This window comes from Streptomyces sp. NPDC001714 (genome assembly GCF_042892755.1).
GTDB lineage: Bacteria > Actinomycetota > Actinomycetes > Streptomycetales > Streptomycetaceae > Streptomyces.
Map to the genome: position 1 here is coordinate 158,485 of NZ_JBIAUL010000005.1, position 226,543 is coordinate 385,027.

The 226,543-nt window shown below is 70.7% G+C and carries 193 protein-coding genes, 5 tRNA genes and 1 pseudogene; 103 read left to right on the forward strand and 96 right to left on the reverse strand.

The features are described from left to right. Positions 1–426: 426 nt before the first annotated feature. Both ACFY0P_RS14970 and ACFY0P_RS14975 read right to left on the reverse strand, forming a co-directional pair. Complete coding sequence (locus tag ACFY0P_RS14970) at positions 427–1,011, reverse strand: nicotinamidase (RefSeq protein WP_388911837.1); 585 nt, start codon at positions 1,009–1,011, stop codon at positions 427–429. 169 nt (positions 1,012–1,180) lie between these two features. Further along, positions 1,181–2,527: a nicotinate phosphoribosyltransferase gene (locus ACFY0P_RS14975; RefSeq protein ID WP_388911840.1), complete on the reverse strand. Its 1,347-nt coding sequence runs from the start codon at positions 2,525–2,527 to the stop codon at positions 1,181–1,183. Between the two features lie 58 nt (positions 2,528–2,585). Between ACFY0P_RS14975 and clpS the strand changes: the two genes are divergently transcribed. The 9 genes from clpS to ACFY0P_RS15020 all read left to right on the forward strand — a co-directional run bounded on the left by clpS (position 2,586) and on the right by ACFY0P_RS15020 (position 10,719). Further along, complete coding sequence (clpS, locus tag ACFY0P_RS14980; RefSeq protein WP_093502442.1) at positions 2,586–2,903, forward strand: ATP-dependent Clp protease adapter ClpS; 318 nt, start codon at positions 2,586–2,588, stop codon at positions 2,901–2,903. A gap of 23 nt (positions 2,904–2,926) precedes the next feature. After that, positions 2,927–3,532 carry a DUF2017 domain-containing protein gene (locus ACFY0P_RS14985; RefSeq protein ID WP_388911843.1) on the forward strand — a complete coding sequence of 202 codons (606 nt, stop codon included), beginning with the start codon at positions 2,927–2,929 and terminating at the stop codon, positions 3,530–3,532. Positions 3,533–3,874: 342 nt separating this feature from the next. Next, positions 3,875–5,323 carry an amino acid permease gene (locus ACFY0P_RS14990; protein ID WP_388911846.1) on the forward strand — a complete coding sequence of 483 codons (1,449 nt, stop codon included), beginning with the start codon at positions 3,875–3,877 and terminating at the stop codon, positions 5,321–5,323. Between the two features lie 134 nt (positions 5,324–5,457). Beyond that, on the forward strand, positions 5,458–5,880 hold the full coding sequence (locus tag ACFY0P_RS14995; RefSeq protein WP_351501655.1) for a M67 family metallopeptidase: 423 nt from the start codon (positions 5,458–5,460) through the stop codon (positions 5,878–5,880). Between the two features lie 468 nt (positions 5,881–6,348). Beyond that, complete coding sequence (locus ACFY0P_RS15000) at positions 6,349–6,444, forward strand: putative leader peptide (protein WP_345053128.1); 96 nt, start codon at positions 6,349–6,351, stop codon at positions 6,442–6,444. A gap of 85 nt (positions 6,445–6,529) precedes the next feature. After that, positions 6,530–6,808 (forward strand): MoaD/ThiS family protein, encoded by a 279-nt coding sequence (locus tag ACFY0P_RS15005; protein ID WP_351720166.1) that lies wholly within the window; start codon positions 6,530–6,532, stop codon positions 6,806–6,808. 7 nt (positions 6,809–6,815) lie between these two features. Then, complete coding sequence (locus ACFY0P_RS15010; RefSeq protein ID WP_388911851.1) at positions 6,816–7,766, forward strand: PLP-dependent cysteine synthase family protein; 951 nt, start codon at positions 6,816–6,818, stop codon at positions 7,764–7,766. 245 nt (positions 7,767–8,011) lie between these two features. After that, positions 8,012–10,090 (forward strand): putative Ig domain-containing protein, encoded by a 2,079-nt coding sequence (locus tag ACFY0P_RS15015; protein ID WP_388911854.1) that lies wholly within the window; start codon positions 8,012–8,014, stop codon positions 10,088–10,090. A gap of 122 nt (positions 10,091–10,212) precedes the next feature. Further along, entirely contained in the window at positions 10,213–10,719 is a 507-nt protein-coding gene (locus ACFY0P_RS15020) for a hypothetical protein (RefSeq protein WP_388911857.1), read from the forward strand. Positions 10,720–10,736: 17 nt separating this feature from the next. On the opposite strand, the gene ACFY0P_RS15025 is transcribed toward ACFY0P_RS15020, so the two are convergent. Next, positions 10,737–11,192 carry a type II toxin-antitoxin system PemK/MazF family toxin gene (locus tag ACFY0P_RS15025; RefSeq protein ID WP_388911860.1) on the reverse strand — a complete coding sequence of 152 codons (456 nt, stop codon included), beginning with the start codon at positions 11,190–11,192 and terminating at the stop codon, positions 10,737–10,739. Positions 11,193–11,430: 238 nt separating this feature from the next. On the opposite strand from ACFY0P_RS15025, the gene ACFY0P_RS15030 reads away from it, so the two are divergent. Further along, the gene (locus ACFY0P_RS15030) at positions 11,431–12,183 is read left to right on the forward strand and encodes an MBL fold metallo-hydrolase (protein ID WP_388911863.1); all 753 of its coding nucleotides are present in this window, start codon (positions 11,431–11,433) and stop codon (positions 12,181–12,183) included. Positions 12,184–12,265: 82 nt separating this feature from the next. Here the strand turns inward: ACFY0P_RS15030 and ACFY0P_RS15035 are convergent, their stop codons facing one another. Both ACFY0P_RS15035 and ACFY0P_RS15040 read right to left on the reverse strand, forming a co-directional pair. Further along, positions 12,266–13,513: a PTS transporter subunit EIIC gene (locus ACFY0P_RS15035; RefSeq protein WP_388911866.1), complete on the reverse strand. Its 1,248-nt coding sequence runs from the start codon at positions 13,511–13,513 to the stop codon at positions 12,266–12,268. A 132-nt stretch (positions 13,514–13,645) separates the two neighbouring features. Further along, positions 13,646–14,944, reverse strand: a complete 1,299-nt coding sequence (locus ACFY0P_RS15040; protein WP_388911869.1) for a PTS transporter subunit EIIC — start codon at positions 14,942–14,944, stop codon at positions 13,646–13,648. A 201-nt stretch (positions 14,945–15,145) separates the two neighbouring features. Here ACFY0P_RS15040 and ACFY0P_RS15045 point away from each other — a divergent pair, with 201 nt between their 5' ends. The 4 genes from ACFY0P_RS15045 to rdgB all read left to right on the forward strand — a co-directional run bounded on the left by ACFY0P_RS15045 (position 15,146) and on the right by rdgB (position 17,383). Further along, positions 15,146–15,379, forward strand: coding sequence for a glucose PTS transporter subunit EIIB (locus ACFY0P_RS15045; RefSeq protein ID WP_089106674.1), 234 nt, complete (start codon positions 15,146–15,148; stop codon positions 15,377–15,379). Positions 15,380–15,458: 79 nt separating this feature from the next. After that, a complete protein-coding gene (gene rph, locus ACFY0P_RS15050) occupies positions 15,459–16,196 on the forward strand; it encodes a ribonuclease PH (protein WP_351490935.1) in 738 nt (245 codons plus the stop codon). 140 nt (positions 16,197–16,336) lie between these two features. Beyond that, positions 16,337–16,744 (forward strand): hypothetical protein, encoded by a 408-nt coding sequence (locus ACFY0P_RS15055; RefSeq protein WP_388911873.1) that lies wholly within the window; start codon positions 16,337–16,339, stop codon positions 16,742–16,744. A gap of 33 nt (positions 16,745–16,777) precedes the next feature. Continuing rightward, positions 16,778–17,383: an RdgB/HAM1 family non-canonical purine NTP pyrophosphatase gene (rdgB, locus tag ACFY0P_RS15060; RefSeq protein ID WP_388911876.1), complete on the forward strand. Its 606-nt coding sequence runs from the start codon at positions 16,778–16,780 to the stop codon at positions 17,381–17,383. A gap of 41 nt (positions 17,384–17,424) precedes the next feature. Here the strand turns inward: rdgB and ACFY0P_RS15065 are convergent. After that, positions 17,425–17,509: transfer RNA gene (locus ACFY0P_RS15065), tRNA-Leu, on the reverse strand. A gap of 390 nt (positions 17,510–17,899) precedes the next feature. After that, positions 17,900–18,367: a thioredoxin-dependent thiol peroxidase gene (bcp, locus tag ACFY0P_RS15070; protein WP_388911879.1), complete on the reverse strand. Its 468-nt coding sequence runs from the start codon at positions 18,365–18,367 to the stop codon at positions 17,900–17,902. Between the two features lie 104 nt (positions 18,368–18,471). Between bcp and ACFY0P_RS15075 the strand changes: the two genes are divergently transcribed. Together ACFY0P_RS15075 and ACFY0P_RS15080 are read left to right on the forward strand one after the other, a co-directional pair. Further along, on the forward strand, positions 18,472–18,804 hold the full coding sequence (locus tag ACFY0P_RS15075; protein WP_351490942.1) for a DUF3618 domain-containing protein: 333 nt from the start codon (positions 18,472–18,474) through the stop codon (positions 18,802–18,804). 78 nt (positions 18,805–18,882) lie between these two features. Continuing rightward, entirely contained in the window at positions 18,883–19,185 is a 303-nt protein-coding gene (locus ACFY0P_RS15080) for a co-chaperone GroES (RefSeq protein WP_076089203.1), read from the forward strand. A 191-nt stretch (positions 19,186–19,376) separates the two neighbouring features. Here the strand turns inward: ACFY0P_RS15080 and ACFY0P_RS15085 are convergent, their stop codons facing one another. Further along, the gene (locus ACFY0P_RS15085) at positions 19,377–21,647 is read right to left on the reverse strand and encodes a transglycosylase domain-containing protein (RefSeq protein WP_388912795.1); all 2,271 of its coding nucleotides are present in this window, start codon (positions 21,645–21,647) and stop codon (positions 19,377–19,379) included. 833 nt (positions 21,648–22,480) lie between these two features. On the opposite strand from ACFY0P_RS15085, the gene ACFY0P_RS15090 reads away from it, so the two are divergent. The 6 genes from ACFY0P_RS15090 (at position 22,481) to ACFY0P_RS15115 (ending at position 29,575) form a co-directional block, all read left to right on the forward strand. Beyond that, on the forward strand, positions 22,481–23,266 hold the full coding sequence (locus ACFY0P_RS15090; RefSeq protein WP_388912798.1) for an ABC transporter permease: 786 nt from the start codon (positions 22,481–22,483) through the stop codon (positions 23,264–23,266). A gap of 85 nt (positions 23,267–23,351) precedes the next feature. Further along, positions 23,352–24,116 carry an ABC transporter permease gene (locus ACFY0P_RS15095; RefSeq protein ID WP_388912800.1) on the forward strand — a complete coding sequence of 255 codons (765 nt, stop codon included), beginning with the start codon at positions 23,352–23,354 and terminating at the stop codon, positions 24,114–24,116. 31 nt (positions 24,117–24,147) lie between these two features. Further along, complete coding sequence (locus ACFY0P_RS15100) at positions 24,148–25,227, forward strand: ATP-binding cassette domain-containing protein (protein ID WP_388911882.1); 1,080 nt, start codon at positions 24,148–24,150, stop codon at positions 25,225–25,227. Between the two features lie 41 nt (positions 25,228–25,268). Then, positions 25,269–26,021 (forward strand): DUF1707 domain-containing protein, encoded by a 753-nt coding sequence (locus tag ACFY0P_RS15105; protein ID WP_388911885.1) that lies wholly within the window; start codon positions 25,269–25,271, stop codon positions 26,019–26,021. Between the two features lie 643 nt (positions 26,022–26,664). After that, complete coding sequence (locus ACFY0P_RS15110) at positions 26,665–27,984, forward strand: DUF445 domain-containing protein (RefSeq protein ID WP_388911888.1); 1,320 nt, start codon at positions 26,665–26,667, stop codon at positions 27,982–27,984. Between the two features lie 61 nt (positions 27,985–28,045). Then, complete coding sequence (locus ACFY0P_RS15115; protein WP_388911890.1) at positions 28,046–29,575, forward strand: MFS transporter; 1,530 nt, start codon at positions 28,046–28,048, stop codon at positions 29,573–29,575. 86 nt (positions 29,576–29,661) lie between these two features. Here ACFY0P_RS15115 and ACFY0P_RS15120 read toward each other — a convergent pair whose 3' ends face one another. The 4 genes from ACFY0P_RS15120 to ACFY0P_RS15135 all read right to left on the reverse strand — a co-directional run bounded on the left by ACFY0P_RS15120 (position 29,662) and on the right by ACFY0P_RS15135 (position 34,098). Further along, positions 29,662–30,039 carry a cytochrome C oxidase subunit I gene (locus ACFY0P_RS15120; protein ID WP_388911893.1) on the reverse strand — a complete coding sequence of 126 codons (378 nt, stop codon included), beginning with the start codon at positions 30,037–30,039 and terminating at the stop codon, positions 29,662–29,664. Further along, positions 30,036–31,730 (reverse strand): cytochrome c oxidase subunit I, encoded by a 1,695-nt coding sequence (gene ctaD / locus ACFY0P_RS15125; RefSeq protein ID WP_388911896.1) that lies wholly within the window; start codon positions 31,728–31,730, stop codon positions 30,036–30,038. The genes ACFY0P_RS15120 and ctaD overlap by 4 nt, the downstream gene beginning before the upstream one ends. Positions 31,731–32,001: 271 nt before the next feature. After that, positions 32,002–33,462 (reverse strand): alginate lyase family protein, encoded by a 1,461-nt coding sequence (locus ACFY0P_RS15130; RefSeq protein WP_388912803.1) that lies wholly within the window; start codon positions 33,460–33,462, stop codon positions 32,002–32,004. A gap of 177 nt (positions 33,463–33,639) precedes the next feature. After that, positions 33,640–34,098, reverse strand: a complete 459-nt coding sequence (locus tag ACFY0P_RS15135; RefSeq protein ID WP_388911899.1) for a hypothetical protein — start codon at positions 34,096–34,098, stop codon at positions 33,640–33,642. 143 nt (positions 34,099–34,241) lie between these two features. Here ACFY0P_RS15135 and ACFY0P_RS15140 point away from each other — a divergent pair, with 143 nt between their 5' ends. After that, on the forward strand, positions 34,242–35,198 hold the full coding sequence (locus ACFY0P_RS15140; protein WP_388911902.1) for a GlxA family transcriptional regulator: 957 nt from the start codon (positions 34,242–34,244) through the stop codon (positions 35,196–35,198). A 45-nt stretch (positions 35,199–35,243) separates the two neighbouring features. Here ACFY0P_RS15140 and ACFY0P_RS15145 read toward each other — a convergent pair whose 3' ends face one another. From ACFY0P_RS15145 to ACFY0P_RS15170, 6 genes are all read right to left on the reverse strand, one after another. Next, positions 35,244–35,546, reverse strand: coding sequence for a hypothetical protein (locus ACFY0P_RS15145; RefSeq protein WP_388911905.1), 303 nt, complete (start codon positions 35,544–35,546; stop codon positions 35,244–35,246). Between the two features lie 148 nt (positions 35,547–35,694). Next, entirely contained in the window at positions 35,695–35,934 is a 240-nt protein-coding gene (locus ACFY0P_RS15150) for a hypothetical protein (protein WP_388911908.1), read from the reverse strand. Beyond that, a complete protein-coding gene (locus ACFY0P_RS15155; RefSeq protein ID WP_388911911.1) occupies positions 35,931–37,262 on the reverse strand; it encodes a S8 family serine peptidase in 1,332 nt (443 codons plus the stop codon). Before ACFY0P_RS15155 ends, ACFY0P_RS15150 begins: the two co-directional genes overlap by 4 nt. A gap of 327 nt (positions 37,263–37,589) precedes the next feature. Continuing rightward, positions 37,590–38,867, reverse strand: coding sequence for a hypothetical protein (locus ACFY0P_RS15160; protein WP_388911914.1), 1,278 nt, complete (start codon positions 38,865–38,867; stop codon positions 37,590–37,592). A 29-nt stretch (positions 38,868–38,896) separates the two neighbouring features. Next, positions 38,897–39,418: a SigE family RNA polymerase sigma factor gene (locus ACFY0P_RS15165; RefSeq protein WP_388911917.1), complete on the reverse strand. Its 522-nt coding sequence runs from the start codon at positions 39,416–39,418 to the stop codon at positions 38,897–38,899. A gap of 105 nt (positions 39,419–39,523) precedes the next feature. After that, positions 39,524–40,063: a TetR/AcrR family transcriptional regulator gene (locus ACFY0P_RS15170; protein WP_388912806.1), complete on the reverse strand. Its 540-nt coding sequence runs from the start codon at positions 40,061–40,063 to the stop codon at positions 39,524–39,526. 146 nt (positions 40,064–40,209) lie between these two features. Here ACFY0P_RS15170 and ACFY0P_RS15175 point away from each other — a divergent pair, with 146 nt between their 5' ends. Beyond that, the gene (locus tag ACFY0P_RS15175; protein WP_388911920.1) at positions 40,210–41,076 is read left to right on the forward strand and encodes an SDR family oxidoreductase; all 867 of its coding nucleotides are present in this window, start codon (positions 40,210–40,212) and stop codon (positions 41,074–41,076) included. A 95-nt stretch (positions 41,077–41,171) separates the two neighbouring features. On the opposite strand, the gene ACFY0P_RS15180 is transcribed toward ACFY0P_RS15175, so the two are convergent. Together ACFY0P_RS15180 and ACFY0P_RS15185 are read right to left on the reverse strand one after the other, a co-directional pair. After that, on the reverse strand, positions 41,172–42,341 hold the full coding sequence (locus ACFY0P_RS15180) for a serine hydrolase domain-containing protein (RefSeq protein ID WP_388911923.1): 1,170 nt from the start codon (positions 42,339–42,341) through the stop codon (positions 41,172–41,174). 197 nt (positions 42,342–42,538) lie between these two features. Next, complete coding sequence (locus tag ACFY0P_RS15185; protein WP_388911926.1) at positions 42,539–44,461, reverse strand: N-acetylmuramoyl-L-alanine amidase; 1,923 nt, start codon at positions 44,459–44,461, stop codon at positions 42,539–42,541. A 433-nt stretch (positions 44,462–44,894) separates the two neighbouring features. Between ACFY0P_RS15185 and ACFY0P_RS15190 the strand changes: the two genes are divergently transcribed. The 9 genes from ACFY0P_RS15190 (at position 44,895) to ACFY0P_RS15230 (ending at position 54,300) form a co-directional block, all read left to right on the forward strand. Continuing rightward, positions 44,895–45,227 (forward strand): hypothetical protein, encoded by a 333-nt coding sequence (locus ACFY0P_RS15190; protein ID WP_388911929.1) that lies wholly within the window; start codon positions 44,895–44,897, stop codon positions 45,225–45,227. Between the two features lie 902 nt (positions 45,228–46,129). Next, positions 46,130–47,365, forward strand: a complete 1,236-nt coding sequence (locus tag ACFY0P_RS15195; RefSeq protein ID WP_388911931.1) for a helix-turn-helix domain-containing protein — start codon at positions 46,130–46,132, stop codon at positions 47,363–47,365. Positions 47,366–47,394: 29 nt separating this feature from the next. Then, positions 47,395–47,925, forward strand: coding sequence for a flavoprotein (locus ACFY0P_RS15200; protein ID WP_388911934.1), 531 nt, complete (start codon positions 47,395–47,397; stop codon positions 47,923–47,925). A 156-nt stretch (positions 47,926–48,081) separates the two neighbouring features. Continuing rightward, positions 48,082–49,332, forward strand: coding sequence for a methionine adenosyltransferase (locus ACFY0P_RS15205; protein WP_388911937.1), 1,251 nt, complete (start codon positions 48,082–48,084; stop codon positions 49,330–49,332). Further along, positions 49,332–50,255, forward strand: coding sequence for an aminoglycoside phosphotransferase family protein (locus tag ACFY0P_RS15210; protein ID WP_388911940.1), 924 nt, complete (start codon positions 49,332–49,334; stop codon positions 50,253–50,255). Before ACFY0P_RS15205 ends, ACFY0P_RS15210 begins: the two co-directional genes overlap by 1 nt. Continuing rightward, complete coding sequence (locus ACFY0P_RS15215; protein WP_388911943.1) at positions 50,252–50,962, forward strand: histidine phosphatase family protein; 711 nt, start codon at positions 50,252–50,254, stop codon at positions 50,960–50,962. The genes ACFY0P_RS15210 and ACFY0P_RS15215 overlap by 4 nt, the downstream gene beginning before the upstream one ends. Next, on the forward strand, positions 50,955–52,247 hold the full coding sequence (serS, locus tag ACFY0P_RS15220) for a serine--tRNA ligase (RefSeq protein ID WP_388911946.1): 1,293 nt from the start codon (positions 50,955–50,957) through the stop codon (positions 52,245–52,247). The genes ACFY0P_RS15215 and serS overlap by 8 nt, the downstream gene beginning before the upstream one ends. After that, the gene (locus ACFY0P_RS15225; protein ID WP_388911949.1) at positions 52,247–53,263 is read left to right on the forward strand and encodes a glycosyltransferase; all 1,017 of its coding nucleotides are present in this window, start codon (positions 52,247–52,249) and stop codon (positions 53,261–53,263) included. The genes serS and ACFY0P_RS15225 overlap by 1 nt, the downstream gene beginning before the upstream one ends. A gap of 413 nt (positions 53,264–53,676) precedes the next feature. Then, positions 53,677–54,300, forward strand: a complete 624-nt coding sequence (locus ACFY0P_RS15230; RefSeq protein ID WP_388911952.1) for a hypothetical protein — start codon at positions 53,677–53,679, stop codon at positions 54,298–54,300. A 40-nt stretch (positions 54,301–54,340) separates the two neighbouring features. Here the strand turns inward: ACFY0P_RS15230 and ACFY0P_RS15235 are convergent, their stop codons facing one another. Both ACFY0P_RS15235 and ACFY0P_RS15240 read right to left on the reverse strand, forming a co-directional pair. Next, positions 54,341–54,535, reverse strand: a complete 195-nt coding sequence (locus ACFY0P_RS15235) for a hypothetical protein (protein WP_388911954.1) — start codon at positions 54,533–54,535, stop codon at positions 54,341–54,343. An 8-nt stretch (positions 54,536–54,543) separates the two neighbouring features. Further along, the gene (locus ACFY0P_RS15240) at positions 54,544–55,395 is read right to left on the reverse strand and encodes a helix-turn-helix domain-containing protein (protein WP_388911957.1); all 852 of its coding nucleotides are present in this window, start codon (positions 55,393–55,395) and stop codon (positions 54,544–54,546) included. 271 nt (positions 55,396–55,666) lie between these two features. Between ACFY0P_RS15240 and ACFY0P_RS15245 the strand changes: the two genes are divergently transcribed. Next, complete coding sequence (locus ACFY0P_RS15245) at positions 55,667–56,323, forward strand: ATP-binding protein (protein WP_388911959.1); 657 nt, start codon at positions 55,667–55,669, stop codon at positions 56,321–56,323. 80 nt (positions 56,324–56,403) lie between these two features. On the opposite strand, the gene drmB is transcribed toward ACFY0P_RS15245, so the two are convergent. From drmB to ACFY0P_RS15265, 4 genes are read right to left on the reverse strand one after another with little or no spacing between them, the layout of a single operon-like run. Then, positions 56,404–58,269 carry a DrmB family protein gene (gene drmB / locus ACFY0P_RS15250; RefSeq protein ID WP_388911962.1) on the reverse strand — a complete coding sequence of 622 codons (1,866 nt, stop codon included), beginning with the start codon at positions 58,267–58,269 and terminating at the stop codon, positions 56,404–56,406. Then, on the reverse strand, positions 58,266–61,523 hold the full coding sequence (locus ACFY0P_RS15255; RefSeq protein ID WP_388911965.1) for a helicase-related protein: 3,258 nt from the start codon (positions 61,521–61,523) through the stop codon (positions 58,266–58,268). The genes drmB and ACFY0P_RS15255 overlap by 4 nt, the downstream gene beginning before the upstream one ends. After that, the gene (locus tag ACFY0P_RS15260) at positions 61,520–63,424 is read right to left on the reverse strand and encodes a UvrD-helicase domain-containing protein (RefSeq protein WP_388911968.1); all 1,905 of its coding nucleotides are present in this window, start codon (positions 63,422–63,424) and stop codon (positions 61,520–61,522) included. The genes ACFY0P_RS15255 and ACFY0P_RS15260 overlap by 4 nt, the downstream gene beginning before the upstream one ends. Further along, positions 63,421–68,181: a DEAD/DEAH box helicase gene (locus ACFY0P_RS15265; protein WP_388911971.1), complete on the reverse strand. Its 4,761-nt coding sequence runs from the start codon at positions 68,179–68,181 to the stop codon at positions 63,421–63,423. Before ACFY0P_RS15265 ends, ACFY0P_RS15260 begins: the two co-directional genes overlap by 4 nt. A 1,230-nt stretch (positions 68,182–69,411) precedes the next feature. Here ACFY0P_RS15265 and ACFY0P_RS15270 point away from each other — a divergent pair. Genes ACFY0P_RS15270 through ACFY0P_RS15280 form a run of 3 tightly spaced genes read left to right on the forward strand, consistent with a single transcriptional unit; the run spans position 69,412 to position 73,439 of the window. After that, positions 69,412–71,565: a helix-turn-helix transcriptional regulator gene (locus tag ACFY0P_RS15270; RefSeq protein WP_388911974.1), complete on the forward strand. Its 2,154-nt coding sequence runs from the start codon at positions 69,412–69,414 to the stop codon at positions 71,563–71,565. A gap of 3 nt (positions 71,566–71,568) precedes the next feature. Then, positions 71,569–72,564, forward strand: coding sequence for a hypothetical protein (locus ACFY0P_RS15275; RefSeq protein ID WP_388911977.1), 996 nt, complete (start codon positions 71,569–71,571; stop codon positions 72,562–72,564). Next, positions 72,561–73,439, forward strand: a complete 879-nt coding sequence (locus ACFY0P_RS15280; RefSeq protein ID WP_388911980.1) for a DUF6339 family protein — start codon at positions 72,561–72,563, stop codon at positions 73,437–73,439. The genes ACFY0P_RS15275 and ACFY0P_RS15280 overlap by 4 nt, the downstream gene beginning before the upstream one ends. 18 nt (positions 73,440–73,457) lie before the next feature. Here the strand turns inward: ACFY0P_RS15280 and ACFY0P_RS15285 are convergent, their stop codons facing one another. The 4 genes from ACFY0P_RS15285 to ACFY0P_RS15300 all read right to left on the reverse strand — a co-directional run bounded on the left by ACFY0P_RS15285 (position 73,458) and on the right by ACFY0P_RS15300 (position 77,624). Then, positions 73,458–74,807, reverse strand: a complete 1,350-nt coding sequence (locus ACFY0P_RS15285) for a DNA cytosine methyltransferase (RefSeq protein ID WP_388911983.1) — start codon at positions 74,805–74,807, stop codon at positions 73,458–73,460. A gap of 11 nt (positions 74,808–74,818) precedes the next feature. Next, positions 74,819–75,814, reverse strand: a complete 996-nt coding sequence (locus tag ACFY0P_RS15290; protein ID WP_388911986.1) for a DNA cytosine methyltransferase — start codon at positions 75,812–75,814, stop codon at positions 74,819–74,821. Then, positions 75,811–76,212 (reverse strand): very short patch repair endonuclease, encoded by a 402-nt coding sequence (locus ACFY0P_RS15295; RefSeq protein ID WP_388912809.1) that lies wholly within the window; start codon positions 76,210–76,212, stop codon positions 75,811–75,813. Before ACFY0P_RS15295 ends, ACFY0P_RS15290 begins: the two co-directional genes overlap by 4 nt. A gap of 398 nt (positions 76,213–76,610) precedes the next feature. Continuing rightward, on the reverse strand, positions 76,611–77,624 hold the full coding sequence (locus ACFY0P_RS15300; RefSeq protein WP_388911989.1) for a hypothetical protein: 1,014 nt from the start codon (positions 77,622–77,624) through the stop codon (positions 76,611–76,613). A gap of 77 nt (positions 77,625–77,701) precedes the next feature. Here ACFY0P_RS15300 and ACFY0P_RS15305 point away from each other — a divergent pair, with 77 nt between their 5' ends. Further along, positions 77,702–77,989 carry a DUF1905 domain-containing protein gene (locus tag ACFY0P_RS15305; RefSeq protein WP_388911992.1) on the forward strand — a complete coding sequence of 96 codons (288 nt, stop codon included), beginning with the start codon at positions 77,702–77,704 and terminating at the stop codon, positions 77,987–77,989. Positions 77,990–78,035: 46 nt separating this feature from the next. Here the strand turns inward: ACFY0P_RS15305 and ACFY0P_RS15310 are convergent, their stop codons facing one another. Then, positions 78,036–79,508, reverse strand: a complete 1,473-nt coding sequence (locus tag ACFY0P_RS15310; RefSeq protein ID WP_388911995.1) for a beta-1,6-galactanase — start codon at positions 79,506–79,508, stop codon at positions 78,036–78,038. Between the two features lie 292 nt (positions 79,509–79,800). Between ACFY0P_RS15310 and ACFY0P_RS15315 the strand changes: the two genes are divergently transcribed. Next, entirely contained in the window at positions 79,801–80,583 is a 783-nt protein-coding gene (locus ACFY0P_RS15315) for a class E sortase (RefSeq protein ID WP_388911997.1), read from the forward strand. Positions 80,584–80,769: 186 nt separating this feature from the next. Continuing rightward, entirely contained in the window at positions 80,770–81,054 is a 285-nt protein-coding gene (locus ACFY0P_RS15320; RefSeq protein WP_388912000.1) for a hypothetical protein, read from the forward strand. Between the two features lie 249 nt (positions 81,055–81,303). Here ACFY0P_RS15320 and ACFY0P_RS15325 read toward each other — a convergent pair whose 3' ends face one another. Further along, a complete protein-coding gene (locus tag ACFY0P_RS15325) occupies positions 81,304–82,710 on the reverse strand; it encodes an MFS transporter (RefSeq protein WP_388912003.1) in 1,407 nt (468 codons plus the stop codon). Between the two features lie 67 nt (positions 82,711–82,777). On the opposite strand from ACFY0P_RS15325, the gene ACFY0P_RS15330 reads away from it, so the two are divergent. The 11 genes from ACFY0P_RS15330 to ACFY0P_RS15380 all read left to right on the forward strand — a co-directional run bounded on the left by ACFY0P_RS15330 (position 82,778) and on the right by ACFY0P_RS15380 (position 96,019). Then, positions 82,778–83,305 (forward strand): winged helix-turn-helix transcriptional regulator, encoded by a 528-nt coding sequence (locus ACFY0P_RS15330; RefSeq protein WP_388912006.1) that lies wholly within the window; start codon positions 82,778–82,780, stop codon positions 83,303–83,305. 29 nt (positions 83,306–83,334) lie between these two features. Then, a complete protein-coding gene (locus ACFY0P_RS15335) occupies positions 83,335–83,655 on the forward strand; it encodes a DUF6412 domain-containing protein (protein ID WP_388912009.1) in 321 nt (106 codons plus the stop codon). Between the two features lie 125 nt (positions 83,656–83,780). Further along, a complete protein-coding gene (locus tag ACFY0P_RS15340) occupies positions 83,781–84,476 on the forward strand; it encodes a YidC/Oxa1 family membrane protein insertase (protein ID WP_388912012.1) in 696 nt (231 codons plus the stop codon). 132 nt (positions 84,477–84,608) lie between these two features. Then, entirely contained in the window at positions 84,609–85,466 is an 858-nt protein-coding gene (locus ACFY0P_RS15345; RefSeq protein ID WP_388912015.1) for a fumarylacetoacetate hydrolase family protein, read from the forward strand. A 975-nt stretch (positions 85,467–86,441) separates the two neighbouring features. Continuing rightward, a complete protein-coding gene (locus ACFY0P_RS15350; RefSeq protein WP_133049879.1) occupies positions 86,442–87,329 on the forward strand; it encodes a 2-dehydropantoate 2-reductase N-terminal domain-containing protein in 888 nt (295 codons plus the stop codon). A 167-nt stretch (positions 87,330–87,496) separates the two neighbouring features. Next, positions 87,497–88,726: a glycosyltransferase gene (locus tag ACFY0P_RS15355; protein WP_388912019.1), complete on the forward strand. Its 1,230-nt coding sequence runs from the start codon at positions 87,497–87,499 to the stop codon at positions 88,724–88,726. Further along, entirely contained in the window at positions 88,723–90,531 is a 1,809-nt protein-coding gene (locus ACFY0P_RS15360) for a right-handed parallel beta-helix repeat-containing protein (protein ID WP_388912022.1), read from the forward strand. Before ACFY0P_RS15355 ends, ACFY0P_RS15360 begins: the two co-directional genes overlap by 4 nt. Before the next feature lie 309 nt (positions 90,532–90,840). Beyond that, positions 90,841–92,880, forward strand: coding sequence for a right-handed parallel beta-helix repeat-containing protein (locus ACFY0P_RS15365; RefSeq protein WP_388912025.1), 2,040 nt, complete (start codon positions 90,841–90,843; stop codon positions 92,878–92,880). Positions 92,881–92,946: 66 nt separating this feature from the next. Beyond that, complete coding sequence (locus ACFY0P_RS15370) at positions 92,947–93,825, forward strand: polysaccharide lyase (protein WP_388912028.1); 879 nt, start codon at positions 92,947–92,949, stop codon at positions 93,823–93,825. A gap of 28 nt (positions 93,826–93,853) precedes the next feature. After that, on the forward strand, positions 93,854–94,618 hold the full coding sequence (locus tag ACFY0P_RS15375) for an NDP-sugar synthase (protein ID WP_388912030.1): 765 nt from the start codon (positions 93,854–93,856) through the stop codon (positions 94,616–94,618). A gap of 48 nt (positions 94,619–94,666) precedes the next feature. Next, on the forward strand, positions 94,667–96,019 hold the full coding sequence (locus ACFY0P_RS15380; RefSeq protein ID WP_388912033.1) for a phosphomannomutase/phosphoglucomutase: 1,353 nt from the start codon (positions 94,667–94,669) through the stop codon (positions 96,017–96,019). Positions 96,020–96,026: 7 nt separating this feature from the next. Here ACFY0P_RS15380 and ACFY0P_RS15385 read toward each other — a convergent pair whose 3' ends face one another. Continuing rightward, complete coding sequence (locus tag ACFY0P_RS15385) at positions 96,027–96,527, reverse strand: heme-degrading domain-containing protein (protein ID WP_388912036.1); 501 nt, start codon at positions 96,525–96,527, stop codon at positions 96,027–96,029. Then, positions 96,527–97,606 (reverse strand): Gfo/Idh/MocA family oxidoreductase, encoded by a 1,080-nt coding sequence (locus ACFY0P_RS15390; protein WP_388912039.1) that lies wholly within the window; start codon positions 97,604–97,606, stop codon positions 96,527–96,529. The genes ACFY0P_RS15385 and ACFY0P_RS15390 overlap by 1 nt, the downstream gene beginning before the upstream one ends. Before the next feature lie 48 nt (positions 97,607–97,654). Here ACFY0P_RS15390 and ACFY0P_RS15395 point away from each other — a divergent pair, with 48 nt between their 5' ends. The 7 genes from ACFY0P_RS15395 to ACFY0P_RS15425 all read left to right on the forward strand — a co-directional run bounded on the left by ACFY0P_RS15395 (position 97,655) and on the right by ACFY0P_RS15425 (position 103,907). Further along, positions 97,655–98,794 (forward strand): ROK family protein, encoded by a 1,140-nt coding sequence (locus ACFY0P_RS15395; protein ID WP_388912043.1) that lies wholly within the window; start codon positions 97,655–97,657, stop codon positions 98,792–98,794. 243 nt (positions 98,795–99,037) lie between these two features. Continuing rightward, positions 99,038–100,018 carry a hypothetical protein gene (locus tag ACFY0P_RS15400; RefSeq protein WP_388912046.1) on the forward strand — a complete coding sequence of 327 codons (981 nt, stop codon included), beginning with the start codon at positions 99,038–99,040 and terminating at the stop codon, positions 100,016–100,018. 25 nt (positions 100,019–100,043) lie between these two features. Continuing rightward, positions 100,044–100,235 (forward strand): hypothetical protein, encoded by a 192-nt coding sequence (locus ACFY0P_RS15405; protein WP_388912049.1) that lies wholly within the window; start codon positions 100,044–100,046, stop codon positions 100,233–100,235. 160 nt (positions 100,236–100,395) lie between these two features. Further along, on the forward strand, positions 100,396–101,175 hold the full coding sequence (locus tag ACFY0P_RS15410; protein ID WP_294011505.1) for an HAD-IIA family hydrolase: 780 nt from the start codon (positions 100,396–100,398) through the stop codon (positions 101,173–101,175). 117 nt (positions 101,176–101,292) lie between these two features. After that, a complete protein-coding gene (locus ACFY0P_RS15415) occupies positions 101,293–101,850 on the forward strand; it encodes a hypothetical protein (protein WP_388912054.1) in 558 nt (185 codons plus the stop codon). Between the two features lie 13 nt (positions 101,851–101,863). Continuing rightward, positions 101,864–102,535, forward strand: coding sequence for a class F sortase (locus tag ACFY0P_RS15420; protein WP_388912057.1), 672 nt, complete (start codon positions 101,864–101,866; stop codon positions 102,533–102,535). Between the two features lie 343 nt (positions 102,536–102,878). Next, positions 102,879–103,907, forward strand: coding sequence for a glycoside hydrolase family 6 protein (locus ACFY0P_RS15425; protein WP_388912060.1), 1,029 nt, complete (start codon positions 102,879–102,881; stop codon positions 103,905–103,907). A 91-nt stretch (positions 103,908–103,998) separates the two neighbouring features. Here ACFY0P_RS15425 and ACFY0P_RS15430 read toward each other — a convergent pair whose 3' ends face one another. Further along, the gene (locus ACFY0P_RS15430; protein ID WP_388912063.1) at positions 103,999–105,936 is read right to left on the reverse strand and encodes a galactose oxidase-like domain-containing protein; all 1,938 of its coding nucleotides are present in this window, start codon (positions 105,934–105,936) and stop codon (positions 103,999–104,001) included. After that, positions 105,933–107,909, reverse strand: a complete 1,977-nt coding sequence (locus tag ACFY0P_RS15435) for a glycosyltransferase family 2 protein (RefSeq protein ID WP_388912066.1) — start codon at positions 107,907–107,909, stop codon at positions 105,933–105,935. Before ACFY0P_RS15435 ends, ACFY0P_RS15430 begins: the two co-directional genes overlap by 4 nt. A gap of 338 nt (positions 107,910–108,247) precedes the next feature. On the opposite strand from ACFY0P_RS15435, the gene ACFY0P_RS15440 reads away from it, so the two are divergent. Continuing rightward, positions 108,248–108,571, forward strand: coding sequence for a hypothetical protein (locus ACFY0P_RS15440; RefSeq protein WP_388912842.1), 324 nt, complete (start codon positions 108,248–108,250; stop codon positions 108,569–108,571). 11 nt (positions 108,572–108,582) lie between these two features. Then, positions 108,583–108,741 (forward strand): TetR/AcrR family transcriptional regulator C-terminal ligand-binding domain-containing protein, encoded by a 159-nt coding sequence (locus ACFY0P_RS15445; protein WP_388912811.1) that lies wholly within the window; start codon positions 108,583–108,585, stop codon positions 108,739–108,741. 73 nt (positions 108,742–108,814) lie between these two features. Here the strand turns inward: ACFY0P_RS15445 and ACFY0P_RS15450 are convergent. Further along, positions 108,815–108,888 (reverse strand) — tRNA-Lys (locus ACFY0P_RS15450). A gap of 186 nt (positions 108,889–109,074) precedes the next feature. Here ACFY0P_RS15450 and ACFY0P_RS15455 point away from each other — a divergent pair. The 5 genes from ACFY0P_RS15455 to ACFY0P_RS15475 all read left to right on the forward strand — a co-directional run bounded on the left by ACFY0P_RS15455 (position 109,075) and on the right by ACFY0P_RS15475 (position 114,723). Next, positions 109,075–110,370 (forward strand): peptidoglycan-binding protein, encoded by a 1,296-nt coding sequence (locus tag ACFY0P_RS15455; protein ID WP_388912069.1) that lies wholly within the window; start codon positions 109,075–109,077, stop codon positions 110,368–110,370. Between the two features lie 57 nt (positions 110,371–110,427). Beyond that, positions 110,428–111,558, forward strand: coding sequence for an SPFH domain-containing protein (locus ACFY0P_RS15460; RefSeq protein WP_388912072.1), 1,131 nt, complete (start codon positions 110,428–110,430; stop codon positions 111,556–111,558). Positions 111,559–111,673: 115 nt separating this feature from the next. After that, a complete protein-coding gene (locus tag ACFY0P_RS15465; protein ID WP_388912075.1) occupies positions 111,674–112,279 on the forward strand; it encodes a lytic polysaccharide monooxygenase in 606 nt (201 codons plus the stop codon). A 129-nt stretch (positions 112,280–112,408) separates the two neighbouring features. Further along, positions 112,409–112,882, forward strand: a complete 474-nt coding sequence (locus ACFY0P_RS15470; RefSeq protein ID WP_388912078.1) for a DUF3592 domain-containing protein — start codon at positions 112,409–112,411, stop codon at positions 112,880–112,882. 185 nt (positions 112,883–113,067) lie between these two features. Beyond that, a complete protein-coding gene (locus ACFY0P_RS15475; RefSeq protein ID WP_388912081.1) occupies positions 113,068–114,723 on the forward strand; it encodes a long-chain-fatty-acid--CoA ligase in 1,656 nt (551 codons plus the stop codon). A 32-nt stretch (positions 114,724–114,755) separates the two neighbouring features. Here the strand turns inward: ACFY0P_RS15475 and ACFY0P_RS15480 are convergent. The 6 genes from ACFY0P_RS15480 to ehuB form a co-directional block, all read right to left on the reverse strand. Continuing rightward, a tRNA-Lys gene (locus tag ACFY0P_RS15480) sits at positions 114,756–114,829 on the reverse strand. Positions 114,830–114,937: 108 nt separating this feature from the next. After that, complete coding sequence (locus tag ACFY0P_RS15485; protein WP_388912084.1) at positions 114,938–115,696, reverse strand: IclR family transcriptional regulator; 759 nt, start codon at positions 115,694–115,696, stop codon at positions 114,938–114,940. 269 nt (positions 115,697–115,965) lie between these two features. Next, the gene (gene ehuA, locus ACFY0P_RS15490) at positions 115,966–116,748 is read right to left on the reverse strand and encodes an ectoine/hydroxyectoine ABC transporter ATP-binding protein EhuA (RefSeq protein ID WP_388912087.1); all 783 of its coding nucleotides are present in this window, start codon (positions 116,746–116,748) and stop codon (positions 115,966–115,968) included. Next, a complete protein-coding gene (ehuD, locus tag ACFY0P_RS15495) occupies positions 116,738–117,388 on the reverse strand; it encodes an ectoine/hydroxyectoine ABC transporter permease subunit EhuD (protein WP_388912090.1) in 651 nt (216 codons plus the stop codon). The genes ehuA and ehuD overlap by 11 nt, the downstream gene beginning before the upstream one ends. Next, the gene (gene ehuC / locus ACFY0P_RS15500) at positions 117,385–118,101 is read right to left on the reverse strand and encodes an ectoine/hydroxyectoine ABC transporter permease subunit EhuC (RefSeq protein ID WP_388912093.1); all 717 of its coding nucleotides are present in this window, start codon (positions 118,099–118,101) and stop codon (positions 117,385–117,387) included. Before ehuC ends, ehuD begins: the two co-directional genes overlap by 4 nt. Then, a complete protein-coding gene (gene ehuB, locus ACFY0P_RS15505) occupies positions 118,098–119,036 on the reverse strand; it encodes an ectoine/hydroxyectoine ABC transporter substrate-binding protein EhuB (protein WP_388912096.1) in 939 nt (312 codons plus the stop codon). Before ehuB ends, ehuC begins: the two co-directional genes overlap by 4 nt. 47 nt (positions 119,037–119,083) lie before the next feature. On the opposite strand from ehuB, the gene ACFY0P_RS15510 reads away from it, so the two are divergent. Further along, entirely contained in the window at positions 119,084–119,578 is a 495-nt protein-coding gene (locus tag ACFY0P_RS15510; RefSeq protein ID WP_388912099.1) for a DUF3830 family protein, read from the forward strand. 281 nt (positions 119,579–119,859) lie between these two features. On the opposite strand, the gene ACFY0P_RS15515 is transcribed toward ACFY0P_RS15510, so the two are convergent. Both ACFY0P_RS15515 and ACFY0P_RS15520 read right to left on the reverse strand, forming a co-directional pair. Next, positions 119,860–121,266, reverse strand: coding sequence for an amidase (locus ACFY0P_RS15515; protein WP_388912102.1), 1,407 nt, complete (start codon positions 121,264–121,266; stop codon positions 119,860–119,862). 14 nt (positions 121,267–121,280) lie between these two features. Further along, entirely contained in the window at positions 121,281–122,234 is a 954-nt protein-coding gene (locus ACFY0P_RS15520; protein WP_388912105.1) for a D-2-hydroxyacid dehydrogenase, read from the reverse strand. Between the two features lie 159 nt (positions 122,235–122,393). Here ACFY0P_RS15520 and ACFY0P_RS15525 point away from each other — a divergent pair, with 159 nt between their 5' ends. The 3 genes from ACFY0P_RS15525 (at position 122,394) to ACFY0P_RS15535 (ending at position 125,695) form a co-directional block, all read left to right on the forward strand. Next, a complete protein-coding gene (locus tag ACFY0P_RS15525; RefSeq protein WP_388912108.1) occupies positions 122,394–123,194 on the forward strand; it encodes a decarboxylase in 801 nt (266 codons plus the stop codon). After that, complete coding sequence (locus ACFY0P_RS15530) at positions 123,191–123,922, forward strand: aspartate/glutamate racemase family protein (protein ID WP_388912111.1); 732 nt, start codon at positions 123,191–123,193, stop codon at positions 123,920–123,922. The genes ACFY0P_RS15525 and ACFY0P_RS15530 overlap by 4 nt, the downstream gene beginning before the upstream one ends. Positions 123,923–124,597: 675 nt before the next feature. Beyond that, positions 124,598–125,695, forward strand: a complete 1,098-nt coding sequence (locus ACFY0P_RS15535; protein WP_388912114.1) for an LLM class flavin-dependent oxidoreductase — start codon at positions 124,598–124,600, stop codon at positions 125,693–125,695. Here the strand turns inward: ACFY0P_RS15535 and ACFY0P_RS15540 are convergent. After that, positions 125,665–127,518 carry a putative bifunctional diguanylate cyclase/phosphodiesterase gene (locus tag ACFY0P_RS15540; RefSeq protein ID WP_388912117.1) on the reverse strand — a complete coding sequence of 618 codons (1,854 nt, stop codon included), beginning with the start codon at positions 127,516–127,518 and terminating at the stop codon, positions 125,665–125,667. The genes ACFY0P_RS15535 and ACFY0P_RS15540 overlap by 31 nt on opposite strands. Before the next feature lie 372 nt (positions 127,519–127,890). Between ACFY0P_RS15540 and ACFY0P_RS15545 the strand changes: the two genes are divergently transcribed. Beyond that, positions 127,891–129,105, forward strand: a complete 1,215-nt coding sequence (locus ACFY0P_RS15545) for a M6 family metalloprotease domain-containing protein (protein ID WP_388912813.1) — start codon at positions 127,891–127,893, stop codon at positions 129,103–129,105. A 61-nt stretch (positions 129,106–129,166) separates the two neighbouring features. Here ACFY0P_RS15545 and ACFY0P_RS15550 read toward each other — a convergent pair. The 7 genes from ACFY0P_RS15550 to ACFY0P_RS15580 form a co-directional block, all read right to left on the reverse strand. Beyond that, positions 129,167–129,240, reverse strand: a tRNA-Lys gene (locus tag ACFY0P_RS15550). Then, positions 129,231–129,830 (reverse strand): bifunctional DNA primase/polymerase, encoded by a 600-nt coding sequence (locus tag ACFY0P_RS15555; protein WP_388912120.1) that lies wholly within the window; start codon positions 129,828–129,830, stop codon positions 129,231–129,233. Before ACFY0P_RS15555 ends, ACFY0P_RS15550 begins: the two co-directional genes overlap by 10 nt. A gap of 106 nt (positions 129,831–129,936) precedes the next feature. Then, positions 129,937–130,299, reverse strand: coding sequence for a hypothetical protein (locus tag ACFY0P_RS15560; protein WP_388912123.1), 363 nt, complete (start codon positions 130,297–130,299; stop codon positions 129,937–129,939). 273 nt (positions 130,300–130,572) lie between these two features. Beyond that, positions 130,573–131,910, reverse strand: a complete 1,338-nt coding sequence (locus tag ACFY0P_RS15565; protein ID WP_388912126.1) for an AAA family ATPase — start codon at positions 131,908–131,910, stop codon at positions 130,573–130,575. Beyond that, positions 131,907–133,496, reverse strand: a complete 1,590-nt coding sequence (locus ACFY0P_RS15570) for a hypothetical protein (protein ID WP_388912129.1) — start codon at positions 133,494–133,496, stop codon at positions 131,907–131,909. The genes ACFY0P_RS15565 and ACFY0P_RS15570 overlap by 4 nt, the downstream gene beginning before the upstream one ends. Beyond that, the gene (locus tag ACFY0P_RS15575; RefSeq protein ID WP_388912815.1) at positions 133,487–134,557 is read right to left on the reverse strand and encodes a hypothetical protein; all 1,071 of its coding nucleotides are present in this window, start codon (positions 134,555–134,557) and stop codon (positions 133,487–133,489) included. Before ACFY0P_RS15575 ends, ACFY0P_RS15570 begins: the two co-directional genes overlap by 10 nt. 1 nt (position 134,558) lies before the next feature. Then, complete coding sequence (locus ACFY0P_RS15580) at positions 134,559–135,512, reverse strand: phosphatase PAP2 family protein (protein WP_388912132.1); 954 nt, start codon at positions 135,510–135,512, stop codon at positions 134,559–134,561. 235 nt (positions 135,513–135,747) lie between these two features. Here ACFY0P_RS15580 and ACFY0P_RS15585 point away from each other — a divergent pair, with 235 nt between their 5' ends. Continuing rightward, on the forward strand, positions 135,748–136,344 hold the full coding sequence (locus ACFY0P_RS15585; protein WP_388912135.1) for a histidine phosphatase family protein: 597 nt from the start codon (positions 135,748–135,750) through the stop codon (positions 136,342–136,344). 151 nt (positions 136,345–136,495) lie between these two features. On the opposite strand, the gene ACFY0P_RS15590 is transcribed toward ACFY0P_RS15585, so the two are convergent. Further along, the gene (locus ACFY0P_RS15590) at positions 136,496–137,974 is read right to left on the reverse strand and encodes a hypothetical protein (protein WP_388912138.1); all 1,479 of its coding nucleotides are present in this window, start codon (positions 137,972–137,974) and stop codon (positions 136,496–136,498) included. 255 nt (positions 137,975–138,229) lie between these two features. Here ACFY0P_RS15590 and ACFY0P_RS15595 point away from each other — a divergent pair, with 255 nt between their 5' ends. Beyond that, positions 138,230–138,610: a hypothetical protein gene (locus ACFY0P_RS15595; RefSeq protein WP_388912141.1), complete on the forward strand. Its 381-nt coding sequence runs from the start codon at positions 138,230–138,232 to the stop codon at positions 138,608–138,610. Positions 138,611–138,646: 36 nt separating this feature from the next. Continuing rightward, positions 138,647–139,516, forward strand: a complete 870-nt coding sequence (locus ACFY0P_RS15600; protein ID WP_388912144.1) for a spermidine synthase — start codon at positions 138,647–138,649, stop codon at positions 139,514–139,516. Between the two features lie 27 nt (positions 139,517–139,543). On the opposite strand, the gene ACFY0P_RS15605 is transcribed toward ACFY0P_RS15600, so the two are convergent. Together ACFY0P_RS15605 and ACFY0P_RS15610 are read right to left on the reverse strand one after the other, a co-directional pair. Continuing rightward, positions 139,544–139,912 carry a hypothetical protein gene (locus ACFY0P_RS15605; protein ID WP_388912818.1) on the reverse strand — a complete coding sequence of 123 codons (369 nt, stop codon included), beginning with the start codon at positions 139,910–139,912 and terminating at the stop codon, positions 139,544–139,546. A 41-nt stretch (positions 139,913–139,953) separates the two neighbouring features. Continuing rightward, positions 139,954–140,484: a hypothetical protein gene (locus tag ACFY0P_RS15610; RefSeq protein WP_388912147.1), complete on the reverse strand. Its 531-nt coding sequence runs from the start codon at positions 140,482–140,484 to the stop codon at positions 139,954–139,956. 97 nt (positions 140,485–140,581) lie between these two features. Between ACFY0P_RS15610 and ACFY0P_RS15615 the strand changes: the two genes are divergently transcribed. From ACFY0P_RS15615 to ACFY0P_RS15630, 4 genes are all read left to right on the forward strand, one after another. Beyond that, a complete protein-coding gene (locus ACFY0P_RS15615; protein ID WP_388912150.1) occupies positions 140,582–141,292 on the forward strand; it encodes a response regulator transcription factor in 711 nt (236 codons plus the stop codon). Then, positions 141,289–142,719: a sensor histidine kinase gene (locus ACFY0P_RS15620; protein WP_388912153.1), complete on the forward strand. Its 1,431-nt coding sequence runs from the start codon at positions 141,289–141,291 to the stop codon at positions 142,717–142,719. Before ACFY0P_RS15615 ends, ACFY0P_RS15620 begins: the two co-directional genes overlap by 4 nt. 132 nt (positions 142,720–142,851) lie before the next feature. Further along, positions 142,852–144,336: a cellulose binding domain-containing protein gene (locus ACFY0P_RS15625; protein ID WP_388912156.1), complete on the forward strand. Its 1,485-nt coding sequence runs from the start codon at positions 142,852–142,854 to the stop codon at positions 144,334–144,336. A 229-nt stretch (positions 144,337–144,565) separates the two neighbouring features. Continuing rightward, on the forward strand, positions 144,566–144,817 hold the full coding sequence (locus tag ACFY0P_RS15630; protein ID WP_388912159.1) for a hypothetical protein: 252 nt from the start codon (positions 144,566–144,568) through the stop codon (positions 144,815–144,817). Positions 144,818–144,950: 133 nt separating this feature from the next. On the opposite strand, the gene ACFY0P_RS15635 is transcribed toward ACFY0P_RS15630, so the two are convergent. After that, positions 144,951–146,378, reverse strand: coding sequence for a GH1 family beta-glucosidase (locus ACFY0P_RS15635; protein ID WP_388912162.1), 1,428 nt, complete (start codon positions 146,376–146,378; stop codon positions 144,951–144,953). A gap of 627 nt (positions 146,379–147,005) precedes the next feature. On the opposite strand from ACFY0P_RS15635, the gene ACFY0P_RS15640 reads away from it, so the two are divergent. The 5 genes from ACFY0P_RS15640 (at position 147,006) to ACFY0P_RS15660 (ending at position 153,636) form a co-directional block, all read left to right on the forward strand. Beyond that, entirely contained in the window at positions 147,006–148,322 is a 1,317-nt protein-coding gene (locus ACFY0P_RS15640) for an ABC transporter substrate-binding protein (protein WP_388912165.1), read from the forward strand. A gap of 544 nt (positions 148,323–148,866) precedes the next feature. Beyond that, on the forward strand, positions 148,867–149,859 hold the full coding sequence (locus ACFY0P_RS15645; RefSeq protein ID WP_388912168.1) for a carbohydrate ABC transporter permease: 993 nt from the start codon (positions 148,867–148,869) through the stop codon (positions 149,857–149,859). 14 nt (positions 149,860–149,873) lie between these two features. Next, the gene (locus tag ACFY0P_RS15650; RefSeq protein ID WP_388912171.1) at positions 149,874–150,794 is read left to right on the forward strand and encodes a carbohydrate ABC transporter permease; all 921 of its coding nucleotides are present in this window, start codon (positions 149,874–149,876) and stop codon (positions 150,792–150,794) included. Positions 150,795–151,025: 231 nt separating this feature from the next. Then, positions 151,026–152,483, forward strand: coding sequence for a GH1 family beta-glucosidase (locus ACFY0P_RS15655; protein ID WP_388912174.1), 1,458 nt, complete (start codon positions 151,026–151,028; stop codon positions 152,481–152,483). Positions 152,484–152,580: 97 nt separating this feature from the next. Next, on the forward strand, positions 152,581–153,636 hold the full coding sequence (locus ACFY0P_RS15660; RefSeq protein ID WP_388912177.1) for a LacI family DNA-binding transcriptional regulator: 1,056 nt from the start codon (positions 152,581–152,583) through the stop codon (positions 153,634–153,636). A gap of 15 nt (positions 153,637–153,651) precedes the next feature. On the opposite strand, the gene ACFY0P_RS15665 is transcribed toward ACFY0P_RS15660, so the two are convergent. The 3 genes from ACFY0P_RS15665 to ACFY0P_RS15675 form a co-directional block, all read right to left on the reverse strand. After that, the gene (locus tag ACFY0P_RS15665) at positions 153,652–154,674 is read right to left on the reverse strand and encodes a methyltransferase (RefSeq protein WP_388912179.1); all 1,023 of its coding nucleotides are present in this window, start codon (positions 154,672–154,674) and stop codon (positions 153,652–153,654) included. Between the two features lie 57 nt (positions 154,675–154,731). Then, positions 154,732–155,526, reverse strand: a complete 795-nt coding sequence (locus ACFY0P_RS15670; protein WP_388912182.1) for an SDR family NAD(P)-dependent oxidoreductase — start codon at positions 155,524–155,526, stop codon at positions 154,732–154,734. Positions 155,527–155,615: 89 nt separating this feature from the next. Further along, positions 155,616–156,191 carry a TetR/AcrR family transcriptional regulator gene (locus ACFY0P_RS15675; RefSeq protein WP_388912185.1) on the reverse strand — a complete coding sequence of 192 codons (576 nt, stop codon included), beginning with the start codon at positions 156,189–156,191 and terminating at the stop codon, positions 155,616–155,618. Positions 156,192–156,338: 147 nt separating this feature from the next. Between ACFY0P_RS15675 and ACFY0P_RS15680 the strand changes: the two genes are divergently transcribed. Together ACFY0P_RS15680 and ACFY0P_RS15685 are read left to right on the forward strand one after the other, a co-directional pair. Continuing rightward, on the forward strand, positions 156,339–159,059 hold the full coding sequence (locus ACFY0P_RS15680) for an AAA family ATPase (RefSeq protein ID WP_388912188.1): 2,721 nt from the start codon (positions 156,339–156,341) through the stop codon (positions 159,057–159,059). A gap of 85 nt (positions 159,060–159,144) precedes the next feature. Next, positions 159,145–161,928 (forward strand): AAA family ATPase, encoded by a 2,784-nt coding sequence (locus ACFY0P_RS15685; RefSeq protein WP_388912191.1) that lies wholly within the window; start codon positions 159,145–159,147, stop codon positions 161,926–161,928. A 4-nt stretch (positions 161,929–161,932) separates the two neighbouring features. Here the strand turns inward: ACFY0P_RS15685 and ACFY0P_RS15690 are convergent, their stop codons facing one another. From ACFY0P_RS15690 to ACFY0P_RS15710, 5 genes are all read right to left on the reverse strand, one after another. After that, positions 161,933–162,832, reverse strand: a complete 900-nt coding sequence (locus ACFY0P_RS15690) for an alpha/beta fold hydrolase (RefSeq protein ID WP_388912194.1) — start codon at positions 162,830–162,832, stop codon at positions 161,933–161,935. Positions 162,833–162,902: 70 nt separating this feature from the next. Next, positions 162,903–163,736 carry an alpha/beta fold hydrolase gene (locus ACFY0P_RS15695; protein ID WP_388912197.1) on the reverse strand — a complete coding sequence of 278 codons (834 nt, stop codon included), beginning with the start codon at positions 163,734–163,736 and terminating at the stop codon, positions 162,903–162,905. A gap of 49 nt (positions 163,737–163,785) precedes the next feature. Continuing rightward, complete coding sequence (locus tag ACFY0P_RS15700; protein ID WP_388912200.1) at positions 163,786–164,613, reverse strand: SDR family NAD(P)-dependent oxidoreductase; 828 nt, start codon at positions 164,611–164,613, stop codon at positions 163,786–163,788. Then, positions 164,610–165,425 carry an alpha/beta hydrolase gene (locus ACFY0P_RS15705; protein ID WP_388912203.1) on the reverse strand — a complete coding sequence of 272 codons (816 nt, stop codon included), beginning with the start codon at positions 165,423–165,425 and terminating at the stop codon, positions 164,610–164,612. The genes ACFY0P_RS15700 and ACFY0P_RS15705 overlap by 4 nt, the downstream gene beginning before the upstream one ends. Positions 165,426–165,519: 94 nt before the next feature. After that, positions 165,520–166,605 carry an MBL fold metallo-hydrolase gene (locus tag ACFY0P_RS15710; RefSeq protein ID WP_388912206.1) on the reverse strand — a complete coding sequence of 362 codons (1,086 nt, stop codon included), beginning with the start codon at positions 166,603–166,605 and terminating at the stop codon, positions 165,520–165,522. Positions 166,606–167,219: 614 nt separating this feature from the next. Here ACFY0P_RS15710 and ACFY0P_RS15715 point away from each other — a divergent pair. After that, positions 167,220–170,228, forward strand: coding sequence for a protease pro-enzyme activation domain-containing protein (locus ACFY0P_RS15715; protein WP_388912208.1), 3,009 nt, complete (start codon positions 167,220–167,222; stop codon positions 170,226–170,228). 376 nt (positions 170,229–170,604) lie between these two features. Here the strand turns inward: ACFY0P_RS15715 and ACFY0P_RS15720 are convergent. The 4 genes from ACFY0P_RS15720 to ACFY0P_RS15735 all read right to left on the reverse strand — a co-directional run bounded on the left by ACFY0P_RS15720 (position 170,605) and on the right by ACFY0P_RS15735 (position 174,217). Further along, positions 170,605–170,680: transfer RNA gene (locus ACFY0P_RS15720), tRNA-His, on the reverse strand. 125 nt (positions 170,681–170,805) lie between these two features. Beyond that, positions 170,806–171,408, reverse strand: coding sequence for an oligoribonuclease (orn, locus tag ACFY0P_RS15725; protein WP_365790539.1), 603 nt, complete (start codon positions 171,406–171,408; stop codon positions 170,806–170,808). Between the two features lie 881 nt (positions 171,409–172,289). Continuing rightward, positions 172,290–173,462, reverse strand: coding sequence for a helix-turn-helix domain-containing protein (locus ACFY0P_RS15730; protein WP_388912211.1), 1,173 nt, complete (start codon positions 173,460–173,462; stop codon positions 172,290–172,292). 377 nt (positions 173,463–173,839) lie between these two features. After that, the gene (locus ACFY0P_RS15735; protein WP_388912213.1) at positions 173,840–174,217 is read right to left on the reverse strand and encodes a hypothetical protein; all 378 of its coding nucleotides are present in this window, start codon (positions 174,215–174,217) and stop codon (positions 173,840–173,842) included. A gap of 362 nt (positions 174,218–174,579) precedes the next feature. Here ACFY0P_RS15735 and ACFY0P_RS15740 point away from each other — a divergent pair, with 362 nt between their 5' ends. Next, complete coding sequence (locus ACFY0P_RS15740; RefSeq protein WP_089105170.1) at positions 174,580–175,107, forward strand: universal stress protein; 528 nt, start codon at positions 174,580–174,582, stop codon at positions 175,105–175,107. 154 nt (positions 175,108–175,261) lie between these two features. Continuing rightward, the gene (locus tag ACFY0P_RS15745) at positions 175,262–175,828 is read left to right on the forward strand and encodes a GPR1/FUN34/YaaH family transporter (protein WP_388912215.1); all 567 of its coding nucleotides are present in this window, start codon (positions 175,262–175,264) and stop codon (positions 175,826–175,828) included. Positions 175,829–176,054: 226 nt separating this feature from the next. Here ACFY0P_RS15745 and glmS read toward each other — a convergent pair whose 3' ends face one another. Both glmS and ACFY0P_RS15755 read right to left on the reverse strand, forming a co-directional pair. Next, entirely contained in the window at positions 176,055–177,872 is a 1,818-nt protein-coding gene (glmS, locus tag ACFY0P_RS15750) for a glutamine--fructose-6-phosphate transaminase (isomerizing) (protein ID WP_388912217.1), read from the reverse strand. Between the two features lie 30 nt (positions 177,873–177,902). Continuing rightward, entirely contained in the window at positions 177,903–178,160 is a 258-nt protein-coding gene (locus tag ACFY0P_RS15755; protein WP_388912219.1) for a hypothetical protein, read from the reverse strand. Positions 178,161–178,325: 165 nt separating this feature from the next. Here ACFY0P_RS15755 and ACFY0P_RS15760 point away from each other — a divergent pair, with 165 nt between their 5' ends. Next, positions 178,326–179,891, forward strand: coding sequence for a purple acid phosphatase family protein (locus ACFY0P_RS15760; RefSeq protein WP_388912222.1), 1,566 nt, complete (start codon positions 178,326–178,328; stop codon positions 179,889–179,891). A 69-nt stretch (positions 179,892–179,960) separates the two neighbouring features. Here ACFY0P_RS15760 and ACFY0P_RS15765 read toward each other — a convergent pair whose 3' ends face one another. Next, on the reverse strand, positions 179,961–180,830 hold the full coding sequence (locus ACFY0P_RS15765) for a DUF4429 domain-containing protein (RefSeq protein WP_388912224.1): 870 nt from the start codon (positions 180,828–180,830) through the stop codon (positions 179,961–179,963). Positions 180,831–180,951: 121 nt separating this feature from the next. Between ACFY0P_RS15765 and ACFY0P_RS15770 the strand changes: the two genes are divergently transcribed. After that, on the forward strand, positions 180,952–182,538 hold the full coding sequence (locus ACFY0P_RS15770) for a beta-N-acetylhexosaminidase (protein ID WP_388912226.1): 1,587 nt from the start codon (positions 180,952–180,954) through the stop codon (positions 182,536–182,538). A gap of 49 nt (positions 182,539–182,587) precedes the next feature. On the opposite strand, the gene ACFY0P_RS15775 is transcribed toward ACFY0P_RS15770, so the two are convergent. From ACFY0P_RS15775 to ACFY0P_RS15800, 6 genes are all read right to left on the reverse strand, one after another. Continuing rightward, a complete protein-coding gene (locus tag ACFY0P_RS15775) occupies positions 182,588–184,357 on the reverse strand; it encodes an IucA/IucC family protein (protein ID WP_388912229.1) in 1,770 nt (589 codons plus the stop codon). Further along, positions 184,354–184,899, reverse strand: a complete 546-nt coding sequence (locus ACFY0P_RS15780) for a GNAT family N-acetyltransferase (protein WP_388912231.1) — start codon at positions 184,897–184,899, stop codon at positions 184,354–184,356. Before ACFY0P_RS15780 ends, ACFY0P_RS15775 begins: the two co-directional genes overlap by 4 nt. Then, positions 184,896–186,173, reverse strand: a complete 1,278-nt coding sequence (locus ACFY0P_RS15785) for a lysine N(6)-hydroxylase/L-ornithine N(5)-oxygenase family protein (RefSeq protein WP_388912234.1) — start codon at positions 186,171–186,173, stop codon at positions 184,896–184,898. The genes ACFY0P_RS15780 and ACFY0P_RS15785 overlap by 4 nt, the downstream gene beginning before the upstream one ends. Further along, the gene (gene desA, locus ACFY0P_RS15790) at positions 186,157–187,599 is read right to left on the reverse strand and encodes a lysine decarboxylase DesA (protein WP_388912237.1); all 1,443 of its coding nucleotides are present in this window, start codon (positions 187,597–187,599) and stop codon (positions 186,157–186,159) included. The genes ACFY0P_RS15785 and desA overlap by 17 nt, the downstream gene beginning before the upstream one ends. 162 nt (positions 187,600–187,761) lie before the next feature. Next, positions 187,762–188,634: a siderophore-interacting protein gene (locus ACFY0P_RS15795; RefSeq protein ID WP_388912240.1), complete on the reverse strand. Its 873-nt coding sequence runs from the start codon at positions 188,632–188,634 to the stop codon at positions 187,762–187,764. 45 nt (positions 188,635–188,679) lie between these two features. Beyond that, positions 188,680–189,729 carry an ABC transporter substrate-binding protein gene (locus ACFY0P_RS15800; RefSeq protein ID WP_388912243.1) on the reverse strand — a complete coding sequence of 350 codons (1,050 nt, stop codon included), beginning with the start codon at positions 189,727–189,729 and terminating at the stop codon, positions 188,680–188,682. A gap of 198 nt (positions 189,730–189,927) precedes the next feature. Here ACFY0P_RS15800 and ACFY0P_RS15805 point away from each other — a divergent pair, with 198 nt between their 5' ends. Continuing rightward, positions 189,928–190,470, forward strand: a complete 543-nt coding sequence (locus tag ACFY0P_RS15805; RefSeq protein WP_388912246.1) for a 2'-5' RNA ligase family protein — start codon at positions 189,928–189,930, stop codon at positions 190,468–190,470. Between the two features lie 10 nt (positions 190,471–190,480). Here the strand turns inward: ACFY0P_RS15805 and ACFY0P_RS15810 are convergent. The 3 genes and pseudogenes from ACFY0P_RS15810 to ACFY0P_RS15820 form a co-directional block, all read right to left on the reverse strand. Continuing rightward, a pseudogene (locus ACFY0P_RS15810) lies at positions 190,481–191,083 on the reverse strand (methyltransferase domain-containing protein); the annotation flags it as partial. Between the two features lie 21 nt (positions 191,084–191,104). After that, positions 191,105–191,827, reverse strand: a complete 723-nt coding sequence (locus ACFY0P_RS15815; protein WP_388912248.1) for a hypothetical protein — start codon at positions 191,825–191,827, stop codon at positions 191,105–191,107. A 297-nt stretch (positions 191,828–192,124) separates the two neighbouring features. Then, a complete protein-coding gene (locus ACFY0P_RS15820) occupies positions 192,125–192,778 on the reverse strand; it encodes a DUF4262 domain-containing protein (RefSeq protein ID WP_388912251.1) in 654 nt (217 codons plus the stop codon). A gap of 168 nt (positions 192,779–192,946) precedes the next feature. Here ACFY0P_RS15820 and ACFY0P_RS15825 point away from each other — a divergent pair, with 168 nt between their 5' ends. Then, positions 192,947–193,324, forward strand: a complete 378-nt coding sequence (locus ACFY0P_RS15825; RefSeq protein WP_388912254.1) for a hypothetical protein — start codon at positions 192,947–192,949, stop codon at positions 193,322–193,324. A 30-nt stretch (positions 193,325–193,354) separates the two neighbouring features. On the opposite strand, the gene ACFY0P_RS15830 is transcribed toward ACFY0P_RS15825, so the two are convergent. After that, positions 193,355–193,885 carry a PaaI family thioesterase gene (locus ACFY0P_RS15830; protein ID WP_388912257.1) on the reverse strand — a complete coding sequence of 177 codons (531 nt, stop codon included), beginning with the start codon at positions 193,883–193,885 and terminating at the stop codon, positions 193,355–193,357. A gap of 59 nt (positions 193,886–193,944) precedes the next feature. After that, positions 193,945–194,457 carry a winged helix-turn-helix transcriptional regulator gene (locus ACFY0P_RS15835; RefSeq protein ID WP_388912260.1) on the reverse strand — a complete coding sequence of 171 codons (513 nt, stop codon included), beginning with the start codon at positions 194,455–194,457 and terminating at the stop codon, positions 193,945–193,947. A 143-nt stretch (positions 194,458–194,600) separates the two neighbouring features. Here ACFY0P_RS15835 and ACFY0P_RS15840 point away from each other — a divergent pair, with 143 nt between their 5' ends. Next, positions 194,601–196,184 carry an MFS transporter gene (locus ACFY0P_RS15840; RefSeq protein WP_388912263.1) on the forward strand — a complete coding sequence of 528 codons (1,584 nt, stop codon included), beginning with the start codon at positions 194,601–194,603 and terminating at the stop codon, positions 196,182–196,184. A gap of 69 nt (positions 196,185–196,253) precedes the next feature. On the opposite strand, the gene ACFY0P_RS15845 is transcribed toward ACFY0P_RS15840, so the two are convergent. From ACFY0P_RS15845 to ACFY0P_RS15860, 4 genes are read right to left on the reverse strand one after another with little or no spacing between them, the layout of a single operon-like run. After that, on the reverse strand, positions 196,254–197,414 hold the full coding sequence (locus ACFY0P_RS15845) for an acyl-CoA dehydrogenase family protein (protein ID WP_388912266.1): 1,161 nt from the start codon (positions 197,412–197,414) through the stop codon (positions 196,254–196,256). Positions 197,415–197,419: 5 nt separating this feature from the next. Continuing rightward, positions 197,420–198,367 carry a hydroxymethylglutaryl-CoA lyase gene (locus ACFY0P_RS15850; RefSeq protein WP_388912269.1) on the reverse strand — a complete coding sequence of 316 codons (948 nt, stop codon included), beginning with the start codon at positions 198,365–198,367 and terminating at the stop codon, positions 197,420–197,422. Continuing rightward, positions 198,364–200,286 carry an acetyl/propionyl/methylcrotonyl-CoA carboxylase subunit alpha gene (locus ACFY0P_RS15855; protein ID WP_388912272.1) on the reverse strand — a complete coding sequence of 641 codons (1,923 nt, stop codon included), beginning with the start codon at positions 200,284–200,286 and terminating at the stop codon, positions 198,364–198,366. The genes ACFY0P_RS15850 and ACFY0P_RS15855 overlap by 4 nt, the downstream gene beginning before the upstream one ends. Positions 200,287–200,297: 11 nt before the next feature. Beyond that, positions 200,298–201,914, reverse strand: a complete 1,617-nt coding sequence (locus ACFY0P_RS15860; RefSeq protein ID WP_388912275.1) for a carboxyl transferase domain-containing protein — start codon at positions 201,912–201,914, stop codon at positions 200,298–200,300. 86 nt (positions 201,915–202,000) lie between these two features. Here ACFY0P_RS15860 and ACFY0P_RS15865 point away from each other — a divergent pair, with 86 nt between their 5' ends. The 5 genes from ACFY0P_RS15865 to ACFY0P_RS15885 all read left to right on the forward strand — a co-directional run bounded on the left by ACFY0P_RS15865 (position 202,001) and on the right by ACFY0P_RS15885 (position 206,517). Next, positions 202,001–202,600, forward strand: coding sequence for a TetR/AcrR family transcriptional regulator (locus ACFY0P_RS15865; RefSeq protein WP_388912278.1), 600 nt, complete (start codon positions 202,001–202,003; stop codon positions 202,598–202,600). A gap of 380 nt (positions 202,601–202,980) precedes the next feature. Beyond that, positions 202,981–204,138, forward strand: coding sequence for an acyl-CoA dehydrogenase family protein (locus ACFY0P_RS15870; RefSeq protein ID WP_351712970.1), 1,158 nt, complete (start codon positions 202,981–202,983; stop codon positions 204,136–204,138). 35 nt (positions 204,139–204,173) lie between these two features. Then, positions 204,174–205,040 carry an acyl-CoA thioesterase gene (locus ACFY0P_RS15875; RefSeq protein WP_388912281.1) on the forward strand — a complete coding sequence of 289 codons (867 nt, stop codon included), beginning with the start codon at positions 204,174–204,176 and terminating at the stop codon, positions 205,038–205,040. 9 nt (positions 205,041–205,049) lie between these two features. Further along, the gene (locus ACFY0P_RS15880; protein ID WP_388912284.1) at positions 205,050–206,069 is read left to right on the forward strand and encodes a cation diffusion facilitator family transporter; all 1,020 of its coding nucleotides are present in this window, start codon (positions 205,050–205,052) and stop codon (positions 206,067–206,069) included. Between the two features lie 124 nt (positions 206,070–206,193). Further along, positions 206,194–206,517 (forward strand): hypothetical protein, encoded by a 324-nt coding sequence (locus ACFY0P_RS15885; protein ID WP_388912287.1) that lies wholly within the window; start codon positions 206,194–206,196, stop codon positions 206,515–206,517. 101 nt (positions 206,518–206,618) lie between these two features. Here the strand turns inward: ACFY0P_RS15885 and ACFY0P_RS15890 are convergent, their stop codons facing one another. Beyond that, entirely contained in the window at positions 206,619–207,407 is a 789-nt protein-coding gene (locus tag ACFY0P_RS15890) for a phosphatase (RefSeq protein WP_388912290.1), read from the reverse strand. A gap of 65 nt (positions 207,408–207,472) precedes the next feature. Beyond that, entirely contained in the window at positions 207,473–208,993 is a 1,521-nt protein-coding gene (locus tag ACFY0P_RS15895; protein ID WP_388912293.1) for a PucR family transcriptional regulator ligand-binding domain-containing protein, read from the reverse strand. 124 nt (positions 208,994–209,117) lie between these two features. Here ACFY0P_RS15895 and ACFY0P_RS15900 point away from each other — a divergent pair, with 124 nt between their 5' ends. The 3 genes from ACFY0P_RS15900 to ACFY0P_RS15910 all read left to right on the forward strand — a co-directional run bounded on the left by ACFY0P_RS15900 (position 209,118) and on the right by ACFY0P_RS15910 (position 213,296). Continuing rightward, entirely contained in the window at positions 209,118–210,575 is a 1,458-nt protein-coding gene (locus ACFY0P_RS15900) for a sodium:solute symporter (RefSeq protein ID WP_388912296.1), read from the forward strand. Between the two features lie 67 nt (positions 210,576–210,642). After that, entirely contained in the window at positions 210,643–211,611 is a 969-nt protein-coding gene (gene speB, locus ACFY0P_RS15905) for an agmatinase (protein ID WP_388912299.1), read from the forward strand. Beyond that, entirely contained in the window at positions 211,608–213,296 is a 1,689-nt protein-coding gene (locus ACFY0P_RS15910) for a thiamine pyrophosphate-binding protein (RefSeq protein WP_388912302.1), read from the forward strand. The genes speB and ACFY0P_RS15910 overlap by 4 nt, the downstream gene beginning before the upstream one ends. 194 nt (positions 213,297–213,490) lie before the next feature. On the opposite strand, the gene ACFY0P_RS15915 is transcribed toward ACFY0P_RS15910, so the two are convergent. From ACFY0P_RS15915 to ACFY0P_RS15930, 4 genes are all read right to left on the reverse strand, one after another. Further along, complete coding sequence (locus ACFY0P_RS15915; protein WP_388912305.1) at positions 213,491–214,297, reverse strand: endonuclease I family protein; 807 nt, start codon at positions 214,295–214,297, stop codon at positions 213,491–213,493. A 134-nt stretch (positions 214,298–214,431) separates the two neighbouring features. Then, positions 214,432–216,792 carry an ArnT family glycosyltransferase gene (locus ACFY0P_RS15920; protein WP_388912308.1) on the reverse strand — a complete coding sequence of 787 codons (2,361 nt, stop codon included), beginning with the start codon at positions 216,790–216,792 and terminating at the stop codon, positions 214,432–214,434. Positions 216,793–217,014: 222 nt separating this feature from the next. After that, positions 217,015–218,070, reverse strand: coding sequence for an esterase-like activity of phytase family protein (locus ACFY0P_RS15925; protein ID WP_388912311.1), 1,056 nt, complete (start codon positions 218,068–218,070; stop codon positions 217,015–217,017). A 110-nt stretch (positions 218,071–218,180) separates the two neighbouring features. Beyond that, positions 218,181–219,026 carry a serine hydrolase gene (locus ACFY0P_RS15930; protein ID WP_388912314.1) on the reverse strand — a complete coding sequence of 282 codons (846 nt, stop codon included), beginning with the start codon at positions 219,024–219,026 and terminating at the stop codon, positions 218,181–218,183. Between the two features lie 114 nt (positions 219,027–219,140). Here ACFY0P_RS15930 and ACFY0P_RS15935 point away from each other — a divergent pair, with 114 nt between their 5' ends. Beyond that, positions 219,141–219,668 (forward strand): hypothetical protein, encoded by a 528-nt coding sequence (locus tag ACFY0P_RS15935; RefSeq protein ID WP_388912317.1) that lies wholly within the window; start codon positions 219,141–219,143, stop codon positions 219,666–219,668. 40 nt (positions 219,669–219,708) lie between these two features. On the opposite strand, the gene ACFY0P_RS15940 is transcribed toward ACFY0P_RS15935, so the two are convergent. Continuing rightward, positions 219,709–220,281 (reverse strand): S1 RNA-binding domain-containing protein, encoded by a 573-nt coding sequence (locus tag ACFY0P_RS15940; RefSeq protein WP_388912320.1) that lies wholly within the window; start codon positions 220,279–220,281, stop codon positions 219,709–219,711. Next, entirely contained in the window at positions 220,220–220,570 is a 351-nt protein-coding gene (locus ACFY0P_RS15945; protein WP_388912323.1) for a hypothetical protein, read from the reverse strand. The genes ACFY0P_RS15940 and ACFY0P_RS15945 overlap by 62 nt, the downstream gene beginning before the upstream one ends. Positions 220,571–220,573: 3 nt before the next feature. Between ACFY0P_RS15945 and ACFY0P_RS15950 the strand changes: the two genes are divergently transcribed. Continuing rightward, the gene (locus ACFY0P_RS15950; RefSeq protein ID WP_388912326.1) at positions 220,574–220,756 is read left to right on the forward strand and encodes a hypothetical protein; all 183 of its coding nucleotides are present in this window, start codon (positions 220,574–220,576) and stop codon (positions 220,754–220,756) included. Here ACFY0P_RS15950 and ACFY0P_RS15955 read toward each other — a convergent pair. Beyond that, complete coding sequence (locus ACFY0P_RS15955; RefSeq protein ID WP_388912329.1) at positions 220,753–222,465, reverse strand: MOSC domain-containing protein; 1,713 nt, start codon at positions 222,463–222,465, stop codon at positions 220,753–220,755. The two genes, ACFY0P_RS15950 and ACFY0P_RS15955, sit on opposite strands and share 4 nt — an antisense overlap. A gap of 317 nt (positions 222,466–222,782) precedes the next feature. On the opposite strand from ACFY0P_RS15955, the gene ACFY0P_RS15960 reads away from it, so the two are divergent. After that, positions 222,783–226,532 (forward strand): ABC transporter ATP-binding protein, encoded by a 3,750-nt coding sequence (locus ACFY0P_RS15960; protein WP_388912332.1) that lies wholly within the window; start codon positions 222,783–222,785, stop codon positions 226,530–226,532. Positions 226,533–226,543: the final 11 nt, after the last annotated feature.

A 226,543-nucleotide genomic window follows, 5' to 3' on the forward strand; every position in this document is an offset into this window, starting at 1 on the left:
GGCCCGCAGGTGCCCACCGGCCGGTCCGGCACCGCCGAGATCCGCCGTCGTGGCTGAGCGCCGCTGCGGCGGAAAGAGGGTCACAAGCGCCGGGCAGTGCAGCCCACCCGGGGGCGCGGGGAACTGCGCGACCGGCCCCCACCGGCCCGCAGGTGCCCACCGGCCGGTCCGGCACCGCCGAGATCCGCCGTCGTGGCTGAGCGCCGCTGCGGCGGAAAGAGGGTCACAAGCGCCGGGCTGTGCAGCCGACCCGGGGGCGCGGGGAACTGCGCGATCGGCCCCCACCGGCCCGCAGGTGCCCACCGGCCGGTCCGGCACCGCCGAGATCCGCCGTCGTGGCTGAGCGCCGCTGCGGCGGAAATCAATGTGACTGGCGGAAAAAGGTCCGGGCGGGTACGGGGTGGTGCGGGCGGAGGGGGGCGGGGGTCAGACCACTGGCTTGCCGGTGAGTTCTACCCCTGCTTCGCGGAGTTCTTCGAGGGCGCGTTCTGTGGTGGCCTCGGCCACGCCTGCCGTGAGGTCGAGGAGGACCTGAGTGCGGAAGCCCTCTTTCGCGGCGTCCAGGGCGGTAGCCCGCACACAGTGGTCGGTCGCGATCCCCACCACGTCCACCTCGTCGATCTTCCGGGCCCGCAGCCACTCCGCCAGCTTGACGCCGTTCTCGTCGACGCCCTGAAAGCCGCTGTAGGCCGCGGAGTACGCCCCCTTGCTGAACACCGCGTCCACCGCGCCGGAGGCGACCGCCGGGGCGAAGTTCGGATGGAAGCCCACGCCCTCCGTGCCGGCGACACAGTGCGCCGGCCAGCTGTGGACGTAGTCGGGGTTGTCCGCGAAGTGGCCGCCGGGCGCGATGTGGTGGTCGCGGGTCGCCACCACGTGGCGGTAGCCGGCGGGCGCCTGCCCGATCAGCTCCGTGATCGCGGCGGCCACATCGGCCCCTCCGGACACCGCGAGGCTGCCCCCCTCGCAGAAGTCGTTCTGCACATCGACGACGATCAAGGCGCGGCGCATGGTGGGTGTCCTTCGCTTTAGATAGCGGGTCCGTCGACTTAGATAGCGGGTCCGTCGACGGGGGAGACGCGGAAAGAAGGGGTGCGGGCCCGGCCTGAACCTCCGAGCGTAGAGACTTACGGGGGCGTAGGGGAGGGGGCTTTGCGGGGCGCGTACGCGGGCACCCGCTCTAGCTACCCGAGCGCCCCTGCACGTACTCCGTCGGAATGACGGGTTCCCCGCGCGAGAGCTGCGTCGCGGAGAGCGGCAGATTCGCCCGCGCCGCCTGGTGCCGGGCGCGCGGCGCGTCCAGGGGTTCGCGGGCGACGACCTCGCCGGACTTCACGAGTTCGATCAGCAGCTGCCGGTCGACCAGGTCGGCCGGGATCTCGCCGGTGCCGACGACCTCGGCCTCCGCCACCCCGTCGGCGTCCAGCCGCCGCGCCGCCCACTTGCGGCCGCCGACGGACGTCTTGCCGCCGGTGGACTTCTTCGCCACCGGCACCAGCGGCGCCTTCGGGTCGGCGGACTCGGCGCGGGCGACCAGCTTGTAGACCATGGAGCAGGTGGGGTGCCCCGAGCCGGTCACCAGCTGGGTGCCGACGCCGTACGCGTCCACGGGGGCGGCGGCGAGCGAGGCGATGGCGTACTCGTCGAGGTCGGAGGTCACGGTGATCCTCGTGTGCGTCGCGCCCAGCTCGTCCAGTTGCCGGCGCACCTGGTGGGCGACCAGCAGCAGGTCGCCGGAGTCGATGCGGACGGCACCCAGCTCGGGCCCGGCCACCTCCACGGCCGTACGGACCGCCTCGGCGACGTCGTAGGTGTCGACCAGCAGGGTGGTGCCCCGGCCGAGCGAGTCGACCTGGGCCCGGAAGGCGTCCCGCTCGTGGTCGTGGAGCAGGGTGAAGGCGTGGGCGGAGGTGCCGACGGTGGGGATGCCGTAGCGGAAGCCGGCGGCGAGGTCGGAGGTGGTGGCGAAACCGCCGACGTAGGCGGCGCGCGAGGCGGCGACGGCGCCCAGCTCGTGGGTGCGGCGGGCGCCCATCTCGATCAGCGGGCGGTCCCCGGCGGCCGAGGACATCCGGGAGGCGGCGGCCGCGATCGCGGAGTCGTGGTTGAGGATGGAGAGGATCACGGTCTCCAGGAGCACGCACTCGGCGAACGAGCCCTCGACCCGCATGATCGGCGAGCCCGGGAAGTAGACCTCGCCCTCGGGGTAGCCCCAGATGTCGCCGCTGAAGCGGTAGCCGGCGAGCCACTTGAGGGTCGGCCCGTCGACGATGTTCCGCTCCGCCAGGAAGTCGAGGACGTCCGTGTCGAAGCGGAAGTTCTCGACCGCGTCCAGGACACGCCCGGTGCCCGCCACGACGCCGTAGCGCCGCCCCTCCGGCAGCCGCCGGGTGAAGACCTCGAAGACGCTGCGCCGCTCGGCCGTACCCGCCTTCAGGGCGGCCTGCAGCATCGTCAGCTCGTACTGGTCAGTGAAGAGCGCCGTCGAGGGAACATCCACCGGCAGCCCAAGGTCCGCTGTGTTCATGACTGTGGATGCTACACCCCTTTGCGTCAGTGTGACGATTTAGGGCCCGCGTGGCAGCATGGGCCTTGTGACGTCACCCGCTCCCGTAGAGATCGAACGCACCGAGTCGGCGGAGGAGGCCTTCGCCGTCCCCGAGCCGGACGTCCCGTGGATCACGCTCGTGCACAACGATCCCGTCAACCTCATGAGCTACGTGACGTACGTCTTCCAGACGTACTTCGGCTATCCCAAGGACAAGGCCACCAAGCTCATGCTGGACGTCCACCACAAGGGCCGGGCGGTCGTCTCCAGCGGCACCCGCGAGGAGATGGAACGCGACGTGCAGGCGATGCACGGCTACGGCCTGTGGGCCACCCTCCAGCAGGACCGCAAGTAGACCGGAAGCAGCGAATCCTCTCCATGCCAGGAATCTTCGAACCGCTCCCCGGCGGCGGCGCGGCCGTCGCCCTCGACGACGTCGAGATCTCCATCATCCGGTCGCTGGCCGTCCAGCTCCTGGAGCTCATCGGTCCCGGCCCCGCCGAGGACGCCCCCGACGACCCGCTCGCCGAGCTGTTCGCCGAGGGCCCGAGCGAGGCGCCCGCCGACCCGGTGCTGCGCCGGCTCTTCCCGGACGCCTACTGCGACCCGGAGCGGCTCCCGCAGGACCCGGAGGAGGCCGCGGAGCAGCAGGCGCACTCCGCCGAGTTCCGCCGCTACACCGAGAACGACCTCAGGGCCGGCAAGCGGGAGAGCGCCCTCGCGGTGATCCGGTCCCTCGACGCCCTCACTCCGGGGGAGAAGGGCGAGGCGGTCCTCAAGCTGGCGCCCGAGGATTCCCGGCAGTGGCTCGGCGCCCTCACCGACCTGCGCCTCGCGATCGGCTCCCGTCTCGAGATCACCGACGAGGACGACACCGACCTCCTCTACCGGCTCCCGGACGAGGACCCGCGCAAGCCGATGGTGATGGCGTACCTGTGGCTCGGCGGCCTCCAGGAGACCCTGGTCGCGACCCTTATGCCGTAATCCGTCCCGATTACGTCCCGGTTTCGCGTTCGCTCAGAGGACGCTCAAATCCGGATAACGATCCCGTCACCGTTGCGGCCTGGTATGACATTTTCGGTCGCGCTTTGTCCGCTTCTTCCAGTGGTGTGCGCCACAATCCCTCTCGGCGGAACCCGGTGATCAGCGTTGCGGCCGTGATAAATCTTCACGACCGCCCGGCGAACACCACCCACGTGTACGCCGGGTGCGCCACCGAACCGGCCACCACCGGTCAGGCACCGCTCCAGCAATCCGGGGGGATCGAAACCCGATCCGAGGCCGACGAGAGGCCCGGGTCGGCATGGAGAAAGGCGCACACCACACATGACCTCCGCTCAGGTCGACACGTCGGGGAATTCCACGGATTCCTCCGAAGCCTCCGAAGAGGGGTACGAGCGCGGGCTCGGCAGCCGCCAGGTCCAGATGATCGCCATCGGCGGCGCCATCGGCGTCGGGCTCTTCCTGGGAGCCGGGGCGAACATCGCCAAGGCCGGTCCCAGTCTCATCCTGATGTACGCCCTCGCCGGCGGCATCATCTTCTTCATCATGCGGGCCCTCGGTGAGCTCCTGCTCTACCGCCCGGTCTCCGGCTCCTTCGCCGAGTACTCCCGCGAGTTCCTCGGCCCGTTCTTCGGCTACTTCACCGGCTGGACGTACTGGCTGATGTGGGTCGTCACCGGTATGGCCGAGCTGACGGCCGCCGCGATCTACGTGAACTACTGGTTCCCGCAGGTCCCGCAGTGGGTGACCGCGCTGGTCTTCCTGGTGATCCTCTTCGGGGTCAACCTGATCTCCGTGAAGGTCTTCGGAGAGCTGGAGTTCTGGTTCTCCATGGTCAAGGTCACCGCCCTGATCGGCATGATCGTGATCGGTCTCGGCGTCCTCACCTTCGGCTTCAGCGCCGCCGGTGACACCGCGTCGGTCGCGAACCTCTACCAGTTCGACGGCTTCTTCCCCAAGGGCGTCGGCTCCTCCCTGATGACCCTTCAGGGCGTCATGTTCGCCTACCTCGCGGTCGAACTGGTCGGCGTCACCGCCGGCGAGTCGGAGAACCCGGAGAAGACCCTCCCCAAGGCGATCAACACCCTCCCCTGGCGCATCGCCCTCTTCTACGTCGGCGCGCTCACGGTGATCCTCTGCGTCGTGAAGTGGACGGAGTTCGCCCCGGGCGTCAGCCCCTTCGTGGCCGCGTTCGCGAAGATCGGCATCCCGGCCGGCGCCGGCATCGTCAACTTCGTGGTCCTCACCGCCGCGCTGTCCTCCTGCAACTCCGGCATGTACTCCACGGGCCGCATGCTGCGGAACCTGGCCGACAGCGGCGAGGCCCCGGCCGTGTTCCGCAAGCTGTCCGCGTCGAAGACCCCGGCGCTCGGCATCACCGTCTCGGTCCTCTTCATGGGCATCGGCGTGGTCCTCAACTACGTCGTCCCGGAGAAGGCGTTCGGCTACGTCACCTCCGTCGCCACCGCGGCCGGCATCTGGACCTGGCTGATGATCCTGATCAGCCACGTCCTCTACCGCCGCGCGGTCGACTCCGGCCGCCTGCCGGCCTCCTCCTTCCCGGCGCCGGGCGGCGCGGTGTGCAGCTGGATCGCCATCGCCTTCCTCCTCTTCGTCACCTGCCTGATCGCGTACGACGCCGACTCCCGCGTCTGCCTGTACGTGATGGCCGGCTGGGCCGCCGCGCTCGGCGTCGGCTGGCTGGTGCTGAAGAACCGCAATCCCGAGGTCGCCGAGCGCCGTGAGCCGGCACCGCTGCAGAAAGTGAACTGACCACCCCCTCCGGGACGCCCGCCGCGGGGAGCACTCGTGGCGCCCCCTCGCGGCAGCCGCTCAGGGCGTCCGGCATCCGGGCCGTCCCGTACCAGCCTTCGGTACGGGACGGCCCCTTGCTTATCCTGGCCACCATGCTGACCATCACCCAGGCCCTCGTCGACCAGATCGTCGCCCACGCGCGCAAGGACCACCCCGACGAGGCGTGCGGCGTCGTCGCCGGCCCGGCGGGCTCGGACCGCCCCGAGCGGTTCATCCCGATGCTGAACGCGGCGATGTCGCCGACGTTCTACGAGTTCGACTCCGGCGACCTCCTCAAGCTGTACCGGGAGATGGACGACCGCGACGAGGAGCCGGTGGTCGTCTACCACTCCCACACGGCGACGGAGGCGTACCCCTCGCGCACCGACATCAGCTACGCGAACGAGCCCGGCGCCCACTACGTCCTCGTCTCCACCGCCGACACCGACGGCCTCGGCGACTTCCAGTTCCGCTCCTACCGCATCGTGGAGGGCGAGGTGACGGAGGAGGAGGTGAGGATCGTCGAGGCGTACTGACCTCCGGCGAGCCGACGCCTGCGCTTCTCCGCCGCTCACCGCAACTACTCCGCCGCAACGGCGCCCAGCCCCGACGGCGGACTCCGGAGGCGCCGAACCGGCCGGTGGGTGCCTGCGGGCCGGCGGGGGCCGGTCGCGCAGTTCCCCGCGCCCCTGGGTCGGCTGCACTGCCCGGCGCTCAATGTTCAGTCAGCCGCGGCGGTGGATTTCGGCGGTGCCGGACCGGCCGGTGGGTGTCTGCGGGTCGGTGGGGGCCGGTCGCGCAGTTCCCCGCGCCCCTGGGGCGGCTGCACTGCCCGGCGCTCAATGTTCAGCGTTCAGCCCTGGTGCGCCTCTTTCCGCCGCGGCGGGGGCCGGTCGCGCAGTTCCCCATGCTCCTGAATAGGGCATCTCATCCTTCGGCCGAAAAGTGTCCGGCATGTGGAATCACACTCCGGAATCGGTACCGGGAATCGATACGATGAGCCCATGGTTCTGAACGACGTGAGCGACAAGGCGCCGGGCATGCTGCTCGTGGCGCGGCTGCACGTCGACCTGTGCAGGCTGAACAGCGCCATCTGTTGACGTTCGCCTGCCGCCGTACGGCCGTGAGCCGCGGCGTGCCGCTGCGCGCCCACCTACCCAGACTTTCCGACAGGAGCCCTGAGCCATGGCCATCGAGGTCCGCATCCCGACCATCCTCCGCCAGTACACCGACGGTCAGAAGGCGGTGGAGGGCAGCGGTGACACCCTCGCCGACCTCTTCAACGACCTCGAGACCCGGCACGCCGGCATCCACGCCCGCATCGTGGACGACGGCAAGCTGCGCCGCTTCGTGAACGTGTACCTGAACGACGAGGACGTCCGGTTCGTCGACGGCATCAACACCAAGCTCACCGACGGCGACACCGTGACGATCCTGCCGGCGGTCGCCGGCGGCATGGCCTGAGATCGGTATGCGCTACGACTCCCCGTTGGCCGCGGTCGGCAACACCCCCCTGGTGTGCCTGCCGCGGCTCTCGCCGTCCGCCGAGGTCCGGATCTGGGCCAAGCTGGAGGACCGCAACCCGACCGGCTCGGTCAAGGACCGTCCCGCCCTGCACATGATCGAGCAGGCGGAGAAGGACGGCCGGCTCACCCCCGGCTGCACCATCCTGGAGCCGACGTCGGGCAACACCGGCATCTCGCTGGCGATGGCCGCCAAGCTCAAGGGCTACCGCATGGTCTGCGTGATGCCCGAGAACACCTCCCAGGAGCGCCGGGACCTGCTGGGCATGTGGGGCGCGGAGATCATCTCCAGCCCGGCCGCGGGCGGTTCCAACACCGCCGTACGCGTGGCGAAGGAACTGTCCGCCGAGCATCCCGACTGGGTGATGCTCTACCAGTACGGCAACCCGGACAACGCCGGTGCGCACTACGCGACGACCGGCCCGGAGATCCTCGCCGACCTGCCGTCCGTCACGCACTTCGTCGCGGGGCTCGGGACGACCGGCACGCTGATGGGCGTCGGGCGGTATCTGCGGGAGCACAAGCCCGAGGTGAAGATCGTCGCCGCCGAACCGCGGTACGACGACCTCGTGTACGGGCTGAGGAACCTCGACGAGGGCTTCGTGCCCGAGCTGTACGACGCCTCCGTGCTCACCACCCGCTACTCCGTCGGCTCCGCGGACGCCGTGACCCGGACCCGGGACCTCCTCCAGCAGGAGGGCATCTTCGCGGGCATCTCCACCGGCGCCGCCCTGCACGCCGCGATCGGCGTCGGGAAGAAGGCCGTACAGGCCGGGGAGAGCGCGGACATCGTGTTCGTCGTCGCCGACGGCGGCTGGAAGTACCTGTCGACCGGCGTGTACACCGCCGCGACCACCGAGGAAGCCATCGAGACCCTGCAGGGTCAGCTCTGGGCATAGCCCTCATCATGTACGCGCCAACCCCCCTCTATGAGGGGGCTAAGCGCTGCCTATGGCGCGGCAAAGATCTTCGTCCGGGGGAACCGGTCCCCCGTGAACCCCGCTAGGTTCCTCACCGTCCTGTCATGCCACGCTCCTCGGCATCCCAGGGTGTTCGAAGTGTCATGCTCATGATCGCGCACTCTGCCGCCGCTACGCGCGTCACGGGCCTGCCTTGTAACCCCACCGATGGAGGCAGTACCCCCATGCGTGAATCACGACGGAGCCTGCGAAGACTTCTGGCCTTCGCGTTCCCCGCCCTCGCCCTCGCCGTCTCCGGTTTCGTGGCGGCACCGACCGCACAGGCACAGGCATCGCCACACGCCGTCGCCCCCCGGGCCACCGCCCAGACCACCCGGGCCGCCCAGAACGCCAAGGCCCTCACCGACCCCGCCCGGCAGGCCGTGCACAGCACCGGCAAGGCCGGACAGAAGGTGCCCACCAAGCACCTGTGCGCCACCGTCAGCAAGCCCGGTGAGGTCAGCTGCTTCGCGCAGCGCCGCACCGACATCAAGCAGCAGCTGGCCTCCGCGCTCGCCGCCGCCCCCTCCGGCCTGAGCCCGACCAACCTGCACAGCGCCTACAACCTGCCCTCCACGGGCGGTTCCGGCCTGACCGTCGCCGTGGTCGACGCCTACAACGACCCGAACGCGGCCTCGGACCTGGCCACTTACCGCTCCACCTACGGCCTGTCGGCGTGCACCGTCGCCAACGGCTGCTTCAAGCAGGTCAGCCAGACCGGTTCGACGACCTCGCTGCCGTCGAACGACTCCGGCTGGGCCGGCGAGGAAGCGCTCGACATCGACATGGTCAGCGCCGTCTGCCCGAACTGCAACATCATCCTCGTCGAGGCCAACTCCGCCACCGACTCCGACCTCGGCACCGCCGAGAACGAGGCCGTCGCGCTCGGCGCCAAGTTCGTCTCCAACAGCTGGGGCGGCTCCGAGTCCTCCTCGCAGACCAGCGAGGACACCTCCTACTTCAAGCACCCGGGTGTGGCGATCACCGTCTCCGCCGGTGACAGCGGCTACGGCGCCGAGTACCCGGCGACCTCCCAGTACGTGACCGCCGTCGGCGGCACCGCGCTCTCCACCTCCTCCAGCACCCGCGGCTGGACCGAGTCCGTGTGGAAGACCAGCTCCACCGAGGGCACCGGCTCCGGCTGCTCCGCCTACGACTCGAAGCCGAGCTGGCAGACCGACACCGGCTGCACCAAGCGCATGGAGTCCGACGTCTCCGCGGTCGCCGACCCGGCCACCGGTGTGGCGGTCTACGACACCTACGGCGGCTCCGGCTGGGCGGTCTACGGCGGTACGAGTGCCTCCTCGCCGATCATCGCCGGTGTGTACGCCCTCGCGGGCACCCCGGGCTCCAGCGACTACCCGGCGAAGTACCCGTACTCGCACACCAGCAACCTGTACGACGTCACCAGCGGCAACAACGGCTCCTGCTCCACCTCGTACTTCTGCACCGCCGGCACCGGCTACGACGGCCCGACCGGCTGGGGCACCCCGAACGGCACCGCCGCCTTCACCTCCGGCACCAGCACCGGCAACACGGTGACCGTCACCAACCCCGGCAGCCAGTCCACCGCCACCGGCTCCTCGGTCAGCCTGCAGATCTCGGCCTCCGACAGCGCGGGCGCGACCCTCACCTACAGCGCCAGCGGCCTGCCCACCGGCCTGTCCATCTCCAGCTCCACCGGCCTGATCTCCGGCACGGCGTCCACCGCGGGCACCTACAGCACCACCGTCACCGCGACCGACTCCACCGGCGCCTCCGGCTCGGCCTCCTTCACCTGGACCGTCAGCACCAGCGGCGGCGGCACCTGCACCTCCACGCAGCTGCTGGGCAACCCGGGCTTCGAGTCGGGCAACACCACCTGGACGGCCTCCAGCGGTGTCATCACCAACTCCAGCAGCGAGGCGGCCCACGCGGGCTCGTACAAGGCGTGGCTCGACGGCTACGGCTCCTCGCACACCGACACGCTGTCCCAGTCGGTGACGATCCCGTCCGGCTGCACCGCCACCACGTTCACCTTCTACCTGCACATCGACACGGCCGAGACCACCACCAGCACCCAGTACGACAAGCTGACGGTCACCGCCGGTTCGACCACCCTGGCCACGTACTCCAACCTCAACGCGGCCTCCGGGTACGTGCAGAAGTCCTTCAGCCTCGGGTCCTACGCGGGCTCGACCGTCACCCTGAAGTTCAGCGGTGTCGAGGACTCCTCGCTCCAGACCAGCTTCGTCGTCGACGACACCGCCGTCACGACCGGCTGACCCCGCCCGTGAACTGACCGGATCCCGCACCCGGAAGCCGTCCGGGTGCGGGATCCGTACGAGGGGCGGATACGTCATATCGGCACCAAGGGTCCGTTCCCCGACGGAAAGGCGGACACCCCATGCGCCGTACGACGTTCCACCGCGCGTCTCTCGCCGCGGCGAGCCTGCTCCTGCTGGCGGGCTGCGGCTCGCAGAGCGGGGGCGGGGACAAGGGCGGCGGCGGGGTGTCCCCGAAACCGACGACGACACCGACATCGGCATCGCCCTCGGCCCCGGCCACCGGTGGCTCCTCCGCCGGCTGCACGCCCCTGACCGCCGAGCTCACCGCCGCCGACAGCGGCCGTGCCTTCTGCCTGGCCCAGGGCGGCACCTTGCGGATCACCCTGACCGGCTCCGAGCAGCGACCCTGGAAGAAGATCGCCGCGGCCGGGGACACCGCCGCCCTGAAGGAGATCAACTACGGGATCATGCTCCGCGGCGGCGACGCCGGATCCGCCTACCGGGCGGTCGCCCCCGGCACCGTCACCCTCTCCTCCACCCGACCGCTGTGCGCCCAGCCCACCTCGCCCGGCGGGGTCTCCTGCAAGGGGATCCAGGAGTGGAAGGTCATCGTGAAGGTGAGCTGAGCCGGCCGGCGGCAGCCCTACGCGAGATGCCGCACCTGGTCCCACAGCACCGGGTCGACCACGCCCACCCGGCGCCGGAACTCCCACACCGAGATCTCCCGCAGCTCGTCCGTCTCCAGGAAGCTCGGCCGGCCCTGGGCGTCCCCGACCGAGCCGGGCGGCAGCGGGATCACCCCGGCGCGCTCGTCGTGGTACTTGCTGGTGATCTTCGCGATCGTCGCCCGGTTGCCGTGCACGGCCAGCACCAGGCACGGCCGGTCCTTGGCGCCGGGACCGTCCTCGTAGGGGACGTTGGCCCACCAGATGTCCCCCGGATGGGGCCGTCCGGTCTGCGTGCGCGTGCCGCGCGGATGTCCCGGCGGGCGGGTGCGCTGCCCGCGCGGGCGGTGGCCTCTGCCCCAGCCGTCGACGAGCGTGGCGACCAGCGCCAGCAGGACGACCGCCGCGAGCGCGAGCCACCATGACGTGTCCATACGACGACGTTACCGGCGCGAGATAATCGACGCGCGCCCTTACGCGATCCTCATGCGCCCTCAGTCCAGCCGAACCGGTGACAGCACAGGTGAGTTCGCCCACAACGGCCCCTGGCGGAGGAGCGACCGGCTCTTTTGCGCCTTACGCTCGACAAGCCCGCACGACCCCCGTCATGCCCTTTTTCCCGACTCCGGTTCCCAGCGCATCTGGGTTTCCGCCAACGGAGGTTTCTGCTTCATGAAGCTCACCGTCGTCGGCTGCTCGGGGTCGTTCCCGTCCGCGGAATCGGCCTGCTCGAGCTACCTCGTAGAGGCCGACGGCTTCCGGCTGCTCCTCGACATGGGCAACGGCGCCCTGGGCGAGTTGCAGCGCCACTGCGGTCTCTACGACCTCGACGCGATCTTCCTGAGCCATCTGCACGCCGACCACTGCATCGACATGTGCGCCTACTTCGTGGCGCGCTACTACCGCCACGACGGCGGACCGTGCCCCCCGATCCCGGTCTACGGCCCCGAGGGCACCGAGCACCGGCTCACCACCGCCTACGCCGACACCCCCACCGCCTCCTCGATGAGCGAGGTCTTCGACTTCCACACGGTCAAGCCGTCCACGTTCGACGTCGGCCCCTTCACGGTCCACACCGAGCGGGTCCGCCACCCCGTGGAGGCGTACGGCATCCGCGTCGAGCACGCCGGGAAGTCCCTGACGTACTCGGGCGACACCGGCGTCACCCCGGTGCTGGAGGATCTGGCCCGGGAGACCGACCTGTTCCTGTGCGAGGCCGCCTTCACGCACGGCAAGGAGAACATCCCGGACCTGCACCTCAACGGCCGCGAGGCCGGCGAGACCGCGGCCCGCGCCGGCGCCCGCCGCCTGGTCCTCACCCACATCCCGCCGTGGACCGACCCCGCCGTCAACCTCGCCGACGCCCGCGAGGTCTTCGACGGCCCGGTGGATCTCGCGGCACCGAGGGCGACGTACGAGATCTGACGCGCGTACGGCGTTCAGGGCCGTACGACGTGAAGAAGGCCCCCGCCGCCGCGGGGGCCTTCTTCACGGGTGCTGCCGGGACTCACGCCTTCGTGAGGTCCTCGATCTCCTCCTCGGGCTCGCGGCCCGGGGTGGGGAGGTTGAAGCGGATGATGGCGAAGCGGAAGACGAAGTAGTAGATCGCTCCGAACACCAGGCCGATCGGGATGATCAGCCAGGGCTTGGTCGCCAGGTTCCAGTTGAGTATGTAGTCGATGACACCCGCGGAGAAGGTGAAGCCCGCGTGCACCCCGAGCGCCCAGGTGATCGCCATGGACAGGGCGGTGAGCACCGCGTGGATCACGTACAGCAGCGGCGCGATGAACATGAACGTGAACTCGATCGGCTCGGTCACACCGGTCACGAAGGAGGTCAGCGCCATCGACAGCATCATGCCCATCACGGCCGCGCGGCGCTCCGGGCGGGCGGTGTGCGCGATGGCCAGGGCGGCGGCCGGGAGGCCGAACATCATGATGGGGAAGAAGCCGGACATGAACTGACCGGCCGTCGGGTCACCGGCGAAGAAGCGGGTGAGGTCACCGTGGACGATCGTGCCGGACGCGGTCTTGTAGTCGCCGATCTGGAACCAGGAGACCGTGTTCACGAACTGGTGCATGCCGACCGGGATCAGCGCACGGTTGATCAGGCCGAACAGACCGGCACCGAGGGCGCCGAGACCGGTGATCCACTTGCCGAAGTCGGAGATGCCGTCACCGATGGGCTTCCAGACCAGGCCGAAGAAGACACCCATCACCGTGCCGACGAAGGCCATGATGATCGGGACGAGCCGGCGGCCGTTGAAGAAGCCGAGCCAGTCCACCAGCCTGGTCCGATGGAAGCGCTGCCAGACCACCGCGCCCAGCAGACCCATCACCAGGCCGCCGAGCACACCGGGGTTGTTGTAGGTGGCGGCCACGTCCGCACCCGCCTGGACCTTGGCCTCGGTGACGGGGAACGCGGTGAGCACGTTCTTGTAGACCAGGAAGCCGACCAGGGCGGCCAGGGCGGTGGAGCCGTCGGCCTTCTTGGCGAAGCCGATCGCGACACCGACGCAGAACAGCAGCGGGAGGTTGTCGAAGATCGCGCCGCCCGCCGTGGCGAAGACCGCCGTGACCTTGTCGGGCAGGTGCAGCTTGTCGTGGATGTCCTGCTGACCGAAGCGGAGCAGCAGACCCGCCGCCGGCAGCACGGCGATGGGGAGCTGAAGGCTGCGGCCGACCTTCTGCAGGCCCTGGAAAAGACCGGATCCCCACTTCTTTGTGGGGGCCGCCGTCGCGGTGGCGGTTGTCATACTTCCTCCATCGGTGGTGGTCTACACCACTCAGTGGTGTAGACCTGTTGTACACGATGGGGGCGATATAAGGAACCCGTCAATTCCGCAACCGGAGCGCTACGCGGCGTATGCCTTTCGGCCACAGGCTGCTCAAGCCCCGGTGACGTCCTCCACCTCGTCCTCCGGCTCCCTGCCCGGGGTCTTGAGATCGAACCGCGTGATCGCGAACCGGAAGATCACGTAATAGGCCGCCGCGAAGCACAGACCGATCGGAACGATCGCCCAAGGCCGCGTCGCCAGCTTCCAGTTGATGACGTAGTCGATGAGCCCCGCCGAGAAACTGAACCCGTCGTGCACCCCAAGACCCCACGTCACCGCCATCGACACCCCCGTCAGCACCGCGTGCACCGCGTACAGCAGCGGCGCGACGAACATGAACGAGTACTCGATGGGCTCGGTGATGCCCGTGACGAACGACGTCAGCGCCACCGACAGCATCAGACCGCCGATCTCCTTGCGCCGATGCGGCTTCGCACAGTGCGTGATCGCGAGCGCGGCGGCCGGCAGCGCGAACATCATGATCGGAAAGAACCCCGACGTGAACTGACCCGCGTTCGGATCACCCGCCAGGAACATGTTGATGTCACCGTGCACCGTCTGCCCGTCCGGCGTGGTGTAACTGCCGAACTGGAACCAGATGGGCACGTTCAGGAACTGGTGCAGCCCCACCACCAGCAACGCCCGGTTCGCAAGCCCGAACACCCCCGCACCCCACGCCCCCGCCTCCCGCAGCCAGTGACTGAAACTCTCCAGACCACTGCCGATCGGCGGCCAGACCCACAGGCACACCACGGCGAACACGATGGCCACGAACGACATGACGATCGGGACCAGCCGCCGCCCGTTGAAGAACCCCAGCCAGTCCACCAGCCTCGTCCGGTGGTACCGCGCCCAGAAGAACGCGGTCAGCAGCCCCAGCGCGATCCCGCCGAACACCCCCGGATTCTGGAACGTGAACGACGACACCGTCCCGTCGCTCACCTGGCACCCGATCCCCGGCAAGGTCCTCGACCCGCCCGGACAGTCCTCCGGAAACTGGTGCAGCACCCCGTAATAGACGAGAAAGCCCGCCACCGCCGCCAGCGCCGTCGAACCGTCCGCCTTCTTCGCCATCCCGATCGCGACCCCGACACAGAACAGCAGCGGCAACCCGACCGAACCGTCGAGCAGCGCCCCGCCCGCCCCCTTCATCACCCTGGAGACCGCCGTCCAGCCCAGCCCCTGCTCGCCGAACACGTCGGGCTGACCCAGCCGGTTCAGGATCCCCGCGGCCGGCAGCACCGCGATCGGCAGCTGAAGACTGCGGCCCATCTTCTGCAGCCCCTGGAAGAGGGCATGCCACCGTTCCCGTGCAGGACTGACCGAACTGTCGGCGCTCTCGGCACTCATGGACACGTCCTCCGGGCCGCTCGGCTGCACCGCGGGGTCGCCGTCGGGGTTTGTCGACCGCCCACCAGCTGGTGTAGACCAGTCGACAGACGGTTCCGCCGCGCTGCTCGCCATCATTCGGCACGCGCGGTACGACCGCTCGCAAAGATGGGCCAACTGTGGGTTACTGCGACAAAGCGGTTCGGATCAGGGAGAAGGAACATGGCCAGCAAGGCTGAGAAGATCGTCGCCGGCCTCGGCGGAATCGAGAACATCGACGAGATCGAAGGCTGCATCACCCGGCTGCGCACCGAGGTCCACGACGCCTCGCTGGTCGACGATGCCGCCCTGAAGGCCGCCGGCGCCCACGGCGTCGTCAAGATGGGCACCGCCATCCAGGTCGTCATCGGCACCGACGCCGACCCGATCGCCGCGGAGATCGAAGACATGATGTGAGCCTCCCCGGCTCACCGGAAAAGGGGCTCTTCCCACCTTGGGAAGAGCCCCTTCGCACGCTCCGGATAGGCTCGTCGCCATGTCTCGAATCGACGGCCGCACCCCCGAACAACTCCGCCCGGTCACCATCGAACGCGGCTGGAGCAAGCACGCCGAGGGCTCCGTCCTCGTCTCCTTCGGCGACACCAAGGTCTTCTGCACCGCCTCCGTCACCGAAGGCGTCCCCCGCTGGCGCAAGGGCAGCGGCGAGGGCTGGGTCACCGCGGAATACGCCATGCTCCCCCGCGCCACCAACACCCGCGGCGACCGCGAGTCCGTCAAGGGCAAGATCGGCGGCCGCACCCACGAGATCTCCCGCCTCATCGGCCGCTCCCTGCGCGCCGTCATCGACTACAAGGCCCTCGGCGAGAACACCATCGTCCTCGACTGCGACGTCCTCCAGGCCGACGGCGGCACCCGCACCGCGGCCATCACCGGCGCCTACGTCGCCCTCGCCGACGCCGTCACCTGGGCCAGGGAACGCAAGCTCATCAAGGCCGGCCGCCAGCCCCTGACCGGCACCGTCTCCGCCGTCTCCGTCGGCATCGTCGGCGGAGTACCCCTCCTCGACCTCTGCTACGAGGAGGACGTCAAGGCCGAGACCGACATGAACGTCGTCTGCACCGGCGACGGCCGCTTCGTCGAGGTCCAGGGCACCGCCGAGGCCGAACCCTTCGCCCGCGACGAACTCAACGCCCTCCTCGACCTCGCCGTCGCCGGCTGCACCGACCTGGCCACCATCCAGCAGGCAGCCCTCGAAGAAGCGCTCAAGAAGTAACCGGAGAAGTAAAGGGAAGGGAAAAACCCGAGGTACGGCGGGGCAACCCCGGCGGGCGACCCCGCGTCCCTATGAATACGGGCGCACGGCACGTACAACCGTGCGCCCGGCCAGCCGTACCACGGGGAGGAAACACCACCATGGCCGCCAGCCGACGCCGAGGGCGCCGCCGCGTCACCACCATCGCCGCCGTAGCCGCGACCACCGCGCTCATCACCGCCCTCCTCGCCGGCTGCGACTCGGTCAACACGGCACTGGACTGCGTCCGCACCGCCGACTCCATCGCCGACAGCGTCACCGCCCTCCAGCAGGCCGTGGAGAACGCGGCGAACGACCCCACCCGCACCCAGGCCTCCCTCGACTCCATCCAGCAGAACCTCAGGAAGATCGGCGACAAGACCGACGACGCCGACGTCAACAAGGCCGTCGACCACCTCCAGCAGGCCGTGGACAGCGTCCGCGCAGCCGTCAGGAACGGCGACTCCACCCCCGACGTCACCCCGGTCACCGACGCGGCCGGCGAACTGACCAAGGTCTGCACGCCGTAAGGCGGCGCTCCACCCCTTGCGATACTGCAGGACATGACGACCCGCCTGATCCTCGCCACCCGCAACGCCGGAAAGATCACCGAGCTGCACTCGATCCTCGCGGAGGCGGGGCTGCCCCACGAACTGGTGGGCGCGGACGCGTACCCCGACATCCCCGACGTCAAGGAAACAGGCGTCACCTTCGCCGAGAACGCCCTCCTCAAGGCCCACGCCCTCGCCCAGGCGACCGGCCTCCCGGCCGTCGCCGACGACTCCGGCCTCTGCGTCGACGTCCTGGGCGGCGCCCCCGGCATCTTCTCCGCCCGCTGGGCGGGCAAGCACGGCGACGACAAGGCCAACCTGAACCTGCTCCTCGCCCAGCTCTCCGACATCGCCGAGGAGCACAGGGGAGCCCACTTCGCCTGCGCGGCGGCTCTCGCCCTGCCGGACGGCACGGAGCGCGTGGTCGAGGGCCAACTGAGGGGAACCCTCCGCCACGCCCCGACCGGCACGAACGGCTTCGGCTACGACCCGATCCTCCAGCCGGAGGGGGACACCAGGACCTGCGCCGAGCTGAGCCCCGAGGAGAAGAACGCGATCAGCCACCGGGGGAAGGCGTTCCGGGCGTTGGTGCCGGTGGTGCGGGAGTTGCTGGGCTGAGAGCGGAAGAGGGGCCGCCCGTGAAGGGGGCCCCTCGCAGGTGCGGTCGGTGGGACTCGAACCCACACGGGATTTCTCCCACGGGCACCTAAAACCCGCGCGTATCGCCTATTTCGCCACGACCGCTCCAAAACGGACATTTGTCAGAGCTGCCGTTTTGCTCCGCCCAGTGTACGGGGCTACGCCTTGCGCCGTGCGCCTCCCCGGCACCAGGTGCTCGTCGTGGAATGGCAGTTGGGGCACGGCGACCGCAGGTTCTCGATGCGGCTGTCGCGCCGGTTGCCGTCCACGTGGTCGGCCTCCAGCGGAAGCGGGTGACCTCGCCGGACGCGGTCCTCCGGCTGTTCGATGAGCTGCCCTTCGCGGGTCCGGAGGCGTGTGATGCCCGCCGGCGGCCTCCGGCCCCAGCCTCCCCGGCGCCTCCGACGGCGTCCGCGCCCCACGACGTGCCCGGAAAGGGAAAACGGCTCGCGCCGGGAGTGTTCCGGTGCGAGCCGTCGTCCGCGGCGGGGGAGGCTAGATGCCCAGGTCCTTGATGATCTTGGCCACGTGGCCGGTGGCGCGGACGTTGTAGAGGGCCTTCTCCACCTTGCCCTCCTCGTCCACGATGATCGTGGAGCGGATGACGCCCATGTAGGTCTTGCCGTAGTTCATCTTCTCGCCGAAGGCGCCGTACGCGTCGAGGACCTTCTTGTCGGGGTCGGCGAGGAGGGTGACCCTGAGGTTCTCCTTCTCGCGGAACTTGCCGAGTTTCTCCGGGGCGTCGGGGGAGATGCCGAGGACGTCGTAGCCGGCGTCCGCGAGGAGGGAGAGGTTGTCCGTGAAGTCGCAGGCCTGCTTCGTGCAGCCTGGGGTGAGGGCCGCGGGGTAGAAGTAGACGATGACCTTGCGGCCCTTGTGGGCGGAGAGGGACACCTCGTTGCCGTCGGCGTCGGGGAGGGTGAAGTCGGGGGCTACGTCCCCGGGCTGGAGTCGCTCGCTCATCGGTCTAGCGTAACGGGGGGTCCTGACCGTGCGGCGGCGGCGAGAGCTGACAGACTGTCCAGAACAGGCAGTACGGCAGTACGGCAGACTTCGGAGGGCCTACGGTGGCGGAGACGTCGGACACCAGAACCCCGGCGCAGATCGAGGCGGACATCAAGCGCCGCCGCGAGGTGCTGGCCGAGACGCTGGACGAGATCGGGGTGCGGGTGCATCCGAAGACCATCGTCGGCGATGCGAAGGCCAAGGTCGCGGCCAATGTCGATCACACGCTCGGGCGGGCCTACGTCCAGGTCAACCGGGTCGTGAGCGATGTGAAGGCCCAGTTCGTGGACGAGGAGGGCGCGCCGCGGCTGGAGCGGGTCGTGCCGGTCGCGCTCGTCGCCGTGGGCGTGGTCGGGCTGCTGGTCTTCAGCGGTACCCGGCGGCGTAAGAGCTGATCAGAGGCAGGTAGGTTCAAAGGCGTGAGCGCCAACAGAAACGAGCACGGCAGCCAGCACGACAAGCTGCCCATCCGGATGCTGCACGACCGGGTCCTGGTCAAGCAGGACACCGGGGAGGGCGAGCGACGGTCGGGCGGGGGCATCCTGATTCCCGCCACGGCGGCCGTCGGGCGCCGGCTGGCCTGGGCCGAGGTGGTCGCGGTCGGGCAGAACGTGCGGACGGTGGAGCCCGGTGACCGGGTGCTGTACGACCCGGAGGACCGTGCCGAGGTCGAGGTGCGGGGGGTGGCGTACGTGCTGATGCGGGAGCGCGATCTGCACGCGGTGGCCGCCGACCGGTTCGAGGGCTCGGAGGACTCGACCGGCCTGTATCTCTGATTCAGAGGCTTGGAGGGGCCTGGTGTCTGTGGTCACCAGGCCCCTTTGGCGTACCGCCTGCGGCGTGTGGGTGGGGATCGGGGCGGCGGGAGCGGCGGTGTTCGGGATGGTGGTGCTGGGGGAGCCGCCGCCCGGATCTTCTTCGTCTGTCTGCTGCTGGTCGCCGTGGTGGGGCTCAAGGCGACCAGCGGTCACTGAACGAACCCGAATCCTCCGCCGTCGCCCGCTGTCGTCCCTGTGGTGGTCCCGGCGTCCCCGGTGCCCGCCGTCGTCCCGGTACTGGTGCCGTCGGTCGTGGTCCCGGTGGAGGTGCCGGAGTCGGTGCCCGAGGTGGTGCCGGAGTCGGTGCCGGAGGTCGTCGTACCGGCCGTGGTGGAGCCGTCGGTGGTGGAACCGTCGGTCGTCCCGCCGTCGGTGGTGCCGGCGGTGGTGGAGCCGTCGGTCGTACCGCCGTTGTCCTGGCCGCCGTCGGTGGTGCCGCCGTTGTCCTGGTTCTCGCCGGTGGTGCCGCCGTTGTCCTGGCCGCCGGTGCCCGGGGTGGCCGTGTTCTGGGTGGGCGGGGCCACGGTCTCGGCGCCGGCCTGGAGGTCCAGGTCGAAGTCGGAGGCCGTGGTGCCCTTCAGGGCGTCCTTGGTGTACTGCGCCCAGATCTCGGTCGGGGCGCCGCCGCCGTTGATGCGCTCCAGGCCGAGCGCGCCGTACAGCGACTTGTGGGCGGCCGTGACCGGGTCCTGGCCCATCACGGAGACGACGGTGGAGAGGTCGGGGGTGTAGCCCGCGAACCAGGCGGCGGTGTCCTCCTCGGCGGTGCCGGTCTTGCCGGCGGCCGGGCGGCCCGCGGCCTGGGCGGCGGTGGCGGTGCCGTTGTCGACCACGCTCTGCAGGATCGAGGTGGTGGTGTCGGCGGCCTGCCGGCTGACGGCCTGGGTGGTCTTGGACTCCGGCAGCTTGATCTCCTCCGTACCGTCCTTGGTGATCTTGTCGACCATGGTGTACGTGCCGTGCTTGCCGTGGTTGGCGAGCGTGGCGTACGCCTCCGCCATGTCGAGGACGCTGGCGGTGGCGGTGCCGAGGGCGATGGACGGGTACGGCTGGAGGTCCTTGGTGTCGGCGGGGATGCCCAGGTCGACGGCGGTCTGCTTGACCTTGGACGGGCCGACGTCGACGGCCATCTGCGCGTACACCGAGTTCACGGAGAGGTCGGTGGCCTTGCGGACGGTGATCTGGCCGTACGACTTCTCGTCCTCGTTCTCCGGCGCGTAGGCGCCGCCGGACCAGCCCTGGACGGTGCGCTTGTTGGTGCCGTCGTAGTAGGTGTTCGGGGTGATGGTCTGGCCGGACTGGGTGGTGGAGCCGTTGTCGACCGCGGAGGCGAAGACGAAGGGCTTGAAGGTGGAACCGACCTGGAAGTCACCGCGGGTCGCGCCGTTGGTGTACTGCTTCACGTAGTCGATGCCGCCGTACATGGCGACGACCTTGCCGGTCTTCGGGTCGACGGAGGCGCCGCCCGCCCGCACGTAGTTGTCGACCTTGTTGTTCTTGCTCAGCTTGGACATCAGCTTGTCGTCGACCGCCTTGACGAAGGCGTTCTGCCGGCTCTTCTGCAGGGTGGTGGTGATGCGGTAGCCGCCGGCCTCCAGGGCGTCCGAGTCGACGATCTTGTTCTTGATCAGGTAGTCGTTGACCGCGTTGACGATGTAGCCGCGCTGTCCGGACATGCCGGTGGAGACGGTCTGCTCCTTGGGCATCGGGAACTTCATGGCGGCCCGCTTCGACTCGCTGAGCCAGCCCTTCTTGACCATGCCGTCCAGGACGTAGTTCCAGCGGGCGACGGCCGAGGCCTTGTTCTCGGGGTGGGCGACGACGTCGTACTCGCTGGGCGCGTTGACGAGCGCGGCGAGGTAGGCGGCGCGGGCCGGGTCGAGGTCGACGGCGTCCATGCCGTAGTAGGCCTGGGCGGCGGCCTGGATGCCGTAGGCGTTGCGGCCGAAGTAGCTGGTGTTGAGGTAGCCCTCGAGGATCTGGTCCTTGGACTCGCTGCGGTCCAGCTTGATCGAGATGAAGAACTCCTTCACCTTGCGGGTGACGGTCTGTTCCTGCGCGAGGTAGTAGTTCTTCACGTACTGCTGGGTGATGGTGGAGCCGGACTGGGTGCCCTTGCCGGTCGCGGTGTTCCAGGCGGCGCGCAGCATCGCCTTGGGGTCGACGGCGGACTCGGTGTAGAAGTCGCGGTCCTCGGCGGCGAGCACGGCGTGCTGGGCGTCCACGGAGACCTGGGAGAGGTCCACGTTCTCCCGGTTGACCTCGCCGTCGCGGGCGAGCTGGGAGCCGTCGGCGTACAGGTACACGTTGGACTGCTTGGTGGCGAAGGTGTTGGCCGCCGGGATCTTCACCATCGAGTAGCCGAGGAAGAACAGGCCGATCAGCAGCAGTACCCCGAGCACGAAGGTGCCGAGCACCATCCGCCAGGTCGGGATGATCCGCCGCCATCCGGTGCGCTTGGGCCGCTTCATCTTCTTCCCGCCCCCCGTCGTCTGCACGTTCGTCTGCGCGTCGGGCGCGGGCGGTGCCGCCCCTGGCGGCGTGGCCGCGGTGGGTGCCTGCGCCTTCGGCGGCCTGATCGCGGCGAGCTGCCGCGTCTGCGTGTCCTGCCGGTCCTGCGCGCTCCGTGTGTCCTGCGTGTCCTGCCGGTCCTGCGCGTCCTGTCTGTCCTCGGCCGCCGCGGGCGGTCGTGCCTTCGGCACCCTGACCGCGGCGAGCTGCCGCGTCTGCGTGTCCTCGGCCGCCGCCCGCCGCTCCGTCCTCGCCTGCTCGGCCGCCGTGGGCGAACCCGCGGCGGGCGAATCCGCGCCGGGCGATTCCGCGCCGGGCGATTCCACGCCGGGCGATTCCACGCCGGGCGGTTCCGCGCCGGACGGCTCCGTCGTCCTCTCCTCGGCCGCCGCGGGCGGCTCCGGCTGCTTCGTCCCGGCCGCCGGCTGCGCCGGGGTCTTCTTCTCCTCGGCCGCAGCCGGCGGCTTCGTCGGGCCTCCGCCGCCCTGGTTCGGCTGTTGCGGCTGCGGCTCGTCGCTCATGTCGTGCACGGACTCCTGTTTCGCGTCGTACGTTCGTTCCCGTACGACCTCGTACGCTTCTGCGCCCCCAGTTGAAGACTCTCGCACCGTGCGTTCCGTTCCCGGATTCCGGCACGCTTCGGTCACGGAAATTGCGTGGCCTGCGATGTCGTCGGCGCAGTAGGCTCCTGCGCTTCGGTGTCGGGCGGTCCGGGAGGTCGGTTGGCGTGGTCGCGGGACGGTTGTACACGGCCGTCGCGGCGGGGGGTTTCCGACGGTACGCGACGTATCGGGCGGCCACCGCCGCCGGGGTGTTCACCAACACGGCCTTCGGGATCATCCTCGTCTACACGTACTTGGCGCTGTGGAACGAGAAACCGCACCTCGGAGGCTATGACCAGGCACAGGCGGTGACCTATGTGTGGCTCGGACAGTGCCTCTACGCGACGCTCGCGATCCAGGGCGGGGGCGTGGAAAAAGACCTGATGGAGCGTATCCGAACGGGTGCGATCGCGATCGACCTGTACCGTCCGGCCGATCTTCAAATGTGGTGGCTGGCGACCGACTTGGGCCGCTCGCTGTTCCAGATGCTGGGGCGGGGCGTGATCCCCTTCCTGGTCGGCGCGGTGTTCTTCCCGATGGCGCTGCCCGTGGACGCCGGCACCTGGGCCGCCTTCCTGGTCGCGCTGTTCCTCGCGATGCTCGTCAGCTTCGGCATCCGGTACCTGGTCGCGTTGAGCGCGTTCTGGCTGATGGACGGGATGGGCGTCAACCAGGTCCTGATGATCACGGGGATCTTCTTCTCGGGCATGACCCTGCCGCTGAACGTCTTCCCGGGTGCCTTCGGCGAGGTCGTCCGCGTCCTGCCGTGGGCGGCGCAGATCCAGATGCCGGCGGACGTGCTGATGGGCGAGACCGGGCTGGCGGGGGCGTTCGCCTTCCAGGCCGGGTGGGCGGTGACGCTGCTGGCGGCGGGCAGGCTGCTGCAGTCGGCGGCGACGCGACGGGTGGTGGTGCAGGGTGGGTGAGCGCGTTCCTGACGGGGGGAGCAGGTGGCGCGGGGCGGGTGAGCGGGCCCGGGAGGGGCTGCGGGCGTACCGGCTGATCGCCGGGATGTGGATCCGCTCCACGATGACCTACCGCACGTCCTTCGCCCTCACGATGGCCGGGAACCTGCTGGTGACCGGGCTGGACTTCGCGACGATCCTGCTGATGTTCTCGCAGGTCCACTCGCTCGGCGGCTGGTCGCTGCCCGAGGTCTGCTTCCTGTACGGGCTGTCGGCGACCGCGTTCGGGGCCGCCGACCTGGTGCTGGGCTCGATGGACGTGCTGGGTGTACGGATCCGCGACGGCTCCTTCGACACGCTGCTGGTCCGGCCGGCCCCGGTGCTCGCCCAGATAGGGGCGGACCACTTCGCGCTGCGCCGCCTGGGCCGGATCACCCAGGGCGCGGCGGTGCTGGGCTGGGCGCTGGTCTCCGTGGACGTCGCGTGGACGCCGGCGAAGGTGCTGCTGGTCCCGCTGATGCTGGCCGGCGGCTCGGCGATCTTCTGCGCGCTGTTCGTGGCGGGCGCGGCCTTCCAGTTCCTGGCGCAGGACGCGGCGGAGGTGCAGAACGCGTTCACGTACGGCGGTACGACGCTGCTCCAGTACCCGCCGACGGTGTTCGGGAAGGACTTCGTGCGCGGGGTGACGTTCATGCTGCCGCTGGCCTTCGTCAACTGGGTGCCGGCCGCGTACGTGCTGGGGCGGCCGTATCCGCTGCGGCTGCCGGCGTGGACGGCGTGGTCGACGCCGCTGGTGGCGGTGGCGTGCTGCGCGCTGGCGGGCCTGGCGTGGCGGGCCGGCCTCAGGTCGTATCGAAGCACGGGGAGTTGATCCGATGACCGGGGCGCAGGGAGCTGATCCGATGCCGGACATGTCCAACGAGGTCGTCAAGACCGACAAGACCGACGAGATTGACGAGACCGACAAGACCGACAAGACCGACAAGACCGACGAGATCGACGAGGACGCCGAGGCCACCGAGGCGTTCATCGAGGTCTCCGAGGTGGAGAAGGTCTTCGAGGTGCGGAAGAAGGCCGGCTTCCTGAAACGGGAACGCCGGGAGGTACGGGCGGTCGACTCGCTCTCCTTCACGGTGGCGCGGGGCGAGATGGTCGGCTACATCGGCCCGAACGGCGCCGGGAAGTCGACCACGATCAAGATGCTGACGGGCATCCTCACCCCGAGCGGCGGCCGGCTCCGGGTGGCCGGCATCGACCCGTCCCGCGAACGCACCCGCCTGGCCCACCGCATCGGCGTCGTCTTCGGCCAGCGCACGACCCTGTGGTGGGACCTTCCCCTCATCGACTCCTACCGCCTGATGCACCGCATGTACCGCATCCCGGACGCCCGTTACACCGAGAACCTGGACCGGCTGGTCGAACTCCTCTCCCTGGACTCCCTCCTGGACGTCCCGGTACGGCAACTCTCCCTGGGCCAGCGGATGCGCGGCGACATCGTGGCCGCACTCCTGCACGACCCGGACGTCCTCTATCTCGACGAACCGACGATCGGCCTGGACGTCATCTCGAAGGCCAAGGTCCGCGACTTCCTCCGCGAACTGAACACCGAACGCGGCACCACGGTCCTGCTCACCACCCACGACCTCCAGGACATCGAGCAGTTGTGCTCCCGCGTGATGGTCATCGACCACGGGCGGCTGATGTACGACGGTCCGCTCGCCGGCCTGCACGAGGCGGGGGAGAGCGAGCGGACCCTCGTGGTCGACCTGGAGCGGGAGCTCCCGCCGATCGACGCCGGTCCGGCGGCGCGGGTGGTGAAGGTGGAGGGGCCGAGGCAGTGGCTGGCGTTCCCGGCGTCGGAGTCGGCGGCGCCGCTGGTGGCGCGGATCGCGGCGGAGTACCCGCTGGCCGACCTGTCGGTCCGGGAGCCGGACATCGAGGCGGTGATCGCGAAGATGTACGCGGACCGGGCCACCGGGTAGACCCCGTGGTCCCCGGCGCCGCGAACTCGTAGTCTGCCTCTATGACCGACGATGCCCCGGAGCTGCGCGCCTCCGACGCCGATCGTGAACGAGTCGCCGAGATCCTCCGGGACGCCCTCGCCGAGGGGCGGCTCGACATGGAGGAGTTCGAGGAGCGGCTGGAGGCGACGTACAAGGCCCGTACGTACGGTGAGCTGACGCCCCTCACCAGGGACCTCCCCTCGGCGGGCACCACACCCGCGGTCTCGCTCAGCAAGCCCCCTGCGCCGAGCGGGAGTTGGGGGAGCCGGATCGTCGGCGGCGAGGGCTCCTCCTCCTGGGCGGTGGCCGTGATGTCCGGCTTCCAGCGCAAGGGCCGCTGGACGGTGCCGAGGCGCTTCAACTCCTTCGCGTTCTGGGGCGGCGGCGAGATCGACCTGCGCGAGGCGAACTTCGCGGACGGTGAGGTCGTGATCAACTGCATCGCGATCATGGGCGGGATGAGCGTGATCGTGCCGCCGGGCGTCGAGGTGGTGATGCGCGGCATCGGCATCATGGGCGGCTTCGACGAGCGCGAACACGACATGTCGCCGGACCCGGGCGCCCCGAGGGTGGTCGTGACGGGCTTCGCGTTCTGGGGCGGGGTCGAGGTGGCCCACAAGGTCACGAAGGCGGAACGCCAGCGCCTCAAGGAGGAACGCCGCCAGGAGCAGCTGGACCGCAAGTCGGCCCGCCACGAACTCCACGCCGCCCGCCAGGACTGGCACCACCAGCGCCGCGAGGAACGAGCACGACGAAGGCACGGCGACTACTGAGCCGACGCCGGAACAGCCGACGCAAAGGGACACGGCGAACTGCGCGACGAGCCCCCACCGGCCCGCGGGTGACCACCGGCGGGTTCGGCACCGCCGGACACCGCCGCCGTGGCTGAGCGCCGTCGCGGCGGGCGTGGGGGAGCGGCGTGGAGCGGCGGGGTCCAGGAAGTCGGCGGGATGTTTCGAGCGACGCCGGAACAGCCGACGCAAAGGGGCGCGGGGAACTGCGCGACGAGCCCCCACCGGCCCGCGGGTGACCACCGGGGGGTTCGGCACCGCCGGATACCGCCCTCGTGGCTGAGCGCCGTCGCGGCGGGTGTGGGGGAGCGGCGGGGTGAGGGGGAGCGCGCGGTGTGGGAGGAGCGGCGGGGGTTCGAGGAGTCGGGGAGTGTGGGGGAGCGGCGGGGCCCAGGAAGTCGGCGGGATGTTTCGGGTGGCGGTGGGGCAGCCGACGTAAAGGGGCGCGGGGAACTGCGCGGCGAGCCCCCACCGGGCCGCGGGTGACCACCGGCGGGTTCGGCACTGGAATTTCCTGGGTGGTCAGGTGGTGGGAACTCTTGTTTCGGTCCGGGAGTAGGTCAGGTAGGGACAATGGGTGCGGGATCACCGTGAGGGTGGTGCCGGGTGCGAACGGGTGGAGCAGATGGAGGAACGTACGGAAGCGGTGGACCGGGAGGCGGCTACCCCCTCCTACAAGTCCATGAACGCCTTCACGCCCGCCGACGAGGAGCGCCAGCGCGGCGTACGGCACATGAAGCGCACGGCGACCGGCCTGCTGCTGCTCGTCGCCCTCGTGTACGCCCTGGCCAAGTGGGCGTCCGGCGCCGGCGCCGGCGCCTGGGCGGACTACGTCGCCGCGGCCGCCGAGGCCGGCATGGTCGGCGCCCTCGCCGACTGGTTCGCGGTGACGGCGATCTTCCGTCACCCCCTCGGCGTGCCCATCCCGCACACCGCGATCATCCCCAACAAGAAGGACCAGCTCGGCGTCTCGCTCGGCGAGTTCGTCGGCGAGAACTTCCTCTCCCAGGACGTCGTACGGCAGCGGCTGCGCGCCGTCGGCATCGGCAGCCGCCTCGGCGCCTGGCTGGCGGAGCCGAAGAACGCCGACCGGGTCACCGCCGAGCTCGCGACAGCGCTCCGCGGCGCGCTCACCGTGCTGCGGGACTCCGACGTCCAGGCGGTCGTCGGCGAGGCGATCACCCGCCGCGCCGACGCCCAGGAGATCGCCCCCGGCATCGGCAAGATGCTGGAGCGGGTCGTCGCCGACGGCGGCCACAAGCGCGTCGTGGACCTGGTTGTCACCCGCGCGTACGACTGGCTGGTGCTGCACGGCGACTCCGTGATGGACGCCGTCCAGGGCGGGGCGCCCGGCTGGACCCCCCGGTTCGTCGACCGGCGCGTCGGCGAGCGCGTCTACAAGGAGCTGCTGCGCTTCTGCTCCGAGATGCGGGACATGCCCTCCCACCCGGCCCGAGGCGCCCTCGACCGCTTCCTCACCGACTTCGCGAACGACCTCCAATCCGACACCGACACCCGGGCCCGCGTCGAGCGGCTCAAGGGCGAGGTCCTCGGCCGCGGCGAGGTGCAGGACCTGATCGCGTCCGCGTGGACGGCCGTACGGTCCATGATCGTCGCGGCGGCCGAGGACGAGCGCAGCGAGCTGCGGCTGCGCGTGCGCGCCTCCCTGATCTCCCTGGGCGCCCGGATGGCCGAGGAACCGAAGGTCCAGGACAAGGTCGACAGCTGGGTCGAGGGCGCGGCCGTGCACGTCGTGTCGACCTACCGCAAGGAGATCACCTCCCTGATCACCGACACGGTGGCCGGCTGGGACGCCGAGCACACCACCCGGAAGATCGAGGCGCACATCGGCCGCGACCTGCAGTTCATCCGGATCAATGGCACGGTGGTGGGGTCGCTGGCCGGCGTGCTGATCTTCACGGTGTCACGAGCCCTCGGGGCGTAAAGCGCCCGGAGCCGGGCACTCGGCCGCGGGTTTCGGTACTTCTCCCGGTCGAGGAGGCGCGATGAGCGGTACGGCTACGGGCGTGGGCGGCGCGGACGGGATCGACCCGCGGCCGGGTGCCGGCGGCGGGGGCCGGACGATCACCACCCGCATCCCGGCCCGCCTGGACCGGCTCCCCTGGTCCCGCTGGCACTGGACGATCGTCATCGGCCTCGGCACCGTGTGGATCCTGGACGGCCTGGAGGTCACGGTCGTCGGCAACATCGCGAGCCGCCTCTCCGAACCGGGCAGCGGCCTCGCGATCTCCTCCTCCCAGATCACCGGCACCGCCGCGGCCCTCTACGTGGCCGGCGCCTGCACCGGCGCCCTCTTCTGGGGCCGCCTGACCGACCGCTACGGCCGCAAGAGGCTCTTCATGATCACTCTGGCGGTCTACCTGGCCGCCACCGCCCTGACCTCGATCTCCTTCGCCCCCTGGTGGTTCTTCACCTTCCGCTTCCTGACCGGCTTCGGCATCGGCGGCGAGTACGCGGCGATCAACTCGGCGATCGACGAGCTGATCCCGGCGTACCACCGCGGCCGCGTCGACCTGATCATCAACGGCAGCTTCTGGGTGGGCGCGGTGGGCGGCTCGCTGCTCTCGATCGTCGCGCTGAACACGGACTTCCTGGCGAAGGACGTCGGCTGGCGCCTGACCTTCGCGCTGGGCGTCGTCCTCGGCCTGGTCATCCTGCTGGTACGGCGCAACGTCCCGGAGAGCCCGCGCTGGCTGCTGATCCACGGCCGGGAACGGGAGGCCGAGGAGATCGTCTCCTCCATCGAGCGGAAGGTGGAGGAGGAGTCGGGGAAGCCGCTCCCGGCACCGGAGAGCGAGCTGGTGATCCACCAGCGCGAGAGCGTCACCTTCGCCGAGATCGCCCGCACGGTCTTCCACGACTACCGCCGCCGCGCCGTCCTCGGCTTCTCCCTCTTCATCGGCCAGGCGTTCCTCTACAACGCGATCACCTTCGGCTTCGGCGCGATCCTCACCAAGTTCTTCGACGTGCCGACGGGGGACACGGGCTACTACTTCGTGGTCATCGCGGTCGGCAACTTCCTCGGCCCCCTGCTCCTGGGCAAGCTCTTCGACACGGTGGGCAGGAGGGTGATGATCTCGTCGACCTACATCCTGTCCGGGCTGCTCCTCTTCCTCACGGCCTGGCTGTTCGACCGGGGCGTGCTGACGGCGGGAACCCTGACGGCATGCTGGTGCGCGGTCCTCTTCTTCGCCTCGGCGGGAGCGTCCAGCGCCTACCTGACCGTCTCCGAGATCTTCCCGATGGAGACGCGGGCGATGTCCATCGCGTTCTTCTACGCCCTGGGCACGGCCGCGGGCGGCATCAGCGGCCCCCTGCTCTTCGCCGACCTCACGGGGACGGGCAAGGTGGCCGACACGGTGCTGGCGTTCCAGATCGGGGCGGGCCTGATGTGCGCGGCGGGGCTGGTGGCGGCGGTGTGTGCGGTGAACGCGGAGCGCCGGTCCTTGGAGGACATCGCCCGTCCGCTGACCGCTGCGGCGGAGAAGGGCGGGCCGGCGAAGGCACCCGCGTAGGAGAGGCCCCTCGGCAGCTCACCGGCGCGACGACCGGCTCACCGGCGCGATGACCGGCTCACCGGCGCGATGACCGGCTCACCGGCTCACCGGCTCACCGAAACGGCCGTCACCGCGGTCGCCAGGAAGGCGACGCCCCCGCACACCGCCACCGCCCATCCCACGCAGCGCGCCCGCAGCCCCCGGTAGCGCCGCTCGTACTCGTCCCGCAGGGACACACACCGGGCGGCGATCCGTGCGAGGTCCTGCCGGGCGCGCCGGAGGCTGTCGTCGACGTAGTGGCGCTCGACCTCGTCGCGCTGGCCCGTGGTCAGCCAGTCCATGCGCCCGGTGAACTCCCGCGCCCGCTGCTCGGCCTCCGCGACCCTGGCCCGCCACAGCAGGTAACCCTCGGCCTGGTTGGCGACGTCTCCGTCGGCTCCCGGCGGGTGACCGCCGCCCGTTCGACGTCCCGCGTCGGTCATGTGTGGAGCCTGTGGGCCTCGGCCTCGGCCATGGCGATGTCCGGGTGGTGCAGGTCGAACGCCGGGGACTCCGAGCGGATCCGCGGCAGGGTGACGAAGTTGTGCCGCGGCGGCGGGCAGGAGGTCGCCCACTCCAGCGAACGGCCGTAGCCCCACGGGTCGTCGACGCCGACCGGCTTGCCGTATCTCGCGGTCTTCCACACGTTGTAGAGGAACGGCAGGAGCGACAGGCCGAGCAGGAAGGAGCTGATCGAGGAGACCGTGTTCAGGGTGGTGAAGCCGTCGGCCGCCAGGTAGTCGGCGTACCGGCGCGGCATGCCCTCGGCGCCCAGCCAGTGCTGCACCAGGAACGTGCCGTGGAAGCCGACGAACAGCGTCCAGAAGGTGATCTTGCCGAGCCGCTCGTCGAGCATCTTGCCCGTCATCTTCGGCCACCAGAAGTGGAAGCCGGAGAACATCGCGAAGACGACCGTACCGAAGACCACGTAGTGGAAGTGGGCGACGACGAAGTACGAGTCGGAGACGTGGAAGTCCATCGGCGGCGAGGCCAGGATGACACCGGTCAGACCACCGAACAGGAACGTCACGAGGAAGCCGGTCGCCCACAGCATCGGGGTCTCGAACGACACCGAGCCCTTCCACATGGTGCCGATCCAGTTGAAGAACTTCACCCCGGTCGGGACCGCGATCAGGAAGGTCATGAAGGAGAAGAACGGCAGCAGCACACCACCGGTGACGTACATGTGGTGCGCCCACACCGTCACCGACAGACCGGCGATCGAGATGGTCGCCGCGACCAGACCCATGTAGCCGAAGACCGGCTTGCGGGAGAAGACCGGGATGACCTCGGTCACGATGCCGAAGAACGGCAGCGCGATGATGTACACCTCCGGGTGGCCGAAGAACCAGAAGAGGTGCTGCCAGAGCAGCGGCCCGCCGTTCGCCGCGTCGAACACGTGGGCGCCGAACTTGCGGTCCGCCTCCAGCGCGAACAGCGCCGCCGCGAGGACCGGGAAGGCGAACAGCACCAGCACGGCGGTCAGCAGCACGTTCCACACGAAGATCGGCATCCGGAACATGGTCATACCGGGGGCGCGCATGCAGATGATCGTGGTGATGAAGTTGACCGCGCCGAGGATGGTGCCGAAGCCGGAGAAGGCCAGACCCATGATCCACAGATCGGCGCCGAGGCCCGGCGAGCGCACCACGTCCGACAGCGGGGAGTAGGCGAACCAGCCGAAGTCCGCCGCGCCCTGCGGGGTGAGGAAGCCGCCCACCGCGATGGTCGAGCCGAACAGGTAGAGCCAGTAGGCGAACATGTTCAGCCGCGGGAACGCGACGTCCGGCGCACCGATCTGGAGCGGCATGATCCAGTTCGTGAAGCCGGCGAACAGCGGCGTCGCGAACATCAGCAGCATCACCGTGCCGTGCATGGTGAACGCCTGGTTGAACTGCTCGTTCGAGACGATCTGCAGGCCCGGCCGGGCGAGCTCGGCGCGCATGACGAGCGCCATCACGCCGCCGATCAGGAAGAACGCGAACGACGTGACCAGATACAGCGTGCCGATCGTCTTGTGGTCGGTGGTGGTCATCCACTTCACCACGACGTTGCCGGGCTGCCGGCCCCGCAGCGGCACCTCGCTGTCGTAATGGGGGACGGCCGAGGGCTCTGGCTCGTTGAGAACGGTCACCGGTGTGTGTCTCCAGACGCTCGCGGTTCACCCGCACCAAGGCGTGATCCTCCGGCCATCCTGGCCGCTCGGGACCGGGAGAGAAGCCCTGAGCCGCCCGCATACGGCCGAACGGGCGGCCAGGACCCACGGGTGGAGCAGCGCCCCCGTGGAACGCCGGGACCTGAGCGCCCCTTCAGGGGCGCTGGAGGTACCCCGGCCGAAGGCTGGAGGGAGGAACTGCGAGACCAGCCACGAAGACGCCGCGGCCGAACGACGGCGCACCGCCGCACTAGCCGGCTCGGCGCCCTCGCCTCCGCAGCATCAGCAGACCACCCGCCAGCGCGGTGATCCCCGTGGCCGCAGCCCATCCGACGACGTCCCCGGACCCGGTGGCGGCAAGGTCGTCACCCTTGCCCGTGGCCGACGGGGACGCCCCGGGCGCCGAGGCGGTTGCCGATGCCGCTGCCGACGCGGAGGCCGTCGGACGCGGGGAGGACGTCGTACCCCCCGCCGTGTCCCCGTCCGCCGCGCTCACCCGGTCCCGGGTGAACGTCAACGTCCCGAAGCCCAGCTGGTCGTACCCGCCGCTGTTCGGCCCGTAGTCCCCGCCCCCGCCCTCCGGCGCCGCCTTCGCCGCGATCCGGGTGACGTAGGTCGCCGACATGCCCCGCCGCTTGGTGTAGTGGTTGGCGATCATCGCCCAGATGGGACGGATCATCGACGGATCGACGCCCGCCGCGGCGGTCACCGTCTCACTCCCCGACCAGCCACCGATCGCCCCCTTCCGCCGCGTGTTCGCGGTGAACGGCACCTGCCCGCCCAGGTTCCACTTGGCGACGTACTGCGCCCCCTTGAGGAACCGGCTGTCGTCGTAGCCGTACAGGTCCATCCCCTGGTTCCACGCCATCTCGCAGAACGTGCCCATCAGGCCCACCCCGAGCAGCGCGTGCCCCTGGTCGCGCCCGGCCTCGAGCCACTCGCCCAGCGCGCCGCTCCCGTCCCCCTCGTCGTCGTACACGACGGGAATCGCGTTCCTGATCGCCCCGAGCCCGGCGCCGTGCTTGAAGTAGTCGACGGCGCGGGCGACCTGGGCGCGGTCGTCGCAGAGGACGCCGGTGGCGAGGACGCAGGCCATGTTGGCCAGGTCCCAGTTGGTCCAGTAGTTGGAGACGACGGCGCCGTTGTGCCGGACGAGGAAGTCGTCGCTCAGCGCGCCGAAGTTCTTGGCGAGCATCTCCTGGCAGCGGGCGAGCTCGAAGTCCCCGTGGTCCCGGACGAGTTCGGCGGCGTTGGCGAACTGGTAGCCGTACAGCCCGGCGGCCAGGAACCGGTCGGCGGAACCGTCGACCGCGGTCAGGGTGGCCGACCAGGCGTTGAGGACGGCGACCGCGGTGTCGGCGTACGCGCTCTGGCCGGTCACGTGGTAGCGCAGGGCGTTCTGGTACGCGGCGTGGATGTCGTTGTAGAGCAGCGAGTAGTTCTCCGGGGTGCCCGAGCCCCGGTACACCACCGCCTGCGGCCGCGCCTGCCAGCCGCTCTGCGCGTGCCGGTTGGCGGTGAGCCTCGCGAACCCGGCCGTGTAGGGCGCGGCGCCCGCCTTCACCTTGGCGGCCATGCGGTCGAGGTCGGTGCGGGTGTGCAGCAGGCCGGGATGGGCGAAGGTCCCGGCGGCGGCCGCGGGAGCGGCCGCCGCCGAAGCGGCCGCGCCCACCGTGGCGCCCCCCGCTGCCACACCCGAGGCCTTCAACATGGTCCGGCGGCTGATCTGTCGAGTCACGTGCATGCCCCGGGAGACGGACCGGCCCGCCCGGCGATAACAGAAACCGGCTGCCCGATACGACGTCCAAGCAGACGTTCAGACGGACGTCCAAGCAGACGTTCAGACGGACGTTCAAGCAGACGTTCAAGCAGACGCTCGGGCGGACGTTCAGGCGCCGGTCGTCGACCCCGGCCGCACGATCATCAGCACCGTCACGGCGGCCCACAGCAGGTTGAACACCCCGGTGAACATGGCCAGTCGGGCGGTCATCTGCCGTGTGGCCCCGCCCGCGCCGGCCTCCACCAGCGCGCTCTGCCGGGGCAGCACCAGCGCGGCCAGGACGAGCGCCGCGAGGGCGGTGAGCGCGATCGACGTGATCAGCCAGGCGCTGCCCAGCACATGCATGGTGCTCGCCGTGGCGAACCCGAACACGGGGACGACGACGCCGACGACGGCGTACACCCGGCATATCCGGTGCAGCAGCTGAAGGGTCTCGGCGGCCCGGACGTCGTCCGGCGCCTCGATGGCGCGCCGGGCGGCCGGCGGGAACATGCTGGCGGCGACGGTGACGGGACCGATCGCGACGATCGCCGCGAGGACATGGACGGCGAGGAGGAACTTGGTCACGGCGACGACCGTAGGCGGCCGGATGATCGCGCAGAAGCGGCAATACTGCCACCCTTCGCCGGATTCTCGCCAGCCGGTACCGCTACCGCGCCGGAACCGGGCCGGTGGTTGGCGGCAACCCGTCGAACGGTTACGTTCCTGCCATGCACACCGTCGCCGTCCTCGTCCTGGACCAGGTCATCCCCTCCGACTTCACCGTGCCGATCGACACCTTCGGCTGGGCCCGGCTGCCCGACGGCCGGGACGCCTACCGGGTGCGGGTGTGCGGGCCGGCGGACGAGGTGACCGCGGCGGGCGGGGCGTTCACGGTGAAGGCGCCGTACGGGCTGGACGCGCTGGCCGAGGCGGACACGATCATCGTGCCGGGCGTCGCGGATCCCGCCGGCGTCCTGCCGCCCGAGGTCGCCGAGGCCCTGCACGCGGCGGCGGCGAACGGCACGCGGATCGCGTCGGTCTGCGTCGGGGCGTTCGTCCTCGCGGCCACCGGCCTGCTGGACGGCCTGCGCGCCACCACGCACTGGGCCGCGGCCGACACCCTGGCCGCGCTGCACCCGAGCATCGACGTCGACCCCAACGTCCTCTACGTCGACAACGGCCAGTTCCTGACCTCGGCGGGCGCGGCCGCGGCCATGGACATGTGCCTGCACCTGGTCCGCAAGGACTACGGCTCGGCGGTCGCCGCGCACACCGCCCGGATGTCGGTCATGCCGCTGGAACGGGAGGGCGGCCAGGCCCAGTTCATCGTCCACGACCAGCCGCCGGCCCCCGCCGGCGCCACCCTGGAGCCGCTGCTCGACTGGCTGGAGGACCACTGCGACCGGGAGCTCACCCTGGACGAGGTCGCGGCACAGGCCGGCATGAGCACCCGGACCCTCAACCGCCGCTTCCGCGAGCAGACCGGCACGACCCCGCTGCAGTGGCTGCACCGGGCCCGGGTGCGCAGGGCCCAGCACCTGCTGGAGACCACCGCCCACCCCGTCGAACGCATCGCGACCCAGTCGGGCTTCGGCTCCCCGACGGCCTTCCGGGAACGCTTCAGAAAAGTGGTCGGCACCAGCCCCCAGGCCTACCGCCGGGCCTTCCGCACCACGGGGAGCTGACGCGGGCCAGGTCCGGCCGGCTCGGCCAGGCCCGGCCGGGTCCGGCTACGCCCGGCGATCCGCGACGGCCCAGGACGCCAGCGCCACCGCGCCCGCCACCCCGAGGACGGACGGCCAGGCGCCGACCTTCTTGGCCAGCGGGTGCGATCCGGCGAACGCGGCGACGTACGCGGCCGACAGCGCCCCGGCGGCCTTCCCGCCCGCCCGCTGCCGCCACTGCTGCGCGGCCGCGGCCCCGGCGACGGCCAGCACGGCTCCGCCCAGCGGCCGCTTCCTGGTCCAGCGCGCGACGCCGTACCCTCCGACGAGCCCGCCCGCGGCGATCACCGAACTGGGAACCCTGGCCATGCCTGTCTCCTTCTGGATGGATCTCCGGCTGGATCTCTCGCTGTATCTACGCCTGTATCTACGCCTGGACCTCTGCCTGGATCTCTGCCTGGATTTCCCGAGGCTAGCCCGGAGGCAGGTGCGGTGAGCGGACTTGAGTCGCCCCGGATCAACTCTCCTCGGCTCGGTAGGTGACCTCCCGATCGACGGCGTCCACGCCGTCCAGCGCCGCCAGGGCCGGGATCCGGTCCTCGTCGGGGACGGTGCCCGTCAGCGCGCCCAGCAACGGCTGTTCCCCGGTGACGGTGAGTCCGGCGCGCCGCAGTGCCGCCACCACCTCGGCGAACCGGTCGGGATCGACGGAGACGACGACCCCGACCGGCTGCGCGGAACCCTGTGGCTCGGTCACGGGACCTGCAGCAGGCCCATGCCGATGTCACTGGGCCGCTGCGACAACGGGTAGGCGGCCGACAACAGCAGGTCCTTCAGCTCGGCCGCCGTGGCGTTCGGGTGGGCCTGGCCGAAGAGGGCCAGCGCGCCGGCGACGTGGGGCGTGGCCATGCTGGTGCCGGACATCGTCTGGCGCCCACCGCCCGGCGCGGCCGAGATGACGTCCACACCGGGTGCGGCGATGTCGATCTCGCCGCCCTGGCCGTTGATCGCGCCGCAGGAGAACCAGGCGGCGGCCAGCGCCTTGTCGACCGCGGCCACCGCGAGGATCGACGGGCAGTTGGCGGGACGGCCCACCGGCTGGATGTCGCCGGGCCGACGGCTCTCGTTGCCGGCCGCGGCGACGATCACCGTACCGAGCCGCAGGGCCCGCTGCGCGATCGTCTCGTACGTCTGCGGGAACGGCTCCCCCGGCTGCACCGCGGCCCCGAGCGACATCGAGATCGCCCGTGCGCCGTGCGAGATCGCCCAGGCCATGCCGGCCAGGATCTGACCGTCGCTGCCGGAGCCCTGGTTGCTCAGCACCTTGCCGGCGAGGATCCGCGCCCCGCCCGCGACGCCGTAGCGGGACCCCTGGTGCGGCTGGGCGGGACCGGCCACCGTACCGATGCAGTGGGTGCCGTGACCGTGGCCGTCCTCGACACTCTGGCCGGGCACGAAGGATGACGTCTCCTCGATGCATCCGGCCAGGTCGGGATGGGTGGTGTCCACTCCGGTGTCCAGTACGGCGATCTTCACGCCCTGCCCGGTCTGCCCGGACAGATGCGCGCGGACGGCCTGGAGACCCCAGGTCACGTCGGACTCGTCCCAGGCCGGACCGAGCTGGGAGGCGATCTCGGCCCGCGTGAACCGCCGTATCTCCGCCTCGTCGCTGCGGTACGCCGGGAAGAAACCGGTCAGCGTCTGCTGGGCCGCGGTGATCGCGGTCGCGTACACCATGCGCTCCGGCTCCGCGGCGATGACCATGGGTTCCGCCTCCGCCGCGGTCACCAGTGCGTGCCGCTGATCGGGCTGCGCGTCGACGACGGCGACCGCGAGTTCGTCGAAGAGCACCGAGGTCTCGGGACGGGAGAGCAGTTCGACCGCGCTCTCCGTCTCCGCCCCGGTGACCCGCTCGACGGCTGCGATTCCGGCGGAGGAGCGCAGGGCGTTCATCCCGCGCTCGGGATCCGACTGGTCGAGCAGGACGACGTACCGTCCGGTGTATTCCGCGTTTCGCTGAGTGGGGGTTCCGGCCCGGCCCGGCGGCTCACTGCCGGGAAAGCTCCCCAAGGACCCGTTAGCCATAGCCTTCCGCCTTTCCGCGCTGTGCTCTCTGCTGATCTGCTCCGTCTGCTCGTGGGTTCGTGCACCGCCGATCGTCAGGATGCGGACATGCGTCACCGATGCGCGGTCAGGTTCGATGTGCGCGGCGGATCTGCCGTGTACCGGTGACTCGATGTGCGTGGGGGCGGCTCCGCCGGGTACCGGTGAGCTGCCCTCGCCCCCGTACGATCGGCCCGTACCACACGCGCCCCCCTCCACGCTCTCGCCACCTGCGACGACGCGCAACTCCGGGGCACATGACTTGGTTGAACCAGCGACCGGTTGAGCCCTGCGCGACGATCAGGGCCGCTACGACCGCCACTTGGGGCTGAGCGCGATGGCGCGCAGCTGCTTCATGGTCGGGGCCGGGGCGGTGCGGGTCGCGGCGGTCCGCTGGGAGCCGGAGTTGAAGGCGCTGACCACCACGCGGAAGCCGTCGGTGCGCAGGGTGTCGACGGTCCACATGACGACGCCGGCGCCGCCCTTCTCCCCGGGCTGCTTCCGCTCGGCGACCCGGGTCCCGTCGGCGAGGGTCTCGGACCCGGACCCGAACAACTGGTCCGCGACGTCGGACATGTCCGGCTGCACGTTGACCTGGACGAGACTCCGCCCCTTGCCGTCGTCGACGACGACGTAGGTGAACTGGCTGTCGTCGTCGCTCCCGTGCGCCACCACCTTCAGCCCCTTCGGAACGAGCGAGGTGAGGGTCTGCCGGATCGCCTTGCCGTCCTCCTGCGCCATGGGCGGTTCCTGGGTCTGCCGGGGATCCTCCGGAATGGCGTCGACGACCCCGCGCCACTCCTTCGCGGCCGCCAGCGTCTTCAACCGGCCGGCGGACAAGGGCGGTTCGTCCCGGCTGATCGGCGCGTCCTTCTCGGCGGCGGCGTTCCACTCGCTGACGGAGACGTGATGCCCGTCCGGGGTGACGAGGTTCGCCGTCCAGAGCTTGGTGTCCACCCGCCGGTCGGGATACTCGTACCCCTTGACGACCGTGACGACGGACGCGTCGGGCAGATGGCTGGTGGTGCAACTGTCGTACGGCGTGAAGACCTTGTCCGGGCACCGGACGGCCTGCCGGGCGTCGTACCCGCCCGGCAGCACCCGGTTCACCGCGACGCTGATGGCGCCGGGGCCGTGCCCGTCGTCGAACACGACCTGCGCGTACGGCGCCACGAGCGGCTCGCTCGCGTCGACGCCCCGACCCTGCGCCTTGCCGAACTTCCCCTCGGGCAGCAGCTTCTCGAGCATGCTGATCATCTCGTCCGAGGTGACGGCGCGGGCGGTGGGGGAGACCGTGGGGCGCGGGGTGGTGCTCACGGCGGCGGGGGGCCGTCCGGAGGGCCCCCCGCTCCAGGGCAAAAGCAGCGCGCCGCCGACCCCGGCGAGCGCGACCCCGGCGGCGCCGCCGAGCGCGGTCGCCCGCCGCCGCAGCCGTAGCCGCCGCCCCCGCACCGTACCGGCGGCGACGAGTGAGCGCCGGTCGGCGTCGAACGTGTCGCCGGCGTCGTGCAGCGCGGCGGAGAGCCGCACCTCGAAGGCCTGGTCGTTGCTGCTGTCGCTGTCGTCGTACTGCTGCTCCACGGGCATGACGAACCACCGTCTCCACAAGATTGATGTCAGGGGCGGGCGTATTCGGCGAGGTCCTCGCCCAGCAGCTCGCGCAGCCGCGCGAGGGCGCGCACGCATCGCGTACGGACGGCGGCCGAGCTCATGTTGAGCGCGTCCGCGGTCTCGTGCACCGACCGGTCCTCCCAGTACCGCAGGACGACGACGGCCCGGTCCTTGGCGGGCAGCCGTGCCAGCGCGTCGAGGAGGGTCAGCCGCAGGGAGGGGTCGGTGCCGCCGGGATCGGTGCCGGTGTCGGCCAGTTCGGGGAACGAGTCCCTGGCCCGCTCCCTGCTGCTGAACCGCCGCCGGTGGGCGAGGAAGGTCCGGGTGAGGACGGTCTGCGCGTACCCGGCGGGGTTCTCGGCGCGGGAGACCCGGCCCCAGCGGACGTAGATCCGCCCGAGGGCCTCCTGCACCAGGTCCTCCGCGAGGTAGGTGTCCCCGGCGGTGAGCAGACAGGCGGACCGGTACAGATGCCCGGCCCGCGCCGCGGCGAACTCGGCGTAGTCCTCCCCAGCCCTCTGACTCATCCGCAGGCTCCCCCTGGTCCCCGTCCCCGGCTCCGGCGCTCTGCCGTTCCACCTCACTGATGCGGTGGGCCGGGGTAAATGTTTCAAAGGATTCTCAGGGGAGGCTCACCGGAGCGAGTCGAGCCAGTCGAGGAGGCGGGCGCCCTCGCGGTCCATGATGCCCGGGTCGCGCAGGGCGTGGGCCAGGAGCGACATGCCCTGGTAGCCGGAGACGAGGGTGAGGGCCAGGTCGTCGGGGTCGTCCGAGCCGGACAGCCGCATCTCACGGAACTGGCCCGCCGCCCAGTCGAGCAGCCGCCGGATCACCGCGCCGGCCTCGGCGTCGAGGGTCCCCTCGGTGCGTTTGCCGAGCTCGGCGGCCAGGGTGCCGGTGGGGCAGCCGTACCGGGCGGCGACGTCACGCTGCTCGACCCACGCCTGCACCAGCGCCTTGAGCCGGTCGCGCGGGTCGGGCAACCGGTCGAGCCGGCCGACGAGTTCGTCGAGGTGCGCGGTGTGTTCACTGAGCGCTGCCTGGACCAGCTCGTCCTTGGTCTTGAAGTAGTAGTAGACGTTCCCGACCGGGACATCGGCCTCGCTCGCGATGTCGGCGAGGGTGGTCCGCTCGACGCCCTGCTCGTGCAGGACCTTGGCGGCGGCCGCCATCAGCCGTTGCCGCTTCTGCGAGGCCCGCACCCGCCGGTCAACTGAGTTGGTCACCCAACTGACTATAGACAACCCGGGAGTCGCCCGTGCTAGCGTCTGCGTCAGTCGAGTAAGTCAGCCAGCTAACTAACTAACGGGAGACGGCAATGATCACGGTGACGGGCGCGACCGGCAACATCGGCCGGACACTGGTGGACCTGCTGGCCGAGGCGGGCGAGGAGGTGGTGGCGGTGTCCCGGCACCCCCGGCAGGCCTCGTCCGCCGTCCCCGGCGTCCGGTGGGCCGAGGGCCATGTCGGGGACGCGGCGAGCATGCGGGCGCCCCTGACCGGGGCCCGGGCCCTGTTCATCGTCCTGGGCGGCGAGCTCAACGCCTTCGGCGAGGACCCGAGGCTGCTGCTCCGGGCGGCCGCGGACGCCGGCGTGGAACGGGTCGTCCTGGTCTCCTCCCAGGTCGGCGCGACCCGCCCGCACGCACCCTCGCACGCCCGCCTGCGCGAGTTCGAGGCGGCGGTACGCGCATCGGGCCTCGACTTCACGATCCTGCGCCCCGGCGGCTTCGCCTCCAACGCCTTCGCATGGGCCGACACGATCCGCACCAAGCGCACGGTCTTCGCCCCCTTCGCCGACGTGGCCCTTCCGGTCGTCGACCCGGCGGACATCGCGGCGGTGGCGGCGAAGGCACTCCGCGCGCTCCGTGAGGGCGGCGAGGGCGGCCACGGGGGCCGTGTCTACGAACTGACCGGCCCGGAACCGATCAGCCCCCGTCAGCAGGCGGCGGTCATCGCCGAGGCGCTGGGCGAGGAGGTGACGTTCGTGGAGCTTTCCCGCGAGGAGGCCCACGCGGCCATGGCCCGCTTCATGCCGGAGGAGGCGGTCGCGGGCACGCTGGACGTCCTGGGGGCGCCGCTCGCCGCCGAGCTGAGGATCAGCACGGACGTGGAGACCGTCCTGGGCCGCCCGGCGGGCGGGTTCGCCGGCTGGGTCGGGCGCAACCTGCCGGCGTTCCGGTAAGGGGGCGGAAGGTGCCCCGGCCGTACGGGCTCTCCTGTGCGGCCAGGACACCCTCCACCCACCGTGTCCGCTCCCCCTCCGCCGAACTCATCCGGTCACAGCGCGGCCCGCACCGCCTCGACGAGCGCGGACGCCCGCGTGTCCTCCGCGCCCTCGACGATGCTGTTCATGACGTACCCGAAGGCGATGCCGTGCTCGGGGTCGGCGAAGCCCAGCGACCCGCCGCGCCCGGGATGCCCGAAGGCGCGGGGACCGGTGAGCGGGTTGGTCTCGACGGGCAGCATGTACCCGGAAGCGAACCGGACCGGGAACATGATCACCTTGTCCACCCCGCCGGCCTGCTCCGCGGTCGCCGACGCGAGCGTCTCCGGGCTGAACAGCCGTACCCCGTCCACCTCCCCGATCAGCGCCGCGTACATCCGGGCGAGGCCGCGCGCGGTGCCGATCCCGTTGGACGCGGGCAGCTCCGCGGCCTGCACCTCCGCCGAGTTGAAGTCGATCTCGGCGGGGTCGGTGACGGCGAACGCCCGGTTGCTCAGCGACTGCGGATCCTGCAGCGCGGCGACGAACTCCCGCGCCTCCGGGGGCACGAGGTCCAGCGGTACGGTGCTCAGGTCCAACTCCGGCTTCGGGTACACCATCCGGCTGACCCGCCCGCGCTCGGCCGCCGGCAGCCCGATGAAGAAGTCGAGGCCCAGCGGCCCGGCGACCTCCTCGGCGAAGAACCGTCCGGGGGTGCGTCCGGAGACGCGCCGTACGACCTCCCCGACCAGCCATCCGAAGGTCCGCCCGTGATACCCGTGCGCGGTCCCCGGCTCCCACTCCGGCCGCTGCACGGCGAGCGCGTCGGCCATCGGCTGCCAGCGCAACGCATCCGCCAGCGGCACCGGCGGCTCGACCGTGACCACCCCGGCCCGGTGCGACAGCAGCCACCGCACCGGGATCCCGGCCTTCCCCGCCGCCCCGAACTCCGGCCAGTAGTCGGCCACCGGAGCGTCGAGGTCCAACTCCCCGCGCTGGGCCAGCAGATGGGCCACCGTCGCGGTGGCCCCCTTGGTCGCGGAGTACACCAGCTGCAAGGTGTCCCGGTCCCACTCCCGTCCGGTCCCCGGATCCGCCACCCCGCCCCACAGATCCACCACGGGCCGCCCGCCCCGATACACGCAGACGGCGGCCCCGACATCCCCCCGCTCCTCAAAGTTGGCGCGGAACGCCTCCCGCACACCTTCGAACCCGTCGGCCACTTCCCCGTGGATGGTCGTCATGCCCTCATCCTGGCACTGGCGCCGCCCGGTCCCGGCGCCGTTCGGCCGGATCCCGCAGGCGAGTTGGAGCCGCACGAGACGGCAAGCGGCTCGCCGCGCGCGACGGCCGCCGACGCATAAGAAAGGTGCCCAGGAGGCCGGAACCTCCTGGGCACCACATGCGCGTGCGTGGGCGCCGGCGCGCGGCCGGCGGACCGTCAGCCGTCCGTCGCCGTGACGTCCGAGGCGTACACCAGGGCGACCCGGTGGTTGTACTGGATGGTGTACATCGCCTTGGCACCGGTGACGACCGTCCCGCTGGACGGGAAGAAGTCGGCCGTGAGGGAGGGCGCCACGGTGGCCACGTAGGCCTGACCGGCCGGGACGGTGTACATGCTGAGCGGGGCCTGCGTCGAGGGCGACAGACCCGCGGGGTACTCGGCGGCGTCCGGGTAGCTGGAGCCGTACACCGCCACCGCCGAGTCGCCGGCCGCCGAGATCACCTTCACCCCGTGCGCGGGCGCGGTGTTGCACCCGTGCGGGTTGTGGAACCACACCTTCGAGCCGCCGTACCAGACGGCGGTCCAGTCCCCGTCCTGCCCGGCGACCACGAACTGCTGTCCCGCCGCCGCCGTGCTGCCCCAGTCGTTGATCCGGTCGGTACCGGCCGCGCCCGGGTGCAGCGCCTGGTCCCCGAAGAGGGGAGCGGTCTCGCTCGGCTCGGTCCGCAGGTAGACGAAGTCCGATGCCTGCTGCGTCTCGGTGCACGCGGTGGTGGCGCCGGTCGGGTCGTCGGAGGGGCAGATCTGCACGGTCTGCAGATTCTCGTCGAACCGCGGGGCGATGGTCACCACCGAACCGACGGGACCGACGCCGTGCCGCCCGGTGCGCACCCCGAGCAGGCTCATCAGGTGGTTCCAGTCCCAGGACGGGCCCGGGTCCCAGTGCATGCCGGAGACGAGGGACGACTTCGGCCCGGCGACGTTGTCGTGGCCGATGATGTGCTGCCGGTCCAGCGGTATGTCGAACCGCTCGGCCAGGTACTTGACCAGGTCGGCCGTGGCCTCGTACTGCGCCTCGGTGTACCAGGTGGCACCGTGCGCGGCGTAGCCCTCGTGCTCGATGCCGATCGAGTGCATGTTGGTGGAGTAGTTGCCCGCGTGGAAGGCGAGGTCCTTCGTCGGCACCATCTGCGTCACCGCGCCGTCCGAGGACCGCATGACGTAGTGCGCGGCGGACCCGCCCGGCTGCGTGAAGAGGTTGACGGCGGCGTCGTACGACGTCTCCGTGTCGTGGATGACGATGCTGTCGATCCGGAGGCCGTTGGCGGGCCGGTTGGAGACCTGGCCGTTGGACGGCGACGCCGCCACGAACGTACAGGCGACGGTGGCCGGGCACTCGGTGCCGGTGTCCGTCGCGGACTTCAGGTCCAGGGCGTTCAACTGCCCGGTGACAGGCTCGACATCGCTGTCAGCCACCAGCTTCACGTGCTCACCGTCGGCCGTGGTGCGCCCGGCACCCTTCTTGATGGTGGCGAACACGCGACCGGCGAAGACAGCGGCACCCTGCCGCTCGGTGGCCTGGCTGTAACGGGCCACGGCCCCGTACCAGTCACCGGGATCCGCGGACACCGACCCGGCCACCGCCTCCTGATAAGAGGCGAGCAGCGCCGCACCCCCACGGATGTTGGCCGCCGGATCGCTGCGCAACTCCGCCGCCGACAGCCCGGTCAGCTTCGCGGCGGCCTGAACGGTGTGCAGAGCCGGAGCGGCGGCAAGCTTCGCCACGTCCCCCCGCCCCGCCGCCCCCGCGTCGCCGCCGGCCATCATCGCCGGAGTCACGTCCGTGAGATGCATCGGCCCGAACCCGCCGTCGGTGCTGTGCTGCCCGGCATGCGTGTCCCAGGCCGACTCCTGGTATGCCAGCGCCAGCAGCACCTGACGCGGCACGTGGTACGCGTCGGCGGCGGCCGCGAAGTCCTGCTGCAGCGTGGTCCCGGTGTCCGCGTCCCCACCGTCGGCCAGGGCCGGCACCGGCACGGCCGCCCCACCCGCAACGGCGAGCGCGGCGACGGCGGTCAACAGGGCCGGACGACGACGTCTCGACGCGTCGTCCCCACGTCTGGAATTGCTTGTGCTCATGAAAAAGTCCCCGAACCTCGGAGGATCAGATGGCGGAAGGGAGGATGCGTACGACGGGCCGTCGGTTCATCCCCCGACCCGGTACGCGCACGGCTCCGCGCCCTACGCGGGGCGTTGCCCGCCGACGCCTGGAAGCGGATGATCCCCCTCTGCGTAAAGCCGAGTCAACTTCACCTGATCAAACGGCACTTGAACGCGCGAAGGAGAACCACACACAAGGACGGGCGCCTCCGGGAGCACGGGCGCAGCCACCGAGGAACCGGGCCCGAGGAGTCCCCGCAAAGGGCCGGTCACCCGCCCGACACGAGCGATACCCAGGACTCGTGCACCGGTTCCAGGGGGCACGCGGAAGGCGTACCTTTCGTACCTTCCCTGAACGAACCTGTGACGATAGGGGGCTCCGTGCCCTGGTCGAGCGTGATGAGGCAGCCGCGTGAACGAGATCCCGAGCCCCGACAACTGTCGTAACCGCGTGGAACTGCAGATCCTCCGGGTCATCGTCGCGTCCCTCGAACAGGCCACCGTCAATGTGCGCTGCCTGCGGGGACCGGTCCGTCGCGGCGCCCGTTTCACCTGCCTCAGCGGTTCGGCACAAGCGCTCGACCTGACCCTGACACAGGCCGTCGTCTACGGGCATCGAGTGGCAGAACTCGACACAGGCCTCACTGCCTTCGTGACGCTCCGAGGGAAAGACGTCCAGCGCCTCGTGTCAGCCACTCCGGCCTCCGGAGGGCAAGTCATCGAGGGCACAGACCTGTTGCCTTGACCCCGTCACCCCTCCGACCTGAAGCCCCCCGCCAACGGCCCCTTGCCACCAACCCAAGGGCGCTCCCACGCAAGCCCCACCCCACCCTTCCCGGCCGCCCGCTCGCTTCTTCCCCGTGCTGGAGTGAGCCGAGTCAAGGGTCGGCCGAAGGCCGATCGGCGAAGCCGACGCAGACGCGGAGCGCAGCGGAGCGGGAGCGCCCTTTACTCGGCTCACGGAAGCACGACACTGCCGAAGAAGCGGGCGGCTGGGGCGTCTCGTGGCCGACGGCTGTGACAGGGCCTCTGTGGGTGCCGAAACAGACCGCTGCCAGGGTTCGCAAAGGAGCAAGAATCGTTGTGGGCAACCCGCTACGCGGCAGGACATGACTTCTTGGCTACAACTTTTCGTGGGATCCGGTCCACAGAGCTCCAAAAAAATGATCGATCAAATATGTCGTAAAGGTCACGGAGTCATTCCTTTAGAGGGGAATACGTAGGCAGAATGAGCAAGTTGGCGGCACTGAGTGCCGTTGATAGGGCCAATGGTTGACCCCGAGTGCACTCTTCGGCGCCAACTGGGGGATCGTAGAGACGAGTACGGGTTAGCTGGCAACGCAACCCGGCTACTCCCGACACGAGATGATGGAGGCTCAGCGGATGGAGACCAACCAGAGCGCGCCCGTACTGGACGTCCGCATAGGCGGGTTCCGCATGACCCTCCAGCGGATCCCGGTTCGTTTCTTTTCTGCTCTGGCGACCCTTGGTGGGTCAGCCTTCACAGCGTGGTTCACCACGCGATGACAGGCAGCGATTGCGCAGCAGCAGACGTAGCACAGAGCAAAAATTCCATCGGGGTCGTGCACGAGGCCGGCCGCTTCCCTCATGGACGCGGCCCTTCCCAGACGAAGGAAGGCAACACGCATGCGTGGGCTCGGAGATCACCTGACCGTAGGTGAGCGGATCGCTTTCCATCGGCGCCGCCGCGGCTACACCCAGCAGGTCCTGGCCGGTCTGGTGGGCCGCAGCACCGACTGGCTGGCCAAAGCGGAGTCAGGCCGGCGCAAGCCTCCCCGAATCGACATGCTCGCCGAGCTGGCCCATGTACTGCGCGTGCCTCTCGGCGACTTGCTCGGAAAACCTGTGCTCATGGAGGACGAGCGTCAGCAGGACGACATACCTGCTGTCCGGGACGCCCTGATGAGCCCACGCCGCCTGTCCCGCCTGCTCTTCGGGCCAGAGGCCGACAACCAGCTCCCGAGCCCGGCCCCAGCGGCGCTTCGCGTCGAAGAAGCTTGGGACGACTATCAAGCGGGCCGACTCGGCAAGGTGATCGCCGTGCTTCCCGGCCTTCTCCAGACTGCCCATGCACTTGAAGACCGCGCAGTTCGCTCCACCGCAGAACGCCTGCCCTGCTTGGCAGTCTCTGCGCGCGTCCACCACCTCGCAGCCACGGCCCTTGCCAAGGTGGGCGAGTCCGACATCTCCTGGCTCGCAGCTGAGAGGGCCATGAGAGCTGCCGACGAGTCCGAGGACCCACTGGTGCTGGCCTCTGCTGCCCGGTCAGGCACCCACGCCCTTCTGGCCAACGGGCGGTACGACGACGCTCTGGAGCTGGCGATGACAGCGTCGAGATGGCTGTCCGCACGCATAGAGGAGAGCGATCCGGCCGCACTGAGCCTGCTGGGCATGATTCACCTCCGTGCCGCCATCGCTGCAGCTCGGCATCAGGATCGCTCGACCGCCATCAGCCTCTTGGACCGGGCCCAGGACATGGCCGACCGGCTCGGATCGGACGAGAACTACTGGCACACCTGCTTCGGGCCGACGAACGTGATGCTGCACCGATTGTCGGCGGAACTCGATCTCGACAACGTGGCGTACCTGGTGGAGCACGGAGACGTCGATGTGGACCACATGGCCGCGGAGCGAAGCGTCTCTCACCGCATCGACTACGCCCGTGCTCTCTCTTTGACAGGGCGGGTGGACGACGCGTTCAGGGAGCTGCGCACGGCCGAGTCAACTTCGCCGCAGCTCGTGCGGAACAATCCTCGTGTCCGTGACACGCTGCGCGACCTGATCAAGCAATCTCCGGTCACGGGCGGAGCTCCTTCCTCGGAGCTGTTCGTGATGGCTCAACGGTGCAGGGCGGTGCAGTGAGCACAGGGAATGGCCGGGTCCTCGGTGTCGTGGGATCCAGCGCCGGCGGAGTCGAGACCTTGCGCGTCGGGCTCGTGGAGCCGGCGCTGGCCCGGGGCTGGCAAGTGGCGGTGACACTCACACCGACAGCGGGTCGTTGGCTGCGCATGAGCGGCGAGGTCGACCGGCTGGAGCAGCTGACCGGCATCCCCGTCCGCGACGAAGCGCGGTTGCCCGGCGAGACCAGCCCCCACCCGAAGGTGGACTGCTATGTGGTGGCCCCCGCGAGCGCGAACACGGTGGCCAAGCTTGCGACCGGCATTGCCGACAACCAGGCGCTGACGCAAGTAGGCGAAGCTATCGGCACCCTCGAACTGCCCGTCGTGGTGTTTCCCAGGGTCAACGCAGCTCATGTCCGCCACCCTGCCTGGAAGCGCCACATCGCGACGCTTCGGGAAGCCGATGTGCACCTCGTCTACGGTCCGGATGTCTGGCCACTGTACGAGCCACGTGAGGCTCCTGCCGGGCGTGAGCTGCCCTGGGCCGCAGTGCTTGGCACCGCCGAGCGCCTCCTGAGCTGACTCGATTCGCGGCTGCTGAAGCGCCGTAGCAACGAACCCGGACAGTTTGTCAGGGCTCCCAGTCCACAGGGCGTCGAAGCTTTCTCTCGTTGTTCCCCGCCGGGCTCACCGACGCCCGCGCTGGACCCTCTGCCGCCCCTGAGACGGGAGTTCGCCATGCCCCGCACGAGCATGACCCTCGGCAAGAGCCGCCTGGTCGTTGAAACTGGCGCCCACGAACCCGGTGGCACAACCATCGTGGAACGCAAAGGACTGGGCCACCCAGACACCCTCGCCGACCACTTGGCTGAGCGGCTCTCCCGTGCCTACAGCAGCTACACCGTGCAGCACTTCGGTGCGGTGCTGCACCACAACTTCGACAAGCTCGCCGTTCTGGGCGGCGCCAGCGAGGTTCGCTACGGTGGCGGCAAGATGACAGCTCCGGTCAGGGTTCTGATCAACGGGCGGGCGGCGCCCAGCTGTGGCGGTGAGAGCATCCCGGTCCGGGAGATCGTCGAATCGGAAGTTCGCGACTTCTTCGCCGACCGTCTCCCAGAGGTCTCGGATCACCTCGACCTTTCGTTCAACATCACGAGCAACTCGAGCCCCGGCGCCGTACTGACCGGGGAAGCCATTCCGGACCGCACCCGCTGGTTCAACCCGCGGTCCATCGACGACCTCCGCGAGCGCAGGGTCCGGCTCGCGAACGACACGTCGCTCGGTACCGGGTGGGCGCCCGAGAACCCCTTCGAGGCGTTCGTGCGCGAGCTGGTGGACCACCTCTCCGGACCGAGCGACTTCAGGAGAGCACACACCTGGTGCGGCTCCGACGTAAAGCTCATGGGTTACTGGGACAGCGACGCCGCCGACATCGTGCTGTGCGTGCCGCAGAAGTCACGGCACGTGGACAGCCGGGCCGAGTACATACGCAACAGCAAGGCCATCCTGGCCGAGTGCCACCGTCTCGCCGGCATCCGGCTGCCCGGCGCCGAGGTCCGATTCCGGCTCAATGCCCGCGACATGCCGGAGAAGGACGAGCTCTACCTGACGTACACGGGAAGCTCGATCGAGTCAGGGGACGAGGGAGTCGTGGGCCGCGGCAACCGCGTCAACGGCCTGATCACACCGTTGCGTCCCATGAACCTGGAGGGCGCCAGCGGAAAGAATCCGGTCTACCACGTCGGCAAGCTCTACAACATCGCAGCGCAGCGGCTCGCGGAGCGCCTGCACGAAGCGACCGATGGCCACGCCGAGGTTCATCTGGTCAGCACCACGGGGCAGCGGCTCGACGAACCGTGGCGCATCCTCGTGCGCCTGTCCTCGTCCGATGTCGAGATCGACAAGGTTCAGGGGCTCGTCTCTGAGGCCCTCGAAGGGTTCCCCGCTCTGACCGACGAACTGGTCTCGGACGGGATCGTTCTGAGCTGATGACACCGCAAACGCTCGGAGACGTGCCGCTGGGATGTCGAAGGCGCCTTCTCGATCACTATGGTCCGGCGGCGGAGTCCTGGCTACGGGATGCACCGTTCCTTCTGGCCGAGGCGGCGGAGCGCTGGCAGCTCTCGCTGAAGAGCTACCACGACGCCGGCCATGCCTCCGCCGTCGCGCTGGCCAACTCTCTCGATGGGAGACCGTTGATCCTCAAGGCGTGGTACGAGCCGCTGCGCTACCGTCACGAAACCGCCGCGCTGCGTACCTGGGCAGGTGGGCCAACTGCGGAGGTGGTCGACTTCGCGGATGATCTGGCCGTGGCTGCCCTGGAACTGGTGGGCAGTCGGCCCGGCGGGAGCGTCCCCATTGGGTGCAACAGGCAGGTGGTCGCTGCCGCCCTCCAAGTGGTGCACAAACTCGGCCAGAGAAGGACGAACCCGGACCTGCCAACCTTGGACTACTTCGTCCAAGAGGTCATGCTGCCTCGAATCCGGCAGCGTGCGCGAAGCCTCGATCTCGGTACTCGGAGCGCGCTGGTCGAGGAGGTGTGTGCAGGGCTTCCCTCGCTTCGGGAAGATCCCACACGGACGACGGTTCTCCACGCCGACCTGTACCCAGAGAACGTGATCTTTGATGGCGCTGGACATCCCCGTCTGATCGATCCGCACCCTCTGATCGGTGATGCCGCCTTCGACTGGGCCTTCTGGACGGTCTACTACGACCTCGAAGCCGAGGTCACCGAGCGGCTGACGACGGCCGCGCGCATGTCACGCATCCCCATCCCGCATATCACTCCCTGGTGCAGAGCACTCGCGGTCGACGGGCTCCTCTATTACGCGGAGATCGGCGACCCGGCGGAGCCGAAGATCGAGCAAGTTCTGTCCTTGCTCATGGCCTCTGGCTTGGAGGGCGCACGGTGATCACGTACATCCTCCGCCACGGTCAGACCGACTACAGCAAGCAGTACCTCGTCAATGGGGATCCATCCCGCGCCATCCTGCTCAACGAGGAGGGTGTCCGTTCCTGCCGACAGCCGTGGTCAGTGGTTCCGCTGCACAACGTGCGCACCTGGCTGGCGAGCGAGTTTCCACGAGCCCGGCAGACGGCTTCCCTGCTCACGGGGGTGCCCATACCGGACCTGGTGGTGGACGCACGCCTCAACGAACTCGACTACGGGACGTTCGAAGGCGGCCCCTTCCGGGACTACGCCGCCTGGCTCGATACCCATGGCGGATCACAATGCCCGCCGGGGGCCGGCGAGTCCCAGCGGGACGGCATCAGAAGGATGCTGTCCGGAGTCCATGCGGTGCTGGAGTATCCGGGGCCCCGAGTCCTGGTATGTCACGGGCTGCTCGTGTCGGTGCTCCTCTGGCACCGTGACCGGACTCGCTCCGAACTCATGCCGCTGTTCTTCCCGGAGGCTCCCTGCGCCGAGCCTCTCTCAGTCCCCGATGACGTGCTCCTGGACTGGATCGGAGCCCTTCTGACCGATCTCGACAGGGAGAAACCACAGGATACGGAGGCGCGCTGCGGTGCCGCGATATTGCGGGCGGGACACGGTTCGGCAGTTGCTACCTTCGACGCAGCAGACCACTCGCCGGAGAAAAAGGAACCTCCCCATGCATGATGCCCGCGCCCTTCTCGAAATGGGTGCCGAAGCAGTTCGTCGCCTCGCTCGCCGTGGATACTCGCTGGACTTGTCGACGCTGGAGAGCCTCCAGTCTCGGCGTAACCAGAACATCCGCTCGGCTGACGAGCTGCGGGCAGAGTCCAAGCGGGTGGCAAGCGAGGTTCAGCAGACGGCGAAGCAGGGTGGGGACATCTCCAAGCTGAAGGAACGCGCCCGCGAGATCAAGGAACAGATCCGCGAGATCGAGGCGGACCAGGAGCAGATCCAGGACGAGCTGCGCACGCTCCTCCTCACCATCCCGAACCTCCCCGACGACAGGGCTCCCGACGGCGACTCCGAGGAGTTCGCTATCGAGGTCCGCCGGGTCGGCACCCCGCCATCGTTCTCGTTCGCACCGAAGGATCACGTCGACCTCGGTGAAGCCACGGGCATCCTCGACTTCGCCCGCGCCACGAAGCTGTCGGGTCCCCGCTTCGCCGTCTCACGCGGTGCAGGAGCTGCCCTGGAGCGAGCTCTCGCCACGCTCTTCCTTGACATCCACACCCGTCGGCACGACTACGTCGAGCACTCGGTGCCGTTCCTGGTCACCAGGAAGACGATGACCGGGACCGGGCAGCTGCCGAAGTTCGAGGAGGACCTGTTCAAGACCGGTGTCGCGGATCGCGAGCTGTTCCTGATCCCGACGGCCGAAGTCCCTCTCACCAATCTCTACGCGGACGAGATCATCCCGCCGGCCGAGCTGCCGGTCGCGCTCACCGCGCAGACTCCGTGCTTCCGCTCGGAGGCCGGCTCGTACGGCCGTGACACCCGGGGCCTGATCCGCCAGCACCAGTTCACCAAGGTGGAGATGGTACGGATCTGCGACCCCGAGGACGCGGACACCGAGCTTGAGAAGATGATCGGCCACGCCGAAGCATGCCTGAAGGAACTCGGCCTGGCCTACCGCGTAGTCACCCTTGCCGCAGGCGACACGGGCTTCTCCGCCCAGCTCACCTACGACATCGAGGTGTGGTTCCCGAGCCAGAACACCTACCGCGAGATTTCCTCGGTCTCGAATTTCGGCACCTTCCAGGCACGCCGCGCGAATATCCGCACCCGTGGTGAGGACGGCAAGCCCAAGCTGGTCGCCACTCTGAATGGCTCGGGTCTTCCGGTCGGGCGGACCATGGCCGCGCTGCTCGAACAGTGCCAGCAGCAGGACGGCTCCCTCGTCCTGCCCGAATCACTCGTCCCGTACCTCGGCTTCCGCCGTATCTCGGCGGACGGAACACCGGAGGCATAGTGCTCGTCGGCGTCTGCGACTTTCCGGGTAGCTACGCTTTCCCCCCTGCCGGATACGGCGGGATCGAACGATGGCTATGGGCGGTCGCAGTCGGCGCCCGAGCCGCAGGCGCCGACGTACACCTACTGGGGCCGGGCTGGCTCCCCGAACTGGACGCCGACTGGGTCCGCAAGCCAGTCCGTCTCGAAGACGTCAACGCGGGTTCGCTGGCCGAGCACGAGCTCAAAGCGGCCCGCTACGACCTCCTTATCGTCGGCCACGAGTATCCGTCGCTGTCGGCCTGGGTACGCACCTGGAGCCAACTGGACTGTGAGGTGGCCACGTTTCAGCACTCTCCCGTCTTCCATCACACCGAAACTGCCTTCGACGGCAAACGGTCACGCCTCTACTGCTACTCGCCCGAGATGATCGAGCGATATGCAGCCCATCAGCCCATGGCGGAACTGGCTGTCCACCTCGGCCGCGATGAGGAGGAGCCGTCGGCCGTCAAGGGGCAGGACCTGGTATGGCTCGGCCGCATAGACGAGGAAAAGGCACCCCATCTCGCGGTCAGAGCGGCTCAAATGCTCGGCCGCCGTATCCGCGTCGTTGGTCCCGTCTTCGATGTGGACTACGTGCGCCGCCACGAAAAGATCTTCTCCGCAGACAATGTGCAGTGGGTCGGCGAACTTGGCGGCCGTGCCAAGACAGCCGCCATCAGTAACGCCTCCGTGTTCGTCTACACCTACGAGCGGACCTACGTGGAAGCGGGCGCCGCCGTCTTCGGCGAGTCCCTTCGGGCCGGGACGCCTATTGCCGCGCTGACATGGCGTGAGGGAACCTGCGCCCAAGCCGCGCTCTGTGACCGCACTGGAGTGACGGCAATCGTTTCGCCCGACGCGGACGACGAGACGGCTTCCGTGGCCCTCGCTGAGGCGATCGAAGGAGCGACCGCACTGGATTGCACGGTGGTGCAGACTGTCGGTCGACACCGCTTCGCCCCGAGGCGGCACTTCGAGGCCATGGCGGCACGCTGATGCTGGCTGGGTCGCCCACGCATCAGGTAGCAACTGCTCTTCGGCAAGTCCTAGGCCGAGAGTGGGAGTTCACGATCGACGGCGCAGAACTTGAGGTCCGTCATCGACACCGAGGCTCGCCCTACGCACCGCCCCGGCGATCACCTTCATGGGCCGAGTTCCTGTCGACCCTGGAGGACGCCTTCGCTGCACGAGGTGTCCGTCGCGACGCATGTATCCCTCTTCGTTGGGGACGAGAGACTGAACTGGCAATCTCCGCTGTTCAAGCACTTGATCCTCTGCTCAAGGACGGCCTCCCCATTACCTACCGAAGTGGGTTCCTTCCGCAACCGGTAGTCAGGTTCACAGGCGAGCGAGGCGAGGACGGAGAACTACTCGACGGCTACCTGACGTCCTTCGTCAACGTGTCGCGCGTGCAAGCGATTCAGAGCATCGAGGAGTACGCGGGCGCCCTGGACGACTGGCTCTACGTCCTCTCGCGGCTCGGATTCCATGCCCGACATATAAGCCTCTACGGCCAGCTCAGGGTCTGGAACCGGCGGCAGGTGGCCGGCGTGACCCTCATGTTTCGCCACCTGGATCTCACGCTCGGCGACATCGTGCTGCTCTGGAACATCCAGAACCCGCAGCGCATGGCGGTCGACCTCGGGACGGGCCTTGAGCGCTTGGCCTGGGCGCGAACGCTGCGAGATTGGAATGAACTGATCTTCGGGCCGTTGGCCGGAGCTGCGCCCCCTTCCACCTTGGACGCACTGCGAACGGCGACGCTCTTGCTGGGTAACGGCATCATGCCCGCAGCACGCGGTGCGGGTGGGGTGGTTCGTCGGGTCCTCGGCACCGTGCCGGGGGATTCTGTAGGGCTGGGCGTGAGCGCTGCGGTGCGGGCATCGCACGCGTACTGGTCGTCGGTTACAGCACTCCGCGTCCCGTGGCCTGCGATAGTCACCGTGATCGAACGGGAGATCGCCGACCGACCCTTGCGTGCGGTCGGCTGGCGAAGGTGCCAGTTGGACCACCTGTCGGTCATACCTGGCTAACTCCGGTCCGCCGAGGTCTGATTTTGGTCTTTGGAGAACCTCATTTCAGCAGGTGGTCCACCTTGCCGGCCTTGATGTCACGGATCATGGTCCGGAGCGCCTCGCGGCTGTCTGCGATGAAACGGTCCTCCTGGCCGTTCACGGCTATATACGCGTTGCCGAAGCTGTCCACGCCCAGCCGGAAGCACGAGTTTCCTTCCCCGCAGAACGGCTCTTCCCACTGGATCTCTGGCATGACGTCTCCTAGAGCTCGCGAGCGATGGCGTGGATGAAGGCTCTTGAGTCGTCGGGGGACAGAGCCAGCTCTTCCATCCGGTCCAAGTGAGCACGGTACTTGGTCAATTCTGCCTCGCCGTAGAGGAAGTCCGGGCCGTGGGAGTTGTCGATCTGCACGGTGTCCAGTTGTTCCGTAGGTCCTTCCGCGTACAGAACGGTCTGTCCCGCGCCCGGAAAGGCTCCGTGGGCGAAGGGGACGACCAGAACGGTTCGGCCGTCCCGCTCGGACTGGTCCAGCAGGTGACGGAGCTGCTCACGGGCGACCCTCGGCCCACCGAACTGCATCCGGAGCGCAGCCTCGTGCACGATTCCGATGAAGGAAGGAGCAGCCTCGGGAGTGAGCACTGCTTGGCGGTGGTTGCGATGGGCGGCTCTCAACGCCACCTCGTGCTCGGGAAGATGCGGAAGGACGGCACGGAAGACCGCGAGGGCGTAGTCGGTCGTCTGGAGCAGGCCGGGGATGTGCACCGTGCACGCGGTGCGCATGCGAACGGACTGCCATTCCAGTTCGGCGATGTCCAGGAGGCCTTGAGGTAGAGTTCCGCGGTACTGCTCCCACCAGCCCGAAGTGCGTGCTGAGGCCATTTCCGCCAACGCCGCCACGTACTTCTCGTCATCGCAGTGGCAGTGGTGGGCCAGGGTGCGCAGCCGCTCCTCGCTGATGCTCCGGACCCCGGACTCCATGTTGGAGATCTTCCCTCGGTCGACGCCGAGGAGGTTCGCGGCGTGCTCCGCGGACATGCCCGCGGCCATTCGCATCCTGCGCAACTCGTGACCGAGGCGCCTCTGACGTTGAGTCGGTACTGCCCTCGGGGCCATGTCGATCCATACCTTCCATGTCGGGCTCGGGACGGCAGTCTGCCGTGCTGTGCCGTATGCGTGCCACGATCGAGCTAATTTGCCGAATGTGGTGGCAAATTTACCAAGTCGCCTTCTAGTTTGGGCATCGCGCCGCTCACGCACAACGAGCAGAAGCGCATCGCGCATGCCCCCGGTTCTCTCCTGCCCTGGGAGTGGAGGTCTGCGCCAGGGCGACAGGCCACTGCTTCACGAGCAGCGCAACCAGACAGGCGGACGAAGGAGTTGGGACATGGATTGCGGTGGGTGCACCCACAGAAGGCCCTGGGATCTGGCGTTCTCTGCTGAGCCGGAGGAAGTGGCGGCGTTGCGGCGCTTGTTGCGGACCCATCTGGGCCTCTGGGGCTTGCCCGAGTTGACGGAGGCGGCCCAGCTCTGCCTCAGCGAACTCGTCTCCAACGTGATCACTCATGTGGGCCCCGGCACTCCGGCGACACTCGCCGTCTCCATGAGCGGTACGTACCTGCGTATCGAAGTCCATGATCCCGACACGCGAGCCTTACCGTGTCTGATCGACTCGACCGACGACGCCGAGGCGGGGCGCGGTATGGCCATCGTCTCCGCGATGTCCGAACGCTGGGGCGTCCAACTCCTGCCCGATCGCAAGATCACGTGGGTCGAGCTCGCATCGGAACTGACGGAGGCGAACGGCCACATCAAGGACATCCGGGTCTCCAGAGCCACGAGTTGCCTGCACCTCTACAACGCGGGGTTGCCAGCTCACTTGCAGGGATCCACCAAGCTGAGCGTCATCTCTGCGCGGGAGACTGCGATCGACATCATCGCCGATCTTCTTCATTGGCTTCGAGCCCATGGCCATGACGCCGACGATGCTCTGGACCGCGCACAGATGCGGTTCGAGGCGGATGCGCGACGATTCGTACGGTGACGGAAGGCTGCTCCACGACGCGCCGAAACACGGTGAAGGCGCCGATCCGTGTCGGCGCCTTCACCAACGGGGTGCGGAAGTCAGGGATTCAGGATGTCGGCGAAGAAGCCCACCGCGGGATCCTCAGGGGTACCGACGAGCAGCGCGCGGTCCAGGAGGACGTTGTTGTGCTCGCAGCTTGTCTCCGGAAGCATCACGCAGGCGTGGCAGGCCGCCAGGTTGATGCCGCCGGCGCCGGACGCCTCGGTCTCCATGCAGAGCGGGTCCGAGGAACACCACTCCGCACGGCGGACTGCAGAACGGACCGTTCGAGCGAGAACCTCTGGTTCGCCTTGAGCGACCAGACCACCCAGACTGCCGGCCGAGTCGCTCGTCGCCGTGTAGACGAGCACCCCGGCCATGTCGTCGGCGGCGTATAGGCGCTCGCGCAGGGCCGCGGCCGGGTAGCCGGCCTCCAGGCTCCACTCGTTGATGAGGACGTGGGCCAGCGTGTGCAGCAGCACCATGCGAGGGGTGGCGGGGGAGGGGACGACCCGGCTCGGGTCGTCGGCCCGCTCCTCCAGCAGTCGCTGATGGGCGGTATGCATCCGCTCGACCCGGGCTGCCACCGCCCTGGTCTTCTCCCAGGCGCCGAGACGGTCTTCGGCCAGGCGGAGGAATACACCTTCGCCTTGCACTTCCATGGCCGGGAGCCAGCGCATGGGTTGTTCGGAGAGCGACATCTCCTTGGCGTCGGTCGTCGACTCGGCGTCGACGAGCCTGGTGAACGCCTTCAGGGCGCGCACCTCACGAAGCTTCTTGACCAGCATCGGTCCGGTGACACCGAGCGGATCGAGCACGCTCTGGTCACCCAGCGGCGTCTCGCAGACAAATTGCTCGTCGCGGGACTGCTCGCTCTCGTCGTTGCCCGAGCGGAGACGCTCATACTCCATGTTCCGCAGGGCACGGTAGCGGTGGTCGAAGGTAGGGGCGGACTCGCTGTCGGGGTCCTCTTCGCGTTCGGCGGCGAGCAGGGCCATCACCTCGTCCAAGGAGATGGGCCACTCATCGTCGAAAAGAGCGTCCAGGTAGATTGCGACGCCCGCGCGGTCGTCATACTTCCTGAGCTTTACCCAGTGGCCGGCGAGAGGATCCTCGCGACGGTTGCTCCACGGCGGGATGGAGAGCGCCGACTTCAACACCGGCTGCCACACCGCAGACGAACCGCGCTGCAACGTGCGCAGGGAGAGTCCGCACTCCTGGGCGGGAGCGGACGAGCCGAGCCACGGGCGGGTGCCTCGGCACTTGAGGCCCAAATCCTTGAGCGCCTGTCTGCGGAAGGATCCCTCCATCGAGACCTCGGGAGCCTGCCCGCAGGTGCAGGAGACGAGGATGGAGCGGAGCGAGGAAGTGCGCCCGGTCGTGCGCATCTTGAGCTTCCCCCCGCACTGTCCCACCGTCGTGGCACCACGGACCGTGGAGCGGTGCACCCACTGCCAGTACGGGAACTCACCGAGGTGTCCGGCCTCGCAGGCGACGACGAAGCGGGAGGGGACCAGGTCGACCTCGCATGTGCCGCAGACGCTTCGCCCGGCGGGCGGGTTGAAGTCGCGGTGCCGTTGCAGGTCATTGCACTCGGGGCAGGAGTGCATCAGGGGGAATCGTCGAACCCGGAGACCGTCCCGGCTGGTGTCGTCGGAAGCGGGCGGCAGCCTGAAGTAGTCGACGTCGAGCAGTCGGGCCAGGCGCCGTTCGTAGATCCGCGGGGACTCGTCACGGCTCCAGCTCTGCTCGGCCTCGTCGAGCCCCGAGACGATGAAGGACTCGTGGTCGACCGCGATGAGCGACCCGATGCCGTACGTGGTGATCGCCTGGGCGCGACGGACCGCACCACGCCGCGGAAAGTTGTGGGCGGGTGCGGTGCCGCTCGCGCCGGTCCGGCGACGGCGGGCAGGGGGCGGGGTCATCGGCTTCCCTCCATGAACAGGGCGGTCTCGGCGTCGACGTCGCGCAGGCTCCACAACGTGGGATATGCCTCGGCGTCCTGGGACTCGTCGTCGTACGCCTTCAGGAGCGAAGGGGTACGGTTGCCTCTCTGCGGCTCGAACAGCAGACCGTTGTGGATGTCAGCCTCGTCGCACCACCAATCGACGAACTCGTCGAAGGCCCGGGACACGGCGTCGGTCTCCTCCCGGGTGACCGCGTCCACGCGCTCCAGGAGGATCGACTTGATGCGTTCCCGGAGCACGTCTTCATAGGACTCGACCCGGCCGGCGCCCTCGTTGGGCCGAGCGGCGGGGATGATGACGCGGGCGAGGGCGACGATCACCGCGTGCAGGCCCCGGCCGCGGGCACTGGCGGAGAACGGTGTGACGGAGGTGGACTCGACCTCGCGGTACAGGGCCGAGTGGAAGTGTTGGAAGCTCTCGTAGTGGGAGCGGTCCCGGGACCGGGTCGCGTTGAGCATGACCGCGACCAGGCCGGGGTGCGCGCGGCCGACCCGGCTGGTGGCCTGGATGTACTCGGCGGTCGTCTGCGGCTGGCCCATCACGGCCATGAGGCCGAGGCGGTCCACGTCCACGCCGACCGCGATCATGTTGGTGGCCAGCAGGACGTCCACGGTGTCGCCGTCGGGCAGCCGCTTCTCGATGCCCTTGAGGCGGGTGGGGATCTCGCTGGCGTCGATACGGCTCGTCAGCTCGGAGTAGTTGGCGACGGAGCGGACCTCCACTCCCTCGCGCTCGGCCAGCAGCTCCAGATAGGCCATCACGTCGTCATGGACCTGAAGTTCGGCCGCCGACAGCACCCGGAGGCTATTGAAGTAGCCGACGAGACTCCAGTACGCGTCGCGCACCTCGTCCTCGGTCCTCGCCTGCTTGGCCCGGTGCAGCAGGGTGGCATACGTGCGGATCAGGAGAGTGGACTGGCTGGTGCCGGGGGCCAGGAGGCCGACGTATCGGCGGCTCGCCTTCTCCTCGCGCGGTGTCTCCACGGCGAACCACGAGTCACGGGCGTCCAGACCGGCGGGCGGGAACTGCCGTACATCGCGGGCGAAGAGGTGGCGTCCCTGGTCTGCGGCGCGTCGGATGGTCGCTGTGGAGGCAATCACCTTGGGCCGGTCGGCGAGCGCGTCCACCGCGGTTTCGTAGAGGCCGGTGAGAGTTCCCAACGGGCCGGAGATCAGATGGAGTTCGTCCTGGACGATCAGTTCCGGGGGAGGGGTGCCGCCGTCCGGGTCGTCGTCGCGGTTGAAGAGCGCGGAAGTCGCCGGACGCCACGGCATCGACGCGAACTTGTCGACAGTGGCAATGACCAGGGTCGGTCGCGCGTCGTACACCGCCTCGTCGATCAGATGGACGGGCAGGCCGTCGGCGAAGTCGCAGCCCGCGCCGGGGCAGCGGACGCGCATCCGTTTGGCATCCTCGTCGACTTCGTAGTTCCGTGCGTCGAGGCGGGTCCCGCACCAGGGGCAGGCGTGCAGTTGGACGGGGTTCTCGGTGGCGAGGCGCTTGTCGAGATTCCTTCGCAGCTCGTCGAGTTTCTGGCCCGCCACGGCCAGCGTGTTGGGGGTAGCCGAACGCCCCACCCACATGCCGACGGAGAACTCCTCATGGCCCAACTCGGGCGTACCGCGCCGCATGTGCTCCATGGCACAGAGCAGGATCGCCGCGCGTTCGAACTGCTGGAGGGTGAGCAGCCGTAGCGTGTAGCGCATGAGAACGGTGACACCGCCGCCGTCCGCGCCCTTGCGGATACGACGCAGGAACGATGTGAGGGCGATCAGCCCGAGGTAGGCCTCCGTCTTGCCACCACCGGTGGGGAACCACAACAGGTCGGAGATCTGCCGATCGCTGTGCCCGCGGTCGTCGATGCTGGCCAGGCAGAGCAGCACGAACGCGATCTGGAAGGGGCGCCAGCGACCGGCGGCCGGGTCGGGGGCACCGACGCGTCCGCCCTTCACCCAGGCACTGCGGGCACGCTGGTCTGCCATGGCGTGATTGGCGAGTCGGAAAGCCCTCATCAGATCGGGCTTGGTCCGCAGCAGCTCGATGCCCTCACGGATTCGGTCGAGCGCCTCGCGGCAGGCCCTCACCTGCTCCCGCGCGGGCTTCTCGTGGGGGGTGCCTGTCAGAGCATCCGCCTCGGCCGACTTGCGGTCGATCCAGTGTTCGTACCCCGTGGCGAGCCCTTCCAGGGCGGTCAGGACCTCGGCGTCGGACTGCTCGGCCAGCCCCAGCATGGACAGCGCGGAACTGTCGATCTCCGGGTTGGAGTCGGTGAGCAGCACCTCCACGGAGGGCACGAACTGGCTCCGCACCTCGGGGACGGCGGGAATTTCGGCTTCGGTCATACCGATCGGCTGCGGAGTCCAGTCCCACTCGGCGGCGCAGCCGTGGCCGACCGCGAAGGTCGGGGCGTGGCGGTGCAGCAAGCGACTCGTGGCGATCTCCGGGTCGTAGTCGGCGGCCGGGGCGGGGCGCTCGACGAACGCGGTGGAGCCATTGGCGGCCCGGACCGTCAGACCGCACTGGAACAGGGAGAAGGCGTCCTGGAGATCCCACTCCCCGACCTTCTGGGTGTTGATCAACGTGACCGTGATCGTGACCGTGCCGTTGGCCTTGTCGAGACGTCGGACGTTGACGTGCAGCGCGGCTTCCGGGGCGAGTGTGACCCTCATCTTCGGATCCGGCCGGGTCACGTCGATCGTCTGGGCAGGGAAGGCGAGTTCCTTGCGCCGCCACCGCTCCCGCTGCTCAGCGGTGGTACGGGCCTCGGCCCGGCGGGCCGGGACGCGCCGGCCGTCGGCGTCGGTGGGTTCGTAGACGGCCGCGCGGGCCGAGACCACGATCGAACCGCTTATGGCCAGGCGGACCGCGAAGGTGAGGCCCATCGAGGAGGGACGCCTGTCCCCCGACGCGCCGACCTCTTGCGCGGTGCCGGACTCCTCGACGTCGTCGCGGGCGAGCAGTGGTACGGCGTCCAGTCCTTGCTGTTCGCCGGCGTCGTCGTCCTGCCGCTCCTTCGTGGCCCTGTCCGCGGCACGCGGATATAGCACGCCGGTCAGGTAGCGGTCGATCGGCGCGTCCTGAGTGAGTACCTCGCTCCGATCGTCCGGCTCGGCATCCGTGGCGGGGCCGAGGAGTTCACGGCGGAGCCCCACCAGGAGTTCCTCGTCCCGGACCCGGTAGTGCTCGGAGTGGGGGCCTGCCACCTGCGTCATGCGCGCTGCTCCTCGTAGTTGTCGGCTCTCCGGTACCGGCCGATGCCGGTGATCCGCGGGGCGATCCAGACGCCTCGCTCGCCGAGTCCGGCGTTCGCGCCGGCGGCGATGCTGCCCGTCACGGTCTCCACGGTGTCGATCCGCAGGTCATGGATCTCGTCGGGCCACCAAGGGTCCCAGGTACGGTTCACCTTCTGCACATGGAACAGGTCCTCGCGGAATCGACGCGAGGCCTCGCCGATCTCCTTTCCGTCGTGCACCAGAGCGTACGGCGGGCTCTGCGTCTCGCCCATCGGCAGGTCGTGGAGCCTGCGCAGCAGCACCTCCTGGCCGGGGCGCACCTGTTCCAGGAGATACGCCTGGGTGGCGACCGCATCGGTCTGATGACCGGGCGGGTTGTCCCGGCACACGTCGCCCGACTCGGCGACGATCCCGTACCTGTCGTACGAACGCCACGATCCGAGGTAGCGGCGGCCGCCCTGCCGGCCACCCGCCCTCCTGAAGAGCGGTAGTTCGGGAGAAGCCACGTGGTACAGGTCCTGGCGTGCGCGTGTCATGGCGACATACAGGGCGCGGGCTTCGGCGGGGAGGTCCAACTCGTCCTGGTAGCGCTTGTGGAGCTCGGCGAGGGTCGGTGGTGTCAGAACGATCACCCGGTCGAACTCCAGGCCCTTGGCCCGATGCACCGTCGAGACGATGATGCGGGCGTTCTCCGGGTCTGCCGCTTCGTCCGGGAACCTTCCGTCGGCGACCGCGCGGCGCAGCCGGTCCAGATCGAGCACCCCGCGCCCCGCTCCGCGCGCGACCCTACGCAGCACCGTCCACAGGGCGGCGGCGTCAGGTTCGTAGGGAAGAGGAATCCCCGAGAGGAGCGTACGGAACCGGTCCTCGGTGAGCCCGGTCGCCTCCGTGCGACGCAGCAGCTCGGCCACCCAGTACGGCACCGGACGCTCCTCCAGCGGGCGGCGCAGCCGATGGTCGATGCCGTGCGCGTGCATCAGGCCGGAGACCACGAGGGCCTCCTGGTTGTCACGAGTGAGGACGGCGCAGGTGTCGGAGAGGTCCCGCAGGCCGTCCAGGGTGAACTCGTCGTCGAGGTCGCCCATGCCGTTGGCCGGATCCAGGAGGAGATCGCGCAGTTCGTCGTAGAGCCCTCCGGCCTCGTCCGGGTCGGTGACCTGCTGGAGAAGGGGGCCGTGCGCCAGAGCGATCCGGGCCTCGGCCGTGGTGGCCCGGAAGTTCCTCGTGAGACGCAGCTCCACCAGGTCGTCAGGGTAGGAACAGCGCAGCCAGTCGAAGAACCGACCGGTTTCGTCGGCGCGTTCGCCCAGGTCCTCGATCTGGAAGCCGTACACGGACTGGGCGGCGTCTCCGACGACGGTGAACCCGCAGCTGTCCTGGTACCGGTCGAGAAGCGTCTCCACCAGCTCACGGCGCCCGCCCAGCAGGTCCTGCACCTCGTCGATCACGACATGGGCCGGCGGCACCGCATCGCCCACCTCCAGCGCGCCCTTCTCGATCGCGCGGGACGCGGCAGCGATCCGCTCGTCGAAGCCGACCGCACCCCACTCGCCGTCCGGTTGTGCCTGAAGGAGCACCTCATAGGCCCACGCGTCGAAGGTCCGGGCTCGTACCCGGTGGGCTCGCTCCCCGTGCCGAGAGATCCGTTCACGCAGTTCCCGGGCCGCCGCTCGGGAGAAGGTGAGCACCAGGATCTCGGCCGCCTCCAGCGCCTGTTCGGGGTCCTCGTGGCCGCACAGTGCGTCGAGCCGGCGCACCAGGGTGTGCGTCTTGCCCGCTCCGGCGCCCGCGGTGACCAGGACGCGCGCGTCCCAAGGCTGCTCGACTACGGCCAGTTGCTCGGCGGTGAGCGGAGGGCTGTCCTGGTAGGCGTCGGTCACTTCCGGCTCCAGAGGTGCTCGAACTGGGTGAAGGCGAGGTGTGTGTCGAAGTTGGCGATGTTGTCGCTGACGTTGAGGATCAGACAGCTTTCCTTGCCGCCGTTCAGCGGTCCGCGCAGTCCGCGACCGATCATCTGCTGGTACACGTTGGTGCTGTAGACCGGCCGGGCTACGACCACGACACGAGTGGCAGGTGCGTCGAATCCCTGGGTGAGCACACCGTAGTTGGTGAGGACTCGGATGCGTCCGTTTCGGAAGTTCTCGATGCGGTTGCGGCGGTCTTGCGTGCTGGTCGTCGAGTCCACGGCGGCGGACGGGACACCGCGGTCGTTCAGCATGGCGGCCAGGTACTTGGCGTGGTCGACTGAGGTGGCGAAGAGCAAAGTCGGCCAGTCATTGGGCAGTTCGGTCACGGAGTCGACGATGCGCCGACTGCGTGCGTGGTCGTCGGCGAGCCGCTGTTCGGCGGAACGGGAGAGGACCGCCATGCGATCGGCGTGTGTTTTCTCGTCCCTGGTGAGTTCGATGCGGCCGCCCTCAAGGGTGCGGTGCTCGACCTGGGCGAGCATGCCCCAGTCCTGGAGATCGTGATACGGGTCTCCCGACGGGAAGACTCCTTGGTCGAGTCGCCGGTTGCCGAAGCGGCTGACCAGGCGGCGGGTCTCCTCCTCGTTGGCGTTCCGGAACGGGGTGGCGGTCAGACCGAGCAGATGCCGGCCAGTCTCGTACTGGGTGAGTCCCAGCTGGCTCAGGATCTCGGTGTACCGCTTGGAGATGGCGGTGTGCGCCTCGTCCACGATCACCAATGCGGCTTGGCGCAACCAGGCGTACTGGTCGGCGGCCAGGCACCGTTCCAGCTTGGCATCGGTGGCGACGACAAGGTGCGGGTGATCGACTACGTTCCCGACCTCGCTGGTGCTCCACAGCCGGCTGATGGTGAGCGGGCGTTCGGCGCCCACCTTGCTCCAGACGAACTTCCAGCTCTGGACGGCCTGTTCGCACAGCTCCTCGGTCTGTGCGATCCACAGCAGTGGACCCTTGAGGTCTCCGACCCGCTTCACCCAACGGATCACAGCCTCGGCGGTGACCCGGGTCTTGCCGGCGCCGGTCGGCAGGGACAGCATGCCGCGTTGCGGAGCCAGCCGGTCGAGCATCGTGGAGATGTTCCGGACCAGGTCCTCCTGGTAGTCGTGGAGGTGGGGGAAGTTTCGAGGGCCGTCGACGGTCTCGAACGGAGGCAGGGACGGGGCCCTCGAACCGGCGAACGAGATGGGCAGCCTCATCTCCGACACGAAGGCAATGGCTGCTGACGAGCCCCCGTACGCGACCGGCGCATTGGGAAAGCGCGCCTGGATGTCCCGGGCGTGCTGCTGGAGCACTCCGTCCCCGTGTGCATTGAACGCCATCTGCGCGATTCGGCGCCCGGACGGCTCCACGCCGTCGGTCGCCTGCATCTCGGCCTCCATCAATCCCTCGGGGAGACCGGCCTGGAGCGCGTCGGCACCGATCAGCAGCTCGATCTTGGTCACCACGTCCGCGGCCTCGCGCACCGCCTTCTGCGCCGCCTTCAGCTCGCTGTCACGAGCCATCCGGTCCTGGTGTTCCAGGACCGCGCGGCAACCGGCGGCGCCGAGACCGAGACCGAGTTCGCGGTCGATGAGACGCAGCATCGGCTCGGGCTCCAGCGGCATGCGGACCTTGACGGTGCCGTCCTGGCGCACGGCGTCCAGAGGAGAGGCATGCGTGCCGTTGGGCGTGCGGATGACCTCCTCCAGCTCGCTGCACCTTTGGACCATGCTGTTCCGTTGCCCGCTGCTCAGGCGCTGCCGCAGGGCAGGGAACAGCTCGACGAGCGGAACGGGGTCACCCTCCGGTTCCTCACGGGTCTCTCGGCTGATCACGTCGGCATAGCGGAGCATCCCCCACTTCTCGATCATCAGCTCGGCATCCTCGGCGGTCGGTACGAGGAGTGCAGGGAGCTGTTCGGTACGGAGCGCCCGGTACTGAGCGGCTCCGACGGCGATCGTGATCTCGTCGTCGGGGCGGGTGCCCCAGACGTCGCCGATCCGGCAACGGGTCAGGGAGTCCTCGGGGAAGTCCGCGCCGAACCGGGTCAGCATCACGTAGGTGGCGCCGACGAAGGAGTCGTCCTCACTGCGGGTGACCTCGTCGAGGAGTGTGTCCCAGCGGTCGGTGGGGACCTCGTCGACGGTGGTGGGGAGCCGCAGCCTACGAGCCTTCTCCGGGGAGATGTCGGCGACCGGCAGCACGTCCCGGTAGTCGGCGAGCTGGGGGCCGACGGCCTCCTTCAGCGGCTTGATCCCTTGGGAGGTGGCGACCGTGCCGTGCTTCCACAACATCCACCGGATCGGCGAGGCTACCGCCTGGCGGGTGCTGCTCTGCGCGCCGATCTGACGGATCCAGTTGTCCACCACTGCGTCGTCGGGCAACACCTTCAAGAAGGCCGCGCGGGACTCTTCGGAGAGGGCGCGGAAGAGGTGGAGCGGACCACCGATCGCCGCGCCCTCGACCTTCATCCGACTCAGTGTCGGGCGGGGGGCGCGACTGTCCAACCCACGCAGGTAGGCGGCGTGGACGGCTTCGCGGTACTCCTCGAACCACTCTTCGCCCGCCTGGGGCTGTATCCCACCGGACGGTCGCTCCCGCAGACCGACCTGGGGGAAGAACGGGGTGTCGTCGGAGTGGAACTTCATGTCGACGGCGACGCTCGGGTCACGCTTCGCATCGACGACGTCACCCGGCAGCATGCAGTTCTCGACCGGCCGGAATCGCCCATCGGAGGTCCGCACCCGGAGCGTCGAGCGCGGAGCGGGCACCCGCTCCAGGACCTTGTGGGCCAGCCGACGGACCCCCGCCTGACGGAACAACTCCCAGAAGCGCTCCCAGTCCGAGTCGTTGTAGTGATCGAAGCCCTGGTCGAGGACGCTGACGAACCTGCCCTCGACATCGGCCTCCCGAATGCCCAGGGTGTTGAGGGCATGAGCGAGTGACGGATCCTGGGCAAGCTCGTCGACCACATACACCAGGGCCTCACGCAGCCCACCCTGGTCGGCCCGGCGGAACACCCTGCCGGGCACGGGGGCGACGAGACCGTGCTCCTCGGTGAGCACGATGTGGGCCTTGCGGGCTTCCTCGGCGTAAGGGGACCGAGCCTCGATCATGTTCGCCAGGATTCGCACGGCCACCGCCGATGCCTCGGGGGTCTTGCTTTCGACCAAGGCCTCCAACCACTCGCGGACGTCGGTCCTCTCGTGCCCGGCCGCGCCGATGATGTGCTCGACCTTTCCGGAGCGTAGTGCGTCCGCCTCGACGCTTGGGTGTAGCCAGTTCGAGGGGCGCCCGGGGCATTGGTTCCACATCCGCAGCCAACTGGACAGCTTCTTCAGGTCCCTGTCGAGCCGCGGGTGGATCCGCAGTTCCGCGGGGACGCGCAGGACGCCGTCCTGGTCGGGCAGGGACGGCCGGTCTGCGGTGCGGGCCCAGATCTCCCGGGTCAGGAACTCGTCGGCCCAGCTGATCGATTCCTTGACACGGCCGGGCAGCAGGGGGAGGTAGGCGGCGGGGTCCTCGGTGGGTGCCAGGGCGGGAAGGGAGTCGACGACCAGCTGCGCCGCCACCCGGATCATCTCCTGGTTGAAGGGGGAGGAGTCGAGGAGGTTCTGCCTGTCCTCGTTGGTCTTCCAGGCTCCGTTGAGGATGCCGCTCAACGACATCTCGTACTTGGTCGGGAAGAAAGACCAGAACGTACCGCGGCCACGGGTCCGCGAATTGACGTACAAGCCACTTTCCGGATCCTTCTCCAAGGCCGGAACACCCCATGAAAGGTCGAGTGAGAGCCGGCCGTGGAGTTCGCCGGCGTCCTCCCGGGCCGCCGGACCGGGAGTATGGGTGGTGGTGAAGACCCGCCAGCGAATGGTGTTGGTTGCCCCGTTCCTCTCCTCGGTCACGGTGTGCAGGTCGCCGGCCTGTCGAGTGGTCAGGATCCGGCGAGCTGGCGGGAGATGACGACGGTCCTCAAGGACGACCCTCGCGACATGCGGGGAGAAGAGCTGGAAGCCCACGGGGAACTCGTCGCGCAGCTCGCCGTTTTCCCTGGCGCGACCGCCGTGCATGTCCAGCCCGAGCCGTCGGTCCGCTTTCGGCAGCAAGGGCAGGCGTACGACGGTGGTTGCCCAGGTCAGCAGCTCGTGCAGGACAGGGTCGGCGGTGCGTTCGGCCTGCATGTCGAGTGGACGGGCCATCCGCAGCACAGGGGCGTCGAATTTCTGACCGTAACGAGCGGCCACGCCGGGCACGCTTTTGATTTGCTCGAACGACCAGGCGCGGTCGAACCCGAAACTTCCGGTGCTGCTGAAGAACTCCGGAGCGTCGGTCACCACGAGGACCGACTTAACGCCTACTCCGAATCTTCCGATCTGCCCTCCACGCTTCTTCGACATACTCATTCGAAGAATGGTTTCCGCGCCCTCAGGGGTGACGGGATTTCCTTCGTTTGCGCAGTAAAGATATGTTGCTGTGAGGACGACTTGGATTCGCCCTCCGGGCTCATACGCGATTTCGTCGGCGGCATTCTGGACAAGTTCAAAAAGCTGGCGATCGCCATATCCGCCCTGAGTGATGCGGCGCTCTCCATTTGCATGTTCGGCTACGAGTCCGGGATCTACGGCGTAAGTTTGCAGGACACGGGAAGATTGCTCGATGACGGTTTGAATGACCGGAGGGAAAGAAGATGGCATGTCCAGCACTCCTGAGGTGTCAAGCGGAGGACGAAGATGCGCGTGACGGGCCGGCTGTCGATGTCGTAACAGCCGGCCCGTGCACGTGCGAATGGTGCCCCAAAGGGCCTGGCGAAGGTGGCGTGCGAATCTATTTCTGCTGGTGAGGGTGCACAACCCAGGTTTGGGTCCGAGGGGCTCCAAGGCCCCGCGGGTGACGTAGCAGGGTGGTCAGACTGAGGGCATGGTGTCGTCAGGGGGTTCCTGAAGGTATTGGGCCATACAAGGAAATCTCCTGACAAAATCATCCGCGCACGGGTGACCCTTGAGAATGTCCGCCGCAGCCTTCATCTCCAACTCCCCGATTGCAATGTCAAGTTCGAAACAATGCCGCCCCCGGTCCGAATCCAAGTCATAGTCGTAGTAGTCATCCATTGAAAAATACCCCTGTCGGTTTCGTGGTCGCAGGGGTGCAGTGAAGCCCAAATGCCCCCCGTGGAAAATTAGGCGTGCAAAGTGTTCTTGCCGGAATGAGCGTAGCAGCTTGCAAGCCCGTGTGACCAGTTCCTCAATTTGGTTGAGTAAAGGCCGGTTCGGGGCTAAGGTAGACCTGTGGCTTTTGACCCTCGGTCGGTTTTAGACAAGGGGGTGTCCCTGCCGCCCGATCTCCTCGGAATTCGCATCCAGGTTCACCAGCGGGGCGAATTTTTCGCCGTTACTCAGATTATCTGATGCCGATCTCTGAGTCAACCAACTGACCCTGGGGGCGGGAGAGTTGGTCCGTTAAGGTATCCGTACAGGTCAGTGGCGGGTGTGAGCGGTAGAGGTCGTGATGGCCGAGCGGGCCTGGGGCAGCGACCGTCTGGCGTCGAGACGCGCGGAGGCTGGGTGCGGGGCATGCCGACGGAGAAGTTGGAGCGTCTTGCTGGACGCTTGCCCAGGCTCTGGGCCACGACGGGTGCGCCGCCGTGCCCGGAACGAACTAATGACCTGGGCGGCTGGCCCGCGAGTCTCACCACGCTAGTACTCCGGTGCGCTGGATCGAGAATGGCAGGGCGGGGGTTCACGCTCGTGAGGAGCCGCTCGGCTGATGGAAGCCGAACACGCCTGAAAAAATCTGGTCGATGTCTATGAGCTGCCGGAGGCCTGGGGTCGATCAACTGTTGGTTGACAGTGTCCAACTCGTCAAATTAGCCTCCTGGTCTACGACATGCGAGCTGTACGCAGCTCCAGGGGAAGAGCAGGTGGCACGTGGATACAGGCGAGGAGTTCGGGCCCTGGTTGGCCCGACAGCTCAAGCTCGCGGGGAAGACTCAGGCCGAACTGGCCGACGAGCTCCAGCTGACTCGGGCCGCCGTGTCCGCCTGGATCACGGGCCGGTCGACGCCTCGCCCCACCGTGATGACGGACATCGCAAAGGCGCTCGGGACGGACGTGGGGACGGTTCACACCCGCACCACTGACACCCAGGCCGGCCTCCCGGTGACCTGGTACCACCGCCCGGGTTACCACGACGGTGGCCGTGACATGGGCAATGCCGCGGCCTTCGCCTTCGACGCCGACGTGCAGGTCCTCGCACGCGAGACCTGCCAGAACAGCTTGGACGAGCGCCTTACGGAGAACGGCCGCCCGGTCCGGGTCCGTTACACCCTGCACGAGCTCACCGGTGAGGCCCTGGATTCCTTCCGCGAGGCGATCCTCTGGAACGATCTCTTCCCGCACTACTCCGCCGTCTCGGAGGCCGCCGCCAATCAGAAGGTCGGTCGGGTCGTGGACGCCGGTGTGCGCGACATGTACGAGAAGGGCCGCTTGGTCCTGCTGCGTGTGGATGACTACAACGCTTCCGGGCTCATCGGCGACGACTACGCGGACGGCAAGTTCGCCGCCGTGGTCCGGCGCCAGCTGGAGAGCCTCAAGTCCGGTCCTGGCGCGGGTGGTTCGTACGGTCTGGGCAAAGCGACGCTATGGGCCACCAGCGCCCTCGGACTCGTACTCATCAATTCCACTCTGTCCGTGCCTCACGAGGGACGAACCGAGCGAAGGGTCATCGGCCGTCTCGAACTGCCGTGGCGGGAAGTCGACGGCGAGCCGTACGCGGGGCCGGCCTGGTTCGGGCGCCCCGATCCCGATTCGCCCGGTGCGATGGTCGCCCGTTCCTGGTGGGCGGACGAGGAGACCGTCGCTCGCCTGCATCTGACCAGGGAGAGCGACGAACCCGGTACCTCCTTCCTCATCGTCGGCGCGCACGACGTCGCCAGCCTTGAGAGCAGGTCCGACGCCGACGAGGAGTCCGGAAGTGTCGAGGACGGCGACGAGGACACGCGTGACATTCGCAAGATGCACGGCCGCCTGGTAGAGGCACTGGGACGTGACTTCTGGGCCGCGACGACCGGCGGCGGCAGCAGGCTTCCCCTCCTGGAAGTCTCCGTCCGTGCCTTCCAGAACGGCAAGGAGGTCGTGCCGGAGAAGCAGGTCGACCCGTCTGTCGAGCAGCCCGCCCGGACTCGCGCCCTCAGGGCGCACTACGAAGGCACCACAGTGGACCGCCTCACCGAGGCCGGGCAGGTAGCGGCGCGGAATGTCCCGCTGAAGCTGCCGCTCTCCGGTGGTTCCCATGGGACGCTCGGGACGCACCAGGCGGTCCTGCTGGTCACCGAGGCTGAGGGGGACAGGGACGGGGACGGGGGAAAGAACCAGGTGCACTCGCTGCGCGGCAACCGCATGACCGTCAGGAGGGCCGGCGTTCCGAGACTGCCGCTCGGGACCAACCCCTTCCAGGCCGTTCTACTAGTGGGCGAGGCCGCCGGAGAAACCGCTCCATTTGCGAAGGAGGCCGAGGAATTCCTGCGTGCGGCGGAACCGCCTGAGCATGACCGCTGGGGACAGACGGAGGAGCTGACTCTGCGCTGGTCCCCGTCCGCGTATCGGCGGATCAGCGCGCTGACGGCTGAGGTCAACAATGCCGTCAGGGAACTTGTCGCGCGTCCGAAGCGCAGCAGCACCCGCGAGGGCGGGGAGGCCGTTCGCAAGGCATTGACCGTGAGAACGAGGCCGAAGGCCAAGGCGCCCGCCGGGCCGGTGGTTCCGGTGCTGGACACACTCGACGCGACAGTCGGCGACGACGGAGAGTGGCGGATCACCGCCGAAGTGAGCATCCCGCGTGGCGACGAGATCGTCCCGATGGTGCCGGTCGCGCAACTGGATGTGCGGTCCGGAGGCCGTCCGAAGCTGGAGTGGGCGGAACTCGTGGCTGTCGAGGGTTGCGAGGTGGAGGACGGGACCCTGCGCTTCACTCCGGGCGTGCGTCGCGCGAAATTCCAAGGATTTACCGATGTGAGCAGTCACCCGGTCAGGACCACGCTCACCCGCCTCGTTCTCGAACTCCGCGCCGGAAAGGGGGAGTGAAGCGTGAAGATCTACCCGTACAAGCGGCTCAACCGGCCGGTCACTCTGAGGGTGACCTCGGTCTCCCTCAAGCTCTCGGACGGCACCCGCGACCAACTGGAGACCACCGCGTACTCGACCCAGCAGCAGTCCGTCGCGCTCGGCATCGCCGGCCACACCGACTGGGTGAGCGCCACTGTCGGCCTCTCGGCGACGCTGCCACCCGGTGCGAACGCGCCGGACGCGGCCTGGTCCGATCTGCGCGTCCTTGCCGTGCTGACCGACGGCGAGACCAACGTCCGCACCTCCGCGGATCTCACGCTTGACGCGGAGGGCGGACGGGACTGGTCGGGATCGCTGGAGGTGCTCCGGGACGACCACTTGGGTCGGGCCTCCCTCGCCGCGTACGCCGTCGGGACGGTCGACGGAGTGCGCGGACGGTCGATCGCCGAGACCGACCGGAGCTGGATCGTCGACACGGTCTCCGACGAGCCGGTCCGTGGACTCCAACTGGACGTCCAGACGGCATCTTTCAAGAGAAGCTCGCGGGAGTGGCTCCAGGCCTACGCAGACGCGCCCTGGATCGTGGACGTCTCGGCCAGAGTCCCCACGGTGTTCGTGAACACCGACGTCGAGGGTGTCATCGGGCTGCTGGACAGCAACGGCTCGGGAGTGGACAGCAAGGTACGTGACCTCCTGGTCGCCCAGATGGCCACCGACGTCTGGACCGCGGTGTTCCACGGTGCCATCGGGGATCTGGAGGTGGAACCCGGTGGGAGCCCGGTCTTCCCGACCGACTGGCAGGGCGAGGTGCTGCGGGAGATGCTCCCGGACGTCGTTCCCGGCGTCCACGTCGAGGAGGCCCTACGGCAGGTGCACCGCCGGCGTACCGGCGAATCGGGCTGGGTCGAGCTGCAGACCCGTATCCACTACGCGGCGGTCCGCCGTGCCGATGCCGCCAAGGCGCTTGGCTATGTGATCCGCAGTCTGGAACAGATGAACCGGGAGAGCGAGACGTGATCACCCAACCGAACCACGTACCGGAGCGCCTGGCGCTGCTCGCCACCTCGGCCGTCGATCCGTTCCTCACCGAAGAACTTCTCAGAGGCGAACAGGTTCACGGCGGCATCGACCTTGCCAAGGTCGTCGAGCCGCTTCCGGAGGACGACGCCAGATGGTGGGTCGAGCCGATCCGAAGTCTGGTGGAAGACACCATGTTCGAGTTCCGGGAGGACCGCACCCGAGCCGACGCATGGCTCGCTCCACGGCTCCACGCCACACTGCGCCTGACACGGCGAGAAGCGGCGGACAAGCGATTGTGGAATCACATCGCCCTCGCTGTGGCCCCTGACTACGTGGTGTGGCGCCACCTGCCGGAACCAACGGCGAACAGGCCGGAGACGCGTGTCGTTGCGGAGCGGTTTCGTGGCCCCGCGGACCGTCAGTGTTTCTCCCGCCTTTGGTGGGCGGCTGAACTGTTCCGGAACGGATCCGACTATCAGCCGGTCGAGATCGCATGCGGAAATCAGGACCTCATCCATACGGTTCTGCGGATGGATGTGATCGACCACCGTCCCACCGCCCAGGCTCTGGTCCGTCTTCTGCAGAGCGGGTCCGTCACTACCGGGCGCGAGATCAATGGTCTCGGCGTTGCGATCAGCACGGCCGGAGCGACCCTGACCTATGACGTCCTCGCACCGGACGAGCCCAGGGACCCAGCCCCTCTTCGGGACTGGATCGCGGAAGCGGAATCAGCACCACCGGTCGAGCGGTACGAACTCCCGAAGGGGCCCGACGAGGACCCTGTCCCGGAGGAGTCCGTGGCCGCGCTCAGCAGCTACTTCGCAGAGCTGTTTGAGACCGCACCGGTCAGGGGCCGGAAGACCGCGGATTGACCTGGCGCGGCGGTCGGGCTACTTGGTCGCCGCCTTCTTGCTCTTGCGTGGGCGCACTGAAGAAGGCGGCGGCACCTGGTCCTTGGCCTGCGGGCACCTGTCGGTGCAGTGGTCGGCTGCGCCGCAGCCATCGCTTCGCAGCTTGGCCCGCTGCTCCTCGGTGGCCGGCTGCCACGGCTTCCTCAGCGCCTCCGGGTCCGGCTTGGGGAGTCCGAGAGCGGAACTCAGCAGGTGCGCACCGAACAGGGGGGGTACGGCGTTGCCCACCTGCTGGGCCTGCGCCGTACCGGACCACGGATAGTCCGGCGGGAAGCTCTGCAGCATGCCCGCTTCGTTCATGCTGAACCGCGGTCCTTCGTAGACGACCTTCTCGTTGAGGTGCTCGAAAACCACGAAGCGGGAAATGCGGCCGGTGACGGTGGTGGCGGGCTGCTGGTCGGTCCGCACCCCACGCCTCCCCGGATGGCCCGAACTGCCGTAGTTTGAGCGGACCAGGAAGGGAGTGACACGCCCGGGATGTGAGCCCACCGGGTCCGAGAGGGCATCGCGCATCGACCGCCAGGGGAGCTTGTCGTCGCTGTCGCTCCCCGACGCGCCGCCCTCATCAAGCGTCGGCTGACGGACCTGGTCAGGTGCGCTCGTCCCGTTGTTCCGGTTCCATTCCTTCGCATCGTAGGAACGGTGGGTGGAGGAGGGGAGCGAGGGCTCGCCGAGCCCTTCACGCCGAGCGATCAACACCGCGCGAGACCGCGTCTGCGGTACCCCGTAGGTCTCCGTGTCCAGAACGCCGACGACAACCTGGTATCTGGTCCCGTCGGGGAGCCCTGTCTCGGCCAGCACCTTGGCGTAGTGCTCCCAGAGCGGAGCCACTGCGGGGACCTGCTCCAGGACGATCACATCGTACGGCCGGTTCTCACGGTTGGGGCTCCGCGTTGCCTGAATCGCGTACCGGAGAGGTTCGAGGACCAGGGCAGTGCGTGGATCGGGGAGATCCTTGAGTTCTTCGTCGATCTCCTTGTCGGAGTCACCTGGCATCAGACGGTCGATGTACTTCTTGACCCTGTCCAGGGCCTGGCGCCCGGCGCCGTGTCCTGCCACCGAGTACGTCTGGCACGGAGGGCCACCGGCGAGCACGTTGATCTCCGGCGGCAACGACTCGAAGGCATCCCTGCGCACCGCGCTCACATCGGCGTGAAGGGTGTCTAGCCCGGCGGCGTACCGGGTCAGGCAGGCGCTTCTGTCCCACTCGACACCGAGACTCGGGATGTCGAGCGAGTGACCGGCGACGTCCAGCCCTCCGGGACCTGCGAAGAGGTCGAGGACGAAGGGCTGGTCGAGGATGGGCTTGTGGGACGCCGTGCTGGTCATGTGGCCGAAGTCTAGCCGGCAGCGGGGACTGCTGGATCCCGAATCAGCGCTGCGGCGACAGCTCTCCCCAGCGCCTCTCCCACCGGCGGTGGTGTCGCGTGCCCGACCTGCCGGTATCGGGCGGTCTTGCGCCCGGTGATCTCCCACGTCGCGGGAAAGCCCTGCAGCAGCGCGGCCTGCTCGACCGTGATCTTCACCATGTTGTCCCTGCCGAGCTCGGGGTCCCATACGAAGTCTGCGTCGGGGACCTCGTCACCCACAGTGTGACCGTTGACACCCATGGTTGCCCAGGTCCGCTTGGCTCCCGTCGGTCCCAGGTCCGCGCCACCCCGGTTCTTCGAGCCGCCGACCAGAGTCGGGGCCGGTCTATCGGCTTGGGCGGCCCAGCGGTCGGCGTCCGGCCAACCCCGTGACGCCATGGTCGGTCCCAGAACGGCACCGACCGTCGTGGACTGCTGCACGGTCGGTGCCGGTGGCCGGAATGCCGAGGCCCACTGCCGCTCGATGGCGACGAGGACGCCCTGCTTACGGTTCTGGGGCACGCCGAAGTCGACCGCGTTCACGACGAACCAACTGAACTCGTATCCCAGGTGAGCCAGTTCGGCTCGCGCGAAATCACGAAACTGCTGGTAGGCGTCCGAGTGCGCGAGCCCGGGCACGTTCTCGATGAGCACCGCGCGAGGCCTGATCGCATGGACGAGGTAGACCGTGGCCGTCAGCAGGCGCTCCTCGGCTCCCGAATCCGCACGTCCGACGGTCGCACTCGACTTCACCCGTGGTAGGCCGGCCGAGAGGAGATCCACGTCGAGGCTCTCGGGATGGTCCGCGGGGTCGAAGTCCATCAGGTCGGCTTGAAGTACGTTCCACTGCGGTCGGTTGGCCCGCAGAGTTTCGATGGCGAGTTGGTCCTCGTCCAGTAGCAGACGCGGCACGAACCCCGCCTGCTCCAGTCCCAGGGCGAGCCCTCCCGCGCCGGAGCACACATCGACGAAGGTCAGTCCACTCATACTCTTCTCCCCCGTGTCCCTTCCGCCCGACGCCGCTCCACGGCCGCGACCACGCGCACGGCCACTTCCCCAGGAGCCTCGTGCTCCCAGAATCGCAGCACCGTCCATCCTTCCGCGATCAGATGCTCGGTCGTCTCCCGGTCGCGGGCCATGTTTCGATCCAGCTTCCGACGCCACCATTCCGCGTTGGCTTTCGGGTGAGTGGCGTGCTGGGGACAGCCGTGCCAGAAGCAGCCGTCGATGAGAACGGCGACCTTGGCCCGAGTGAAGGCCACGTCGATCCGGCGCCGGGGCATGCCCGGCACGGGGTACTCCACTCGATAACGCAGGCCAGCTGCGTGCAACAGCCGTCTTACGGCCAGCTCGGCCTCCGTGTCTTTGCTCACCTGCTTGCTCATGCGGGCGGAAACGGCAAGAGAGGAGGGGACGAGATTGGGCACGGGATTATCCTGCCGGCGTAGGTGAGGCGGTGTGTAGCCAAGGAAGGACTCACCCCACTGGAGTGGGTGACGTCGGCAGAGGGACCGCCCGCTTCTTTCTCAGTGTCGTGCTTCCGCACCCCGCCTCAAGGGCGCTCCCGCTCCGCTGCGCTGCGCGTCCGCGTCGGCTGCGCCGATGGCCCTGCGGGCCACCCTTGACCCGGGCCGCTCCAGCACGGGGGAGAAGCGAGCGGGCGGCCCGGGGGAAGTGGGCGGCTTGCCGGGGTGTGCCGTGGGGGCGGCGGCGTTCCGGGGCGGGGTTGGGGCGCGGCGGGTGCGTGGGGGCACGCCGGGTGGTTCGGCGGGTGCGGGGTGGCTTACGCGGTGCCGTGGCAGGCGTCGTACGGCTGGGGCCGGCCGCACCAGCAGTCCGAGGTGCGCTGAGGGGGCCAGGCCACGGCGCGGCCTCGGGCTGCCAGGGTCGTCGCGTACTGGGGGAGGAGGGTGGTGTCGGAGGGGGAGGAGCCCTCCGAGGCGGCGAAGGCCTCGTAGGAGGGGACTGTCCCTGTGACGATGCCCAGGTTCGGGGTGCCGGAGGTGGACAGTTCGCGGAGGGAGGATTCTATGGTCGAGAGGTGCTCGGGGTGGGACGGGTACTCCGTGGCCAGGTCGGGGTACGCCGACAGGAGTTCCGTCAGTTCTTCCGCCGGCCAGTGGAGGACCGCTACCGGGAAGGGGCGGGACAGGGCCTCTCTGTAGGTGCCCAGTTCTGCGCGGAGGCGGGAGATCTCGGCCTCCAGCTCCTGCGGGTTGTCCGAGCCCAGGGACCAGACGCGCTTCGGGTCGTGGAGTTCGTCCAGGGAGATGGGGGAGGAGTGGAGGGTGTCGGCGCGGGCGTCCCAGTCGTCGTGGGGGAGGCCGAGCATGCGGCGGACCCTGTGGCGGCCGAACAGCACCGGGTGTGTGGCGTAGGGGGGTTCGGCGACGTCTGTGAGGAGGAGGGTGGCCGCCTCCGTGAACGTGTCGTGGGCCGCTTCCAGCTCGTCGTGGGATTCGAGGGATTCGGCGACGATGACCCAGGGGGCCGGGTCGCGGGGGGCCGTGGTGCGGATGCCCTCGATGATCGCCCTGGCTTCTGCCTCGTGGTCGTACTCCCACAGGTTCGACGCCTTGAGGGCCCGGATGAGAGGCGCGTTCTCCAGGGTGTCCGGGGTGGCGAGGAGGCGGTCGTAGAGCGCGGTGGCGGCGGGGCGGTCGTCGGCCAGTTCCAGGTGGGCCGCGGCCTGCAACAGCAGTCCTTCCGCGTCCTCGGGGTAGCGGCCGGCGGTCCGCTCCAGGCGTGCCGCTTCGGCGGTGTGGTCGACGTTCTCGGCAGGCGTGTCGGGGCGCATGAACGACACCGTACTGCCCGGCGGTGACAAAGAAGAGATAGGGATAGGGGGCAGTCGGTAGCGAGGGGAGTCGTTCGGTGCGGATCGAGTTCGGTGGGTGTGTCGTGGAGTGGCGTGGGCCCGCTCCCTATTACTTCGTGCCTGTACCGGAGGAGGAGTCCGAGGAGATCAGGGCCGTCGCCGCCATGGCGTCGTACGGGTGGGGGGTCATTCCCGTCGAGGCGGTGGTGGGCGGGGTGGTGTTCGAGACGTCGCTGTTTCCGAAGGACGGCGGGTATCTGCTGCCGTTGAAGAGCGCAGTGCGCAAGCCGCAGGGGTTGGCTGCGGGGGACGAGGTGCGGGTGGAGATGAGCGTGCGGTTGTAAGGGGGCGGGAGGGACCCCGGGGAGGGGTCCCTCCCCTCTGCCGCCGCTAGATCGTCACGCCGTCGATCTGCAGGGTCTGTACCGCCTTCGCCGCGACCGACACCGCCACCGTCTTTCCGGACAGGTAGGTGTCCGAGTACGACTTGTACGCGTCGCCGCCCGTCGTCACCGTGTTCCAGCGGGGGACCAGGCCGTTCGTGCCGCCGGTCACCGTCGTGAAGCCGGAGAGGTTGAAGGTGAAGGTCTGGGCGGAGGTGGCGGTGTTCAGCGCGACTATCACGAGGCGTTTGGCCGAGCTGTCGTAGGCCGCCACGGCGTTGCTCACGCCCGTGTCGAGGATCTTCATGCCGGGGCGGATGTGGCGGCTGAACTGTGCCATCACGTAGTACTTGGTGGTGACCGCGCCGGCCGCCAGGGTGCTCGCGTCGTACGCGATCATCGCCCAGTTCGTGGACGGGTCCATGACCTGCCAGTAGACCCAGGCGGTGGGGTGCAGCCAGCGGAAGTCGTAGAGCAGGTTGAAGGCCATGGTGTAGCCGGTGCCGTCGTTGTCGCCGGTCTCGGAGTTCCACAGGGCCTTGCCGGCCGTCGTCACGACGTCGGTGTAGAGGAGGTCGCGGCGGCCGCCCGAGCCCTGGTAGCCGTGGACGTTGACGCGGTCCACGTAGCCCTTCGTGGTGGAGGAGAAGGCGCTCCAGGTGGTGCGGGCCAGGTCGTAGCTCGTCTCGTCCGAGGCCGAGATCTTGGTCGTCGTCAGGCCTCGGCTGTTCAACTCGCTGCGGAGGTAGGGGAGTACGGCCGCCTGGACGGTTGAGTCCATGTGGCAGCCCTCTTGCGTGCCCGTCGCCGTCCACCAGGAGGAGGACGGTTCGTTGAAGGCCTCCACCGTCGCGAAGTTCACGCCCCAGTGGTTCTTGGCGTAGAGGGCGACGGAGGCGAGGTGGGAGGCGTGCTGGCGGTAGTTCCAGGACTGGAGGTTGTTGCCGCCGTCGGAGGCGCCGGACGGGTTGTGGTTCAGGCACATCCACCACATGGGGGAGTTGGCGAAGAGTTCGGCCGTCGCGCCCCGGTTGACGGCTTTGACGAGCATGGCGCGCTGGGTGGCGTCCGCCGTCCAGTCCCAGGCCGAGGAGGTGGGGTCCTCGTTGTTCCAGTCCTGCCAGTAGCCCTCGATCTGCTTGAACGCGGGGATGTTGGCGGAGGCCACCATGCTCTCGCCGTTCACGCTGTTCCAGCTGGACGCGCCCAGGTTGTAACGGGCGGTGTTCAGGCCGAGGCCGGGGAGCGACGTGCTGTTGTAGGTCGTCGACTTGGTGGTGAAGAAGATGTCGGCGAAGTCGTCGCGGGTGCCGAAGACGTTGCCCCACCAGGCCAGCGAGGTGCCCCAGCCCTCCCAGGTGCCCCAGGAGGTGGACGGGCTGACGGCGATGGTGGCGTCGGCGCGGGCCGTGCCGGTGGCCAGGGCGCTGCCCAGGAGGCCGCCTCCCGCGGCGGCCAGGAGTGTTCTGCGTCGGATCATGGCTGTTTCTCAACCTCTCCGTGCGGCTCAAACACCGGTTCCCGGACCGGCGTTGACTCGTCCCCCCGCATGCCAACAGGAAGCATCAGGTGTGGTGCGTGAGGTTGTCGAGGGTTGTGACGGTGGTTTCTGACAGTGGTTTCTAAAACCAGTGGAGGAAGAGCGTGTGGGGAGGTGTGGTGACGGGAGGCCGTGCGGCTCTGGTGAGTTGGCGGCGGGCGCCTTATCGTGCGGGACCGGCCGGGGATCGGTGGGACCGACACGGGCTGGTGGGAGGTGCGCGGTGCGGGTCGTGGGGCACGGTGAGCGGCGGTGGCGGGCCCGGCGTCGGCGGGTGCTGTGGACCGGGGGCGAACTCCTCGTCACGGTGGGCGTGGTGCTCATGCTCCTGGTCGTGCACCAGTTGTGGTGGACCAACCGGGAGGCGAAGCAGGGGGCCGAGCGGAAGGTGGAGGCCCTGGAGCGGGAGTGGGGTGGCGGAGGGGCGTCGGACGGCTCCGGGGGATCGGGCGGCGGCGGGGGGAAGGGCGGTGGCGGTTCCGGTGCGGCCGGGTCCTCGGCGTCCGACGGGGCCTCCGGGGGCGGGCGGCGGCAGACGTCGTACACCACCCGTGTCGTCGCCTCCCAGGCGTACGCCATCCTGGTCATCCCCCGGCTCGGGCTGCGGGTGCCGATCGCCGAGGGCGTCAGCAAACCGAAGGTGCTCAACCACGGGTACGTCGGCCACTACCCCGGAACCCAACAGCCGGGCCAGGCCGGGAACTTCGCGCTCGCCGGGCACCGGAACACCCATGGCGAGCCGTTCCGGTATCTGCCGCGGCTCCGGCTCAGGGATCCGATCGAGGTCGAGACGGGGTCGGCGACCTACACGTACGTCGTGGACCAGATCCTGCCGCGGACGTCGGCGCGCGACTCGGGGGTCGTACGGCCCGTACCGCGTTCGATCGTGAAGCCGTCGTACGGGTACAAGGAGCCGGGTTACTACATCACGCTCACCACCTGCACGCCGGAGTTCACGTCCCGGTACCGGATGGTGGTGTGGGGGAAGCTGGTGTCGATGCGGCCTAGGTCGTAGGGCGCACAGCGGGGAGCAACACGGCGGAGAGCGGGCGGTGGGGAGCGGGCGTCCCGGGGCGACTGCCCCATGCGCCTATCCGAGGGGCTTCCGGACGTGCCGCGAGCGGGACACACGCTTCGGGGGATATGTCCGTTTCGAGAGAGGTGGCCTCAGGAGGCCCCGGAAGCCGTGAGGAGATCAGCGATGTACGCAGTGGTGCGCCGGTACGAAGGGGTGACGGATCCCGCCGAGGCGGGACGCCTGGTGGACGAGGGGTTCGTCCCCCTTCTCCGCCAGGTCCCCGGCTTCGTGGCCTACTACTGGGTCGACGCCGGGGACGGGGTGATGCTCTCCACCAGCGTCTACGAGGACCAGGCCGGGGCCGACGAGTCGGTCAGGAGGGCGGCGGACTTCGTACGGGACAACCTCGCGGCCCTGCTTCCCAACCCTCCGCAGGTCACGGCCGGCCAGGTCGTCGCCGCGGGCTAGCGGACCTCGCGCGGCGGGGCCGGACCGGCAGCCCCGGGCTGGATCGGCGGCCGTGGGTTGGATCGGCGGCGTGGGTTGGATCGGCGGCCGTGGGTTAGATCGGCGGCCCGGGCTGGATCGGTGGCCCCGGGCTGGACCGGCAGCCCCGGGCTGGACCGGCAGCCCCGGGCTGAACCGGTGGCCCCGGGTGGCCCCGGGCGGGACCCGCGGCCCCGGCGTGCTGCGGCGCGGAGCCGGGCGCGCACCCGTTCACGCGCGCTCCCGCAGGGCCACCACCCCCGCCGCTCCCAGCACCGCGACTCCGGCCGACACGATCATCGCCACGTCCGCCCCGTGGGGCAGGTCGGAGCCGGAGGACGTGGCCAGGGCGATGGTCAGGGCCACGCCCGCGCAGGAGCCGATGTAGCGGAAGGTCTGCTGGGCTCCGGAGCCCATCGCGGCGCGGGCGGCGGGGACCGACTCCACCGCCTGGAGGGGGAGCGCGGCGTTGAGGAGGCCGCTGCCGGCGCCGCCGAGGACCAGGCCCGGCAGCAGGCGGGGCCAGGAGCCCGCGTCCAGTGCGCCCAGCATGGTCAGTGCGCCGCCCGCGTGCAGCAGGAAGCCGACGGCCAGTTGCCACCGTGGTGAGACGCGGCCCGCCAGCCGCTTGGCCTGGAGCGCCACGGTGAAGGACAGGCCGGACCAGAGCAGGAACAGCCACGCCGTGTCCATCGCGGACATCCCCAGCGTCTGCTGGAGCAGCGCCGGCAGATAGCTGAACAGGCCTATCACCGTGAGGCCCGTGATCAGGCCGCTGAGGGAGGAGGCGAGGAAGCGGGGGGTGCGGAAGAGGGCCAGGTCGATCATCGGGGTGGGCGCGAAGCGGCGCTCGATCAGGGTGAAGAGCGCCAGCAGGACGACCGTCGCCGCCAGCAGCAGGGCCACCGGTGCCCGTAGCCAGCCGTCCCGGCCCAGGGTCAGTGCGGCCACCAGGGAGACCAGGGCGAGGCCGAAGGCCAGGGCCCCGGCGACGTCCGGGCGGCCGCCGCGCGGTGAGCGGGACTCGGTCAGGGTGCGGAAGGAGAGTCCGGCCACCAGCAGGGCGGCCGCGCCGAGTACCGCGTACGCCACCCGCCAGCTGGGCATCGCGCCGGCGACCAGCGGGCCGAGGGCGATGCCGCCGCTCACGAACGCGCCCCACACGCCGGTCGCGTGCAGCCGGCCGCGCGGGCTCGGGAACGCGGCCACCAGCAGGCCCAGGCTGCTCGCCAGGATCGCCGCGCTCGCCGCGCCCTGTGCGACCCGGGCCAGGGTGAAGGCCCAGGTGGAGGTGGTCAGGCCGCCGAGGGCGGTGGTCAGGCCGAGGGCGAGGGTGCCGGCGGCGAAGACGCGGCGGCGGCCGTAGTCGTCGGCCAGGCTGCCCGCGACCAGGAGGAGGGCGGCGAGACCGAGCGGGGTGCCGTTGAGCAGCCAGGCCTGGGCGGAGAGGGGGGTGTGCAGGGCGGCGACCGTGTTCGGGAGCGTGACCACCGGGGCGGTGTAGGTCATCAGGGCCACGGCGGTCGCGGCGCTGGTGAGGGCCAGGGTGGGGCGGCCGCTCGGGACCGGGGCGGGGTCCGTGACAGGTGCGGGTGCGGGGCTCGCCCGCTTCATGGTTCTTTCATTGAACCTACTCATGGGGGTACCGTAGCACCGTTGGTTCGTTCATTGAACCCACACGGGAAGACTGACTAAGGTGGTCGCCATGGCACTGGGCAAGGACTACGTGACGCAGGAGTGCTCGATCGCCCGCGCGCTGGAGGTCGTCGGCGAGCGCTGGACCCTGCTCGTCATCCGCGACGCGCTCTACGGCGTCCGGCGCTACAACGACTTCCTCGTGCACCTCGGCATCCCGCGCGCCGTCCTGTCGGCCCGCCTCAAGACGCTCACCGAGGAGGGGATCCTGGAGAAGCGCCGTTACCAGGAGTCGCCGCCCCGGGACGAGTACGTCATCACCGACCGCGGCATCGAACTGTGGCCCGTCCTGCGCACCCTCGCCGTCTGGGGGCGCGAGCACCTCATGGACCGCCGGCTGCGCTACTTCCGGCACGTGGCGTGCGGGACCGAACTCGGGTCGTACGGCGAATGCCCCGCCTGTGGAACCGTCGTCCCCGTCGCGGACGTCGTCATCACGCCGGGCCCGGGACTCGACCCCGACCCGGCGGACCCGGTCAGCCGGGCGCTCCTCAAGCCCAAGAGGCTCCTGGAGCCGCTGGAAACCGATCATGTATAAACGGCAGTGAGAGGGAGAAGGGGGTGGACATGCGCGTGAACAGCCGCTGGGTGCCGCCGTCCCGGCCCGCCGCCCTCCTGCTGCTCCTGCTGCTCGACCTCCTCCTTCTCGACTCCGGCAGCCTCTTCACCACCGTCGCGCTCGCCGCGACCGCCGCCGTCGGCTCGGCCCTCGCCGTCTGCTCGGTGCGCGCCGCGCGCTCCGCGCCCGCCGTGCCGCCCACCCGGGTCCGTACGGCGATACGCGACCGGGCCCGGCGTACCGCCTTCCTGCCGCAACGCGACCCGGACGCGAAGGGCCGCAGCCGCCCACGAGCACCCGGACCCGCCCTCCCGGCGACCCCCGCGTAGACCACCCGGCCCCTGGCCTCGGGCTTCTCGGCCCCGGGTGACCTCGCGCGCGTCGTCATGCCGTCCCGCCCCTTCACCCACGGCACGACGAGACCCCCGGAGGGCTCCCCCGCATGTCCGTCTTCATGTCCGTTTTCGCCGGCCTGGTCGAGCATCTCGCCGACCTGCTCCAGCCGTTCTTCCACGCCTCCGCGGCCGCCGCCGCGATCGTCCTGTTCACCGCGCTCGTACGACTGCTCGTCCATCCCCTGTCCCGTGCGGCCGCCCGCGGGCAGCGCGCCCGGGCCGCGCTCCAGCCCAGGATCGCCGAGCTGCGCAAGCGGCACGGCAAGGACCAGGAGGCGTTGCAGAAGGCCGTGCTGGAGCTGCACGCGGCGGAGAAGGTGTCACCGCTGTCCGGCTGCCTGCCCGGACTGCTGCAGCTGCCCGCGTTCTTCCTCCTCTACCACCTCTTCTCCAACCCGACGATCGGCGGCCACGGCAACGGCCTGCTCTCCCACGAGCTGTGGGGCGCCCCGCTCGGCGGCCGGTGGAGCGATGTCCTCGCCGGCGGGGGGTTCGGGAGCGCCGGGCTGGTCTATATCGCGCTGTTCGCCGTGGTGGCCGTCGTCGCCACCTTCAATGTCCGCCGCGCCAGGCGGACCGCGGTGGTGAGCGAGGGGGACCAGCAGGTGCCGGGAGTCGGCGCGGTCATCAAGGCGACGCCCTACCTGTCGTACTTCACCCTGCTCACCGTGGCCGTGGTGCCGCTGGCCGCCGCGCTGTACGTGGTGACCAGCACGACGTGGAGCGCGGTGGAGCGTGCCGTGCTGTACAGGTGAGGGCCGCGGTGCCTACGGTCCAGTACGTGAACAGGCTCTTGCCGGTTGCACGTTCATCTTGGAGGATCGGCCAGTCCTCCGATGGCTGCACCCATCGGCGGGCGACTGCTGTCAAGGGAGATGGTGACGACCATGAAGCTGCTGCGAGTCGGTACGGCGGGGGCGGAGCGGCCCGCGCTGCTCGACGCCGAGGGCGTCCTGCGGGACCTGACGGGGATCGTCGACGACATCGACGGGGCGTTGCTCGCGGACGACGCGGCGCTCGGGCGGGTCCGGGCCGCCGCCGAGGCCGGGGAGCTGCCCGCGCTCGACGCGGCCGGGCTGCGGATCGGGCCGCCGCTGGGGCGGATCGGGAAGGTCGTGTGCATCGGGCTCAACTACCACGACCACGCCCGAGAGACGGGGGCCGAGCCGCCGGCCGAGCCGGTCGTCTTCTTCAAGGCCGCGGACACGGTCGTGGGGCCGAACGACACCGTGCTGGTGCCGCGCGGGTCGGTGAAGACCGACTGGGAGGTCGAGCTCGCCGTCGTCATCGGACGTACGGCCCGCTATGTGGCCGACGACGAGGATCCGCTGGCGTACGTCGCCGGGTACGCGGTCGCGCACGACGTGTCCGAGCGGGAGTTCCAGATCGAGCGGGGCGGGACCTGGGACAAGGGGAAGAACTGCGAGACGTTCAACCCGCTCGGGCCGTGGCTGGTGACGGCGGACGAGGTCGGCGATCCGCAGGGTCTGTCGCTGAAGCTCTGGGTGAACGGCGAGCTGAAGCAGGACGGGACCACGGCCGAGCAGATCTTCTCGGTGGCCGAAGTGGTGCGGTACGTCAGCCGGTTCATGGTGCTGTATCCGGGTGATGTCATCAACACCGGGACTCCGGCGGGAGTTGCGCTGGGAGCGCCCGAGCCGAAGCCGTTCCTGCGGGCCGGGGACGTGGTGGAGCTGGAGATCGCGGGGCTCGGCCGTCAGCGGCAGGAGTTGAAGGACGCCTGACAGCTCACCGTCGCCCGATACAGGAGTGGCCGGTTCACGCCAGGAGAGTCCAGCGCCGGTGAACCGGCACAGCCGGCGGCGTCGAAGCCGTCCAAGGCGCTGTTCACCTCGCCGCTGTTCACCTCGTCCGTGCGGGCCGTCGAGGGCGCACGGCGGTGGACCACCGGCCATGTCTCGTTCATGAACGTGCGCCACGGACCGCTCTCGGGCGGCGTGGCCCACCGAGGACAGGTCCACGGCGGCATGCGGTCGCCGACGACATCCCGGCCATGCGATGTTCCTCGTCTGCAAAGAGGCATCGCCCCGCCCCGGCGTGGCTGAACGCACTCGCGCCGGCCGCCCGACGCCGCCGAAGCGCACCCCTGTCGGCCTCCTCGCCCCAGTTGACCAGCCGGTCTGGAGTCCGCGGAGAGCCGCTCGTGGGCGGTCTCGGACGTGAAGGCCGTGCGCAGATGTATATAGGCCAGGTATTCGCGCGCTGTCCTGACGGTGTTTCTGTTCGCTATGGGAGCGTTTCCAGCGTCGTCGGGATGCGGGCGGTCAAGTGGAATCCGGCATGCGTCGGAGCGCTCGCACGAGGGACGGCCTTTACTTTTCCGACATAGGCAATTAACAGCCGCGCGCCCACAGATGTGTAGATCCCGTGTATAACTTCGTATTGTCTGACTGAATGTGAGCGACGGGCACCAAGGGGGGCGTCTCGTCGCTTGGCGTAGTAATGACAGGGGGTTTGGGGGGCATCGGCGGCGCCGTCTCGCGCCGTCGCATCACCGGCCGCACGCCTGGGGAGGCGTGTCGATGCCGAAACCTTTCGGTGAATTCACGGTCAATCGCGCTCGCCGCGCGGCTGGCGCCGTTCTTCACCGTATTTCGCGCGGGGTGGTGTTTTCCCTTCCCTGTCGCCGAATCTCTGCATTCCACTTCCGTGTTCGGCGTGCCCGCAGGCACCCGAATCCGCACAGGAGAGTGATTCAAATGGCCAGGATCTTCATCGTCGGTTCCGGAGTTGTCGGAACAGCCACTGGCAAGGGGTTTCTCCACGCCGGCCATCAGGTGACCTTCATCGACGTGGCGCCGCAGCGCCTGGACTACCTGCGCTCCCAGGGACTGGACGCGCGTGCCGAACTCGACCTCAGCGCCGAGCCGGACGCGTTCGTCTTCCTCACGCTGCCCACGCCCAACGTCGGCCACCGCTACGACCTGTCCGCGTTCGAGGCGGGCACCGCCTCCGTGGGTGACGCGCTGGCCGACGCCGCGGGTACGCACATCGTCGTGGTCCGCTCCACGGTCCCGCCGGGTACGGCCGAGGGCCTTGTGCAGCCGCTGCTGGAGAAGCACTCAGGGAAAACCGCCGGCGAGGGCTTCTCGCTCGCCAGCAACCCGGAGTTCCTCCGCGCGGCCACCGCGGTCGAGGACTTCCGCCACCCGTGGATGACCGTCATCGCCTCGCGCAGCGTGCGCACCCGGGAGCGACTGGCCGAGTTGCTGGCGCCCTTCGGCGGTGAGACACGCGTCTTCTCGAACCCCGCCGAGGCCGAGTTCGTCAAGTGCGCCCACAACATCTACAACGCCACGAAGATCAGCTTCTGGAACGAGATGTGGCTGGTGGGTCAGCACCTCGGTCTGGACCTCGACCCGATCGCCCAGACCGTGGCCCGCTCGGCGGAGGCCTCGTACAACCCGTACTACGGCATCCGGGGCGGCGCCCCGTACGGCGGTGTCTGCCTGCCGAAGGACACCCAGGGGTTCCTCGGCCTCGCCGCGTCGATCGGCGTCGACATGCCGCTGCTCAAAGCGGTCGTCACCGTGAACGACAAGCTCGCGGAGGTGGCCGAACTGGAGACCGAGGCCCTGACCGCCTAGGCCCGGCGGCCGGCGCAGCCCGACACGGTTCCGCGCCGGCCCACCCCGTCGGCCGGCCGGTCCGCGCCGGATCCCGGCCGCCGGGCATCTCTCTCCGCTGCCGCGCCGCACGGCCGGCGTGACGGCGGAGGCTGTCAGACACCTGTGGACCCAACGAGAACAGGCCCATGAGCGGACTATTCGACACCACCCTGCTGGACTTCCGGTACTACCTCGTCTACCTGCCGTTGGGCATACTCGGCCTGGTCCGCTGGGCCTGCTGGCTCGTGCGGCGGGCACCCGCGGCTCTCTACCAGCCCGTGAAGAACGACCACTTCCTCCCGCTCGGCATCGTCGTGCCGGTGTACCAGGAGGATCCGGAGATCTTCGCCCACGCGATCGAGTCGTGGCTGGCGAACGAGGTGGCCGAGGTCGTCCTGGTCATCGACGTCACCGACCAGGCCTGTCAGGACATCGCGGCGCGCTATCCCGTGACCGTCGTCGTCACCGACGTGCCCGGCAAACGCGACGCCCTGCGCAAGGGGTGGGAGGCATGCTCCGCCGACCTGGTGGCGCTGGTCGACTCGGACACCATCTGGGCGGACAACGTCGCCCGGGAAGTCTGCAAGCCCTTCGCCGACCCCAGGATCGGCGGGGTGGGGACCCGGCAGAACGTGTACAACCCCAAGGGGTTCCTGCAGCGGGTCAACGACATGTACCTGGACTACCGGTACTTCGACGAGAACGCGGCGCAAACCGTCATGGGCCGCGCCGTCTCGTGCCTGTCCGGACGCACCGCCGTCTACCGGCGCGAACTGCTGCTGGAGATATCCGACGACTTCATGGCGGAGACGTTCTTGGGCGTCCCCTGCATGTCGGGCGACGACAAGCGGCTGACCACTCTGATTCTGGAGCGCGGCCACCTCACCTACATGCAGCGCTCCGCCCGCGTCTGGTCGACCTTCCCCGGCACGCTGCGGATCTTCCTCAAGCAGCGGCTGCGCTGGGCCCGCAACACCTGGCGCTCCGACCTGAGGGCGCTGTCACGCCGCTGGGTCTGGCGGCACCCCTTCCTCGCCTACACCATGATCGACAAGGGGGTCAGCAGCTTCACCCTGCTGTTCTCGCCCTTCTTCATGACCTGGGCGATCATCCGGCACGACTGGTTCTTCGTCGCCTGCCTGGCCGGCTGGTGGTGGGTGAGCCGGTCGATGAAGATCCTGCCGCACCTGGTGCGCAAGCCCTCGTCGTTCTTCCTGGTGCCCGGCTTCGTCCTGATCTCGTTCATGATGGCGGTCGTCAAGCTCTGCGCGCTCGCCACCATCCGCAAGCAGCGCTGGCTGACCAGGCAGGTCTCGGTGGAGAACGGCGTCGTCGTCAGGACCGCCCAGCCCGCCGGAGCGGAGGCCACGGCATGAGCCACGCCACCCGCGTCGCAGGCGCCGCCCTCGCCGCGGCCGCCCTGCTGGCCGCCGTCGCGCCCGCCGCCCACGCCGCAGGCGGCACCGGGGGCGACCCGGACGTCGCCGCCTGGCAGCGCAGCGGACGCCCGGACCGGCTCATGGTGATCAGGCCCGGCACCGTCGCCCTGATCAGTCACGGCTCCGTGGTGAAACGCCTGTACCCGCAGTACGGACCGCTCCCGCTGAGCTGGCTGGCCGCCAACGCGGGCGGGGAGTGGGTCGGTTACGCACCGGTGAAGGCGGGCGGGTCCAGGACCGTGCGGATCAACACGGCCGTGCTGCTCGCTCCCGGCACCACCCTGCAGATGGGCCGCCGCACGCCCACCGTGCTGATGACCGCCGGGAAGACCGCCGCGTCCGGCACCTGGATCCGCGGCAGCCGGGCCACCCTCGACGTCGACGGTGTCACCCTGGCCTCCGCGGCCGCGGACGGGACCGCCCCGGCCCCCGCGGACCTGGCCGGACGCCCGTACCTCGCCATGGGTGCGGGGGGCCGCATGACGATCGCCGACGCGGAAGTGACCGGCCTCGGCCGCGGCGCCGACGCACCGGCCCGGGAGTCCGGGGTCACCTGGGGGCGGGCCGCCACCGGATCCGCCACCGGCTCCACGTTCCGGGGCGACCGCACCGGCCTGCGACTGACCAGGTCGACCGGCGTGGAACTCGACAAGGTCACCGTCAAGGGTGCCGTCCAGGACGGCGTCGTACTGGACGGCGACCGGGGCACCACCGTGCGCGGGCTGACCGTCGAGGGCAGCGGCGGCAACGGTGTGACGGTCGGCGGCACCGACCACCGCAGTCTGTCCGGCGTCACCACCAGTGACAGCCACGGTACCGGTATCAAAGCCACCGCCCAGCACGGCCTGACGCTCACGGCAACCGCATCGCACCACGACGCCGGCGGCGGTGTCCGGCTGATCTCCTGCGTCTCCTGCGCCCTCGACAAAGCCGTGGTGGAAGGCGCGTCCTCCGCGATCAGCGTCTCCGGCCAGGGCGCCCGGGTGACCGTACGCGATGCCCGGCTCACCGGCGGCGCGGGCGGCGCCGGGGTGACGCTCGCCGCGGGCATCGCCGGTGCCACCGTCACCGGTGGCACGATCAGCGGCTTCGACCGGGGCATAGCGATCGGCGGGCCCGACGTCCGGGTGGACGGCACCACCGTCAGCGGCGCCGGTACCGGCGTCAAGATCTACGGGCACGCGAGCGATGCCGCGTTGAACTCCGTCGTCGTCCACGGCGGCCGGGCCGGAGTCACCGCCTCCGACGCCACCAGAGGCGTCGTCCTGACCGGCGTCCGGATCAGCGGCGTTTCCCGCAAGGGCCTGGCCTCGGCGTCCACGGGGCTGACGGTCAGCGGGGGGTCGGTCACCGGCGCCCTCACGGCCGTCGACCTCGGCGCCTCCGCCCGGCTGGAGAAGCTGACCGTCAGCGATGCCCGGCGCGGGATGCACCTGGCCTCCGGCGTGCACGCCGCCGCCGAGGGCCTGGACATTCTCGCCGAGCGCAAGGGAATCGAGGCGGACGCGGGTGCGTGGATCAGCATCACGGACTCGCGGGTGAGGGCCCCCACCGCCCTGTCCGGGAAGGGCACGATCAAGCGGCTCGGGCACACGGAGGTGACCCTGCCGCCGTTCCCCTGGCTCGGGTTCGCGGCGCTGGTCGCCCTCACCCTCGCCGTTCTGCTCCAGACCATCCACCAGGTCCGCCACCGCAGGACACCGCGGCCCCGGGTTGCGGCCCACGTCCGTAACACCGCGTGACCCGGGGGCGGGCCGCCCCGGGGACGGGGAGGCACCGGTCACCGGGCCACCCGCCCGCCCCCGGACCGCCGAGGCTCCTGCCGCGCCCGCCGACGCAGAACCGCCCGACCCCGCCCGGCTCCTCCTCGGCGGGCAGCTGAGGTACCGGCCCGCTCCCGGTCGGCAATCGCACCACCCAATCGGATACAGCGCGCACCACCGGACGGCCGGAGGACTCCCCGGAACGAGCCCCGCCCCGCCCGTCCTCATCGCAAACAGCGCCTCCGCGGTTCAGTGCCGAACGGCGGAGGACATGTACAGGAGCCTCCTATGAACGACCAACCACTCAGACCGGGCGCGACCGCCCCGGCCGACCGGCCTCGCACGGGCCTCTCACCCGCCCCTGTCTCCCGGTCGGCCAGGAGCGTCGCCCCCGCGGGCCGCTCCGCCCGCCGCCTCGGCGTCGCCCTCACCGTCCTCGGACTGCTGACCGGCCCGGTGGTGCTGTTCTCAGCACCGGCCGAGGCCGTCTCGTGCTCGGGTCAGGTCCGCTATGCCGGCAGCACCAACACGATCTACCTGACCTCCGGCACCGCGAGCCTGTCCGACATCGACGCGCTCTGCCCGTCCGCACCCCTGGTGGAGACGGACCCGTCCACCAACACCTGGGAACTGAGCGCCGACCTCGTCGTCCAGAACGGCGCCACCCTCGAACTGCACGGCACATCGGTCGGCGGCGACGTCGACACCCTGCGGCTGCGCAGCCTGTCCGACAACGTCGCCACCCACGTCAGTGCCATCACCGCGCAGTACGGTGACATCGACATCGACACCGTCCACATCACCTCGTGGGACGACGCCACCGGCGCCCCGGACACGGACCCGTACCTGCCCGCGAACGCCCCGTCCGGTTCCCGGGCGCGCGCCTTCATCAGGGCCATCTCCTACCTGGACACCGACGGCACGCCACGCGAGTCGCGGATGGACATCAAGGACAGCGACATCGGCTACCTCGGCTCCCACGACGCCGAGAGCTACGGCGTGTCGTACAAGGGCCGCGGCTGCGACTCCACCCACCTCGCCGTGTGCGCGGCGCTGAACGTCTACGGCTCGGAGACGGGCAGCCGGTTCCACAACAACTTCATGGGGACGTACACGTTCGACGCGTACGGCATGACCTTCACCGGCAACGAGTACGACCACAACGTCATGTACGGGCTCGACCCGCACGACGACTCCGACTACCTGACCATCACGCACAACCATTCGCACGACAACGGCGACCACGGGATCATCTGCTCGCAGCGGTGCGACCACCTGGAGATCGCGTACAACGAGGTCGACCACAACGGCATTCCGCCGTACGTCCCGGTCGGTGACGACGACCCGTCGGACAACCAGGTCCACGGCATCATGATCCACCGCGGGGTCACCGACAGCGTCATCGAGCACAACTACGTCCACGACCAGCCCAACGGCGCCGGCATCGCGGTCTTCGACAGCAGCGGCGACACCATCCGCGACAACACGGTCACCGGCGCGGAGTACGGGCTGCGCTACAGCGTCGGCTCCAGGGACATCACCACGACGGGCAACACGGTGACGAACAGCAGCCAGTACGCGCTCTTCACCTACCAGGGCTCGGACATCCCCGCCTACACCAACAGCTCCGGCCGGCCGAGCAACCTCGTCTTCACGGGCAACACCTTCGACACGGCGGGCAGTAACGCGGTGAAGCTGAACCAGACCGACGGGACGGTCTTCTCCGGCAACACCTTCAGCGGCACGTTCTCCTCCGGTGTGCTCACGCAGTGGAGCACGGGGACCGTGTTCTCCGGCAACACCCTCCCCACCTCGCTGACGTACTCGGTGAAGGGCGACTCGACCACACCGGGCAGCATCACCTTCAAGGACGTCAAGCAGGCCACGAAGGTGGCGGTGGACTCCGTGAGTTCGGCGTCGTTCACCGGCTCGGCCGGCACCGTCTACAAGGCGAGCGGCTACCCGGCCGTCACCACCGCGCTCGGCTCCGCCGGAGCCGGCAGCACAGCGACCCTGACCGCGGCGACGGTCGGCACCTCCCAGGTGACCGTCACCCCGCAGTCCGTCGCGGTGATCCCCGCGAGCGGCACCGCCACGGGCCGCGTGCCCACCGGCGCGGGGGCGTACGAGGTGCTGGTCGCACCCGGCACCGCCGGCACCGACCTCGCCTTCACCGGCGTCAGCCTGACGCCGGGCGCCAGGTACGCGCTGACCGGGGGCGGCACCACGCTCGCGAGCGGCACGGCCGCCGCCGACGGCACCCTCACCCTGCACACGGCGCCGAGCACGGCACAGGAGGTGGACTACCGGTTCGTCAGCGCGAGTTAGCGGGCCTTGAGACGGCCCGACGCACGGATCGACGGTTCGGCACACCGGCAGACGGGAGCGGCGGCAGTGCGCAGACGGCAGTTCATCACGGCCTTGGGGGCCACCGTGATCGGTACGGGGGTCGCCGCCTGCTCCTTCGGCGGCCCGGGGGGCGGCACGTCCGGATCCCCCGGCCGCTCCACCGGCCCGGCCACCCCGCTGAGCGCGGACCCGTCCGCCGTGGCCGGGTTCTTCGGCCCCCGGCTCACGGCACGCCAGGCCGGCTCGTTCGGCCTCTCCCGCGCCGGGCTGCTGCCGGGACACCACCCCGTGCTGGGCCGGTTGCTGCGGGTCCACTACCCGGCACGCTCGGCCAGCCCGACCGTGGCGCGACAGTACGGTCTGCCCGAGGGCGGAGCCCAGCTCTACCTGAAACTGGCGGAGGGCCCCGTGGACCTCCTCCACCTTCGTTACTACGTGCGGTTCCCGAAGTACTTCGACTTCGTCAAGGGGGGAAAGCTGCCCGGCCTGTACGGCGGGACCGTGACGAGCGGCCGTCGCATCCCCGACGGGGCGAACGGGCTGTCCACCCGCTACATGTGGCGCACACACGGCGCCGCCGAGGTCTACGCCTATCTGCCGACGTCGGTCGCCCACGGCACCTCGCTCGGTCGTGGCTCCTGGGACTGGCCGCTCGGCCGCTGGGTCTGCGTCGAACAGGCCGTACGCCTCAACAGGCCGGGCCACTTCGACGGAAACGTGACCGTCCACGTCGACGGGCGGCAGGTGCTGAGCCGGGGCGGGCTGGAATTCCGTACCACCGATCGGCTCGGCATCGACGGAGTGCTCTTCTCGACCTTTTTCGGCGGCAGCGACCCGACATGGGCGACGCCGCGTTCCCAGTACGCCGACTTCGCGGCGTTCGCCGTGTCCGACCGGCCGATCGACCCGCTGCCAGGCGTCTGAACATCCCGTCCTAGGAGGGACCCCACCCATGACCATGACCCATGACACGGCTCTCGCCATCACCGGCTGGGGCGGAGCGCATGTCCGACAGGCCGTCATCCTCGCCGGGGGACAGGCCAGCAGGCTGCGCCCCTACACCGACCACATCCCCAAGGCCCTGGTGGAGGTGGCCGGACGGCCCATCTTCGAGCACCAGGCGCACTGGCTGGCAGCCGAGGGCATCGAGGAGGTGGTCATCTCCTGCGGCTACAAGGCCGACGTGCTGCGCGACTACGTGGCCGCCAACCGGCTTCCGCTGCACGTACGGGTCGTCGTCGAGGACGAGCCGCTCGGCCGTGGCGGCGGCCTGAAGTACGCCGCCACCCACCTCCCGTTCCCCGCGGAGCGGTGGGCCGGCCTCAACGGCGACATCCTCACCCGCTTCTCGCTGCGCGACCTGGCGCGGGCCCACGTCGAGCGGAACGCGCTCGCCACGCTGGCGGTGACGCCGCTCAAGTCGCCGTACGGGATCGTGGAGATGACCCACTCCGACCGGGTGACGAGCTTCACCGAGGCACCGGTGCTGCCGCACTGGATCAACGCGGGGGTGTATCTGTTCGAGCCGGAGGTCACCGCGCTCCTGCCGGACCTGGGCGACCACGAGGACACCACGTTCCCCGAGCTGGCGCGGGAGGACCGGCTGTCGGCGTACCGAATCAACGGGTACTGGCGCGGCGTGGACAACGCCAAGGACCTGAAGACGGCGACGAAGGAGATCACGGGGTTCGGCTGGGTCCGGACGGTCACCGCCTAGCCGCCCGACGGACCGTCCCGGACCGCCACGACAACGAAAGGCTTTCCCGTGCCCGACTACTCCCACCTGGTCAAGGCCTACGACATCCGTGGCGAGGTCCCCGCACAGCTGAACTCCGACCTCGCCCGCAGGACCGGCGCCCTCTTCGTCCGGCTCACCGGCGCACCGCGGATCGTGGTCGCCCGCGACATGCGCGACAGCAGCCCGGAGCTGGCCGCCGCGTTCGCCGCGGGCGCGAACACGGCGGGGGCGGACGTCGTCGACGCCGGGCTCGGCTCGACCGACTACCTGTACTACGCCTCCGGCAGCCTCGACCTGCCCGGTGCGATGATCACCGCCAGCCACAACCCGGCCAAGGACAACGGCATCAAGCTGTGCCGTGCCGGAGCGGCGCCCATCGGCGAGAGCTCCGGGCTGGGGCGGATCCGGTCCTGGCTGGAGGACGGCGACATTCCGGCGCCCGCGGCCCGCCCCGGCACCACCACCTCCCGGAACCTGCTCGGCGACTACGCCGCCCACCTCAACGCCCTCGTCCCCCTCAAGGGCAACCGCCGCCTGACCGCGGTCGTGGACGCCGGCAACGGCATGGCCGGCCACACCGTCCCGGCCGTCCTAGACGGCCTGCCCGTCGATGTCGACGCCCTGTACTTCGAACTCGACGGCAGCTTCCCCCACCACGAGGCCAATCCCCTGGACCCGAAGAACCTCGTCGACCTGCAGGCCCGGGTCCGTGCCGTCGGCGCCGACATCGGCCTCGCCTTCGACGGCGACGCCGACCGGTGCTTCTTCGTCGACGAGCGCGGCGAGGCGGTGTCCCCCTCGGCCGTCGTCGGCCTGGTCGCCGCCCGCGAGCTGGCCCGTCACCCCGGCTCGGCCGTCGTGCACAACGTGATCACCTCCGCGGCCGCCGTCGAGATCATCCGTGAGCTCGGCGGCACCCCGGTCCGCTCCCGGGTCGGCCACTCGTTCATGAAGGCCGCGATGGCCGAGCACGACGCGGTCTTCGGCGGCGAGCACTCCGGCCACTACTACTTCCGGGACTTCTGGCGTGCCGACACCGGGATGCTCACCGCCCTGCACGTGCTGGCCGCCCTCGGCGAGCAGGACCGCCCGCTGTCCGAGCTCGCCGCCGGCTACTCCCGCTACGCGGCCTCCGGTGAGATCAACTCCGTGGTCGCCGACGTGCCCGGCACCCTCGACCGGGTCGAAGCCGCCTACCGCGCGGAAGGGGTCACCACCGACCGGCTGGACGGGCTGACTGTGGACCTGAGCGACGGCCGCTGGTTCAACCTGCGGCCGTCGAACACCGAGCCCCTGCTGCGGCTGAACGTCGAGGCGCCCGTCCCGGCGGCTGTCGACGCCCTGCGCGACGAGGTGCTCGCCCTCGTACGGCGCTCCTGAAGGGGCGTTACGCCTTCAGGAAGTTCTCCAGCGCCTCCACCACGAAGCGGTGGTCGTCAAGTTGGGGCAGGCCGGAGACCGTCACCGAGCCGATCACGCCGGCATTCTCCACGGTGATCGGGAAGGAGCCGCCGTGGGCCGCGTACTCGTCCGGGTCCAGGCGGGAGGACTCCTCGAAGGTCGTGCCCTTGGCGCGGAAGCGGGCGCCGACCAAGTAGGAGGCCGAGCCGTAGCGCTCGACGACGCGGCGCTTGCGGGTGATCCACGCGTCGTTGTCGGGGGCCGAGCCGGGCAGGGCCGCGTGGAAGAGCTGCTGGCCCGCGCGGTGGATGTCGATGGCGACGGGGGCCTGGCGCTCCCGGGCCATCTCCACCAGCAGGGAGCCGAGGGCCCACGCGTCGTCGTACGTGAACTGCCGGAACACCAGGCGGCGTTCCTGCCTCTCCAACTCCTCCACGGACGGGGTGAGTTCGGGGGCGGTCTTCGGGGTGAGCTGCGGGTGGTGCATCAGAGGGTCACCGTCACCTTGTCTCGCGCCGAGCGGCGGGCTGCTTCCAGTACGTCCAGGGCGGCGGCCGCCTCCAGCGCGGTCACCGGATTGGGGCCCTCGCCCCGCAGGGCCTGGGCCACGGCCGCGTAGTACGCGGGGTAGTCGCCGGGGAGGGTGCGGACGGTACGGCCGCCGCCGGTGACCGGGGACTCTCCGGCGCCGATACGGCCGTGGAGGGACTCCGGTTCGTGGCCCCAGGTGTCCGCGGCGCCCGGGCGCTCGCCCTTGCGCAGGGCGTCCTCCTGCGGGTCCAGGCCGTACTTGACGTACCCGGCCTTCGAGCCCAGCACCCGGAAACGCGGGCCGAGCTGGGCCGCCGTCGCCGAGGCGTAGAGGTGGGAGCGGACGCCGTTGGCGTGCGTGAGGGCGATGAAGGTGTCGTCGTCCGTCTCGGCGCCGGTCCGGCGGATCACCGACTCGGCGTACACCTCCGTGACGGGGCCGAAGAGGACCAGGGCCTGGTCGACGACGTGGCTGCCGAGGTCGTAGAGGAGACCTCCGATCTCTGCCGGGTCGCCGGACTCGCGCCAGCCGCCCTTGGGCTGCGGACGCCAGCGTTCGAAACGGGACTCGAAGCGCCAGGGGTCGCCGAGCTCGCCGTCCGCCAGCAGCTTGCGGAGCGTCAGGAAGTCGTTGTCCCAGCGGCGGTTCTGGAAGACCGAGAGCAGCAGACCGCGCTCCTCGGCGAGGGCGGCCAGGTCGCGCGCCTCGGCGGCGGTGCCGGCGACCGGCTTGTCGACCACGACCGGGAGGCCCGCCTTGAGGGCGGTCGTCGCCAGCGGGACGTGCGTCCTGTTCGGGGACGCGATCACGACCAGGTCGAGCTCGGCGGCCCGGTCGAACAGCTCGTCGGGGGTGGCGACCGTCCGGACGTCGGGGAACTCGGCCTTCGCCTGTGCCTGCCGCTCGGGGTTCGAGGTGACCACCGTGTCCAGGGCGAGGCCCTCGGTGGCGGCGATCAGGGGGGCGTGGAAGACGGATCCGGCTAGGCCGTAGCCGACGAGGCCGACGCGGAGGGGAGTGGCAGCAGCAGTCATGCGTCCTACTTTCGCAACGCTGTTGCCAAAGTGCAAGTGGGAGGGAGAATGAGTGGCGTGAACAGGACGAGGAGCGGGCGACCGGGTGTGGCCGGCGGGCGACCGGGTGCGGCCGGGGCGAATCTGCCGGCCATGCGCAGTCACAACACCGCGCTGGTGCTGGATCTGCTGCGCACGGCGGGGGAGGGCGGTATCAGCCGGCTCGAACTGGCCGAGCGGACCGGGCTCACCCCGCAGGCGGTCAGCAAGATCACGGCCCGGCTGCGGGAGGAGGGCCTCGCCGCGGAGGCCGGGCGGCGCGCGTCCACCGGGGGCAAGCCGGCCACCGTACTGCGGCTGGTGCCGGACGCCGGGCACGCGGTGGGGATCCAGCTGGACCGGGACGAACTGCGGGCGGTGCTCGTCGACCTCGACGGCACGGTGGTCGCGGAGCGGCACGCGGCGGTGGACCTGGGGGCCGGGGCGGAGGCCGTCCTCGGCGCGGTCGTGGAGCTGGCCGGGGAACTGGCCGAGCGCGGCGGCGACACCCTGCTCGGGGTCGGGGTGGGGGCGCCCGGACCGCTCGACCACATCCACGGGGTGCTGCACCGCGTCACCGGCTTCCCCGAGTGGGACGGCTACCCGCTGCGGGACGCGCTCGCGGAGCGGCTCGGGGTGCCGGTCGTCGTGGACAAGGACAGCAACGCGGCGGCCCTCGGACTCGCCGTCGGCGGCGAGGGCGGCTCCTTCGCCTGCCTGCTCCTCGGTACGGGGCTGGGCGCCGGCCTGGTGATCGGCGACACCGTGCACCGGGGGGCGCGCACCGGGGCCGGGGAGTTCGGGCACCAGGTCGTCCAGCTCGACGGGCCGCCCTGCCACTGCGGCAACCGCGGCTGCATCGAGGCGCTGTGCCTGGCGGCGGTGGCCCGCGGCGACGTGGCCGAGGCGGCGCGGGTCCTCGGCGTCGGCGCCGCGAACCTGGCCGGGCTGCTCGACATCGACCTCGTGCTGCTCGGCGGCCGGACGATCGCGGCCGCGCCGGAGCCCTTCGTACGAGGGGTCGCCGCCGTCCTCGACGCACACACCCGGCGGGAGGGGAGCCTGCGTACGGCCGTCCCCGTCCGCCTTGCTCCCGGCGGCGGCCGGGGTGTCGCGGAGGGCGCGGCCCAGCTGCTCCTCGCTCCGATGTTCGGGCGCGCGGACGGCTGACCGCCGTTCGGCCACGCGGTGCGCCGTGTGCGGAAGGCGAACGGGGGACGGAAGGCGAACGGGGGGACGGATGGCAACGGGGACGGCTGATGACCGCCGTTCGGCCAGGCGGTGCGCCATGTGTGGGCGAACGAGGGACGGATGGCGAACGGGGACGGCTGACGGCTGATCGGGCGGAGTGCGTCCCCTCCCGCGGAGTGGCGTCCGGCCGCTCCGGCTCCCGCCCGGCAGAGTCACCTGTCCATGCGCATGCGACTGAGCACCCCCCTGTCCCTCTGCCTGGCCGCCGCAGCCGCCGTACTCGCCCCCACGCCGCAGGCGACGGCCGCCCCCGCCGTCGCCGAGGCCTCCTGCGCGGGCGCCGACCAGCAGGGCTTCCCGCTCGCCACCCGCCTCCACGACGGCCCCTCGTCCTACGAACCCGGCGGCGGTTTCGGCACCTGGTACCTCGACCTCACCAACACCACCGGCCGCGCCTGCACCGACGTCCACCCGGTCGTCGTCCTCGTCGACGACAAGAAGGCCCTCAAGCCGTCCCAGACCGAGCTCGAGTTCTACGACGGCCCGCGCACCCGCCCGGTCCCGCTGACGGAGACCGACGAGGCCGAGCTGGTCGGCGTCTTCGACGGGACCGGCTTCCCGGGGTTCACCGTGGCGCCCGGGGCGACCGTCTCGGTCAAGGTGAGACTCGCCGTCACCTCCGACGCCGTACGGAACGGGGTCACGGTCAACGCGGCCGTCGTGCAGCGGCGGGGGTCGGACGGCGAGTGGGTGGGGGAGTCGAACGACTACCGCTTCGGCATCGCCGGCGAACCACCGCCGCCGCCACCGTCCGCGAGCGTCGCCCCCGCCGTCCCTTCCAGCGGCTCCTCGCAGGCCGCCCCGCAGACGCCCCCGGGGGCCAGCCCCACCGGCCCCACCAGCCCCACCAGCCCTGACAGCCCCGACAGCAGCCCGGGGGCCAGCCCCGGAGCCACCCCCGCCGCCTCCCCCGGCGGCAGCGCCCCGCCCCGTACCGACGAGGCGGGGGGAGCCTGGGACCGCCGCCGGGAAGCCTGGGACCACCGAGGCCCCTGGGGCGCCGAGGGCCCCTGGGAGGCCGGGGAGCGCGCCCGTGAACTGGCCCGCACCGGCCTCGGCCTGGCCCACGGCCTGTTCACGGCCTCCGTCGCCCTGCTCGCCGTAGGAGCCAGCGCGTTCCTGCTGGCACGCCGACGGCGGTGACCGCTGCCACGTGACGGTGACGGCGGTGCCCCCTGTCCGATCGGACCTCACCGTCGGGCCCGGCGAGGTGATGGCCCTGCTCGGGCCGTCCGACGCCGACGCGGCCGCCCTGACCGGGCTCATGGACGGTGTCGACGTGTTCACGCCGGACCGGCAGGACATCGAGGAGAACCAGGCGTCGTACGTGGAGGCGTGGAGGTCGGCGGCGGGCAGCTGACCGGCTGGTGAGCAGGGCGTTCCCGGGGATCGGGTGTGTGTCTAGGCTGGGGGCGTCGGTACGCCGTGGTTCCGGCGCCCCAGCTCACGCACGACAGCTCACGCAGGACAGCTCACGCATGACCGCACGTACGCCATCCGCACGCCAGGAGACGCACCACATGGCAGAGCGCAAGCCCATCGAGTCGTGGCTCACCGACATGGACGGGGTCCTCATCCACGAGGGCGTTCCGATCCCCGGAGCGGACGCCTTCCTGAAGAAGCTGCGGGAGTCCGGACGGCCCTTCCTGGTGCTCACCAACAACTCCATCTACACCGCCCGTGACCTGCACGCGCGGCTGCGCCGGATGGGTCTCGACGTGCCGGTGGAGAACATCTGGACCTCGGCGCTGGCCACCGCCCAGTTCCTGGACGACCAGCGGCCCGGCGGCAGCGCCTACGTCATCGGCGAGGCCGGGCTGACCACCGCCCTGCACGACATCGGGTACATCCTCACCGACCACGAGCCCGACTTCGTCATCCTCGGTGAGACCCGCACCTACTCCTTCGAGGCGCTGACCAAGGCCGTGCGGCTGATCAACGACGGCGCCCGGTTCATCGCCACCAACCCCGACAACGTCGGCCCGTCCGTGGAGGGCGACCTGCCCGCCACCGGCTCGGTCGCCGCGCTGATCACCGCCGCGACCGGCAAGAAGCCGTACTTCGTCGGCAAGCCCAACCCGCTGATGATGCGGGCCGGCCTCAATGCGATCGGCGCCCACTCGGAGACCTCCGCGATGATCGGCGACCGCATGGACACCGACGTCCTCGCGGGCCTGGAGGCCGGGATGCGCACCTTCCTGGTGCTGTCCGGCGTCACCCAGCCGGACGACGTCGACCGCTACCCCTTCCGGCCCTCCGAGGTCGTGGACTCGATCGCGGACCTCGTCGACCGGATCTGAACCGCCTCCGACCTGCGGGCATCAAACCTGTCACCACCCGTACGGAGCAACAAGGCGCCCCCCGAGGATGCGGGGGCGCCCGGTGCGGGGGAGCCTCCAGATATCTGGAGGTTCACGATGGGCTCTATTCGCCTCACTCTCTGTACCGGACTCATGGCCTGCGCCGCCGGTCTCGCCCCGGCGACCGCCCGTGCGGCGGACGGCCAGGGCGTCACCGTGACCCCTGCTTCCGCGCCCGCCGGCTCCGTGGTGGCGCTGCGGGCGAGCGGCTGCTCCGGTACGACCGGCACCGCCGCCTCGACGGCCTTCGTCTCGGACGCCCGCCTCGGCGGCACCGACGGCGACCTGACCGGCCAGGCCCAGGTCCGCTCCACGGCCGGCGCCGGCACCTACACCGTGCAGGTCACCTGCGCCGGCTCCGCCGTCACCGGCAGCGTCACCGTCGTACCGCAGACGTCGTCCCAGTCGTTCCAGCAGGACGCGCCCGGCGTGCTGCCCGCCGCGCCGTTCGCGCCCGTGCACGCGGGCGGCGGGGGCGCCGCCCCGCTCGCCGCGGTGGATGCCCGCTCGGCGGGTCCCGACATCGCGCAGGCGGTCACCGGCCTGCTCCTCGCCGCCTTCGCCGCGGCAGCCGTCGGGCTGCTGAGCGCGCGCCGCCGCCGCGGTTCGCGCTGAGGACGGGAGCACGATGTCCGACGACACCGAACCCTCCCCCGGCACCGGACGGCTGCTGACCGGGGTGGCCTGGGCGATCCTGCTGCTCGGGCTGTGGCTGTGGGGCCGCGGGGTGACCGAGATACCCGACGGCGTGACGGGGCCCACCACGGGTGACGTGGCCGCCGTCGGCCGCCCCCCGTCGAACCCCGAACTCCCGCCCGCCGCCAAGCCGTTGACCTCGGCCGTGCCCGAGCGCGTCGACATACCGGAGCTGGGCGTGCAGGCCCCCGTGGTCGCCCGCGGCCTCGACGAGGACGGCGGGGTCGACCCGCCGCCCTTCGACCAGCCCGGCGTGGTCGGCTGGTACGGCTCGGGCACCGACCCCGGCGCGGCCGGCACCGCGGTCCTGGTCGGGCACGTCGACACCGAGACCCGGCCCGCCGTCTTCTACAAGATCAGCACGATGCGTCCCGGTGAGACGATCCGCGTGGTCCGCGCCGACAACACGGTCGCCGAGTTCACCGTCGACGACGTGCGGGTTCTGCCCCGCGACCACTTCGACGCCCAACAGGCCTACGGCACCCGGGAGTCGGGCCGCGCCGAGCTCCGCCTGATCACCTGCGGCGGTACCTTCGACCGGACCACCCACAGCTACACGGCGAACGTGGTCGTCTCGGCGTACCTCACCGGAACCTCCGTATAGAGCTGCTGCGTCGGGTCCACCTGTCGCCCGGTCGACGGCCCGCTCCCCTGAGACCGCCGACCGGGCCGGTCCTCGACCACGCGCGCTCGGGCTGCGGGAGTAACCCGGCGTCAGGCGCGGGAGGCTGGGATGGCGGGCCGGTGTCCGGGCCGCCCGCAAGCGACTCTAGGGGGCGACGGGCCCCCGGGCCTAGGTTCGCGCTCGCCAAGCCTCCCTTCGCCCGCCGACTCGCCCGTCAACAGGGGCTGTAACAGCTGACCGACAAGAGTTGGGCGATCTCGTGGCGAGTGCGGTGGGTATGTCACGATTGGGCTCTGGCCAAGTGCACCCAGGGGGGAATTGGATGTACGACAGCAGGGGGGCCCGCTCGGCGGCCCGGGCCGGGGCACTGGGGGCGGCGCTGCTGCTCGCCGGCTGCTCCTCGGGCGGTGGCTCGGGCGGGGCCGGGCCGGCCGCGAGTCCGCAGGCGGCGATCACCCAACAGCCCAAGGACGCCGACCCGTTCTGGGTGAACCCGGACTCCAACGCGGCCCGCCAGGTGAAGGCCTACGCGAAGGCAGGCAAGGACGGCGACGCCGAGGAGATCCGCAAGATAGCGGCACAGCCGACCGGCGAGTGGATCGGCCCGGAGAACCCGGAGCAGGAGGCGCGCGGCTTCACCGAGGCCGCCCAGAAGTCCGACCGCACGGCGCTCCTGGTCCTCTACGACATCCCGCACCGCGACTGCGGCCAGTACAGCCAGGGCGGCGCGGCCGACGGCGACGCGTACCGGGCGTGGATCGACGGGGTCGCGAACGGCATCCAGGACCGCCCGGCCACGATCGTCCTGGAACCGGACGCGGTCCTGCACCTGGTGGACGGCTGCACCCCGGCCCGGTTCGCGGAGGAGCGCTACGACCTCCTGCGCGGCGCGATCACGAAACTCAAGTCCCTGAAGAACACCAAGGTCTACCTGGACGCGGGCAACGCCGGCTGGGGCCACCCCGACCAGATCTACCGGTCCCTCCAGCAGGCGGGCGTCTCCCAGGCCGACGGCTTCGCGGTCAACGTCTCCAACTTCTACTCCACCCAGGACTCCATCGCCTACGGCAAGCAGCTGTCGGAGAAGGTCGGCAACAAGCACTTCGTCATCGACACCAGCAGAAACGGCAACGGCCCCTACACGGGCGGCGACCCGGAGGAGCGGTGGTGCAACCCGCCCGGCCGGGCCCTGGGAGAAACGCCCACCACGAAGACAGCCGACCCGCTGGTGGACGCCTACCTGTGGGTCAAGCGCCCGGGGGAGTCGGACGGGACGTGCAAGGGCGGTCCCCAGGCGGGCAATTGGTGGCCGACCTACGCTTTGAAACTGGCACAGGGATCACAAACCTAGGGGCGCGGGGCGGAGCCGATGTGCGGCTCCGCCCCGCGGGCGCGACCAGCCACAGCGCTCCCGCACCCCGAGGTCCCATCCCGCGGGAGCGCTACGGCACCTTCACCCACTGCGCTTTGCTCGGCGTCCCCTGATCGTCGTCCACGAACAGCATGTACCACCCCGACGGCACCAGATTCCGGTTCTCCGGCACCGTCACGGTGATCCGGTTCCCCGACGTCTTGAAGTCCAGCGCGATGCTCCGCTGGTCCACGTCCGTCACATGGGTGGTGGCACTCGGCCGGATCAACCGCACCTTCCTGATGGTCGCCGCATGCTGCGACGTGAACGTCCCCGTCCCGCCGCGGGCGATGGTCTGCGGGCCCCCGCTCAGTGACGGCCGGGAGTCGCGGTACAGATACGGCGGCGTGTAGATCTCGATCCGCTGCTCGAAGACCCCCGGCCTGGTGTTCGCCTTGTCCGCGAAGAGCGGGTTGGAGCCGAAGAACATCACCCGGCCGTCGGGCAGCAGGATCGACCCGGAGTGGTAGTCGCGGCCGACCAGCGGGTCGGCCACCCTCCGGAAGGAGTTACTGGCGGTGTCGTAGATCCGGGCCTGTCTGATGTCGGAGGCGCCGCGGCCCCGGTAGTCCTCGGAGCCGCCCGACACCAGCACGGAGTCGTCGGGCAGGACGGAGATCTGCGGGTACCGCGTCCCCTTCTCCAGCGAAGGGCCGTCCACGAACTTCGGGTCGGGGTCCTTCAGGTCGATCAGCCGCGTCCTGTTCGTCGACAGTGCGGACTCGCCGACCCCGCCGCCCCCGACCACCAGGTACTTCTCGTCCTGCGCCGGAGGCAGCAGCACCGTCCCGGACGTCTCCAGCATGTTCGGGTCGCTGAGCCCGGACAGCTTGGTGAACCGGTTGGTGCCGACGTCCCAGATGCCGGGGTCCCGGCCGACGTCGTCCGGCCCGTACCCGGCGTTGGAACCCGAGTAGAAGAGCTTGCCGTTCTGCAGGAGGAACAGCGCGGGGTAGGTGGGGAACTGGCGCTTGTACTTCGTGTACGTCCACGTCTTCGTCTTCGGGTCGAAGACCTCGTTCTTGCCGGGCACCAACTGCCCGATGTCGTCGAGTCCGGAGACGCTGAGGATCTTTCCGTCGGACAGTGTCGTGAGGGTCGGATACCAGCGTGCCTCGTTCATCGGGTCGACCTTGATGTACTTCTCGGCGACCGGATCGAATTCGTAGGCGTTCTTGATGCCCTCGAAGTCCCGCTTGTCCATGCCGAGTTTGTTGGCGATGCCGTAGGTGTTGCGGGCGTCGGCGCCGGTCAGTCCCCCGATGCTGTAGTTGTCCTGGGTGCCGGTCTCGTACTTGGTGCCCTGCTGGGGCGCCTCGACGACGACCCGGGCGTAACCGGGGTTGTTGCGAAGGAACTTGCCGGTCTTCTTGTCGAAGACCTTGGTCGCGCGCGGGATCAGCACCGAGTCGTCGGAGACGAACGTCTTGCCGTTCTGCTTGCCGGTGAACCGGGTGCCCTTGGGCAGGGTCATCGGTTTGTCCGGGTTCTCGTTGTAGAGGATCATGACGCCGCCGGCCTTCTTGACGTCGCCCTTGAGCTTCTCGTACTGCTTGGTGCCGCCCGCGATCAGGATGTTGCCGTTGGCGAGCTGGGTGTGGCCGGTGCAGAACAGGTCGGCCGGGGTGGGCACCTTCTTGACCGTGCCCTTGACCGGGTCCCAGATCCGGCTGTCGTAGATCTTCGCGTCGAAGTTGTCCTGGTTGTTGCCCGAGCCCGCGACCAGCAGCACCTTCCCGGTGTGCAGGAGCACCGCGTGGATGGTGTCCTGGCGGTACTCCTTCGGGAACTCGATGATGTCCCAGTGGCCGTTCTCGGCCTTGTACTCCGGTCTGTTGATCTTGTACTGGTGGTATCGCTCGGTCCCGAAGCGGTACAGCCACGGCCCGTTCATCCCTGCCAGGGCGAGAACGACCACGGTACTGATCGCGAGCCGACGGGCCCGGCGACGGCCGGCACTGTCGTTCATTCCTCACGACCCCCCAGTCCGCCGCGACCCCCCGGTCCGCGGAGCGCGATCCGCATGGTCTGTTCGACGGGGGTGCCGGTGGGCGGCGTCCAGGTCGGCCGCTGCTGCGGCGCGTGTCCCGCGGGCAGGTATCCCGCCGGCACCGCGTCCTCCGGTTCGGCCACCGGCCCGGCCGCCCCGCGTTCCCTCCGCAGGGTGTACTGCCAGGCGAAGATCGGGGCCGCCGTGATCAGCAGCGCCAGCGTCGCCCAGGTGAGCATCGCCGGGTGCGAGTGGCCGCCGAGGAAGCCGGCGGCGAGCGAGCCGCCGAAGACCAGGATGAAGAACCAGTGGATGCGGAACGTTCCGAAGAGGGTGTCCGGGCTGGCCGACTCGCCCTTCGGGGTGACCACGAACCTGCTCTTGCGGCGCAGCACGGCGTCCATGAGCGAGCGGGCGTAGATCGGCGCGGAGAGCGCCGACATCACCATGCCGGCGACTCCGCCGGAGCCCTCCGGCTCGTGCGGGGAGACGTTGTGCCGGCGGTTCCAGATGTAGAGGCCGATCTGGAGCGCGGAGGCGTTGCCGTAGAGCATCAGCCACACGGTCGGGTCGATGTTGACGCCCGAGGCGCCCAGGCCCAGGAACAGCGCGCAGCTCAGGGCCGCCAGGATCCAGTTGAGGGCCGACATCGGGTAGAAGATGATCATCATGGTGTAGTTGAAGAGCTTGCCGGGCGGCAGCGAGAAGAAGCCCTTCCAGTACTGCTTGAGGATCGTCTCGTACGTGCCCCGGGACCAGCGCAGCTGCTGGGTGAAGAAGTCGGTCCAGGAGCTCGGGCCCTCGCCGACCGCGAGTACGTCCGGGGTGTAGACCGAGCGCCACCTGCGGCCGGTCGCCGGGTTCTTGGCGCGGTGGATCTCGAAGCCGGTCGCCATGTCCTCGGTGATCGAGTCGTACAGCCCGCCGATCTGCCGGAGCGCCCTGATCCGTACGACGTTGGAGGTGCCGACGAACATGGGGGCGCCGTAGCGGTTGCCGGCGCGCTGGATCAGGGCGTGGAAGAGGAACTGCTGGGACTCGGCGGCCTTGGTGACGAACGTGTCGTAGTTGCCGTAGACCTGCGGGCCGATGACGAAGCCGACGTCCGGGTCGCGGAAGTAACCCAGCATCCGCTCCAGGTAGTTGGGGAGCGGGACGTGGTCGGTGTCGACGGAGGCGAAGAAGTCGTACTCGTCGCCGTGCGCCGCCAGCCAGGCGTTGTAGTTGCCGTGCTTGGTCCTGGCGCGGTGCGGGCCCTTGGGCCGGTTCCACTTCTCGACGCCCTTGCGGGTGAAGTGGTGCACGCCCAGGCGCGCGCAGACCTCCTTCACCTCCGCATCGTCGCCCTCGTCGAGCAGCCAGACGTGCAGCAGCCCGCGATGGCGCAGCCTGACCGCCGCCTCCAGGGTCCGGGTGACCATGTCGAGGGGTTCCTTGCCGGGCACGAACGTGGTGATGAAGGCGACCCGGGTGCCGGTCTCCGGGACCACCGGGACCGGGTCGCGGGCGACCAGGGTGGCGTGCGCGTTGGACAGCACGTTCATGCAGCGGAAGAACTCGATCAGGCCGATCGACACCAGCATCACGATGTCGAGGGCCGGCAGGAAGTCGTACGACGGGTAGTCCCGTTGGGTCCAGTGCTCGGGCTGCAGCAGCCAGGTCAGCAGGACCAGCGAGAGCAGCGGGGCCGCGCCCAGCATCAGTGCGGCACGGACGCGGTGCGGTTCCTGGGAGAGCAGCGAGCGGTACTGCACGGTGTACGGCCTGCTCGGGTCGGGCTGGGTGAGGGGGCCCGCGAGCCTGCTGTAGTGCTCGTAGTCGTATCTGGGAAGGGTCTTCTTGATGCGGCCCAGGGCGCCCGCGGTGGCGCGGTGCGCGGGTATCCGGAGCTGTGCGGTCTGTGACGGGTCGTATTCCTGTTCCTGCCGGGCGCCCAGCGGCGTCGATGTCATGAGTCATCCCCCCACACGCAGGTCAGCGCGTGTTTCATCGGTACCGGAGCCCGCTCGGATCCCCCTCGACCCTGCCGGGCGTCAATGGCGGGGCACAGTCGTCCCACAGAAAATGGATACGGACCGTGACCGTCCGGTTGCATGATGCCCCCCTCGGCACCGATTCATGACGGGGCCCCTCAACCCCGCAGATCTGGCAACCGGCTACCTACCCCCCAAGTGCCTCGAAACACCGGCACTTTGGACAACCAGGGTTCTACGGTGCTCATCATGATCGCAAGAGCGAAACGCGGTGTTTACCGGTCATAGGTGTTCATTGTGGAGCATGTGGGGATTCTGTGGATGGCTGGTACCGGTTGTCCGCAGGCGGACTCGGCGGCCGGCGCGGCGACGCGTACGGCGGACTGCCGGCCCGGCAGGCCGTACTCGCCGGCACTCGCGCGAACCTGCGGCGGGCGGCCGTGGGGGCCTGGGCCGGCCGGTTCCTGGTGCTGCCCGGCACCGGCTCGGTCGAGGGCGACCTGCGCCAGGTGCTGCGCAGGCCCCTGTCCGCGAGCCGGGGTCTCACCCTGCTGCGTATCGCCGTGCTGCCCCACGACCCGGAGCGCTCCGAGGCGCGCCGGGTCTACTGGGGCGAGCGCCTCGCCCGCGTCGAGTCCTGATCCGGCGCGGCATCGACCGAGGGGAGCCGCGGGCCGACACCGACCCCCGCCTGGCGCTCGAACTGCTGGTCAGCCCGGTTCGGGCCAGGGTCCTGAGCTACGGCGAGCCGCTGGCCGACGACCTGCCGGACCGGCTCGTCGGCAGCGTCGTGAGGGGCATCCGGGCCTGACCTCTCGTCACCCGGGCCGGAACGCGCGAAGGCCCCCGGCCGCACGAGGTGCGGCCGGGGGCCTTCGATCATGTGCGCCGCCAGGGACTCGAACCCCGGACCCGCTGATTAAGAGTCAGCTGCTCTAACCAACTGAGCTAGCGGCGCCTGCTGACACCGAGAACTCTACCCGACGGGAAACCGTGCTCCTGACCATCGGCCACCAGGGCGACCCCCGTCCGCCCTCTGCCGTACATCATTCGGACCGTCAGCATGCGCACCGGGGTGTCAGTTGGGAAACTGATCAACGTGCACAGACCCGGACATATCAACATGAAGTGTGAGGGGAATCGCATGCCGGCCCCGGTCTTCGAGGAATTCGACCCCGCGGCCAGCTGCGAATGCCCCGGCTGCGTCCACTGGCGGCGGGTGAGCCCCTCCCCGCTGCCCGGCCGCTTCGGCGGGCACCCGGCCGCCCGAGGCGTCCTGGTCGTGGCCGCCGCCGCGTCCGCCGCCCTCGCCGCGTCCGCCCCGACGGCCGCCGCCCACACCACCCCGCCCGCCCCGCACCGGACCGCCGCCCCCCTGGATCCCCAGCCCGAGACCCCGCAGGGCACCAAGTCCCCCCTGCACGGGCCGAACGGCAAGCCCGACAAAGGCCCGGTCACCACGCCCCCCATCACCCGTACGCAGATCATCACCCGGGCCAAGACCTGGGTCACCGCCAAGGTGCCGTACAGCATGTCCCTCTACTGGACGGACGGGTACCGGCAGGACTGCTCCGGCTATGTCTCCATGGCCTGGGGGCTGACCGGCAACGAGTGGACCGGGAGCCTCGACCAGTTCGGCACGAAGATCACCAAGGAGGAGCTCCAGCCCGGCGACATCCTGCTCTTCCACAACCCGGACGACCCCGAGAAGGGCTCCCACGTCGTGATCTTCGGCGGCTGGACGGACTACACGCACACCTCCTACACGGTGTACGAGCAGACACCCCCGCACGCCCGCAGCCAGCCCACCCCCTACGCCTACTGGAGCAACTCCGCCAAGTACGTCCCCTACCGCTACAAGGGCCTGATCGCCGACCCGGCCACGCCCGGCGCCCAGGCCGCGAAGACCGCGGTGCCGTTCCCCGGGGCGGCCTACTTCGGCCCCGGCGCCGACAACAAGTACGTCACCCTCCTCGGACAGCTGCTGGTCGCCCGAGGCGCCCACTACCCCAAGGGCCCGGGGCCGGTCTGGGGTCAGTCCGACCAGCGGGCCACCCAGGCCTTCCAGCGGGCCCAGGGCTGGACCGGCGCCGCCGCCGACGGCCTGCCGGGGCCGCGCACCTGGGAACTCCTCGCCACCGGAAGGGGCAGGAACATCAAGTCCGCCACCGCGGCCCCGTCCGTGCCCGCCTCGCACGGAGTCGCGGGCTACCCCGGCAAGAACTTCTTCCGCCCGGGCGCCGCCAACGACTACGTCACCCGGCTCGGCAGGCAGCTGGTCAAGAAGGGCTACGGCCGTTTCTACCCGGACGGCCCGCATCCCGCCTGGGGCGACGCGGACCGCAGGGCCGTCGAGGCGTTCCAGCGCGCCCAGGGCTGGCGCGGCGGCGCGGCCGACGGCTACCCGGGGCCGGAGACCTGGCGCCGCCTGTTCCTGTGACGACCCCGACCCCCTGAGGACCACCTGAAGCATCTGGCGCGGAGGCTGGAGGCAGGCATGAGTACGACCACCGCACACACCCCTGATTCGGACGGACCCCCGGAGGGCGGGCCGCCCACCCGTCCGACCCCCCGGCTCATCCAGAACGAGATCACCACCGAGATCCCTGTCCACCTGCTGTTCCGTGACGACCCCGACCCGGTGTCGGTACCGCTGCGGCCCGCCGTGGTCGGCCGCCGGCAGGGCACCGGCGAGCAGCCCCGGCTGCGCCGCCCGTTCCCGGCCAAGCCCCGGCCGGCCGCCGCCGTCGACCCGGACCTGGTGGAGCGTCCGGCCCGGGTGCTGCCCGGCGCGGCCGGCGTGTGCGCCGGGCTCGGCGGAGTGGCCGGGGGGCTCGTCACCTCGTGGTGGGCGGGGGCGCTGCCGCCGCTCGCGGCGCACGCGCTGCTCCTGCCGGCGTACGGGGGCGCAGGGCTCGGCCCGGCGCAGTGGGCGGCGTACGCGGGGGCCGGCGCGCTCGGCCTGGCCGGCTTCACGGGGCTCGCGCGCGGGACGACCGGCCGGGCCTGGGTGCTCGGCCTGTTCGGCCGCTACCGGGGGACGGTACGGCGCACCGGCCTGCTCTGGGTCAACCCGCTGCTGCTGCGCCGCCGGGTCGACGTCCGGCTGCGGCACTGGCGCAGCGAGGAGATGCCGGCGGCGGACGGCAACGGGGTCGCGCTCCGGGTCGTCGTCCTGGTGGTGTGGCGGGTGCGGGACACCGCGCGGGCGGTGCTCGGCGTCGAGGACCACGAGACGTTTCTGCGCGAGTGCGTGGAGGCCGCGCTGGCCCGGGTGCCGGTGGAACCGCCGGGCACCGCCCGGGGTTCGGTGGAGGTGGCCACCGACGCGCTGACCCGGCTGGTCACGGCGGACGCGGCGGGCATCGGCCTGGAGGTGTTCTCCGTCCAGCCGGTCCGGGTGGAGTACGCCCCGGAGGTCGCGGCGGCCATGCAGCGCCGCCGGATCGCCGCGCTCGACGCGCGGCAGCGGGCCACCATGCTCACCTCGGTCGTGGACTCGGTCGAGGACACGGTGACCCGGCTGACCATGCGCGGACTCGTCGAGCTCGACGACTACGAGCGCAAGGTGCTGGTGCGGGACCTGACGGTGGCGTTCTGCTCGGGGCGTACCGAGTCCGTGCCGTGACGGGGACGGGCACCTCTTTTGGTATGGACATGTTCAACAAGCGGCAATAATCTGGGACTTGGTCTAGACCTGCACGGCTCACTGCACCTCCCCCACGTTCTCCAGGAGCGGCAGCATGCGTAAACGGACCAAGGTGTCGGCCGTCGTGCTCGGCGTGGCGACCGCCGGAGCCTTCGCACTCTCCACCGGCGGCGCCAGCGGGCACGGCTACACCGACCTCCCCGTCAGCCGGCAGAAGCTCTGTGCCAACGGCACGGTGACGAACTGCGGCGACATCCAGTACGAGCCGCAGAGCGTCGAGGGCCCGAAGGGCTTCCCGGCGGCCGGTCCCGCCGACGGCCAGCTCTGCAACGGCGGGCTGAGCAGGTTCGCCCAGCTCAGCTCGCCGAAGACCCCGTCGGGCGGCGCCTGGCCGACGACGAAGGTGACGGGCGGTCAGACGTACACCTTCCGCTGGCAGTTCACGGCGATGCACGCCACGACCGACTTCAAGTACTACGTCACCAAGCAGGGCTGGAACCAGAACCACGCCCTCGCCCGTTCGGACCTCAACACCACCCCGTTCCTCACCGTCCCCTACAACGGCCAGCGCCCGCCGGCCACCCTCAGTCACAGCGGCACCCTGCCGTCGGGGCTGAGCGGTCACCACGTGATCCTGGCGGTCTGGACGATCGCCGACACGGGCAACGCGTTCTACGCCTGCTCGGACGTCACGTTCTGACCGGCGTCGTTCGACGGCTGGGTAACACCGAGCTGATCTGAGCTTTGCTTGAGGACCCGCCGCAGGTCATGGGGGTACGTTCCCGACACACCGCTCGGTCGGACCGGTGTTCGGAAACGGGGGACTCTCATGGGCCTGATGGAAGCGTTCTTCTACGTCCTTCCCGGCATCTTCGTCGTCGTCGGTGTCCTCGGGCTGTACAAGACACTGAAGCGGTCGAGCCAGATCAGCCGGACGTGGCGTCACGGGCGTACCGCCGAGGCGCGCTGTCTGCGGTCGTACACGAGGACCAGCGGCGGTGCCGGGGACACGTCCGTGACGACCACGCTGCACCATGTCTACGAGTTCACGACGGCCGAGGGGCGGGTCGTCCGCTTCGACGAGGCGAGCGGGCGGTCGACCGTGGTCGAGGGCGACTTCGTGACCGTGTACTACCTGCCGGAGAACCCCGAGGGGGCGACGTCGCAGCCGCCCGCGCAGGGGAAGCTGGCGGTGGGGACCGGGTGCTCGGTGGCGTTCTTCGTGGTGTTCATCGGGTTTGCGCTGGCCTTCATCGTCGGGGTGCACTTCGCCTTTTCGGAGGCGGACAGTTTTGCTCCGTGAGTGCCGGTGAGGCCGTGGGCCTCTGCGAGCCGGTGGGGGCTGGTCGCGCAGTTCCTCCCCCAGCCTTCGGCCGGGGGTACCCCCAGCGCCCCTGGGGGTCCCGCCTACGGCGTTGCGAGGTGCTGGATGTCGCGCCATGACAGGGCGCTCCACATCTGACGGTGCGTCAATTACGCTGCCGCCCCATGAACTCCGACAGGCGCACGATCGCTGAAGCCGTCGCCGCCCGGTGGGGCGATCACCGGCCCGGGCTGTGGTTCGAGGAGCAGGTGCTGACGCATCACGAGGTGGCCGGTGGTGCTGCGGCCAGGGCGGCGCTCTTCGCCGACCTGCTGCCTCCCGGCGGTGTGCCCCACATCGGGGTCCTGCTCGACAACACCCCTGAGTTCCCGCTCTGGTTGGGTGCCGCCGCGCTCGCCGGAGCCGCTGTGGCCGGGGTGAATCCCACGCGCCGGGGGGCCGAGCTCGCCCGGGACATCCTGCACACCGAGTGCCCGGTGCTCGTCACCGAGCGGGCCCGGCTTCCGCTCCTCGCCGGGCTCGAACTGCCCGGCGTCCGCGTCCTCGTCACCGACGAACCGGAGTACGGCGCGCTGCTCGCCCCGTATCTCGGCGCCTTTCCCGACGCCTCCAGGGCGACCCCCGCGGACCGGATCCTGCTCTACTTCACCTCCGGTTCCACCGGGGCTCCGAAGGCCGCCCTCTGCTCGCAGGGCAGGCTGGCGGCGGCCGGGCGTTCGCTCGCCGGGCAGTTCGGGGTCCGCCCCGACGACGTGCACTACGTCTGCATGCCGATGTTCCACGGCAACGCCGTGATCGCCGACTGGGCGCCCGCGCTGGTGGCGGGCGCCGGAGTGGCGCTGCGGCGGCGGTTCTCGGCGTCCGGGTTCCTCTGCGACGTGCGGCGGTACCGGGCCACCTACTTCACCTATGTCGGCCGCGCGGTGCAGTACATACTCGCCACCGAGCCGCGCCCCGACGACCGGGACAACCCGCTGCGGCTCGGGTTCGGGACGGAGGCCGGGGCCGTGGACGCGGCGGCCTTCGAGGAGCGGTTCGGGGTGCGGCTGGTCGAGGGGTACGGGTCCTCGGAGGGCGGGGCGGCGGTCCAGTGGTCGCCGGGGACGCCGGCCGGGGCCGTGGGGCGGGCGGCGCCGGGGCTCGTCGTACTCGACCAGGAGTCGGGGGAGGAGTGTCCGCCTGCCGTCTTCGACTCGGGGGGAAGGCTGCTGAACGGGGAGGCGGCGATCGGGGAGTTGGTGAACCGGGCGCCGAACCCGTTCGAGGGGTACTGGCGGAACGCGGCGGCGGAGGCCGAGCGGCGCAGATGGGGGTCCCCCCGCTCGAGCGAAGCCGAGAGTGGGGGAGGGTGGTACTGGACCGGGGATCTCTTCTACCGGGACGGGGAGGGATACCTGTACTTCGCGGGGCGCACCGACGACCGGATCCGGGTCGACGGGGAGAACCTGGCGTCCGCGATGATCGAGAACATCGTGGCCCGGTACGAGGGGGCGGAGGCCGTCGCCGTGTACGGGGTGCCGGACCCGGTGACCGGGGACCAGGTGATGGCGACGATCGCGGGGCGGTTCGATCCGCTGGACTTCGCCGAGTTTCTGCTGGCCCAGGCCGATCTGGGGACCAAGATGGCACCCCGGTTCGTGCGGGTGGTGGAGCGGATGCCGGTGACGGCGACCAACAAGATCCAGCGGGCGGCCCTGCGGAGGGAAGGGGTGCGGTGTGCCGACCCCGTGTGGTGGCGGCCGCCGGGGGAGCGGGCCTACCGCAGGCTGACCCCGGAGGAGGCGGAGGCGTCGCGTCCGGCACGGCCACATGAAAAATGACCTGGGGTGGTAAAACCCCAGGTCATCACAGGTGCGCCGCCAGGGACTCGAACCCCGGACCCGCTGATTAAGAGTCAGCTGCTCTAACCAACTGAGCTAGCGGCGCATGACTCACGCCGACCGTTCGAACCGTCTTTCGACTGCCTCGCGCGGCTGGCGACGAAGAAAATAATACCCGGTCCGGCGGGGTGCTTCCGACCGCCGCCGGACCGGCCTAGATCGCGAGGGACAGCAGCAGTGGAGCCGCGCCGCGGTTCAGGGTGTCGGCGGCCTGCCGGAGCCGGTGTGCGTGCTCGACCGGCAGGGAGAGCGCCAGGCAGCCCACGGCCGAACCGGCGGTGATCGGGACCGCCGCGCAGACCGTGCCGATGGCGTACTCCTGGAGGTCCAGGACGGGGACCGTCGGCGGCTGCGCCTCCAGGCGGGAGAGCAGCAGCTTGTCGCTGGTGATGGTGCGCGAGGTGAGGCGGGCCATCTTGTGCCGGGAGAGGTGGTCGCGGCGGGCGTTGTGGTCGAGCTGGGTGAGCAGGCTCTTGCCGATCGCGGTGGCGTGCGCGGAGGAGCGGAAGTCCACCCACTCGTTGACCGCGGGGGTGGTCGGGCCGGCCGCGTACTGGCCGATCCGCACCTCGCCGTCGACGTACCGGCTGAGATAGACGGCGGCGCCGACCGAGTCGCGCAGCCGGTCGAGGGTCTGCTGGAGCTGCTCGCCGAGGGCCTGCTCCCGCTCGTGCGTGGAGCCGAGCCGGCGCAGGGTCTCGCCGGTCACGTACGCGCCGTCGGTCACCTGCTCGACGTAGCCCTCGCGGCGCAGCATGCGCAGCAGCGCGGTCAGCCGCTCGGGGTCCAGGCCGGTCCGGCGGGCCAGTTCGGTGTCGGTGACGCCGGTGGCGTGCCCCGCCACCGTCTCCAGGACGCGGAGGGCGTCCTGGGCGGAGTGGTACGGGGCGGTCGGCTCGTGCATCAGCGCCACGGTGCTCCCCCTGCGCTCGCTCGGTGATACTGCTTTCGGCTGCACTGCTTGGGCCGCGATCCGGACGGCGGATCCTCTCCACGATAACGGGCAAGCACCGGAAACGGAGGGGGTGTTGGCGAGATTCCGGCCCTCCCAACTGCGGAGAAGACCCTCTGGCATATGCCACCGGAATGACCCGGCCGCCGGACCTCGGGTGATCGAGCGTTCACTTCCCGTAGTCGTGCCACGGTGCGGGGAAAGTTTTACGGCACCGGCGGTGGAAATATCTACAGCACCGCGCTGAGGAACTCCCGGGTCCGCTCGTGCTCGGGTTCGCTGAAGATCCGCTCCGGCGGGCCCGCCTCGATGATCCGGCCCGAGTCGAACATCAGGACCTGGTCGGAGATGTCCCGGGCGAAGTTCATCTCGTGGGTCACGCAGAGCATGGTGATGTCGGTGGTGCGGGCGATGTCCCTGAGCAGGTCGAGGGCGCCCGCGACCAGCTCCGGGTCGAGCGCCGAGGTCACCTCGTCGAGGAGCAGCACCTTCGGGCGCATGGCCAGCGCCCGGGCGATCGCGACGCGCTGCTGCTGGCCGCCGGAGAGCTGGGTCGGCTTGGCGTCGCACTTGTCGGCGAGGCCCACCAGGTCGAGCAGCTCCCGGGCGCGTGTCTCCGCCTCGTCCTTGGGCAGGCCGAGCACGGTCACCGGGGCCTCGGTGATGTTGCGCAGCACGCTCATGTTCGGGAACAGGTTGAACTGCTGGAACACCATCCCGATCTGCTTGCGGACCTCCCGCACCTCCTTCTCGGACGCCGGGAAGAGCCGCTGCCCGTCGACGGTGATGGTGCCCGCGTCCGGCTTGGTCAGGGTCATCAGCATGCGCAGGATCGTGGTCTTGCCGGAGCCGGAAGGGCCGATCAGGGTGACGTGCCGCCCCGCCTGCACGGCGAGGTCGAGCCCGTCCAGGACGGTGTTGTCCCCGAACCGCTTGGTCACCCCCTCCAGGCGGATCAGCTCGGAGGCCGCGGTATCGGTGCTGCTCGGCTGCTTGCTGGTGTCAACGGACAAGGCGACGCTCCAGGGTGCGCAGGAGAAGGGAGGCGAGGTAGGAGATGACGATGAAGGCGACGCCGATCACCGTCACCGGCTCGGTGAACTGGAAGTGCTGCTGGGAGAAGAGCCGGGCCTGGCCGAGCATCTCCAGCACGGTGATCGACATCAGGATCGGCGTGTCCTTGAGCATCGAGATCACGTAGTTGCCGAGCGGCGGCACCACCCGGCGCACCGCCTGCGGCAGGATGACCGCGAGCCAGGTCCGCCGCGCCGGCAGGCTGAGCGCCGTCGCGGCCTCCCACTGCCCGACCGGGACGGCCTCGATACCTGCCCGGTAGACCTGCATGGTGTACGTCGAGTAGTGCAGGCCGATCGCGAAGACCCCGGTGGTCAGCGCGGAGAACGTCAGCCCCCACTCGGGCAGCACGTAGAAGAGGAAGAACAACTGCACCAGCAGCGGGGTGTTGCGCACGAACTCCGTCACCACCCCGACCGGCCAGCGCACCCACCGCGTGGGCGTCCGCATCAGCAGCGTCCACACCAGCCCCAGCGAGAACGAGATCAGCGAACCGAGCGCCAGCGCCTCCAGGGTGACCCACAGGCCGTCCCAGAAGTGCGGCATGAACTCGCGTACGGCACTCCAGTCCCACGTCACGCGACACCACCGACCCCGGTCGTCTCCCTGCGCTTCACCGCACGCGCCTCACGTTCGTTGCCCGGGTCCTTGCCGATGCCGGCCTTCAGCCGCTTCTCCAGACCGCGCATCAGCCGGGTGATGACGAACGCGATCACGAAGTAGATGACCAGCAGATACGTGTAGATGTGCGCGCTCTCCTGCAACGCCAGCCGCACCAGGTTCCCGCTGAACGCCAGGTCGCCCATGCCGGTGATGGACACCAGGGCGGTGCCCTTGAGCAGCTCCACGAGCAGGTTGCAGTAGGAGGGGATCATCTCCGGCACCGCCTGCGGCAGCAGGATCAGCCGCAGCCGCTGCCAGGGGGTGAAGCTCAGCGCTATCCCGCCGTCCTTCTGCGCCGGGTCGACCGCGCCCAGCGCCCCGCGCACGATCTCCGCGCCGTACGCGCCGTACGTCAGGCCGAGCGCGAGCGTCCCCGCCCACATCGGCACCAGCTGCCAGCCGAAGGCGACCGGCAGCACGAAGAACACCCAGAAGATCATCACCAGCGCCGAGGTACCGCGGAACACCTCGGTGTAGAGACCGGCGAGGAACCGGGCGAACCAGAGCCGGTTCGTCCGCGCCACACCCACCACCAGCGCCACGGCCGTCATCAACAGCCCGCTGAGCACCAGCAGTTGAACAGTCGTCCAGACCCCCTTGAGTACGAGGTCCCACAGTCCCGAGGTCATCCGCTCTTCCCTCCCCCGCACAGCTCCTTCGCCGTCAGGTCGGTCATCTCGGCCTCGGTGAAGCCGAACGGCCGCAGGATCCGGAACAGTTCGCCGCTCTTCTTCAGCTTGCGCAGCTCCACGTTGAAGGCGTCCCGCAGCTTCGTCTCCGCCGACCGGAACGCGAACGCGCCCCCGTCCACGTGCGGCTTCCCGTCCACGAGCGGTGCGAAGGCCTTGGTCGCCTCCGCCTTCGCCGACTTCTTGACGACCGCACGGGTGGTGAGCGCCGTACCGGCGAACACGTCCACCCGCCCCGCCTCCACGGCGTTCAGGCCCGCGACCTGGTCGGGAACGATCAGGATGTCGCTCTCCTTGTACCCGGCCTCGACCGCGTACTGGATCTCCGCATAGCCCGTGCCGGTGGCGAACTTCGCCTTCTTCGCCACGACGTCCTTGTAGTCGTGCAGCCCCTGGGGATTCCCCTTCCGCACGATGAACGAGTCGAGCATCTGGTAGTCCGGGTCCGCGAAGATCACCTGCGCGCACCGCTCCGGATTGACGTACATCCCGGCGGCCACGACGTCGAACTGCTGCGAGTTCAGCCCGGGGATCAGCGAACCGAACTCGGTCGGCACCGGCTGGACCTTGTCCACCCCGAGCCGCTTGAAGATCGCCTTCGCCAGCTCCGGAGCCTCACCGGTCAGGTGCCCGTCCTTGTCGATGTACCCGAAGGGGATCTCACCGGCGATGCCGAGCCGTACGACACCCTGGGCGCGCAGCCGTTGCAGCAGGTCACCGCCGTCGGTGGCGGCCGCGGTGGCCACGCGTGTACAACCGGCGGCGCCCAGCGCGCCGAGTGCGCCGACCGCGCCGGCACCCGCGAGCACGGCCCGCCGACTGTGTCTGGATTCGTACCTTGATGTGTCTGAATCGTTCCCGTGTGGTGGAGCCATGGCGGCGCGGCTACCCGACCCCAACCGACTTATGCACCATGGAAGGCATGACCGAACGATTCATCGAAGTCTCGCTGGTCAGCCGCGGTGTCACCGCCAAAGCCCAGCTCCTGGACGACCGCGCACCCGTCACCTGCGCCGCCGTCTGGGACGCCCTGCCGCTGTCCGGCGACGTCTACCACGCGAAGTACGCCCGCAACGAGATCTACGCCCTTTTCCCGCCGTTCGCACCGACGGAGCCGCCCCTGGAGAACCCGACGGTCACGCCCATCCCCGGCGACCTCTGCTACTTCTCGTTCGCCGGCACGGAGTTGGCCACCAAGGCCTACGGCTACGACCGCGAGGTGCGGGCCGGCACCACGGTCGTCGACCTGGCGCTCTTCTACGAACGCAACAACCTGCTGCTCAACGGGGATGTGGGGTGGGTGCCCGGGATCGTGTGGGGGCAGGTGGTGGAGGGGCTGCCGGAGCTGGCCGAGGCCTGCAACGACCTGTGGCGCAACGGCGCGGCGGAGGAGCGGCTGGCGTTCCGGGCCACGTGAAGCCGGACTTGACTTGGCCGCTGTTCCGCCGCCACGGCGCTGAGCCGCGACGGTGCTGTCCGGCGGTGGCGTTGTTCGGCGGTGCCGGACTCGTGCCGGCCGGGGCGCTGCTTGCTCTTCTGGCGCGGGGTGCCGGTTTTTCCATTCCGCCGCCACGGCGCTGAGCCGCGACGGTGCTGCCCGGCGGTGGCGTTGTTCGGCGGTGCCGGACTCGTGCCGGCCGGGGCGCTGCTTGCTTTTCTCGCGCGGGGTGCCGGTTTTTCCATTCCGCCGCCACGGCGCTAAGCCGCGACGGTGCTGCCCGGCGGTGCCGAAGCCACCCCCGCCTCGTACAGGGCGTGGGACGTCCGCAGGACCAGGTCGTCGCGGTGGCGGGCGGCCACGATCTGCAGGCCCACCGGCAGGCCGTCGGCGTCCGTCCCGACCGGGACCGTCGCCGCCGGCTGCTGGGTCAGGTTGAACGGGTAGGTGAAGGGGGTCCAGCCTGTCCAGCGGTGGTGGCCCGAGCCCTTCGGCACCTCCAGCCCCGCCTCGAACGCGGTGATGGGCAGGGTGGGGGTGACGAGGACGTCGTACGACTCGTGGAAGAGGCCCATCCGGCGGCCCAGGTCCATCCGGACGTCCACCGCGGCGAGGTAGGCCAGCGCCGACAGGCGGGCGCCGGTCCCGCAGATCTCCCGCAGCCCCGGGTCGAGCGACGTCCGCTGCTCGGGGGAGAGACGCTGCGTCACCCGTGCGGCACCGGCGAACCACAGCGTGTGGAAGGCTTCCACCGGGTCGCTGAAGTCCGGGTCGGTCTCCTCGACGTACGCCCCCAGTTCGGCCAGCCCCGCCACCGCCCGCCGTACCGCCGCCGCGACCGCCGGACGGACCGCCACCTGACCGCCGAGCGTCGGCGAGAACGCCACCCGGAGGCCGCGCACGCCCCCGTCCAGCCCCGCCACGAAGGAGCCCGGCGCCGGGCCGAGGGCGGACCAGTCGCGGGCGTCCGGGGTCCCGATCACGTCCAGCATCAACGCCGCGTCGGCCGCGTCCCGGGTCATCGGGCCCACGTGGGACAGCGTGCCGAAGGCGCTCGCCGGGTACAGGGGGACCCGGCCGTACGTCGGTTTCAGGCCGAAGATCCCGCAGAACGCGGCCGGGATGCGCACGCTGCCGCCGCCGTCCGTGCCGAGGGAGAGCGGGCCCGCGCCCAGCGCCACCGCCGCCGCGCTGCCGCCGCTCGAACCGCCCGCGGTGCGGGAGGGGTCGTACGGGTTGCCGGTGATCCCGGAGAGCGGGGAGTCGGTCACGCCCTTCCAGCCGAACTCGGGGGTGGTCGTCTTCCCGACGAACACCGCGCCGTGCTCGCGGAGCCGGGCCACGGACGGCGCGTCCTCCTCCCAGCTCCCCGCCGCCGCGATCGTCCTCGAACCGCGCAGGGTCGGGTGGCCGCGCATCAGGAGGATGTCCTTGACCGTCACCGGGACCCCGTCGAGCAGGCCCTTCGGCTCGCCCCGCCGCCACCGCTCCTGCGCCGCCCGCGCCTGTGCCAGGGCGTCCTCCTCGGTGAGCCGGACGAAGGCGTTGACCTCCGGCTGGATCCGCGCCGCCCGCTCCAGGACCGCCCGCACCGCCTCCACCGGGCCGAACTCGCCCTTGCGGTAACCGTCGAGGAGCTGTCGGGCGGTGAGGTCGGTGAACTGCATGGGGCCTCCTGGCGTCAGTGACCTGGCACGTATCCGCGCTTCTTGTCCACTACGTTCAGCAGAGATCTGCCCGCCGCCCACCGGTCGTACAACTCCAGGAACTGGGTGCCCAGTTCGTCCCGCCAGCCGACCGTGTCCCCGCTCATGTGCGGGGAGACGAGCAGCCCCGGCACGGTCCACAACGGGCTGTCGGCGGGCAGCGGCTCGGTCGCGAAGACGTCCAGGGCCGCGGCGGCGATCCAGCGCCGGGTCAGCGCCCGGACCAGGGCCTCCTCGTCGACCAGCTGGCCCCGGCCGACGTTGATGAAGCAGGCCGACGGCTGCATCACGCCGAAGCGGTGCGCGTCGAACATGCCGTACGTCTGCTCGGTCAGCGGGGCGGCCGAGATCACCCAGTCCGCGCGGGACATCAGCCGGTCCAGGTCGTCGGGACCGTGGATGCCGGTGCGCGGGACGCGGCCGACGAGGGCCGTGGTGATGCCGAGCGCCTTGAGGCTGCGGACGATCGCCCGGCCGATCGGGCCGGTGCCGACCACGCACGCACGCGTGCCACCCACCCGGCGCGCCTCGCGGTGCCGCCAGGTCCGCTCCCGCTGGAGATCGAGGGTCCGCGGCAGGTCCTTGGCGATGGCCAGCACCAGCGCGGCCACGTACTCGGCGATGGGCGCGTCGAAGACCCCGCGCGCGTTGGTGACGACCGTGTCGGACGCGGCCAGCTCCGGGCACATCAGATGATCGACGCCCGCGCTCGCCGTGTGCACCCAGCGCGGCCGCGGCCCCTCGCCCGGCCAGGCCTCGCGGACGGCGTGCGAGGCGAAGTCCCAGACGAGGAGGACGTCGGCCTCCGGCAGCAGGGCCGGCAGGCCGGCCGCGTCCGTGCGCACGATCCGGGCACGGCCGGTGAGCCGGCCCAGCCGCGGGGGCGGGTCGGCGTCGAGGACCAGCAGAGTGGGCACGGGCGGTGTCATTCGGGGCGGTCTCCCGGTGTCCGCCAGCGTCTGACGTGGGCGGACGGAACGTCTCGGATGCGCGGATTGACCACGCTGGCACCCGAACCTACCTTCGTCAACACGGGCGTATCCGTCGACCGTTGCCCCTTGATCTCCCACATGAGGCCGGTGGCCCCCATGGACGTCTCCTTTCTGGGCGGACCTCGTCCCCAGCGCGGTGTCGGCATCGTGGCGCCCTTCGACTTCGCGCTCGACCGCGAGCTGTGGCGCTGGGTGCCGGACGACGTCTCCCTGCACCTGACCAGGACACCGTTCGTGCCGGTCGAGGTGAGCCTGGACCTCGCCCGGCTGGTCAGCGAGCACGAGACCCTCGGCGAGGCGGTACGGGCGCTCACCGCGGTCGCGCCCGAGGTCGTCGCCTACGCCTGCACCTCCGGCAGCTTCGTCGGCGGCATCGCGGGCGAGCGCGCGATGTGCGAGGCGATGACCCGCTCCGGCGCGGTGCCCTCCCTCACCACCTCCGGGGCGCTCCTCGCCGCCCTGACCGAGCTGGGCGTACGACGGCTGGCGCTGGTCACGCCGTACACCGTCTCGGTGACCCGGGTCCTCGAGGAGTACGTGGCGGAGGCGGGCGTACAGGTCGCCGGCTGCGCGTTCATGGGGCTGACCCGGCACATCTGGCAGGTCCCGTACCGGGACGTGGTGGCCATGGCCCGGCAGGCGGTACGGCCCGGGGCCGCCGACGCCCTGTTCATCTCCTGCACCAACCTCCCCACCTACGACGTCATCCCCCAGCTGGAGGCCGAGCTGCGGATACCCGTCCTGTCGGCCAACCAGGTCACGATGTGGGCGGCGCTGCGCAGGCTGGGTACCCGAGCGGTGGGCCCTTATCAGGCACTGATCCGTCATCTCGACGAATCGGCGTCGTCCGGTCAGTGGCCCGTACTGCCGGAAGAACAGCAGGAAGGGTGGACATGACAGCGCTCGGACTCCTCTATCCGGGGCACTCCGCGGAGGACGACTACCCGCGTATCGAGCAGCTCCTCGGCAGCGACATCCGGGTGGACGTCGTCCACACCGACATCGGCGAGGACGCGCACCGGGTGGACGCGTTGCGCGAGATGGGGGCGGAGGAACGGCTGGCCGCCGGGGTGGCGGAGCTGCGGCTCGCGGGCGCGGACGCGGTGGTGTGGGCGTGCACCAGCGGCAGCTTCGTGTACGGCTGGGAGGGCGCCCAGCAGCAGGTGCGCGCGCTCGCCCGGGCGGCCGGGCTGCCGGCGTCGTCCACGTCCTTCGCGTTCGTGCACGCGGCACGGGAGCTCGGGGTACGGCGGGTGGCGGTCGGCGCGACCTACCCCGAGGACGTCGCCTCCCTCTTCGCCGACTTCCTGCGGGCCGGGGGCCTGGAGGTGACCGGCGTGCGGTCCTCGGGGATCGTGACCGCGGCGGAGGTGGGGACGTGGGGGGAGGAGGAGGTCCTGACCCTGGCGCGGGCGGCCGACGCCGAAGAGGCCGAGGCGGTGCTGCTGCCGGACACGGCACTGCACACGGCGGCCCACGTGGCCCTCCTGGAGAAGGCCCTCTCCAAGCCGGTGCTCACGGCGAACCAGGTGACCGTCTGGGAGGGCCTCCGCCTGGCCGACCGCCGGGTGAACGCCCCGTCCCTCGGCACCCTGTTCACCCGCGAACCAATCGTCCAGGCCTGACGCAGCCGCCGTACCAGGGGGCTCCGCCCCCTGGACCCCCGAAAACCCTCGCCCACCCACCACCCGACTCGGTCGCTTGCCACGGGAGGAGGGCGGGGCGCGGTCGGTCGTAGGGCCGGATCCTCCGCCCACCCGCCACCAGCCACCCGGCGCGGTCGCTTGCCACGGGAGGAGGGCGGGGCTCGGCCGGTTGTAGAGGGGCCGGATCCTCCGCCCACCCGCCACCCACCACCCGACTCGGTCGCTTGCCACGCGAGGAGGGCGGGGCGCGGTCGGTCGTAGGGCCGGATCCTCCGCCCACCCGCCACCCGCCACCAGCCACCCGCCACCAGCCACCCGCCACCAGCCACCCGGCTCGGTCGCTTGCCACGCGAGGAGGGCGGGGCGCGGTCGGTCGTAGGGCCGGACCTTCCGCCCACCCGCCACCCGGCTCGGTTGGTCGAAACGCGAGGAGCGGGGACGGGGAGGCTCGGTCGGCTCAAGGGTGGTGGACAAGCCTGCCGGCGCCTTTCGGTGCCGGGTGGCGCGGTCGGCCAAGGGGCGCGGGGAACTGCGCGACCGGCCCCCACTCAGCCGCAGTGATGTGACGAGATCAAGCGCAGGAATAAACGGAGACCTCCTCCTGTTATCGCCGCCCAGGACAGCTCACGCCCGTTACATCAGGAGGCTCTCACCGTGTCGGCAGACGAGATCCGGGGCATCACGCACGGGACCGCCCCCGTCCCCCTCTCCGTACTGGACCTGGTGACCGTCGGCACCGGCAGTACCGCCACCGATGCCCTGCGCACCAGCGCCTCGCTCGCGCGGCTCACCGAGGCCCGCGGGTTCCACCGGTACTGGGTCGCCGAGCACCACTCGATGCCCGGCGTGGCCTCCTCCTCGCCCGCCGTGATCCTCGCCCACCTCGCCGCCCACACGGAAAGGATCCGGCTCGGGTCCGGCGGCGTCATGCTGCCCAACCACGCCCCGCTCGTGATCGCGGAGCAGTTCGGGACGCTGGAGGCGCTGGCGCCGGGGCGGATCGACCTGGGGCTCGGGCGGGCGCCGGGGACCGACGGGGCCACCGCCGCCGCGCTGCGCCGTACCCAGACCCTCAACGAGGGCGCCGACGACTTCCCGCAGCAGCTCGCCGAGCTGACCCGGTTCCTCGACGACGACTTCCCGGACGGGCATCCGTACCGGCGGATCCATGCCATCCCGGGGCCCGTCCAGAGCACCACCGCCGGCGGCGTGCAGTCGCCGCACCGGCCGCCGATCTGGCTGCTCGGCTCCTCCGGGTTCAGCGCCCGGCTCGCCGGCATGCTCGGGCTGCCGTTCGCCTTCGCGCACCACTTCTCCGCGCAGAACACCGTCCCGGCCCTCGACCTGTACCGCGAGTCCTTCAGCCCGTCCGCCGTGCTCGACGAGCCCTACGCCCTCATCGGCGTCTCCGTCCTCGCCGTGGACGAGGAGCGTGAGGCGCAGCGCCAGGTGCGGGCCGGCGCGGTGAACATGCTGCGGCTGCGCACCGGGCGGCCGGGTCTCTTCCCCGACCCCGACGACGTCGAGAAGCACGAGTTCTCCCCGATGGAGGAGGAGTTCGTGCACTCCTGGACCGCCAACATCGTGCACGGCACCGCCGACGAGGTCCGCGCCGGCCTCGACGACCTGCAGAAGCGCACCGGCGCGGACGAGCTGATGCTCACCACCCACGCCCACCGCGGCGAGCTGCGGCTGCGCTCCTACGAACTGGTCGCCGACGCCTACGGTTTGCCGACCGGGGTGTCCGCGTAGGTCCTGGTGTCCAGCAGCTCGGAGATACGATCCGCCGTCACCGGCCGGGAGTAGAGCCACCCCTGGCCGGTGTCGCAGCCGATGTGGCGCAGGCGGGAGGCCTGCGCCGAGGTCTCGACGCATTCGGCGGTCACGGTGAGGCCCAGGCGGTGGGCCAGCTGGATCATCGCCTCGACGACGACCTCGTCGGCCGGGTTCGGGCGGTCGCCCGGGTCGTCGTACTGGAAGCCCCGGACGAAGGAACCGTCCAGCTTGAGGACCGAGACGGGGAGCCGGCTGAGGTAGGCGAGGTTCGAGTAGCCGGTGCCGAAGTCGTCGATGGCGATGCGGACGCCCATGTCGCTGAGGGCCTGGAGGGCCTGGAGCGGGCGGCCCGCCGAGCCCATGACCGCCGACTCCGTCAGCTCCAGCTGGAGGAGGTGCGGGGCCAGCCCGGTCTCGGCGAGGGTTTCGGCGACGTCCGCGACCAGGTCCGAGTCCCACACCTGGCGGACCGCGACGTTGACGCTGACGAAGATCGGGGGCTCGCCGGGGTGGTCCAGCTGCCAGCGGCGGGCCTGGCGGCAGGCGGTGGTCAGGGCCCAGCGGCCGAGCGGGACGATCGAGCCGTCCTCCTCCGCCAATCCGATGAACCGATTCGGCGTTAGTGTGCCGAACTCCGGATGGTGCCAGCGGACCAGGGCCTCGACCCCGTTGAGCCGGCCGTCCCCCATGCCCACCAGCGGCTGGTACTCGAGCACGAACTCGCCGCGTTCGATGGCCGGGCGGAGGGTGGAGGAGAGCGCCTGCCGGGTCACCAGGTGGGCGTTGCGCTCCGGGTCGAAGAGCGTCCAGCGGGACTTGCCGTCGGCCTTCGCCCAGTAGAGCGTCGTGTCGGCGGCCTGCATCAGACCGGTCGCGGTGGTGCCGGCGGCGTGCCGCTCGACCACCCCGATCGACGCGGACAGCGACAGCCGCTGGCCGGCCAGGTCGAAGGGCGCCTGGAGGGCCGCCAGTGCCGACTCGGCCAGATCGGCCAGCTGCTCCGTGCCCGTCGAGTCCTCGACCAGGAGGGCGAACTCGTCGCCGCCGAGCCGGGCCACCAGCGGGGCGCCGGCCCGCGCGAAGCCGGCCTCGTCGGCGACCCGGGTCAGCCGCTCGGCGACGGCGGCCAGCAGGCGGTCGCCGACCCGGTGGCCGAGGGTGTCGTTGACCGCCTTGAAGCCGTCCAGGTCCAGGTAGCACAGGCCGATCCGGCCGGTGCCGCTCTGCTCGTACGACTCCGCCTCCAGCGCCGCCGACAGCCGCTCGAAGAACAGCGTCCGGTTGGGCAGCCGGGTCACCGGGTCGTGCATCTGCAAGTGCCGTAGCCGGGCCTGGAGTTCGCGGCGGTCGCTGATGTCGGAGACCGAGATCAGCACACCCGGCGTGGTCCTGGCCAGCGGTGCGATGGTGACCTGGACCCAGACCGAGTGCCCGTCGGGATGCTTGAGCCGGCGGGTGCAGCGCAGCTTGGCCTGCCGGCCGCGCAGTACCTCGCGGTAGGCGTGCCAGGTGCGGGCGTCGGAGGCCAGGTCCACCAGGTCCGCGGCGATCCGCCCGGGCAGCCCGGCCTGATCGGCGCCGATCAGGGTGGCGAACGCCTCGTTGGCGGCGGTGACCAGCCCTTCGCGGTCGACCATGGCCATGGGCTGCGTGGCGGCCGCGAAGGCGTGTTCGTATGTCGTCGGCTCTGTCTTCTCGTCTGTCTTCTGGTACGACTTCCGGTAGGTCTTGTCACTCTCTGTGACGGCGGACCGGTCGAGGTCTGCCGCGGGCGTCGGCCCTTCGGACGTTCCGCTCACCGCTCGCTCCCGCAGTGCACTCGATCTCTGTCCGTGCAGGAAAGTGTGCCGATCATAGAGGCTGGCCCGAGGGCCTTCCAGCCACTGTCCAGTGTCCCCGATGAACCGGCGATTCTGACAGATCGTTTCTGCCCGCACCTGGACGGGTTCTTGGGTCGCACGACCACTTGTGACGTTCCGTTAGCGTCCCGGGGTGTCGGCCGTTCGGGTCTGCCTGTGGTGACCAGGTGGTTCCTCACCCTTCTGGTGCAGATAAACAGGTCATAAGGTGACAAACTCGCAGAGGCTGGGTGCGGTGTCCCGCGAACCGCCCCCGGAGGTCCTTCCGTGCCGCGTGTCCTGCTGCGCAGTTCCGCCGCCGTGTTCACCACGATGTCGGCGCTCGTCGCAACGACGATCCTGACCGGGCCGTCGGCCGCCGAGCCGTTCTCCACGACCCCCTGCGCCCTGCACCGCACCGACGCGCACCACTCCGAGGGCGTCGACACCTGGAACCCCGACTACACGCGCCCCACCCGTCCGCTTTCGGCCGTGATGGTGTTCCTCTCCTTCCCGGACGCGGTCCCGCAGACCACGCCCGCGGAGCTCGCCGCCGACCACTTCCCGGCCACCAGCCGCTACTACGAGCAGGCCTCCTACGGGAAGTTCACCATCCACCCGCACCCGCTCACCCACTGGCTGCGGATGCCCCGACCCTCGGTCGCGTACGGCATGCGACGCGACTGGAGCGTCCCGCTGCGGGCCGCCTACCTGCGGGACGCGTTCGCCGCGGCCGATCCCGAGGTCGACTTCTCGCGCTACGACGTCGTGTACCTCGTGGCCGACCCGGACGCGCCCGGCGTCGACTCCGACGCCACGAAGGTGGTCAACCTCGACACCCCGGTGCACGTGGACGGCATCGACGTCCGCCGGGTCGTCACGGTCTTCGAGAAGCACCCGCCGGACCGGCTGGTTCTCGCCCATGAGACCGGGCACGTCTTCGACCTCCCCGACCTCTACCACCGCCCGGTGGACGGCAAGGGCGACTGGGACACCTACGTCGGCGACTGGGATCTGATGGGCAGCCAGTTCGGGCTGTCCCCGGACTTCTTCGCCTGGCACAAGTGGAAGCTCGGATGGCTGGATCCGCGCCAGGTGGTGTGCGTCCGGGGGACCGGGCCCACCCGGCTGACCCTGGAACCGCTCTCCACCGGGCCCGGCGTCCCCGCGCGGGGCACCGAGGGTGCCGAGGCCTTCGGGCTCGGCGACGGCACCAAGCTGGCGGTGGTGCGCACCGGGCCCGACACCGCGCTGGCCTTCGAGGCGCGCGACACGTCCGGCAACGACAGCGCGGCCTGCCGGCAGGGCATCCTCGTCTACCGGGTCCGCGACGAGGCGGCCTCCGGCAGCGGCCCGATCGAGGTGGTCGACGCCCATCCGCACACCGAGGCGTGCTGGGAGAACTCGGTCTACCCACCGCTGGCCGACGCGCCGGTCGCCCTCGGCGAGAGCTTCACCGTGCCGGGGGACGGGGTCCAGGTGGCGGTGGAGGGGCGGACGGCGTCCGGCGCCTGGAACGTGAAGATCACACCGGCGAAGCCGGACTGAACCCTGCCGACGAAAAGGCGAAGGCCAAGCTCACAGGAGCTTGGCCTTCGCCTACTTCGCGTGCGCCGCCAGGGACTCGAACCCCGGACCCGCTGATTAAGAGTCAGCTGCTCTAACCAACTGAGCTAGCGGCGCCTGCTGACGTCGTAGACCTTAGCATCCTGATCGGCGGGAGGAAAAATCGATATGCGGACGGTCGCGTGGGCCGCGCGGACGGCCGCCCAGAGCAGGATCTCCGGGCCCGGAAGCCATGGGTGCCGGGTGTCCGGGGCGGCCAGCCAGCGGGTGTCGGCCCGGGCGGGGGAGGGGTCGCCGTGCGGCGCCGGGACGGTCACCGCGTCGCCGGTGCCGTGGCACAGCAGCGGCGGTACGCCCTGGCCGCGGCCGCCCCACTCCTCCCAGCCCAGCAGCGACGGCAGCCGGGCGGCGGTGCCGGGGGCGGTGAACAGGAGCATCCGGCCCCGGAAGACCGCGACCGGCCCGGAGCCCGGCCCCTCGTCCCACAGCCGGTCCAGCATGCGGCGGCCGAAGATCGCCGGGGCGTTCACCACGTCGAACACGGTCCCGCAGGGCAGGACGACCGGGGCGTCCGGCCGCTCCTCCCAGAAAGCGAGCGTGCTCCGCGGATACGTTCCTGCCGAGGCCAGCCAGGCAGCTCCGTCGGAGGTGACCCCGGCGGCGTCGCCGAGGTCGCCGGGGAAGGTCTCGTACGGTGTGCGGCTCATGGAGGAATTGATACCCCTCGTGAACACCCGCTCGCCGTCAGTTGCGGAAAACCCGGACAGGGCCGAGCGCAGAGGCGTATCTTGCCCACCCGGCATATGCCACGCGCTAGATCTGCTCGGGCCCCTGCCCTTCCCTCCCCTTCAGCAGATCCCGGCCGAACTCGACCATCTTCTTCGCGTAGTCCTCGGTCCACTCGGCCCGCTCGGCGATGTCGGCCGGGGTCAGACGGTCGAAGCGGCGCGGGTCGGCGAGCTGGGCGGCGGCCATGGCCTGGAACTCCACCGCCCGGTCGGTGGCCACCCGGAACGCCTGGGTCAGCTCCGTGGCACGGGTCAGCAGCGCCCCGGGGTCGTCGATCGACTCCAGGCCGAAGAAGTGCTCGGGGTCGGCGACCGCTTCCACAGGCTCGAAGAGCAGGGGCGCGGGGCGTAGCCGCGGTTCGTTCCGACGCGGCGTGGGCTCCGCCATGTCTGGTCCTCCTCGTACGGTGTCGATGACTGGGTCCGATGACCACCGTCCATTGTCCCGCGCCCGCGCAAGGGGACCCTAAGGCCGATAGCTGACTCTGTGCTCCGCGCGGGTTCCGGTGCCCGTCAGGGTCGCCACGCCACTCGGTGCTCGGCCAGATGCGCCAGCACCGCGTGGTTCGCCTCCCAGCCGTCCGGGGCTGTGTCCGTCGGCCGCCTCCGGCGGCGTGCCGGACTCCGTCCGGCGGGTGGGCGGCGCGGGTTCCGGGGCCCGTCAGGGCCGCCACGCCACTCGGTGCTCGGCCAGATGCGCCAGCACCGCGTGGTTCGCCTCCCAGCCGTCCGGGAACTTCACGAGGGTTCCCAGCTGGACCGGTTCCGTCGACGGGTAGTCGTCCAGGAGGTCGGTCACGCCGGCGCGGCAGATCATGATGCAGGCGTGGCGGTGGCGGGAGGCGAGGACGCAGAGGCGGCCCGTCTCCAGGTGGAAGGCGGTGGCGTCCGGGCGGCCGGACAGCGGGTGGAGGACGACCGTCACGTCGTACTCCCGGCCCTGGAGACGGTTCGCCGTGTCGACGGTGACGTCGGCCACGCCCAGCTCCGCCAGGGCCGCGCGGACGGCCGCCGCCTGGTCCCGGTGGGCGGTGCCGACGGCGATCCGGTCGGCGGTGAGGGGCGCGGGGTCGGGGGAGCGTTCCGAGAGGGCCGCGCCGCCGCGGTCGAGCAGCCGCCGTACCACCGTGGCCACCGCGCGGACCGCCTCCGGGTCGGTGCGCGGGGTGTGCCGGGCGGGCAGCTCCAGCAGGCCCCAGCCGGACTCCGCCGCCTCGTCGATGACCCGGTCGGGTCCTGAGCCGTCGGAGGGGACGGCAAAGGCGAGGCGCCGGTCGCCGTGGTCCGTGCCGCTGCGGAACGGGGTGTACGGGTAGAACGCGCCGGAGACCAGGGGGGCCGCCGACGCGGGCAGGCGCCAGGAGACCGGGAGGCGGTGCTGGGGGAGGCCCGGGTTGTGGGCGAGGAGGGTGGAGACGGCGGAGGCCGAGGGGTCGTACGACAGGCCCGCCCACTGCTCGCTGCCCACGATCGCGAACGGGTCCAGCTGGCCGGGGTCGCCCACGAACAGCGCCCGTTCGAACAGGCCGGCCACGGCGAGCAGCGAGTCCGAGCGCATCTGGTACGCCTCGTCGACGATCGCGTGCCGCCAGGGCTCGTCCACCTTGACGTGCGCCCACTTCGCGGCGGTGGAGAGCACGACCTGGGTCTCCCCGAGGTCGGCGGCCTTCGCCGACTTGCGGACGCTCGGCAGGTCGTCCAGCGCCTTGTCGTACGGGTCGGCGTCGCTGCTGTGGAGCCGGCCGACGGGCAGCTCCGGGTTCTTCTCGGCGAGCCGCAGGACTAGGTCGTCCACCTGCGCGTTCGTCTGCGCGACGATCATCAACGGGCGCCCGGCCTCGGCGAGTTCCAGCGCGGCCCGCACCACCAGCGTGGACTTGCCGGCGCCCGGCGGGGAGTCGACGACCACGCCCCGGTCGGTGCCGTGCAGGGTGTCGTGGAGGATCGCGGCGGTGGCCTGCGCGGCGGCCGTTGCGGGATCGAAGTCCGTGGTCGTCAAAGGATGTCCTCCGGCGTCGCGGTGTCGGCCGCCTCCGGCGCCGCCTCGCCCGGCGGGCCGCCGTGCGTCCACGGGGTGTCCTCCGGGTCGGGCAGCTTGGCCCCGCCGCGCTGCTCGTGTTCGAACAGGGTGAAGACGAGCCGATCGCCCTTCTCGGGGACCGACCCGGGTTCGGGTTCCTTGCCGCGGCCCATCTTGTCCAGGACGCGCAGCACCAGGACCCCGTCGGCCTCGTACCCGACGAACTCCGTCGACTGCGGCTTGCCGCCCAGCGAGCGGTACGCCTTGGCGCGCTCGCCCAGCTGCGGCCGGTCCTCCGTGCGCACGGTCAGCAGCGGGCGCGGGCTGGGCCGCTTGCCCTCGCTGTACGCCATGACGACGTCGAGGACCTCGCCCGCGAACGCCTCCCCGGACAGCCGCCGCCCTGCCATCACCAGCGGGTCGTCGAGCGCCTCCTGGGCGTCGAGCCGGGCCTGCTCCCGCTCGCGCGTGGCCAGCTTGTTGGCCGCGGTCACCGCGTCGTCGCGGCGCGGCTGCGGCGGCTCACCGGCCGCGACCCGGTCCCGGTGACCGGTGAACGACCAGCGGTCGCGGGTCCACCGCTCCTCGACCCGGGCGCCCTCCGGCAGCCCGCGCAGCAGGTCGAGCCCGTGCCAGACCGCGTCCCAGGTGGGCCGGGTACGGCTCTCGACCAGGGCGCGGATCTCCCGCTCGGCGGCGGTGAGGATCGCCAGCCGGTCGTCGGCCTGGAGACCGTCCTCGGCCTCGGCGAGGGCGGTGCGGGCCCGGTCGTAGCGATCGAAGGCGGGGGCCAGCAGTTTGTTGTCGAAGGCCGGGTCGGTGGCCGGGCCGGCCGGCGGGCACAGCAACTGCCCGTCGACGTCCCGCGCCAGCTCGGCCACGCGCGCGGCCGCCGCGCCCGTGCTCCCGTCCGGCGGGGCGATCCAGGCGAGCAGCGCGCCCAGGTGCTGGTCCTCGATGCCGGACTGGCCCGTGGCCCAGTGCCGGGACAGCAGGTCCGTCATGGCGAGGAGCAGGGAGGAGCCGGGGACCCGGGCGCGCTCGCCGAAGTGGGTGAGCCAGCGGCCGAGCAACGGCACCCGGGGCGGCGCCGGGTAGGGCGCCTCCGGGTCCTGTTCCGCCGTGCGCCGGAACCGCATCGACCGCCCCAGCAGCCGTACGTACTCGATGCCCGCGCGGCCCGGAACGATCAACTGGGGCGCGTCCGCGCACAGTTCGACCTCGACCTTGACCCGCTTGCCGGTCTCCGGGTCGGTCTCGGTGCGCTCGGCCGCCTCGACGGAGTCGGCGTAGGCGTCCAGATACGGCAGGACGACGTCGGCGAGCTCGGCGAGGAAGGCGAACCGCAGGTCGCGGTCGCGCGGCTGGGGTACGGCCAGCAGGCGCGGGGCGTCCCGGTCGGTGCCGACCAGGGCGCCGAGCGGGGCACCGGCCTCACCCGCGGTGGTGAGCGGCACGAAGACCAGCGGATGCTCGGAGAGGTGCCGGTGGCGGACGGTCGCGGCGGGCTGCGCGACGCCCGAGCTCACGGCTTCCAGACGGGCGAGGGTGGTGATCAGGGACACACGGCCCCCTGCAGAGCCTCCGCCCGCAGGGCCGCCGCCCGGCGCAGCGCCGCCACCGCCGGGTCGGCCGGATCGCCGCTCTCGCCGCGCGCCGCCGACAGCACGTCCTCGACGGTGGCCAGCCCGCCCAGCTCGGCCCGGGCCGCCCGGCCCAGCGCGGTCACCTCGTCCGCCGCGCGGGACCGCTGCCGGCAGTGGAAGGCCAGCTCGCAGGCGGACAGGCACTCGGGCGCGTACGTCGCGGGGACGGCGTCCACGGCCGCCGTGAGCTGCTCCGCCGGCAGGTCAGGGGCGAAGCAGGTGCCCTCGGGGAGGGTGTCGGCGATGTCCTGGACGCGGGTGAGCCGGGCCAGCTGACGGGTGGTGACCGCGCGCTGCTTGCGGATGTCCACGGCGGCGGCGGTCGGCAGGTTGGCGAAGTCCTTGGGGCAGACGAGCAGCACGTCGTGGCGCACGCGCGGGGCCGGGGTGAGCCGGGCCGCGACCTGCTCCAGGGCCAGCACGTACACGGCGGCCTGGCGGGCGGCCGCGCCCACCTTCGCCGGGTCGGCGGACCCGTCCAGCATCGGGAAGGACTTGATCTCCACCACCGTCCAACTGCCGTCCGGGTGCACCACCACCGCGTCCGGCTCCAGGAACGCGGGCGAGCCGGCCACCTCGAGCGCCAGCATCGGATGGTCGAACAGCGCCCAGCCGCCCGACTCGACGGCCTCGCGCAGCGCCAGGGCCGTACGGGCCGTACGCCCCTCGGGCCCGACCGCGGACAGGTCCGGCACGGCGGCCCCCTCGGCGGGCTCGGCGCCCGGGTCGAGGTGGGTGCGCACCAGCCGCAGCAGCTCGGCGCCGCCGTCAGCCTTCACCTTCGCCTCGAAGGCGTTGCCCCGGGTCAGCGCGAACTGCGACTGGCCGAAGGCCGACGGCGCGCCGAGGGCGCCCGCCAGCGCGGCCTTGTCCACCCCGGCGCCGTCCAGGATCGCCCGCCGCCTGCACCCCGGGTTCGCGGCGAGCGCCGCGAGGGCGCGCGCGTCGAGGGCCTTGGCCGGGACGGCGGGGCCGCGCAGCTCAGCGAGCCGGTGCCGGAGCGCCGTCCCCCGCGTCTGTGGGGGAAGCGTCCGGTTCGGCTGCGGAGGCGAGCCGGGACTCGCGCTGCGATGGAATTCGCTCACCCGCCGAAGTCTGGCATCCGTCACTGACAATCGGGGAACCTGCGCCGTCCGAGCGCGCTGCGACGAGGGAGGCGCGCGGGGTGATCCGCATCCTGACCAGGTCCGCGACCCGCATCACGTACGGCGCCAGCAGGTAGCCCACGCCCATCACGAACACGCCCGCGACCGCGTCCAGGAAGTAGTGGTTGGCGGTGCCCATCACGACGATCGCGGTCAGCAGCGGGTAGGCCACGCCGAGCACCTTGGTCAGGCGGTTGCCGCCGTGGCGCCAGAGCATCACCCCGCACCACAGCGCCCAGCCGCAGTGCAGGCTCGGCATCGCCGCGTACTGGTTGGTCATGCCGCCGAGGCCGCGCGGGGCGCTGGCGTCGCCGCCCCACCAGCCGTACGAGCTGTACTGGGCCATCGTGTCGACGAACCCGTACTTCACGTCCAGCAGCCGGGGCGGGCAGGTCGGCAGCAGGGTGAAGCCGATCAGGCCGATGAACGTGGACGTCATCAGCCAGGTGCGGGCCCGCCGGTAGATCTCGGCGCGCTTGCGGAACAGGAAGACCAGGATCACCGGGGTGACCAGGTAGTGCAGCGAGGCGTACCAGAAGTCCGCCGGTATGCCGAGCCACGCCTCCCGGGTGAAGAGGCGGTTGAGCGGGTGCTCGGCGTTGAGGTGCAGGGTCTTCTCGACGCGCAGGATCGCCAGGCCGTGGTCGACGGCGGCGGCCGTGTTCCCGCGCACGAGCAGGCGGCCGGCCGAGTAGCAGGCGTACACCAGCAGGATCAGCGGCAGCTCGGTCCACCAGCGCAGCCGGGTTCGCGCAGCCACCTCGGTGCCCGGTTTCTCGGTCTGCGGCATCCGACTGCCTCCCCCTTCTCGTCCCTGTCCGCGCGGCACCCGGCGGGCCGACCGTGACACTTTACGTGGCGCGCTTTCCCGCCCATGCGGGGGCGCTCAGCACTCAAAGACGCCGAGAACGCGTGCCGGGTTGCCCGCTCCCCAGCCCGTTCCCGGTGTCTTCCCGGCGTGTTCCCAGCGTGGGCGATGATGGAGGTGTCCCGCTTCCGAATTTCTCCCGAAAGGTTCTCCCGTCATGGCACCGCGCATCCTGCTGGCCCGGCACGGACAGACGGAGTGGTCACTGTCCGGCAAGCACACCGGCAGGACCGACGTACCGCTCCTGGAGGAGGGCCGGCGGGGGGCCAAGCTGCTCGGCGAGCGTCTGCACCGGCCGCCGTTCGACGGCGTGGCCGACGCCGAGATACGCACCAGCCCGCTGGCACGCGCGCGTGAGACGTGCGAACTCGCCGGGTTCGGCGAGCGGGCCGAGCGGTGGGACACGCTGATGGAGTGGGACTACGGGGCGTACGAGGGCCTGACCCCCGCCGAGATCCAGTCCGTCCGCCCCGGCTGGCTGATCTGGCGGGACGGGGTGCCAGGGGGCGAGTCCCTGGCGGAGGTGACCGCGCGGGCCGACGAGGCCGTCGCCTGGGCGCGCTCGGCCGACCGCGATGTGCTGATATTCGCCCACGGGCACATCCTGCGGTCGATCGGGGCGCGGTGGCTGGGGCTGCCGCTGGACTTCGCGGCCCGGATCCGGTTGAACCCGACGTCGCTGTCCGTGCTGGGGTGGGCCTACGGGGAGCCCGCGATCGAGAGCTGGAACGACTTGGGGCACCTGGCGGGGTGACGGGGGGTGGGGGGCAGCTATGTGGCTGACGCGACTGCAGCGCCCCTTTAGGGGCGCTGGGGGTACCCCCGGCCGAAGGCTGGGGGAGGAACTGCGCGACCAGCCCCCACCCACCCGCAGCCGTACGACTACCGGCTCACCCCTGTCGGCCCTACACGCCCCTCGGCGTGGACGCGTGCCGGTCCAGGAACTCCTGGACCCCGCTCGCCCGGCGGTGCGGCAGCAGCACCCGTGCCGTGCCCGCCAGCATCCCCTGGATCCTGGACGACTGGACCTGGTCCAGCAGGTCCAGGACCCGCATGCCCGCCGTCGCCGCCTCGTCGGGACGGCCCCCGCGCGCGAGGTCGTCCGCGAGTTCCGCCGTGTACAGCGCGATGTTCCTCGTGAAGTGCGGATCCTGCAGCTCGGCGGCCCGGTGCGCGTGGCGTGCGGCGCGTCGCCAGTCCCCCAGCATGGACCAGCACTGCGCCTCCAGGCCCTCCAGCTCGGCCTCTCCGTAGAAGCTCATCCACTCGGGGTCGGCGTCCGAGTGGCCCCGCTCGAAGAGGGCCTGCGCGCGGGCCAGCGCCTGTTCGGTGCCGGTGCGGTCGGCGAGCCCCGCCCAGCCGCCCGCCTCGCGCAGGGCGAGGAGGGACATGAGGCGGGCCGAGCCCAGCGGCCGGCCGACGCGTTGCGCGGCCTGGGCCGCCCGCACCGCCTCCCGGGGCCGCCCGGCGTCCCGCGCCAGGAACGCCGTGTTGCAGAAGGCGTGCGCCTCCAGCCCCGGGTCCCCGGTCATCCGCGCCGTCGCCAGCGCCTCCGCGTAGTGCGAGCGGGCGTCGTCGAAGCGGCCGGAGTCATGGGCCAGCCAGCCCACCGAGATGGCCAGTTCACCGGCGCCCGAGTGCAACCGCTCGGCGGTCGTCTGCCGGGTCGCGCCCGCGTCAAGGAGCGCGTACGCCGCGCGCAGCGGAGCCGCCGCGCGCCGGTACAGGCCGTCGGCGCCGTGCCGGTCGTCCAGCAGCCGGATCCGGCGTACGGCCTCCTCCAGGGCGGCCGCGTGCGAGGACCCGGCACGGCGCACCGGCCGGTCCGCCGCCACGGCGTCGATGGTGAACCCCAGCGGGCCCAGTGTGGCGGCGGCCACGGTGGCGCCCCCGCCGGTCATGAATAGGCGACGCAGCACGTCGCTCTCCTCGTAGTTGTCGTGCGTCTCGTACGGGTCCTGCGGGTTCCGCATCTCGTGCGGGTCATGCGGGTCATGCGGGTGGTACCGGTCCTGCGGGTCATACGGCCCGGCGGCCCCTTGGGTCTCACCTCCGGCGAGAACCGGGGGCCCGTCCTCCGGTGGCCGCGCCGCGCGTCCGCGGACGGACGAGCGGGGCGCGAAACCGAGGTCGGCGAGCGTGCGGCCGGGGAACATGTGCAGGAACACCCGTTCGTACGCGTAGTTCGGGCAGCGGATCTCACCCGCCTCCACCCGGCCGATGTAGCGCGCGTCACAGCTCACCCGCTCGCCGATCTCGCGGGCGGCACGCCGTACCAGCGCGGCGAACTCGGCCGGCGAGTGCCGGCCGCGCACCTGCCGGAAGGCGGTGTTCGGCCGTACCGGCCGATCGGGCTGCGACGAGGTCGTGGTTGACGACGCCATGGCCGGGTCCTCTCGTGCGAACCGTCGAACCATGCCGGACTCATGGTGAGTTGTCCGAGTGGACCCTTGTTTCCGGCGGGCAAGAACGTACCTGCTGTGTTGGACCCGTGACGCAGGGTTTGGCTACAAACCGGATATCTCATCCACGATCTGCCATGAACTGCCATCCTTTGCGGCTGACTTCCGCCGTAGCCGTTGACGCGGTGGCGCGTTGGACCTCATGGACGGCAAGAGGGCTGCGCGGTGGAGGCCGGGATGGAGACCAGCCAGAGCAACGATCCTTGTGATGATGCGGGATGCGATCTTGTGACGGTGTCGGCCCGGCAGGGCCTGGAGGCGGTCGACATCCTGCGCCGGGGGACCGGGGAAGCGGTGGGGCCCGTACTCCACGACGACGGGGGCGACACCCTCGGCTTCGTGGTCCCGGCCGGTACGGCGGCGGGCTGGGACGTTCCCGGCAGCACCTGTACCGGGACCGAAGGGCGTGGGCTGCGGCTCAACCCGGACCCACCGGTCGAGGGCTCCGACTGGCTGCTGCCGCCCGGCGAGGCCGACCTCGCGACGGATCCGGCGGTGCTGCGGCGGGCGCTCGGGGAGGCGGCCCGGATGATCGAGGCCGCGGACAGTTGCTGCTGAATTTCCCGGACGGCGGCTACCTGGGAAGATGGCGGAATGGGCAGGTCCAGGAACTCACGGCGCAGGGCGACTGCCGCCGACGCCGTTGTCGAGGCCGTCGACGGGGGCCTCGCCCAGCTCATCCCCGACCCCGACCGCGGCCGGGCCTGGACGCTGCTCATCGACGGCGCCCCGCAGTCGCACGTGGACCTCGACGACCCGGCGTACCTCTCCTTCGAGTACCAGCGCCGCCTCGGCCATGTGATCGACCTGGTCGCACCGCCGGGCAGGCCCGTGCAGGTCGTGCACCTCGGCGGCGGCGCGCTCACGCTGGCGCGGTACGTCGCCGCGACCCGGCCCCGGTCCACGCAGCAGGTCGTGGAGCGGGACGCGGCCCTTGTCCGGCTGGTACGGCGGGAGTTGCCGCTGGATCCCGCCGCGCGGATACGGGTGCGGTCCGTGGACGCCCGGGAGGGACTGGGCAAGGTGCCGGAGGCGTGGGCGGACCTGGTCATAGCGGACGTGTTCAGCGGGGCACGTACTCCGGCGCACTTGACGTCCACGGAGTTCCTGGACGAGGTGCGGAGGGTGTTGCGGCCGGGGGGTGCGTACGCGGCGAACCTCGCGGACGGCCCGCCGCTCGCCCACCTGAAGGGGCAGATCGCCACCGCGGGGGCGCGGTTCGCGGAGCTCGCGGTGGTGGCCGACCCCACGGTCTGGCGGGGGAAACGGTTCGGCAACGCCGTGCTGGTGGCGGCCGACGTGCAGCTGCCGGTGGCGGAGCTGACCCGGCGCTGCGCCTCCGACCCGCACCCTGGGCGGGTCGAACACGGGCGGGCGTTGCGGGACTTCACCGGTGGGGCGGTCGCCGTGACGGACGCGGCCGCCGTGGCCTCCCCCGCTCCGCCCCCGGCGGTGTTCCGGTAGCCCGGAGTACCCGCCGAGGGCGGTCGGTCAGAAGTCCAGCTCCTTGGCCGGCATCGGCGGATGCCGTTCGCAGAGAGCGGCCAGGTCCTCTTTCCCGTCCCCCTCCACCCAGTGCCGTACCAGCGCGGTGAAGACCGCGATGATCGCGGCTGCCGCGCACTCGACCTCAGGGTCGGACGGGTCACGGCCGGTGCGTTCGGCGATGATGCCGGTGATCACACGCTCACTGCGCTCCTGCTCGGCGACGTTGCGGGCCCGGATCGCAGGGTCCGTGAAGGCGATCCGGGTGCGCAGCAGCAGGTCCTCGCGGTCCTGGTCGAGGAGTTCGCCCATGGGGCCCTTGAGGGAGTCGACGACGGCTTCGACGACGGTCTCGTCGGCGGGGCGGGCGCGCAGTGCGGCGGCGAGCGCGGGGCCGTACTTTCACTTTGCCGGGCTCAGTACGTCTCCACCTGCACCTGCGGGGGGCCGTCGTGCCATGTGCAGAAGACCGACACCCGGTCCGTGCTCCTGCTGAACTCGATGCGGATCCACGACTCTGTCTTCCACACCTGCATCGACCAGCCCGTGCCCGGTGTCGCCGAGACCAGGGTCGCGCTGGTGTCGCCCAGGTCGAAGACCGCCCGGCCGCCGTCGGTGTCGTACGCCTTGACCTGGCCCGAAGCGGAAGCGGAACCGGTGGCGGACGGGCTCGGGGCGGTCGTGGAGGTCCTGGACGGCGTCGGCGTGGGAGATGCCGACGGGCGCGCGGAAGCGGTGCGCGAGGGGCTCGGGGCGCGGGACGTGGACGAGGCGAGGGGCTTGGCACCCTGGGTGGTCGGGCCGTCGTCCGCCGCCGTGACGGGGAGCGCGCGGGGCGGGTCGTAGGCGGTGGCCGCCATCACCGTGTGGACGCCCCACCACGACAGCGTGACCGCCGCGCCCGTGGCGAGCAGCCAGGCCATGACGTGTACGAGTCCTCTGCGCATCGCGGCCATACTGCCTCAGGGGTACCGCCCTGCGCACTCGACCCGAGTTATCCACAGGCCCCGACCGGCGCCTGCCGCATGGCGTACGGTGCGGCGCATGGCAAGTGTGCTCGTGGTCGAGGACGACCAGTTCGTGCGCTCGGCGCTCATCCGGCATCTCACCGAAGCCTCGCACACCGTGCGCAGCGTCGGCACGGCACTGGAGGCGCTGCGCGAGGTCGCCCATTTCCGCTTCGACGTGGTCGTGCTGGACCTCGGACTGCCGGACCTGGACGGCTCCGAGGCGCTGAAGATGCTGCGCGGCATCACCGACGTGCCCGTCATCATCGCCACCGCCCGCGACGACGAGACGGAGATCGTCCGGCTGCTCAACGCCGGTGCGGACGACTATCTGACCAAGCCGTTCTCCGTCGAGCACCTGTCGGCGCGGATGGCCGCCGTACTGCGCCGGGCGCGGTCGGGCGGGGGCGAGCCGGCGCCGTCGAGTGTGCTGCGGGTGGGCGGGCTGGCCGTCGATCCGCTGCGCCGGCAGGCCGAGTTGGACGGGGTGCGGCTCGACCTCACCCGGCGGGAGTTCGACCTGCTGGCCTTCCTCGCCGGGCGGCCGGGGGTGGTGGTGCCGCGCAAGGAGCTGCTGGCGGAGGTGTGGCAGCAGTCGTACGGGGACGACCAGACCATCGACGTGCACCTGTCCTGGCTGCGGCGGAAGCTGGGCGAGACGGCGGCCCGGCCGCGGTATCTGCACACACTGCGGGGGGTCGGCGTGAAGCTGGAGCCGCCGGGCGGGGAAGCGAGGCCGGTCGGATGAGATGGGCTCTGGTCAAGGTCTGTCTGGCGGTCACCGCGATGGTCGTGGTCGCCTTCGCCGTCCCGCTCGGCCTGGTTGTCAAGGAGCTGGCCCGGGACCGGGCGTTCTCCAACGCCGAACGGGAGGCCGCCGCCGTCGCCCCGGCCCTGTCCATCACCACCGACCGGGACAAGCTGGAGCGGGTGGTGGCCTCGGCCGGCGCCGACCGGGGCATGGCCGTGCACATACCGGCGGCCGGTGGTCAGGCCGCCGTCGACATCGGGCGGCAGCGCGCCGCCGACCGGGACATCGCGGCCGTACGGAAGCTGGGGCGGGCCTCCACGACCGGGGTGGCCGGCGGGTCGACCCTGCTGCAGCCCGTCGCGCTGAGCTCCGGTGCCATCGCGGTCGTCGAGGTGTACGTGCCCGAGTCCGAGGTGACCAACGGCGTCGGCACGGCCTGGGCGGTGCTCGCCGCCGTCGGCCTGGCGCTGATCGTCGGCTCGGTCGCGGTCGCCGACCGGCTGGGCGTACGGATGGTGCAGCCCGCCCAGCGGCTGGTGGAGGGCGCGCACGAACTGGGGGAGGGCAAGCTGGGGGCGCGGGTGCCCGAGGAGGGACCGAACGAACTGCGGCTGGCGGCGGTCGCGTTCAACTCGATGGCCGACCAGGTCGTCCAACTGCTGGCGAACGAGCGGGAGCTGGCCGCCGATCTGTCCCACCGGCTGCGCACTCCGCTCACCGTGCTGCGGCTGAACGCCGCCTCGCTCGGGGACGGGACCGCCGCCGAGCAGACCCGGGCCGCCGTCGCCCAGCTGGAGCGCGAGGTCGACACCATCATCCGGACCGCCCGCGAGGCCAAGCCGCAGACGGCGGCCGTCGGGCCGGGCGCCGGCTGTGACGCGGCCGAGGTGGTGCGGGAGCGGATGGGGTTCTGGTCGGCGCTCGCGGAGGACGAGGGCCGCAAGTGGCGGGTGGCCGGCGTGGACCGGCCGGTGCGCATACCCGTGGCCCGCGCCGACCTGGCCGCCGCGCTCGACGCGCTGCTCGGCAACGTCTTCCGGCACACCGCCGAGGGCACCGCCTTCGCGGTCGACGTGCACAACGCGGAGGACGCGGTGATCGTGCTGGTCTCGGACGCGGGACACGGCATCCGGGACCCGGAGGCGGCGATGGCCCGCGGGCGGGGTTCCGGGGCGGCCGGGTCGACCGGGCTCGGCCTGGACATCGTGCGCCGGCTCGCCGAGGAGACCGGCGGTGACGTGCGGATCGGGTCGTCGGTGCTGGGCGGGACCGAGGTGCGGATCTGGATCCAGCTGGACGGCCGGAAGCCGGAGCGCAAGGGGCACCGGGGAGCGGTGCGCCGGCGCCGTTCGCGCAGGCCGCCGGGGGACCCGGGCAGGAGGGGAACCGGGGGAACCACCGGAAGAATTGGTCTCGACCTTTAATCGGTCCCGATGCCTTCCTTAAGCGCACCCTAAGATCCTCAACAGCCGTCCCTATCAGGCCGTTTGTCCGATTCCCGGCCGCTAGCGTGCTGCCGCACCCCACCCCCTTTGGCAGGCGAAGGCAGGCACGGCATGAGCACGCACCGGCGCAGAATCAGCAGCGGGAACAAGGTGATAGGCGGTCTGGTCGCCGCGGCCGTGGTCGGTGGCGGGGCGATCCTGTTCACCGGGATCGCGCAGGCGGCCGGGGTCGGCGCGGCGTACACGAAGACCAGCGACTGGTCGACCGGGTACACCGCGCAGTACGTCGTCACCAACAACAGCGGTGCCAGGGAGCAGACCTGGACGCTGGAGTTCGACCTGCCGGCCGGCGCGAAGCTCAGCTCGCTGTGGAACGCCGAGTACACCGTCACCGGGCAGCACGTCACCGTGAAGCCGCCGAAGTGGGACACGGACGGCCTCGCGGCCGGCGAGTCGGACACCGTCGGCTTCGTGGTCAACGGCAGCGGGGACCCGACCGGCTGCCGTATCGACGACGCGAGCTGTTCTGCGGACGGCACGGCGACCCCGGAGCCGAGCGGCCGCCCGACGCAGTCCGCCACCCCGACCGCGACGGCCACCCCGACCGCGAAGCCGACGGTCACGGCGACCGCCACCTCCACCCCCACCGCGACGGCCACCCCCACCGCCTCCCCGACCCAGACCACCGGATCCGGCACCACCGCCTCCGCCGGGTTCGCCCCGTACGTCGACACCTCGCTCTACCCGGCCTTCGACCTCCTCGCCGCCGCGAACGCGACGGGCGTGAAGAACTACAACCTCGCCTTCGTCACCGACGGCGGCGGCTGCACGCCCAAGTGGGGCGGGGTGACGGACCTGGCGAGCGACGGCGTGGCGTCCCAGATCGGCGCGCTGCGCGCCAAGGGCGGTGACGTGCGGGTCTCCTTCGGTGGCGCGTCCGGTTCCGAACTCGCCACCACCTGCTCCTCGGCGGACGCGCTGGCGTCGGCGTACGGCAAGGTCGTGGACGCGTACAACCTGACCAAGGTCGACTTCGACGTGGAAGGCGGCGCGCTCCCCAACACCACGGCGAACACCAACCGGGCCAAGGCCATCGCCAAGCTCCAGGCCGCCCATCCGAACCTGGACGTCTCCTTCACCCTCCCGGTGATGCCGGAGGGCCTCACCCAGGACGGCGTGAACCTGCTGTCCAACGCCAAGGCCAACGGCGTGAGGATCAGCGCCGTCAACATCATGGCGATGGACTACGGCGCCTCCTACAACGGCGACATGGGCACCTACGCCATCCAGGCCGCCACCGCCACCCAGGCCCAGATCAAGAGCGTCCTCGGCCTCTCCGACTCCGCCGCCTGGAAGACGGTCGCCGTCACCCCGATGATCGGCGTCAACGACGTCTCCTCGGAGATCTTCAAGGTGGACGACGCCTCCCAGCTCGTCGACTTCGCCAAGTCCAAGGGCCTCGGCTGGCTCTCCATGTGGTCGGCCACCCGCGACCAGCAGTGCGCCGGCGGCGCCAAGTCCACCGCCGACGCCACCTGCAGCTCGATCACCCAGGACAAGTACGCCTTCTCGAAGGCCTTCGCGGCGATCGGCTGACCCGCACCGCTCTCCCCGCAAGGCATAGGCCGGAGGCATGTTCACCCACACGGCTGAACTCACTGCCTCCGGCCCTCTTGCCCGCCGCCGTCCCGCCACTTTCCGCGCATGGTCGGTTCACCGCATGAGGCGATGCATCAGATCTTCCGGCGAGGCGGGGAAACGCTGGGCGGAGTTCACCGAGACCGGTCTGGGAGACACCCGGGCCCGGACCCTGTGGAGGCACCTGATGGCCACGTGCACTCCCCGATTCCCCGGCAGCGGCACGCTCATCGAGGAGCCCCTCATCGAAGGTGAGACCAGGGGGCGCGCCGAGAGCCGCGCCGAGGACATCCTGCGCATTCTGGATCTCCGGGGCGTCGAGGTGGCCGAGGCGGAACGTGACCTGATCACGGACTGCGGGGACCTCGCGACCTTGGGCATATGGTTCGACCGGGCCGTCACCGCCACAAGCGCCCAAGAGCTGTTCGCCGACGAGTGACGGCCCCTGGAGGCCGGTTCAGAACCCGCCGTGAGCCGGACGCGCCCCAAAGGGGCGCGGGGCCGTATGGCATGTGCGGCTACCGCCGCGTGGGCGCGACCAGCCACGACGGTGCCGCAGCCGAACGACGTCGTCAGGCCGCCGCCCCCGTCGGCGGCAGCGTCCCCGTACGGGCCGCCTCTCCGTACCAGCGGGCGCTCGACTTCGGCGTCCGGGCGAGCGTCGCGTAGTCGACGTACACCGCGCCGAACCGCTTCCCGTAGCCGTACGCCCACTCGAAGTTGTCCATCAGGGACCACAGGTAGTAGCCGCGCACGTCCGCGCCGTCGGTGATCGCGCGCCGCACCGCCGAGAGGTGGCCGTGCAGGTAGGCGATGCGCTCCGGGTCGTGGACGCTGCCGTCCGGGTCGGGCTTGTCGTCGTAGGCCGCGCCGTTCTCGGTGATGTAGAGGGGCAGCCCCGGCGCCTCGCGCGTGTAGCGCATGATCAGCTCGTGCAGGCCCGTCGGGTCGATCGTCCAGCCCATCTCGGTGCGCTCGCCCGGCGTCTGGTGGAAGGTGACGTCGTCGGCGCCCGGCCAGGGGGAGTGGGCGCCGGCACCGTGGCCGTCCGCGCGCGGTCCCGTGGCCGCACCGGCCGTCGCCGACACCAGCGCGGGCGTGTAGTAGTTCAGGCCGAGGGCGTCCAGCGGCTGCTGGATGGCGGCGAGGTCGCCGTCCCGGACGTAGGACCAGTCCGTCACCGACGCCGTCGCCGCGAACAGCGACCGGGGGTAGGAGCCGTGCAGGATCGGGCCGTGGAAGACGCCGTTGGCCAGGTCGTCGATGGTGCGGACCGCCACCAGGTCCGCCGGATCCTGCGAAAGCGGCCGCACCACCGAGGAGTTGAGGCTGATCGCCACCTGGTTGCGGGCCGGCATCACCGAGCGCAGCGCCGAAGTGCCCAGACCGTGCGCGAGGTTGAGGTGGTGGGCGGCGCGCAGCGTGGCCGCCGGGTCGGTACGGCCGGGGGCGTGCACGCCGGCGCCGTAGCCCAGGAAGGCGCTGCACCAGGGCTCGTTGAGGGTGATCCACTGCTCCACGCGGTCGCCGAGCGCCTCGCCGACGATCTGCGCGTACTCGGCGAACCGGTACGCCGTGTCCCGCTCCGGCCAGCCGCCCGCGTCCTCCAGCTCCTGCGGCAGGTCCCAGTGGTAGAGGGTGATCGCGGGCCTGATGCCCTTCGCCAGCAGCTCGTCGACCAGCCGGCGGTAGAAGTCCAGGCCCACCTGGACGGCCGGGCCGCGGCCGGTCGGCTGGACGCGCGACCAGGAGACCGAGAACCGGTAGGCGTTCAGGCCGAGGTCCGCCATCAGCGCCACGTCGTCGCGGTAGCGGTGGTAGTGGTCGACAGCGATGTCGCCGGTCTCACCGCCGGCCGTCTTGCCCGGCGTATGGCTGAAGGTGTCCCAGATCGAGGGGGTGCGGCCGCCCTCCCGCACCGCCCCCTCGATCTGGTACGCGGAGGTCGCGGCGCCCCAGAGGAAGGCGGGAGGAAAGCTCTCGGTCGGCGAATCGGGCATGGAAGCGCTCCCATGGTCGGCTTGGCGCCATTATGCATGGGAGCGCTCCCATGGCAAAGAGGGGATGCCAGGCCCCGCGGTCGCGTCAGGGGCGCGGGGCGCCCGGTTCCCGGGAGGTGCTCCGGACAGCTCATCGTTCACCTCTCGGCGTCCCCGGCGAGCGGGCCGCGTCCCGGTCCCGGAAACCCCGAGGGCGCCGCGGTGCGCGTCGCAACTCCTGGGACGCCAACCGCCGTCGCGCCTGTGACCTGCGTGATTCCTGGATGAGACAGGTTGATGTCGGACCGGTGAAACCCCCCGGCGCGACACGTTCCCGTGACGTCCGGAACACGCTTAGGCAACAACGCCGTTTTCAAGTCTTGACAGTCGGCCCGACAGGAACCAGTCTTCCGGCATGCCGCGTGGGAGCGGTTCCACGGTTGGCCGGGGAATCTCCCCCGTGCGGCGCGAACCACCCCATGGCCTTTCCCTCTGTCGTCACCGCACCTCGTTGACCAGCACCTTTTCACCGCACGTCACGTGCTGTGGGCCGGCCGCTGCTCGCACCGAGAGGGCAGGTCCGGATCGCCGGTCCCCGGCGGTCCGATTCCTGAGATCCCGTTCCCCACTGGAACAAGGAGTAGTGGAATGCGCATCACCCGTACCGGTCGTCGCGGCCGCAGAGCGGCGGCCCTGACCACAACGGTCCTGACCGCCTCGGCGCTGCTGCTGACCGGTTGCAGCAGCGACGGCGGCTCGGACGCCTCAGACTCCAACGGGAACATCACTCTCACGGTCGCGGACTTCGGGCAGTTCGGCTACAAGGAGGCCGACCTGTTCGCGAAGTACCACAAGCTGCACCCGAACATCACGGTGAAGGAAGAGACCACCGCCAACGAGCAGGACTACTACCCCAAGCTCCTTCAGCAGCTGAACACGGGCAGTGGCCTGGCGGACGTCACCGGCATCGAGGTGGGCCGCATCAAGGAGGTCGTCGACACCCAGGCGGCCAAGTTCACCGACCTGAGCAAGACGATCAACGTGGACGACTGGGTCTCCTGGAAGGAGAAGCAGGCCACCGCCTCGGACGGCACGGTCATCGGCGCCGGCACCGACATCGGCCCGATGTCCCTGTGCTACCGCAAGGACCTCTTCGACAAGGCGGGTCTGCCCTCCGACCGCGACGCGGTCGCCAAGGCCGTCGCCGGCGGCTGGGAGGACTACCTCAAGCTCGGCGAGCAGTACAAGAAGAAGGCCCCGTCCGGCACCTACTTCATGGACTCCGCGAGCGCCATGTACAACGCGGTCGTCAGCTCCTCGGCGCAGCAGTACTACGACGCCTCCGGCAAGCCGATCTACAAGGACAGCCCCTCCGTGCAGCAGGGCTGGAACCTGGCCGCCGAGGCCGCCTCGAAGAAGCTGACCCAGGGTCTGGCGCAGTTCACCGACGCCTGGACGGCGGCGCTGCGCAAGGGCAGCGTGGCGACCGTGGCCTGCCCCGCGTGGATGGCCGGGCAGATCTCCACCAACTCCGGTGACGCCTTCAAGGGCAAGTGGGACATAGCCAAGGCCCCCGGCTCGACCGCGGCCAACTGGGGTGGCTCCTTCCTGGCCGTGCCCAAGAGCGGCAAGCACGCCAAGGAGGCCGCCGAGCTCGTCAAGTGGCTGACGGCCCCGGAGCAGCAGGCCGAGGTCTTCAAGGCGATCGGCGTCTTCCCGTCGAACAAGGGCGCCTATGACCTGCCCGGCGTGAAGAACGCGACGCTCCCGTACTTCAACAACGCGCCGATCGGCCAGATCTACGCCGACGAGGCCAAGACCATCCCCGAGGCGGTGCTCGGCCCGAAGGACGCGACGATCAAGGACACCATCTCCACGCAGATCAACAACATGGAGCAGCGGGGCACCAAGCCCGCCGACGCGTGGAAGGCCGCGACCGAGGCGATCGACAAGGTGATCGGCTGACGACCGGTACCCCCGGCGTACGAGGTTCCGGTGCCCGGCGCGGGGGTAGGGCGCGCCGGGCACCGGACACGCCGTGTCTCCCGGACCGCTGACCGGTCCGGGAGACACGGACACCGGCAGGTCACGGACACGGAGAAGCAGTTCCGCACCGAGTCCGAGCCTGAGCCCGGGCCCGCAGTCCGAGCCCGAGCCCGAGCCCGAGCCCGAGCCCGAGCCAGAGCCCGAGTCCGAATCCGGGCCTGAGTCCGAGCCTGAGCCCGGGCCCGCAGTCCGAGCCTGAGCCCGGGCCCGCAGTCCGAGTCCGGGTCTGAGCCAGAGTCCGGGCCTGAGTCCGGGTCTGAGCCAGAGTCCGGGCCTGAGTCCGGGCCTGAGCCTGAGCCCGAGCCCGGAGTCCGGGCCTGAGCCCGGGCCCTGAGTCCGAGCCCGAGCCCAGGCCTGAGTCCGAGCCCGCAGTCCGCCGGCCGCCCGGCCGGTTTCGTTCCGGCGGGAGCCCCCGACGCCCCCGCCCCGTATCCGGCCGAACCCCCCAGGAAGGAAATCCCCCGTGGCAACGACGACACCCACACGGGGTGCCCCCACCCCGCCCGCCGGCGGCTCCGGTGCCGTACCGAACGGACGCGGCACCTGGCGCAGCCGGCTGTGGCGCTTCGACGACCTCGCGTCCCCGTACGCGTACATCGCTCCGTTCTTCCTCGTCTTCGGTGCCTTCGGGCTCTACCCGCTCCTGTACACGGGCTGGATCGCCCTGCACCGGGTGGAGATGACGAGCCTCAGCCAGTCGCAGTGGGTCGGCTTCGACAACTTCACCAAGATCCTCCAGGACTCGGAGTTCTGGACGGCCGTCACGAACACCTTTCTGATCGGCGTCATCTCGACCGTCCCGCAGCTGCTCGTGGCCCTCGGCCTGGCCCACCTGCTCAACTACAAGCTGCGCGCCAGCACGTTCTGGCGGACGGTGGTCCTCACCCCGTACGCCACCTCGGTGGCGACCGCGGCCCTGGTCTTCGCCCTGGTGTTCCGGGCCGACGGCGGCATCCTCAACTGGGTGCTGCACTTCGTCGGCATCGGCAACACCGACTGGGGCAACGGCGAATGGACGTCCAAGATCGCTATCTCGGTCATCGTGATCTGGCGCTGGACCGGCTACAACGCGCTGATCTACCTGGCGGCCATGCAGGCCGTGCCGACCGACCTGTACGAAGCCGCCTCCATCGACGGGGCGACGCGCTGGCAGCAGTTCCGCAAGGTGACCATTCCCTCGCTGCGGCCGACGATCCTGTTCACCATCGTCATCTCGACGATCGGCTCCATGCAGCTGTTCGGTGAGCCGCTGCTGCTCCAGGGCGGCACGCTCGGCTCCACCGGCGGCAACGAGCACCAGTACGAAACTCTCAGCATCTACCTCTACAACTACGGCTGGAAGCTGGGGCATCTGGGTCCGGCCGCGGCGGTGGCCTGGGCCATGCTCGCCCTGCTGCTGCTCATCGCCCTGATCAACCTGATCGTCGGCCGGTTCGTGCGCAAGAGCGCGGCCTGACGGGAGCGATATCGATGACCACGACCAGCCCCACCAACACCGCACCGAGCCTCGACCCGGTGCCGCCGGCCGCCTCCCCGGCCAGGAACCGCGTCCGTCTCAAGCTCGGCGCCGGGCAGCAGCTCAAGGGCGGCCCCCTCACCTACCTCGCCCTGGTCGTCGTCGGCCTGGGCTCGATCTTCCCGCTGTACTGGACGCTGGTGGCCGCCTCGCACGACCAGCAGCGGGTCCTCGACAGCCCACCGCCGCTGCTGCCGGGCGGCAGGCTGTGGAGCAACCTCCAGACCGCCTGGGAACAGGCCCACCTGGGCAAGGCCATCGTCAACAGCGTGATCGTGGCGGGCTGCATCACCGCGGCCACCCTGTTCTTCTGCACCCTCGCCGGCTACGCCTTCGCCAAGATGCGGTTCCGCGGCCGGGGCGCCCTGATGACCGCGGTCATCGCCACCCTCACGATCCCGCCGCAGCTCAGCGTGGTGCCGCTGTTCATGATGATGGCCGACATCGGCTGGGGCGGAAAACTGGAGTCGGTGATCTTCCCGACCCTGGTCGGCGCCTTCGGTGTCTTCTTCATGCGCCAGTACCTGCTGGAGGCCCTGCCCTACGAGCTCATCGAGGCGGCCAAGGTGGACGGGGCGACCAACATCCGCATCGTGTGGAACGTGGTCCTGCCCGCGGCCCGGCCCGCGATGATGGTGCTCGGCATGCTCACCTTCGTCCAGGCGTGGAACGACTTCTTCTGGCCCTTCCTCGCCCTGAACCAGGACAACCCCACCCTCCAGGTGGCGCTCGGGCAGCTCAGCGCCTCCTACACCCCCGACCAGAGCATCGTCATGGCCGGTGCACTGATCAGCACCCTGCCGCTGCTGCTCGTCTTCGTGATCTTCGGCAAGCAGATCGTCGGCGGCATCATGGCGGGCGCCGTGAAGGGCTGACGCCGGGCGGGCCGCCCCATCCGTCTCCGGCGGTCCGCCCCACCGCGTTCCGGCGGTCCGCTCTTGGCCTCGCGGCGTCCCGCACAACCCGCCGGTCCCGTACGGGACCGCCCCAGGAGCGGGCCCGTACCCGGCCGGGTGCCCGCGTGCGTCCCGGCCGCCCTCCCCGCAGCAGGACCGTGTCCGACCCCCCTTCCCCCTTCCCCACGCCACTTCCGGAGAGTTCTCACGATGACCGCCGTACGAACCGAGACCACTGCCCAGTCGGCCTCAGACACCTCCTTCCCGCCCGGCTTCGTCTGGGGTGCCGCCACCGCCGCGTACCAGGTGGAGGGCGCCGCCGCCGAGGACGGTCGTACGCCGTCCATCTGGGACACCTTCAGCCACACCCCCGGGAAGGTCCGCAACGGCGACACCGGTGACATCGCCGCCGACCACTACCACCGGTACAAGGGCGACGTGGCGCTGATGAAGGACCTCGGCCTCAAGGCCTACCGGTTCTCCGTCTCCTGGTCCCGGGTGCAGCCCACCGGACGGGGCCCCGCCGTCGAGCGCGGCCTGGACTTCTACCGGCGGCTCACCGACGAACTCCTGGAAGCGGGCATCACCCCGGTCGCCACCCTCTACCACTGGGACCTGCCCCAGGAGCTGGAGGACGCGGGCGGCTGGCCGACGCGGGACACCGCGCACCGCTTCGCCGACTACGCCGAGGTCACGGCCCGCGCCCTGGGGGACCGCGTCGGCGTGTGGACCACCCTCAACGAGCCCTGGTGCAGCGCCTTCCTGGGCTACGGCTCCGGCGTGCACGCCCCGGGACGCACCGACCCGGCCGCCACCCTGCGCGCGGCACACCACCTGAACCTGGCCCACGGGCTGGCGATCGGGGCGCTGCGGGAGCACCTGCCGTCGACCGCGCAGACCTCCATCACGCTCAACCTGCACCAGGTGCGCCCGCTGACCGACAGCGCGGCGGACGCCGATGCCGCCCGCCGTATCGACGCGGTCGGCAACCGGATCTTCACCGGTCCGATCCTGGACGGCGCGTACCCCGAGGACCTGCTCGCCGACACCGGGCACCTGGTGGACTGGGCGGAGCTGGTGCACGACGGCGACCTCGCCGAGATCTCCCGCCCCATCGACCTGCTCGGCGTCAACTACTACTCGCCGACCGTGGTCTCCGCGGCCGTCGGGGGCGGTGCCAGTACCCGCGACGACGGTCACGGCGCGAGTGCCCACTCGCCGTGGACGGGCGCCGACGACGTCGCCTTCCACCTGGCCAACGACCAGCTCACGGCGATGAACTGGGCCATCGACGCGAGCGGGCTGCACACGCTGCTGACCGGCCTGGCGGCCTCGCACCCGGGGCTGCCGCTGATGGTCACCGAGAACGGCGCCGCGTTCGACGACTACGTCTCGCCCGAGGGCCGGGTGAACGACCCGCAGCGGATCGCCTACCTCCACTCCCACCTGGACGCCGTCCGGCAGGCCGTCGCCGACGGAGCGGACGTACGCGGCTACTTCCTGTGGTCGCTGCTGGACAACTTCGAGTGGTCCTACGGCTACTCCAAGCGCTTCGGCACCGTCTACGTCGACTACGGCACCCAGCGCCGCATCCCCAAGGCGAGCGCACACTGGTACGCGGAGGTGATCCGCCGGAACGCGCTGCCGAGCGCCGGTGAACAGGGCTGACCCGGTACGGCCCTGGGGGGGGCGACGGGGCCCGGAGCGGCCGGGTCACGGCTGTTACATTTCCTGGCCTGAAGGCTGCGAACGGAAGGCGGCGACTATGGCGGTCAAGGGTGAGCGGGGCCGGGGCACTCGGCGGCCGACCCTGGAGGAGGTCGCCGCCCGGGCCGGTGTGGGCCGCGGCACGGTGTCGCGGGTGATCAACGGCTCGCCCCGGGTCAGCGACGCGACCCGCGCGGCGGTGGAGGCGGCCGTCAACGAACTCGGTTACGTCCCCAACACCGCCGCCCGTGCGCTGGCCGCCAACCGCACGGACGCGATCGCGCTGGTCGTGCCCGAGCCGGAGACCCGGTTCTTCGCGGAGCCGTACTTCTCCGACATGCTCAGCGGCGTCGGTGCCGAACTCTCGGAAACCGAGATGCAGTTGCTGCTGATCTTCGCGGGCAGCGACCGCGAGCGGCGCCGGCTCGCCCAGTATCTGGCCGCGCACCGGGTGGACGGCGTGCTGCTGGTGTCCGTGCACGCCGACGATCCGCTGCCCGACCTGCTCGCCCAGCTGGAGATCCCGGCCGTGATCAGCGGCCCGCGCTCGGCGGAGGAGACGCTGACCTCGGTGGACTCCGACAACTACGGCGGCGCCCGGTCGGCCGTGGAGCACCTGCTGGCCCGCGGCCGCCGCACGATCGCCCACATCACGGGCCGGCTCGACGTGTACGGAGCCCAGCGCCGCGTCGACGGCTACCGCGACGCCCTGCGCGACGCCGGCCGGACGGCGGACGAACTCCTCATCGAACCGGGCGACTTCACCGAGGAGGGCGGCCGGCGGGCGATGGCCCGGCTGCTGGAGCGCGAGCCCGGCCTGGACGCCGTGTTCGCCGGCTCCGACGTGATGGCGGCGGGCGCCCGCCAGGTGCTGCGCGTGGCGGGCCGCCGTATCCCCGACGACGTGGCGCTGGTCGGGTACGACGACTCGGCCATCGCCCGCCACATGGACCCGCCGCTCACCAGCGTCCGGCAGCCGATCGAGGAGATGGGCCGGGCGATGATCGACCTGCTGCTGGCCGAGATCGCCGACCGGCGTCCGGCCGCGGCCCGCGGGCTGGAGCGCCGGCACGCGGTCCTGCCGACGGCGCTGGTGGCCCGGGCGTCCTCCTAGTACATCGGGGGCAGGTCACTTGGTGGCGTAGGCGGCGGTGTAGCCGCCGATGAGGGGACGGGCCTCCACCTTGGCGAAGCCGGCGTCCCGGAGCCACTGGGTGACGTCCGCGACCGTGTACTCGGATCCGCCCTCCGTGTCGATGAGCATGTTGAGCGACAGCATCAGGCCGTAGGTGCTGTGGCGGCGCTCGTCGTCGATCATGGCGTCGTAGACGATGAGGGTGCCGCCCTCGGGCAGGGCGTCGTAGGCCTTCTTGAGCAGGAACCGGCGCTGTTCCAGGTTCCAGTCGTGGAGGATCTGCCCCATGACGTAGACGTCGGCCTCGGGCAGCGGGTCGGAGAAGAAGTCCCCGCCGTGGAAGGTGAGGCGGTCGGTCAGGCCGTGGGCGGCGGCGAACTCCTCGAACACCGGGCCGACGGGGGGAAGTTCGAAGACGCCTCCGGTGATGTCGGGGTGGGAGCGCAGGACGGCGGCGGGCACCGCGCCGAGGGCTCCGCCGAGGTCGACGACGCGGCGGCGGCCGGTCCAGTCGAAGTCGGCGGCCAGCGCGGCGGCGAGCGGCGTGCTGACGCCGTTCATGCCGTTGAGGAAGGTGCGCCAGGCGACCGGGTCCTGGCTGAGCGTCGCGAAGAACGGGGCGCCGCTGTGCGCGACCTCGTTCTGCGGGGCACCGGTCCGCAGCGCGTCGGTGAGGTTGTTCCAGAAGCCGAAGAGGCGTGCGTTGGCCATCTCGAGGATGCCGCCCACGTACGACGGCTTTGCCCGGTCCAGGAACGCGTCCGCGGCGGGGGTGTTGCGGTAGGTGCCGTCCTCGTCGCGGGTCAGTACGCCGAGCGACACCAGGGCGTCGAGGAAGTCCGCGGAGGATCTGGGGTGCAGGCCCACCTCCGAGGCGAGGGACTCATGGTCGCGGCCGCCGGCGGCCAGTGTGGTGAAGACCCCCAGCTCCACCGCGCTCAGCAGTGTCTTGGAAGCCATGAAGCCCAGGCCGAGCTGAAGCAGCGGCTCGGGGGTGATCGGTGCGTCGACCGACATTGGTTTTCTCCACTCGGGTTGGTTTTTGGACGGTGAACGGGTCCTGTGTGCCCGGCCTCAGAGCGTCTTGGTCTGGCCGCCGTCGACGAGGGTCTCCGTGCCGGTGATGTTGGCGGCCAGGGGTGAGGCGAGGAAGAGGGTGAGGTCAGCGACCTCGGACGCCTCGCTGATGCGTCCGGACGTGATGCCCATGCTCTGCGGCACGACGACGTCCAGCGCTTCCTGCGCGGTGGTCCCGGCGGCCGCGGCGGTGGCGTCGGCGAAGCCGCCCGGCGCGGTCCAGAACGGCGTGCGGACCGGGCCCGGAGCGATGGCGTTGACGCGCACGCCCTGCGGCGCGAACTCCTCGGACAGGGACTTGTTGAGGTTGGTCAGTGCGGCCTTGGCCGCCGAGTAGTCGACCACCATGGGGAAGGGCAGCCGGGCGTTGATCGAGCTGATGTTGACGATGGCCGCGTCGCCCGCCGCGATCAGATGGGGGAGGGCGGCGCGGGTGGTGCGGACGGCGCTGAAGAAGGTCAGGTCGAAGATCCGCTGCCAGTCGGCGTCGTCGACCTTGAGGAACGACTCGCGGGGTTCGGCGGCGCCGACGTTGTTGACCAGGATGTCCAGGCGCTGGTGGCGCTCCACGGCCTGCTGGACCAGGGTCTCCGCGCCCGCTGTGGTGGACAGGTCGACCGGCACGAACGTGACGTCGTGGGCGGCCGCCAGGGCGTCCAGCTCGGGGGTGGAGGAGCGGCTGCCGGCCACGACCTTGACGCCCTCGCGGGCCAGCTTCTCGACTACGGCCAGGCCGATGCCCTTGCTGGCTCCGGTGACGACGGCGACCTTGTCCTCGAGGTGCAGTTCCATGACAGTCTCTTTCTGGATTGATCAATACATAATTACGGTATGAGCGGTGGCTGTGCGGGCACCGCGAAGGCGGAGTCCGCCTGCGGCGGTCAGTCCAGCACGCGCATCGCGGTGTCCAGGGCGTCCTCCGCGAACTCCCTGCCCGTGCGCGCCTGGCCGACTATGCGGATCCCCTGGACGAACGTGGTGAGGAACCGGGCCAGCTTCCTCGGGTCCTTGTCCGGGGAGATCTCGCCCCGCGCCTGTGCCTGCTCCAGGGCGCCGGCGAGGAGGGACTCGACCTGCCGTATGGCGGCGGTGACCCGGTCCGCCGCCGCAGGCTGCTCGGCGCACTGCGTGGAGGTGTTGACCACGAGGCAGCCGCGGGTGGGGTCGGCCAGGTCCGCCTCGATCATGGAGCTGAGCACCTTGCGGATCGCGGGCCGGATCTCGGTCGTCCCGTCGAGGGCTTTCTCCAGGTCGCTGCCCTGGAGCGAGGTGTAACGGTCCAGGGCGCGGACGTAGAGCTGTTCCTTCGAGCCGAAGGCCGCGTAGAAGCTGCCGCTGCCGATGGCCAGCTCCTGCAGCAGGTCCTGCAGGGATGTCTCGGCGTAGCCGCGGCGCCAGAACAGGTCCATGGCGCGGTCTGTCGCCTGGTCTATGTCGAACTCCCTGGTGCGTGCCATGCCGCAAGAGTAGCTCACTTTCTGGAATAGTCAATCCACAATTGGGTCCGGCTCAGGATCCGTTCTCCCGTTGCAGGGCACCGGCCGTGGCGCAGTAACCTGACCTTCCTGAAGACCGAGTCCGGGGACCCGGCTGATGGGGGGAACGTGGAGCTCATCGGCCGGGACGACCAGCTGGATCTGCTGCGCCGGCTGCTGGCCGAGCCGCGGAGCCACGGGAGCGCGGTGCTGGTCCGCGGGGCCCCCGGCATCGGGAAGACGGCGTTGCTCGCCGAGGCCGCCGCCCTCGCCGAGGGCCTCGGCCACCGGGTCCTGCGCACCAGCGGTGCCGAGGCCGAGAGCGACATCCCCTACGCCGGTCTGCAGCTCGTCCTGCGCCCGTTGGCCGCGGGAGCCGCTGATCTGGCCGCGCCGCACCGGCAGGCGCTGGACACCGCTCTCGGGCACGCCGAGGCCGGTGTCCCCGACGTCTTCCTGGTCGGTCTTGCCGTCCTCAACCTCCTGGTCGACGCGGCCGCGGCCGCGGCCGCGCCGGTGCTGGTCCTGGTCGACGACGTCCAGTGGCTCGACGACGCCACCGCCAGTGTCCTGGCCTTCGTGGCGCGCAGGGTCGGCACCGAGCCGGTGGTCCTGGTGGGAGCCGCACGTGACGGCTACCGTTCGCGTCTGGACTCCGACGAACTCACCTCCGTGACGCTGAGCCCGCTCACGGACGGCCAGGCCGCGGAACTCCTCGCGGTACGCGCCCCGGAGCTGCGGCCGACCGCGCACCGCCGGCTGCTGGCCGAGGCCGCCGGGAACCCCCTGGCCCTGACAGAGCTCTCCCGCGCCCTCGGCGCGTCGGCCGATCCGCACCTGCCCCAGCTGCCGCTCACCGAGCGGCTCGAACGGGCCTTCACCGACCGCCTGGAGACCCTGCCCGAGATCACCCGCAGTCTGCTGCGGATCGCGGCTCTCCACGACAGCACGTCGCTCACCGAGATCTGCCGGGCGACCCGGCGGTTCACCGGCAGGCCGGCCGGACCGGCGGAACTCGACCCGGCCGTGCGCGCCCGGCTCGTCCAGGTCGTCGGTACCGAAGTGCGGTTCGGGCATCCGCTGATGCGGTCGGCGATCCACCAGACCATGCCCGTCGGCGTCCGCCACGCCGCGCACGCCGCACTCGCCGCTGTGCTGGACGAACACCCGGACCGGCAGCTACGGCACCGGGCCGCGGCGGCCCACGCACCTCAGGAGGCGGTCGCCGCCGCGTTGGAGGAGGCCGCGCACCGGGCCGCCCGCCGCGGCGGCATCGCGGCGGCCGTCACGGCCCTCGAACAGGCCGCCGCGCTCAGCGAGGACGCCGACCGCCGAGCGGAACGCCTGTTGCGGGCCGCCGACTTCGCCGTCGAACTCGGCCGGCCCGAGACCGTGACCCGGCTGCTGGACCAGGCGCTCACCGGACCGCTGTCACGGCGGCAGCACGCCACGGTCGTCTGGCTTCGCGGCAGCTTCGACGAGGGACTGCTCAGCCACTCGTCCGGCGCCAACTCCCTGACGGCACTCGCCGAGGAGATGGCCGCGGAGGACCGGGCGCTGGCGCTGCGGATCCTGTGGAGCGCCGCGCAGTTGTGCTTCTGGACCGATCCGGGCCCGGAGGTCCGCCGCACGGTTCTGCAGGCCGTGGAGCGGATGGAGCTCGACGAACTCGATCCGTGGCGCCTGGCCATCTGTGCCTACGCCGCGCCGGTCGACCGCGGTGCCTTCGTCCTGGACGGTGCCCGGCGCGCCGTCCCGCAGGAGGGCGACGACGGCCGTGCCTACCGCATGCTCAGCACCGCCTCGCTGCTCGTCGGCGGCTTCCACCTGGCGCGGGCGTTCTCGGCGGCCGGCGGCGCGCCGCTGCGTGCCCAGGGACGCCTGGGGCTGCTGGCCCGGACGGTCGGCGCGGACGCGTGGAGCGCTCTCGTGGTCGGCGACCTCGGCGCGGCGATCGCCGCGACCGCGGAGTCACGAAGGCTGGCGCGCGAGACCAGCCAGACGATGATGTACGCGTTGATGACGGCCACCGCGGCCAAGCTGGCCGCGTTGCGCGGTGAGGTGGACTCCGCCGTGCGGCTGGCCGAGGAGGCGGAGGGGATCGGACTGCCGGCCGGGGCACGTCCGGTGCTGGCCACCGCGTCCACGGCACGCGGGCTGGCCGCGTTGGGCGCGGGCCGGTTCGAGGAGGCCTTCGGCCATTTCCGCAGGCTGCACGATCCGGCGGATCCCGCGTTCCAGATCGCCCTGCGGCTGACGACCGTGGGCGACCTCGTCGACGCGGCGACGCACTGCGGGCGGCTGGCGGACGTGCTCCCGGTCGTGACGGAGCTGGAGGAGGTCGCGACGGTGACCCCCGCCCCGGTGCTGCACGCCGAACTGCGGCTGGTCCGGGCGCTGCTGGCCGCCGACGAGGACGCCGACCCGCTCTTCGCGGGCGCGCTGAGCGCCGACCTCGGCGCGTGGCCGCTGATCAGGGCCCGTACCCACCTGGCCTACGGCGAATGGCTGCGGCGCCGGCGGCGCAGTGTCGAGTCCCGCGACCACCTCCGTGCCGCCCGCGACATGTTCGACGCGCTCGGCGCGATCCCCTGGGGGGAGCGGGCCCGCCAGGAACTGCGCGCGGCCGGCGAGACCAGCCGCCGCCGGGCCCCGGACGCCCGGGACCAGCTGACCGCCCACGAGCTGCAGATCGTCCGGCTCGCCGCGGACGGGCTGACCAACCGCGAGATAGGCCAGCGGCTCTACCTCTCGCACCGCACCGTCAGCTCGCATCTCCACCGGATCTTCCCCAAGCTGGGCGTGACCTCGCGCGCCGAGCTGCGGACGGTGGTCGGCACCCTGCGCTGACCACCGTCACATGACGCTCGCTTCCGGCAGCGCGGCGTTCCTAGCGTTCTCCATGTCAGGACATCGACAAGAGGAGAGCGGTCCCATGGGGTGGAACGGCGTCCAGCCGGCATCCGAGCCGCCGATGGTGGGCCGCCACGCCGAGCGTCAAGCCATCGGACGACTGCTCGACACGGTGCGCGACGGCCTCGGCGGAGCCCTGGTCCTGACCGGCGAACCCGGGATCGGCAAGACCCGGCTGCTCGAGTACGCCGCGGCCCGGGCCGCGGAACTCCGCGTGGTCCGGCTGACCGCGGTCGAGCCCGAGACGGGTCTCGGCTTCGGCGCGCTGTACCGGTTGCTGCGGCCGTTCCTGAACCGGACGGGCCGGCTGCCCGGACCGCAGCGGGCCGTGCTGGAGGCGGCGCTCGGCCTCGTCCCGGGACCGCCCGCGGACCGCTGTCCGGTCGGGCTGGCGACGCTGACACTGCTGTCCGAGGCCGCCGCCGAGCAACCGCTGCTGATTCTGCTCGACGATGCGCAATGGCTGGACCGGGAGTCGGCCGAGGCGCTCGCGTTCACCGCCCGCCGGTTGCACGCCGACTCCCTGGGCCTGATCATCGCCGTCCGCGCCGGGCTCGGGGACAACGGCCTGTTCGCCGCGCTCGGCGTGCACTCCGTGACCGGTCTGCCGGAGCCGGAGGCCAGGGCCCTGCTCGCCGCCGGCACCCGGCGGGTGGACCCGGCGGTGGCCGACCGGATCGTCGCCGGTACCGGCGGCAATCCGCTCGCACTGCTGGAGCTGGCCGACACCCTCGCCGCCGAACAACTCTCCGGTGTCGCCCCGTTGCCCGATCCGCTGCCGGTGGGCCGGCTGCTGGAGGGGCACTTCCGGCGCCTGGTCCGCGCCGTGCCGCCGGAGACCGCAGCCCTGTTGCTGCTGCTCGCGGCGGCCCCCTCGGACGACTCGGGAACGATGTGGCGGGCCGCCGGGCGGCTCGGCCTGTCGGCCCGCGCCGTCGAGCCGGCGGTCGCCGCGGGAATCCTCGACCCGGACACGCCGTCGGGCTTCCGGCATCCCCTGATCCGCTCGACGGTCTACGCCGCGGCCGAACCCGGCGAGCGCCGCCGCACGCACGCGGCACTGGCCGCCGCCTGCGACCCCGTGGCGGACGCCGACCGCCGCGCCTGGCACCGGGCCGAGGCCGCCGAGGGCGTGGACGACGGAGTCGCCGACGATCTGGAGGCCGCCTCCGAGCGAGCCCGCTCCCGCGGCGGCTACTCCCAGCAGGCTCTGTTCCTGTCGCGCGCCGCCGATTTCACCGGCGATCCGGACCGACGGGCCGAGCGGCTGCTGGACGCGGCGCAGGCCCATCTGACGTCCGGGGACGCACCGGCGGCAGGGGCCGCGATGGAACGGGCAGGCGCCGACATCCGGGGCCCGGTGATGCGCACCCGCGAGCTGCGGATGCGGGCGACCGCGCAGATGTTCCAGCTCGCCGTCGCCGACATCCCGGCGATGCTGATGGACGCCGTGACGCGGCTCGGCGCGCAGGACCCGCGGCTGACCTGGGAGTTGCTCTGTGAGGCACTGCACGCCGCGTTGGTCGCCCACGACACCGTGCGGGGCACGTCGCTGACCGAGGTCGGGGCGGCCGTCGTCGCCGCGCGCCACGCCCCGGACTCCGCGGTGCGCGGCCGGGACCTGCTCATGGAGGGCCTGGCCCGGCGCGTGGCCGAGGGGTACGAGCGTGGCGCGCCCGTGCTGCGTGCCGCTCTGGACGGGCTGCGGGGCGGCGGTGGGATCGAGGACGCGCACAGTCCGTTCGCGGTGATGCTGTTGATGGCCTGCGACGATCTGTGGGACGTCGAGGCCGGGCGGGAACTCGCCGACCGCCTGGCGGCGGCGGACCGCGAGGCGGGCGCGTTGTACGCCCTGAGCATCACCCTGCTCGTCGAGGCGCGCTACGAACTCCTGGACGGACGGTTCACGGAGGCGGAGGCCCGCTACGTCGAGTTCGACGACATCGTGGCCGCCACCGGGTTCCCCGGCGGCGGCGACATCAACAGGCTCCACCTGCTCGCCCTGACCGGCCGGGAGGCCGAGCTGCGGGCGGCGGTGCGGCGGGCCGCGGGGATGAGGAGCATGGGCCACGGCCTGCTCCAGCTGATGGCGCAGCATGCGCTGACCCTGTTCGAGCTGGGGCAGGGCCACTACCGGCAAGCGGTGCAGCACGCGCGGGCGGTTTTCGAGGAGGACCCTCCGACCTGCGGCAACCTGGTCCTGCCGCTGCTCATCGAGGCCGGTGTCCGCACCGGTGACCGGGACGGCGTGACGCGGGCCCTGTCCCGGCTGGCGGAACGGGCACCGCTCGCCGGAACTCCGTGGGCCCTGGGCACCCTGGCCCTCGGCCGGGCGCTGACGGCCGACGGCGACGAGGCCGAGAAGCTCTACCGGGAATCGGTCGAACTGCTGGGGCAGGGGCCGCTGGCCCTGGAGCGGGCCCGCGCCCGGCTGCTGTTCGGCGAGTGGCTCCGCCGCCGCAAGCGGCGCTCCGACGCCAGGAAGCAGTTGCGCGCCGCGTACGAGAGCTTCGACGCCTTCGGCGCGGTGCCCTACGCCGAGCGGGCCAGGACCGAGCTGCTGGCCACCGGCGAGACAGCCCGCAGGCGGACCGAGGAGACCAGGTTCGATCTCACCCCACGGGAGCGGCAGGTGGCCTCCATGGCCGCCTCGGGGCTGACCAACGGGGAGATCGCGACGCGGTTGTTCGTCACCGCCTCGACCGTCGAGTTCCATCTGAACAGGGTGTTCGGCAAGCTCGGCATCGCCTCCCGGAAGCAGATCCCCCGCCGGATCGGCGAACCGGACCCGGCGAGCGGGAGCTGAGCCGTCATTCCTCCGCGGCCGCGAAGAAGTCGAGGTAGTGGCGTGCGAGTTCGGCGGGTGCCTCCAACGGGATGTTGTGCCCCGCCTGCTCGATCACCACAGGTGTGACGTTCACCGCGACCTGGGCCATCTGTTCCCCGGGCTCTGCGGCAAGGTAGGCACGGCCCCCGACGGCCAGCACCGGGCACTCCAGCGGGACGGCGAACTGCGGCCGGTTCTGGTCGGCGTCGGTCTCGGTCGCCCGGTACAGCTCGAACACCGCGTGGCTGCCGCCCGGTTCTTCGAGCCCCCGGGTGTACGCGTCCTCGTCGGCGTCCGTGTACGCACTCGGGTCCCACATGATCCGCCGCATGAAGTACGTCCAGAAGGCACGCTCACGGCCGGCGATCAGCAATTCGGGGTAGTGCGGGAGGCCGAACAGCGAGCGGTGCCAGCCGGTGCGGGGATCCTCGGCGGCGAGCGGCCCGAGGTCGGGAACCGGCAGGCCGGGCAGTCTGGTCTCCTGGAAGACGAGTTGGACGACCTTCGGGCGGTGGAAGGCCGCCACGGCGTAGGCGACGGCCGCACCCCAGTCCTCGCCCACCACCCGGTACCGGTCGTGTCCCAGTGCCGCCATGAGCGCGGCGATGTCGGCGGCCAGCGTCCGCGTGTCGTACCCGGACACCGGACGCCCGGAGCCGCCGAACCCCCGCAGATCCACCGCGACGACCGTGTGGTGCGGGGTGAGCAGCGGGATGACGTGGCGCCAGAAGAACATGGTCTTCGGCACCCCGTGGATCAGGACGACCGGGTCGCCACTGCCGCCCGTCGCACAGTGCAGATCGACCCCGTTGACCCGGGGCCGGCCGTGGACGAGCGGGACGCCGGCGTGATCCGTCATCCTCAGCGCTCCGGATCCCGTCATCGCCGCCTCCTCGTGTGTGCTTCCCGCCGGCGCCGACCGCGCGGGCGGGTCGTATCCCGCAACCGGGCGGCTACTTCGCCAGGAAGGCCAGCAGCGCGGCGTTGACCTCTTCGGCGTGCGTCCACAGCAGGCCGTGCGGGGCACCCTCGACCTCGACGTACTCGGCCGAGGGCAACAGCGCGTGGAAGGGCCGACCGGTGGCGTCGACCGGCAGGATCCGGTCGGCGGTGCCGTGCAGGATCAGCGTCGGTACGTCGATCCTGGCGACGTCGGCGCGGAAGTCGGTGATCCAGGTGGGCACGCAGGCCACCGACGCGTACGCCGACGCGCCTGCCGCCACGTTCCAGCTGGCCCGCACGGCCTCTTCGCTGATCCGGCTGCCGAGCGTCTCGTCGAGGTTGTAGAACGCCTCGTAGAAGCCGGTGAAGTAGGCGTAGCGGTCCTTGGTGACCGCCTCCAGGATGCCGTCGAAGACGGCCTGGTCGACGCCGTCCGGGTTGTCGTCGGTCTTGACCAGGAAGGGTTCGAGGGAGGCCAGGAAGGCGGCCTTGGCGACGCGCTGCGAGCCGTACGTCCCCAGGTAGCGGCCGACTTCGCCGGTGCCCATGGAGAACCCGACGAGTACCGCGTCGGTGAGGTCCAGCTCGGTCAGCAGCGTGTTGAGGTCGGCGGCGAAGGTGTCGTAGTCGTAGCCCGTGGTCGGCTGCGACGACCGGCCGAAGCCGCGCCGGTCGTAGGTGATGACCCGGTGGCCCGCGTCGAGCAGGGCCGGGAGCTGCTTCTCCCAGGAGTGGCCGTCCAGCGGGTAGCCGTGGATCAGCACGACGGGCTGCCCGCTCCCGTGGTCCTCGTAGTACAGCTCGATGTCGGCGGAGTTCTCCTGGCCGACGGTGATGTACGGCATGTCGGTTTCCCTTCGTGGATGTGGCGGACCGGGGTGCGGTGACGGCGGGTCAGAGGGATTCGACGAGGCCGCCGTCGATGACGAAGTCGGCGCCGGTGATGTTCGCCGCCCGGGGACCGGCGAGGTAGACGACGAGGTCGGCGACCTCCGACGGCCGGGTGAAGCGGCCGGTCACCGACTGGCCGGCCGCGCCGCGGGCCACCTCCCGGGGGTCGACGCCCCGGGACCGGGCGACCGTGTCGGCGACGCCGCCGGCGCCCTGCCACAGTGCCGTCTCCACCGGTCCGGGACCGACGGTGTTCACCCGCACACCGCGTGGTCCCACCTCCTTGGACAGGGCCTTGCAGAAGTTGGTCAGCGCCGCCTTCGCCGCCCCGTAGTCGATGACCAGCGGGTCCGGCAGCCGGGCGTTGACCGAGGAGACGGTGACGATCCGTCCCGCGCCGGTGGCGAGCAGGTGCGGCAGGGCGGCCCGGGTGGCGCGGACGGCGGCCATGAAGTTGACCGTGAACGTCCACTCCCAGTCCTCGTCCGCCACGCTCAGGAAGCCGTCCACCCGCGGCCGTACCGCCCCGACGTTGTTCACCAGGACGTCGACACCGCCATGGCTCGCCACCGCCTCGGCGACCAGCGCGGCCGGACCGTCGGGCGTCGCGAGGTCGACCTCCACGACGGTGAGCTCGGCCCCTCGCTTCACGTGCTCGTCGAGGGCCTCGGTGCGTTCCCTGGAGCCCGCGACGACGCGGGAGCCGGCCGCGAGGAAGGCCTCGACGACGGCCAGCCCGATACCGCGCCCGGCGCCGGTGACCACGACGGTCCGCCCGACCAGGCCGGCGTCGGCACCGGCCGTTCCGGCGTCCTCGGGGCGGGAGTTCATCGCCCGGCCCCCAGGCTCTGCTGCCGCAGCCAGGTGAGAACGGTGTCCGCGACCTCGCGCCAGCCGCCGTCGATCGTCAGGGAGTGCCCGCGGTCGGGGAAGTTGATGATGTCGGTGACGGCCTCGGAGTGCCGGTACTGCTTGAGGGTGGCCCGGGTGACGACCTCGGGCACCGTGTGGTCCTTGCCGCCGGATATGAGCAGCAGCGGGCCGCGTCCGCTGTTGTCCGTGTCGACCTTCGCCGGCGAGTGGGGGTTGAAGTTGGCGGAGGCGGCCTCGTACAGCGGCTTGCCCGGCGCGGGGATGGTCCAGCGCTCGTACAGGGCCGCCGATTCCTCCTCGGCGACGGCGTTGCCGAAGGCGAACCGGAACTGCTCCGCGCTCAGGGACACCGACCGGCGCCTGTTGGCCGGGTTCCTGAAGACCGGGAGCGTCGCCTTCAGCGCGGACAGCGGCAGGGGCAGGACGCCCTTGATCTGTGCGGCGTCGATCGCGACCGCCGCGGCGGCGCGGTCCTGGCCGAGCAGCTTCTGCGCGATCATCCCGCCGAAGGAGTGGCCGATCAGGATGGGCCGTACGGGCAGGGCCTCGATCAGGGCCGCGTAGTGCGCGACGACGTCGTCGATGCCGTGGTCGGCGATGCTCTCGGGGTTCTGGCGGGCCTCCTCGACGGTGTCGGGGTCGCCGGGCCACCCGGGCGCGGACGGGTCGTAGCCCTCGTCGCGGAACAGGTCGATCCACGGCTGCCAGGAGGTGCTGTGCAGCCAGAGTCCGTGGATGAAGACCACGGGAAGAGGGAGGGGGACGGTCATGGCTGGGCCTCTCTTGTGTGGGTGTACTGACCCGGCGTGTGCACACGAGACCAGGACCCCCGGCGCCTTCGCACCGGGGATCCACCCCAGTGGTTCAGGGGTGGACGCCGAACGGCCCGAGGACACCGGCGTCGATCCGCAGGGACTCGAGGAGCGTCCACGCGTTGTCCCGTGTGAAGACGTCGGCGGCGGCGAGGACTCCGGTGTACTTCGCGGTCACCGGAGCGGCGGCGGCGTCCGCGACCGCGTCGAGGAAGGTCTTGAAGATCGCCCACGAGTTTCCCTGCGCGCCGTACTTGGCGAAGAACGGGGCCGGGTCGACGGAGGCGATCGCGGACCGGGTGCTGGCCTCCAGATCGTCCATGTACCGGATCTGCAGGGCGCCGTCCGCGCGGACTCCGAGCCGCCCGAGATGGCCGCCGACGAACGTCTGCCACGGGTACTCCATCGCGATGCTCTGGGCCTTGATCCAGTCGGGGATGTCCTGGGAGACCGCGAGGTTCTTGAACGGCACCCAGCCCGGGTACAGGACGTCGACCAGCATCAGGGTGTCGTACTCGGGCGCGTGGACGAAGATGTTGTCGGGGGAGTGGTTGGGGCCGTGGTATGCCAGGCGCAGGGTCTCCCCGCCGACCTTGAGCTGGTACCTGTCGTGGAACGTGACCGTCGGCAGCGGCCGGTTGGGGTCCGCCGCGCGGGCCAGCAGACCGGCCGTCGCGGCGTGCGAGATCCGGACGACGTCGGTTCCGAACAGGCCGGCGGCGCCGATGTGGTCGGCGTGCGAGTGCGAGTAGACGAGGTGTGTGACCTTGCCCGGCCGGCCGTTGGCCCGGGTGACGTCGTCGATGGCGCGGAGCAGGTTGTGCCCGATGGTCGGCGGGGCGTCGACGAGGACGACGCCCCGCCGGGTCGTCAGGAACATGGCCTGGTAGTAGGAGTCCGTGACCCAGTAGAGGTTTCCGGCGATCCGGCCCACGTAGTAGCCGTCCTCGTTCACCTGCGGCCCGGCCGCGGCGGCCGGGATCGGCGCGAAGTCGGGCAGGCCGCCCTCGTCGGCGTGGGCGGGCTCGGCCAGCGCACCGACGCCGACGAGGGTGGCGGCGGCCGGGACGGCGAGCGCGCCGGCGGCGCCCTTGAGGAATCCGCGGCGGCCGGTCGGAAGCAGGGGTTCGGAAGGCATAGGAAGGTGGTCGCCTTTCGGCTCGGGGACAAGGAAGTGCGCTGGGGGCAGGGAGTTCAGCCGGAGCAGGGGCGCAGGCGTCGAGTGGGCCGGTGACCGTCGCCGGCCCGATGGTGGCCGACCACGTCAGGACAGCACCGCAGGAGCAGCGTTCGCACTGGGGCTCCACCCCAGCAGCTCCCTCCGGCGGCGGGACCGAAGTCCGCAACTCGCAGCGGAAGCGGACCGGGTGCGGTCGGCGTCGGTGCGCGGTCTCTGCCGCGGCCGGCGACCACGGCTCCAGAAGCCCTCGTGCTGCCGAGCCGGCGGGTGTGCCGCTCACGTCATGGGGTCGGCACGCACTGCTGCTCGCGGTGGTCCGCGGCCGCGCGGTCAACGCATCGACGAGGTGGCGCACGGCTCGGTTCACCGCGGCGGCGTAAAGATCCGTTCATGGTTCTCGCGCGAACAGAGACAGTAACTGTCGTGACCTGATAAAAAATGCGCACACTTCGGTTAAGAGGGATAGCTCCTGCACACCACGTGACGTGGATGCGCCTGTCGGCCCGAGTGACGCTTCGACCGCCGTCACAGCCATGAATGTGGCGGCGCGTCAGTTTTTAGGAGATTTCTGCATGGCCAAGAAGGTCCACGCCGGGCCGGGACGTCCCGGACGCGCGGCAGCCAAGACCGGCAGACGGGCCAGGGCGATCACCGCGGCTTCCACCGCTGCCATCGCCCTCATAGCCGTCACCGCGACCGCCAGTGGCGCGGTCGCCCAGGGGGGAGTGGCCGGATCGGCCGCCCCCAAGCGAATAGGGGCGGCCCCGCGTGTCCCGACCGGTGCGACGGTGACCGGCGCGACCGCGTCGGGAACCACGCTGCACCTCAGCGTCAACCTCGCCCCACGTGACCCGCAGGCGCTGGCGGACTTCGTCACCGCGGTGTCCACACCGGGGAACGCCCAATACCACCACTACCTGGCCAAGGGGCAGTTCGCCTCGGTCTTCGGTCCCACGCAGGCCACCATCGCGGGAGTCTCACAGGCGTTGAAGGCGGCCGGTCTCTCTCCCGGCAAGGTCAGCCCGGACGGCCTGTCCATCCCGGTCACCGCCACCGCCGCGCAGGCGTCCCACGCCTTCGGCACCGGCTTTCGCGACGTCCGGCTCAAGGACGGCACCACCGACTACCTCAACACCTCGGCACCCTCGCTGCCCGCGGACGTGGCGTCCTCGGTGACCGGGATCGTCGGCCTGAGCAGCATCAACACCGTCAGCAGTCACCACTCCCCGGTGCGTCGTGCGAGCAGGCACAGCACCGCCACCGTCTCCGGGCGCAGTTCGCGCACCGTGACCCCGCACACGTACACCCCGGCACTCTGCGCCGACTTCACCGGCTCGGGCCTGACCGACGGCATCGACTACTACAGCCCCGGCAAGCTGGCCGGCGCCTACGGGATGGCCAGCTCCGCCACCGCCGGTGCCGGGCAGACCGTGGCCGTGTTCGAGCTGGAGAACGTCGACGCCGGCAGCATCGCCGCGTACCAGTCCTGCGTCGGTACCAGCACCTCGGTGTCCCACGTGTACGTCGACACGACGGCAGGGGCCGGCGCGCCGGCCACCGACGGATCGGTCGGCGTGGAGTCCGCGCTCGACATCGAGGACCTGATAGGCCTGGTGCCCGGCGCCGCGATCATCGACTACCAGGGGCCGGACGCCGCGTCCGCGACCGACCAGAACGTGATCGACGTCTACCAGCGGATGGTCACCGACGACCAGGCGCAGGTCATCTCCACCAGCTGGGGTGAATGCGAGGCGGTCGAGAGCAGCGCCACCGCGAATGCCGAGAACACCGTCTTCGCGGAGGCCGCCGCGCAGGGCCAGAGCGTCGTCGCCGCCTCGGGCGACGACGGCTCCAGCGACTGCTACCGCGCCACCGGCTCCACGGCCAAGGCCGTCGACGACCCCGCGAGCCAGCCCTACGTCACCGGTGTCGGCGGCACCACGATGACCACCTCGGGCAGCACCACGACCCAGACGACGTGGGGCAACGCCTCCGGCGGTACCGGTGGCGGCGTCTCCTCGCGCTGGGCTCCCGTCGTCTACCAGGGCGGTGTCGCCACCACCAGCAAGCGTGCCGTTCCGGACGTCTCCGCTCTGGCGGACCCGGCCGACGGGTATCCGATCTACTACCAGGACGACAGCCAGTCCTCCAGCCCCGTCCCCGGTCTCGTCGGCGGCACCAGCGGCGCGGCCCCGACCTGGGCCGCCGCGATCGTCCAGGCCAACGCCGGCACGGCCTGCCAGACCAACGGCCAGGTCGGCTTCCTCAACAACGCCCTCTACAAGGCCGCACGGAGCAGCTACCCGACCAGCTTCTGGGACGTCACCAGCGGCGACAACTCCGTATACGCCACCGGCTACACGGCGGCCGCCGGCTACGACGAGGTGACCGGCCTGGGCTCGCCCAAGGAGGCCGGCCTGACCACCGCACTGTGCGCGGCCAAGGGCACCGCCGCCACGGGCGCCGCCACCTTCCACCCGCTCAGCAGCCCCAAGCGCCTGCTGGACACCCGCAACGGCACCGGCTGGGGCCTCAGTTCCATCCCGACCACGAAGCCCCTGGTCGCGGGCGGCACCGCGCCGGTCAAGATCGAGGGCGCCGGAGGGATCCCCAGCAGCGGCGTGACCGCTGTCGTGCTCAACCTCACGGTCACCGGCACCACCGGCGCGGGTTCGTTGATCGCCTGGGCCGACGGCACCAGCAAGCCGGCGACCAGCAACCTCCACTGGACCGGCGCGAGCCAGACCATCGCCGCCTCGGCGACCGTCAAGGTGGCGGGCGACGGCGTGGTGGACCTCTACACGAGCAGCACCACCCACCTGATCGCCGATGTCCAGGGCTACTACACCAGCGGCACCACCGGCTCGAAGTACACGGCGCTGACCCCGGCCCGCCTGCTGGACACCCGCTCCAAGGTCGGCATCCCCACCACCAGCAAGATCTCCAACAAGGTGATCAGCCTCAAGGTCCGCGGCCATGGGGGCGTGCCGACCGGTGCCGGCTCCGTGGTGCTCAACCTGACGGCCACCCAGACCGTCGGCGGGGGCTACCTGGAGGCCTACCCCGAAGGCGCCACCCGCCCGACCGCGTCCAACGTCAACTGGTCGGCCACCGGGACCACCATCCCCAACCTGGTGGTGGTGCCGATCGGCAGCGACGGCAACGTCAGCATCTACGTCCACGGCACCAGCCACGTGATCGCCGACGTCTCCGGCTACTTCTCCACCAGCGGCTCGGCCTTCCACACGGTCACCCCGCTGCGCCTGCTGGACACCCGTCAGACGACGGCGCTGGGCGCCGGAAAGACGCTGGCCCTGCAGATCTCGGGGCGCGACGCCATCCCGTCCACCGGCGTCAAGGCGGTCGTGCTGACCGTCACCGTCACCGGCACCACCGGCGGCGGCTACCTCACCGCCTGGGCCGACGGCGGCAGTCGTCCGACGGCCTCCAACCTGAACTGGGCGTCGGGGAAGACGATCGCCAACCAGGTCATGGTGCCCGTCGGCTCCGACGGCAAGGTGGACTTCTACACGAACAGCACCACCAACGTGATCGCGGACGTGGCCGGCTACATCGGCTGACGCCCACCGACGACCCGACAGCGATGCCCCGCCGACCATTCCGGACGGCGGGGCATCGCTGTCGGTCGTCATCCTCGTCGCCCGGTCGCCTGTCCGATCAGTTCGGGGTCCACTCCTCGCCGATGTGCCTGCCACGGATCCGGCGCAGTCCTCGAGCCCGCGCTTACGCGTTCGGGCGCCGGCGAGTCATGGCGGCACTTCTCAACTGTCCACGGACCGGCACGGATGCGAACGACTGCCGACTGGTGTCGGTGTCGGTGTCGGTGTCGGTGTCGGTGTCGCGAGAATCCCACAGCGTGCGACGGGACGTATTCGCCGGTGGGTGAACGCCGGACGGGCCCGTGATCTGCGTTCCGCAGATCACGGGCCCGTCCCATGGGGTGAGTGACGGGACTCGAACCCGCGACATCCTGGACCACAACCAGGTGCTCTACCAGCTGAGCTACACCCACCACGACCGGCGGTCATTCTGTGGTTTCTCCGACCGGCCGAGAAAAAGTGTACAGGGTCCGAAGGGGTGCTCGCGCACGGCTTTCCCGGTGCCCCTCCGGAGACCTCCAGGACCCTCCGCCGAGGGCTACTCCGCAGGCAGGACGTGCTTGGCCGCGATCGTCCGCGCGGTGTCCGAGTCCGGGCCGGGCTGCGGTACGAAGATGGCCTCGCGGTAGTAGCGCAGTTCGGCGATCGACTCGCGGATGTCGGCGAGGGCGCGGTGGTTGCCGTTCTTCTCCGGGCTGTTGAAGTAGGCCCGCGGGTACCAGCGCCGGGCCAGCTCCTTGACGCTGGAGACGTCGACGATCCGGTAGTGCAGCCAGCGCTCCAGGGCCGCCATGTCCCGGGCGAGGAAGCCGCGGTCGGTGCCGACGGAGTTTCCGCACAGCGGGGCCTTGCCGGGTTCCTTCACGTGTTCCCGGACGTAGGCCAGGACCTGCTCCTCGGCCTCGGCGAGCGTCGTGCCGCCGGCCAGCTCGTCGAGCAGGCCGGACGTGGTGTGCATCTGCCGCACCACCTCCGGCATCGTCTCCAGTGCCTTGGCCGGCGGACGGATGACGATGTCCACGCCCTCGCCGAGCACGTTCAGCTCGGAGTCGGTGACCAGTGCGGCCACCTCGATGAGCGCGTCGTCGGACAGCGAGAGGCCGGTCATCTCGCAGTCGATCCACACCATGCGATCGTTCATGCGACCACCCTAAAGCTGAGGTCGGCGTTTGTGGGCCCCCGGGTGCAACGCCGACCGCCTCCGGGGACTGCCGCCCCGCACCCCCGCATCATCGGCCTACGGCCTCGCCCTCAAGCGCCGGACGGGCAGGAGGGTGGCTGAGCGCGGTTGTCATCAGGTGCCGGCCGGGCTGGGTGGGTGGGTGGGTGGCTGAGGGTGGTCGTCCTTGGTCGCCGGGCGGGCTGGGTGGGGGGTGAGCGTGGTCTTCCTCAGACGTCGGCCCGCCGGGTGGGTGGCCGAGGGGGGCGTCCTTGGTCGCCGGGCGGGCTGGGGTGGCTGAGCGTGGTCGTCCTCGGGCGTCGGACAGGCGAGCTTCGGCGCCTCGCGGGCCCGGTGGCCGGGAGAAGGGTGGTGGGGGGCCGTCGTTTTCGGCCCTGCCCTCTGTCCTGTCGAGTCGGGTGGTGGGTGGAGGGCGTGGCTGGGTGCCGTTGTCCTCGGCCTCGTCGGTTCGGGCCGTCGAGTCGAGTGGCCGGTGGCCGGGGTGCGACCGGGAGTCGTCTTCGGCGTCGCGGGGTGTCCCAGCGTGTCGGTCGCGGGTGTGGCTGGGTGCCCTCGTCTTGTGCCTCAGCACTTGGCCTACCGAGTCGGGTGGTGGGTGGAGGGCGTGGCTGGGTGCCGTTGTCCTCGGCCTCGTCGGTTCGGGCCGTCGAGTCGAGTGGCTGGTGGCCGGGGTGTGACCGGGAGTCGTCTTCGGCCTCGCGGGGTGTCCCAGCGTGTCGGTCGCGGGTGTGGCTGGGTGCCCTCGTCTTGTGCCTCAGCACTTGGCCTACCGAGTCGGGTGGTGGGTGGGCGAGGGGGTTGTCCCCCGCCCACCCGAGGCGTCGGGTGGGCGGGGGGAAGGGTCAGCTGCCGGTGCGGGGGCCCGGCAGGCTGGCCGAGAGGCCTACCGTGGCTGTCCTGCGGGTCTGCATCGGCAGTACGCCTTCGGGGTACGGGACCGCGAGCGGGCCCGTCGGCGGCAGCGGTGCCGGTTCGGGCGCGTCGGCCCGCTCGGCCTGCGGCCGCCTCGCCCGGTACGCCGCCCGGTACGCCGCCGGGGACGAACCCAGCTGGCGGCGGAAGTGGCCGCGCAGAGCGACGGGGGAGCGGAAGCCGCAGCGGCCCGCCACCTCGTCCACCGAGTAGTCCGACGTCTCCAGGAGGCGCTGCGCCTGGAGGACCCGCTGTGTGATCAGCCACTGGAGCGGGGCCGACCCCGTCAGCGACCGGAAGCGGCGGTCGAAGGTGCGCCGCGACATGTACGCGCGCGCCGCCAGCGTCTCCACGTCGAACTGCTCGTGGAGGTGTTCCAGCGCCCAGGCGACGACCTCGGCGAGCGGGTCGGCGCCGATCTCCTCTGGTAAAGATCGATCGAGGTAGCGCTCCTGACCGCCCGAGCGGCGCGGCGGGACCACCAGGCGGCGGGCGAGTGCACCGGCCGCCTCGTTGCCGTGGTCCGTCCGCACGATGTGGAGACAGAGGTCGATTCCGGCCGCCGTACCGGCGGACGTGAGGACGTCGCCGTCGTCCACGAAGAGTTCTCGTGGGTCGACGTGCACCGACGGATAGCGCTTGGCCAGCGTCGGCGCGTACATCCAGTGGGTGGTGGCCGGGCGGCCGTCCAGCAGGCCTGCGGCGGCCAGCACGAACGCACCCGTGCACAGCCCGACGATGCGGGCCCCCTCCTCATGGGCGCGGCGCAGCGCGTCCAGCGCCTCTTCCGGTGGCGGCGCGGTGATCGAGCGCCAGGCCGGTACGACGACCGTGCCGGCGCGTGAGATCGCTTCCAGGCCATGCGGCGCGGTGAGTTCCAGGCCCCCTGTGGTCCGCAGCGGGCCCTCCTCGCCACCGCACACCAGCAGTCGGTAGCGCGGTACGCCGGCGTCCTGGCGGTCTATCCCGAACACCGACAGCGGTATGGAACTCTCGAAAATGGGGCCGCCGCTGAACAGCAGCACCGCGACGATCTCCTTGCGCCGTCGCCCGGACAGTTTCCGGGCCGCGGCTTCCGGCGCGGCAGTGGAGTCGTGGCTCATCCTGCTAAGCCCCCCTTGGTGGTCGCGGCTCCTCGGTTGTGTCGCTCCTGCACGTTTCCCCTCGGTCCTGCACGAGTCCCCCGCCGTAAGACGTCAAGATCGAATCTACTGGTTTCCGCGGTCTCGCGGTGACCAGTTCGACACGCCGTCGATTGTCGACATGACAACTTGGCGTGAAGCATTCGATCACGAAGGGTTGCACTCACAGGCCGTGCAGGGAAGTGCGCCTCGTCGCAGTGGCCAAACCGCGTAGGGTGCGGAGGGTCTTGCGGACCCTGTCCGTGCAGGTGGAACGGGGGTTGGGGGGTGGTTGGTGCCCCTCTTGCGCGGGTCCGCCAAGTTGGCTGAAAAGAAGCGTTGGCGTGCGCGGAAACCGGTCAGTCGACCGGTGTACTGCTCCGGGTGTGACGTCCGCCTCCCCGGGCCGCCCTCCCGCGCTCGGCGCCGAGCCTCGCGCCGAGCTCCGAGCGGCGCAACAGGAAGCGGCAGGCGGCGGTGACGGCGGCGAGGCCGAGTGCGGTGCCGGCGGCGCCGGCCGGCGAGGTGCCGTACCAGAGGAGCACGACGGGGACGAGCGCGCAGGAGAACGCGGCCCAGCGGACCACGTCGCCGGCGGTGTCCGGAGCGCGGTGCGGGTCGGGGGCGCGGCGCTGCCCGGGGGCGCGCCGCGGGCTGGGGGAGCGCCGCGGGCCGGGGGAGCGGTGCGGGCCGGGGCTGCGGTGCGGGCCGGGGGTGGTGGGGCGCGGTCCGGACATGGTCGTACTCCCTCGTCGTACTCGTCGTGCTCCCCCGCGCTCCCTCGTGACGCGCTCGTACAGGGATCAACGCGCGTTCGAGCCGTCGGTCACCGTGCGTGGGGGCTCCGGTGCTGTCCGAATCCTGTGCAAACCGCCTGTACGGGGCAGCAACCATTGCGTTACGGGCGCGGCTCGTGCATGCTCCCTGGAACCCCTAACCGACTCCGGGGAAGGTCCCCTACGGAGAGTGCGCGGGATCTGGGCTGAGGAGGCGTGCCGCCGTACCCTTGGGGGTATGGGGTTGGGAAGATGTTTCCCGGACACAAGCTCGCCGCACACTGTCGTCCCTCCCACACAAGGATCACAACGCCGAGACAGCCATGGCCGGTCACGAATTCTTCGATCCAGCGGACCGCAAGCGGCCGGTCGCCGACCCCACGGCGGCCGATGCGCTGGCGGCGGAAGAGTCACGCCCTTCCTGCGATCCCGCCTTCAAGCACGGAGTGGTCGTCGGCTTCGACGGCTCCACCTCCAGTGAGCGCGCCCTCGCCTATGCGATCGGGATGGCGCACCGCTCCCGTGCAGGGCTGATCATCGTCCACGTCGCCAACCGACTGCCGACCACCGTGTGGGCCGGCTGCGAGCCACCCGTCTTCGTCGACGTTCCGGACCACCGCACCGAGGTGCTCGGTCTCGAACTCGCCTGCGCCGAGTACCTGGCCGAGGTGCCCTGGATCCTCGTCGAGCGCGGCGGTGACATCTGCCACGAACTCGAAGAGGTGGGGCGGGAGTACGAGGCCGACGCGATCGTCGTGGGGTCGACCCACGGGATCGTCGGGCGGATCTTCGGCTCCGTCGCCGGGCGACTCGCCAAGCGGGCCAAGCGCCCTGTCGTTGTCATTCCGTAACTCCACGTTCTCCCAGGTGAGATGCGCCGTGGGAACGGTCCGGCTCTCTTCGTGCAGTGCCTGAAATTCCTGGCGCGCAGAGGTGTTTGTGCCCTTGTGAAGGGCATATATCGGTCACCGCGCACAACTGCACAGAGCATGAAGGGAGCCCGCCGTGGACAACGACGTCTCTGCGGGAAGCGGAACCACCACCGTGGCCGGTCGACTCGCCCTGGGAATCACCCTGTTGGCGTTCGGACTCGGCACCACCGGTGTCATCGACAACGTCACCACCTCCGACGCCGTGTCAATCGCCCACTACGTGGGCGGAGTCGCCCTCTTCCTCGTCGGCCTGCTGGCCTTCCGTGACCGCGACGCCGCGAACGGCACGGGCTATGTGGCCCTCGGCGCCCTCTGGTTCACCTGGGCCGTCTCGTCCGGCGGCCACGCCTCGGCCAACGGGGCCGGGCTCTTCCTGCTCCTCTTCGCCCTCGTGGCCCTGTCGTTGACCCTCGCGGGCGGCGAGCAGCTCGGACAGGCCATGCACGGGCTGCTGTTCCTGGCGATGCTGGTGCTCGCCGTCGCGCAGTTCGCCGACAGCTCGTCACTGACCAAGGTCGGCGGCTGGGTTGCGGTGGCGGCGGGGGCGGTGGCCTGGTACGCCGCGACGGCCGCGCTCGCGCACTGGCCGACGGTGCTGCCGGGGCGGGCTGCCGGCCGGGGGGTGACGGCCCACGGCTGATAGGGCAGCCGACGCCGGGGAGTTGGGCGTCCCCGGCGATCCAATGAGCGGACCCCTTCGTTGCCAGTGGCACACGAGGGGGTCCGTTCGGTCGTCCGGCCCGTGCGGGTGCGTGGGGGTTGCTCGCGCAGTTCCCCGCGCCCCTAAAGGGGCGCTCGCCCCTGGTCTTTTAGGGGCGCGGGGAACTGCGCGACCAGCCCCCACCGGGCCGCAGACTCAAACGGCGCTACTCCACCGTCACCGACTTGGCCAGGTTCCGAGGCTTGTCGATGTCCCGGCCCAGCGCCTTCGCCGTGTGGTAGGCGAGGAGCTGGAGCGGGATCCCCATCAGGATCGGGTCGAGTTCGTCCTCGTTCTTGGGGACGACGATCGTGCGGTCCGCCTTCTCCTGGTGCTGGTGGGCCACCGCCAGGATCTTGCCGCTGCGGGCCTTGATCTCCTCCAGGGCCGCGCGGTTCTTCTCCAGGAGGTCGTCGTCGGGGACGATCGCCACCGTCGGGAGGGCCGGCTCGATGAGGGCGAGAGGGCCGTGCTTCAGCTCGGACGCCGGGTACGCCTCCGCGTGGATGTACGAGACCTCCTTGAGCTTCAGGGAGGCCTCGCGGGCCACCGGGTAGCCCCGGACGCGGCCGATGAAGAGCATCGAGCGGGCCTCGGCGTACTCCGCGGCCAGCTTCTCGATCTCCGCCTCCTGGGCGAGGATCTCCGAGATCTGGGCCGGCAGCCTGCGCAGGCCGTCGATGATGCGCTTGCCGTCGCGGACCGAGAGGTCGCGGATGCGGCCGAGGTGCAGCGCCAGCAACGCGAACGCGACCGTTGTGTTCGTGAAGCACTTGGTGGACACCACGCAGACCTCCGGGCCCGCGTGCACGTACGTCCCGCCGTCCGCCTCCCGCGCGATCGCCGAGCCCACCACGTTCACCACGCCCAGCACCCGCGCGCCCTTGCGCTTCAGCTCCTGGACGGCGGCGAGCACGTCGTAGGTCTCACCGGACTGCGAGACCGCGATGTACAGGGTGTCGGGGTCGACCACCGGGTTGCGGTAGCGAAACTCGGAGGCCGGCTCGGCGTCCGCGGGGATGCGGGCCAGCTCCTCGATCATCTGGGCGCCGATCATGCCCGCGTGGTACGACGTGCCGCAGCCGAGGATCTTCACCCGGCGCACGGCACGCGCGTCGCGGGCGTCCAGGTTGAGGCCGCCCAGGTGCACGGTGGAGAAGCGGTCGTCGATCCGGCCGCGCAGCACGCGGTCGACCGCGTCGGGCTGCTCGAAGATCTCCTTGTGCATGTAGGTGTCGTGGCCGCCCATGTCGTACGACTCGGCCTCCCACTCCACCGTGGTCGGCTCGGCCGTCGTCCGGGTGCCCTCGGTGGTGTAGGTGCGGAAGTCGTCGGCCTTGAGGGTGGCCATCTCGCCGTCGTCCAGGGTCACTATCTGGCGGGTGTGGGTGACCAGGGCCGCGATGTCGGAGGCGACGAACATCTCCTTGTCGCCGATGCCGAGGACGACCGGGGAGCCGTTGCGGGCGACGACGATCCGCTCGGGGAAGTCGGCGTGCATGACCGCGATGCCGTAGGTGCCCTCGATCACGCGCAGCGCCTGGCGGACCTTCTCCTCCAGGGTCTCCGCCTGGGAGCGGGCGATCAGGTGGGTGAGGACCTCGGTGTCGGTCTCCGAGAGGAACACCACACCGTCCGCCTCCAGCTTGCGGCGCAGCTCGGCGGCGTTGTCGATGATGCCGTTGTGGACGACGGCGACCTTCTGGTCCGCCGACATGTGCGGGTGGGCGTTCACGTCGGAGGGGGCGCCGTGGGTGGCCCAGCGGGTGTGGGCGATGCCGGTGGTGCCCTTGAAGCGCCCCGGGACCCTGGCCTCCAGGTCGCGGACCCGGCCCTTGGCCTTCACCATCTTCAGACCGGCCGTCTTCGGCGTGGACACGACGATGCCCGCCGAGTCGTAACCGCGGTATTCCAGCCGCTGGAGACCTTCGAGGAGAAGGGGGGCGACGTCGCGCTTACCGATGTATCCGACAATTCCGCACATATATAGGTGTTCCGTATCCCTAAGCCGTAGTCATCCGTAGACCATGCGACGCAGTTGCCGGAGGGTGAGCTCCGGCGGGGCGACCGCCCTGTACTTCAGATCCGCCGCGATCCGGTCGAAGATCTCCGCGTTTACCAGGCCTTCCGCCTGGAGCTCGCGGTGCCGGCGACGGACGTAGTCCGCGGTCGTCTCGTCGAAGTAGGCGAGCACGTCCTGGATCACCCGCAGCGCCTCGCCCCGGCTCAGGGGCGAGGACCGCATCAGATGATCAACGAGTTCGTCGTGCACCCGGTAGATCCTCGGATACCGGAGCCGGTTTCGCAAGAATCCTGCCCGATTCCGGGCAACGGACTGTTGAATCTCTTATGGGGTGCTGTTCGCAGCCTGTCCATCCGGTGTCTTGCGCCACGTTGCTTGTGGAGACGATTTTCAGACGCCATGGACATTCCTCGTATGGGCGTACCCGATGAGCTCGCCGACCGCATGAGCATGGCCGAGCAGCACGAGTACCTCCGCGCCAAGTTCTCCCGGCGCTCCATGATCAGAGGCGGCGCCGTCACGCTCGGCGCCGTCACGGGCGGCTCGTTCGTCCTGGGCGGCACCGCTCAGGCCGCCGTCCCCACCCAGTCCTCCGCTCCCGCCACCCAGTACGTCGACGGTGCCTACGTCGCCCCGTTCGGCCGCCACCTGGCCTTCGGCGACGACGCCGCCACGGAGATGACGATCTCCTGGCAGGTTCCGGTCGCGGTCAAGAAGCCGTTCGTCCGCATCGGCACCCACGCCTCGCACCTCTCGGTCAAGATCGACGCCGAGATCCGCACCCTCTACACCCCGGCCGGCATCGGCGCCAGCGGCGACCACACCCAGTACTACGTGCACGCCAAGGTGGCCAACCTCAAGCCCGGCAGGACGTACTTCTACGGCGTCGGCCACGACGGCTTCGACCCGGCCTCGCCGAAGTTCGCCGGCACCATAGGCACCTTCACCACCGCGCCCCGCACCAAGCAGCCGTTCACCTTCACGGCCTTCGGCGACCAGGGCGTCAGCTACCACGGCCTGGCCAACGACAGCCTGATCCTCGGCCAGAACCCCAGCTTCCACCTGCACGCCGGCGACATCGCCTACGCCGACCCGGCCGGCCAGGGCAAGGCCGCCGACACCGGCTTCGACTCCCGCATCTGGGACCAGTTCCTGGCGCAGACCGAGTCGGTCGCCAAGTCCGTGCCGTGGATGGTGTCGTACGGCAACCACGACATGGAGGCCTGGTACTCGCCGAACGGCTACGGCGGCGAGGAGGCCCGCTTCACCCTGCCCGACAACGGGCCGGACAAGAAGAACCTGCCGGGCGTCTACTCCTTCGTCCACGGCAACACGGCGATCATCTCGCTCGACCCGAACGACGTCTCCTTCGAGATCCCGGCGAACCTGGGCATCTCGGGCGGCACCCAGACCAAGTGGTTCGAGGCGCAGCTGAAGAAGTTCCGCGCCTCGAAGGACATCGACTTCATCGTCGTGTTCTTCCACCACTGCGCCTACTGCACCTCCACGGCGCACGCCTCGGAGGGGGGCGTGCGACAGGAGTGGGTGCCGCTGTTCGAGAAGTACACGGTGGACCTGGTCATCAACGGCCACAACCACCAGTACGAGCGCACCGACGTCATCAAGGGCAACACCGTCGTCAAGAAGCTCCCGATCGGCGAGACGGCCTACTCCGAGACCGAGGGTGTCGTCTACGTCACCGCGGGCGCGGCCGGCCGCAGCCTCTACGCGTTCACCGCCCCGGACTCCTACGAGGGCCACCTGAACGAGGTCGACTCCGTCGCCTCCTTCATCAACACCAAGGACGGCAAGGTCAACGAGACCGTCGCCTGGTCCCGGGTGCGCTACCTCAACTACTCCTTCCTGCGCGTCGACGTCGAGCCCGCCCCGCGCGGCCAGTACGCCAAGCTGAAGGTGTCGGGCATCGCCGAGACCGGCGACCGCATCGACCACTTCACCGTGGCGCGCAAGGCCAAGTAGGGCCCGGCGAGCGCAGGCAGTAAGGCCGTACGTCCGGAAGGCAGGGCGCAGGGCACCCGCAGGCGGTCCTCACAAGCGTTTGAGGACCGCCTGTTTGGCCGTCGCGAACTCCTCGTCCGTGAGCACCCCCTCGCGGTGCAGCTCGCCCAGCTCGCGGAGCCGCCGCAGCAACGCGTCGTGATCGGCCCCGGCCGTCTCGGGTGCCCCCGGTTCCCGGGACGCCTCGGGTGCGACGGCCGCCGACGGATGCGGCAGCCGTGCCTGCACCGCCGCCGCGACCAGCGCCATCAGCGGATCCCGCTTGAACCCCCACAGCTCCACCGCGTTCGGGTCGTACTTGGCCCGCTCCCTGGCCGGCGCGCCGGCCACCCGGAACCGCAGATGGCCGTTCTCCAGACCGGCGGACGGCTGCCACTCCACACCGAGGATGTCCGCCAGGGCGAGTGTGCGCGGCCCCGCGGCGGCCTTGACGTCCTCCGTCTTCCAGTTCCACTCCAGGCGCACCCGCTCCCCGTCGAACGACGCCGTGCCGTCCCCGGCGGACACCGACAGCGGCAGCGTCGGCCCCGGCAGCAGGTACTCGCTCACCGGCGCGCCCGGCACCCGTTCGAGGAGCAGCGCGTCGCGCACCTCGTCCGTGAAGTACTCGGCGACCCCGTACCGGTCCGACTCGACCGTCAGCTGATAGGGGTCGTGGGGTTCGGCGAGGCGCCCGCCGGTGGCGTGCAGCAGCGGATCGGCGCCGTCCCGCAGCCGCAGCCTCAGCCGCCCCTGCCTGCGGCCCTGTTCGAACGAGATCCCCGCCAACGCGCCCAGCGGGACGACCAGTTCACCCAGAGTCCGGCGCAGCACACCGACGCTCCTGTCCCGTCCGGGAGTCAGTCGCAGGGCGTCTCCGTCGAAGGCCCAGATGCCGTCCTTCTGGATGATTTCCGCCATGCGGGGATTGTTCCACCGGATGTGCGGGAGAGTGGTCTCGACCAATCCTGGTCGGTCTCGACCCCCGCTGAAGGGAGCGCATGTGCGATCGCACCACGGAACGACTCCCCGAACTCCCCGTATGGGCCGCGTCCTCGGGTCCCTGCTGCTCGTCGCGGCGGCCGGCGCCTTCACGGTCGGCGCCACCCCGGCGACGCCCCCGTCCGCGCCGACCCCGCTCGGCCGGGTCGTACCGGCGCCCGCCTCGGTCACGCCCGGCGGCACGCCGTACCGCATCACCCGCTCCACCGCCATCCGCGTCGACGGCTCCGAGGAGGCCCACCGGGTCGCGGAGTACCTCGCGGGCCTGCTGCGCCCGTCGACCGGCTACCGGCTGCCCGTGACCACCCACGGCACGGCGGGCATCCGGCTCGTCCTGTCCCACGGCCCCTTCGGCGCCGAGGGCTACCGACTCGACAGCGGCCCCGACGGCGTCACCATCACCGCCGCCGAGCCCGCCGGTCTCTTCCACGGCGTCCAGACCCTGCGCCAGTTGCTCCCGGCGGCCGTCGAGAAGGACACCGTGCAGCCCGGCCCGTGGCTGGTCGCGGGCGGCACCATCACCGACCGCCCCCGCTACGCCTACCGGGGCGCGATGCTCGACGTCTCCCGGCACTTCTTCACCGTGGCCCAGGTCGAGCGCTACATCGACCAGCTGGCCCTCTACAAGATCAACGAGTTGCATCTGCACCTCAGCGACGACCAGGGCTGGCGCATCGCGATCGACTCCTGGCCGCGCCTGGCGGCCTACGGCGGCTCGACCCAGGTCGGCGGCGGCAGGGGCGGTTTCTACACCAAGGCCGAGTACCGGGAGATCGTCCGGTACGCCGCCTCCCGCTACCTCGAAGTCGTCCCGGAGATCGACATGCCCGGCCACACCGACGCGGCCCTCGCCTCCTACGCCGACCTCAACTGCGACGGCACCGCGCCGCCGCTGTACACGGGCACGGAGGTCGGCTTCAGCTCGCTGTGCGTCGGCAAGCAGGTGACGTACGACTTCGCCGAGGACGTCATCCGCGAACTGGCCGCGCTCACCCCCGGCCGCTACCTCCACATCGGCGGCGACGAGGCGCACTCCACCAGCCATGAGGACTACGTCACGTTCATGGACCGGGTGCAGCCGATCGTCGCGAGGTACGGCAAGACGGTGATCGGCTGGCACCAGCTGACCGGCGCCCACCCGGCGCAGGGAGCCCTGGCGCAGTACTGGGGGTCGGACGACACGAGCGCCGCCGAGAAGGCCCAGGTCGTCAAGGCCGCCCGGAGCGGCACCGGGCTGATCCTCTCGCCCGCGGACCGGGTGTACCTCGACATGAAGTACACCGAGGACACCCCGCTGGGCCAGGACTGGGCCGGACTGGTCGAGGTGAAGCGGTCGTACGACTGGGACCCGGGCGACTACCTCGCCGGCGCCCCCGCTTCGTCGGTCAGGGGCGTCGAGGCACCGCTGTGGACCGAGACGATCGTCACGGACGCCGACATCGACTACATGGCCTTCCCGAGGCTGCCGGGAGTGGCGGAGCTGGGCTGGTCGCCGGCCGCCACCCACTCCTGGGACGCCTACCAGGTGCGGCTCGCCGCCCAGGCCCCGCGCTGGGACGCCCTCGGCATCCCCTACTACCGCTCCCCGCAGGTGCCCTGGCCCGCACACCGCAGTGACGTGAAATGACCGACGGGCTCCCCCGAGGACCGTACTCGGGGGAGCCCGTCCGCCCGGATCAGAACCCCGCGACGGGATTTTCCAGGGTTCCGACCAGCTGGAGGGCGCCCGACGGGTCCGCCAGGTCCACCATCTGCCTGTTGTCGCGCAGCTGGAGCCGGTTGAGGCAGGACAGCGCGAACTCGGGCGCGAACATGTCGTACTGCGCGAATCTGTCGGCGAGTTCGGGCGCCGACTCCTGGTACTCACGGGTGACCTCGGCGACCGTCCGCCAGAAGTCGTCCTCCGCCAGGACCCCTTCGGCCGCGAGGTTCGCGGAGAGGAAGCGGAAGAAGCAGTCGAAGACGTCCGTGAAGACGGAAAGGAGCTTCTTGTCCTCCGGGACCTCGACGCGCAGCCGCTCGACCGCCGGCGGCAGCACCGCGTCCGGGTCCATGACCGCGATCTCCTCGGCGATGTCCTTGTAGACCGCCCGTCGTACGACCCCGTCCGCCAGGACCAGGATGACGTTCTCGCCGTGCGGCATGAACACCAGGTCGTAGGCGTAGAAGCTGTGCAGGAGGGGCGTGAAGTAGGCCCGGAGGTAGGCGCGCAGCCACTCCTTCGCCGGCAGTCCGCTCCGCTCGATCAGCGCGGCCGCGAAGGAGGCGCCCTCGTGGTCCACGTGGAGCAGCGAGGCCATGGTGGCCAGGGACTCGCCCTCCCGGAGGGAGGCGACCGGGCTCTCCCGCCACAGCGCGGCCAGCATCTTCCGGTACGGCGAGTAGCGGTCGGTCGCCTTCTCGTACTCCAGGTGCCGGTAGCCGACGGCCGCCCGCTCGCGGATGATCGACAGGCCGGTGGACCGGAGCACCGGGTCGTTGTCGATGAGCTGGGCCAGCCAGTCGTTGATGGCCGGGGTGGCCTCCATGTAGGCGGCCGAGAGCCCGCGCATGAAGCCCATGTTGAGGACCGACAGAGCGGTCTTCACGTAGTGCTTCTCAGGATGCGAGGTGTTGAAGAAGGTCCGGATGGACTGCTGGGCCAGGTACTCGTCGTCGCCCTCGCCCAGGCAGACGAGGTACCCGCGGGCGACCTCGGCGGCGAAGGTGACGGTGAGCTTGTTCCACCACTGCCAGGGGTGGACCGGGATGAGGAGGTAGTCGGCGGGGTCCAGGCCCCGGTCGCGCAGCACGCCGTCGAAGCGCTCGACGGTCCGCGCGCCCAGCTCCTCGCGCACGAAGGACTCGTACTCGATGCCGACACCCGCCGTGAACGCGGCGCGTGACCTGTGGGCCGCCAGCCACACCAGACGGACCGGGCTCGCGGTCTCGGGGGCGTACGACAGGTACTCGTGGACGCCGAAGCCGAGCCGCCCGTTGTTGGCGACGAAGCAGGGGTGGCCCTCGGTCATGCCGGTCTCGATGGCCTGGAAACCGCTCCGGGCGAGCTCGGCGACCGGGACCTGGGGCTTGGTGAGCTTGTAGCAGGTGCCGGAGAGGGTGGAGGAGATCTCCTCCAGGTAGACCGGCAGGATCTCGTCGCTCAGGCCCAGTGACTCCTTCAGTTCGATGAAGAAGTCCAGTGCCGCCGGCGGAAGTTCGGAGCCGTCGCGGGTGCGGGTGATGGACTCGGGCGCCACCTCCCAGTGGTCGAGGGCACGGCGGACGGCGGTGAAGCGGTAGCGGGTGAGCCCGTCGTCGCTGCGGACGACGTAACCGGTCCCGTCCGCCTCAGGGGTGATCAGGCGCTCGTGGGCGAACTCGGCGAGCGCCTTGCGTATGAGCAGCCGGTTGGCCTTCTCCCAGCGCTCGGGGGAGAGGTGGGCCACGGCGTCGGCGAGGGTCATACGGCGGCCACCGCCCTCTCGAACCGCTCCCGGGTGCAGTAGCTCAGCAACGCCTTCTTCTCCGGCTTCTGGATCTCCCGTACGGGCACGAACCCGACGGCCTCGTTCAGAGCGTGCACGGCCTTGTTGCCGACATCCGGTTCCACGACGATCCGGCGGGTCGCCGGGTCCTCGAAGAGACGGGCCACCACGGCCGTGATGACGGCCTTCGTGAAGCCGTGCACGGGCCTGTCCGTGGCGGGGGTGAGGAAGTGCATCCCCACGTCGCCGGGCTCGGGCTCGTACAGCCCGGCCAGCTCGCGGTGGACGGGGTCGTAGTACTCCATGAGGAAGGCCGGCTCACCGTCCTCGCCGAGGCCGAGCAGCGCGTGGTGGTGCTCGTCGGCCGCGATCTCCATGTACGCCCGCTCGACGTCCTCCAGCCGGGCGTCCTGCATCATCCAGTAGGCCGCCTTGGGGTGGGTGACCCAGCGGTGCACCAGCTCGGCGTCCCGGAGGGGGTCGAGGACGCGGAAGGCGAAGGCCCTCGTCATCGTGGTCATACCGCGAACTCCTGGAAGGCGATCGTCTTCTCCACCGGGTAGTACTCGGAGCCGAGCAGCTCGCGGATGATGTACGCGTTCCGGTAGGGGCCCATGCCCAGGTCGGGGCTGGTGACGCTGTGGGTGTGGACGCCGGCGTTCTGCAGGAAGACACCCCGGCCGGTGACGTCGATCGCGTAGTTGCGGGCCACGTCGAAGTTGCCGTGCGCGTCGTAGCGCAGCCGGTCCCGGACGGGCCCGAGGAACTCGGGCTCGGCGTACCGGTAGCCGGTGGCCAGGACCAGGCCCTGGGTCTCGATCTCGTACTCCTTGCCCTGCTCCTCCTGGCGGAGCTTCAGTTTGTACGTGCCGTTGTCGTACGTCGCCGCGTTCAGGGACGAGTTGGTGAGCAGACGGGTGGGGACCGGGCCGCCGAGGTTCTTCTGGTAGAGTAGGTCGAAGATCTCGTTGATCAGGTCCCCGTCGATGCCCTTGAAGAGGCCTTTCTGCTCGGCGGTGAGCCGGTAGCGGGTCGCCTCGGGCAGCGCGTGGTAGTAGTCGATGTACTCGGGGCTGGTCATCTCCAGCGTGAGCTTGGTGTATTCGAGCGGGAAGAAGCGGGGGGAACGGGTCACCCAGTTCAGGCGGTAGCCGTGGACGTCGATCTCGCCGAGCAGGTCGTGGTAGATCTCGGCGGCGGACTGGCCGCTGCCGACCAGGGTGATCGACTCCTTGGACTGGAGTTCCTGCTTGTGCCGCAGGTAGCGCGAGTTGTGGATGAAGTCGCCGCCCAGCCCCTGGCAGGCCTCGGGGATGTGGGGCGGGGTGCCGGTGCCGAGGACCAGGTGCCGGGCGCGGTAGGTCTCCCCGGCGGCCGTCGCCACGACGTAGACGTCGTCCTCGTACCGGACCTCCGTCACCGTCGTGCTGAAGCGGACGTTGGTCAGCCGGTGCGCGGCCCAGCGGCAGTAGTCGTCGTACTCGACCCGCAGCGGGTAGAAGTTCTCACGGATGTAGAACGAGTACAGCCGGCCCTTCTCCTTCAGGTAGTTGAGGAAGGAGTACGGCGAGGTGGGGTCGGCGAGGGTGACCAGGTCCGACATGAACGGGGTCTGGAGGTGCGCGCCGTCCAGGAACATCCCGGCGTGCCACTCGAAGTCGGGCTTCGAGTCCAGGAAGACGCCGTCGAGTTCGGCGATCGGCTCGGTGAGGCAGGCGAGGCCGAGGTTGAACGGGCCGAGCCCGATCCCCACGAAGTCGTAGGTCTTGCTCGGGGCTTCAGGACGCGCGGTCAAGGGACTCTCCCAGGTACTGCTCGGCGTGGCCGGCGATCAGGTCGAGGACGGCGGCGATGTCGGCCGTCGTGGTCTCGGGGTTGAGCAGGGTGAACTTCAGGTAGTGGCGGCCGCCGACCTTGGTGCCCGCGACCACCGCGTCGCCGGAGGCGAACAGGGCCTTGCGGGCGTACAGGTTGGCGCGGTCGATCTCGGCCGGGTCGGTGACGGCCGCCGGGATGTAGCGGAAGACGAGGGTGGACAGGGACGGCTCGACGACGACGTCGTAGCGCGGGTCGGCCACCAGCAGCCTCCAGCCCTCCTCCGCCAGCTCGCAGACCTCGTCGAAGAGTTCGCCGATGCCGTCGGCGCCCATGGTGCGCAGGGTCATCCACAGCTTGAGGGCGTCGAAGCGGCGGGTGGTCTGGAGGGACTTGTCGACCTGGTTGGGGATGCGTTCGGTGACCATGCGGCGGGGGTTGAGGTAGTCCGCGTGGTATGTGACATGGCACAGGGTCGACCCGTCCCGGACCAGCACCGCGGACGAGCTCACGGGCTGGAAGAAGGACTTGTGGTAGTCCACGGTGACCGAGTCGGCGCGCTCGATGCCGGCGAGCCGGTCCCGGTGCTTCAGGGAGGCGAGCAGCCCGCAGCCGTAGGCGGCGTCGACGTGCATCCAGACGCCGTACTGCTCGCACAGCTCGGCGATCTCGGGGAGCGGGTCGATGGAACCGAAGTCGGTGGTGCCGGCGGTGGCGACGACCGCCATGGGCACCAGGCCGTCGTTCTTGCAGCGCTCCAGCTCGCGGGCGAGGGCGACGGTCTGCATCCGCTTGTCGGCGCCGACGGGCACGGAGACCACCGCGTCCTGGCCGAGACCGAGCAGTTTCGCCGACTTCCTCACGCTGAAGTGGCTGACCTCGGAGGCGAAGATCCGCAGGTCGGCGAGAGAGTCGGCCTTGGCCTCCTCCCGAGCCAGCAGCAGCGCCTGGAGGTTGGACTGGGTGCCGCCGGAGGTGAACACGCCGTCGGCGGCCGGGCCGAGGCCGATCCGCTCGGCCGTCCAGTCGATCAGTTTCCGCTCGATGAGGGTGCCGCCGGCCGACTGGTCCCAGGTGTCCAGGGAGGAGTTGACGGCGGAGAGCACCGCCTCGCCGAGCACCGCCGGGATGACCACGGGGCAGTTGAGGTGGGCGAGGTAGCGGGGGTGGTGGAAGTAGACGGCGTCCCGGAGATAGACGTCCTCCAGCTCGTCAAGGACCGCGGTGGTGTCGTGCAGCGGGCGGTCGAGGTCGATGCCGTCGATGCGGGGGGAGAGGGCGTCGACGGTGACACCCGTGAACGGACGGTCGGTGGTGGCGAGTTTGGCCGCCACCCGCTCTACTCCTTCGGTCACGGAGCGGCGGTACTGCTCCGCGGTGAGGTCATTGAGCAGGTGCGAGCGCATGAGGGGGTCCTCCGGGACGATCCGTGCGGGGGGGAAGGGAGTGATCGACGGCACTTAGGTTAGCCTAACCTAACCAACGCGGGTAGGACGCTGCCCACGTGACAGCCGTCACGTCGGCCGACAGTCGTCACGTCGGCACCGGACCTGCTCGTCCGCCTCGGACTACTCACCGGCCGCCCGGAGTTGTTCCTCCGTCAGGCCCTGCCGCCAGTAGCCGACGAAGGTGACCCGGCGCCGGTCGATCCCGCGCTCGCCGACGAGGTGCCGGCGCAGCTCCTTCACCCGCCCCGACTCCCCGGCGATCCAGGCGTACGGGTGTGCGTGGGCGGGGAGTTGTGCCGCACGGATCTCCGCCGCGGCCTCGCGGCCGCCCACCAGCCAGGTGATCTCCGCGTCCGCCAGGGTGGCCACGTCCTGGACGTCCTCGGCGCACGGCACCTCCAGCCAGGCGCGCACCCGGGTACCGGCGGGCAGGGATTCGAGGACGGCGGTCGCGGCCGGTACGGCGGTCTCGTCGCCCCAGACCAGTACCAGGTCGGTGTCCTCGGGCGGCCGGAAGCGGATCGCCCGGTTGTCGGGGACCGCGGGTCCGAGCAGGATCACCCGGTCACCGGCGGTGGCCCGCGACGCCCACCGGGAGGCGGGCCCCGCGGGGGTGGCGGCCCCCGGCTCGACCCCGTGCAGCACGAAGTCGATGTCGATCTCGTCCGGGTCCCGGCGCAGCGCCCGCAGGGTGTACGACCGCATCACGGCCCGTACGTCGTCCGGGAGTTCGCGCCAGCCCTGCCACCAGCCTCCCCCACTCTCGGCTTCGCTCGAGCGGGGGGACCCCCATCCGAGTTCGATCGGCACCGCGGGCTCGGTGCGCCCCTCGGCCGGGAGGAACAGGGAGAGCGACTGGTCGCGCCCGTGGGAGCGGAAGTGCGCCAGGTCGGCGCCGGCGAAGGTGACCCGGACCAGAGACGGACCGAGCCGCCTCGTCCGTACGACCTGGAGGGAGAAGAAACGGAACGGGGCGGCTACGGCCGTCGTCATATGAGCTCCTGGGAGTCAGGAAGTTGTACGAACGTGTATGGAGGGTCAGCTGACCTTCTTCGCCGTCTCGATCGCCTTGGCGAGGTTCTCCACCATCGCGACGCACTTGTCGTAGGAGAAGATCGGCTCGGGGGAACGGGCGATGACCTGGCCGGCCTTGACCGCGGGGAGCTTCTTCCAGGTGGCCTGGGTGATGTCGGCGGGCTGGATGGTCGCCGTACGGTCGTCCATCATGATGATGTCGGCCTGGTACTTGTCGACGTTCTCCCAGCTCAGCGACTCGTACCAGCCGCCGCTCGCCTTCAGTACGGACGCCGACGGCTCGACGAAGTTCACGCCGAGGGCCTTGAAGTACTCCAGGTCCACGGAGAGGTTGGAGCCGGAGACGTAGAACAGGTCCTGGGCGGCGGAACCGGCCATCACCGTGATGTCGGGGTGCGCCTTGGCGGCGGCGCGCAGCCGGGAGGACGCCTCCTCGAAGCGCTTCTTCGCGTCCGTCACCTTGCTCGCCCTCATGTCCGCGCCGAGCGACTCGGCGAGCGCCCAGACGCGCTGGAGCGGGACGGTGAGCTGACGGTCGTAGGCCGAGATGCCGACGCTCGGGGCGAGCTTGGCGATCTTGTCCTTGGACTCGTCCGGGACGTACCAGAGGGTGCCGGCGCCGTCGAACATGGTGGTGATGAGGACGTCGGGCGCCAGCGCCGCGTACTTCTCGACGTTGAACTGGCCCCACTCGTTGCCGAGGATGGTCAGCTTGCTGATGTCCATGTCGCCGGCCTGGACGTCGGCCTTGCCGGCCTTGGTCTTCGTGGGCCCGAAGACGCCCTTGACGCTGATGCCGTAGTCGTACAGCGCGGCGGCGACGCCGACGAACGCGACGATGTTCGCGGGGACCTTGTCCAGCTTCACCGTGGTCCCGCGGTCGTCCTTGAACGTCCAGGGACCGGACTTGGCGGCGGCCGTCGTCTCCTTGTCGGAGGAGCCACCGCTTTTGTCGTCGTCACCGCAGGCGGCAAGCACGGCGCCGAGGCCGAGGGCGCCACCGGCGGCGAGGATGCCACGGCGGGTGGGGTGGGCTGCTCTGGCGTTGGACATGGCTGTGGCTGCTTTCGGACGTGCGGGAACACCGCCGGACGGGATGGAGATTAGGTTAGCCTAACCTCAGATCATGTCCAGGACCAGCCCCTGGGCGTTCCGCCCGGGAGTCGGCTCACCGAAGCCAACTCCCGGATGAACAATTCTCATTGACCCTCGCTGCTCCCCGAGGGCGGGACCTGCTGATAGACAGGTGCGATGGCGGACGTACAGGCGGATGAGTTCCGGGCGGGGCAGTCGGGGCTGATCGTGAGGGTCCCGGAGGCGGAGCCCGCGGTGGGAACATGGCGTGACCGCCTCGACCCCGCGGCTCGCGCCGGTGTACCGGCCCACGTCACCGTGCTCTTCCCGTTCCTTGACGCGGGCCTGATCGACGGCGGTGTCCACGCCGCGCTGGGCGACCTGCTCTCTCACCACCGGCCGTTCGACGCCCGCTTCGACCGCTGCGGCCGGTTCCCCGGAGTGCTGTACGTCGCCCCCGCCCCCGAACCGGCCACCCGCTTCAGACGCCTCACGGAGGCGATCGCCGAACGGTGGCCGGAGAACCCGCCGTTCGGCGGCGCATTCGACGACATCGTCCCCCACCTCACGGTCACCCAAGGCCAGGACGAGTCCGTCATGGCGAGGGCCGAAGCGAGCGTGCTGACCAGCCTCCCCATCGTGGCGCGGGTGTCGACGGTCGACCTGCTGGTCCACGACGGGAGGCGCTGGGAACGGCGGGCCTCCTTCCCACTGGGTTAGGCCTTTGCGGTCACCGGGGCCGGTAGGCGGTGGCCAGCACGGAGACGGTGACCCGGTCGGGCAGCGGGGCCTCGCCGCTCAGGTCCGCCTGGTTCAAGTGGCGTGCGCTTGGAGTCATCGCCAGCAGGTCGAGGGCCTCCTCCCTGGCCAGGGCCGCGCCGTACTCCACCTGTTCGGCGGCGGCGACGGCGAAGAAGGGATCCAGCGCCCGGTGCAGGCGCCGCTCCTTGGCCGGATCGACGGTCACCGTCGCAGGCAGTTGCTCGCGCAGTTCGGCCAGGTGGCGCCCGGTGGGGCGGACCACGATCAGCCGCCCGGTCGGGCGGAGCACCCGGTGGAACTCGGCCGGGTTCCGCGGGGCGAACACGTCCAGCACGACATCGGCGACCCCGGTGGCCAGCGGAAGGGGACGGAAGACGTCCCAGGCCGCGGTACCGGCTCGGTCATGGGCCCGCGCCGCCGCGCGCAGCGCACGTACCGATGTGTCCAGTCCGAGGCCGCGGGCGCCGGGCAGCCGGTCGAGAACGCCGGCCAGGTAGTAGCCCGTGCCGCAGCCCACGTCGAGCACCGTGGCCTGCTCGGGCGCGGTCGCGGCCGCCAGGCGTGTCACGGCGTCACCCGAGGTGTGAGGCGTTCAGCCGGATGTCAGCTGAGTCGTTGCTTCCCAGCCGTTCAGAGCGCGGCTGATCTCCAAGAGGCGGCCCTCGGGCAGGGCGAAGGCGTTGCCGGGGTTTCGATATGAGTGCCTGCCATCGTTGATGCAGGCGCCGTCTCCCAGCCGCCAGTGAGCAGGAGACCACTGGCCCTGGTTTTCCAGAAGCATGTTCGCCACTTCGGATGTCTCTTCGATCAGGGTGAGAGCTGTGAGCGCGGTGGTGAGCGGAACGGCTGCGTCGTCGGGAAGCCGCGCGTCGCCGAGTGCCGGGAAGAGCAGCAAGAGACGGGCGTCGGGGTCGGTAACGCCTTCCGTGGCCGGCTGTCGGGCAGTGGACAGCAACTCCGGCCAGGCCATGCCGGGCCCCATGAAGTGACCGTCGTCCACGGCAAGGGTTTCCGCTGCGGACCACGCCGGGTGATGTATCAGGTAGTCCACGCCGCGGTCGCCCTCGATGTTGCGGTAGACGACATGGATCGTGTGTCCCGAGGACAGAGGCACGCTGAAAACCGGCCACTCCCGCTCGGCCGACATCACGTGATACAGCTCCATGGCCGCGTCCCAGTCGGCACCGAACGCAGCTCGCTGCGCATCCTCAACACGCAAGCAGGAGCCGAGATGCACGGGCCAGAACAACGGCTCATCCAGGTAGGCAGTGCCCTGCACCAGAGGACCATCTTCGTAACCGGGGATCTTCAGCACCTGAGGATGATGGCACGAGGGTCGGACACCGCCCCGGGGTTCGAGGCTCGGCCGATCCGTCTCATTTTCCGCCTCATTCACCACCGTTCGCCGACGTTCAGCCGAGACCAGAAGGCCGCTCCCGGCCCCAAGTCGCTTCTGTCGGCGACGAAGCATGGCGTCGGCGTGGCCGCTCTCGCAGCGAGACGAGGTATCGGCCGCACCGAGATCACGGACGACTGGCGGGACTGGTAGGGCCCTCCCCGCAGCCTGCATGAAGGCCTGCACCAGTTCCAATGAGGGCGGCACGGGTGGCTTTCACGCGACCTGCGACCACGGTCCCTCGGTGTCGGACTTCGGGATCCAGAGCAGTGGTTGACTCGCCCGGCAGTAGTCGGTCACCCCGTCCTCCCAGGGGAAGCGTCCGGACTTGTCGGGCCAGAACAACTGCGTGACGGGCCACGGAGGGGCCTGGCAGAAGTCGATGCCGGCACCGAAGAAGTCCCGGTACCAGCTGGGGTGGACAGGCCGGACGGCGACGTCGTAGCCGTTGAGGACGTCGTCCCTGCGCTGGTCCGGCTCCAGGGGAAGACCACCGCGGATTCCAGCTCCGGCCGCGTTCACGACGGGCATGGCGACATCCGTCCGCAGGCCGAAGACACAGACCTCGGGACTGCGCAGCGTGTGCCACAGCCCGATGGAGTATGCCCAGTCCGCGGGTGCGTCGCCGCCGGCGCCCACACCCATGACGTGCCAGCCGAAGTCGGTGACGCTCCTGGCTATCCGGCTGTCCCGTTCTTCGAAGGCCGGGCCGTTCGGGGGCGGTTCGCAGAGGATGCAGAGGCAGGGGGAGTCGTCCATCAGGAGAGGGTAGATCAACTCGGAGTCCGGGCTGTCCGAGGGGCCGATCGCCGACCGGCCGAGCGACGAGTAAGGGCGAGTGAAGATCGCGTCGACGGCGATCCCGGCCACGCCCGTGACATTGGCCGGCCCGTCGCGCCCCCCTCGCGATGATCCGCGTGACGTGAACCGAGGTGGAGGTGTACTGGTCGGCACGTCCGATGGCGCTGGGCCGAGCGGTCGGAGCAGTTTGCGGTGGCCTGCCCGGTGTCCAGGCGCCGTCGGTGAGAGGCTGGGGGCATGCTGCTCCCGCCGGCCCATGGGAAGACCGAACTCATCGAGGTCGTCCGCATCACCGACCCCGTCCGGCACCTCGGTTCGGAGGACCTGGACGGCGACACTGTCGCGATCTGGGAGGGGGATCAGGCCCAGCAGGCCCTGTCCCTGATCACCGGCCTTCCAGGAAGCGAGCCGTACCGTTGCTTCCTCCCGGGCTGGGGAATCCGGGCGCACGGCTCCGCCGGTCCGCTTCTCGAGATCGCCTTCTGCTTCCGCTGCCACGGTGCCCGTGTCTGGGCGCCGGCTCTTCCTGCCGAACAGCGGGGCCAGACCTTCGACGCGGAGAGCCCTGCCGCACTCGAACTGCTCCACCGGTTCCGCGCCTGCCTGCCGGACTGATGAACGGGTCCCGGACACCGTTCCCCAGGCTCACGTGCCCTGGCGCCCCGTAACCGGAAAGAGCATGCAGCTGCTGGTCGCATGGGCCAGCAACCGGTCCTCGGAGTCGCGGAGTTCCGCCTGGGCGAGGGCGGTGCGGCGGCCGCTGTTGAGGACGGTGCCGATGGCGCGGACCTTGCCGGTGTCGACGGTGATCGGACGCAGGAACTTCAGGGTCAGGTCGATCGAGGTGTACCCGGCGCCCTGGGGCAGTACGGACTGCACCGCGCAGCCGGCCGCCGAGTCGAGGAGCGTGGCGTAGACGCCGCCGTGGACGCTGCCTATCGGGTTGTAGTGCTCCTCGCCCGGCACCAGGGCGAAGACCGCCCGGCCGTACTCGGCCTCCTCCAGGGTGAAGCCCAGGGCGGCGGCGACCGGCGGGGCGGGCAGGCGGCCGGCCAGGATCTCCCGGAGGAAGCCGAGGCCGCTGTGGTGCGGGACGGCGCCGGCGGAGACGGCGGGGTCTCCCCAGCTGAACGTGCGTGACCTGGTCCCCTGGCCGGGCTGGAAGTCGAGCGTCAAGACAACTCCTCGTAGTGGGTGGGCGCGGGCGCGGGCGCCGTGGCCGTCCGCCGGGCGTCTCAGTCGCCGTCGGGGTCCGGGTCGGGGCCGTCCGGGGCGACGCGGATGAGACCCGGGCCGGCGTCCACGAACGATTCCCCGCGTCGCACGTCGTGGCCGTCGTCGCAGCGCAGCACAGCGTGCACCGCGGCGCCGCAGTCCCGGTGGCGTACGACCACCGGAGGCCCCTGTTCGTCCGCGGCCCAGGTGTCGCCCCACTGCCGCAACGCCGTGAGGACGGGCAGGAAGTCCCGTCCCTTCTCGGTCAGCCGGTAGGCGTACCGGGTCCGCTGGCCGGGTTCCTGGTAGGGCACGCGTTCCAGGAGCCCGGCGGCGGTCAGTTCCTTCAGGCGCGCCGAGGCGGCGGGTTCGCCGATGCCCACCCGCCTGGCGAAGTCGTCGAACCGGCGGGTGCCGAAGAACGCCTCGCGCATGATCAGCATCGCCGTCCTGTTGCCGACGATCTCCAGAGTCCGGGCGACGGAGCAGTTGGCCATGGACCAGGCGTCCCGTTCCCGCACCAGGTCTGTCATCTCTCCGCCCTCCAGCTGACTTGCCTCATCCGAAGTCAGCCTATAGCGTCGAGCTGACTTCATCAATCGTAAGTCAGCTCGGGTCATCGAGGGCGCTGCCGCCTGCTGCCTGCCGCCCGCAGCCCGGCCGAGACGAGGACACGATGGCCACCACCCCTTCCCCCGCCCCGGGCCGGCTCAAGCCGACCGACCGGCCGCCCGGCGACCGGCCCTCCTCCCAGCAGCCCTCCCGGCGCGCGGCCGGCCTCACCCTCGTCGCGATGTGCCTGGGCGCCATGACGACCTTTCTGCTGATCACCGCGTCCGTGTCGGCGCTGTCGGCGATCCAGGACGACCTGCACGTCTCCCCGACCGGCCTCGTCTGGATACCCTCCGCGTACACCTTGCTCGTGGCCAGCCTGGTGATGTCCGCGGGCACCATCGGCAACCTCTACGGCCGCAAGCGCGCGTTCCTGGCCGGGGCCGCGGTCATGATCATCGGGTCGCTCACCGTCTACGCCTCGGGGTCGACCGCGGGCGTCATCGCCGGTCAGCTCGTCTCCGGCCTCGGCGGCGCCCTCATCCTGCCCAACAGCCTGGCCATCCTGGGCGCCGCCTTCCCGGACCCGCACCGGCGCACCGAGGTCGTCACCGCCTGGGCGGCCGCCTCCGGCATCGGGCTCGCCGCCGGCCCGCTGATCGCCGGCACCCTGCTGGACCACTTCCACTGGAACACGGTCTTCCTGTCGACCGCCGCCCTCGCGGTCGTCACCATGGCCGCCGCCGTCTTCGTCGCCGAGTCGCGCGGCCCCGCCGGCAAGCTCGACATCCCCGGCCAGCTCCTGGCCGCCCTGGGCATCGCCGCCCTCGTCTACGCCCTCATCGAAGGCGGACACGACGGCTACACCAGCCCCCGGATCCTGACCGCCTGGGTCGTCGCGGCCGCGGCCCTCGGCGGTTTCGTCCTCGTCGAGCGGGCCGCCCGCACCCCCATGCTGGACATGAGCCTGTTCCGGTCGGCGTCGTTCAGCGCCGTCATGTTCGTCGCGGCCGTCTCCCTGTTCGGCTTCACCGGGGTGGCCATCCTCTCGGTGCTCTTCTACGAGCGCGTCCAGCAGCTCTCCGCCCTCGACGTGGGCTGGCGGCTGCTGGCCTTCTTCGGCGTCTACGTCGTCGTCGCCTACGCGACCGGACGCGTGATCCGCCGTACCGGCTTCAAGCTCCCGCTCACCCTGGGCTTCCTCGTCGGGGCCGCCGCCACGGCCGGATTCACCACGCTGGAGCCGACCACCCCCTATGCCCGGGTGTGGTGGCTGTACGTGCTCTTCGGCGCCGCGTCCGGGATGGTGGCCGCGCCGAGCACCGCCGCCGCGCTGGTCAGCGTCTCCCACGAACACGCCGGCATGGCCTCCGGAGCCGTCAACGCCTTCCGCCAGATCGGGTCCGTCACCGGCTCCGCCCTCCTCGGCGCCCTGCTCGCGAGCCGGCTCCAGTCCCGGCTGCCCGACCGGCTCGACGCCCACCACGTCCCCCGGGCGGCCTGGCCCGCGGTCGAGCACGCCGTCTCCACGGGCACCGGCGGTCACGGGGCGACCCCGCCGAACGTGACCGCCGCGGTCGGCGACGCCTTCACCTCCGGCGTCCACGCCGGCATGGCCGTCGTCGCCGCCGTGTTCCTGTGCGCGGCCCTGGTCTCGGCCCTGCTGGTGCGCAACCGGCCGCACCACACCACCGCGGCGACGGACTGACGCGCGACGTGGATGCGCCCGCGGGCGTGCGCCGGCACCGAGGCCTGCCGAAGCTCACGCCGCCGGGCCTCAGCTCACCAGCCCCAACTCCCGCGCGATCAGCATCCGCTGCACCTCGCTCGTGCCCTCCCCGATCTCCAGGATCTTGGAGTCGCGCCACATGCGGGCCACCGGGTACTCGTTCATGAACCCGTAGCCGCCGTGGACCTGGGTCGCGTCGCGGGCGTTGTCGACGGCGATCGTGGAGGAGTAGAGCTTGGCGAGGGCCGCCTCCTTCTTGAAGGGCTCGCCCGCCACCAGGCGGGAGGCCGCGTCGCGCCAGGCCAGGCGGGCCGTGTGGGCCTTCATCTCCATGTCGGCGATCTTGAACTGGATGGCCTGGTTGGCGCCGATCGGACGGCCGAAGGCGTGGCGTTCCTTCGCGTACTTGACGGACTCGTCCACGCAGCCCTGGGCCAGGCCGGTGGCGAGGGCCGCGATGGCGATCCGGCCCTCGTCCAGGATGCGCAGGAACTGGGCGTAGCCGCGGCCCTCCTCGCCGAGCAGGTTGGCGGCGGGGACCCGGACGTCGGCGAAGGACAGCTCGCGGGTGTCGGAGGCGTTCCAGCCGACCTTCGAGTAGGGGGCGGCGACCGTGAAGCCGGGGGTGCCGGAGGGGACGATGATCGACGAGATCAGCGGCTTGCCGTCGGGCTTGCGGCCGGTCACCGCGGTGACCGTCACCAACCCCGTGATGTCCGTGCCCGAGTTGGTGATGAAGCACTTGCTGCCGTTGATCACCCATTCGCCGGTGGCGGGGTCCAGGCGGGCGGTCGTCCGCGTGGCGCCCGCGTCGCTGCCGCCGTCCGGCTCCGTGAGGCCGAAGGCGCCGAGGATCTCGCCGGAGCACAGGCGGGGGAGCCACTCGCGCTTCTGCTCGTCCGTGCCGAAGAGGTGGATCGGCATGGCGCCGAGGGAGACCCCGGCCTCGAGCGTGATCGCCACCGACGAGTCGACGCGGGCCAGCTCCTCCAGGGCGATGCCGAGGGCCAGGTAGTCGCCGCCCATGCCGCCGTGCTCCTCGGGGAACGGCAGCCCGAACAGGCCCATCCGGCCCATCTCGCGGACGATCTCGTACGGGAACTCGTGCCGCTCGTAGAAGTCGCCGATCTTCGGCGCCACGACGTCGTGCGCGAACTCCTCCACCGTGCGGCGGAGTTCTTCCAGTTCGGGGGAGAGGCGGTGGTCCATGGTCGTCACTCCTGGTGGGAGAGGGCGCGGACGGTGCGGGACGGGCTGGGTCGGCCCAGTTGTTCGGCCATCCACACGCTGGTGGCGGTGAGTTTGCCGAGGTCGACTCCGGTCTCGATGCCGAGGCCCTGGAGCATCCAGACCAGGTCCTCGGTGGCGAGGTTGCCGGTGGCGGACTTGGCGTACGGGCAGCCGCCGAGCCCGCCGGCGGACGCGTCGACCGTCGTCACGCCGTGTTCCAGGGCCGCGTAGGTGTTGGCGAGCGCCTGGCCGTAGGTGTCGTGGAAGTGCACGCCGATGACGTTCGTCGGCACGCCCTCCTCGTTGAGCAGGGAGAGCAGTTCGAGGACGTGGCCGGGGGTGGCCACGCCGATCGTGTCGCCGAGGCTCAGCTCGTCGCAGCCCATGTCGCGCAGCGCCTTGCAGACCCGGACCACCTGGTGGAGCGGGACCGCCCCCTCCCAGGGGTCGCCGAAGCACATCGAGACGTAGCCGCGGACGTGCACGTCCGCGTCCTTCGCCTGTCGGACGACCGGGTCGAAGACGGCCAGGGACTCGTCCAGCGAGCGGTTGAGGTTGGCCTTGGCGAAGGACTCGGTGGCGCTGGCGAAGACGGCGACCCGGCGGGCGCCGAGGGCCAGGGCCCGGTCCAGGCCGCGCTGGTTGGGGACGAGGACGGGGAGGGCGACGCCCCGGAGATCGGCGAGCTGGGGGAACAGGTCCTCCGCGTCGGCCAGTTGGGGGACCCACTTCGGGTGGACGAAGCTGGTCGCCTCGATCGTCGTCAGGCCCGCGTCCGCCAGGCGGTGGACGAACTCGGCCTTCACCGACGTCGGTACGGCCGTCTTCTCGTTCTGCAGGCCGTCGCGCGCGCCGACCTCGTGGATGCGGACCCGGGCGGGCAGGTCCGTGGCCGGTACGACCATGGGGAGGGCGCTCTCCGGGGCGGTCATGCCGTCTCCTCCTCGTGCGGGGCGATCACGGCCAGCACCTGGTCCATGGCGACCGTGGTGCCGGGCTTCACGTCGAGTTCGGCGACCGTGCCGGCGTGCGGGGCGGAGATGACGTGCTCCATCTTCATCGCCTCCACCACCAGCAGGCTCTGCCCGGCGGTCACCTCGTCCCCGACGGCGACCTTCACGACGGTCACCGTGCCGGGCATGGGCGCGGTGAGCGAGTCGGCGCCGGCGTGCGCGGTGCGGTTCAGCGAGGCGGCGACCGGGTCGTGGTCGCGGACCTGCCAGGCGTCGCCGTCCCGGCCGATCCAGTCGCCGGCGCGGTGGAAGGTGTGCCGGACGCCGTCCAGGGTGACGGACACCTGGTCGGCGGTGACGGTGTGCGTGCCGTGCGGGGCGTACTCCACCGGGTCCTGCACCCGCAGGTGGAAGCCGATGGGCCGGGGGGTACCGCCGAGGCGCCAGCCGCTGGGCACGGAGAAGGGATCCGTCCAGCGCCCGTCCGCCGCGACCGGCCGCAGCGCCTCCAGCCGTACGGCCGCCGCCGCCTCGTACACCTCGTCCGGGACGTCCGTGGTGACCAGGTCGTCCACCACCCGCTCGACCAGGCCGGTGTCCAACTCGCCCGCCACCACCGCCGGATGGGCAAGGAGGCGACGCAGGAAACCCGCATTGGTCTGCACGCCGAGGGTGACCGTCTCCGCGAGGGCCCCGCGCAGCTTCCGGAGCGCGGTCTCCCGGTCCGGGCCGTACGCGATCACCTTGGACAGCATCGGGTCGTAGAGACTGCCGACCTCGGTGCCCTCGCTGAGCCCGGAGTCGGTGCGGACGCCGTCCCCGGAGGGCTCGTTCAGCAGGAGCACCGTGCCGCCGGTGGGCAGGAAGCCGCGCGCCGGGTCCTCGGCGCAGATCCGGGCCTCGACCGCGTGCCCGGTCAGCCGGACGTCCTCCTGCGCGAACCCGAGCCGCTCCCCGGCCGCCACCCGCAGCTGCCACTCCACCAGGTCGAGGCCGGTGACGAGCTCGGTGACGGGGTGCTCCACCTGGAGGCGGGTGTTCATCTCCATGAAGTAGTACGACGAAGGGTCGCCGCCCGGCACGATGAACTCCACCGTGCCCGCCCCGACGTACCCGCACGAGCGTGCCGCCTGCACGGCGGCCTCGCCCATCGCCGCCCGGGTCTCCTCGTCGAGGAGCACGCTGGGCGCCTCCTCGATCACCTTCTGGTGCCGGCGCTGGAGGGAGCACTCGCGCTCGCCGAGGTGGACGACGTTGCCCTGGCCGTCGGCCAGGACCTGGATCTCGATGTGCCGGGGGCGGTCGATCCACCGCTCGACGAGGAGGGTGTCGTCGCCGAAGGAGGCGCGGGCCTCGCGGCGGGCGGCGGCGATCTCGTCGTCCAGGAGCGTCAGGTCGCGCACCAGCCGCATGCCCTTGCCACCGCCGCCGGCGGACGGCTTGAGGAGCACGGGTGCCCCCAACGCGCGGGCGGCCTCCGCGAGTTCGGGGTCACGGCCGCCGGGCACCACCGGCACCCCGGCCGCCGCCACCGTCTCCTTGGCGCGGATCTTGTCGCCCATCAGCGCGATGGCATCCGCGGGCGGGCCGATGAAGACCAGCCCGGCCTCCTCGCAGGCCCGCGCGAAGGCCGCGTTCTCGGCGAGGAAGCCGTAGCCCGGGTGGACGGCCTGGGCGCCGGTCCGCGCGGCCGCCTCCAGCAGCCGCGGCACGGACAGATAGCTCTCGCCGGCCGGCGCCGGACCGATCCGGACCGCCGTGTCGGCCTCCCGGACGTGCCGTGCGTCCGCGTCGGCGTCGGAGTACACGGCCACCGAGCGGACGCCCAGCGAGCGCAGCGTGCGGATGACCCGGACGGCGATCTCGCCCCGGTTGGCCACGAGTACGGTGTCGAACACGAGTCCCCTCCTCACATCCGGAAGACGCCGAACTGGGGGTCACCCAGCGGCGCGTTGCCACAGGCCGTCAGGGCCAGTCCCAGCACCTGCCGGGTGTCGAGGGGGTCGATGACCCCGTCGTCCCAGAGGCGGGCGGTCGCGTAGTAGGCGTTGCCCTGGCGCTCGTACTGGGCGCGGACGGGGGCCTTGAAGGCCTCCTCGTCCTCGGCCGGCCAGGACTCGCCGCGTGCCTCCAGCTGGTCCCGTTTGACCGTGGCCAGCACGCTGGCGGCCTGCTCGCCGCCCATCACCGAGATCTTGGCGTTGGGCCACATCCACAGGAAGCGGGGGGAGTAGGCCCGGCCGCACATGGAGTAGTTCCCGGCGCCGTACGAGCCGCCGACCACCACCGTCAGCTTCGGCACGCGCGTGCAGGCCACCGCCGTGACCATCTTCGCGCCGTGCTTGGCGATGCCGCCGGCCTCGTAGTCCTTGCCGACCATGAAGCCGGAGATGTTCTGCAGGAAGACGAGCGGGATGCCGCGCTGGTCGCACAGCTCGATGAAGTGGGCGCCCTTCTGGGCGGACTCGGAGAAGAGGATGCCGTTGTTGGCGACGATGCCGACCGGGTGGCCGTGGATGCGGGCGAAGCCGGTGACCAGGGTCTGCCCGAACTCGGCCTTGAACTCGGCGAACCGGGAGCCGTCGACGACCCGGGCGATGATCTCGCGGACGTCGTAGGGGGTGCGGGAGTCGACGGGGACGGCGCCGTAGAGGCCGTAGGGGTCGGCCTTGGGCTCGGTGACGGGCGCGACCTCCCAGGGGAGCGCGCGCCGGGCCGGCAGCGTGGCGGCGATGTTCCGGACGATGCGCAGCGCGTGCGCGTCGTCCTCGGCGAGGTGGTCGGTGACGCCGGAGACGCGGGAGTGGACCTCGCCGCCGCCCAGCTCCTCGGCGGTCACGACCTCGCCGGTGGCCGCCTTCACCAGCGGGGGGCCGCCGAGGAAGATCGTGCCCTGGTTGCGGACGATGACCGCCTCGTCGCTCATGGCCGGGACGTAGGCGCCACCGGCGGTGCACGAGCCGAGGACGGCGGCGATCTGCGGGATGCCCGCCCCGGACATCCGGGCCTGGTTGTAGAAGATCCGCCCGAAGTGGTCGCGGTCCGGGAAGACCTCGTCCTGCATGGGGAGGAAGGCGCCGCCGGAGTCGACCAGGTACACGCACGGCAGCCGGTTGTCGAGGGCCACCTCCTGCGCGCGCAGGTGCTTCTTCACGGTCATCGGGTAGTACGTGCCGCCCTTGACCGTGGCGTCGTTGGCGACGATCACGCACTCGCGCCCGCTGACCCGGCCGATCCCGGCGATCACGCCGGCCGCCGGGGCCGCCCCGTCGTACATCCCGTCGGCGGCCAGGGGAGCCAGCTCAAGGAAGGGGGAGCCGGGGTCGAGGAGGGCGTCCACCCGGTCCCGGGGCAGCAGTTTCCCGCGCGCGGTGTGGCGGGCCCGCGCCTTCTCGCCGCCGCCCAGCGCGGCCGCGGCGAGCTTCGTGCGCAGCTCTTCCACGAGGACGCGGTGCGCCTCCTCGTTGGCCCGAAAGGCCTCCGACGCGGGGTCCACCGCGCTCGTCAGCTCCGGTGCCTGGTCCATGCCGCGATCCCCTCACTTTGTTAATGAGCGTTAACGCATTGCCTTCAGGTTAACGACCGCTAACCTCCCTGTCTAGAATTGCCTTCATGGTCACGAGAACCGACGCCCCGAGCCGCCGCGAGCAGATCCTCAAGGAGGCCGCCCGGCTCTTCGCCGAGCGCGGTTTCCACGGCGTCGGCGTGGACGAGATAGGGGCCGCGGTCGGCATCAGCGGGCCCGGTCTCTACCGGCACTTCGCGGGCAAGGACGCGATGCTCGCGGAGCTGCTGGTGGGGATCAGCGGGCAGTTGCTGACGGGGGCCAAGCGCCGCCTGGCGGAGGCCGACGGGGACACCGCGCCCTCGGCGGTCCTGGACTCCCTCATCGAGGGCCACATCGACTTCGCCCTCGACGACCGTCCACTGATCACCCTGCACGACCGGGAGCTGGACCGCTTGCGCGACAGCGACCGCAAGCTGGTGCGGCAGCTCCAGCGGCAGTACGTCGAGCTGTGGGTGGAGGTGGTCCGCGGCGTCTACCCGGCGCTCCCGGAGCCCGCGGCCCGCTCGGCGGTCCACTCGGTCTTCGGCCTCCTGAACTCCACCCCGCATTTGGGCCGACCGGGTTCCCTGCCGGGCCGCGGCGCGACGGCGGTCCTGCTGCACCGGATGGCGCGGGGCGCCTTCGGTGCGGCAGCGGAGGAGTGACGGGGGAGGAACGACGGCACCTTTCCGGGCCTGGCGCACCGCACCGCCCACTCCCCCCAATCCGCCGCGACGGCGATCAGCCACGACGGTGGTGCTCGGCGGTGCCGCAATCGCTCGGGTCGGTTCGGCACCGCCGGACCGCGCCATGGTGGCTGATCGCCGTCGCGGCGGGACTTGTACGGGCGGGGCTCGAAGGCCCAGGGGGCTTCTCGTGGGCGGGGCGGGATTTCTTGCCGGCGGGGCCAGGAGGGCTCTGTCGTCGGCGTGACGAGCGTTACCCCCTTGCTCCCCTTCCCGCCCTGGACCCGTCGGCCTACCCACCGGTACTTTGGAGTCTGAGCAAGCGCTTAGACATGCCGAAGTCCGTGGAGGTGGCGGCCGTGCGCCGTACGTTGTTCGACGAGGATCACGAGGCGTTCCGGGAGACCATCCGCGCCTTCATCGAGGCCGAGGTCGTACCGGTGTACGACGAGTGGTTCGCCGCTGGCCAGGCCCCCCGTGACTTCTACTACAAGCTCGCCGAGCTCGGCGTCTTCGGCATCCGCGTCGACGAGGAGTACGGCGGCGCCGGCATCGACTCCTACAAGTTCGAGGCCGTCCTGTACGAGGAGACCGCCCGTGCGGGCGTCGCCTTCGGCGGCTCCGGCGTGCACGTGCTGCTCGGCCTGCCGTACATAAAGCTGCTCGCCACGGACGAGCAGAAGAAGCGATACCTGCCCAAGTTCGTCTCCGGCGAGGAGATGTGGGCCATCGCGATGACCGAGCCGGGCACCGGCTCCGACCTCGCGGGCATGAAGACCACCGCCAAGCTCAGCGAGGACGGCACGCACTACGTCCTCAACGGCGCCAAGACCTTCATCACGGGTGGCGTGCACGCCGACCGGATGATCGTGTGCGCCCGGACCTCCGCGCCGACCAAGGAAGACCGCCGGCACGGGATCTCGCTCTTCGTCGTGGACACGAAGGCGGAGGGGTATTCGGTCGGGCGCAAGCTCGACAAGCTCGGTCTCAAGACCTCCGACACCGCCGAGCTCGCGTTCGTCGACGTCAAGGTCCCGGCCGAGGACCTCCTCGGCGAGGAGAACAAGGGCTTCTACTACCTCGGCCACAACCTCGCCTCCGAGCGCTGGGGCATCGCCTTCGGCGCCTACGCGCAGGCCAAGGCCGCCGTCAGGTTCGCCAAGCAGTACGTGCAGGAGCGGGTCGTCTTCGGCCAGCCCGTCGCCGCCTTCCAGAACACCAAGTTCGAGCTGGCCGCCTGCCAGGCCGAGGTGGACGCGGCCGAGGCCGTCGTGGACCGGGCGACAGAGGCTCTCGACGCCGGTGAGCTGACCCCGGCCGAGGCCGCCAGCGCCAAGCTGTTCACCACCGAGGTCGCGCACCGCGTGATCGACCGCTGCCTCCAGCTGCACGGCGGCTACGGCTTCATGAACGAGTACCCGATCGCCCGCCTGTACGCGGACAACCGCGTCAACCGCATCTACGGCGGCACCAGCGAGATCATGAAGACGATCATCGCGAAGGACATGGGCCTGTAGGGCTGCCGCAACATCCCGCCAGTAGAAAAGGTGCCATGAACCAGGCACTAAGTGATCTCCTCGACCTGCTCGACCTGGAGCAGATCGAGGAGAACATCTTCCGCGGCCAGTCCCGGTCCGCCGTCGTCCCGCGCGTCTTCGGCGGACAGGTCGCGGCCCAGGCGCTGGTCGCCGCCGGGCGCACCGTCCCGGCGGACCGGCACGCCCACTCGCTGCACGCGTACTTCCTGCGCCCCGGCGACCCGGGCGCGCCCATCGTCTACACCGTCGAGCGCATCCGCGACGGCCGCTCCTTCACCACCCGGCGCGCGGTCGCCGTCCAGCACGGCCGGCCGATCTTCGCCCTGTCGGCCTCCTTCCAGCTGGCCGAGGAGGGCCTCGAACACCAGGCCCCGATGCCCGCAGCGCCCGACCCGGCGACCCTGCCCACCTCGGCGGAACGCTTCCGCGACTACGGCCACCTCGACCCCGCCGTCGTCGAGAAGTTCCTCGAGGCCCGCGAGGCGATCGACCTGCGCTACGTCGAGGAGCCGCCGTTCGGCAAGTACGGCGAGCCGCGCGAGCCGCACAGCCAGGTGTGGTTCCGCACCAACGGCAAGCTCGACGACGACCCTCTCCTGCACGTCGTCCTCGCGACGTACGTCTCCGACATGACCCTCCTCGACTCCGTCCTGCTCGCGCACGGCCGCGGCGGCTGGGCGGTCGGGGACGTGGTGGGCGCCTCGCTCGACCACGCCATGTGGTTCCACCGGCCGTTCCGCGCCGACGAGTGGCTGCTGTACGACCAGGAGTCGCCGTCCGCACACGGCGGCCGCGGGCTCGGCCAGGCCCGGATCTACACCCAGGACGGTTCACTCGCCATTTCCGTGATCCAGGAGGGTGTGGTCCGCGTCCCCAGGTAGAACTGGGGCATGGCCCAAGTCGAACACCTCGAACAGACCCGGCAGGGCGGCGGCGAGAGCACCGTCACGGTGATCGTCGCCGCCGTCGCCAACCTCGGGATCGCGCTCGCCAAGGCGGTCGCCGGGGTCATCAGCGGCTCCAGCGCGATGCTCTCCGAGGCGGCGCACTCGGTCGCCGACACCGTCACCGAGCTGCTGCTGCTCACCGCCCTCAAGCGCAGCGAGAAGCCCGCCGACGAGGAACATCCGCTGGGCTACGGCCCCGAGCGGTACATCTGGGCCATGCTCGCCGCCGTCGCCACCTTCGTCGGCGGCGCGGTCTTCTCCCTCTACGACGGCATCCACACCCTGGCCGTGGGGGAGAAGCCGGGCAACCCGCTGGTGTCGTACGTCGTGCTCGCCGTCGCCTTCGTGCTGGAGGGCCTCTCACTGCGAACCGGCCTCAGGCAGGCGCGCGGCGAGGCGGCCCGCTTCAAGGCGCCGTTCAAGCTGTACCTCCGGCACACCCCGGACACCGCCGTGAAGGCCGTGGTGATGGAGGACTCGGCCGCGCTCGTCGGGCTGGTGCTCGCGGCCGGCGGGCTGCTCGGCGGCCGGCTCACCGGTTCCGGCGTCTGGGACGGCCTCGCCTCCCTCCTCATCGGCCTGCTCCTGCTGTACGTCGCCTGGGTGCTGGGCCGGTCGAACGCCGAGCTCCTCATCGGGCGGCCGCTGCCGAAGCCGGTGCGGGAGCGGATCCGCGCCGAGCTGCTGAAGTCCGAGCACATCGTGGCCGTCCTGGAGCTGACCACCCTGGTGCAGGGCCCGGAGGAGGCGCTGGTCGCCGCCAAGGTGGACTTCCGGGACGTGTCGACGGCGGCCCAGATCGAGTGGGCCTGCGAGCGGGCCGAGCAGCGGCTGCGGGCCGCGTTCCCCGCGATCGGCCGGGTGTATCTGGACCCCACTCCGGGGCCGTCTCCGGAACCGGCTCCCCAGCCGTTTCCGGGACCGGCTTCGGAGCCGGTGACCTCGACAGATGACGGTCGGTGACCGCCCCGACGTGCCGTCCATCCTGCCCGGAATTAAGCTCTATGAGTGAAATGCCGCACAGTGCATGTGCCGCATAGCGGACGTGCCGCGTAGCGGACGTAAGTCCGGCAGAAAGGTATTTCCCATGCGAGTACAGCGCGCGAGGCGCATCGCCGCGATATCCGCCGCCGGCCTGCTGCTGGCCGGTGGAACCGCGATCGGCGCCGCGGGCACCGCCTCGGCGGCCCCCGCCTCCACTCACCAGTCCGTCGTCACCGGCGGCGGCGGCTTCGGCGGCTGCAACGGCTACGGTGGCGGGTTCAACAACTGCCGCTACGGATACGGCGGCTATGGGTACGGGTACTACCCCGCCACCGTCGCGGTCGTCCCTGTCGTGGTCGTCCCCACCGTCGGCGTCGCCGGGTTCGGTGGCTTCGGCGGCTTCGGCTTCAACGGATTCGGGTTCTGAGCGACCGGCGACAGCAGACCAGGGACTCAGGGTCTCATTCAGGGTCTAGGGCCAGGCCACGATGTGCGGCTCCCGCTTCCGGGGGGCCGCACATCGGTCGGTCAGGCCAGTCCCGCCTCCGCCAGCAGATACGCGGTCATCGGGTCGTAGTGGCGCGGGCTGAGCACGTGGTCGTCGAGCGGTACGGCCACCTGGAGGGTGCCCTCCGCCTCGGCGAGGAACAGCGCCGGGTCGTTGCAGTCCGCGTATCCGACCGAGTCCAGGCCCACCTGTGCCGCGTAGCCGGCCCAGCCGTGGTCGGCGACGACCAGGTCGGGCCGCGGCCGCCCCTCGCGCTCGAGGCCGCCCAGGATGGCCTTCATCGGCTCCCCGGAGTGCGTGTGCCACAGCGTCGCGCCGTGCTCGAGGACGGCCACGTCGGCGAACTGCATGACGTACCCCTCGTCCGTCTGCAGCCCGTCCGGGATGACCACGATCTCGCAGCCGGCGGTGCGCAGCGCGGCCGCGGTCGCCCGGTGCACGTCCAGCAGACCGCCGGGGTGACCGGTCGCGAACAGCACCCGCTGCCGCCCCTCGGCCGCCTTGCGCAGCCGTGCCGCCAGCCGGTCCAGGCCGTCCACGGTCAGCTCGGGGTCGATGGTGTCCTGGCCGTACCGGTACTCGGGGTCGTCGTTCACCCCGACCCGCTCGGCCATCACGGCCAGCACGTCCTGCTCGTCGGTCCAGCGGTCGCCGAGTTCCAGCCCCAGCCACCAGTTGCGCTCGCCGTTGGCCAGCTTGCGGTAGTGGAGCAGGTTGTTCTCGCGGGGCGTGGCGACATCGCCCGCGATACGGGTCTTCACAAGGTGCTCTACGAGCTCGGCGCGGCTGGGCGTCCCGGGTATCGGCATGGCTCCATTGTGAGGCAGGGCGTCGGGCGTTCGCCCTGCGTATCGCCCGCTGGGACGTGCGTCACTCACTCCTGCCGGAGGGCGAACCACAGCTCCATCCGTACGTCCGGGTCGTCGAGTTCGGCGCGCAGGAGCTCCGCGGAGCGGGCGATGCGCTGCCGCACGGTGTTGCGGTGGACGGACAGGGCGACCGCCGTACGGTCCCAACTGCCGTGCAGGGAGAGCCAGGTGCGCAGGGTGTCGACGAGGGCGGGGTGCTCGGCGAGGGGGCCGAGGAGGGCGCGGGCGTGGGCCTGTGCTTCTTCCTTCGGGACGAGTGCGGCCAGGCCGGGGTGGCTGCCGTGCCTCAGCAGCGGGGTGCGGGTCGCTCGGGCGCGGGCGAGTGCGCGTGCCGCTTGTGCGGCGGCGGCCGACAGGTGTTGTGCGGGTACGGGGGAGCTGACGCCGAGGGTCCAGCCGGGCTGTGGCTGAGGTGTTCGGCCGGCGGGGAGCAGGACTTGGACGATGTCCCCTACGGGGTCGATGAGGGGCGAGCCGAGTGCGGCGCCTAGAGCAGTGGCGGCCAGGAGGTCCGGCGGCTGCGGGTGGGGTGTGGCTGGTCGCGCAGTTCCCCGCGCCCCTACCTCGGCCATGTCCCGCTTCTCGATCGGCGAGGCGTGTACGACGAACCAGGTGTCGCCCCCGCCCAGCAGTGGTGCCACCTCCTCCGCGGTGCCGCCCAGCAGGAGTCGTACGAGTGCCGAGGTGCGGGCCGCGCCCGAGCCGCTCTGCTGTTCGCCGGTGAGGAGGGTGAGCAGGACCGTGGCCACCGAGGCGATGGTGTGGTCGCCCGGTTCGCGGGCCGGGGTGGCCACCCCGAGGGCGAAGCCGGTGCTGAGGGTGTAGGCCGCGAGGTGGGTGCCGGCGGTGGCGTGGGTGGCGGAGGTGGGCGTGCCGGGGCCGGACGGGCGTACCACCTCCGCGAGCTCGGCCAGGGAGGCGGTCACCGGTGGCTCCGGCCGTCGTCCCGCCGAGGCGAGCTCCGTGCCCTCCGGGCCGTACAGGGCCGTCCAGCCGCCGACCCGCTGGGCCAGCTGCCGCAGGACCGACGGCACCGGGTCGGGGCGGGCCGCGGCGGCGGCCAGGCTCTGCTGGGCCTCCGTGACGCGGCGCAGTTCGGCCAGGCGGGCCTGGGCCAGCAGCTGCCAGACCGCGCGGGCGACGGCGGTGAAGGGGGTCTGCGGCGGGACCTCCAGGAGCGGGAGGTCGTAGGTGTCGCAGGCCTCGACCAGGGCGCGCGGGACCGTGTCGTGCACGGGGGCCAGCCCGAAGCCGAGGGCCGCGCCGCCCGCCGCGACGATCCGGGAGACGTAGTCGTCGAAGTAGGTGCCCGAGCCCACCGGGTCCGGGATGTGCACGCCCGCCGTCAGCAGCAGCTCGCCGCCCAGCAGGTACGGGTACGGATCGGCCATCTCCGAGGTGTGTGCCGCGTGGACGACGAGGGACGGGTCGCACGGCCCGGCGATCTGGCGCAGGGCGAGGTCCTCGCGGGCCAGGAGGGCGGCGAGGGGCACGGGTGGCGTGGGGGGAACCGTGGGATCCGGCATGGTGTGCGTTTCCTCCATCCCGTACGGCTCGAATGGATGAAACGTACACTTCGCAGCCGCTTTCCGGCCACCTAGTGTCGGTGTCCGTCACCCGCCGGCGAGACCCCCAGCGAAGGAGGGCCCTGTGGCCGTCGACTACGCAGTGATCGTGATCTATCTGGCCGGCATGCTGGCCATGGGCTGGTGGGGCATGCGCCGCGCCAGGTCGAAGAGCGAGTTCCTGGTGGCGGGGCGCCGGCTCGGGCCCGCCATGTACTCCGGCACCATGGCCGCGATCGTCCTCGGCGGCGCGTCCACCATCGGTGGCGTGGGGCTCGGGTACCAGTACGGACTGTCCGGCGCGTGGATGGTCTTCACCATCGGCCTCGGGCTGCTCGCCCTCTCCGTCTTCTTCTCCGCCCGGATCGCCCGCCTCAAGGTGTACACCGTCTCCGAGATGCTGGACCTCCGGTACGGCGGCCGGGCGGGCGTGATCTCGGGTGTCGTGATGTGGGCGTACACGCTCATGCTCGCCGTCACCTCGACCATCGCGTACGCCACGATCTTCGACGTCCTCTTCGACATGAACCGGACCGTCGCGATCGTCCTCGGCGGCTCGATCGTCGTCGCCTACTCGACGCTCGGCGGCATGTGGTCGATCACGCTGACGGACATGGTCCAGTTCGTGGTGAAGACCATCGGCGTGCTGCTGCTCCTGCTCCCCATCGCCGTCGTGAAGGCGGGCGGGTTCGGCGAGATGAAGGCGAAGCTGCCCACGACGTACTTCGACCCGCTGGGCATCGGCGGCGAGACGATCTTCACGTACGTGCTGATCTACACCTTCGGCATGCTCATCGGGCAGGACATCTGGCAGCGGGTCTTCACGGCGCGCGGCGACCGGACGGCGAAGTGGGGCGGCACGGTGGCCGGCACGTACTGCCTGGTCTACGCCCTCGCCGGAGCGGTGATCGGGACGGCGGCCAAGGTGCTGTACCCGAAGCTGGGCAGCCCGGACGACGCCTTCGCGACCATCGTGAAGGACGAACTCCCCGTCGGGGTCCGGGGGCTGGTGCTGGCCGCCGCGCTCGCCGCCGTGATGTCGACCTCCTCGGGCGCGCTGATCGCCTGCGCGACCGTCGCCAACAACGACATCTGGTCGCGGCTGCGCGGGCGGGCGAGGGCCGGTGACCACGACGAGGTGCGGGGCAACCGGGTCTTCATCCTGGTCATGGGGCTCGGGGTGATCGGCACGGCCATCGCGCTCAACGACGTCGTGGAGGCGCTGACCGTCGCCTACAACCTGCTCGTCGGCGGCCTGCTCGTCCCGATCCTCGGCGGCCTGCTCTGGAAGCGCGGCACCGTCCAGGGCGCCCTCGCCGCCGTGACCGTCGGCGGCCTCGCGGTGATCGGCCTGATGGCGGGCTACGGCATCCTCGCCAACGAGCCGGTCTACTACGGCCTCCTCTCCTCCCTCGTCGCGTACGTCGCCGTCTCCCTGGCGACGAAGCCGACCGACGCGGCCGTGCTGGCCAACTGGCGGGAACGGCTCGCGGGCCGCGGTGCCCCCGAACTCGTGTCCGAGCCGGTCCCGGCCCACCAGTAGAGTCGTCGCCAGAAGCAGTACATACGCGATGAAGCGTAAGAAAGCTTAAGGAAGAAGGCATTCCCTCATGAGCGGCAACGAGACGCCCCGCGGCCCCGTCGACTCCTCCCGCATCCCGCGGTACGCCGGCCCCGCGACCTTCGCCCGGCTGCCCCGCCTCGACGAGGTCGGCCGCGCCGACGTCGCCGTGGTGGGCGTGCCGTTCGACTCGGGCGTCTCGTACCGGCCGGGCGCCCGCTTCGGCGGCAACGCCATCCGCGAGGCGTCCCGGCTGCTGCGCCCCTACAACCCGGCGCAGGACGCCTCCCCCTTCGCCCTCGCCCAGGTCGCGGACGGCGGTGACATCGCCGTCAACCCCTTCAACATCAACGAGGCGGTCGAGACGATCGAGGCCGCAGCCGACGACCTCCTCGGCACCGGCGCCCGTCTGATGACCCTGGGCGGCGACCACACCATCGCGCTCCCGCTGCTGCGAAGCGTCGCCAAGAAGCACGGCCCGGTCGCGCTCCTCCACTTCGACGCCCACCTCGACACCTGGGACACCTACTTCGGCGCCGAGTACACGCACGGCACCCCGTTCCGCCGGGCGGTGGAGGAGGGGATCCTGGACACCTCGGCCCTCTCGCACGTGGGCACCCGCGGTCCGCTCTACGGCAAGCAGGACCTCACCGACGACGAGAAGATGGGCTTCGGCATCGTGACCTCGGCGGACATCTACCGCCGGGGCGCCGACGAGGTGGCCGACCAGCTGCGGCAGCGCATCGGCGACCGCCCCCTCTACATCTCGATCGACATCGACTGCCTGGACCCCGCGCACGCCCCGGGCACCGGCACGCCCGAGGCCGGTGGTATGACGTCCAGGGAGCTGCTGGAGATCCTGCGCGGTCTGGCCGCGTGCAACCTCGTCTCGGCGGACGTCGTCGAGGTGGCCCCCGCGTACGACCACGCCGAGATCACCTCGGTGGCGGCCTCGCACACGGCGTACGAACTGACCACGATCATGACCCGACAGATTGCCGAGGCTCGTTCGAAGTGACCCACGACCACGACCTGGTGCTCCGCCCGACGGAGGCGCAGACGGCCGCAGCCCTGAACCCGCCCGCCGGCCGCAACGGCGGAGACCTGGTCGTGGAGACCCTGGCCGGGCTCGGCGCGACCACCGTCTTCGGGCTGCCCGGCCAGCACGCCCTCGGCATGTTCGACGCCCTGCGCCGCTCCTCCCTGCGCTATGTCGGCCTGCGGGTGGAGAACAACGCGGGCTTCGCGGCGGACGCGTACGGCAGGATCACCGGCGAGGCGGCCCCGCTGCTCCTCTCCACCGGCCCCGGCGCGCTGACCTCGCTGGCCGCGCTGCACGAGGCGGCCGCCGCCTCCGCGCCCGTCCTCGCGATCAGCAGCCAGATCCCCACCGCGGGCCTGGGCGGCGGCCGCCACGGCTACCTGCACGAACTCCCGGACCAGGCGGCCTCCTTCCGGGGCGTGGTGAAGTCGGTCCACACCGTCCGCACCCAGTCGCAGATCCCCTCCGCGCTCGCGGCCGCCTGGAAGTCGGCGCTGACCGCTCCGCACGGCCCGGTCTGGGTGGAGATCCCGCAGGACGTGCTCCTCGCGGAGACCGCGCTGCCCGTGGTGACGGCGGTCGACGCGACCCCCGACGAACTCCCCCCGCGCCCCGAACTGACGGCGGTGGCCGCCGACCTGCTGTCGCGCGCGGCCCGCCCGGCGGTCATCGCGGGCGGCGGAGTGGTACGGGCGGACGCCGCCGGCAAGCTGAGGCAGCTGGCCGAGAAGCTGAACGCCCCGGTCGTCACCACCTTCGGCGGCAAGGGCGCCTTCCCCTGGCACCACCCCCTGTCCCTCCAGTCCTGGCTGGAGGACCGCCACACCACCGACTTCCTGGAGGACGCCGACGTCGTTCTCGTCGTCGGCTCGGGCCTCGGCGAACTCTCCTCCAACTACTACACGTTCAAGCCGCGCGGCCGGGTGATCCAGATCGAGGCGGACCTCGGCAAACTGGAGTCCAACCACCCGGCCCTCGGCATCCACGCGGACGCGCGGCTCGCGCTCCAGGCGCTGCTGGAGACGGTGACCCCGCGCGCCGACGACACGGCGGCCGACCGGGTACGCGAGCTGCTGTCCCGGGTCTCGGATCGCATCGCCGCCCAGGAACTCACCCTGGAACAGGACGTGCTGGCGTCCGTCCGCCGCGCGCTCCCCGCCGGCTCCCCGTCCTTCTGGGACATGACGATCCTGGCGTACTGGGCCTGGTCGGCGTTCGACGCCCAGGCCCCGAACCTCATGCACTCCGCCCAGGGCGCCGGCGGCCTCGGCTACGGCTTCCCGGCGGCCCTCGGCGCGGCCGCCGCCGACCCGACCCGCCCGGTGCTCGCGGTCTCGGGCGACGGCGGCGCCCTCTACTCCATCGCCGAACTGGCGACGGCACGCCAGCACGACCTCCCGGTCACCTGGCTGATCGTCGACGACGGCGGCTACGGCATCCTCCGCGAGTACATGACCGGCGCGTTCGGCGAGCCCACGGCGACGGAACTGACCCGCCCCGACTACGTGGCCCTCGCCGAGTCCTTCGGCGTCCCCGGGGTCCGCACGTCCCCGGAGACCCTGGAGACGGACCTGGCGAAGGCACTGGCCGAGCCCGGCCCCTCGGTGGTCGTACTCCCGGCCCTGCTGCGGATGTTCGCGCCGACGCACCTGGCGGACTGAGCCGGTCCAGCGCCCCGAAGGGGCGCGGGGAACTACGGTCAGGGCGAGGGACCAGGTGCGCAGCTTCACGGGACTCTCCGGAAAGGGGAGTTGGGAGGCCCCGGCGGGACTGCCGGGGCCTCCCCATGCTCGGGTGCGATCACCGGGACACGCCCGAGTCCAAGATCGACTTCATGGACTGGCCCCGAGAACGCTCACCAGATCGCGTCGACCCACTCCGGGTGGTCGATGAACGGGTTCCGGTTGTGCTGGTAGGTGGTGTAGATGACGTCGTTGCGGTTCTCCTCGAAGGAGTCCGGCGGGTCCTCGTCGTTCCACTGCTTGAGCACGGACAGCTTGCCGATGTACGGGTTGGAGCCGTTGTTGACCTTGTCGTCGGGCTCCAGGTTCGCGAACCCGTCGTCGCCCTCGTAGCGGACGGCCATGTAGAGGATCATGCGGGCCACGTCGCCCTTGACCGCGTCGCGCGGCTCGAAGGAGTCCGAGTCGACCTTGCTGCCACCGCTGTTGGTGAAGGTGGAGCCGCCCTCGTCGAAGTCGAGGTTGCCGCGCTTGCCGTTGACCGCCACGTCCTCGGGCCGGATGTGGTGCAGGTCCGTGCCGGGGCCGGTGGACGTGGTGAGGTCGCCGTGCGAGATCGCCCAGACGTGCTCGCGGTTCCAGTCGCCGCTGTCACCGCCGTTGAGGGACTTGCTGCGCGAGATGCCCGAGTACAGCAGGATCACGTTGTTGCTGTTGTTCGGGTCCTGGTCGGTCTTCTTCAGGGCGTCCCACAGGGCCGAGTACGACAGCTTCGTGACGTTCGCGCTGATGATCGTGTGCAGGGACGACTTGAGGCTCGTACCCGTCTTGCCGATCGCGTTCTTGTAGTACGTCGAGTCGTACGCGGTGGTCGTTGCGGCGGCCGGAGTCGCCGTCAGCGCGGGGGCGGTGAGGCCCACCAGGACGGCGGCGGTCGTCAGGGCCACCGACTTCCAGCGCCGGATGTGAGTCGCCAGCATAAAGAGTTTCCCATCTACGCGGGTTGACGAGGCGGCAAGAAGGAGGGTGACATGAACATGAGGACCGGTAGGTGAACGGGACGTAAAAAGAGGCCCCCGACCGCGCGGTCGGGGGCCTCGGCGCTGCCGCTGCGTCAGCTGACGTCCGACGGGTCCAGCCGGTAGAGCGTGGAGGTGGTGCTCTGCGAGGAGGAGGACGAGGACGAGGAGGAGCCGGAGGACTTCGAGTTCGACGTCGAGCCGCTCGTCGTGGTCTTGCTGTACGCGCTCTCCTTCACCGCGGTGCCGTTCTTCTCCACCCAGGCGGTCACCTGGGAGCTGAGGTTGTCGGTGCCGCCGCCCATGCCGCCGCCGAAGCCGCCGCCGAGCTGGATGTAGTGCAGCTTGCCCGCCTTCACCAGTTCCTTCAGCTTGGCGACGGTCATCGCCTTGTCCTGGCCGGTGAAGCCCCACATGGAGATGACGGGTTCGTCCGAGCTCAGCTCGATCTGGGCCGCGGACTGGGAGTTGGAGACCGCGAGCAGCCAGGTGGCGCCGTCCTTGTGCTTCTCCAGGTAGGCGATCAGGTCGCTGCTCACGCTGCCGCCCATGCCGCCGCCACCGCCCATGCCGCCGCCGAAGCCGCCGCGTGTGCCGCCGGTACCGGTGTTCCCACCGGGCATCTCCCCGTCGCCGCCGGGAAGTTCGCCGTTGCCGGTGCCGCCGCTCGGGAGTTCGCCGGTGCCGCCGCCGGGCGTCATCTGCCCGTTGCCGCCGCCGGGGAAGCCGCCGTTCGTGCCACCGTTCGTGCCACCGCCCGGGAAGCCGCCGCCCATCTCGCCGCCGGCCTGGTCGTTCTGGCCACCGCCCTGCTGCGTGCCGCCCGGCATCTCGCCGCCGCCCGCGAAACCGCCCCGGTTGCCGCCGCCCGGCCCGCCGCCGAAACCGGAGCCCGTCGAGGGGCCCGCGGTCGGGTTCGTACCGCCGCGCATGCCGCCGCCGCTGCCGCTGCCGAACGGCAGGGTCACCGCGTACGCCGTCGGACCCGCGAGCGCCGCGACCACGGCCGCCGTCAGCGAGGCCGCCAGCAGCCGGGACCTGTTGCCGATGGGGGTCCCCCCGCTCGAGCGAAGCCGAGAGTGGGGGAGGAAGAGGATCATGCCCACGATGCCGGCCACGGTCAGCACGCCGATCGTCGGCCACAGCCAGGTGTTCCAGCCCGAGGCGCGGCGCAGCAGCACGATCGCCCAGATGCCGGTGATACCGAAGGCGGCCGGGAGGACCCAGATCCACCGCTTGTCGGTGCGGAACGCCTGCAGCAGCATCGCCCCACCGCCGCCGCACAGCACCGCGATGCCGGGGGCGAGCGCGGTCGTGTAGTAGGGGTGCATGGTGCCCTGCGCGGTCGCGAAGATCCCGTAGTGCAGGAGGGTCCAGCCACCCCACAGGACCAGCGCCATCCGCCTCAGGTCCGTGCGCGGGGCGCGGCCGCACAGTACCAGGCCGCCGACCAGCGCGATCCCCGCGAAGGGGAGCAGCCAGGAGATCTGGCCGCCGAGGATGTCGTTGAACATCCGGCCGAGGCCCGCGGAGCCGGAGAAGCCGCCTCCGCCTCCGCCGCCCCCGCCGTTGCCCTCGCCGCCGAAGACGCGGCCGAGACCGTCGTACCCCATGATCAGGTCCCAGGCGGAGCCGTCCGTGGAGCCGCCGATGTAGGGCCGGTCGGAGGCCGGGACCAGGGAGACGGCGACCGCCCACCAGAAGCTGGAGACGGCCAGCACGACCGCCGCAAGGGCCAGGTTGACGGCGCGCTTCGCCCAGGTGGCCTTCGACGCGTAGAGGTAGAGCGCGAAGACGGCCGGGAGCGCGATCCAGCCCGCGAGCAGCTTGGTGTTGAAGGCGAGACCGAAGCAGGCCGCCGAACCGAGCAGCGGCAGCAGCCTCTCGTCACGGGTGGCCCGGAAGGCGAGCGCCGCACCCGACACCATCAGGAAGACGAGGATGGTGTCCGGGTTGTTGTCGCGGTTGATGGCGACGGTGATCGGGGTCAGCGCCAGCACCAGCGCGGCGACGGTCGCCGCCCCGTGCCCCCACACCCGCTTCACGGTGGAGTGCAGGATCCAGATCGTGGCGAGCGCGACCACGACCTCGGGCGCCATCATCTGCCAGGTGCCGAAGCCGAAGACGCGGCAGGACAGGCCCATGACCATGAGCGCGAACGGCGGTTTGTCGACGGTCAGGAAGTTGCCGGGGTCCAGCGAGCCGAAGAACCAGGCCTTCCAGCTCTTCGTACCGGCCCAGATGGCGCCGCTGTAGAAGGTGTTCATGTCGGAACCGGAGAGGTTCCAGGAATAGAGCACCGCCGCCAGGACCAGGATCGCGATCAGCGCGGGGAGCGACCAGCGCGGTGCCTTGTCCGGCAGGGGAGCCGCGGGGGCCGGCGCGGGGGTCCCCGTGGGCGGGCCCCAGTCGGGGGACACGGGCGGATGGGGGGTGGGATCGGTGGCAGATGTCACCACGCCACCATGGGGGCGGCCGATGGGCGAGGGCTGTGCCGATCCTGGGTGCAGGCTGTGGGTGGGTGAGATGTCGGTAAGAGGGCGGCCGGTACGACCGCCCTCCGTGACTGCTTTGCCGCAGTACCGCAGTACCGCAGTACCGCAGTACCGCAGTACCGCAGTACCGCAGTACCGCAGTACCGCAGTACCGCAGTACCGCAGTACCGCAGTACCGCGGTGTCAGCGCACGCGGACCGACAGCCGGTAGAACCGCGTCGTCTGGGCGGCGTTCTGGTTGTCGTCGCTGACCAGGAGGACCTTGTACGCGCCCTTCTCGCGGCCGGTGACGACCATGCCCTCGATGTTGTCGAGGAGCGGGTTGGGCTGCGGCTGCTTGGCCGTGGCACCCAGTGAGGGGCAGCTCGCGATGTCCGTGAGCAGGGTCTTCTTGATCGGCCGTACGCCGGCCTGCCCGGTGAGGTTCTCGATGCCGCTGGTGTCCGTGGCGTGCCGCGGGTCGGCGAGGTAGAGACGGACGGTGTTGCCGACGCCGGAGGTGAAGCCGCGCTCCAGGACCAGGAGACGGCCGTCGGGGAGCGCCTGGACCTCGGGGACGCCGAGGATCGGGTCGTCGGTGCGGTAGGCGTACTGGGCCGACAGCTTGAAGTGGTCGCCCTTGGTGCGCTGCCAGGTCTGGAAGCGGACGGTCCCGGCGGTGTCGCCGGAGATCGCGTACTCCATGGAGGCCAGCAGGGTGCGGCCGCCGTTGAGGAGCGTCAGCCCCTCGAAGGTCTGGTTGGTGGTGGCCCGCCCGGCCGGGGAGACGAGCAGCGAGGACGGCACGGGGAGGCGGTCGAGGATCCTGCCGTCCGCCGAGTAGCGGCGGATGGACGGCTCGGTCTCGGAGGTGATCAGGCGGGTGCCGTCCCGGTCCACGACCAGGCCCTCGGAGTCGAGCGCGGCGCCGTTCTCGTCGGCGAGCCCGACGACCTTCTTCGGCGCGAGGGTCCTCGCGTCCAGGTCGAAGAGGTAGGACCGGTCGGCGAGGGCGGCCAGGGAGCCGTCCTTGTCCACGGCGAGCGCGGAGAGGTTGCCGACGAAATAGCCGCCGAAGGTCGTCTTGTCGAGGGCGTCGGAGAAGCCGTCGAGGGAGACCGACGACGAACAGGCGTGAGTGGCGGCCGTGTTGGCCGCGTCGGTGCCGGTCGCGACGGCGTTGGCGGACCCGGCGGCGGACAGGCAGGTGGCCGCCGCCAGGCCGGCGGTGACGGTGGCGAGTACGGTTCGCAGGCGCATGGCGGTCACCGTAGGCGGGATCGGTGACGGGGTGGAGACCGCCCCATGAAGGGAAGGGTCGATTTCCGGCCGCCTGGACCGCACTTCGGTATGCGAACCGCCCTCCCGCCTCAGGAGGCCGCGAGGTCCTTGTGGACGACCTTCGCGACGGCCTGGATGGTGTTGATGCCGTAGCTCATGGTGCTGTTGTCCTGGGTCAGCACGGTCATCTGGTAGTCGTGGCCGCCGCCGGTGAACGTACCGAGGCTGTGCACCCGCCAGCCGTGCGTGGCGCGCTGCAGCCAGCCGTTCTTGACGTGCACGGAGACACCGGACGGGGCGCCGTACGGCGTGCCCCACCGCTGGGACGAGATGACCTGCCCCATCAGCTTCAGGATGTAGGCACGCGCATTGTCGCTGAGCACGGTGTTCTTGGCGGTGACGAGCGCGAGCAGCTTCTGCTCGTCGTGCACGTCGATCTGGGTCAGGCCCCAGTAGCCGTTGGCGCCCGGGGTGGTCTGCGTCATCCCGGCGGCGCTCAGGAAGCCCTTGATCTTCGTCAGGCCGAGCTGCTTCCACAGCCTGGTGGTCGCGTCGTTGTCCGACTTGGTGATCATGGCCTTGGCGAGCGTCTGCTCGGTGGTGGTCAGATACCGGTTGTGCTTCTTCGCGTCCCACAGCAGCGTGGCGAGCACGGTCACCTTGACCGTGCTGGCCGAGTCGTAGTGGGTGGTGGAGCGGAGGGTGCAGGTCGTCTTCGTCGAACGGTCGTACAGGCCGACGGCGATCGTCCCCTTGCGGTTCGCGATGGCCGTGGTGATGTCCCTCTTCAGCTTCGTGGCGAGGGCCGCCTTGGCGGACGTGCAACTGACGGCGGGCGCGGCGGCCGAGGCGGGCGCGGCGACGGCCACGCCGGCTATGAGAAACCCGGTGCCGAGCGCGGTGGCGACCAGCCCGCTCCTTCGTCTGTGAGTCATACCCTCGTTGACACACGGATTCGCGCGAATGGTTGTACGAACGGTCGGGGCTTTAAGGAACCGTCACCTGGGCCGGGCGCCGCGCCGTCCCCACCGTGCCCGACTATGGGGCCCATGAGATACCCGAGTGCGCCGGCCACGGCGATATCCGCGGCCGCGGTCGTGCTGTTGGCCGCCGGGTGCGACGGCGGCTCCGGTCACGCCGCGCCCGCCCCCGCGACCTCGTCACACGCCCCCGCGACCTCGTCGCCCGCTCCCGCCACGGGGACACCGGCCTCCGACGTGTACGACTCCGTCACCAAGGCGCCGGTGTTCACCGACGGCGAGGTCGTCGCCCAGGCGGCGAACGCCACCGGGAGCCGGGAGATGGAGATCAAGGGCGGCGTCGGCAGCGGCAGCCTGACCGTCCTGGTGAACTGCGAGGGCAAGGGCGAGCTGACCGTCACCGTCGAACCGCTGGGCGTCAGCTTCCCGTTCGCCTGTGTCGCCGGCCAGGTCAGCACCATCGGCAACGAGATGAACATGAACGGCGGTGTGGCGCGCCCCCACACGCCGGGCACGGTGCGGGTGACGGCGTCGGCGGGCGTGCGGTGGGCGATCACCGTCGGGCACCAGGACGTGTCCGGTCAGTCGGATTCCTAGTCGGCTCGTGCCGCCCCGGACCTCCGCACTCACGAGGCGCTCAGGGAGCCCCGAACGCCCCCGGCTCCGGCATGGCGAGGAACACCCTGCGCCGCGGCAGTTCGATCTCCGTGACGACGACGGACATCTCGGCGCCGGTCCGGAACGCCTCCGGTGTGCCGGCCGCAGGCCTGCCGTTGAGCTCCCTGAAGGGCACCAGCCCGGAGATGCCGTCCCCGACGCCGACGAAGGCCCCGAAGGGGAGCACCTTTTCGACCGTTCCGCGCAGCACCTGGCCGACCTCCGTGCGGTCGGCGAACGTCTGGAAGGGGTCGGGTCGCAGCGCGCGCAGGGACAGTCTGGCCTCGGCGTTGTAGGTGTCGAACTGCAGGAACTCGCATGCGACGCGCTGCCCGACCTCGACGACATCGGTGACGGCGTCGATGTGCCGCCAGGACAGTTCGGGGATCGTGATGAACCCGACGCCGGGAAACAGGGGATGGGCGGGCCCGTCGTCGAGGGCCACGAAGACCCCGAACCGCTCGATCGCCGCGACGGTCCCGGACAGGACCTCACCGGGGTGCAGCGACTCCAGGAACGCCCAGAGCTCCGGGCTCTCGAACTGCCAGTCCATGTGCGCCACCCTGACACACGCCGCCGTGCTGCAGCCGTCGGCTCTCGGCGATCCGCGGCACGTCGGTCAGCGCCTCTCTCATCCGGGCCACCAGGGAACGGAGTTCGGCCTTCGTGACCTGCCGCCCTTCGAGCAGGGCGGCCGAGTGGTCGAGGAGTGCGGCGGCCATCCTCAGCTGCACGGAGTCGACGGCGTCGGCGGCCCGGGAGAGACAGCCGTCTCCGCCCGTGACCGGGAAACAGGGTTTGCCCTCGGGACCCGCCCAGGGGAGCAGGCGAGGAACGCTCACCGGGTGACCCTCGCGTCCTTCGCGAGCATGCCGCACGAACCCATGCACGATCCCGTACACGCCGATCGGGTCGACCGCGGGCTGGTGTCCGATGTGGTGGACGGTCGGGGCGTATACGGCCCCGCCGTGATCTTCACGTCGGCCGCATGGCTCCCGTTCGTCGCGGCCGTAAAGGCCACCCCCTAGAGATCGAGGACGACCTCGTCGGCCGGTGTGGTGCAGCAGACCAGGACCGTGCCGGGGTCGGGGAGTTCGAGGGGCGGGGTGGTGTAGGTGACGTCGCCTGTCAGCAGCGGGGTGACGCAGGTGTGGCAGACGCCGGTGCGGCAGGACCAGCGGGTGGGGATGTCGCAGGCCTCGGCGAGTTCGAGGAGTGAGGCGCGGGCGGGGGACCACGGAGTGGTGACGCCGCTGCGGGCGAAGGTGACGAGGGGGCCGGTGCCCGGGGGGCCGGCCGGCTGGTGCGGGCGTACCGGGGTGGTGGGGGTGACGCCGGGGTTGACGGCGGCGAGCGCGCCGAACCGCTCGGTGCGGATCCGCTCGGGACGCAGGCCGAGCTCGCGCAGGTGACCGGAGAGGTCGTCCATGAAGGCGGTCGGGCCGCAGAGGTAGGCGTCGGCGTCGGCGGGGATGCCCAGGGCGGTGAGCGAGGCGGCGGTCGGGCGGCCCCGGGTGACGCGGTCGTCGCCGGGCGGCGGTGTCTCCGAGGTGTAGTGGATGTGCTCGCGGGCGTGGGGGAGCCGCGCGAGGAGGGCGTGGGCCTCGTCCGCGAAGGCGTGGTGGGCGCGGTCGTGGGCGGTGTGGATCCACCAGACGGGGCGTGGGTCCCGTACGGCTGCCAGGCGGTGGAGCATGGCGAGCACCGGCGTGACACCGATGCCCGCCGAGAGGAGGACGACCGGACCGGTGCCCTCTTCGAGCACGAACGTGCCGCGCGGGCCGGCGACGTCCACGAGGTCCCCGGTGCGGAGCCGGGTGTGGATGTAGCCGCTGACCTCGCCGTGGGGCTCGTGCTTGACGCTGATGCGGTAGGCGCCGGCGGCTGGCGCGCAGGACAGGGAGTAGCTGCGTACGGTGCGGGCGGCGCCGTCGACGGCGAGGCGCAGGGAGAGGTACTGGCCGGGGCGGGCCGCGGGCGGCGGGGTGCCGTCGGTGGTGGCGAGGTGGACGGAGGAGACGTCGGCGGTCTCGGGGACGATGCGGGCCACGCGCATGGGTCTGAAGCCGGACGGTCCCGGCTCGGGACCGGACGGCCCGGCGGCGGCGAGTTCGCGGAAGGACTGCCGCCAGCCGGGGCTGAGGGCGGGGACGCGCAGGGCGGTGCGCAGCTTCGCGGGGTCGCGGTCGGGCAGGTAGAGCAGCGCGTCGGTGTCGGCGACGCTGAGTTCTCCCGGGCCCCGGCGGGTGAGGGTGATCAGGTCACCGGCCTGGACCCGGCCCTCGGTGATCACCCGCAGGTAGAAGCCCGGACGGTGGTGGGCGACCAGGAGCGAGGCCATGGCGGGTTCGCCCAGGCGCATGCCGACGCGGTAGCAGGTGACGCGCGGCTGGGTCACCTCGAACTCGGCCTCGCCGATGCGGTAGCGGTCGCCGATGCACACCTCGTCGTCGGGCAGGCCCTCGACGGTGAAGTTCTCCCCGAACATCCCGAAGGCCAGGTCGTCCCGGCCGAGCTGCTCGCGCCAGTACCGGTAGGACTCCAGCTGGTAGACGAGGACGGCCCGGATCTCGCCGCCGTGCCCGGCCAGGTCGCCCTGGCCGTCCCCCTCGACGTTCAGCCGCCGCACCATGCGGCGGCCGGGCACGGGCGACTTCCAGGCTCCGGTGCGGACGGTCCGCCCCTGCCAGGAGACGTCCTTGGGCATTCCCACGTTGACGGACAGCAACCTCGCCATGCGGACCTCCTGCGGTGGTCGGCACCACCACGCTCCCCTGAGCACGCATCCTGGTGCCTGCGCCGGGATTCCGCGAACGGAGACGGCCGTTCCCTGTCACCGAATGCGGACAGAACCCGAGAGGCGAACCAGCGCGACGCCGGGCTCGACGCCGGCGGCGTGTACATCGTGCTCAGGGCCGGCGGTGTGCTCAGCGCCGACCAGTAGATCCCCTGCCGGTGTCCTGCCCGCCGCCCGAGTTTTGTTGCGGAGGGATGAAATCCGCTTCGTTCCGTGTTGTGAGCTGCGGAAGAGCAGGGCGAACGAAGGGCACCCGCGTGGCAGCGCAACAGGGGGAGCAGCGGCAGGGCGGCTGGGCGCGCAGGCTGGCGGGGTACGCCTGGCGGCATCCCGGGGACGTCGTGCTCGCGCTCGGCTCCTCGCTGGCCGGCATGGCGGTGCTGGCCGTCGTACCCCTGATCACCAAGGTGATCATCGACGACGTGATCGGTGATCACAGCCGGTCCATGGGGCCCTGGGCCGGTGCCCTGATCGGCGCCGCCGTCCTCGTCTACGCGGCCACCTTCGTCCGCCGCTACTACGGCGGCCGGCTCGCCCTCGACGTCCAGCACGACCTGCGGACCGAGATGTACGACACCCTCACCCGGCTCGACGGACGGCGGCAGGACGAGCTGTCCACGGGCCAGGTGGTGGGGCGCGCCACCAGCGATATCCAGCTCATTCAGGGGCTTCTCTTCATGCTGCCGATGACCATCGGCAACATCCTCCTCTTCCTGATCTCCCTCGCGATCATGGCCTGGCTGTCACCGCCGCTCACCCTGGTCGCCCTCGCCGTCGCCCCGGCCCTGTACTGGATCGCCAAGCGCAGCCGCAGCAAGCTCCACCCCGCCACCTGGTACGCCCAGGCCCAGGCCGCCGCCGTCGCCGGTGTGGTCGACGGCGCGGTGAGCGGCGTTCGCGTGGTGAAGGGGTTCGGGCAGGAGGAGCAGGAGACCGGGAAGCTCAAGGAGGTCGGGCGGAAGCTGTTCGCGGGGCGGCTGCGCACGATACGGCTGAACAGCAGGTTCACCCCGGCCCTGCAGGCCGTCCCGGCCCTCGGCCAGGTCGCCATGCTGGCGCTCGGCGGCTGGCTCGCCGTCCGCGGTCACATCACCCTCGGCACCTTCGTCGCCTTCTCCTCCTACCTCGCCCAGCTGGTCGGGCCGGTCCGGATGCTCGCCGTGGTCCTCACCGTCGGCCAGCAGGCCCGCGCCGGTACCGAGCGCGTCCTGGAGCTGATCGACACCCGGCCGACCATGCAGGAGGGCACGAAGACCCTTCCGGCCGACGCGCCCGCGACCGTCGAGTTCGACGACGTGGCGTTCGGGTACGACCATGAGCGCCCGGTCCTCCAGGGGCTCAGCTTCGAGATACGGCCGGGCGAGACCCTCGCCGTCGTCGGCTCCTCCGGCTCCGGCAAGTCCACGGTCTCCCTCCTCCTGCCCCGCTTCTACGACGTCACCCACGGCGCCGTCCTGGTCGGCGGCCACGACGTCCGCGAGCTGACCCACGACTCGCTCCGGGCCGCGATCGGCCTGGTTCCGGAGGACTCGTTCCTCTTCTCCGACACGGTCCGCAACAACATCGCGTACGGCCGTCCCGACGCGACCGAGGACGAGATCTTCGCCGCCGCCCGCGCCGCCCAGGCCGACCGGTTCATCGCCGAGCTGCCCGACGGCTACGACACCAAGGTCGGCGAGCAGGGCCTCACCCTCTCCGGCGGCCAGCGCCAGCGCATCGCCCTCGCCCGCGCCCTGCTCACCGACCCGCGTCTGCTCGTCCTCGACGACGCCACCTCGGCCGTCGACGCCCGCGTGGAGCACGAGATCCACGAGGCTCTCGCGCACGTGATGCGGGGCCGCACCACCCTGCTCATCGCGCACCGCCGCTCCACCCTCAACCTCGCCGACCGCATCGCCGTCCTCGACGGCGGCCGGCTCGCCGACATCGGCACCGACGAGGAGCTCCAGCAGCGGTCCGCCCTGTACCGCAGGCTCCTGACCGACCCCGACGAGCTGGGCGGGGTCTCCCCGGGGCACACCCTCCCGGCCGTCTCACGCGAGGACACGTCGGTACGGGACGAGCTGGACGCCGAGTTCGACGCCGAGCGCGGTGTGACCCCGCGGCTGTGGACCGGCGACCGCACGCCCCGGGACCTCGCCCTCGCCGGCACCCCGGCCACCCCCGAGCTCCTCGCCCAGGTCGAGGCGCTGCCCCCGGCGACCGACGTCCCCGACGTCGACGAGGCCGGCGCCGTACGCCCCGAGGACTCCTACGGCCTGCGCCGCCTGCTGCGCGGCTTCGGCGCGCCCCTGCTCGTCAGCCTCGCACTGGTCGCCGTGGACGCCGGCATGGGCCTGCTCCTGCCGATCCTGATCCGGCACGGCATCGACCAGGGCGTCAGCAGGATGGCGGTCGGCGCGGTCTGGGCGGCCGCGCTGCTCGGCCTGTTCGCGGTGCTCGTCCAGTGGGCGGCCCAGACGGGCGAGACCCGGATGACCGGCCGTACCGGCGAACGGGTCCTCTACTCGCTCCGCCTGAAGATCTTCGCCCAGCTCCAGCGGCTCGGACTCGACTACTACGAGCGGGAGCTGACCGGCCGGATCATGACGAGGATGACGACGGACGTGGACGCGCTGTCCACCTTCCTCCAGACGGGCCTGGTCACCGCGTTCGTCTCCGTCGTCACCTTCTTCGGCATCATGGTCGCCCTGCTGGTGATCGACGTACAGCTCGCGCTCGTCGTCTTCACCACCCTGCCGCCGCTGATCGTCGCGACCTTCTTCTTCCGCCGGGCCAGCGTGAAGGCGTACGAACTCGCCCGTGAGCGCGTGTCGGTGGTCAACGCCGACCTCCAGGAGTCGGTCTCGGGGCTGCGGATCGTGCAGGCCTTCCGGCGCGAGCGGGACAGCGGCCGCCGCTTCACCGAACGCAGCGAGAGCTACCGCAAGGCCCGTATCCGGGGCCAGTGGCTGATATCGGTCTACTTCCCGTTCGTCCAGCTGCTGTCGTCGGTGGCCGCGGCCAGCGTGCTGATGTCGGGCGCCCACCGGGTGGAGGCGGCGACCCTCACCACCGGCGCGCTGGTCGCCTACCTGCTCTACATCGACCTGTTCTTCGCCCCCGTCCAGCAGCTCTCCCAGGTCTTCGACGGCTACCAGCAGGCGACCGTCTCCCTCGGCCGCATCCAGGAACTCCTGCGCGAGCCGACGTCCACGCAGGCGGCGGAGAGGCCGCGCGAGGTCGGTTCCCTGCACGGCGACATCGCCTTCGAGAACGTGCACTTCGCGTACGGTGCCGCCGACGAGGGCGACGCAGCCCTGAGCGGCATCGACCTGACCATCCCCGCCGGGCAGACCGTCGCCTTCGTCGGCGAGACCGGCGCCGGCAAGTCGACCCTCGTCAAGCTGGTCGCGCGGTTCTACGACCCGACGGGCGGCCGGGTGACGGTCGACGGCACGGACCTGCGCGACCTGGACCTGACCTCGTACCGCCATCGCCTCGGGGTCGTCCCGCAGGAGGCGTACCTCTTCCCCGGGACCGTCCGGGACGCCATCGCCTACGGCCGCCCGGACGCGACCGACGCCCAGGTGGAGGCGGCGGCCCGCGCGGTCGGCGCCCACGAGATGATCGCCACCCTCGACGGCGGCTACCTCCACGAGGTGGCCGAGCGCGGCCGCAACCTGTCCGCGGGCCAGCGCCAGCTGATCGCCCTCGCCCGCGCCGAGCTGGTCGACCCCGACGTGCTGCTCCTCGACGAGGCGACGGCGGCCCTGGACCTGGCGACCGAGGCCCAGGTCAACATGGCCACCGACCGCCTCACGGGCCGTCGTACGACCCTCGTGGTCGCCCACCGGCTGACCACCGCGGCCCGCGCCGACCGGGTGGTGGTCATGGACCACGGCCGGGTCGCCGAGGACGGCACCCACGACGAACTGCTGGCCCGCGACGGCCGGTACGCCGAGCTGTGGCGCACCTTCATCGGCCAGCCCGAGGAACCGGAGGAGCCGGTGGGCGCGGCCCGCTGACCTCGATCGTT

Excerpts from the sequence above, each read along its gene's own strand:
- ACFY0P_RS15295 (WP_388912809.1), bottom strand. The coding sequence starts at position 76,212 with ATGAGCAAGCAGGTGAGCAAAGACACGGAGGCCGAGCTGGCCGTAAGA.
- ACFY0P_RS15310 (WP_388911995.1), bottom strand. The coding sequence starts at position 79,508 with ATGATCCGACGCAGAACACTCCTGGCCGCCGCGGGAGGCGGCCTCCTG.
- ACFY0P_RS15155 (WP_388911911.1), bottom strand. The coding sequence starts at position 37,262 with ATGGCTAACGGGTCCTTGGGGAGCTTTCCCGGCAGTGAGCCGCCGGGC.
- ACFY0P_RS15615 (WP_388912150.1), top strand. The coding sequence starts at position 140,582 with ATGGCAAGTGTGCTCGTGGTCGAGGACGACCAGTTCGTGCGCTCGGCG.
- ACFY0P_RS15165 (WP_388911917.1), bottom strand. The coding sequence starts at position 39,418 with ATGAGTCAGAGGGCTGGGGAGGACTACGCCGAGTTCGCCGCGGCGCGG.
- ACFY0P_RS15160 (WP_388911914.1), bottom strand. The coding sequence starts at position 38,867 with ATGCCCGTGGAGCAGCAGTACGACGACAGCGACAGCAGCAACGACCAG.
- ACFY0P_RS15655 (WP_388912174.1), top strand. The coding sequence starts at position 151,026 with ATGACCGCCGTACGAACCGAGACCACTGCCCAGTCGGCCTCAGACACC.
- ACFY0P_RS15890 (WP_388912290.1), bottom strand. The coding sequence starts at position 207,407 with ATGCCGATACCCGGGACGCCCAGCCGCGCCGAGCTCGTAGAGCACCTT.
- ACFY0P_RS15205 (WP_388911937.1), top strand. The coding sequence starts at position 48,082 with ATGCCCCGCACGAGCATGACCCTCGGCAAGAGCCGCCTGGTCGTTGAA.
- ACFY0P_RS15955 (WP_388912329.1), bottom strand. The coding sequence starts at position 222,465 with ATGGCGAGGTTGCTGTCCGTCAACGTGGGAATGCCCAAGGACGTCTCC.
- ACFY0P_RS15650 (WP_388912171.1), top strand. The coding sequence starts at position 149,874 with ATGACCACGACCAGCCCCACCAACACCGCACCGAGCCTCGACCCGGTG.
- ACFY0P_RS15240 (WP_388911957.1), bottom strand. The coding sequence starts at position 55,395 with ATGGCCCCGAGGGCAGTACCGACTCAACGTCAGAGGCGCCTCGGTCAC.
- ACFY0P_RS15420 (WP_388912057.1), top strand. The coding sequence starts at position 101,864 with ATGTCCGACGACACCGAACCCTCCCCCGGCACCGGACGGCTGCTGACC.
- ACFY0P_RS15770 (WP_388912226.1), top strand. The coding sequence starts at position 180,952 with ATGGGCCGCGTCCTCGGGTCCCTGCTGCTCGTCGCGGCGGCCGGCGCC.
- ACFY0P_RS15695 (WP_388912197.1), bottom strand. The coding sequence starts at position 163,736 with ATGCCGTACATCACCGTCGGCCAGGAGAACTCCGCCGACATCGAGCTG.
- ACFY0P_RS15185 (WP_388911926.1), bottom strand. The coding sequence starts at position 44,461 with ATGAGCACAAGCAATTCCAGACGTGGGGACGACGCGTCGAGACGTCGT.
- ACFY0P_RS15055 (WP_388911873.1), top strand. The coding sequence starts at position 16,337 with ATGGCCGCCAGCCGACGCCGAGGGCGCCGCCGCGTCACCACCATCGCC.
- ACFY0P_RS15705 (WP_388912203.1), bottom strand. The coding sequence starts at position 165,425 with ATGACCGTCCCCCTCCCTCTTCCCGTGGTCTTCATCCACGGACTCTGG.
- ACFY0P_RS15180 (WP_388911923.1), bottom strand. The coding sequence starts at position 42,341 with ATGACGACCATCCACGGGGAAGTGGCCGACGGGTTCGAAGGTGTGCGG.
- ACFY0P_RS15665 (WP_388912179.1), bottom strand. The coding sequence starts at position 154,674 with ATGTCGGTCGACGCACCGATCACCCCCGAGCCGCTGCTTCAGCTCGGC.
- ACFY0P_RS15700 (WP_388912200.1), bottom strand. The coding sequence starts at position 164,613 with ATGAACTCCCGCCCCGAGGACGCCGGAACGGCCGGTGCCGACGCCGGC.
- ACFY0P_RS15525 (WP_388912108.1), top strand. The coding sequence starts at position 122,394 with ATGGACGTCTCCTTTCTGGGCGGACCTCGTCCCCAGCGCGGTGTCGGC.
- ACFY0P_RS15800 (WP_388912243.1), bottom strand. The coding sequence starts at position 189,729 with ATGTCCAACGCCAGAGCAGCCCACCCCACCCGCCGTGGCATCCTCGCC.
- ACFY0P_RS15465 (WP_388912075.1), top strand. The coding sequence starts at position 111,674 with ATGCGTAAACGGACCAAGGTGTCGGCCGTCGTGCTCGGCGTGGCGACC.
- ACFY0P_RS15245 (WP_388911959.1), top strand. The coding sequence starts at position 55,667 with ATGGATTGCGGTGGGTGCACCCACAGAAGGCCCTGGGATCTGGCGTTC.
- ACFY0P_RS15290 (WP_388911986.1), bottom strand. The coding sequence starts at position 75,814 with ATGAGTGGACTGACCTTCGTCGATGTGTGCTCCGGCGCGGGAGGGCTC.
- ACFY0P_RS15660 (WP_388912177.1), top strand. The coding sequence starts at position 152,581 with ATGGCGGTCAAGGGTGAGCGGGGCCGGGGCACTCGGCGGCCGACCCTG.
- ACFY0P_RS15105 (WP_388911885.1), top strand. The coding sequence starts at position 25,269 with ATGACCGACGATGCCCCGGAGCTGCGCGCCTCCGACGCCGATCGTGAA.
- ACFY0P_RS15175 (WP_388911920.1), top strand. The coding sequence starts at position 40,210 with ATGATCACGGTGACGGGCGCGACCGGCAACATCGGCCGGACACTGGTG.
- ACFY0P_RS15005 (WP_351720166.1), top strand. The coding sequence starts at position 6,530 with ATGGCCATCGAGGTCCGCATCCCGACCATCCTCCGCCAGTACACCGAC.
- rph (WP_351490935.1), top strand. The coding sequence starts at position 15,459 with ATGTCTCGAATCGACGGCCGCACCCCCGAACAACTCCGCCCGGTCACC.
- ACFY0P_RS15885 (WP_388912287.1), top strand. The coding sequence starts at position 206,194 with ATGCGAGTACAGCGCGCGAGGCGCATCGCCGCGATATCCGCCGCCGGC.
- ACFY0P_RS15430 (WP_388912063.1), bottom strand. The coding sequence starts at position 105,936 with ATGAACGACAGTGCCGGCCGTCGCCGGGCCCGTCGGCTCGCGATCAGT.
- ACFY0P_RS15595 (WP_388912141.1), top strand. The coding sequence starts at position 138,230 with ATGGAGACCAGCCAGAGCAACGATCCTTGTGATGATGCGGGATGCGAT.
- ACFY0P_RS15510 (WP_388912099.1), top strand. The coding sequence starts at position 119,084 with ATGACCGAACGATTCATCGAAGTCTCGCTGGTCAGCCGCGGTGTCACC.
- ACFY0P_RS15095 (WP_388912800.1), top strand. The coding sequence starts at position 23,352 with ATGTGGATCCGCTCCACGATGACCTACCGCACGTCCTTCGCCCTCACG.
- ACFY0P_RS15385 (WP_388912036.1), bottom strand. The coding sequence starts at position 96,527 with ATGCACCACCCGCAGCTCACCCCGAAGACCGCCCCCGAACTCACCCCG.
- ACFY0P_RS15585 (WP_388912135.1), top strand. The coding sequence starts at position 135,748 with ATGGCACCGCGCATCCTGCTGGCCCGGCACGGACAGACGGAGTGGTCA.
- ACFY0P_RS15520 (WP_388912105.1), bottom strand. The coding sequence starts at position 122,234 with ATGACACCGCCCGTGCCCACTCTGCTGGTCCTCGACGCCGACCCGCCC.
- ACFY0P_RS15545 (WP_388912813.1), top strand. The coding sequence starts at position 127,891 with ATGTCGGCGCTCGTCGCAACGACGATCCTGACCGGGCCGTCGGCCGCC.
- ACFY0P_RS15895 (WP_388912293.1), bottom strand. The coding sequence starts at position 208,993 with ATGCCGGATCCCACGGTTCCCCCCACGCCACCCGTGCCCCTCGCCGCC.
- ACFY0P_RS15555 (WP_388912120.1), bottom strand. The coding sequence starts at position 129,830 with ATGAGCCGCACACCGTACGAGACCTTCCCCGGCGACCTCGGCGACGCC.
- ACFY0P_RS15340 (WP_388912012.1), top strand. The coding sequence starts at position 83,781 with ATGTCCGTTTTCGCCGGCCTGGTCGAGCATCTCGCCGACCTGCTCCAG.
- ACFY0P_RS15110 (WP_388911888.1), top strand. The coding sequence starts at position 26,665 with ATGGAGGAACGTACGGAAGCGGTGGACCGGGAGGCGGCTACCCCCTCC.
- ACFY0P_RS15460 (WP_388912072.1), top strand. The coding sequence starts at position 110,428 with ATGAGTACGACCACCGCACACACCCCTGATTCGGACGGACCCCCGGAG.
- ACFY0P_RS15925 (WP_388912311.1), bottom strand. The coding sequence starts at position 218,070 with ATGCGCCTGCGAACCGTACTCGCCACCGTCACCGCCGGCCTGGCGGCG.
- ACFY0P_RS15020 (WP_388911857.1), top strand. The coding sequence starts at position 10,213 with ATGCGCCGTACGACGTTCCACCGCGCGTCTCTCGCCGCGGCGAGCCTG.
- ACFY0P_RS15825 (WP_388912254.1), top strand. The coding sequence starts at position 192,947 with ATGCTGCTCCCGCCGGCCCATGGGAAGACCGAACTCATCGAGGTCGTC.
- ACFY0P_RS15285 (WP_388911983.1), bottom strand. The coding sequence starts at position 74,807 with ATGACCAGCACGGCGTCCCACAAGCCCATCCTCGACCAGCCCTTCGTC.
- ehuB (WP_388912096.1), bottom strand. The coding sequence starts at position 119,036 with ATGGCTCCACCACACGGGAACGATTCAGACACATCAAGGTACGAATCC.
- ACFY0P_RS15740 (WP_089105170.1), top strand. The coding sequence starts at position 174,580 with ATGGCCGGTCACGAATTCTTCGATCCAGCGGACCGCAAGCGGCCGGTC.
- ACFY0P_RS15210 (WP_388911940.1), top strand. The coding sequence starts at position 49,332 with ATGACACCGCAAACGCTCGGAGACGTGCCGCTGGGATGTCGAAGGCGC.
- ACFY0P_RS15940 (WP_388912320.1), bottom strand. The coding sequence starts at position 220,281 with ATGGACTGGCAGTTCGAGAGCCCGGAGCTCTGGGCGTTCCTGGAGTCG.
- ACFY0P_RS14995 (WP_351501655.1), top strand. The coding sequence starts at position 5,458 with ATGCTGACCATCACCCAGGCCCTCGTCGACCAGATCGTCGCCCACGCG.
- ACFY0P_RS15775 (WP_388912229.1), bottom strand. The coding sequence starts at position 184,357 with ATGACCCTCGCCGACGCCGTGGCCCACCTCTCCCCCGAGCGCTGGGAG.
- ACFY0P_RS14990 (WP_388911846.1), top strand. The coding sequence starts at position 3,875 with ATGACCTCCGCTCAGGTCGACACGTCGGGGAATTCCACGGATTCCTCC.
- ACFY0P_RS15840 (WP_388912263.1), top strand. The coding sequence starts at position 194,601 with ATGGCCACCACCCCTTCCCCCGCCCCGGGCCGGCTCAAGCCGACCGAC.
- ACFY0P_RS14985 (WP_388911843.1), top strand. The coding sequence starts at position 2,927 with ATGCCAGGAATCTTCGAACCGCTCCCCGGCGGCGGCGCGGCCGTCGCC.
- ACFY0P_RS15530 (WP_388912111.1), top strand. The coding sequence starts at position 123,191 with ATGACAGCGCTCGGACTCCTCTATCCGGGGCACTCCGCGGAGGACGAC.
- ACFY0P_RS15325 (WP_388912003.1), bottom strand. The coding sequence starts at position 82,710 with ATGAGTAGGTTCAATGAAAGAACCATGAAGCGGGCGAGCCCCGCACCC.
- ACFY0P_RS15435 (WP_388912066.1), bottom strand. The coding sequence starts at position 107,909 with ATGACATCGACGCCGCTGGGCGCCCGGCAGGAACAGGAATACGACCCG.
- ACFY0P_RS15845 (WP_388912266.1), bottom strand. The coding sequence starts at position 197,414 with ATGGACCACCGCCTCTCCCCCGAACTGGAAGAACTCCGCCGCACGGTG.
- ACFY0P_RS15360 (WP_388912022.1), top strand. The coding sequence starts at position 88,723 with ATGAGCCACGCCACCCGCGTCGCAGGCGCCGCCCTCGCCGCGGCCGCC.
- ACFY0P_RS15335 (WP_388912009.1), top strand. The coding sequence starts at position 83,335 with ATGCGCGTGAACAGCCGCTGGGTGCCGCCGTCCCGGCCCGCCGCCCTC.
- ACFY0P_RS15590 (WP_388912138.1), bottom strand. The coding sequence starts at position 137,974 with ATGGCGTCGTCAACCACGACCTCGTCGCAGCCCGATCGGCCGGTACGG.
- ACFY0P_RS15735 (WP_388912213.1), bottom strand. The coding sequence starts at position 174,217 with ATGTCCGGACCGCGCCCCACCACCCCCGGCCCGCACCGCAGCCCCGGC.
- orn (WP_365790539.1), bottom strand. The coding sequence starts at position 171,408 with ATGAACGATCGCATGGTGTGGATCGACTGCGAGATGACCGGCCTCTCG.
- drmB (WP_388911962.1), bottom strand. The coding sequence starts at position 58,269 with ATGACCCCGCCCCCTGCCCGCCGTCGCCGGACCGGCGCGAGCGGCACC.
- ACFY0P_RS15805 (WP_388912246.1), top strand. The coding sequence starts at position 189,928 with ATGGCGGACGTACAGGCGGATGAGTTCCGGGCGGGGCAGTCGGGGCTG.
- ACFY0P_RS15140 (WP_388911902.1), top strand. The coding sequence starts at position 34,242 with ATGCACACCGTCGCCGTCCTCGTCCTGGACCAGGTCATCCCCTCCGAC.
- ACFY0P_RS15625 (WP_388912156.1), top strand. The coding sequence starts at position 142,852 with ATGAGCACGCACCGGCGCAGAATCAGCAGCGGGAACAAGGTGATAGGC.
- ACFY0P_RS15600 (WP_388912144.1), top strand. The coding sequence starts at position 138,647 with ATGGGCAGGTCCAGGAACTCACGGCGCAGGGCGACTGCCGCCGACGCC.
- ACFY0P_RS15685 (WP_388912191.1), top strand. The coding sequence starts at position 159,145 with ATGGGGTGGAACGGCGTCCAGCCGGCATCCGAGCCGCCGATGGTGGGC.
- ACFY0P_RS15935 (WP_388912317.1), top strand. The coding sequence starts at position 219,141 with ATGAGATACCCGAGTGCGCCGGCCACGGCGATATCCGCGGCCGCGGTC.
- ACFY0P_RS15235 (WP_388911954.1), bottom strand. The coding sequence starts at position 54,535 with ATGCCAGAGATCCAGTGGGAAGAGCCGTTCTGCGGGGAAGGAAACTCG.
- ACFY0P_RS15780 (WP_388912231.1), bottom strand. The coding sequence starts at position 184,899 with ATGACCACGATGACGAGGGCCTTCGCCTTCCGCGTCCTCGACCCCCTC.
- ACFY0P_RS15640 (WP_388912165.1), top strand. The coding sequence starts at position 147,006 with ATGCGCATCACCCGTACCGGTCGTCGCGGCCGCAGAGCGGCGGCCCTG.
- ACFY0P_RS15100 (WP_388911882.1), top strand. The coding sequence starts at position 24,148 with ATGCCGGACATGTCCAACGAGGTCGTCAAGACCGACAAGACCGACGAG.
- ACFY0P_RS15710 (WP_388912206.1), bottom strand. The coding sequence starts at position 166,605 with ATGCCTTCCGAACCCCTGCTTCCGACCGGCCGCCGCGGATTCCTCAAG.
- ACFY0P_RS15040 (WP_388911869.1), bottom strand. The coding sequence starts at position 14,944 with ATGAGTGCCGAGAGCGCCGACAGTTCGGTCAGTCCTGCACGGGAACGG.
- ACFY0P_RS15765 (WP_388912224.1), bottom strand. The coding sequence starts at position 180,830 with ATGGCGGAAATCATCCAGAAGGACGGCATCTGGGCCTTCGACGGAGAC.
- ACFY0P_RS15475 (WP_388912081.1), top strand. The coding sequence starts at position 113,068 with ATGAACTCCGACAGGCGCACGATCGCTGAAGCCGTCGCCGCCCGGTGG.
- ACFY0P_RS15395 (WP_388912043.1), top strand. The coding sequence starts at position 97,655 with ATGAGTGGCGTGAACAGGACGAGGAGCGGGCGACCGGGTGTGGCCGGC.
- ACFY0P_RS15415 (WP_388912054.1), top strand. The coding sequence starts at position 101,293 with ATGGGCTCTATTCGCCTCACTCTCTGTACCGGACTCATGGCCTGCGCC.
- ACFY0P_RS15835 (WP_388912260.1), bottom strand. The coding sequence starts at position 194,457 with ATGACAGACCTGGTGCGGGAACGGGACGCCTGGTCCATGGCCAACTGC.
- ACFY0P_RS15030 (WP_388911863.1), top strand. The coding sequence starts at position 11,431 with ATGAAGCTCACCGTCGTCGGCTGCTCGGGGTCGTTCCCGTCCGCGGAA.
- rdgB (WP_388911876.1), top strand. The coding sequence starts at position 16,778 with ATGACGACCCGCCTGATCCTCGCCACCCGCAACGCCGGAAAGATCACC.
- ACFY0P_RS15365 (WP_388912025.1), top strand. The coding sequence starts at position 90,841 with ATGAACGACCAACCACTCAGACCGGGCGCGACCGCCCCGGCCGACCGG.
- ACFY0P_RS15675 (WP_388912185.1), bottom strand. The coding sequence starts at position 156,191 with ATGGCACGCACCAGGGAGTTCGACATAGACCAGGCGACAGACCGCGCC.
- ACFY0P_RS15930 (WP_388912314.1), bottom strand. The coding sequence starts at position 219,026 with ATGACTCACAGACGAAGGAGCGGGCTGGTCGCCACCGCGCTCGGCACC.
- ACFY0P_RS15345 (WP_388912015.1), top strand. The coding sequence starts at position 84,609 with ATGAAGCTGCTGCGAGTCGGTACGGCGGGGGCGGAGCGGCCCGCGCTG.
- ACFY0P_RS15320 (WP_388912000.1), top strand. The coding sequence starts at position 80,770 with ATGTACGCAGTGGTGCGCCGGTACGAAGGGGTGACGGATCCCGCCGAG.
- clpS (WP_093502442.1), top strand. The coding sequence starts at position 2,586 with ATGGGCCTTGTGACGTCACCCGCTCCCGTAGAGATCGAACGCACCGAG.
- ehuC (WP_388912093.1), bottom strand. The coding sequence starts at position 118,101 with ATGACCTCGGGACTGTGGGACCTCGTACTCAAGGGGGTCTGGACGACT.
- ACFY0P_RS15115 (WP_388911890.1), top strand. The coding sequence starts at position 28,046 with ATGAGCGGTACGGCTACGGGCGTGGGCGGCGCGGACGGGATCGACCCG.
- ACFY0P_RS15760 (WP_388912222.1), top strand. The coding sequence starts at position 178,326 with ATGGGCGTACCCGATGAGCTCGCCGACCGCATGAGCATGGCCGAGCAG.
- ACFY0P_RS15350 (WP_133049879.1), top strand. The coding sequence starts at position 86,442 with ATGGCCAGGATCTTCATCGTCGGTTCCGGAGTTGTCGGAACAGCCACT.
- ACFY0P_RS15255 (WP_388911965.1), bottom strand. The coding sequence starts at position 61,523 with ATGACGCAGGTGGCAGGCCCCCACTCCGAGCACTACCGGGTCCGGGAC.
- ACFY0P_RS15875 (WP_388912281.1), top strand. The coding sequence starts at position 204,174 with ATGAACCAGGCACTAAGTGATCTCCTCGACCTGCTCGACCTGGAGCAG.
- glmS (WP_388912217.1), bottom strand. The coding sequence starts at position 177,872 with ATGTGCGGAATTGTCGGATACATCGGTAAGCGCGACGTCGCCCCCCTT.
- ACFY0P_RS15120 (WP_388911893.1), bottom strand. The coding sequence starts at position 30,039 with ATGACCGACGCGGGACGTCGAACGGGCGGCGGTCACCCGCCGGGAGCC.
- ACFY0P_RS15000 (WP_345053128.1), top strand. The coding sequence starts at position 6,349 with ATGGTTCTGAACGACGTGAGCGACAAGGCGCCGGGCATGCTGCTCGTG.
- ACFY0P_RS15265 (WP_388911971.1), bottom strand. The coding sequence starts at position 68,181 with ATGCCATCTTCTTTCCCTCCGGTCATTCAAACCGTCATCGAGCAATCT.
- ACFY0P_RS15850 (WP_388912269.1), bottom strand. The coding sequence starts at position 198,367 with ATGACCGCCCCGGAGAGCGCCCTCCCCATGGTCGTACCGGCCACGGAC.
- ACFY0P_RS15035 (WP_388911866.1), bottom strand. The coding sequence starts at position 13,513 with ATGACAACCGCCACCGCGACGGCGGCCCCCACAAAGAAGTGGGGATCC.
- ACFY0P_RS15880 (WP_388912284.1), top strand. The coding sequence starts at position 205,050 with ATGGCCCAAGTCGAACACCTCGAACAGACCCGGCAGGGCGGCGGCGAG.
- ACFY0P_RS15085 (WP_388912795.1), bottom strand. The coding sequence starts at position 21,647 with ATGGTGCTCGGCACCTTCGTGCTCGGGGTACTGCTGCTGATCGGCCTG.
- ACFY0P_RS15400 (WP_388912046.1), top strand. The coding sequence starts at position 99,038 with ATGCGCATGCGACTGAGCACCCCCCTGTCCCTCTGCCTGGCCGCCGCA.
- serS (WP_388911946.1), top strand. The coding sequence starts at position 50,955 with ATGCATGATGCCCGCGCCCTTCTCGAAATGGGTGCCGAAGCAGTTCGT.
- bcp (WP_388911879.1), bottom strand. The coding sequence starts at position 18,367 with ATGAGCGAGCGACTCCAGCCCGGGGACGTAGCCCCCGACTTCACCCTC.
- ACFY0P_RS15715 (WP_388912208.1), top strand. The coding sequence starts at position 167,220 with ATGGCCAAGAAGGTCCACGCCGGGCCGGGACGTCCCGGACGCGCGGCA.
- ACFY0P_RS15025 (WP_388911860.1), bottom strand. The coding sequence starts at position 11,192 with ATGGACACGTCATGGTGGCTCGCGCTCGCGGCGGTCGTCCTGCTGGCG.
- ACFY0P_RS15410 (WP_294011505.1), top strand. The coding sequence starts at position 100,396 with ATGGCAGAGCGCAAGCCCATCGAGTCGTGGCTCACCGACATGGACGGG.
- ACFY0P_RS15455 (WP_388912069.1), top strand. The coding sequence starts at position 109,075 with ATGCCGGCCCCGGTCTTCGAGGAATTCGACCCCGCGGCCAGCTGCGAA.
- ACFY0P_RS15635 (WP_388912162.1), bottom strand. The coding sequence starts at position 146,378 with ATGCCCGATTCGCCGACCGAGAGCTTTCCTCCCGCCTTCCTCTGGGGC.
- ACFY0P_RS15080 (WP_076089203.1), top strand. The coding sequence starts at position 18,883 with ATGCTGCACGACCGGGTCCTGGTCAAGCAGGACACCGGGGAGGGCGAG.
- ACFY0P_RS15515 (WP_388912102.1), bottom strand. The coding sequence starts at position 121,266 with ATGCAGTTCACCGACCTCACCGCCCGACAGCTCCTCGACGGTTACCGC.
- ACFY0P_RS15470 (WP_388912078.1), top strand. The coding sequence starts at position 112,409 with ATGGGCCTGATGGAAGCGTTCTTCTACGTCCTTCCCGGCATCTTCGTC.
- ACFY0P_RS15130 (WP_388912803.1), bottom strand. The coding sequence starts at position 33,462 with ATGTTGAAGGCCTCGGGTGTGGCAGCGGGGGGCGCCACGGTGGGCGCG.
- ACFY0P_RS15010 (WP_388911851.1), top strand. The coding sequence starts at position 6,816 with ATGCGCTACGACTCCCCGTTGGCCGCGGTCGGCAACACCCCCCTGGTG.
- ACFY0P_RS14970 (WP_388911837.1), bottom strand. The coding sequence starts at position 1,011 with ATGCGCCGCGCCTTGATCGTCGTCGATGTGCAGAACGACTTCTGCGAG.
- desA (WP_388912237.1), bottom strand. The coding sequence starts at position 187,599 with ATGCGCTCGCACCTGCTCAATGACCTCACCGCGGAGCAGTACCGCCGC.
- ACFY0P_RS15620 (WP_388912153.1), top strand. The coding sequence starts at position 141,289 with ATGAGATGGGCTCTGGTCAAGGTCTGTCTGGCGGTCACCGCGATGGTC.
- ACFY0P_RS15170 (WP_388912806.1), bottom strand. The coding sequence starts at position 40,063 with ATGGCGGCCGCCGCCAAGGTCCTGCACGAGCAGGGCGTCGAGCGGACC.
- ACFY0P_RS15045 (WP_089106674.1), top strand. The coding sequence starts at position 15,146 with ATGGCCAGCAAGGCTGAGAAGATCGTCGCCGGCCTCGGCGGAATCGAG.
- speB (WP_388912299.1), top strand. The coding sequence starts at position 210,643 with ATGAGCGGCAACGAGACGCCCCGCGGCCCCGTCGACTCCTCCCGCATC.
- ACFY0P_RS15865 (WP_388912278.1), top strand. The coding sequence starts at position 202,001 with ATGGTCACGAGAACCGACGCCCCGAGCCGCCGCGAGCAGATCCTCAAG.
- ACFY0P_RS15195 (WP_388911931.1), top strand. The coding sequence starts at position 46,130 with ATGCGTGGGCTCGGAGATCACCTGACCGTAGGTGAGCGGATCGCTTTC.
- ACFY0P_RS15630 (WP_388912159.1), top strand. The coding sequence starts at position 144,566 with ATGGCCACGTGCACTCCCCGATTCCCCGGCAGCGGCACGCTCATCGAG.
- ACFY0P_RS15670 (WP_388912182.1), bottom strand. The coding sequence starts at position 155,526 with ATGGAACTGCACCTCGAGGACAAGGTCGCCGTCGTCACCGGAGCCAGC.
- ACFY0P_RS15690 (WP_388912194.1), bottom strand. The coding sequence starts at position 162,832 with ATGACGGGATCCGGAGCGCTGAGGATGACGGATCACGCCGGCGTCCCG.
- ACFY0P_RS15795 (WP_388912240.1), bottom strand. The coding sequence starts at position 188,634 with ATGACGACGGCCGTAGCCGCCCCGTTCCGTTTCTTCTCCCTCCAGGTC.
- ACFY0P_RS15390 (WP_388912039.1), bottom strand. The coding sequence starts at position 97,606 with ATGACTGCTGCTGCCACTCCCCTCCGCGTCGGCCTCGTCGGCTACGGC.
- ACFY0P_RS15560 (WP_388912123.1), bottom strand. The coding sequence starts at position 130,299 with ATGGCGGAGCCCACGCCGCGTCGGAACGAACCGCGGCTACGCCCCGCG.
- ACFY0P_RS15145 (WP_388911905.1), bottom strand. The coding sequence starts at position 35,546 with ATGGCCAGGGTTCCCAGTTCGGTGATCGCCGCGGGCGGGCTCGTCGGA.
- ACFY0P_RS15300 (WP_388911989.1), bottom strand. The coding sequence starts at position 77,624 with ATGCGCCCCGACACGCCTGCCGAGAACGTCGACCACACCGCCGAAGCG.
- ACFY0P_RS14975 (WP_388911840.1), bottom strand. The coding sequence starts at position 2,527 with ATGAACACAGCGGACCTTGGGCTGCCGGTGGATGTTCCCTCGACGGCG.
- ACFY0P_RS15425 (WP_388912060.1), top strand. The coding sequence starts at position 102,879 with ATGTACGACAGCAGGGGGGCCCGCTCGGCGGCCCGGGCCGGGGCACTG.
- ACFY0P_RS15610 (WP_388912147.1), bottom strand. The coding sequence starts at position 140,484 with ATGCGCAGAGGACTCGTACACGTCATGGCCTGGCTGCTCGCCACGGGC.
- ACFY0P_RS15375 (WP_388912030.1), top strand. The coding sequence starts at position 93,854 with ATGACCATGACCCATGACACGGCTCTCGCCATCACCGGCTGGGGCGGA.
- ACFY0P_RS15330 (WP_388912006.1), top strand. The coding sequence starts at position 82,778 with ATGGCACTGGGCAAGGACTACGTGACGCAGGAGTGCTCGATCGCCCGC.
- ACFY0P_RS15355 (WP_388912019.1), top strand. The coding sequence starts at position 87,497 with ATGAGCGGACTATTCGACACCACCCTGCTGGACTTCCGGTACTACCTC.
- ACFY0P_RS15730 (WP_388912211.1), bottom strand. The coding sequence starts at position 173,462 with ATGAGCCACGACTCCACTGCCGCGCCGGAAGCCGCGGCCCGGAAACTG.
- ACFY0P_RS15860 (WP_388912275.1), bottom strand. The coding sequence starts at position 201,914 with ATGGACCAGGCACCGGAGCTGACGAGCGCGGTGGACCCCGCGTCGGAG.
- ACFY0P_RS15015 (WP_388911854.1), top strand. The coding sequence starts at position 8,012 with ATGCGTGAATCACGACGGAGCCTGCGAAGACTTCTGGCCTTCGCGTTC.
- ACFY0P_RS15915 (WP_388912305.1), bottom strand. The coding sequence starts at position 214,297 with ATGCTGGCGACTCACATCCGGCGCTGGAAGTCGGTGGCCCTGACGACC.
- ACFY0P_RS15580 (WP_388912132.1), bottom strand. The coding sequence starts at position 135,512 with ATGCCGCAGACCGAGAAACCGGGCACCGAGGTGGCTGCGCGAACCCGG.